This is a genomic window from Pantoea ananatis PA13, assembly GCF_000233595.1.
Classification (GTDB): Bacteria; Pseudomonadota; Gammaproteobacteria; order Enterobacterales; family Enterobacteriaceae; genus Pantoea; species Pantoea ananatis.
Genome location: NC_017554.1, coordinates 3,160,291 through 3,389,442 on the forward strand (window position 1 = coordinate 3,160,291; position 229,152 = coordinate 3,389,442).

The 229,152-nt window shown below is 53.3% G+C and carries 228 protein-coding genes, 11 tRNA genes, 1 other RNA gene, 4 pseudogenes and 1 riboswitch (2 of these 245 cut by a window edge); of the genes and pseudogenes, 90 read left to right on the forward strand and 154 right to left on the reverse strand.

Annotated elements, in window-relative coordinates:
- The 3 genes from PAGR_RS14860 to PAGR_RS14870 all read right to left on the reverse strand — a co-directional run.
- Positions 1–2,133, reverse strand: the 5' portion of a protein-coding gene (locus PAGR_RS14860) for a DUF3772 domain-containing protein (protein WP_014606259.1). The gene continues 318 nt to the left of window position 1, outside the view; 2,133 of the gene's 2,451 nt are visible here — the first part of the coding sequence; the start codon lies at positions 2,131–2,133; the stop codon falls past the left edge of the window.
- Positions 2,134–2,273: 140 nt separating this feature from the next.
- The gene (gene pbpG, locus PAGR_RS14865; RefSeq protein WP_014606260.1) at positions 2,274–3,221 is read right to left on the reverse strand and encodes a D-alanyl-D-alanine endopeptidase; all 948 of its coding nucleotides are present in this window, start codon (positions 3,219–3,221) and stop codon (positions 2,274–2,276) included.
- A 175-nt stretch (positions 3,222–3,396) separates the two neighbouring features.
- Positions 3,397–3,984 carry a Yip1 family protein gene (locus PAGR_RS14870; RefSeq protein WP_013025130.1) on the reverse strand — a complete coding sequence of 196 codons (588 nt, stop codon included), beginning with the start codon at positions 3,982–3,984 and terminating at the stop codon, positions 3,397–3,399.
- Between the two features lie 207 nt (positions 3,985–4,191).
- Between PAGR_RS14870 and PAGR_RS14875 the strand changes: the two genes are divergently transcribed.
- The gene (locus tag PAGR_RS14875) at positions 4,192–4,773 is read left to right on the forward strand and encodes a DedA family protein (RefSeq protein ID WP_014593240.1); all 582 of its coding nucleotides are present in this window, start codon (positions 4,192–4,194) and stop codon (positions 4,771–4,773) included.
- On the opposite strand, the gene PAGR_RS14880 is transcribed toward PAGR_RS14875, so the two are convergent.
- Positions 4,767–5,540, reverse strand: a complete 774-nt coding sequence (locus PAGR_RS14880) for an SDR family oxidoreductase (protein WP_014606261.1) — start codon at positions 5,538–5,540, stop codon at positions 4,767–4,769. The genes PAGR_RS14875 and PAGR_RS14880 overlap by 7 nt on opposite strands.
- A 156-nt stretch (positions 5,541–5,696) precedes the next feature.
- On the opposite strand from PAGR_RS14880, the gene PAGR_RS14885 reads away from it, so the two are divergent.
- Positions 5,697–7,511: a glycoside hydrolase family 15 protein gene (locus PAGR_RS14885; protein WP_014606262.1), complete on the forward strand. Its 1,815-nt coding sequence runs from the start codon at positions 5,697–5,699 to the stop codon at positions 7,509–7,511.
- 196 nt (positions 7,512–7,707) lie between these two features.
- Complete coding sequence (locus PAGR_RS14890; protein WP_014593237.1) at positions 7,708–8,850, forward strand: L,D-transpeptidase family protein; 1,143 nt, start codon at positions 7,708–7,710, stop codon at positions 8,848–8,850.
- Positions 8,851–8,943: 93 nt separating this feature from the next.
- On the opposite strand, the gene PAGR_RS14895 is transcribed toward PAGR_RS14890, so the two are convergent.
- Positions 8,944–9,966: a transporter gene (locus PAGR_RS14895; protein ID WP_014606263.1), complete on the reverse strand. Its 1,023-nt coding sequence runs from the start codon at positions 9,964–9,966 to the stop codon at positions 8,944–8,946.
- 163 nt (positions 9,967–10,129) lie between these two features.
- Here PAGR_RS14895 and PAGR_RS14900 point away from each other — a divergent pair, with 163 nt between their 5' ends.
- Together PAGR_RS14900 and ppk2 are read left to right on the forward strand one after the other, a co-directional pair.
- Entirely contained in the window at positions 10,130–11,734 is a 1,605-nt protein-coding gene (locus PAGR_RS14900; RefSeq protein WP_014606264.1) for an inorganic phosphate transporter, read from the forward strand.
- A 14-nt stretch (positions 11,735–11,748) separates the two neighbouring features.
- On the forward strand, positions 11,749–12,666 hold the full coding sequence (gene ppk2 / locus PAGR_RS14905) for a polyphosphate kinase 2 (RefSeq protein ID WP_013025123.1): 918 nt from the start codon (positions 11,749–11,751) through the stop codon (positions 12,664–12,666).
- Positions 12,667–12,690: 24 nt separating this feature from the next.
- Here ppk2 and dusC read toward each other — a convergent pair whose 3' ends face one another.
- The 6 genes and pseudogenes from dusC to PAGR_RS14935 form a co-directional block, all read right to left on the reverse strand.
- Entirely contained in the window at positions 12,691–13,677 is a 987-nt protein-coding gene (dusC, locus tag PAGR_RS14910) for a tRNA dihydrouridine(16) synthase DusC (protein ID WP_014606265.1), read from the reverse strand.
- Positions 13,662–14,576: a nucleotidyltransferase domain-containing protein gene (locus PAGR_RS14915; RefSeq protein ID WP_014606266.1), complete on the reverse strand. Its 915-nt coding sequence runs from the start codon at positions 14,574–14,576 to the stop codon at positions 13,662–13,664. Before PAGR_RS14915 ends, dusC begins: the two co-directional genes overlap by 16 nt.
- Before the next feature lie 2 nt (positions 14,577–14,578).
- Positions 14,579–15,442 carry a potassium channel family protein gene (locus tag PAGR_RS14920; protein WP_014606267.1) on the reverse strand — a complete coding sequence of 288 codons (864 nt, stop codon included), beginning with the start codon at positions 15,440–15,442 and terminating at the stop codon, positions 14,579–14,581.
- A 106-nt stretch (positions 15,443–15,548) separates the two neighbouring features.
- Positions 15,549–15,839, reverse strand: a pseudogene (locus tag PAGR_RS14925) (tRNA-dihydrouridine synthase); the annotation flags it as partial.
- A 2-nt stretch (positions 15,840–15,841) separates the two neighbouring features.
- The gene (rhlE, locus tag PAGR_RS14930) at positions 15,842–17,191 is read right to left on the reverse strand and encodes an ATP-dependent RNA helicase RhlE (RefSeq protein ID WP_014593234.1); all 1,350 of its coding nucleotides are present in this window, start codon (positions 17,189–17,191) and stop codon (positions 15,842–15,844) included.
- Between the two features lie 223 nt (positions 17,192–17,414).
- Positions 17,415–17,807, reverse strand: coding sequence for a YbhQ family protein (locus tag PAGR_RS14935; protein ID WP_013025119.1), 393 nt, complete (start codon positions 17,805–17,807; stop codon positions 17,415–17,417).
- A gap of 177 nt (positions 17,808–17,984) precedes the next feature.
- Between PAGR_RS14935 and PAGR_RS14940 the strand changes: the two genes are divergently transcribed.
- Genes PAGR_RS14940 through PAGR_RS14950 form a run of 3 tightly spaced genes read left to right on the forward strand, consistent with a single transcriptional unit; the run spans position 17,985 to position 20,952 of the window.
- Positions 17,985–18,746 (forward strand): endonuclease/exonuclease/phosphatase family protein, encoded by a 762-nt coding sequence (locus tag PAGR_RS14940; RefSeq protein WP_014593233.1) that lies wholly within the window; start codon positions 17,985–17,987, stop codon positions 18,744–18,746.
- Entirely contained in the window at positions 18,743–19,987 is a 1,245-nt protein-coding gene (gene clsB, locus PAGR_RS14945) for a cardiolipin synthase ClsB (RefSeq protein ID WP_014606268.1), read from the forward strand. Before PAGR_RS14940 ends, clsB begins: the two co-directional genes overlap by 4 nt.
- Entirely contained in the window at positions 19,987–20,952 is a 966-nt protein-coding gene (locus PAGR_RS14950) for a lysylphosphatidylglycerol synthase domain-containing protein (RefSeq protein ID WP_014606269.1), read from the forward strand. The genes clsB and PAGR_RS14950 overlap by 1 nt, the downstream gene beginning before the upstream one ends.
- Positions 20,953–20,993: 41 nt before the next feature.
- Here the strand turns inward: PAGR_RS14950 and PAGR_RS14955 are convergent, their stop codons facing one another.
- The 7 genes from PAGR_RS14955 to moaA form a co-directional block, all read right to left on the reverse strand.
- On the reverse strand, positions 20,994–21,701 hold the full coding sequence (locus PAGR_RS14955) for a Bax inhibitor-1/YccA family protein (RefSeq protein WP_014593230.1): 708 nt from the start codon (positions 21,699–21,701) through the stop codon (positions 20,994–20,996).
- Between the two features lie 95 nt (positions 21,702–21,796).
- Entirely contained in the window at positions 21,797–22,891 is a 1,095-nt protein-coding gene (locus PAGR_RS14960) for a DUF1615 domain-containing protein (RefSeq protein WP_014593229.1), read from the reverse strand.
- A 223-nt stretch (positions 22,892–23,114) separates the two neighbouring features.
- Positions 23,115–23,567 (reverse strand): molybdopterin synthase catalytic subunit MoaE, encoded by a 453-nt coding sequence (moaE, locus tag PAGR_RS14965; protein ID WP_014593228.1) that lies wholly within the window; start codon positions 23,565–23,567, stop codon positions 23,115–23,117.
- The gene (moaD, locus tag PAGR_RS14970) at positions 23,568–23,813 is read right to left on the reverse strand and encodes a molybdopterin synthase sulfur carrier subunit (protein ID WP_014606270.1); all 246 of its coding nucleotides are present in this window, start codon (positions 23,811–23,813) and stop codon (positions 23,568–23,570) included.
- Entirely contained in the window at positions 23,806–24,291 is a 486-nt protein-coding gene (gene moaC / locus PAGR_RS14975; RefSeq protein ID WP_014593226.1) for a cyclic pyranopterin monophosphate synthase MoaC, read from the reverse strand. Before moaC ends, moaD begins: the two co-directional genes overlap by 8 nt.
- Before the next feature lie 2 nt (positions 24,292–24,293).
- The gene (moaB, locus tag PAGR_RS14980; RefSeq protein ID WP_014606271.1) at positions 24,294–24,809 is read right to left on the reverse strand and encodes a molybdenum cofactor biosynthesis protein B; all 516 of its coding nucleotides are present in this window, start codon (positions 24,807–24,809) and stop codon (positions 24,294–24,296) included.
- A 14-nt stretch (positions 24,810–24,823) separates the two neighbouring features.
- Positions 24,824–25,813: a GTP 3',8-cyclase MoaA gene (gene moaA, locus PAGR_RS14985; protein WP_165836184.1), complete on the reverse strand. Its 990-nt coding sequence runs from the start codon at positions 25,811–25,813 to the stop codon at positions 24,824–24,826.
- Positions 25,800–25,933, reverse strand: a riboswitch (molybdenum cofactor riboswitch). (Overlaps the previous gene by 14 nt.)
- A 200-nt stretch (positions 25,934–26,133) precedes the next feature.
- Here moaA and PAGR_RS14990 point away from each other — a divergent pair.
- A complete protein-coding gene (locus tag PAGR_RS14990; protein WP_014593223.1) occupies positions 26,134–27,039 on the forward strand; it encodes a gluconeogenesis factor YvcK family protein in 906 nt (301 codons plus the stop codon).
- 1 nt (position 27,040) lies between these two features.
- Here PAGR_RS14990 and uvrB read toward each other — a convergent pair whose 3' ends face one another.
- Positions 27,041–29,062 (reverse strand): excinuclease ABC subunit UvrB, encoded by a 2,022-nt coding sequence (gene uvrB / locus PAGR_RS14995; protein ID WP_013025107.1) that lies wholly within the window; start codon positions 29,060–29,062, stop codon positions 27,041–27,043.
- An 876-nt stretch (positions 29,063–29,938) separates the two neighbouring features.
- On the opposite strand from uvrB, the gene PAGR_RS15000 reads away from it, so the two are divergent.
- Positions 29,939–30,661, forward strand: a complete 723-nt coding sequence (locus tag PAGR_RS15000) for an ABC transporter ATP-binding protein (protein ID WP_029568538.1) — start codon at positions 29,939–29,941, stop codon at positions 30,659–30,661.
- On the opposite strand, the gene bioD is transcribed toward PAGR_RS15000, so the two are convergent.
- Genes bioD through bioB form a run of 4 tightly spaced genes read right to left on the reverse strand, consistent with a single transcriptional unit; the run spans position 30,647 to position 34,251 of the window.
- Positions 30,647–31,336, reverse strand: coding sequence for a dethiobiotin synthase (gene bioD / locus PAGR_RS15005; protein ID WP_014593221.1), 690 nt, complete (start codon positions 31,334–31,336; stop codon positions 30,647–30,649). The two genes, PAGR_RS15000 and bioD, sit on opposite strands and share 15 nt — an antisense overlap.
- Positions 31,330–32,085 (reverse strand): malonyl-ACP O-methyltransferase BioC, encoded by a 756-nt coding sequence (gene bioC / locus PAGR_RS15010; RefSeq protein WP_014606273.1) that lies wholly within the window; start codon positions 32,083–32,085, stop codon positions 31,330–31,332. Before bioC ends, bioD begins: the two co-directional genes overlap by 7 nt.
- Positions 32,069–33,220, reverse strand: coding sequence for an 8-amino-7-oxononanoate synthase (gene bioF / locus PAGR_RS15015; RefSeq protein ID WP_013025103.1), 1,152 nt, complete (start codon positions 33,218–33,220; stop codon positions 32,069–32,071). Before bioF ends, bioC begins: the two co-directional genes overlap by 17 nt.
- Entirely contained in the window at positions 33,220–34,251 is a 1,032-nt protein-coding gene (gene bioB, locus PAGR_RS15020; protein ID WP_013025102.1) for a biotin synthase BioB, read from the reverse strand. The genes bioF and bioB overlap by 1 nt, the downstream gene beginning before the upstream one ends.
- An 85-nt stretch (positions 34,252–34,336) precedes the next feature.
- On the opposite strand from bioB, the gene bioA reads away from it, so the two are divergent.
- Entirely contained in the window at positions 34,337–35,629 is a 1,293-nt protein-coding gene (gene bioA, locus PAGR_RS15025) for an adenosylmethionine--8-amino-7-oxononanoate transaminase (RefSeq protein WP_014606274.1), read from the forward strand.
- A 74-nt stretch (positions 35,630–35,703) separates the two neighbouring features.
- On the forward strand, positions 35,704–36,180 hold the full coding sequence (locus PAGR_RS15030) for a kinase inhibitor (protein ID WP_013025100.1): 477 nt from the start codon (positions 35,704–35,706) through the stop codon (positions 36,178–36,180).
- A gap of 61 nt (positions 36,181–36,241) precedes the next feature.
- On the opposite strand, the gene pgl is transcribed toward PAGR_RS15030, so the two are convergent.
- Entirely contained in the window at positions 36,242–37,243 is a 1,002-nt protein-coding gene (gene pgl, locus PAGR_RS15035; RefSeq protein ID WP_014606275.1) for a 6-phosphogluconolactonase, read from the reverse strand.
- Positions 37,244–37,398: 155 nt separating this feature from the next.
- On the opposite strand from pgl, the gene PAGR_RS15040 reads away from it, so the two are divergent.
- Entirely contained in the window at positions 37,399–38,217 is an 819-nt protein-coding gene (locus PAGR_RS15040) for a pyridoxal phosphatase (RefSeq protein ID WP_014606276.1), read from the forward strand.
- A 34-nt stretch (positions 38,218–38,251) separates the two neighbouring features.
- Here PAGR_RS15040 and modC read toward each other — a convergent pair whose 3' ends face one another.
- The 4 genes from modC to PAGR_RS23240 all read right to left on the reverse strand — a co-directional run bounded on the left by modC (position 38,252) and on the right by PAGR_RS23240 (position 41,060).
- Positions 38,252–39,310: a molybdenum ABC transporter ATP-binding protein ModC gene (modC, locus tag PAGR_RS15045; RefSeq protein WP_014593216.1), complete on the reverse strand. Its 1,059-nt coding sequence runs from the start codon at positions 39,308–39,310 to the stop codon at positions 38,252–38,254.
- Positions 39,304–39,999 (reverse strand): molybdate ABC transporter permease subunit, encoded by a 696-nt coding sequence (gene modB, locus PAGR_RS15050; RefSeq protein ID WP_014606277.1) that lies wholly within the window; start codon positions 39,997–39,999, stop codon positions 39,304–39,306. The genes modC and modB overlap by 7 nt, the downstream gene beginning before the upstream one ends.
- Positions 39,996–40,769 carry a molybdate ABC transporter substrate-binding protein gene (gene modA / locus PAGR_RS15055; RefSeq protein WP_015700723.1) on the reverse strand — a complete coding sequence of 258 codons (774 nt, stop codon included), beginning with the start codon at positions 40,767–40,769 and terminating at the stop codon, positions 39,996–39,998. Before modA ends, modB begins: the two co-directional genes overlap by 4 nt.
- Positions 40,770–40,904: 135 nt before the next feature.
- The gene (locus PAGR_RS23240; protein WP_014606279.1) at positions 40,905–41,060 is read right to left on the reverse strand and encodes an AcrZ family multidrug efflux pump-associated protein; all 156 of its coding nucleotides are present in this window, start codon (positions 41,058–41,060) and stop codon (positions 40,905–40,907) included.
- 142 nt (positions 41,061–41,202) lie between these two features.
- Between PAGR_RS23240 and modE the strand changes: the two genes are divergently transcribed.
- The 6 genes from modE to gpmA all read left to right on the forward strand — a co-directional run bounded on the left by modE (position 41,203) and on the right by gpmA (position 47,875).
- Complete coding sequence (gene modE, locus PAGR_RS15065; protein ID WP_014606280.1) at positions 41,203–41,985, forward strand: molybdenum-dependent transcriptional regulator; 783 nt, start codon at positions 41,203–41,205, stop codon at positions 41,983–41,985.
- A 75-nt stretch (positions 41,986–42,060) separates the two neighbouring features.
- A complete protein-coding gene (gene modF / locus PAGR_RS15070; RefSeq protein ID WP_014606281.1) occupies positions 42,061–43,533 on the forward strand; it encodes a molybdate ABC transporter ATP-binding protein ModF in 1,473 nt (490 codons plus the stop codon).
- A 220-nt stretch (positions 43,534–43,753) separates the two neighbouring features.
- Positions 43,754–44,800 carry a galactose-1-phosphate uridylyltransferase gene (gene galT, locus PAGR_RS15075; protein ID WP_014606282.1) on the forward strand — a complete coding sequence of 349 codons (1,047 nt, stop codon included), beginning with the start codon at positions 43,754–43,756 and terminating at the stop codon, positions 44,798–44,800.
- Positions 44,797–45,945, forward strand: coding sequence for a galactokinase (gene galK / locus PAGR_RS15080; protein ID WP_014606283.1), 1,149 nt, complete (start codon positions 44,797–44,799; stop codon positions 45,943–45,945). Before galT ends, galK begins: the two co-directional genes overlap by 4 nt.
- Positions 45,939–46,973 carry a galactose-1-epimerase gene (galM, locus tag PAGR_RS15085; RefSeq protein ID WP_014606284.1) on the forward strand — a complete coding sequence of 345 codons (1,035 nt, stop codon included), beginning with the start codon at positions 45,939–45,941 and terminating at the stop codon, positions 46,971–46,973. Before galK ends, galM begins: the two co-directional genes overlap by 7 nt.
- A gap of 149 nt (positions 46,974–47,122) precedes the next feature.
- Positions 47,123–47,875, forward strand: coding sequence for a 2,3-diphosphoglycerate-dependent phosphoglycerate mutase (gene gpmA / locus PAGR_RS15090; RefSeq protein ID WP_013025088.1), 753 nt, complete (start codon positions 47,123–47,125; stop codon positions 47,873–47,875).
- Positions 47,876–47,933: 58 nt separating this feature from the next.
- On the opposite strand, the gene aroG is transcribed toward gpmA, so the two are convergent.
- Entirely contained in the window at positions 47,934–48,986 is a 1,053-nt protein-coding gene (gene aroG, locus PAGR_RS15095; protein WP_014606285.1) for a 3-deoxy-7-phosphoheptulonate synthase AroG, read from the reverse strand.
- A 293-nt stretch (positions 48,987–49,279) separates the two neighbouring features.
- On the opposite strand from aroG, the gene PAGR_RS15100 reads away from it, so the two are divergent.
- From PAGR_RS15100 to zitB, 4 genes are all read left to right on the forward strand, one after another.
- Positions 49,280–49,633: a YbgS-like family protein gene (locus tag PAGR_RS15100; protein WP_013025086.1), complete on the forward strand. Its 354-nt coding sequence runs from the start codon at positions 49,280–49,282 to the stop codon at positions 49,631–49,633.
- 101 nt (positions 49,634–49,734) lie between these two features.
- The gene (locus PAGR_RS15105) at positions 49,735–50,316 is read left to right on the forward strand and encodes a LuxR C-terminal-related transcriptional regulator (RefSeq protein ID WP_014606286.1); all 582 of its coding nucleotides are present in this window, start codon (positions 49,735–49,737) and stop codon (positions 50,314–50,316) included.
- Positions 50,298–53,372, forward strand: coding sequence for a hybrid sensor histidine kinase/response regulator (locus PAGR_RS15110; RefSeq protein WP_014606287.1), 3,075 nt, complete (start codon positions 50,298–50,300; stop codon positions 53,370–53,372). Before PAGR_RS15105 ends, PAGR_RS15110 begins: the two co-directional genes overlap by 19 nt.
- On the forward strand, positions 53,350–54,306 hold the full coding sequence (zitB, locus tag PAGR_RS15115; RefSeq protein ID WP_013025083.1) for a CDF family zinc transporter ZitB: 957 nt from the start codon (positions 53,350–53,352) through the stop codon (positions 54,304–54,306). Before PAGR_RS15110 ends, zitB begins: the two co-directional genes overlap by 23 nt.
- On the opposite strand, the gene pnuC is transcribed toward zitB, so the two are convergent.
- The 3 genes from pnuC to PAGR_RS15130 form a co-directional block, all read right to left on the reverse strand.
- Positions 54,300–55,022, reverse strand: coding sequence for a nicotinamide riboside transporter PnuC (gene pnuC, locus PAGR_RS15120; RefSeq protein WP_014593205.1), 723 nt, complete (start codon positions 55,020–55,022; stop codon positions 54,300–54,302). The two genes, zitB and pnuC, sit on opposite strands and share 7 nt — an antisense overlap.
- Before the next feature lie 25 nt (positions 55,023–55,047).
- Positions 55,048–56,109, reverse strand: a complete 1,062-nt coding sequence (nadA, locus tag PAGR_RS15125; protein WP_014606288.1) for a quinolinate synthase NadA — start codon at positions 56,107–56,109, stop codon at positions 55,048–55,050.
- A gap of 133 nt (positions 56,110–56,242) precedes the next feature.
- On the reverse strand, positions 56,243–56,749 hold the full coding sequence (locus PAGR_RS15130) for a methylated-DNA--[protein]-cysteine S-methyltransferase (protein WP_014606289.1): 507 nt from the start codon (positions 56,747–56,749) through the stop codon (positions 56,243–56,245).
- A gap of 158 nt (positions 56,750–56,907) precedes the next feature.
- On the opposite strand from PAGR_RS15130, the gene PAGR_RS15135 reads away from it, so the two are divergent.
- Together PAGR_RS15135 and PAGR_RS15140 are read left to right on the forward strand one after the other, a co-directional pair.
- Positions 56,908–58,350: an AlkA N-terminal domain-containing protein gene (locus tag PAGR_RS15135; RefSeq protein ID WP_014593202.1), complete on the forward strand. Its 1,443-nt coding sequence runs from the start codon at positions 56,908–56,910 to the stop codon at positions 58,348–58,350.
- Between the two features lie 128 nt (positions 58,351–58,478).
- Complete coding sequence (locus tag PAGR_RS15140; RefSeq protein WP_013025078.1) at positions 58,479–60,314, forward strand: methyl-accepting chemotaxis protein; 1,836 nt, start codon at positions 58,479–58,481, stop codon at positions 60,312–60,314.
- A gap of 164 nt (positions 60,315–60,478) precedes the next feature.
- Here the strand turns inward: PAGR_RS15140 and PAGR_RS23245 are convergent.
- The 23 genes from PAGR_RS23245 to sdhC form a co-directional block, all read right to left on the reverse strand.
- A non-coding RNA gene (locus tag PAGR_RS23245) (RtT sRNA) lies at positions 60,479–60,609 on the reverse strand.
- A gap of 44 nt (positions 60,610–60,653) precedes the next feature.
- Positions 60,654–60,729: transfer RNA gene (locus tag PAGR_RS15145), tRNA-Lys, on the reverse strand.
- Between the two features lie 54 nt (positions 60,730–60,783).
- A tRNA-Lys gene (locus PAGR_RS15150) sits at positions 60,784–60,859 on the reverse strand.
- Between the two features lie 59 nt (positions 60,860–60,918).
- Positions 60,919–60,994, reverse strand: a tRNA-Lys gene (locus PAGR_RS15155).
- Positions 60,995–61,160: 166 nt separating this feature from the next.
- On the reverse strand, positions 61,161–61,970 hold the full coding sequence (gene cpoB, locus PAGR_RS15160) for a cell division protein CpoB (RefSeq protein WP_014606290.1): 810 nt from the start codon (positions 61,968–61,970) through the stop codon (positions 61,161–61,163).
- A 9-nt stretch (positions 61,971–61,979) separates the two neighbouring features.
- Entirely contained in the window at positions 61,980–62,504 is a 525-nt protein-coding gene (gene pal, locus PAGR_RS15165; protein WP_014593199.1) for a peptidoglycan-associated lipoprotein Pal, read from the reverse strand.
- Between the two features lie 52 nt (positions 62,505–62,556).
- Complete coding sequence (gene tolB / locus PAGR_RS15170; RefSeq protein ID WP_014593198.1) at positions 62,557–63,852, reverse strand: Tol-Pal system beta propeller repeat protein TolB; 1,296 nt, start codon at positions 63,850–63,852, stop codon at positions 62,557–62,559.
- 115 nt (positions 63,853–63,967) lie between these two features.
- Positions 63,968–65,263, reverse strand: coding sequence for a cell envelope integrity protein TolA (gene tolA, locus PAGR_RS15175; protein ID WP_013025074.1), 1,296 nt, complete (start codon positions 65,261–65,263; stop codon positions 63,968–63,970).
- A gap of 26 nt (positions 65,264–65,289) precedes the next feature.
- Positions 65,290–65,718 (reverse strand): colicin uptake protein TolR, encoded by a 429-nt coding sequence (tolR, locus tag PAGR_RS15180; protein WP_014606291.1) that lies wholly within the window; start codon positions 65,716–65,718, stop codon positions 65,290–65,292.
- Between the two features lie 13 nt (positions 65,719–65,731).
- Complete coding sequence (tolQ, locus tag PAGR_RS15185; protein ID WP_013025072.1) at positions 65,732–66,418, reverse strand: Tol-Pal system protein TolQ; 687 nt, start codon at positions 66,416–66,418, stop codon at positions 65,732–65,734.
- On the reverse strand, positions 66,415–66,819 hold the full coding sequence (ybgC, locus tag PAGR_RS15190) for a tol-pal system-associated acyl-CoA thioesterase (protein WP_013025071.1): 405 nt from the start codon (positions 66,817–66,819) through the stop codon (positions 66,415–66,417). The genes tolQ and ybgC overlap by 4 nt, the downstream gene beginning before the upstream one ends.
- Positions 66,820–67,000: 181 nt before the next feature.
- The gene (ybgE, locus tag PAGR_RS15195; RefSeq protein WP_014606292.1) at positions 67,001–67,294 is read right to left on the reverse strand and encodes a cyd operon protein YbgE; all 294 of its coding nucleotides are present in this window, start codon (positions 67,292–67,294) and stop codon (positions 67,001–67,003) included.
- On the reverse strand, positions 67,294–67,407 hold the full coding sequence (gene cydX / locus PAGR_RS23250; protein WP_013025070.1) for a cytochrome bd-I oxidase subunit CydX: 114 nt from the start codon (positions 67,405–67,407) through the stop codon (positions 67,294–67,296). Before cydX ends, ybgE begins: the two co-directional genes overlap by 1 nt.
- Positions 67,408–67,421: 14 nt before the next feature.
- Positions 67,422–68,561, reverse strand: a complete 1,140-nt coding sequence (gene cydB, locus PAGR_RS15200; RefSeq protein WP_013025069.1) for a cytochrome d ubiquinol oxidase subunit II — start codon at positions 68,559–68,561, stop codon at positions 67,422–67,424.
- Positions 68,562–68,572: 11 nt separating this feature from the next.
- A complete protein-coding gene (cydA, locus tag PAGR_RS15205) occupies positions 68,573–70,144 on the reverse strand; it encodes a cytochrome ubiquinol oxidase subunit I (protein WP_014606293.1) in 1,572 nt (523 codons plus the stop codon).
- A gap of 632 nt (positions 70,145–70,776) precedes the next feature.
- Positions 70,777–71,652: a succinate--CoA ligase subunit alpha gene (sucD, locus tag PAGR_RS15210; protein WP_013025067.1), complete on the reverse strand. Its 876-nt coding sequence runs from the start codon at positions 71,650–71,652 to the stop codon at positions 70,777–70,779.
- Entirely contained in the window at positions 71,652–72,818 is a 1,167-nt protein-coding gene (sucC, locus tag PAGR_RS15215; protein WP_006118458.1) for an ADP-forming succinate--CoA ligase subunit beta, read from the reverse strand. Before sucC ends, sucD begins: the two co-directional genes overlap by 1 nt.
- Before the next feature lie 68 nt (positions 72,819–72,886).
- On the reverse strand, positions 72,887–74,110 hold the full coding sequence (gene odhB, locus PAGR_RS15220; RefSeq protein ID WP_013025064.1) for a 2-oxoglutarate dehydrogenase complex dihydrolipoyllysine-residue succinyltransferase: 1,224 nt from the start codon (positions 74,108–74,110) through the stop codon (positions 72,887–72,889).
- 15 nt (positions 74,111–74,125) lie between these two features.
- A complete protein-coding gene (gene sucA / locus PAGR_RS15225) occupies positions 74,126–76,933 on the reverse strand; it encodes a 2-oxoglutarate dehydrogenase E1 component (RefSeq protein ID WP_013025063.1) in 2,808 nt (935 codons plus the stop codon).
- Between the two features lie 200 nt (positions 76,934–77,133).
- Entirely contained in the window at positions 77,134–77,850 is a 717-nt protein-coding gene (locus PAGR_RS15230; RefSeq protein ID WP_013025062.1) for a succinate dehydrogenase iron-sulfur subunit, read from the reverse strand.
- A gap of 14 nt (positions 77,851–77,864) precedes the next feature.
- Positions 77,865–79,631 carry a succinate dehydrogenase flavoprotein subunit gene (gene sdhA, locus PAGR_RS15235; RefSeq protein WP_013025061.1) on the reverse strand — a complete coding sequence of 589 codons (1,767 nt, stop codon included), beginning with the start codon at positions 79,629–79,631 and terminating at the stop codon, positions 77,865–77,867.
- Positions 79,632–79,979, reverse strand: coding sequence for a succinate dehydrogenase membrane anchor subunit (gene sdhD, locus PAGR_RS15240; RefSeq protein ID WP_013025060.1), 348 nt, complete (start codon positions 79,977–79,979; stop codon positions 79,632–79,634).
- Positions 79,973–80,395, reverse strand: a complete 423-nt coding sequence (gene sdhC, locus PAGR_RS15245; RefSeq protein WP_013025059.1) for a succinate dehydrogenase cytochrome b556 subunit — start codon at positions 80,393–80,395, stop codon at positions 79,973–79,975. The genes sdhD and sdhC overlap by 7 nt, the downstream gene beginning before the upstream one ends.
- A 590-nt stretch (positions 80,396–80,985) precedes the next feature.
- Here sdhC and PAGR_RS15250 point away from each other — a divergent pair.
- The gene (locus PAGR_RS15250) at positions 80,986–82,269 is read left to right on the forward strand and encodes a citrate synthase (protein WP_014606294.1); all 1,284 of its coding nucleotides are present in this window, start codon (positions 80,986–80,988) and stop codon (positions 82,267–82,269) included.
- 158 nt (positions 82,270–82,427) lie between these two features.
- Here PAGR_RS15250 and PAGR_RS15255 read toward each other — a convergent pair whose 3' ends face one another.
- The 12 genes from PAGR_RS15255 to PAGR_RS15310 form a co-directional block, all read right to left on the reverse strand.
- Positions 82,428–83,000, reverse strand: a complete 573-nt coding sequence (locus PAGR_RS15255) for a GNAT family N-acetyltransferase (protein WP_014606295.1) — start codon at positions 82,998–83,000, stop codon at positions 82,428–82,430.
- 66 nt (positions 83,001–83,066) lie between these two features.
- A complete protein-coding gene (gene nei, locus PAGR_RS15260; protein ID WP_014593192.1) occupies positions 83,067–83,855 on the reverse strand; it encodes an endonuclease VIII in 789 nt (262 codons plus the stop codon).
- Positions 83,856–83,866: 11 nt separating this feature from the next.
- On the reverse strand, positions 83,867–84,514 hold the full coding sequence (gene pcp, locus PAGR_RS15265; protein ID WP_014593191.1) for a pyroglutamyl-peptidase I: 648 nt from the start codon (positions 84,512–84,514) through the stop codon (positions 83,867–83,869).
- Positions 84,515–84,520: 6 nt separating this feature from the next.
- Entirely contained in the window at positions 84,521–85,537 is a 1,017-nt protein-coding gene (locus PAGR_RS15270; RefSeq protein ID WP_014606296.1) for a DUF979 domain-containing protein, read from the reverse strand.
- Complete coding sequence (locus tag PAGR_RS15275; RefSeq protein ID WP_013025053.1) at positions 85,537–86,265, reverse strand: DUF969 domain-containing protein; 729 nt, start codon at positions 86,263–86,265, stop codon at positions 85,537–85,539. Before PAGR_RS15275 ends, PAGR_RS15270 begins: the two co-directional genes overlap by 1 nt.
- Positions 86,266–86,323: 58 nt before the next feature.
- On the reverse strand, positions 86,324–87,061 hold the full coding sequence (gene pxpA, locus PAGR_RS15280; RefSeq protein WP_014606297.1) for a 5-oxoprolinase subunit PxpA: 738 nt from the start codon (positions 87,059–87,061) through the stop codon (positions 86,324–86,326).
- Positions 87,051–87,983, reverse strand: a complete 933-nt coding sequence (gene pxpC, locus PAGR_RS15285) for a 5-oxoprolinase subunit PxpC (RefSeq protein WP_014606298.1) — start codon at positions 87,981–87,983, stop codon at positions 87,051–87,053. Before pxpC ends, pxpA begins: the two co-directional genes overlap by 11 nt.
- Positions 87,977–88,633, reverse strand: coding sequence for a 5-oxoprolinase subunit PxpB (pxpB, locus tag PAGR_RS15290; RefSeq protein ID WP_013025050.1), 657 nt, complete (start codon positions 88,631–88,633; stop codon positions 87,977–87,979). The genes pxpC and pxpB overlap by 7 nt, the downstream gene beginning before the upstream one ends.
- A 157-nt stretch (positions 88,634–88,790) precedes the next feature.
- Positions 88,791–89,534, reverse strand: coding sequence for a type 2 GTP cyclohydrolase I (locus PAGR_RS15295; protein WP_014606299.1), 744 nt, complete (start codon positions 89,532–89,534; stop codon positions 88,791–88,793).
- Positions 89,535–89,551: 17 nt separating this feature from the next.
- Positions 89,552–90,979: a deoxyribodipyrimidine photo-lyase gene (phrB, locus tag PAGR_RS15300; RefSeq protein ID WP_014606300.1), complete on the reverse strand. Its 1,428-nt coding sequence runs from the start codon at positions 90,977–90,979 to the stop codon at positions 89,552–89,554.
- A gap of 12 nt (positions 90,980–90,991) precedes the next feature.
- Positions 90,992–91,951 (reverse strand): YbgA family protein, encoded by a 960-nt coding sequence (locus tag PAGR_RS15305; RefSeq protein WP_013025047.1) that lies wholly within the window; start codon positions 91,949–91,951, stop codon positions 90,992–90,994.
- A 174-nt stretch (positions 91,952–92,125) separates the two neighbouring features.
- Complete coding sequence (locus PAGR_RS15310; protein WP_013025046.1) at positions 92,126–92,326, reverse strand: DUF2517 family protein; 201 nt, start codon at positions 92,324–92,326, stop codon at positions 92,126–92,128.
- Between the two features lie 254 nt (positions 92,327–92,580).
- Here PAGR_RS15310 and kdpE point away from each other — a divergent pair, with 254 nt between their 5' ends.
- Positions 92,581–93,255, forward strand: coding sequence for a two-component system response regulator KdpE (gene kdpE, locus PAGR_RS15315; RefSeq protein WP_014606301.1), 675 nt, complete (start codon positions 92,581–92,583; stop codon positions 93,253–93,255).
- Between the two features lie 41 nt (positions 93,256–93,296).
- Here kdpE and pgm read toward each other — a convergent pair whose 3' ends face one another.
- Entirely contained in the window at positions 93,297–94,937 is a 1,641-nt protein-coding gene (gene pgm, locus PAGR_RS15320; RefSeq protein ID WP_013025044.1) for a phosphoglucomutase (alpha-D-glucose-1,6-bisphosphate-dependent), read from the reverse strand.
- 25 nt (positions 94,938–94,962) lie between these two features.
- On the reverse strand, positions 94,963–95,514 hold the full coding sequence (seqA, locus tag PAGR_RS15325; RefSeq protein ID WP_014606302.1) for a replication initiation negative regulator SeqA: 552 nt from the start codon (positions 95,512–95,514) through the stop codon (positions 94,963–94,965).
- Positions 95,515–95,766: 252 nt separating this feature from the next.
- Between seqA and ybfF the strand changes: the two genes are divergently transcribed.
- From ybfF to fur, 4 genes are all read left to right on the forward strand, one after another.
- On the forward strand, positions 95,767–96,531 hold the full coding sequence (gene ybfF, locus PAGR_RS15330) for an esterase (RefSeq protein WP_014606303.1): 765 nt from the start codon (positions 95,767–95,769) through the stop codon (positions 96,529–96,531).
- A 166-nt stretch (positions 96,532–96,697) separates the two neighbouring features.
- Positions 96,698–96,982 (forward strand): LexA regulated protein, encoded by a 285-nt coding sequence (gene ybfE, locus PAGR_RS15335; protein WP_013025041.1) that lies wholly within the window; start codon positions 96,698–96,700, stop codon positions 96,980–96,982.
- Between the two features lie 122 nt (positions 96,983–97,104).
- The gene (fldA, locus tag PAGR_RS15340; protein ID WP_006118431.1) at positions 97,105–97,635 is read left to right on the forward strand and encodes a flavodoxin FldA; all 531 of its coding nucleotides are present in this window, start codon (positions 97,105–97,107) and stop codon (positions 97,633–97,635) included.
- 335 nt (positions 97,636–97,970) lie between these two features.
- Positions 97,971–98,414: a ferric iron uptake transcriptional regulator gene (fur, locus tag PAGR_RS15345; protein WP_013025040.1), complete on the forward strand. Its 444-nt coding sequence runs from the start codon at positions 97,971–97,973 to the stop codon at positions 98,412–98,414.
- A 60-nt stretch (positions 98,415–98,474) separates the two neighbouring features.
- Here fur and PAGR_RS15350 read toward each other — a convergent pair whose 3' ends face one another.
- From PAGR_RS15350 to nagE, 3 genes are all read right to left on the reverse strand, one after another.
- Entirely contained in the window at positions 98,475–98,870 is a 396-nt protein-coding gene (locus tag PAGR_RS15350; RefSeq protein WP_014606304.1) for a hypothetical protein, read from the reverse strand.
- A gap of 231 nt (positions 98,871–99,101) precedes the next feature.
- A complete protein-coding gene (gene glnS, locus PAGR_RS15355) occupies positions 99,102–100,769 on the reverse strand; it encodes a glutamine--tRNA ligase (protein WP_014606305.1) in 1,668 nt (555 codons plus the stop codon).
- A gap of 151 nt (positions 100,770–100,920) precedes the next feature.
- Positions 100,921–102,948 (reverse strand): N-acetylglucosamine-specific PTS transporter subunit IIBC, encoded by a 2,028-nt coding sequence (nagE, locus tag PAGR_RS15360; protein ID WP_014606306.1) that lies wholly within the window; start codon positions 102,946–102,948, stop codon positions 100,921–100,923.
- A 325-nt stretch (positions 102,949–103,273) separates the two neighbouring features.
- Between nagE and nagB the strand changes: the two genes are divergently transcribed.
- The 12 genes from nagB to PAGR_RS15420 all read left to right on the forward strand — a co-directional run bounded on the left by nagB (position 103,274) and on the right by PAGR_RS15420 (position 110,154).
- The gene (gene nagB / locus PAGR_RS15365; protein ID WP_014593179.1) at positions 103,274–104,074 is read left to right on the forward strand and encodes a glucosamine-6-phosphate deaminase; all 801 of its coding nucleotides are present in this window, start codon (positions 103,274–103,276) and stop codon (positions 104,072–104,074) included.
- 60 nt (positions 104,075–104,134) lie between these two features.
- On the forward strand, positions 104,135–105,283 hold the full coding sequence (nagA, locus tag PAGR_RS15370; protein ID WP_013025035.1) for an N-acetylglucosamine-6-phosphate deacetylase: 1,149 nt from the start codon (positions 104,135–104,137) through the stop codon (positions 105,281–105,283).
- A 7-nt stretch (positions 105,284–105,290) separates the two neighbouring features.
- Positions 105,291–106,511: a DNA-binding transcriptional regulator NagC gene (nagC, locus tag PAGR_RS15375; RefSeq protein WP_013025034.1), complete on the forward strand. Its 1,221-nt coding sequence runs from the start codon at positions 105,291–105,293 to the stop codon at positions 106,509–106,511.
- 40 nt (positions 106,512–106,551) lie between these two features.
- A complete protein-coding gene (locus PAGR_RS15380) occupies positions 106,552–107,304 on the forward strand; it encodes an HAD-IIA family hydrolase (protein WP_013025033.1) in 753 nt (250 codons plus the stop codon).
- Between the two features lie 304 nt (positions 107,305–107,608).
- Positions 107,609–109,276, forward strand: a complete 1,668-nt coding sequence (asnB, locus tag PAGR_RS15385) for an asparagine synthase B (RefSeq protein ID WP_013025032.1) — start codon at positions 107,609–107,611, stop codon at positions 109,274–109,276.
- A gap of 218 nt (positions 109,277–109,494) precedes the next feature.
- Positions 109,495–109,571 (forward strand) — tRNA-Met (locus PAGR_RS15390).
- A 10-nt stretch (positions 109,572–109,581) separates the two neighbouring features.
- A tRNA-Leu gene (locus tag PAGR_RS15395) sits at positions 109,582–109,666 on the forward strand.
- 22 nt (positions 109,667–109,688) lie between these two features.
- Positions 109,689–109,763: transfer RNA gene (locus PAGR_RS15400), tRNA-Gln, on the forward strand.
- A gap of 34 nt (positions 109,764–109,797) precedes the next feature.
- A tRNA-Gln gene (locus tag PAGR_RS15405) sits at positions 109,798–109,872 on the forward strand.
- 22 nt (positions 109,873–109,894) lie between these two features.
- Positions 109,895–109,971 (forward strand) — tRNA-Met (locus tag PAGR_RS15410).
- A gap of 6 nt (positions 109,972–109,977) precedes the next feature.
- Positions 109,978–110,052: transfer RNA gene (locus PAGR_RS15415), tRNA-Gln, on the forward strand.
- Between the two features lie 27 nt (positions 110,053–110,079).
- Positions 110,080–110,154, forward strand: a tRNA-Gln gene (locus tag PAGR_RS15420).
- A gap of 95 nt (positions 110,155–110,249) precedes the next feature.
- On the opposite strand, the gene ubiF is transcribed toward PAGR_RS15420, so the two are convergent.
- A complete protein-coding gene (gene ubiF, locus PAGR_RS15425; protein ID WP_014593176.1) occupies positions 110,250–111,422 on the reverse strand; it encodes a 3-demethoxyubiquinol 3-hydroxylase in 1,173 nt (390 codons plus the stop codon).
- A gap of 168 nt (positions 111,423–111,590) precedes the next feature.
- Here ubiF and miaB point away from each other — a divergent pair, with 168 nt between their 5' ends.
- The 9 genes from miaB to PAGR_RS15470 all read left to right on the forward strand — a co-directional run bounded on the left by miaB (position 111,591) and on the right by PAGR_RS15470 (position 120,866).
- Complete coding sequence (miaB, locus tag PAGR_RS15430) at positions 111,591–113,015, forward strand: tRNA (N6-isopentenyl adenosine(37)-C2)-methylthiotransferase MiaB (protein ID WP_014606307.1); 1,425 nt, start codon at positions 111,591–111,593, stop codon at positions 113,013–113,015.
- 207 nt (positions 113,016–113,222) lie between these two features.
- A complete protein-coding gene (locus PAGR_RS15435) occupies positions 113,223–114,284 on the forward strand; it encodes a PhoH family protein (protein WP_014606308.1) in 1,062 nt (353 codons plus the stop codon).
- Positions 114,281–114,754 (forward strand): rRNA maturation RNase YbeY, encoded by a 474-nt coding sequence (gene ybeY / locus PAGR_RS15440; RefSeq protein ID WP_014606309.1) that lies wholly within the window; start codon positions 114,281–114,283, stop codon positions 114,752–114,754. Before PAGR_RS15435 ends, ybeY begins: the two co-directional genes overlap by 4 nt.
- An 81-nt stretch (positions 114,755–114,835) precedes the next feature.
- Positions 114,836–115,717, forward strand: a complete 882-nt coding sequence (gene corC, locus PAGR_RS15445; RefSeq protein WP_014593173.1) for a CNNM family magnesium/cobalt transport protein CorC — start codon at positions 114,836–114,838, stop codon at positions 115,715–115,717.
- A 4-nt stretch (positions 115,718–115,721) separates the two neighbouring features.
- A complete protein-coding gene (gene lnt, locus PAGR_RS15450) occupies positions 115,722–117,245 on the forward strand; it encodes an apolipoprotein N-acyltransferase (RefSeq protein WP_014606310.1) in 1,524 nt (507 codons plus the stop codon).
- Positions 117,246–117,672: 427 nt separating this feature from the next.
- Entirely contained in the window at positions 117,673–118,569 is an 897-nt protein-coding gene (locus PAGR_RS15455; protein WP_013025024.1) for an amino acid ABC transporter substrate-binding protein, read from the forward strand.
- A gap of 153 nt (positions 118,570–118,722) precedes the next feature.
- Positions 118,723–119,463 (forward strand): amino acid ABC transporter permease, encoded by a 741-nt coding sequence (locus PAGR_RS15460; protein WP_013025023.1) that lies wholly within the window; start codon positions 118,723–118,725, stop codon positions 119,461–119,463.
- Positions 119,463–120,140, forward strand: coding sequence for a glutamate/aspartate ABC transporter permease GltK (gltK, locus tag PAGR_RS15465; protein WP_013025022.1), 678 nt, complete (start codon positions 119,463–119,465; stop codon positions 120,138–120,140). The genes PAGR_RS15460 and gltK overlap by 1 nt, the downstream gene beginning before the upstream one ends.
- The gene (locus PAGR_RS15470; RefSeq protein WP_013025021.1) at positions 120,141–120,866 is read left to right on the forward strand and encodes an amino acid ABC transporter ATP-binding protein; all 726 of its coding nucleotides are present in this window, start codon (positions 120,141–120,143) and stop codon (positions 120,864–120,866) included. It abuts the gene before it with no gap.
- 33 nt (positions 120,867–120,899) lie between these two features.
- Here the strand turns inward: PAGR_RS15470 and PAGR_RS15475 are convergent, their stop codons facing one another.
- On the reverse strand, positions 120,900–121,382 hold the full coding sequence (locus PAGR_RS15475; protein ID WP_014606311.1) for a zinc ribbon-containing protein: 483 nt from the start codon (positions 121,380–121,382) through the stop codon (positions 120,900–120,902).
- Between the two features lie 222 nt (positions 121,383–121,604).
- Between PAGR_RS15475 and leuS the strand changes: the two genes are divergently transcribed.
- The 13 genes from leuS (at position 121,605) to lipA (ending at position 135,233) form a co-directional block, all read left to right on the forward strand.
- Entirely contained in the window at positions 121,605–124,187 is a 2,583-nt protein-coding gene (gene leuS / locus PAGR_RS15480) for a leucine--tRNA ligase (protein WP_014593168.1), read from the forward strand.
- Between the two features lie 14 nt (positions 124,188–124,201).
- The gene (gene lptE, locus PAGR_RS15485) at positions 124,202–124,801 is read left to right on the forward strand and encodes an LPS assembly lipoprotein LptE (protein ID WP_014606312.1); all 600 of its coding nucleotides are present in this window, start codon (positions 124,202–124,204) and stop codon (positions 124,799–124,801) included.
- Positions 124,798–125,829: a DNA polymerase III subunit delta gene (gene holA, locus PAGR_RS15490; RefSeq protein ID WP_014606313.1), complete on the forward strand. Its 1,032-nt coding sequence runs from the start codon at positions 124,798–124,800 to the stop codon at positions 125,827–125,829. Before lptE ends, holA begins: the two co-directional genes overlap by 4 nt.
- Positions 125,822–126,463 carry a nicotinate-nucleotide adenylyltransferase gene (gene nadD / locus PAGR_RS15495; RefSeq protein WP_014593165.1) on the forward strand — a complete coding sequence of 214 codons (642 nt, stop codon included), beginning with the start codon at positions 125,822–125,824 and terminating at the stop codon, positions 126,461–126,463. The genes holA and nadD overlap by 8 nt, the downstream gene beginning before the upstream one ends.
- A gap of 89 nt (positions 126,464–126,552) precedes the next feature.
- Entirely contained in the window at positions 126,553–126,870 is a 318-nt protein-coding gene (gene rsfS / locus PAGR_RS15500; protein WP_014606314.1) for a ribosome silencing factor, read from the forward strand.
- Between the two features lie 3 nt (positions 126,871–126,873).
- On the forward strand, positions 126,874–127,344 hold the full coding sequence (rlmH, locus tag PAGR_RS15505) for a 23S rRNA (pseudouridine(1915)-N(3))-methyltransferase RlmH (RefSeq protein ID WP_013025014.1): 471 nt from the start codon (positions 126,874–126,876) through the stop codon (positions 127,342–127,344).
- Between the two features lie 34 nt (positions 127,345–127,378).
- Entirely contained in the window at positions 127,379–129,283 is a 1,905-nt protein-coding gene (gene mrdA / locus PAGR_RS15510) for a peptidoglycan DD-transpeptidase MrdA (RefSeq protein WP_013025013.1), read from the forward strand.
- Between the two features lie 8 nt (positions 129,284–129,291).
- Positions 129,292–130,404, forward strand: a complete 1,113-nt coding sequence (gene mrdB / locus PAGR_RS15515; RefSeq protein ID WP_024471157.1) for a peptidoglycan glycosyltransferase MrdB — start codon at positions 129,292–129,294, stop codon at positions 130,402–130,404.
- Between the two features lie 10 nt (positions 130,405–130,414).
- Complete coding sequence (rlpA, locus tag PAGR_RS15520) at positions 130,415–131,563, forward strand: endolytic peptidoglycan transglycosylase RlpA (RefSeq protein WP_014606315.1); 1,149 nt, start codon at positions 130,415–130,417, stop codon at positions 131,561–131,563.
- Positions 131,564–131,695: 132 nt separating this feature from the next.
- Positions 131,696–132,907: a D-alanyl-D-alanine carboxypeptidase DacA gene (gene dacA, locus PAGR_RS15525; RefSeq protein ID WP_019106261.1), complete on the forward strand. Its 1,212-nt coding sequence runs from the start codon at positions 131,696–131,698 to the stop codon at positions 132,905–132,907.
- A gap of 100 nt (positions 132,908–133,007) precedes the next feature.
- Complete coding sequence (ybeD, locus tag PAGR_RS15530) at positions 133,008–133,271, forward strand: DUF493 family protein YbeD (RefSeq protein WP_006118404.1); 264 nt, start codon at positions 133,008–133,010, stop codon at positions 133,269–133,271.
- A gap of 168 nt (positions 133,272–133,439) precedes the next feature.
- Positions 133,440–134,093 carry a lipoyl(octanoyl) transferase LipB gene (lipB, locus tag PAGR_RS15535; RefSeq protein ID WP_014606316.1) on the forward strand — a complete coding sequence of 218 codons (654 nt, stop codon included), beginning with the start codon at positions 133,440–133,442 and terminating at the stop codon, positions 134,091–134,093.
- 174 nt (positions 134,094–134,267) lie between these two features.
- Positions 134,268–135,233, forward strand: coding sequence for a lipoyl synthase (gene lipA, locus PAGR_RS15540; RefSeq protein WP_013025007.1), 966 nt, complete (start codon positions 134,268–134,270; stop codon positions 135,231–135,233).
- Between the two features lie 110 nt (positions 135,234–135,343).
- Here lipA and tatE read toward each other — a convergent pair whose 3' ends face one another.
- From tatE to PAGR_RS24445, 6 genes are all read right to left on the reverse strand, one after another.
- Positions 135,344–135,547, reverse strand: a complete 204-nt coding sequence (tatE, locus tag PAGR_RS15545) for a twin-arginine translocase subunit TatE (protein ID WP_013025006.1) — start codon at positions 135,545–135,547, stop codon at positions 135,344–135,346.
- Positions 135,548–135,697: 150 nt separating this feature from the next.
- Entirely contained in the window at positions 135,698–136,495 is a 798-nt protein-coding gene (locus PAGR_RS15550; protein ID WP_014606317.1) for a deaminated glutathione amidase, read from the reverse strand.
- A 63-nt stretch (positions 136,496–136,558) separates the two neighbouring features.
- A complete protein-coding gene (locus PAGR_RS15555; protein ID WP_013025004.1) occupies positions 136,559–136,990 on the reverse strand; it encodes a GNAT family N-acetyltransferase in 432 nt (143 codons plus the stop codon).
- 348 nt (positions 136,991–137,338) lie between these two features.
- The gene (gene cspE / locus PAGR_RS15560) at positions 137,339–137,548 is read right to left on the reverse strand and encodes a transcription antiterminator/RNA stability regulator CspE (protein ID WP_006118399.1); all 210 of its coding nucleotides are present in this window, start codon (positions 137,546–137,548) and stop codon (positions 137,339–137,341) included.
- A gap of 150 nt (positions 137,549–137,698) precedes the next feature.
- Positions 137,699–138,271, reverse strand: coding sequence for a lipid IV(A) palmitoyltransferase PagP (gene pagP, locus PAGR_RS15565; RefSeq protein ID WP_029568529.1), 573 nt, complete (start codon positions 138,269–138,271; stop codon positions 137,699–137,701).
- 540 nt (positions 138,272–138,811) lie between these two features.
- A complete protein-coding gene (locus PAGR_RS24445; RefSeq protein WP_441338923.1) occupies positions 138,812–138,928 on the reverse strand; it encodes a small membrane protein YohP in 117 nt (38 codons plus the stop codon).
- A 223-nt stretch (positions 138,929–139,151) separates the two neighbouring features.
- Here PAGR_RS24445 and PAGR_RS15570 point away from each other — a divergent pair, with 223 nt between their 5' ends.
- Positions 139,152–139,397, forward strand: coding sequence for a hypothetical protein (locus PAGR_RS15570; RefSeq protein WP_014606320.1), 246 nt, complete (start codon positions 139,152–139,154; stop codon positions 139,395–139,397).
- 50 nt (positions 139,398–139,447) lie between these two features.
- On the opposite strand, the gene gntT is transcribed toward PAGR_RS15570, so the two are convergent.
- Positions 139,448–140,764, reverse strand: coding sequence for a gluconate transporter (gene gntT / locus PAGR_RS15575; protein WP_014606321.1), 1,317 nt, complete (start codon positions 140,762–140,764; stop codon positions 139,448–139,450).
- A 289-nt stretch (positions 140,765–141,053) separates the two neighbouring features.
- Here gntT and PAGR_RS15580 point away from each other — a divergent pair, with 289 nt between their 5' ends.
- A complete protein-coding gene (locus PAGR_RS15580) occupies positions 141,054–142,202 on the forward strand; it encodes an iron-containing alcohol dehydrogenase (RefSeq protein ID WP_014606322.1) in 1,149 nt (382 codons plus the stop codon).
- 19 nt (positions 142,203–142,221) lie between these two features.
- On the opposite strand, the gene PAGR_RS15585 is transcribed toward PAGR_RS15580, so the two are convergent.
- The 4 genes from PAGR_RS15585 to PAGR_RS15600 form a co-directional block, all read right to left on the reverse strand.
- Complete coding sequence (locus PAGR_RS15585; RefSeq protein ID WP_014606323.1) at positions 142,222–143,073, reverse strand: Cof-type HAD-IIB family hydrolase; 852 nt, start codon at positions 143,071–143,073, stop codon at positions 142,222–142,224.
- 103 nt (positions 143,074–143,176) lie between these two features.
- Positions 143,177–143,611, reverse strand: coding sequence for an RcnB family protein (locus tag PAGR_RS15590; protein WP_014606324.1), 435 nt, complete (start codon positions 143,609–143,611; stop codon positions 143,177–143,179).
- A gap of 492 nt (positions 143,612–144,103) precedes the next feature.
- A complete protein-coding gene (locus tag PAGR_RS15595; RefSeq protein ID WP_013024996.1) occupies positions 144,104–145,198 on the reverse strand; it encodes an ABC transporter substrate-binding protein in 1,095 nt (364 codons plus the stop codon).
- 160 nt (positions 145,199–145,358) lie between these two features.
- Positions 145,359–146,645 carry an HAAAP family serine/threonine permease gene (locus tag PAGR_RS15600; protein WP_041456164.1) on the reverse strand — a complete coding sequence of 429 codons (1,287 nt, stop codon included), beginning with the start codon at positions 146,643–146,645 and terminating at the stop codon, positions 145,359–145,361.
- Positions 146,646–147,044: 399 nt separating this feature from the next.
- On the opposite strand from PAGR_RS15600, the gene PAGR_RS15605 reads away from it, so the two are divergent.
- Complete coding sequence (locus tag PAGR_RS15605) at positions 147,045–148,238, forward strand: zinc-dependent alcohol dehydrogenase (RefSeq protein WP_014606326.1); 1,194 nt, start codon at positions 147,045–147,047, stop codon at positions 148,236–148,238.
- A 32-nt stretch (positions 148,239–148,270) separates the two neighbouring features.
- Here the strand turns inward: PAGR_RS15605 and PAGR_RS15610 are convergent, their stop codons facing one another.
- Positions 148,271–149,536 carry an acid phosphatase gene (locus tag PAGR_RS15610; RefSeq protein WP_014606327.1) on the reverse strand — a complete coding sequence of 422 codons (1,266 nt, stop codon included), beginning with the start codon at positions 149,534–149,536 and terminating at the stop codon, positions 148,271–148,273.
- 409 nt (positions 149,537–149,945) lie between these two features.
- On the opposite strand from PAGR_RS15610, the gene PAGR_RS15615 reads away from it, so the two are divergent.
- The gene (locus PAGR_RS15615) at positions 149,946–151,139 is read left to right on the forward strand and encodes an AI-2E family transporter (RefSeq protein ID WP_013024992.1); all 1,194 of its coding nucleotides are present in this window, start codon (positions 149,946–149,948) and stop codon (positions 151,137–151,139) included.
- A gap of 47 nt (positions 151,140–151,186) precedes the next feature.
- On the opposite strand, the gene PAGR_RS15620 is transcribed toward PAGR_RS15615, so the two are convergent.
- The 3 genes from PAGR_RS15620 to PAGR_RS15630 all read right to left on the reverse strand — a co-directional run bounded on the left by PAGR_RS15620 (position 151,187) and on the right by PAGR_RS15630 (position 152,369).
- Positions 151,187–151,504, reverse strand: a complete 318-nt coding sequence (locus PAGR_RS15620; RefSeq protein ID WP_013024991.1) for a KPN_00521 family repetitive protein — start codon at positions 151,502–151,504, stop codon at positions 151,187–151,189.
- A 139-nt stretch (positions 151,505–151,643) separates the two neighbouring features.
- Positions 151,644–152,081 (reverse strand): DUF4186 domain-containing protein, encoded by a 438-nt coding sequence (locus PAGR_RS15625; RefSeq protein ID WP_014606328.1) that lies wholly within the window; start codon positions 152,079–152,081, stop codon positions 151,644–151,646.
- Positions 152,082–152,099: 18 nt separating this feature from the next.
- Positions 152,100–152,369, reverse strand: coding sequence for a cupin domain-containing protein (locus tag PAGR_RS15630; RefSeq protein WP_014606329.1), 270 nt, complete (start codon positions 152,367–152,369; stop codon positions 152,100–152,102).
- A gap of 179 nt (positions 152,370–152,548) precedes the next feature.
- Here PAGR_RS15630 and PAGR_RS15635 point away from each other — a divergent pair, with 179 nt between their 5' ends.
- Positions 152,549–153,442, forward strand: coding sequence for a lipid kinase (locus PAGR_RS15635; RefSeq protein WP_014606330.1), 894 nt, complete (start codon positions 152,549–152,551; stop codon positions 153,440–153,442).
- Here PAGR_RS15635 and PAGR_RS15640 read toward each other — a convergent pair.
- Positions 153,439–154,164: a YoaK family protein gene (locus PAGR_RS15640; protein ID WP_014606331.1), complete on the reverse strand. Its 726-nt coding sequence runs from the start codon at positions 154,162–154,164 to the stop codon at positions 153,439–153,441. The genes PAGR_RS15635 and PAGR_RS15640 overlap by 4 nt on opposite strands.
- A gap of 593 nt (positions 154,165–154,757) precedes the next feature.
- Here PAGR_RS15640 and PAGR_RS15645 point away from each other — a divergent pair.
- Positions 154,758–155,240, forward strand: coding sequence for a hypothetical protein (locus tag PAGR_RS15645; RefSeq protein WP_228225307.1), 483 nt, complete (start codon positions 154,758–154,760; stop codon positions 155,238–155,240).
- Between the two features lie 56 nt (positions 155,241–155,296).
- Here PAGR_RS15645 and PAGR_RS15650 read toward each other — a convergent pair whose 3' ends face one another.
- Complete coding sequence (locus tag PAGR_RS15650; protein ID WP_014606332.1) at positions 155,297–156,529, reverse strand: glycoside hydrolase family 28 protein; 1,233 nt, start codon at positions 156,527–156,529, stop codon at positions 155,297–155,299.
- Between the two features lie 275 nt (positions 156,530–156,804).
- Between PAGR_RS15650 and PAGR_RS15655 the strand changes: the two genes are divergently transcribed.
- Positions 156,805–157,503 carry a class I SAM-dependent methyltransferase gene (locus PAGR_RS15655; RefSeq protein ID WP_014606333.1) on the forward strand — a complete coding sequence of 233 codons (699 nt, stop codon included), beginning with the start codon at positions 156,805–156,807 and terminating at the stop codon, positions 157,501–157,503.
- A 146-nt stretch (positions 157,504–157,649) separates the two neighbouring features.
- Here PAGR_RS15655 and PAGR_RS15660 read toward each other — a convergent pair whose 3' ends face one another.
- From PAGR_RS15660 to PAGR_RS15670, 3 genes and pseudogenes are all read right to left on the reverse strand, one after another.
- Positions 157,650–157,985, reverse strand: coding sequence for a DUF6694 family lipoprotein (locus PAGR_RS15660; RefSeq protein ID WP_014606334.1), 336 nt, complete (start codon positions 157,983–157,985; stop codon positions 157,650–157,652).
- A 176-nt stretch (positions 157,986–158,161) separates the two neighbouring features.
- Positions 158,162–159,130: pseudogene (locus tag PAGR_RS15665) on the reverse strand (IS5-like element ISPan1 family transposase).
- 154 nt (positions 159,131–159,284) lie between these two features.
- Positions 159,285–160,703, reverse strand: a complete 1,419-nt coding sequence (locus PAGR_RS15670) for a sugar porter family MFS transporter (RefSeq protein ID WP_014606335.1) — start codon at positions 160,701–160,703, stop codon at positions 159,285–159,287.
- A 657-nt stretch (positions 160,704–161,360) separates the two neighbouring features.
- On the opposite strand from PAGR_RS15670, the gene PAGR_RS24270 reads away from it, so the two are divergent.
- Positions 161,361–161,486, forward strand: coding sequence for a hypothetical protein (locus PAGR_RS24270; RefSeq protein WP_015700783.1), 126 nt, complete (start codon positions 161,361–161,363; stop codon positions 161,484–161,486).
- A 68-nt stretch (positions 161,487–161,554) separates the two neighbouring features.
- Here PAGR_RS24270 and PAGR_RS15675 read toward each other — a convergent pair whose 3' ends face one another.
- Complete coding sequence (locus PAGR_RS15675) at positions 161,555–162,247, reverse strand: hypothetical protein (protein ID WP_015700784.1); 693 nt, start codon at positions 162,245–162,247, stop codon at positions 161,555–161,557.
- A 449-nt stretch (positions 162,248–162,696) separates the two neighbouring features.
- Here PAGR_RS15675 and PAGR_RS24025 point away from each other — a divergent pair, with 449 nt between their 5' ends.
- The 3 genes from PAGR_RS24025 (at position 162,697) to PAGR_RS15690 (ending at position 168,704) form a co-directional block, all read left to right on the forward strand.
- The gene (locus PAGR_RS24025) at positions 162,697–162,867 is read left to right on the forward strand and encodes a hypothetical protein (protein ID WP_014606337.1); all 171 of its coding nucleotides are present in this window, start codon (positions 162,697–162,699) and stop codon (positions 162,865–162,867) included.
- 992 nt (positions 162,868–163,859) lie between these two features.
- The gene (locus tag PAGR_RS15685; RefSeq protein ID WP_014606338.1) at positions 163,860–166,817 is read left to right on the forward strand and encodes an autotransporter outer membrane beta-barrel domain-containing protein; all 2,958 of its coding nucleotides are present in this window, start codon (positions 163,860–163,862) and stop codon (positions 166,815–166,817) included.
- 312 nt (positions 166,818–167,129) lie between these two features.
- Positions 167,130–168,704, forward strand: a complete 1,575-nt coding sequence (locus PAGR_RS15690) for an FAD-NAD(P)-binding protein (RefSeq protein ID WP_014606339.1) — start codon at positions 167,130–167,132, stop codon at positions 168,702–168,704.
- Between the two features lie 135 nt (positions 168,705–168,839).
- Here the strand turns inward: PAGR_RS15690 and PAGR_RS15695 are convergent, their stop codons facing one another.
- The 3 genes from PAGR_RS15695 to PAGR_RS15705 are packed head-to-tail and all read right to left on the reverse strand — an operon-like array spanning position 168,840 to position 172,612.
- Positions 168,840–169,859: a hypothetical protein gene (locus tag PAGR_RS15695; protein ID WP_014606340.1), complete on the reverse strand. Its 1,020-nt coding sequence runs from the start codon at positions 169,857–169,859 to the stop codon at positions 168,840–168,842.
- Positions 169,860–169,915: 56 nt separating this feature from the next.
- Complete coding sequence (locus PAGR_RS15700; protein ID WP_014606341.1) at positions 169,916–171,247, reverse strand: glycoside hydrolase family 140 protein; 1,332 nt, start codon at positions 171,245–171,247, stop codon at positions 169,916–169,918.
- Between the two features lie 15 nt (positions 171,248–171,262).
- Positions 171,263–172,612 (reverse strand): MFS transporter, encoded by a 1,350-nt coding sequence (locus tag PAGR_RS15705; protein ID WP_014606342.1) that lies wholly within the window; start codon positions 172,610–172,612, stop codon positions 171,263–171,265.
- A 478-nt stretch (positions 172,613–173,090) separates the two neighbouring features.
- Here PAGR_RS15705 and PAGR_RS15710 point away from each other — a divergent pair, with 478 nt between their 5' ends.
- On the forward strand, positions 173,091–174,512 hold the full coding sequence (locus PAGR_RS15710) for an L-fucose/L-arabinose isomerase family protein (protein ID WP_014593130.1): 1,422 nt from the start codon (positions 173,091–173,093) through the stop codon (positions 174,510–174,512).
- A gap of 275 nt (positions 174,513–174,787) precedes the next feature.
- Here the strand turns inward: PAGR_RS15710 and PAGR_RS15715 are convergent, their stop codons facing one another.
- The 4 genes and pseudogenes from PAGR_RS15715 to PAGR_RS15730 form a co-directional block, all read right to left on the reverse strand.
- Positions 174,788–175,486 (reverse strand): DUF1868 domain-containing protein, encoded by a 699-nt coding sequence (locus tag PAGR_RS15715; protein WP_014593129.1) that lies wholly within the window; start codon positions 175,484–175,486, stop codon positions 174,788–174,790.
- A gap of 348 nt (positions 175,487–175,834) precedes the next feature.
- Complete coding sequence (locus PAGR_RS15720) at positions 175,835–176,104, reverse strand: hypothetical protein (RefSeq protein ID WP_014606343.1); 270 nt, start codon at positions 176,102–176,104, stop codon at positions 175,835–175,837.
- 102 nt (positions 176,105–176,206) lie between these two features.
- Positions 176,207–177,238: an HlyD family secretion protein gene (locus PAGR_RS15725; protein WP_014606344.1), complete on the reverse strand. Its 1,032-nt coding sequence runs from the start codon at positions 177,236–177,238 to the stop codon at positions 176,207–176,209.
- 362 nt (positions 177,239–177,600) lie between these two features.
- Positions 177,601–179,233 (reverse strand): annotated as a pseudogene (locus PAGR_RS15730) (ABC transporter substrate-binding protein).
- Between the two features lie 456 nt (positions 179,234–179,689).
- Here PAGR_RS15730 and PAGR_RS24030 point away from each other — a divergent pair.
- The 8 genes and pseudogenes from PAGR_RS24030 (at position 179,690) to PAGR_RS15765 (ending at position 187,627) form a co-directional block, all read left to right on the forward strand.
- Entirely contained in the window at positions 179,690–179,839 is a 150-nt protein-coding gene (locus PAGR_RS24030; RefSeq protein ID WP_170934918.1) for a hypothetical protein, read from the forward strand.
- 154 nt (positions 179,840–179,993) lie between these two features.
- On the forward strand, positions 179,994–180,431 hold the full coding sequence (locus tag PAGR_RS15740; RefSeq protein WP_013024967.1) for a DcrB-related protein: 438 nt from the start codon (positions 179,994–179,996) through the stop codon (positions 180,429–180,431).
- A gap of 17 nt (positions 180,432–180,448) precedes the next feature.
- Positions 180,449–184,609, forward strand: a complete 4,161-nt coding sequence (locus PAGR_RS15745; RefSeq protein WP_014606346.1) for an RHS repeat-associated core domain-containing protein — start codon at positions 180,449–180,451, stop codon at positions 184,607–184,609.
- Complete coding sequence (locus tag PAGR_RS15750) at positions 184,600–185,046, forward strand: hypothetical protein (protein ID WP_014606347.1); 447 nt, start codon at positions 184,600–184,602, stop codon at positions 185,044–185,046. The genes PAGR_RS15745 and PAGR_RS15750 overlap by 10 nt, the downstream gene beginning before the upstream one ends.
- 356 nt (positions 185,047–185,402) lie before the next feature.
- Positions 185,403–185,594: an HNH endonuclease gene (locus PAGR_RS23540; RefSeq protein WP_078828531.1), complete on the forward strand. Its 192-nt coding sequence runs from the start codon at positions 185,403–185,405 to the stop codon at positions 185,592–185,594.
- Entirely contained in the window at positions 185,591–185,896 is a 306-nt protein-coding gene (locus PAGR_RS15755; RefSeq protein WP_013024961.1) for a DUF7716 domain-containing protein, read from the forward strand. Before PAGR_RS23540 ends, PAGR_RS15755 begins: the two co-directional genes overlap by 4 nt.
- 165 nt (positions 185,897–186,061) lie before the next feature.
- A pseudogene (locus PAGR_RS24380) lies at positions 186,062–186,413 on the forward strand (RHS repeat-associated core domain-containing protein); the annotation flags it as partial.
- Between the two features lie 770 nt (positions 186,414–187,183).
- The gene (locus tag PAGR_RS15765; RefSeq protein ID WP_013024960.1) at positions 187,184–187,627 is read left to right on the forward strand and encodes an ECs1072 family phage-associated protein; all 444 of its coding nucleotides are present in this window, start codon (positions 187,184–187,186) and stop codon (positions 187,625–187,627) included.
- Positions 187,628–187,715: 88 nt separating this feature from the next.
- Here the strand turns inward: PAGR_RS15765 and PAGR_RS15770 are convergent, their stop codons facing one another.
- A complete protein-coding gene (locus PAGR_RS15770) occupies positions 187,716–189,455 on the reverse strand; it encodes an ArnT family glycosyltransferase (protein ID WP_014606348.1) in 1,740 nt (579 codons plus the stop codon).
- Between the two features lie 576 nt (positions 189,456–190,031).
- Between PAGR_RS15770 and PAGR_RS15775 the strand changes: the two genes are divergently transcribed.
- On the forward strand, positions 190,032–190,580 hold the full coding sequence (locus PAGR_RS15775; protein ID WP_014606349.1) for a hypothetical protein: 549 nt from the start codon (positions 190,032–190,034) through the stop codon (positions 190,578–190,580).
- Between the two features lie 823 nt (positions 190,581–191,403).
- On the opposite strand, the gene PAGR_RS23745 is transcribed toward PAGR_RS15775, so the two are convergent.
- The 3 genes from PAGR_RS23745 to PAGR_RS15785 form a co-directional block, all read right to left on the reverse strand.
- Positions 191,404–191,483, reverse strand: a tRNA-OTHER gene (locus PAGR_RS23745).
- A gap of 131 nt (positions 191,484–191,614) precedes the next feature.
- On the reverse strand, positions 191,615–191,938 hold the full coding sequence (locus PAGR_RS15780) for a S24/S26 family peptidase (protein WP_014606350.1): 324 nt from the start codon (positions 191,936–191,938) through the stop codon (positions 191,615–191,617).
- A gap of 1 nt (position 191,939) precedes the next feature.
- On the reverse strand, positions 191,940–192,179 hold the full coding sequence (locus PAGR_RS15785) for a hypothetical protein (RefSeq protein ID WP_014606351.1): 240 nt from the start codon (positions 192,177–192,179) through the stop codon (positions 191,940–191,942).
- Positions 192,180–192,452: 273 nt separating this feature from the next.
- Between PAGR_RS15785 and PAGR_RS15790 the strand changes: the two genes are divergently transcribed.
- Positions 192,453–193,490, forward strand: coding sequence for an acyltransferase family protein (locus PAGR_RS15790; RefSeq protein ID WP_014606352.1), 1,038 nt, complete (start codon positions 192,453–192,455; stop codon positions 193,488–193,490).
- A gap of 22 nt (positions 193,491–193,512) precedes the next feature.
- On the opposite strand, the gene PAGR_RS15795 is transcribed toward PAGR_RS15790, so the two are convergent.
- The 48 genes from PAGR_RS15795 to PAGR_RS16035 all read right to left on the reverse strand — a co-directional run bounded on the left by PAGR_RS15795 (position 193,513) and on the right by PAGR_RS16035 (position 227,385).
- The gene (locus PAGR_RS15795; RefSeq protein ID WP_014606353.1) at positions 193,513–196,023 is read right to left on the reverse strand and encodes a tail fiber/spike domain-containing protein; all 2,511 of its coding nucleotides are present in this window, start codon (positions 196,021–196,023) and stop codon (positions 193,513–193,515) included.
- A gap of 55 nt (positions 196,024–196,078) precedes the next feature.
- Positions 196,079–197,422, reverse strand: coding sequence for a glycine-rich domain-containing protein (locus PAGR_RS23910; RefSeq protein ID WP_014606354.1), 1,344 nt, complete (start codon positions 197,420–197,422; stop codon positions 196,079–196,081).
- 1 nt (position 197,423) lies between these two features.
- Positions 197,424–198,011 (reverse strand): DUF2612 domain-containing protein, encoded by a 588-nt coding sequence (locus PAGR_RS15805; RefSeq protein WP_014606355.1) that lies wholly within the window; start codon positions 198,009–198,011, stop codon positions 197,424–197,426.
- The gene (locus PAGR_RS15810) at positions 198,008–199,240 is read right to left on the reverse strand and encodes a baseplate J/gp47 family protein (protein ID WP_014606356.1); all 1,233 of its coding nucleotides are present in this window, start codon (positions 199,238–199,240) and stop codon (positions 198,008–198,010) included. The genes PAGR_RS15805 and PAGR_RS15810 overlap by 4 nt, the downstream gene beginning before the upstream one ends.
- A gap of 8 nt (positions 199,241–199,248) precedes the next feature.
- Positions 199,249–199,608, reverse strand: coding sequence for a contractile injection system sheath initiator (locus PAGR_RS15815; RefSeq protein WP_014606357.1), 360 nt, complete (start codon positions 199,606–199,608; stop codon positions 199,249–199,251).
- Positions 199,609–199,644: 36 nt separating this feature from the next.
- Positions 199,645–200,346, reverse strand: a complete 702-nt coding sequence (locus PAGR_RS15820) for a Gp138 family membrane-puncturing spike protein (RefSeq protein WP_014606358.1) — start codon at positions 200,344–200,346, stop codon at positions 199,645–199,647.
- Positions 200,346–201,200, reverse strand: a complete 855-nt coding sequence (locus PAGR_RS15825) for a hypothetical protein (RefSeq protein ID WP_014606359.1) — start codon at positions 201,198–201,200, stop codon at positions 200,346–200,348. Before PAGR_RS15825 ends, PAGR_RS15820 begins: the two co-directional genes overlap by 1 nt.
- The gene (locus PAGR_RS15830) at positions 201,197–201,502 is read right to left on the reverse strand and encodes a phage baseplate plug family protein (protein ID WP_014606360.1); all 306 of its coding nucleotides are present in this window, start codon (positions 201,500–201,502) and stop codon (positions 201,197–201,199) included. Before PAGR_RS15830 ends, PAGR_RS15825 begins: the two co-directional genes overlap by 4 nt.
- Positions 201,502–202,305, reverse strand: a complete 804-nt coding sequence (locus PAGR_RS15835) for a hypothetical protein (RefSeq protein ID WP_014606361.1) — start codon at positions 202,303–202,305, stop codon at positions 201,502–201,504. Before PAGR_RS15835 ends, PAGR_RS15830 begins: the two co-directional genes overlap by 1 nt.
- Before the next feature lies 1 nt (position 202,306).
- Entirely contained in the window at positions 202,307–204,085 is a 1,779-nt protein-coding gene (locus tag PAGR_RS15840) for a hypothetical protein (protein ID WP_014606362.1), read from the reverse strand.
- Positions 204,085–204,267 (reverse strand): transglycosylase, encoded by a 183-nt coding sequence (locus tag PAGR_RS15845; RefSeq protein ID WP_308701085.1) that lies wholly within the window; start codon positions 204,265–204,267, stop codon positions 204,085–204,087. The genes PAGR_RS15840 and PAGR_RS15845 overlap by 1 nt, the downstream gene beginning before the upstream one ends.
- 29 nt (positions 204,268–204,296) lie before the next feature.
- Positions 204,297–204,701, reverse strand: coding sequence for a hypothetical protein (locus PAGR_RS15850; RefSeq protein WP_014606364.1), 405 nt, complete (start codon positions 204,699–204,701; stop codon positions 204,297–204,299).
- An 8-nt stretch (positions 204,702–204,709) separates the two neighbouring features.
- Complete coding sequence (locus PAGR_RS15855) at positions 204,710–205,150, reverse strand: phage tail fiber protein (protein ID WP_014606365.1); 441 nt, start codon at positions 205,148–205,150, stop codon at positions 204,710–204,712.
- Positions 205,150–206,628 (reverse strand): DUF3383 domain-containing protein, encoded by a 1,479-nt coding sequence (locus PAGR_RS15860; RefSeq protein WP_014606366.1) that lies wholly within the window; start codon positions 206,626–206,628, stop codon positions 205,150–205,152. The genes PAGR_RS15855 and PAGR_RS15860 overlap by 1 nt, the downstream gene beginning before the upstream one ends.
- On the reverse strand, positions 206,629–207,180 hold the full coding sequence (locus PAGR_RS15865; protein WP_014606367.1) for a phage neck terminator protein: 552 nt from the start codon (positions 207,178–207,180) through the stop codon (positions 206,629–206,631).
- Positions 207,177–207,545 carry a hypothetical protein gene (locus PAGR_RS15870; RefSeq protein WP_014606368.1) on the reverse strand — a complete coding sequence of 123 codons (369 nt, stop codon included), beginning with the start codon at positions 207,543–207,545 and terminating at the stop codon, positions 207,177–207,179. Before PAGR_RS15870 ends, PAGR_RS15865 begins: the two co-directional genes overlap by 4 nt.
- Positions 207,545–207,991, reverse strand: a complete 447-nt coding sequence (locus PAGR_RS15875; RefSeq protein ID WP_014606369.1) for a hypothetical protein — start codon at positions 207,989–207,991, stop codon at positions 207,545–207,547. The genes PAGR_RS15870 and PAGR_RS15875 overlap by 1 nt, the downstream gene beginning before the upstream one ends.
- Positions 207,984–208,388, reverse strand: a complete 405-nt coding sequence (locus tag PAGR_RS15880) for a DUF4054 domain-containing protein (RefSeq protein WP_014606370.1) — start codon at positions 208,386–208,388, stop codon at positions 207,984–207,986. The genes PAGR_RS15875 and PAGR_RS15880 overlap by 8 nt, the downstream gene beginning before the upstream one ends.
- A gap of 3 nt (positions 208,389–208,391) precedes the next feature.
- Positions 208,392–208,817 (reverse strand): hypothetical protein, encoded by a 426-nt coding sequence (locus tag PAGR_RS24180; protein WP_014606371.1) that lies wholly within the window; start codon positions 208,815–208,817, stop codon positions 208,392–208,394.
- A gap of 43 nt (positions 208,818–208,860) precedes the next feature.
- Positions 208,861–209,886, reverse strand: coding sequence for a major capsid family protein (locus PAGR_RS15890; RefSeq protein ID WP_014606372.1), 1,026 nt, complete (start codon positions 209,884–209,886; stop codon positions 208,861–208,863).
- Positions 209,886–210,374, reverse strand: coding sequence for a structural cement protein Gp24 (locus PAGR_RS15895; RefSeq protein WP_014606373.1), 489 nt, complete (start codon positions 210,372–210,374; stop codon positions 209,886–209,888). The genes PAGR_RS15890 and PAGR_RS15895 overlap by 1 nt, the downstream gene beginning before the upstream one ends.
- A 2-nt stretch (positions 210,375–210,376) precedes the next feature.
- Positions 210,377–211,591 (reverse strand): DUF2213 domain-containing protein, encoded by a 1,215-nt coding sequence (locus tag PAGR_RS15900; protein WP_080561254.1) that lies wholly within the window; start codon positions 211,589–211,591, stop codon positions 210,377–210,379.
- 63 nt (positions 211,592–211,654) lie between these two features.
- Entirely contained in the window at positions 211,655–212,365 is a 711-nt protein-coding gene (locus tag PAGR_RS15905; protein ID WP_014606375.1) for a phage head morphogenesis protein, read from the reverse strand.
- Between the two features lies 1 nt (position 212,366).
- A complete protein-coding gene (locus tag PAGR_RS15910; protein WP_014606376.1) occupies positions 212,367–213,842 on the reverse strand; it encodes a phage portal protein in 1,476 nt (491 codons plus the stop codon).
- Positions 213,839–215,359, reverse strand: coding sequence for a phage terminase large subunit (gene terL / locus PAGR_RS15915; RefSeq protein ID WP_014606377.1), 1,521 nt, complete (start codon positions 215,357–215,359; stop codon positions 213,839–213,841). Before terL ends, PAGR_RS15910 begins: the two co-directional genes overlap by 4 nt.
- Entirely contained in the window at positions 215,313–215,822 is a 510-nt protein-coding gene (locus PAGR_RS15920) for a DUF2280 domain-containing protein (protein ID WP_014606378.1), read from the reverse strand. Before PAGR_RS15920 ends, terL begins: the two co-directional genes overlap by 47 nt.
- A gap of 31 nt (positions 215,823–215,853) precedes the next feature.
- Positions 215,854–216,510: a putative metallopeptidase gene (locus PAGR_RS15925; protein ID WP_014606379.1), complete on the reverse strand. Its 657-nt coding sequence runs from the start codon at positions 216,508–216,510 to the stop codon at positions 215,854–215,856.
- Between the two features lie 459 nt (positions 216,511–216,969).
- Complete coding sequence (locus PAGR_RS15935) at positions 216,970–217,173, reverse strand: hypothetical protein (protein ID WP_044042410.1); 204 nt, start codon at positions 217,171–217,173, stop codon at positions 216,970–216,972.
- A 116-nt stretch (positions 217,174–217,289) separates the two neighbouring features.
- The gene (locus tag PAGR_RS15940) at positions 217,290–217,592 is read right to left on the reverse strand and encodes a hypothetical protein (protein ID WP_044042412.1); all 303 of its coding nucleotides are present in this window, start codon (positions 217,590–217,592) and stop codon (positions 217,290–217,292) included.
- 2 nt (positions 217,593–217,594) lie between these two features.
- Positions 217,595–217,804 carry a hypothetical protein gene (locus PAGR_RS15945; protein WP_044042414.1) on the reverse strand — a complete coding sequence of 70 codons (210 nt, stop codon included), beginning with the start codon at positions 217,802–217,804 and terminating at the stop codon, positions 217,595–217,597.
- Complete coding sequence (gene lysC, locus PAGR_RS24450) at positions 217,801–218,064, reverse strand: Rz1-like lysis system protein LysC (protein WP_444850723.1); 264 nt, start codon at positions 218,062–218,064, stop codon at positions 217,801–217,803. The genes PAGR_RS15945 and lysC overlap by 4 nt, the downstream gene beginning before the upstream one ends.
- Positions 217,949–218,305 (reverse strand): DUF2570 family protein, encoded by a 357-nt coding sequence (locus tag PAGR_RS23760; protein ID WP_151243571.1) that lies wholly within the window; start codon positions 218,303–218,305, stop codon positions 217,949–217,951. The genes lysC and PAGR_RS23760 overlap by 116 nt, the downstream gene beginning before the upstream one ends.
- Before the next feature lie 38 nt (positions 218,306–218,343).
- Entirely contained in the window at positions 218,344–218,883 is a 540-nt protein-coding gene (locus tag PAGR_RS15955; protein ID WP_014606381.1) for a lysozyme, read from the reverse strand.
- 10 nt (positions 218,884–218,893) lie between these two features.
- Positions 218,894–219,211 carry an SHOCT domain-containing protein gene (locus tag PAGR_RS15960; RefSeq protein ID WP_014606382.1) on the reverse strand — a complete coding sequence of 106 codons (318 nt, stop codon included), beginning with the start codon at positions 219,209–219,211 and terminating at the stop codon, positions 218,894–218,896.
- A 576-nt stretch (positions 219,212–219,787) separates the two neighbouring features.
- Positions 219,788–220,402, reverse strand: a complete 615-nt coding sequence (locus tag PAGR_RS15965; protein ID WP_014606383.1) for a hypothetical protein — start codon at positions 220,400–220,402, stop codon at positions 219,788–219,790.
- 110 nt (positions 220,403–220,512) lie between these two features.
- Entirely contained in the window at positions 220,513–220,920 is a 408-nt protein-coding gene (locus tag PAGR_RS15970) for a GntR family transcriptional regulator (protein ID WP_044042416.1), read from the reverse strand.
- 339 nt (positions 220,921–221,259) lie between these two features.
- Entirely contained in the window at positions 221,260–221,838 is a 579-nt protein-coding gene (locus PAGR_RS15975; protein ID WP_014606384.1) for a recombination protein NinG, read from the reverse strand.
- On the reverse strand, positions 221,831–222,136 hold the full coding sequence (locus PAGR_RS15980; RefSeq protein ID WP_014606385.1) for a hypothetical protein: 306 nt from the start codon (positions 222,134–222,136) through the stop codon (positions 221,831–221,833). Before PAGR_RS15980 ends, PAGR_RS15975 begins: the two co-directional genes overlap by 8 nt.
- A gap of 876 nt (positions 222,137–223,012) precedes the next feature.
- Positions 223,013–223,462, reverse strand: coding sequence for a DUF1367 family protein (locus PAGR_RS15990; protein ID WP_014606386.1), 450 nt, complete (start codon positions 223,460–223,462; stop codon positions 223,013–223,015).
- Positions 223,463–223,606: 144 nt separating this feature from the next.
- Complete coding sequence (locus tag PAGR_RS15995) at positions 223,607–223,807, reverse strand: hypothetical protein (RefSeq protein WP_044042418.1); 201 nt, start codon at positions 223,805–223,807, stop codon at positions 223,607–223,609.
- Positions 223,804–224,016, reverse strand: a complete 213-nt coding sequence (locus tag PAGR_RS16000) for a phiTE_015 family protein (RefSeq protein ID WP_044042420.1) — start codon at positions 224,014–224,016, stop codon at positions 223,804–223,806. Before PAGR_RS16000 ends, PAGR_RS15995 begins: the two co-directional genes overlap by 4 nt.
- A complete protein-coding gene (locus tag PAGR_RS16005) occupies positions 224,004–224,231 on the reverse strand; it encodes a hypothetical protein (RefSeq protein ID WP_044042421.1) in 228 nt (75 codons plus the stop codon). Before PAGR_RS16005 ends, PAGR_RS16000 begins: the two co-directional genes overlap by 13 nt.
- A 201-nt stretch (positions 224,232–224,432) precedes the next feature.
- Positions 224,433–224,585, reverse strand: coding sequence for a hypothetical protein (locus tag PAGR_RS23920; RefSeq protein ID WP_158307930.1), 153 nt, complete (start codon positions 224,583–224,585; stop codon positions 224,433–224,435).
- A gap of 2 nt (positions 224,586–224,587) precedes the next feature.
- Entirely contained in the window at positions 224,588–225,280 is a 693-nt protein-coding gene (locus tag PAGR_RS16015; protein WP_014606387.1) for a replication protein P, read from the reverse strand.
- The gene (locus PAGR_RS16020; protein ID WP_080561256.1) at positions 225,277–226,134 is read right to left on the reverse strand and encodes a replication protein; all 858 of its coding nucleotides are present in this window, start codon (positions 226,132–226,134) and stop codon (positions 225,277–225,279) included. The genes PAGR_RS16015 and PAGR_RS16020 overlap by 4 nt, the downstream gene beginning before the upstream one ends.
- A complete protein-coding gene (locus tag PAGR_RS16025; protein WP_014606389.1) occupies positions 226,109–226,759 on the reverse strand; it encodes a GIY-YIG nuclease family protein in 651 nt (216 codons plus the stop codon). The genes PAGR_RS16020 and PAGR_RS16025 overlap by 26 nt, the downstream gene beginning before the upstream one ends.
- Before the next feature lie 34 nt (positions 226,760–226,793).
- Positions 226,794–227,090 carry a CII family transcriptional regulator gene (locus PAGR_RS16030; protein ID WP_014606390.1) on the reverse strand — a complete coding sequence of 99 codons (297 nt, stop codon included), beginning with the start codon at positions 227,088–227,090 and terminating at the stop codon, positions 226,794–226,796.
- Positions 227,091–227,199: 109 nt separating this feature from the next.
- Positions 227,200–227,385, reverse strand: coding sequence for a Cro/CI family transcriptional regulator (locus PAGR_RS16035; RefSeq protein ID WP_014606391.1), 186 nt, complete (start codon positions 227,383–227,385; stop codon positions 227,200–227,202).
- An 83-nt stretch (positions 227,386–227,468) separates the two neighbouring features.
- Between PAGR_RS16035 and PAGR_RS16040 the strand changes: the two genes are divergently transcribed.
- The 3 genes from PAGR_RS16040 to PAGR_RS24455 form a co-directional block, all read left to right on the forward strand.
- Entirely contained in the window at positions 227,469–228,119 is a 651-nt protein-coding gene (locus PAGR_RS16040) for a LexA family protein (protein ID WP_014606392.1), read from the forward strand.
- Positions 228,116–228,508 (forward strand): hypothetical protein, encoded by a 393-nt coding sequence (locus tag PAGR_RS16045; protein WP_044042426.1) that lies wholly within the window; start codon positions 228,116–228,118, stop codon positions 228,506–228,508. The genes PAGR_RS16040 and PAGR_RS16045 overlap by 4 nt, the downstream gene beginning before the upstream one ends.
- Before the next feature lie 524 nt (positions 228,509–229,032).
- Positions 229,033–229,152, forward strand: partial view of a transcriptional antitermination N peptide gene (locus PAGR_RS24455; RefSeq protein WP_014606393.1) — the 5' portion only. The gene runs 156 nt beyond the window's last position; 120 of the gene's 276 nt are visible here — the first part of the coding sequence; it begins with the start codon at positions 229,033–229,035; the stop codon falls past the right edge of the window.

The window sequence follows — 229,152 nt, forward strand, 5'->3', positions numbered from 1 at the left end:
GCTAATGGTCACCACGCCCTGCGCATTGCCCATTGTCGCATTACGTACGTTCTGAGAGATGAACTGTGAGTTAGGCACGATCACGGTGGATTTATCACCCAGCTGGATTTCCGTTGCGCGCACGTTGATGCGGCGAATATCCCCTTCAACGCCACTGATCGTCACCAAATCCCCGACTTTGACCGGACGTTCAGTCAGCAAAATCAGACCGGAAATAAAGTTTTTAACGATTTCCTGCAGGCCGAAACCGATACCGACCGACAGGGCGCTGACGATCCAGGCCAGCTTGTTCCACTGCAGCCCCATAATCGACAGCGTCAGCAAAATAATCAGGACATAGCCGACGTTGCTGAACAGCGTCACCAATGACATGCGCATGCCACTGTCCATCGTGGTCTTTGGCAGGAAGTCGTTATCGAGCCAGCGACGTACCGAGCGCAGGATGTAAATGCCGACGATCAGGCACAGCAGCGCGTTAACCAGGTGCGCCGGGACAATATTCAGGGATTCAAGGCCCTTACCGCCCCAGAACTCAATCGCCTTTTGCAGCAGCTCAATCGGTGTTGAAGAGGCAAAGGTGCCGTTAAGCAGTGCCAGCGCGACAAACATGATCAGCAAGGTTTTACCGATCGCCGCAAGAATGGTGGCGACCTGCTGCAGATGTCGCTCATCAATGTTTAGCGAGCCCTGAATACGCTTGCCCGTCGTATTATTGACAGAGAAAAGGCTTTCACAGCCGTCGTTAATCAAATGACTGAGTATGTAAAACGAACCAAACAAAATGCCACACCACACCAGCTCGTAGCTTAAAAAACGCGCCAGGGTGACGTAACCAATCACCAGCGAAGCCAGAATCGTCAGCGACGTCAGCGTCAGGGCCATCTGAATCAGCCCGACCAGCGTTGAGCGCGCTTCCGGCGGCGTGCCTTCCTGCGCCAGACGCCGACGAACGCGCTTGGTGCGCATGCTGATTGCCAGCGCCGTGCTGCCGATCAGCAATGCCGTCAGGCCGTTAGCAAAGATACTGGTATTCAGGCTGGTCCCGGCGGTGTAGTTAAAGGACTCTACCGTCTGGAAAATAAACACCAGCAAGGCGGTGATAGGTGGGAAAGGTTTCAGGGCCAGCGCCACCTCGTTCGAGATGGTGGGTAAACGCCAGCTTGGCCGACGCGTGGACAAAAATGCCCGCCCGAGCCCGGCAATCAAACCACAATAAACGCTTAATTCGACCAGACGATAAATAAAGTCCTGCACGTCGCTGGAAACTTCATCGCGGCGGGTAAAGGCCTGGGAAATAAAGGCAAAGGTCAACACCACCGCCACCAGGCTGGTCAGGGCCACGGCCGTCGCCAGAAAGCTGCGGCGCAGGCGTCCTTCCGGCAGTTTATTAATGCTGACCCAGGCTAAAAATTCTTCGCCATAGCGGCGTCCCAACGTCATCACCAGCACGGCGGCCAGCAACCAGCCTAGCGTACCCAGACGCCAGCCTGACTCCCAGGACAGCGCAGCGGTATCTTTCAGCTCATTTAAGAAATCGCCAATCTTCTCATCATCAAGATCCTGACTGCTGAATACCGGCGACCAGAAACGTGGCCCTAAAATGCTGCCAGAGTTAAGCGCCAGTTTGTTTTTCAACTGATCGCGGCGCAGATTGACGATTTGCGATGACAGCATCAGGGCGCTGTTTTTAATGCCCTCCGCCTGCTTAATCTGATCGTCGAGCTTACTTTTCTGACTTTCCAGCGCGCTACGTTTGCGCGTGACGTCTGCCGTCTCTTTGACGCCGCTTTCCGGTTTGGGGGCTGGGCCAAGCACGGCCAGCTGGGCCTCAAGCTGCTGACGGTCAGGCTGCAACGCCTGGGCCAGCGTATCCGTATTGCCTGACAGCTCCAGCGCCATTTCATTCAGCCGACTCAGCTTATTTTCATCGCTTTCAACGGAAACCTGACTTTTAATTTTGTCGAGGATTTTCTGCATCTTGGGCAGCTCGACCGAGGCGTTCACTTTCGGCTTGTCGTCAGGCTGCTGGGTAGTGGTGGCCTGAGCCGGATCGTCTGCGGCGACGCTCAGGGTGGGAACGGCGGTGAACAATGCTAAAAAAATCAGAACAATAAAGGATCGTAACGTGAGCATATGAATGAGATTCCGGCACAGTAATCAGGCGAATCACCCTCGCCATTTGCGGGTAGTTTAGGTTTTCGCCTGGCGTGAAACTATAGGAATACCGATCAATATTGGTCGGGCCGCCCGCGGCGCGGCGGCCCGACGGGATATTACTCTACTTCAGAACCGCTGGCAGCGTTGCTGGCAACCTGACCTGCTTTCTGTTTTTTATAGGCCAGCGCGGCCGCCGGAACCGGCGCCGCTTTGCCCGTTTCCAGCCAGTCGCGCAGACGGTTAGCATCGGCAAAATGGGTATATTTACCAAATGCATCCAGCACCACCAGTGCCACCGGGCGGTTTTTAATCATGGTGCGCATGACCAGGCAATGTCCCGCTTCATCGGTATAGCCCGTTTTGGTCAACTGAATGTGCCAGCCATTCTTATACACCAGATGATTGGTATTGCGGAACGGCAGCGCGTAGCTGGGATGGGTAAATACAGCGGTTTCTTCTTTGGTCGTGCTCAGCTCGCTCAACAGGGGATATTCGCGCGTGGCTTTTAACAGCTTCACCAAATCTTCTGCGCTGGAGACGTTCTGAATGGAGAGACCGGTAGGTTCAACGTAATGGGTATGGTTCATGCCCAGCGCACGCGCCTTAGCATTCATCGCCTTAATAAAGGCGTTATATCCGCCGGGATACGCATGGGCCAGGCTGGCCGCCGCGCGGTTTTCAGAAGACATCAGCGCCAGCATCAGCATGCTCCGACGGCTTATCTGGCTGTTAAGCTTCACGCGTGAAAACACGCCGCGCATCTCTGGCGTCTGACTGATATCAACCGTGACCATCTCGTTCATCGGCTGATGCGCATCCAGTACCACCATTGCCGTCATCAACTTGGTGATCGAGGCAATCGGCCGCACCCGGTCAGGGTGACTGGAAAATAACGTTTTCCCGCTCGTCAGATCGACGATCAGGGCGCTGCCTGAGGCAATTTGCGGCTGAGCAATGGGCGCCATTTGCGACAGCGTCGTGGTCGCCTGTGCTGGAAGGGAAAGAACCTGCCCGGAAACGAGCAGCGCCAGCGTTAACAGTGAAAAGCGAATTTTTGCAGGCATCGTGAAAAAAAGACCCGGTTAAGATTGTGCGCTGTGTAAACACAGGCCGCCGACGACTGAGCAGGCAGAGCGCGGGCTGGCCGCAGCATCATACTCTGAAGCGGTAAAATTATCCTGGTGAGATTGTTTCTGAGCGTTAAAAAGATGTTGCCGCCCTGCAGGCGGCAACGGCACGTTAAAACAGGTGCGGGCCATAGCCCCACAGAATCACGGTTAAGGCCAGCAACACTTCAAATACCAGCACGCCGATGGCCAGAGTGGAACTGGAAAAACGCAGGCTTTCATCCCGGTCAATGTTCAGAAACAGCGGGATGCCCACGTACAGCAGATAGCCGGTATACAGCAGCGCCAGCGCACCCGCTAATACGCACAGCCATACCAGCGGATAAAGTGCCACGAGTCCGCTTAAAAACAGCGGCGTAGCCACATAGCCCGCAAACACCGTACAGCGTTCAACGCCAGGGCGCTGCGGGTAGTCACGCGCCATCCAGTGAATAACGCGTCCCATCACCGCCACGCCGCCCAGAATCAACAGATAAAACAGAATACCCAGGCCCAGTGCTGTCAGGAAATTCAATTGTACATACTGCCCTTCACCCAGATTCCAGCCTGAGTTCGTGGTGCCGATTATGGCGCAAATAACCGGAATGGCTGCCATCAGCAGAACGTGATGAGTGTAATGGTGCGAAACCGTTTCGTTCTCTTGCTTGATATTGCGCATTTCCTGATTAGGATGCGCTAACAAACCCCAGACATGGTTCATACGCTTACTCCTCTGATGCCGTTGGGCTACCCCGTTTTGATGCAGCATCCACGTAAGGGCAGCATTGCTTACAGTATAAACGGCAAGGCAACTTCTGTGGGGCCTGCGCAAAAAAACAGCGAAAAAGATCGCTGATTAACGCTTAAACGGATGGCTTAACGAATCAGGTATAAACTGAAAGAAATTTCTTCACACAGGAAGTGCACCTTGCATTTGGATATCAACGCATTAATTACGCAGTACGGCTATCTTGCACTGTTTATCGGCTGTATTGCCGAAGGGGAAACATTTCTGTTGCTGGGCGGCGTAGCCGCGCATGAAGGATTACTGCATTACGCGGGTGTGGTACTGGCGGCGATGGCAGGCGGCATTCTGGGCGACCAGCTGCTCTTCTGGATTGGCCGGCGCTTTGGTACAGGCATCCTGCGGCGGTTTAAAAAACATCAGGACAAAATTGTTAAAGCTAACCGCCTGATTAAGCGGCGTCCCAGCCTGTTCGTGATCGGCGCGCGCTTTATGTACGGCTTTCGCCTGATTGGTCCCATTATCATTGGGGCAAGCCGCCTCAATCCGCTGAAGTTTCTGGCGCTTAACATCATTGGGGCGGCATTATGGTCACTGCTGTTTGTGACACTCGGCTATTTTGCTGGCGGAATCATTGCCCCCTGGCTGCACAAGCTTGATCAGCACTTTAAACATCTGCTGTGGCTGGCTGCCGCCGTGCTCTTTGCCTTTGGGGTTCGCTGGGCCATTCGCCACTGGAATAACCGCCGGGCCGACGATCAGTAACCCTTGAACTGGGGATTTGCCAGCATAAAGCCGCCATCGATGATAAATGACTGGCCGGTGGTATAGGTGGCCCATTCAGAGCTCAGCCAGGCCACCATGCTGGCAATTTCGTGCGTATCTCCTGGACGACCCGCAGGGATCTCAGGCATTTTGACCTTGTGCGCATCGCCATCGGTCATTTTGTTCATCGGGGTGGCGATCGCGCCTGGCGCCACGGCGTTCACCAGAATATTGTGGGGCAGCAAACTCAAGGCCATCGATTTAGTCAGCCCGCCTGCCGCATGTTTGGCCGCGGTGTAGGCAACGGAACCCGGCAGCGGAGTGTGTTCATGCACGGAGGTGATGTTGATGATACGTCCGCCCTGCCCCTGCTTGATCATATTGCGTGCCGCAACCTGGCCGCAGATAAACACGCCATCCACATCTACGCTAAATGTCTTACGCCAGTCTTCCCAGGTCACGTCCATAAAGTCCGCTTTGAAATTCGCCCCGGCATTGTTGACCAGAACATCAATGCGGCCCAGCTTGTCTATAAGCTGCTGCAGCACCTTGCCCCCTGCGGGCGGATCGGCCAGGTCGAGCTGGATCGTCTCAGCTCGCTGCCCAATCTCCGCCACCCGTTTTGCCGTGCGCTGTGCGCCTTCCTCATCAGACCGCCAGGTGATGCCAATATCAAACCCCTGCTCTGCTAACATTTCAGCACAACGACTGCCAATGCCTGAATCCGACGCGGTAACGATTGCAACTTTTCGTTGTGGTGTAGTCATGACGGTCTCCTCTGGAAGTGTATGAAAAGTATATACCGCAATGAAAATTGTGCCGTTTGCGGACGGCCCGGCGCCCGGATTAACGATCTGTGTCAGAACACAGCGCGATGAAGGCACCTGGCTATAGTTAAGGCTGACACTGACAGGGAGAAACCGATGAGTAAGGTTAAACGTAAGATTGACGACCATGGCGTAATAGGCGATTTACGCACCTGCGCCCTGGTCGCAAACGATGGCACTATCGATTATCTCTGCTGGCCGGAACTGGACAGCCCATCGGTGTTTTCCGCCCTGCTGGACAGCGACGAGGCCGGCCTGTTTTCCCTTGCACCCGACTGGCAAAACGCCCGTCGCCAGCAAATCTATCTGCCTGATACCAACATCCTGCAGACCCGCTGGCTGGCCGAAGAAGGCGTCGCCGAGATCACCGACTACATGCCGATTTGCGACCGGCAGGATAAACTGCCGCGTATCATCCGTCGGGTAAAGATGGTTCGGGGCCGGGCACGCTTTAATATGGTGTGCTCCCCGCGCCATGATTACGCCCGGGCGGACACCCGCGCTGAGGTACAGCGGGGCTGTATTGATTTTCACGCCACCGATCAGCCCTCGCTGCGCCTGGCAGCAACGGTGGTGATGACGCTGGAAGGCAATCACGCCACCGCCAGTTTTGAGCTTAAAGCCGGTGAACATGCCGAATTCGAATTTGGCAGCGTACAGGATGCCCACATCGAAAAGCTGGCCACCGCCAACTGCTTTGAAGAAACGCTGAGCTACTGGCGGGAATGGAGCAGCCGCAGCACCTATCACGGTCGCTGGCAGGAGATGGTACAACGCTCTGCGCTGGTACTTAAGCTGCTGACCTCCTGGCAACACGGCTCCATCGCCGCGGCTGCCACCTTTGGCCTGCCCGAGGAGCTGGGCGGCGAGCGCAACTGGGATTACCGCGCCTCCTGGATACGGGATGCCTCATTCAGCATGTACGCCCTGATGCGGCTGGGTTACGTGGACGAAGCCAAGCACTTTACGGAATGGGTCGGTCGCTGTGTAGAAAACAGCCACCACGATGAAATGCGGCTGCAGGTGATGTACCGCCTGGACAGCAGTACGGATCTTCAGGAGATGTCGCTGCTTAACCTCTCTGGCTATGCCAACTCCAGTCCGGTGCGCATTGGCAACGATGCCTGGCGGCAAAAACAGTTAGATATTTATGGCGAACTGATGGATGCCATCTACCTGTCCAACAAATACGGCGAGGCCATTTCTCAGCGGGGCTGGAATCATGTGTCAGAAATGCTGGACTGGCTGTGCGATAACTGGCATCAGCCCGATGCCGGCATCTGGGAAATGCGCGGCGAGCCGGAGCACTTCCTTCACTCACGTTTAATGTGTTGGGTCGCTCTGGATCGGGGCCTGCGGCTGGCAATGAAGCGTTCACTGCCGATGCCTTACGATCGCTGGGACAAAACCCGTCGCGAGATCCGCGATGATATCTGGAAGAATTTCTGGAACAGTGAACGCGGGCATTTTGTTTCGACCCGCCACGGTGAACACCTTGATGCCTCCATGCTGCTGATGCCGCTGGTGCGTTTTGTGGGCGCCACCGATCCGGACTGGATCGCCACGCTGGATGCCATCCAAGTGAACCTGGTGAGCGACGGCATGGTACGTCGTTATAACATTCACGAAACGCCAGCTGATGGGCTAACGGGCGCAGAGGGCTCCTTTGGTGCCTGCTCGTTCTGGTATGTGGAATGTCTGGCGCGTGCCGGACGCATTCGCGAGGCACATTTTGAGTTCGAGAAATTACTGAGCTACGCTAATCCGTTGGGTTTGTATGCGGAAGAGTTTGACAGTCATGGGCAGGCACTGGGAAATACGCCCCAGGCGTTGACGCATCTTGCGTTGATCAGCGCCGCGTTTTTCCTGAACCGTAAGCTAAACGGGGACGTCACGCTTTGGCAGCCATAATGGGCTGTTTTTCGCCCAAATTGGTAAAGAACAAAGGCGGATAACGCAGGCGAGTCAGGTAAAGTATTTTAAAGCGGTTAAAATCCTGATTCACAACATCAGTTTAATGAACATATAATGCGCAGCAGGTCATAGTGACCAGCATGGGTTCGATACATTGACAAGCCTGAAACATGGCGATAAAGACTTGTAAAATATGAAAAAAAGCATTCGCGCGTTCGCTTCACTTGCATTGGCTTTGGCGGCATTCAGTCAGTCAGCCCTTGCTGTTGTTTACCCGTTACCGCCGGCAAACAGCCGTCTGACCGGGCAAAATATTGAAATTACCATTCCCGAGGACAGCAAATTACCTCTGGAAGCTTTTGCAGCTCAGTTCCAAATGGGCCTCAGCAATATGCTGGAAGCCAACCCGGGCGTTGACGTTTATCTGCCAAAACCTGGCAGCAAACTGATTATCCCACAGCAGTTACTGTTACCTGACGCGCCGCGTGAAGGCATTGTGATCAACAGTGCAGAAATGCGTCTTTACTACTATCCGAAAGGCACCAAAACGGTGGTTGTACTGCCTATCGGTATCGGTGAACTGGGTAAAGACACGCCGCTGAACTGGACCACCACTGTTCAGCGTAAAAAAGATGGTCCGACGTGGACGCCAACGAAAGCGATGCACGCGGAGTACGCTTCACGTGGTGAAAACCTGCCTGCCGTGTTCCCGGCTGGTCCGGATAACCCGATGGGGCTGTATGCGCTCTATATCGGTCGTCTGTATGCCATTCACGGCACCAACGCTAACTTCGGTATTGGCCTGCGGGTCAGCCACGGTTGCGTGCGCTTACGTGCCGACGACATCAAATGGCTGTTCGATCATGTGCCGGTTGGCACGCGCGTGCAGTTTATCAACCAGCCTGTGAAAGCCTCGGTTGAGCCAGACGGTTCACGCTGGATGGAAGTGCACAATCCGCTCTCGACCACGGAAGAGCAGTTTAACTCTCGTGAGCTGGTGCCAATTACGCTGACCCAGGCCGTTGGCAAAGTTCTGGTAGACGGCAGCATCAACCAGTCTCAGGTTGATAAAGCGATTCAGAACCGCTCCGGTATGCCCGTACAGGTTAACGCGCCAGAAAACAACGTGGTGCCCGCGCCTGTTCAGGTAACCGAAGGCGAAGACGCCGAGCCGAAGGAAGAGCCGATGACGCCGGTGATGTCACAGCCAACGAATCCGGTCGCTGTGCAGCCTGAGCCTCAGCAGTCGCAACCGGCAGAACAGCAGCCGCAGGTTCAGCCTTCACAGCCTGTGCAGCCGTCACAGCCTGCGCCAGCAAGCAATGGTAATCTGTAAGGTCTGATCCTTCACTGGGTAAAAAGCCAGCGCCGGTTAACCGGGCTGGCTTTTTTTTGTGCCCTTTACAGGCTTTGTCACCGGGCGCAGCCTCTACACGCTGGGCCTTCGCAAGGCCAGCCAGCCCGCCAGCAGGGTAAACGCGAGCACGATCAGCACCAGCAGTAAAAACCCGTGCGGATTCGCTGCCAGCGGAATACCGCCTACATTCATGCCAAAAAATCCCGCCACAATATTAATTGGCAGTGCCAGAACGGTTATCACGGTTAACAGGTAGAGCGTGCGGTTACTCTGTTCCATCAGACGCGCTGCAATCTCTTCCTGCAACAGCCGGATGCGCTCCATCAGGCTGGCGAGATCGTTGAGCACCACGCTGAACTCTTCGGTAAACGCCCGCAGCTCGCGGAGCGTGTCGTGGTTGAGCCAGGCCGGAGGTCGGTTGAGCAAGCGAAACAGCGCCGCCGGTTCAGGTGCCAGGAGGCGCTGAATCCGCAACAGCATGCGCCGATAGTGCCCCAGCTCGCTGCGATTAGCTTTAATGGCGGGGCTTAAGAGGCGCTCTTCAATGTTATCGACCACCTGACTGATGCGCCGCACGACCTGTTCCAGTTGCGACTCCTGCTCACCAAGCAGATAAAGCAACAAAGCCTCTGCACTGGGAAAGCTATGCCGGGCTAACCTCTGCTGCATCTTTTCAATCATCACTGACGGGCGATAACGTGCGCTGACCACCAGGTTACGCCGGCACCATATCCACAGCGTCGCATTTTGCGTACTGCGGTTCTCCTGGTTAAGCGTGACGTCGTTGAGTACCGCCAGCAACGCGCTACTTTGCTCCGCCAGCCGGGTTCGCGGCGAGGCCGAGTGAATTTCATCGAAGAAGTCATCATCCACCTGAAAATGACTCTGCACCCAGTGCTGCGCGCGGGCATGGTTCAGATTGATATGCAGCCAGAGAAAGCCGTCATCAGGAAGATGCTCACCGAGTTTGACTGCTTCACGGGCATTCAGGCGAACAGGAAGGGCATCGGGAGAAAAGAGATAACCATGAATGAGTCCTGCCACATCATCATCAAAATCACGTTTTTGTGGGGTAAGAACAACGTCTGTCGCCATGGCTATCCTGTCAGCATCATTAATAAAGAGGTTCAGCCTGCTGAAGTTTTGTTACAGCAAAATGACCTCTCACGGCGCAGATCATTTTTTTGTCACAAAAAGCGGGTATCACACAGCGTGAAACAGATGTAAATCCGCATCTGCATCCGCTATGAGGTTTTGCATGAGCGAAAACAGTTTACCCTCTTCAGGCCCGACTCATGGACGACCCGATTTCAATGGCAAAGGTAGCCGCTTCACAAAACCGATTTTCTTTCTTCTGCTGATCGCCGGTCTGGCCTTTGCCGGATTTAACCTGTTTCATGACGTAGAAAAAACCAACACGCCGGTCACCAGTTACTTACCCTTCTTTTTATTGGGCCTCGCGCTGCTGATTGCGCTGGGCTTTGAGTTTGTAAACGGTTTTCACGATACCGCAAATGCGGTCGCGACGGTCATCTATACCCACTCTCTGACGCCCGGTGTTGCCGTGGTCTGGTCGGGATTCTGCAATTTCCTTGGCGTGATGCTCTCCAGCGGTGTGGTGGCGTTTGGTATTATTTCATTGCTGCCCGTCGAACTGATATTGCAGGCCAGCAGCGGCAACGGTTTTGCCATGATTTATGCCCTGCTCTTCTCGGCCATTATCTGGAACCTGGGCACCTGGTATCTTGGCCTGCCCTCCTCCTCCTCGCATACCTTGATTGGCTCGATCATCGGAGTGGGCGTTGCCAATGCCATGCTGCACGGGCGCAGCGGGCTGAGCGGTGTGGACTGGGAGCAGGCCCTGAAAGTCGGTTATGCCCTTCTGCTGTCGCCGGTGGTGGGATTTGTCTGCGCCGCCCTGCTGCTGTGGACGATGAAGCTGTTTATTCGTAACCGTCAGCTTTATCAGGCCCCGCAGAGCAACGAGCCGCCGCCCGTCTGGATCCGTGGACTGCTGATTCTGACCTGTACCGGCGTCTCTTTTGCCCATGGATCGAATGACGGACAAAAAGGCATGGGGCTCATCATGCTGATCCTGGTCGGCACCATGCCGATCGCCTATGCCCTGAACCGTTCCCTGCCGCCCGATCAGATCCCGCGCGTGGCCGCCCTGACCGACGTCACGGCGCGCCAGCTCCTGCACATTCAGCCTGCCACCACGCCCGCACCGGCCCCACGGGACGTGTTAACCGCGTTTGTCAGCAGCGAAAAAATGAATGCCAACGTGCTGCCGGCCCTGGCGATGACGCTGCACGACGTGGGCGAACAGATCCGCCGCTACGGCTCGATGGAAAATATCCCGGCGCAATCCGTGAGCAACACGCGCAATCAAATGTACCTCGCGTCGGAGTCCATTAAACATTTGCAAAGCGCCCACGTTGCCCTGCCGGACGACACTGAACGCAATTTAACCGCCGTGAAAACCGAGCTGGACAGCGCTACGCGCTTTATTCCTGTCTGGGTGAAGGTGGTCGTGGCGATTGCACTGGGGCTGGGCACAATGGTGGGCTGGCGTCGCATTGTGGTCACCGTGGGGGAACGTATCGGTAAAACCCATCTGACCTATGCGCAGGGTGCCAGCGCCGAACTGGTGGCGATGGTGACCATCGGTGCGGCCGACGCATTCGGTTTGCCTGTGTCCACCACGCACGTTCTCTCCTCCGGTGTGGCAGGCACCATGGCGGCGAACCGATCAGGCCTGCAAATGTCCACGCTGCGGAATCTGGCAGTGGCCTGGATATTGACGCTGCCGGTTTCAGTCTTACTTTCTGCCCTGCTCTACGGGCTGTTTATCCACATCTGACCAGGTGATTCGTTATGGCAACACACGATAACAGCTTCAACCGGGATACATTTAATCAGCGTCTGTTACAGGAGTTCTACGACAGCTACGATGAAGAACTGGAGATGGAACTCGACGACCTGCGTTTTGGCGAGACCACGCCTGACGGGAATGATGAGAAGGCCTGGCGTCGTCGCTATTTTCGCGAACTGCTGCACCTGCAGGGCGAACTGGTTAAGCTTCAGGACTGGGTGATGCGCACCGGCCATCGGCTGGTCATTCTGTTCGAAGGCCGCGACGCCGCCGGTAAAGGCGGTGTTATCAAACGCATCACACAACGCCTTAACCCGCGCACCTGCCGGGTTGCCGCCCTGCCAGCACCTAACGACCGCGAAAAAACCCAGTGGTATTTCCAGCGTTACATTGCTCATCTGCCCGCCGCCGGGGAAATGGTGCTGTTCGACCGGAGCTGGTACAACCGGGCGGGCGTGGAACGGGTGATGGGCTTTTGCAGTGAGGCTGACGTCGAGGAGTTCTATCGTAGCGTGCCGGAATTTGAAAAAATGCTGACCCGCAGCGGTATTCAAATCGTCAAATACTGGTTTTCCATTACGGACGAGGAGCAGGAACTGCGCTTTTTGAGCCGTATTCACGATCCGCTGAAGCAGTGGAAACTCAGCCCGATGGACCTGGAAAGTCGCCGCCGCTGGGAAGATTATACCGAAGCCAAAGAAGAGATGCTGAGCCGGACCCATATCCCGGATGCGCCCTGGTGGGTCGTTCAGGGCGTGGATAAAAAGCGTGCGAGACTGAACTGCATCAGCCACCTCTTGCAACAGGTGCCTTATGAAGACGCTACGCATGATGAAATTATTTTGCCACCGCGTGAACGGTCGCAGGATTACCGCCGTAATGACGTGCCGGACACGATGATCGTGCCTGAAAAGTATTAATGGCAAGCGCGGCAGGACGCTGCGCTAACCGGTTTTCACCACACTGAAGGCTTCAGAGCTGGCCTGCTCGTGCAACCGGGCATAACGGTCGATGGCCGTGGCGATATCCTGGGATGATTTTAACGCGCGAATCTCACCGAACAGCTCACCGGCTTCAACGTAGGCTTTACGTAAATACCCGAGCCACTGTTTGATACGGGCAACATGGTACATGCCGGTATCGCCCTGTTTTTCCAGCCGGGTATATTTCTGCAACAGCGCCACCACCTCCGGCCAGGGCATGGGCGCGTCATTGTATTTGATGACCCGACTCAGGTTAGGCACGTTAAGCGCGCCTCGGCCAATCATCACGGCATCACAACCGGTGGTCCGCAGGCAGTCCTGGGCCGTTTGCCAGTCCCAGATCTCGCCATTCGCGATAACCGGAATACGCAGGCGCTGACGGATGTCGCCGATGGCCTGCCAGTTGATCGCCTCGGCACGATAACCGTCTTCTTTGGTTCGACCATGCACTACCAACTCGCTGGCGCCGGCCTGCTGTACCGCATCCGCAATTTCCATACTGCGCGCGCTGGAATCCCATCCCAGCCGCACCTTCACCGTGACGGGCAACGAAGCCGGTACCGCTGCGCGCATGGCTTTTGCCGCGCGATAGATTAAATCGGGATCTTTTAACAGCGTGGCACCGCCGCCGCTGCCGTTGACCAGCTTTGACGGACAACCACAGTTCAGATCAACGCCCCAGGAGCCCAGAGTAACCGCTCGTGCGGCGTTTTCTGCCAGCCAGTCCGGATGCTGCCCCAGCAGTTGCAGACGGACCAGCGTGCCCGAGGGCGTGCGGCTGGCATGGTGCAGTTCAGGGCAGAGTCGATAAAAGGATTTTACCGGCAAGAGTTGATCCACGACGCGCAAAAATTCTGTAATGCACAGATCGTAGTCGTTGACCTCCGTTAACAGCTGGCGCACCAGAGAATCCAGTACGCCTTCCATCGGTGCTAATAAGACTCGCATGTAACACCATCTATAAAATTGTTTTTAGTTTCAATAAAACTATAGATTTCATTTAAATACCGCCTTATAATCATCTTCTTAGAATTTTGTAATGACCTATAAAAATTAGGCGATTTAATATAATTCATAATCTTATTATGCTCTATATGATTTATACCATTTTTCTCAATCAAAATATAGAGTGCCTCCAAACACCTTAAAGCTTCATACGTAGAGTTATGCTCTCTTTTAAATAGACAATCTATTAATCTCATACTTGTATCAATTGAAATTAAATTAAACTTTACACTAAGTATATTGAACCACTCATGTATCATGAATGATACATCATCAGAACTGAACTCACAGCGCCCTCCCTCTCTGTTTATAGCTTTAACTCTCCTAAGCTTTTTAAATTTATCAAAATCATTTTTTTTAAAATCAAAATATATTGATGACAAATCTATTATCTCATCAATATTAAACGCCAACACCCCTTCCACTGCCAATTTCTTTATTAAAAAATCACGTGTCACACAATAGAAAAAATCAGCCTTCCAAGTTAACAATGCCACATCATCGGGAAGTGAGTTTATAAATATTAAAGTAGACTCACACCTTTTTATCTCATGTGAATCAGGAGACATAAACTGACAACTATTCAAAAATGATGAGAGTGCATTCCCCTCATCATGTAAAACCACACCATCTCTCTTTATATGCTGCAAAAACAATGAACCTTTATCCCTCATTAAAAATAATTGTTTATTTGAGAAAAAAGAAATATTGTATCTCGTGTGTTTATATTTTTCATGAATTGATTTTCTTTGTTTGTCTGGACAAACAATCAGAAGGTCAATATCACTATACTTGTCCATGGTTCCTTTAGTTATCGAACCAAATTTTACAGTAGCGTACATGATCACGACCTCAATACGCGGTTAATAAATGCACTGACAAATAAAGACATGAAAATAAAACCGATAAGAGATTCAATAATAACAATTACTTTAGTGGTTGCTAAGGTTGGTGTTATATCTCCATATCCTAACGTAGTTACAGTAACGCATGTGAAATATAGTGCATCAATATAAGTTTCCATTTTATTATGGCTACCACTATAGAAACCATAATTATAATGGAAATTAACGATCGACATAAGTAAAATAGCACTAATAACAGTTAATAAGATCCGGCCAATTTTGAGTCCATATCCGGTAGCAAATCTATTGGTTACATTCATACACTTTTCGTACATAAATCTTAATAAGCTAATTTTTTTCGAACTATACTTATAATTAAGGTTGTATCCGAGTGCTACGTTCATTTTATATAAACTTTCTTTAGAATATTCAGGCTGCTCTTCATTTTTCGAATTCTTATATATCTCCTGGAATAAATCCACAGCTATATTGGCATCTAACTTTAATTCAAAATTAGAATTAAACTGCTTCGGGTTTATTAAACAATTTCTAATTTTAATCTTGTGCGTATTCGTACTGTAAAACTTACAATCAACAAACTCACAATTATTTAAAAAACTGCCTGCGAACAGGCACTTATTGAAAGTGCAATTAATAAAATTAACATTCTTAATTATTGTGTCTTTAAATGAAATTTCATTAAAAAATTTCCCTTTTAAGATCAAAGGTGCCTTACGATTGGATCCAAAAAATGAAGGGTAATAATTTATTGACGACCAGCCATGATCTTTCTCTTGGTGAAAGAAATCCTTTTGTGAATGTGAGTTTTTATTGTTCTCAAAAGAGAAAAAATTAGCTGCCATAAGATTCTCGCACATAATTTACAAGGAATGTATATTATATAATATATGTGCACATTATCTAAAAGACCATAATAATTGGTGGGTGTTCTTTGATAAACTTTGTCTGACCACAGTTCAGATCAACGCCCCAGGAGCCCAGAGTAACCGCTCGTGCGGCGTTTTCCGCCAGCCAGTCCGGATGCTGCCCCAGCAGTTGCAGCCGGACCAGCGTGCCCGAGGGCGTGCGGCTGGCATGGTGCAGTTCAGGGCAGAGTCGATAAAAGGATTTTACCGGCAAGAGTTGATCCACGACGCGCAAAAATTCTGTAATGCACAGATCGTAGTCGTTGACCTCCGTTAACAGCTGGCGCACCAGAGAATCCAGTACGCCTTCCATCGGTGCCAGTAAAACCCGCATTGTCAGGCGTTTCCGCTACGCTTAGGCGCTGGGCGACGTGGACGCGCGGCTGGCTTGTCAGACGGGCCCGCTGCCGGTCCCTGACGACGGGGCTGTGAACGCTTGTCCCCTTGCGGACGCGCAGCGCCTGCACCCTGTCCGCCCTGGCTGCGACCACGGCCGCGTGGCTGCTGTGACTGACGGCCATTCACGATAGGTTCCGCTTTGATGCTTGGATCCGGCTCATAGCCCGGTACGGCCAGACGCGGAATTTCACGCTTAAGCAGACGTTCAATATCGCGCAGCAGTTTGTGTTCATCCACGCACACCAGTGACAGTGCGACGCCGGTTGCCGCCGCACGGCCGGTACGACCAATACGATGCACATAGTCTTCCGCTACGTTTGGCAGCTCATAGTTTACGACGTGTGGGAGTTCTTCAATATCCAGGCCACGGGCCGCGATATCGGTAGCCACCAGCACGCGAATTGCGCCGGATTTAAAATCAGCCAGTGCGCGCGTACGTGCACCCTGACTCTTGTTGCCGTGAATCGCCGCAGCGGTAATACCGTCTTTACCCAACTGTTCTGCAAGGTGGTTAGCCCCATGCTTGGTTCGGGTAAACACCAGCACCTGCTGCCAGTTACCTTCGCCGATCAGCTGCGACAGCAGTTCCCGTTTGCGTTTCTTATCAACAAAATGCACCTGTTGAGAAACCTGCTCCGAAGCGGTGTTGCGGCGTGCCACTTCCACCTGCTCCGGGTTATGCAGCAGTTTTTCTGCCAGGGTTTTAATCTCGTCCGAGAAGGTGGCAGAGAACAGCAGGTTCTGACGTTTGGCAGGCAGTTTTGCCAGCACACGGCGAATATCGTGGATAAAGCCCATATCGAGCATACGATCGGCCTCATCCAGAACCAGCACTTCCACCTGAGAGAGGTCAACCGCGTTCTGATGGACCAGGTCCAGTAAACGGCCCGGTGTTGCCACCAGAATATCGACCCCGCCGCGCAGCTTCATCATCTGCGGGTTAATGCTGACACCACCAAACACCACCAGCGAACGAAGCGGTAAATACTTACTGTATTCAACAACGTTTTCCCCGACCTGAGCGGCCAGTTCACGGGTAGGCGTGAGGATCAGCGCACGCACCGGACGACGTCCACGTACTGCGCCGGTATTCGCCGACAGCTTCTGTAGTAAAGGCAGCGTGAATCCGGCCGTTTTGCCGGTGCCGGTCTGCGCACTTGCCAGCAGATCGCGGCCGGACAGCACCACAGGAATCGCCTGGCGCTGGATAGGAGTCGGTTCGCTGTAGCCTTGCTCAGCAACCGCACGCAAAATATCGGCACTCAGGCCGAGAGAGTCAAAAGACATGACGAGTATTACTCCGGTCCACTCTGACCGTGTTTCACGGTGTAGTTTTCAGAGGGATAGTGACGCCAGCTGACGCTGACGCGTGAAAAGGGTGCAAACTACGATGCATAAGCGGCGGAGTGTAACAGCTTTAACGTTCCTGTGCGAGATAGCTCACAATTGATTACAAACGGCCTAAACAACAAAGCCACCTTACGGTGGCTTTGGTTATCGGACGGTTCAGTTAACTGCGTTTTTTCTCAATGCGTCGTGCAGGCTCTTTGGCCAGCAGAGAAACCAGTGCCGGGCCCAGTAGCATAACCATGCCCAGGCTGGCCAGCAGCAGATTGTTGTGGAAAATGCGAGAGACCAGGAACAGCGTCATCATTGCAGCGCCGAAGTAGTAGGTGGTCGTCGCCTCTTCGAGGTAATCACCGAGGGTACGCAAACGGGCACTACGCTGCGTGATCAGCATGGCGATAAACACCCCTGCATACGTCACCACCAGGGTACTGCACACTTCGACCAGTGCTTTGTGTTTCCAGCCCCATACCAGCGCGGCAATCACCAGCAGGTGCATAGCGATATGGGCCCAGGTTTGACCGGTAATAATTTGAAAGCGATTAGACAATTTCATTTTTTCTCCTGCAGACCTGGCGGGTTGCCTGAATGCAACCGGATCCGGCCAGGGACGGTTTCATCAATGTAAAGCAAATATCAGATAACGCCTTATTTATTCCTCTTCTTCACCCTCCATTTGTGACAAAGACTACACTTTGTGGTTGATGAAGATGAAAAGGAGCGCGTCGCGAGTATGCCACAAATCCAGCAAGGATTTTCATTTAAAGTCCTGACGATCAATACCCATAAAGGTTTTGCCCCGTTTAACCGACGCTTCATCTTGCCAGAATTGCGCGAAGCCGTACGCGCAACGTCGGCAGATATCGTCTTGTTGCAGGAGGTGATGGGAACACATGACATCCATCCTCTGCAACATGAAAACTGGCCCAATACCTCACATTACGAGTTTCTGGCTGACACCATGTGGAATGATTTTGCCTATGGGCGTAACGCAGTCTATCCGGAAGGACACCACGGCAATGCCGTGCTGTCGCGCTTTCCCATTGCCGAATATCAGAACCGCGATGTCTCGGTGGCCGGTAGTGAAAACCGGGGCATGCTGCACTGCCAGATTACGCTCCCCGCGCCCTACGGTACGCTGCACGTTATCTGCGTTCACCTGGGTCTGAAAGCGGCCCACCGTCGCGCCCAAATGGCAATGCTGAACGAGATGGTGCTGGCCCTGCCGCCGGATGCGCCCGTGGTGGTGGCTGGCGATTTTAACGACTGGCAGGGACGCGCCAATAAAATCCTGCAAAAAGGGGCCGGGCTAAAAGAGGTATTCAGCATCAAACATGGGCGACCGGCACGCACCTTCCCGGCCCGCTTTCCTCTTCTACGACTGGATCGTATTTATGTTCGCAACGCCACGGTGAGTCATCCCTGGGCGCTGCCGCGTAAACCCTGGTCACACCTTTCCGATCACGCGCCGCTGGCGGTGGAGATCCATCTATGAATTTTGACTGGCAAAACGGCAATAAACTGCGCCTGCTGGAAAATGGGGATACGTTTTTCCCCCGGGTTTTTGGCGCAATTCAGCGTGCCGAGCGCAGTGTGCTGTTGGAAACCTTTATCCTGTTTGAAGACGATGTCGGTAACGCTTTACACCGCGAGTTGCTGGCCGCAGCACAGCGCGGCGTCAAGGTTGAAATGATGGTGGATGGTTACGGATCGTCGGAGCTGTCAGACGACTTTGTGAACAGCCTTACCCAGGCGGGCGTCCGTTTTATTTACTACGATCCGCGTCCGCTGGTGATGGGCATGCGTACCAACGTCTTTCGCCGCCTGCATCGCAAAACCGTGGTGGTTGACGGGGTTATCGCCTTTGTCGGCGGGATTAATTTCTCCGCCGAGCACTACACCGACTATGGCCCTGAAGCCAAACAGGATTACACCGTTGAGGTGAAAGGGCCGGTAGTGGCGGATATTACCCGCTACCTGCAAGAGGCAATCGGCAGTCAGGCCACCACCCGCCGCTGGTGGGGACAGCGCTCACATCGTCCGGCTAAGAACGCCCTGCCCGGCGACGCGCAGGTGCTCTTCGTGTATCGCGATAATGATGATCACCGGGACGATATTGAACAGCACTATCTGGATATGCTGCGCAGTGCCAAACAGGACGTGATTATCGCGAATGCCTATTTTTTCCCCGGCTACCGACTGTTGCGGGAAATGCGCAATGCGGCACAGCGCGGGGTTCGGGTGCGTTTGATTGTGCAGGGCGAGCCAGATATGCCGATTGTGAAAGTGGGCGCAGAGCTGCTCTATAACTATCTGGTGGATGCTGGCGTGGAGGTCTACGAATACTGCCGTCGTCCGCTGCACGGTAAAGTGGCGGTGAAAGATCAGCAGTGGGCGACAGTCGGCTCCAGCAACCTCGATCCCTTAAGTTTATCGCTAAACCTCGAAGCGAACCTGATCATTCACGATCGCCACTTTAATGAGACATTACGCGACAATCTTGAGCATTTACTGGCAGAAGATTGCCAGCGCGTTCAGGAGGATAAACTGCCGCCGCGTAACTGGTGGCAGTTGTCGAAAAGCGTCGTAGTGTTCCACTTCCTGCGCCACTTTCCTGCAATCGCCGGCTGGCTTCCGGCACACACGCCAAAACTGGCCCAGGTTGACCCGCCCGTGCAGCCTGAAATGGAGACGCAAGATCGCGTCGAAGCCAACAATGAAGGAGCGAAATCCTGATGGCAAACACGCATCCGCGCTGGAAACTGGCAAAAAAAATACTCACCGGCCTGTTCTTCGTGGCCGTCATTCTGCTGCTGGTCATCTATGCACGCAAGGTGAACTGGGATGACGTCTATAAAGTTATCGTCAACTACAACCGTTTCGTGGTGCTGACCGCCGCAGGCCTGGTGATCGTCAGCTACCTCGTGTATGGCTGTTACGACCTGATTGGTCGCGCCTACTGCGGTCATAAACTGGCCAGGCGCCAGGTGATGCTGGTGTCGTTTATCTGCTATGCCTTTAACCTGACCCTCAGTACCTGGGTTGGCGGCGTGGCTATGCGCTATCGACTTTACTCACGCCTTGGCCTGGACAGCGGTACCATTACGCGCATTTTCTCACTTAGCATTGCCACCAACTGGCTGGGCTATATCCTGCTGGCGGGCGTCGTTTTCAGCGCGGGCATGGTTTCCATTCCCAGCGGCTGGTTTATTGGCGAAACCACGCTACGGCTGATCGGGGTTGTCTTGCTGGTGCTGGTCGCCTTCTACCTCTGGTCCTGTGCCTTTTCGAAACGTCGCCGCTGGACGGTCAAAGGCCAGACGTTACAGCTGCCTTCATTACGTATGGCGCTGTTTCAGTTTGCCGTTTCCTGTGCCAACTGGATGGTGATGGGCACCATTATCTGGTTGCTACTGGGCCGGGATGTGGGCTATCCGATGGTGCTGGGGGTTTTATTGATCAGCAGTATCGCTGGCGTGATTATTCATATTCCGGCGGGGATTGGCGTGCTTGAGGCGGTGTTTTTAGCGCTGTTGAGCGGCGAAGATCTCTCTCACGGTACCATTATTGCCGCCCTGCTGGCCTACCGGGTGCTCTACTTTATTTTGCCCCTGCTGCTGGCACTGGTGCTGTACCTGGGGCTGGAGAGTCGCGCTAAGCATATGCGGCATAAAAACGAACAGAAACTGCAGAAGTCGTAACCGGGGAGCGGCTGCTCTGGCAAACCAGAGCAGCCCGTTTTTTAGCGGCGATTGCCGAAAATACGCAGCAGCATCAGGAACAGGTTGATGAAGTCAAGGTAGAGCGTCAGCGCGCCCATGATCGAGTAGCGACGCAGGTTTTCCGTGTCGCGCGCATCAATCTGCTCGCCAATGTTTTTCAGTTTCTGCGTGTCATAGGCCGTCAGGCCCACAAACACCACCACGCCAATGTAGGTAATCGCCCACATCAACGCCGGGCTTTTCAGCCAGAAGTTCACCAGCGATGCCAGCAGAATACCGATCAGCGCCATAAACAGCAGGCTGCCCAGGCGGCTCAGATCGCGCTTGGTGGTGTAGCCATAGAAGCTCATGGCACCAAACATCCCCGCCGTGACAAAGAACGTACTGGCAATGGAGGAATAGGTGTACACCAGGAAGATGCTGGCCATGGTTAACCCGGTCAGGGCCGAGTAGAGCATAAATAACCCGGTCGCTACGGCACCGCTCAGGCGATGGACCATGCCAGAGAGGAAGAACACCAGCGCCAGCTGCACAATAATCAGGCCGAAGAAGGTAATGCGGTTTGCAAACACCAGCTCCATCACCGCCGGCGTGCGGGCGGCAAACCAGGAGACAAACGCGGTGAGTAATAAACCACAGGTCATCCAGCCATAAACCTGTGCCATGTAAGCCTGCAACCCGCGAGATGCAGGCTGAACTATTGAATCATTCTGTGGATATCGGTCCATGATGCACCTCTTGTTGAACAAATGGGTTATTCCCCTGACAGGGGAGCCTGGTTAAGTGTGGCACAGCTCTGTTCAACTGCGCCACAACGCCGTGCTTATTGACGTTTCATGCACTGCTGATAACGACCGTCCACGCGCTGAGCAAACCACGCGGTGGTTAAATTGCGGGTGATTTTAGGGCTTTCAAGCTTAATGCCCGGCAACATTTCACGGGGCAGGCGCCGTCCGGCCATTTTATCTGCCAGCGCAAAGACCTGCTTCCACACGTCGCTGTTGCTGAATTCGGCCTTTTCGCCCTGCTCAAGATCGTCGCGAATTTCGCTGTTGCTCATATCCAGGCGTTTCGCCAGGGTGCGCACCGCCAGCTCCGTCGATCCCGCCTTGTCTGAGCCGTACTGAATGAGATCGCCATCCAGCGCCAGTTTCATGCCTGTCGCACGAGAGACTGCCGCCTGGAAAGCGGCATTGCGGCTGGCGTACCAGCCCGCGTTATAGTCCGCAAAGCGGTAAAGTGGCTTGCTGTAATCGGTGGGATAACCGAGCAGGTGCATCGTGCCGAAATAAACGCCGCCATGGCGGGTGAAAACCTCACGGCGGATGGAGCCGTCAACCGGCCATGGGTAGCCTTTGGCATGGGCTTCGGCAAACGCGATGCTCACCTGCATCGGCCCGCCGGTATGCACGGGGTTAAGGTTGCCAAACAACGTCTGCCCCATGGGCACCATCTCGATAAAGTCGTCGAAAATATCGCTCAGATCTTTTTCACTTTTGGCTTTATCCAGCCGCGCGGCATAGCTTTCGCCGTTGCTGGATTTGATGAGCAGCGCTGTGCGCACTAAAAACGCCGGCACGTGAACCTTCGCCGCGCGGCGGTCGATCTCGTCCCAGGCGATTTTTGACATGCCGGGCACGTTACCGCTGGCGTCAAAACCCGACTCCTGTCCTGCTACGGCAATGACCGCGCACAGGTTGCTGTCGCTGGCCTCAAGCCCCTGGGTGCGGAATGAGGTATAGATATCATCTGCCCAGCCTGATTTATTACTGACGTTGGCAGGCAGCAGGCGTTGGATCTGCGCTTTTACATCCTCAGGCTGCTTTGCAGGCGCTTCCGGCGTTTTTTTACTGCTACAGCCCGCCAGGATCAGCACGGCAAGCAGCGTCAGGCGTTTGGGTAAAGAAGTGAATGACATACCTGTCCTCTGAGGGGAAAAAGAGTAGCTTAACATTGCCCCGCTTCGCAGAGCAGGGTGGATTATCTGAACTCAGGTTATCGCTTTTCGCGCAACTGGCGGAAAAGGGATCTGTGATGTCAACGCGCTGGACGGTAACGTGATGCCGTTGCAACGCGACGAGGGCGGCGGCGAGCACGCGTAGGGAAAGATCCGGTTTGCCCCCGCAGCGCAACGCTCGCCCCTAATCCCAGCGCTGAGCGGCCTCATGATCGCTGTTGCGCGCATCCACCCAGCGGTCGCCCTGTTCGGTGGTTTCACGTTTCCAGAACGGAGCGCGGGTTTTCAGGTAGTCCATAATAAACTCCGCGGCGGCAAACGCGCTGCTGCGGTGTGCGCTGGTGACGCCAACAAACACAATTTCATCGCCGGGGAAGAGTTCACCAATGCGGTGAATCACGGAAACCCGCTGCAGCGGCCAGCGCTGGCGTGCGTCATCAATGATTTCCTGCAGCGCCTTTTCCGTCATGCCGGGATAATGCTCCAGCGTCAGGGCCGCCACATCATCCCCCAGATTATGATTGCGCACTTTGCCGGTAAAGGTCACCACAGCGCCGTCTTCTGGACATCCCGCCAGCCACTGGTACTCCTGAGCCATATCAAAGGCAGCCGGGCCCACCCGAATTTGCGTGTTCATTTATCCTCCCGTCACCGGCGGAAAAAAGGCCACTTCATCCCCGTCCTTTAGGGGATGATGCAGTGCGGTGAGCGTCTGGTTAACTGCGGCGAGTAAACTTTCGCTGTCCAAGGCCAACGCCCAGCGTTCGCCCCGCTGCGCCAGAGCAGCCCGCAGCGCCGCCACATCGGGGTAATCCGAAGCCAGGGTGAGCGAATCGGTGCCCACCAGTTCCCGCACCTGAGCAAAAAACAGCACCTTAATCATGGGCAACCGCCTGAAAATCGCCGCTTTTGCCGCCGCTTTTGTGCAGCAGGCGCAGTTGGTCGATGACAATGTCTTTTTGTACCGCCTTGCACATGTCATAGATGGTCAGCGCGGCTACGGAGGCCGCCGTCAGGGCTTCCATTTCTACCCCGGTTTTCCCGGTGAGCCGACACAGTGACGTAATGCGCACCCGGTTCCACGCTGGCTCAGCCACCAGCGCGACTTCCACTTTGCTCAGCATCAGCGGATGGCAAAGGGGGATCAGCTCCCACGTGCGTTTTGCCGCCTGAATACCGGCGATGCGCGCCGTCGCGAACACGTCACCTTTGTGGTGACTGCCCTCAATAATCATCTGTAAGGTTTCCGGCTTCATCAGCACCAGCACTTCAGCCTGTGCCTCGCGCACTGTGTCGTTTTTAGCGGAAACATCCACCATATGGGCTTCGCCAGCGGCGTTAATGTGGGTAAGTTGTGACATGCTCAAAGCTTCTTTAAATGAGTAACAAAGTTGCAGGGACGCGTACGGGCATCCAGTTGATCGGCGATGATGCGCTCCCAGGCGCTGGTACAGGCCGATGTCGAGCCGGGAACCGCGAAAATTAACGTCTGGTTTGCCAGACCGGCGACCGCGCGGGACTGTAACGTCGAACCGCCGATGTCTTCATAGGAAATCATGCGAAACAGCTCGCCAAAGCCTTCGATTTCCCGATCGAACAGCGGCAGGAGCGCCTCAGGGGTGCTGTTTTTCAGGTTAAAGCCGGTGCCGCCGTTGACGATAACCACCTGCACATCCTCGCTGGCAATCCAGCGTGAGACAATGGCGCGAATGCGGTAAAGATTGTCGGGCACGATGGCGTGGTCGATGACGCTGTGTCCGGCTTCGGCCGCGGCCTCACGCAGATAATCCCCGGACGTATCATTACTGGCATCACGGCTGTCTGAGACCGTCAGCGTGGCAAGCTGTAACGGTTGAAACGCGCTGGCTGGTTTACCCATATTTGCTCCTGCAATTAACCGCCAATGTAAGAAAGATTCTGTGTGATACCGGTATTGCCCTGCAACAGGAAATGCGTCTGTTTTTTCTGGCCCAGGCTGCTGGCAATGCGCGCCTGCAATTCATCTTGCTGATCGTCGGACGCCAGTAAATCACGCAGCGGAATACCGCCATCGCCAAACAGACACAGGTGCAGGTTACCCTGAGCGGAAACCCGCAGGCGGTTACAGCTGGCGCAAAAATCTTTGGAATACGGCATGATGAGGCCGATCTCACCCACGTAATCCGGATGATAAAACACCTGGGCCGGGCCATCACTGCGGCCGCTGATACGGCGCTGCCAGCCCTGCGCGATGAGTTGATCGCGGATCACCTCGCCCGACACATGCTGCTCGCGAAACAGCGCACCGCCCTCACCGGTTTCCATCAGCTCAATAAAACGCAGTTGAATGGGGCGCGTACGGATCCAGTCAAGAAAGGTCGTGAGATTATGGCTGTTGACGTCGCGCATCAGCACGCTGTTCACTTTGACCTGGCTGAAGCCGGCCTCAAAGGCCGCATCGATCCCGGCCATCACCTGGTGGAATTTATCCTGACCGGTTATGGCATGAAACTGGCGTGCATCAAGGCTGTCCACGCTGACGTTCAGGGCGGTGAGTCCGGCATCGCGCCACTGCTTAACGTCACGCGCCAGCCGGTAACCATTGGTGGTGACGGCGATATGGCGGATAGCCGCGTTTTCTCTGACAGCCGCAATGATGTCGGTAAAATCGCGACGTAATGAAGGTTCACCGCCGGTCAGGCGCACTTTCTCCGTGCCCGCCGCCGCGAAGGCGCGCGTGACCCGACGAATTTCATCCAGCGAGAGAAAACTTTTATTGCGGATACCGTTTGGCTGATAGCCATCGGGCAGGCAATAGGTACAACGGAAGTTGCATACATCCGTGACCGACAGGCGCAAATAGTAAAATTTGCGCGCAAATGCATCAGTAAATTGTGACACCAGAACACCTTTCCAATTCGGGAGATGCAGTCATTTCTTCCTGCACCCTGGCAGCGCGTAGGCTACGGCCTGAATCCCCTATCCACCGACGTAGGCATTCAGGCTTGAGTGTACGTTAACCGGCTGGTTAACGCGGTATACAGATGGTAGCGCGATTAGTGGTGATGCGCCATCCACGGCTTTTACTCTGTGTGCTTCATAACGTTAACTTTCACCGTATTTCGCTCACAGGATAAGTTAAAATACCCGGTAAGCATTGACGTAAATTACCCCCGTCTGCATCAACCGGGCCGCTGGCCGGCGCAGACGTGAAAAGGAGAAGTATGAATCGAACACTGGCGGACCTGGATCGCGTGGTGGCCTTAGGTGGCGGACACGGATTAGGACGCGTGATGTCGGCCCTGTCCCCTCTGGGTTCACGCCTCACAGGCATTGTGACCACGACAGACAACGGTGGCTCCACAGGCCGCATTCGTCGCGCAGAAGGTGGCATCGCCTGGGGCGACCTGCGTAACTGTATTAACCAGCTGATCACGGAGCCGAGCGTGGCCTCCGCCATGTTCGAATATCGCTTTACCGGCAACGGTGAACTGGCCGGACACAATCTGGGTAACCTGATACTGAAAGCGCTGGATCACCTTAGCGTGCGGCCGCTGGAAGTGGTCAACATCATCAGAAACCTGTTGAAAGTTGACGCCTTTTTAATCCCCATGTCAGAGCATCCGGTTGATTTAGTTGCAACCGATAGCGAAGGCAACGCGGTGTATGGGGAAACCGCTATCGACGCCATGCAGCTTCCACCGCAGGAACTGATGCTGCATCCCGCCGTGCAGCCCACCCGCGAGGCGCTCGATGCCGTTGCAGAAGCCGATCTGATTCTGATTGGACCGGGCAGCTTTTACACCAGCCTGATGCCCATTCTGCTCATGAAAGAGATGGCGCAGGCATTACGCCGGACGCCCGCTAACATGGTGTTTATCGGCAACCTGGGCCGCGAGTTGAGTCCTGCGGCGGCAACGCTTACCGTGGCCGACAAACTGGCGATGATGGAGCACTACATTGGCAAGCGGGTGATCGACGCGATCGTAGTTGGCCCGTCCACGGACGTCAGCCGGGTGGAAAACCGCCTGATTATTCGTGAACCGCTGGAGGCCGCCGATATCAAGTACCGCCACGACCGCCAACTGCTGCGCGCCGCGCTGGAGCACGCCGTTCAGGGATTTAACTGAATCAGGACACCGCAATAAACAATGTGCGCAATTCCTGCAGCTGATCGCGCAGGCCCGCCGCCTGTTCGAACTCCAGGTTTTGCGCATGTTGCTGCATCTGCCCTTCCAGCTCGTGGATCTTTTTCTGCAACGCCTGGGGGGACAACGCCAGGTAATCGGCGTCTGCCTCAGCGGCATTGCGCTTAGCGGGCTTGGCTTTACCACGCGTTTTCACCACGTTATTGCCCAGTTCCAGGATATCGGTGATTTTCTTGTTCAGGCCCTGAGGCACGATGCCGTTTTCTTCGTTATGCCGCTGCTGCTTCTCACGGCGGCGTTCCGTTTCTTCAATCGCTCTGGCCATTGAAGGCGTGATCTTGTCGCCATACAGAATCGCTTTACCGTTAATATTACGTGCCGCACGACCAATGGTTTGAATCAGCGAACGCTCCGAACGCAGGAAGCCCTCTTTGTCCGCATCCAGAATGGCCACCAGCGATACCTCAGGCATGTCCAGCCCTTCTCGCAACAGGTTGATCCCAACCAGTACGTCAAATTTGCCCAGGCGCAGGTCACGAATGATTTCCATCCTTTCCACCGTGTCGATATCCGAGTGCAGATAGCGCACCTTTTCACCGTGCTCTTCAAGGTACTCTGTCAGATCTTCCGCCATGCGTTTAGTCAGGACGGTCACCAGGACACGCTCGTTGATCGTAACGCGCTGGCGGATCTCAGACAGTAAATCATCAACCTGCGTCGCCACGGGGCGGACCTCAAGAATCGGATCCAGCAGGCCGGTTGGACGCACCACCTGATCGATGACCTCGTCGCCGGATTTCTCCAGCTCATATTTGCCCGGCGTTGCCGACACATAGATCGTCTGAGGGGCCAGCGCTTCAAACTCTTCGAACTTCATCGGACGGTTATCAAGCGCCGAAGGCAGTCGGAAACCGTACTCTACCAACGTCTCTTTACGTGCACGGTCGCCACGGTACATGCCGCCAATTTGGGGAATCGTGACGTGGGACTCATCCACCACCAGCAGGCCATCTGCGGGGAGATAGTCAAACAGCGTAGGCGGCGCCTCTCCCGGCCCACGGCCCGACAGGTAACGCGAGTAGTTTTCGATGCCGGAGCAGTAGCCCAGCTCGCCCATCATCTCCAGATCAAACTGGGTGCGCTGAGTGATGCGCTGCTCTTCCAGCAGTTTGTTGTTTTCCAGCAGGGTTTTACGCCGGTCGGCCAGTTCAACCTTGATGTCTTCCATGGCCTGCAGAATGCGCTCACGCGGCGTAACGTAGTGCGTTTTCGGATAGATGGTAAAACGCGGTACAACCGATTCAACCTGCCCGGTGAGCGGATCAAACAGGGACAGGCGCTCGACCTCTTCGTCAAATAACTCCACCCGCAGTGCCATATCATCGGACTCTGCCGGAAAAATATCGATGACCTCGCCACGCACCCGGAAGGTGCCGCGCTGAAACGCCTGGTCGTTGCGCGTGTACTGCAGCTCTGACAAGCGACGCAGAATGCTGCGCTGGTCGATGATCATACCGCGCGTCAGGTGCAGCATCATTTTCAGATAAAGATCGGGATCGCCCAGACCGTAAATGGCCGACACTGAGGCAACGACGATAACATCACGCCGCTCCAGTAATGCTTTAGTGGCGGAAAGACGCATCTGCTCGATGTGTTCGTTAACCGAGGCGTCTTTTTCGATAAAGGTGTCAGAGCTTGGGACATAGGCTTCAGGCTGGTAGTAATCGTAATAGGAGACAAAAAACTCCACCGCGTTGTCCGGGAAAAACTCCTTCATCTCACCATACAGCTGGGCCGCCAGCGTTTTGTTCGGTGCCAGCACCATGGTGGGCCGGTTAAGATCGGCGATCACGTTAGCCACGGTAAAGGTTTTACCCGATCCGGTAACGCCTAATAGCGTCTGGTGCGCCAGGCCATCTTCCAGTCCGGCTTCAAGACGACGGATCGCCTCTGGCTGATCGCCGGAAGGCTTGAAAGCGGAGTTCAGTTTAAAATCTTTACTCATGAATGCGGTTCCTGCAGATGAAAGACGGCGGGCAGCCCATTATTTTACTCTGCTATGGCGATTTTGCCAGAAAATAATACTGGATATAATAACAGTGTTGATGCACAGTAACGGCAACCACTTTACGCTTGACTCTTTGACATTATCGCGCGCGCTAACCGGATTCTGTTGCGCAAGGTTATCCCCAAGCCCGATATTGATTTAACATTTGTCAAGCATGTGTCATAAAATTGCAGTTTGATGAATCGGCCCCAATCCGGCAGGCTTGTTTTTTGCTAAGTCACTGAATTAATGTCGTTACTTTAAAAAGCCCAGATTCTCATCATCGGATTACCAGGCCCCGTATTTCCTCGCTTCCAACCTGTTTTCATTACCTAATACACAAGGTTATCCACAGGAATAGTGGATAACTAATGACAGCCCTTTGCACATCGGCTGTGTATAATTTTTTTCACTCTCCTTTGGGCGATAAAAAAATATTTTTTTTCGCTTATTTTCTGACGCTAACGGGTAGTGATTTAGCTATCAGCGCAATCCGTGCCTTGATCGGCGACAAGTGCGTCTCACTTTTCTTTTTTTCATTGCCCCATTAACGAGCAGGTGCACTTCCCGGCTTCATGAACCTGCACCAACGCTGTACCGCGTAAGCGTCCTGACATGGAATTGTTAACTTTTATTTATCTTTAAACAGGGTGATTTTCGCTGGTTAGCCCCGACTCCACTCGCCGTTGAGACTCTGGCCTGGTAATTGCATGCTCTCTCATCTGAGTGTTACAGGCAGTAGCCGCGTGAAATGCGCCGCTATCTCATTAGAGCGATTTACCAGAAATGAACGGCGAAAGCATTCAGGTTAATTATCTGGAAGGAGCGCGTCAGATGCTAAGTTTACGGTCGGTGAATCAGTTTTACGGTAAAAATCATATTCTCTGGAATGTGGATCTTGATCTGCCTCCCGGCACCTGCACCGGCATACTGGGACGCCCCGGTATGGGAAAAACCACGCTGGTGAACTGCATTATGGGCAAGCTACCGATTAACAGCGGGACGATCAGCTGGCAGCAGGATGGCTCGCCGCCGGAAGACCTGCTCTCGCAGCCTGCTGAGCTGCGGGCCCGACAGGGGATCGGGTTTGTTCCGCAGGGGCGCCACATTTTTACTCAGATGAGCGTTGAGGATAATTTACTGATTGCCTTACTGGCAGGTGCACAGGCGAATGACGCTTATCGGGCGATCCCGGAAATGATCTTTGATCTGTTACCCGCGCTCTATTCGCTGCGTCAGCAGCGCAGCGGCGACCTGCCGGTCTATCAGCAGCAGCAGTTGGCACTGGCCCGTGCGCTGGTGCTGCAGCCCCGCCTGTTGATTCTGGATGAGCCCGCCGACGGCATGGCGCCCTGGCTGGAAGAAGAGATGGGGAATCTGATTCGTCGCCTTAATCGTGACTACGGCCTGACGATTCTGCTGCTTGAACAGCGCGTCTCGCTGATTCGCCGCGTGGCTGACAACTTTCTCCTGCTGCATCGCGGGCGCAATGTAGCACAGGGTAACGTCGCCCAGCTGGATGACGCGACCCTGGAGAAGTGGTTAACGGTGGCCTGATCGATCCGGCAGCGTCAGATAATGTCCACAGTTTGCCTGCTGGTCTTCCTGGGTTAGCCAGGGGATCACGCCCAGGCAAGGTGCAGGAAGCCGCTGCGTTAAGGCCGCCAGGTAGGCCTGATAACGCTGGCCGGGTGGCTGTACCGTATTGGCGATCCAGCCCGCCAGGTGCAGGCCGCGTGCGCGAATCGCATCGGCAGTCAGCATGGCATGATTGATACATCCCAGCTTGACGCCCACCACCAAAATGACCGGTAGCTGCTCCTCCTCGACCCAGTCTGCATAGGTTTGCGTCTCAGAAAGCGGCGTGTACCAGCCGCCCGCACCTTCCACCAAAATCCATTCTGCCAGCGGCTCAAGTTCCCGCAGCCCCGCCGACAGCGTGGCAAACTCAATCGGTCTGCCCTCATCCGCGCTGGCGATATGAGGTGAAGTCGGCTCCATAAACGCCAGTGGATTGACCTGTTCGTAGCGCAGCGGGACGTTGCTGTAACGCTGTAAGGTCAGCGCATCACTGTTGCGCACGCCTGCTGCGGTGAGCTCGCAGCCTGAGGCCACAGGTTTATAGCCCGCGCTGCGGTAGCCTGCGGCGGTGGCAGCCTGCAGCAGCGCCGCACTGGCAACCGTTTTACCGACTTCGGTGTCGGTACCGGTAACAAACCAGCGATTCAACATTGTGTCACTCCAAACATAAGATGGTAACTGAGGCGGAAACCCTGCTCATCCCGCGGCCAGTGGGCTTCGAGCTGAGCAAGACGCTGGCGCGTTAATACGCAGCCAGACCGTCCGGTATGCAGATGCGTTGCCCCGATGCCCTTCAGGGAGCGCATTGCACTCAGCGCATCGGGAAAATGCAGGGTAAGGGTTTGCGCATGGCAGCGCAGACGCTGTGTTTCACAGGCGGCAGCAATCTCCTGTGCAGGCAAAAAGCGGTTCGCATGGAGACGGCCATCCACCTGTGACCAGGCCTGATGCACTTCGTGCAGAGAGCCCGCGCTCAGGGTGGAAAACAGCAGGCAGCCGCCAGGCCTGAGTACCCGGTTAAACTGCATCAGCGCCGCCTGAAGATTCTCGCTCCACTGCACCACCAGATTGCTCCATACGAGGTCAACAGACTGGTCTGCCAGTGGCAGAGCATCAATATCGCCAGCCAGATAGTGATGCGCGGCCCCGTTTTGCCGGGCCTGTTGCAGCATCTGCGGGGAAAGATCCAGCGCCGTGACCTCTTTACCCCGATCGCGCCATATCCGGCTGTACCAGCCGGTTCCGCATCCGGCATCCAGCAGTTGCAAACCGCTGTGCGCTGGCACCTGCGCCAGTAGCGCGTCCCCGCTCAGCCGCTGGAGTTCAGCATAGTGATCATACTGAGATGCGGCGCGGCCAAATGCCCGTGCAACCGCGCCTTTATCAACCTGCAGCGTCATACAGCGCCTCCAGCAGGGCATCAATATCCTCTGGCTCATGGACGGCGGTAAGCGTGATGCGCAGACGGGCCGTGCCCGGCGGCACGGTCGGCGGACGGATCGCACTGACCCAGCAGCCCGCCCTGGCCAGGCGCGCAGACAGCGCCAGCGCCTCGCCGTTATCCCCGACGATTAATGGCTGAATGGCGCTGGACGACGCCATAAGTTGCCAGGGCAACGAGGCCGCGCCGTGCCGGAAATGGGCGATATTACGCGCGAGACGTTGACGGCGGTCATCACCCGCCTGCACCTGTTTCAGCGACGCTAACAGCGCACTGGCCTGGGCTGGCGGCATCGCCGTGGAGTAAATCAGATGACGGGAAAATTGCACAAAGTAATCGGCGGTCGCCTCATCACACAACAGCGCGGCCCCGCTTACGCCAAAGGCTTTGCCAAAGGTCACCACCAGCAGGTCGGGTTTCATGCCCTGTGCCCAACAGCTGCCACGTCCCTGCTCGCCCGTCACCCCTATGCCGTGCGCATCATCGACCAGCAAACAGGCACCGGCATGTTTCGCCCGGTCGGCGATCGCCTGAAGGGGCGCGCTGTCGCCGTCCATACTGAAAACCCCTTCGGTTACCACCAGCGTTTGCCCTTCGCAGGGCGCATCGAGGCGCTTAGCCAGACTGAGAGGATCGTTATGGGTAAAGCGGCGCAGCTGAGCAGGGCTTTGGCTGGCGGCCTCCAGCAGCGAAGCATGCGTCAGTTTGTCGGCCAGAATGCGGTCATTTTTCTCTGCCAGCAGGTGAATCACCGCCTGATTCGCTGCAAAGCCGGAAATAAACAGCAGCGCGCGCGAATAGCCCAGCCAGTCTGCCAGCTGTGCTTCCAGCTCGGCATGTAAACGATGAAAACCGGTTACATGGCCCGATGCACCCGCACCGGCACCGGCCTCGTCCACGCCTTGTTGCCAGCCCGCCATGACGGCGGGATGCTGGCTCAGCCCAAGATAATCGTTACTGGAGAAATGGCGAAAGGTCTGACCGGCATGGCGGATCAGGCGCGTCTGATTCTCTTCTATCACGCGCCGTTCGCGCCAGCCATCTTCAGCACGGCGCTGTATCAGCGCCTGCTGGATGCGTTGCTGCCAGCTCATTACAGCGCCGCGTTATAGAATGTTTCTGTATCGGCATGAAGCAGTTGCTCACTTAACTGCTGCTGCTGAGCATTGTCGCCGTTTGCGGTCTGCGTATGCTCAGGATTCAGCCCCAGCTTACGGAACAGCAGCATATCTTTGTCTTCTTCCGGGTTCGGCGTCGTCAGCAGCTTGCAACCGTAAAAAATGGAGTTTGCCCCGGCCATAAAGCACATCGCCTGGGTTTGCTCGTTCATCTGCTCACGGCCTGCGGACAGGCGAACATGCGAGGTGGGCATCATGATGCGCGCCACGGCGATGGTGCGGATAAAGTCGAACGGTTCAACGTCATCATTGTCTGCCAGCGGCGTGCCTTTCACCTTCACCAGCATGTTGATGGGCACACTTTCAGGCGGCGTCGGCAGGTTAGCCAGCTGTACCAGCAGTCCGGCACGGTCGTTTACGGTTTCACCCAGGCCCACAATCCCGCCCGAACAGACCTTGATGCCGGCGTCACGCACTTTCCCCAGCGTATCCAGTCGTTCCTGATAGCTGCGCGTGGTGATGATATTGCCGTAAAACTCCGGTGAGGTGTCCAGATTGTGGTTGTAGAAATCCAGTCCGGCACTGCCTAAACGCTGCGCCTGACTGTCGCTCAACGTGCCAAGCGTCATGCAGGTTTCCATGCCCATCGCTTTGACGCCTTCGACCATCTTTTCCAGGTAGGGCATATCGCGATCGCTGGGGTTTTTCCATGCCGCCCCCATGCAGAAGCGGCTGGAGCCTGCGGCTTTGGCTTTTTGCGCGGAACGCAGTACCTCATCCACTTCCATCAGTCGCTCAGATTCCAGGCCCGTCTTGTAGCGGGCGCTTTGCGGGCAATATTTGCAGTCTTCCGGGCAGGCACCGGTTTTAATCGACAGCAGTGTGCTGACCTGCACCTGACGTGGATCGAAGTGCTGGCGGTGCACCTGTTGCGCTTCAAACATCAGTTCAAGAAATGGCCGATCAAACAGCGCCTGGGCCTGAGCCAGAGTCCAACGTTGTGACATTACTTACTCCAAAAAAGGTGTCATCCCGACAGTTAACGTGGTTATACTTGTAAACTAAATCTTTTTATTTTGGTTTACAACTCCGATGTTTACTTCTCAGGACGCTGAATTTGATCGCCAGCATATCTGGCATCCCTACACCTCAATGCAGCAGCCGCTGCCCTGCTATCCGGTTGTTGCGGCACAGGATTATCATCTGCAGCTGGCAGATGGTCGTACCCTGGTGGACGGAATGTCGTCCTGGTGGGCGGCGATACATGGCTATAACCATCCGCGCCTGAATCGCGCCCTGCAACAGCAGATGGGGCAGATGTCCCACGTGATGTTTGGCGGCATTACCCATCCTGCCGCGGTGGCGTTGTGTCGTCAGCTGGTCTCGATGACGCCAGACGCGCTGGAATGTGTATTTCTGGCCGATTCCGGCTCGGTCGCCGTTGAAGTCGCGATGAAAATGGCGCTGCAATACTGGCTTGGGCGAGGCGAGACGCGTCAGCAATTTTTGACGCTCAAACGCGGTTATCACGGCGATACCTTTGCCGCGATGTCGGTATGCGATCCGGATAATTCCATGCACAGCCTGTGGCGCGGCTACCTGCCGGAACACCATTTCGCCGCGGCGCCGCAGTGCGGTTTTGATGACGAGTGGGATGCGCGTGATGCAGAGGATTTTATCCGGCTGATCCAGCAGCATCGGGGGCAGCTGGCCGCGGTGATTCTGGAACCCATCGTTCAGGGTGCCGGGGGAATGCGTTTTTACCATCCGCGCTATTTGCAGTGTGTACGAGAAGCCTGTGATCGCGACGGCATTCTGCTGATCGCCGATGAGATCGCAACCGGCTTTGGCCGCACCGGTACGCTGTTCGCCTGCGAACATGCGGCGATTTCACCGGACATCATGTGCGTAGGCAAAGCCCTGACCGGCGGCACGATGAGCCTCGCCGCTACCCTCACCACCCGTGACGTGGCCGATACCATCAGCCTCAGTCCGGCGGGCTGCTTTATGCACGGCCCCACCTTTATGGGCAATCCGCTGGCGTGCGCGGTGGCGTCAGAAAGCCTGGCAATGGTGCAGGAAGGTGACTGGCGTCAGCAGGTTGCGGCGATTGAGCGTCAGCTGCGTGGCGCGCTGCTGCCCCTGCGTCACGCGCCCGCGGTGGCTGACGTGCGCGTGCTGGGAGCCATTGGCGTGGTGGAAACGCATCAACCGGTCAATATGGCGGCGCTGCAACAGTTCTTTGTCAGTCAGGGCGTCTGGATTCGCCCTTTTGGCCGCCTGATTTATCTGATGCCGCCTTATATCATCTCCCCTGAGGCGCTGGATAAGCTGGTCAATGCGATTGGGGCGGCACTGGAGCAGCCCGCTCACTTTCTTTCTTAATGTTGCAACGGCTGGACGTAAACCGGCTTTTGGTTAAGATGAAAAGGCAGTGACCATTAACGCAAGGAGATGTAATGCGAGTTTACAGCCAGGATTTACACGACGGCGACAAGATGCCGGAGAAACACGTTTTTAACGGAATGGGTTATCAGGGCGATAATCTTTCCCCTCACCTTGCCTGGGAAGATGCGCCAGAAGGCACCAAAAGTTTTGTCATCACCTGCTTCGATCCGGATGCGCCTACCGGCTCAGGCTGGTGGCACTGGGTGGTGGCGAATATTCCGGCCGAGACCACATCGCTGCCTCAGGGTGCCGGTTCGGGTAAAGCCGCACTGCCCGCCGGGGCGCTACAAACACGCACGGATTTCGGTCAGGCCGGATACGGCGGCGCAGCACCGCCTGCCGGTGAAACCCATCGTTATATTTTCAGCGTTCATGCGCTGGATGTGGACAAAATCGACGTCGATGAGGGTGCCAGCGGCGCCATGGTCGGGTTTAACGTGCATTTTCACGTGCTAGCCAGCGCATCGCTGACCGTTCATTACGTCTGATCGCCGCATAAAAATGCCGCTTCCGGCCTGTCGAACGATTCCGGAAGCGGCAATTTGCAGGTTATCCTGCCAGCTGATGTACCACTACCCACATCGGACCCTGTCCAACGGCGTAACGGCCCACCGGCTTCAGTAAGCCCTGTGGCTGAGTGATATTGTAGACTTCAATGTGGTGTGACTTCTGCCCCGCCGCCACCAGGAACTGGCCCGCGTGATCGATATTGAATCCGCGCGGCTGCGTTTCGGTCGGCTGAAACCCTTCGACTGTCAGCACGGCACCGTCTTCGCTGACGCTAAATACCGTTAAGGTGCTGCTGGTGCGATCGCAGGCGTACAGGAAACGTCCGTCTGGCGTCAGATGAATATCGGCAGCCCAGCGGGTACCGGTAAAATCAGGCGGCATCATATCCAGCGTCTGTACCGACTCAACCTTGCCCTGCGCATTGTTCAGCGCCCAGACCTCGACCGTGCTGTTCAGCTCATTGACGCTGTAGGCGTACTGTCCGTTGGCATGAAACGCCATGTGGCGAGGCCCGGCGCCTTCCGACGTGGTAACCTGCTCCTGCGAATGCGGGGTTAACTGACCGTCTGCGCCAAGGGTAAACAGGCAAATGCGATCCTGCTTCAGGGCAGGCACGTACAGCGTCCGATCGGCATTGTCGATATTGGCGGAGTGGCATCCCGCCAGGCCGTTAATGACCTGGCTCGGTGCCTGTGGCACGCCGTCATCCCCTATTGGGCTGATACTGACGCACGCATCGTTGTAAGAGCCGCAAAACAGGAAACGGCCGGCATGATCGGTGGAAATATGGGTCGGGCTGCCTGGCAGAGGCGCCTGTCCGGCTTCGGTCAAGGTGCCGTCTGAGGCGATGCGAAACGCCAGTACACGGAAGTCGGGGCGCACGCCTACATACAAGAAATCTTTTTTTGGACTCACCACCATAGGCTGAACCTGACCGGCGACGTCCGTAACCTGCAGGAGCGTCAAGGTGCCATCTTCATTCAACTGCCAGACATGGATTTGTTGACTCTCGGGACTGGCGGTGTAGACAACCTGCTTCATGTATTCTCCTTTTTCGCTGACTCATGTTGTTCTGAGGGTCACTGTAGCGCGTTTTTTTCTGTCTCGCTGGAATGATTTGTGCCCTGATTTTTGTTTCTGTACCACGGTCAGGTGTAGACTTACTGTTCTGCTAACCCATCCCGATGAGAGGATTAATGAGCTATCGTGTAATCGCCCTCGACCTTGACGGCACGCTGTTAACCCCGACGAAAACCATTCTGCCCCAATCCGTGGAAGCGATTACTCAAGCGCGTCAGGCTGGCGTCAAGGTGATTATCGTGACCGGCCGTCATCACTGCGCTATCCATCCTTTCTACCAGACGTTAGCCCTGGATACGCCTGCAATCTGCTGTAATGGTACCTATTTGTATGACTATCCTGCCAAAAAAGTGCTGGCCGCTGACCCGCTGGACGTCGGCAGCGCGGTGCGCGTCATTGAGATGCTGGACGAACATCAGATTCACGGCCTGCTGTATGTAGACGATGCAATGCTGTATCAAACGCCAACCGGCCATGTGATTCGCACACTGAAGTGGAGTGAGTCGCTTCCGCCGCACCAGCGTCCTGTGTTTAAGCAGGTGGACAGCCTGGCGCAGGCGGCCAGAGAGGCCGGGTCGATCTGGAAGTTTGCCCTGTCTCATGAGAACACCACCGAACTGCAGCAGTTTGCGCAGCGCGCGGAAACCGAACTCGGGCTGGCCTGTGAATGGTCATGGCACGATCAGGTCGATGTAGCCCGCGGCGGCAACAGCAAAGGCAAGCGCCTGGCGCAGTGGGTAGAATCCGTGGGGCTGAGCCTGCAGGACGTCATTGCCTTTGGTGACAACTATAACGACCTGAGCATGCTGGAAACGGTGGGGCTGGGCGTGGCAATGGGGAATGCGGATGACGTGATTAAATCCCGGGCAAAAATGGTCACTGGCACCAACCTGGAAACCAGTATCGCCGACACGCTTTACCAGTACGTCCTGTAATCCTGCCCAACCCGGCAAGGCACGCCTGCCGGGTTCAGGCCGTCACCGACACGCTTTTAATCTGGGCATACAGCCACTGTGACGGCCGGATATTGAGCTCGTCGCGCGCCCAGGGCGAGATGCGCGCCCACAGTTCGCTTACGCCAATGCGCAACCTGACCTCAACCTGATCGCCCACCTCAATGAGTTCGACGACCTGCGCAGGCAGGATATTGCGGATAGAGCTGTGCTGAGCCGGTTGCAGCGTCAGGGAGACGTCCGCCGAGGCAATACGGATCCGCAATGCCGATTTAACGGGCAAATTCACCCGACTGACCCAAATATGTTGATCGCCCAGAGACAGCGCCGACATAGGATAATCAGGATGGTGCTCCAGCACCTGCACACGCAGCACGCTGGTCAGATCGCTGGCGGGCAGCCATGGCCGCATTGCGCTGCTGCTCCAGACGCGCTCCAGCGGGCCAAAGGCTTTAACCTTACCCTGATCCAGCACCAGCACGTTATCGGCCAGCTGCAGAATCTCCTCCAGGCTATGGGAGACGTACAACACGGGAATATCAACCTGCTTCGCCAGCTTCTGCAGATAAGGCATCAGCTCACGCTTGCGCGGTAAATCCAGCGACGCCAGCGGCTCATCCATTAACAGAATATCGGGCGCACTGAGCAGGGCGCGGCCAATAGCAACACGCTGCTTTTCTCCGCCCGACAGCGACAGCGGAAAACGATCCAGCAGCGGCTCAAGGCCCAGTAACGCCACCAGCGAATCAAACTGGCCCTTCATGCTGGCCGAGAGGCCGTAACGTAAATTCCCCCGAACCCGGTAGTGCGGAAACAGCCGTGCGTCCTGGAAAACGTAGCCGATGCGGCGCTTTTCCGGCGGCAAGGCGATCTGCTGATCGGCATCAAACAGTATTCGCTCATTCAGCTGAATGCGTCCGCGCTGAGGTTGGGTTAAGCCGCCAATGGCGTTAATCAGTGAGGTTTTGCCCGCGCCCGACACGCCGAATATCGCGGTGATACCGCTGGCGGGGATCGTCACATCAACCTCAAGCTGATGCTCGCCCAGGCGTTGAGCCATGTTCAGCGTCAGCATGAAGCCCCCATCCGTTTACGCCCCCACTGCGCCAGCCATTCAGATGCCAGTAAGGAAGCCAGTGCCAGAACGATCGCGATAACGCACAGACGTGCGGCGGCCCCTTCCGCCCCGGGCGTTTCAATCAACGTATACATCGCCAGAGGAATGGTGCGGGTTTCGCCGGGAATGTTGGAAACGAAGGTAATAGTGGCACCGAACTCGCCAAGGGAACGGGCAAAGGCCAGTACGGTGCCGACAATAATACCGGGCAGCGTTAACGGCAGCGTAATGGTAAAAAAGACCCGCCAGCGTCCGGCACCTAAGGTGCGCGCAGCCTGCTCCAGCCGGCTATCCACCGCCTCCAGCGCCAGACGAATGGCCCGCACCATCAGGGGAAAGGCAATCACCGCAGAGGCCAGCGCCGCGCCGCGCCAGCTAAAGGCGAAGCTGAAGCCAAACCATTCATACAGTTTTTCACCGATGATGCCGCGCCGACCCAGGCCAATCAGCAACAGGTAACCCACCACCACCGGCGGCAGCACCAGGGGTAAGTGGATCACACTGTCGAGGATGGCTTTGCCGGGGAAGCGGCAACGTAACAGCACCCATGCCATCAGGATACCGAATGGCAGACTGCACAGTACGGCAATGCCTGACACCTGCAGGCTGAGCAGGACCGCCTGCCATTCAACATCACTGAGTATCATTTTTTAGGCGAGAATCCGTATTGTTTGAACACTGCGGCCGCTTCAGGCCCTTTCAGGTAGTTATAGAAAGCCTTAACGGCAGCGTTGTCGCGATCGTTAACGATTGCGACAGGATATTCGACCGGCTTGTGGCTGTCTTCCGGAAAGGTGCCCACCACCTGAACTTTTTTACTGGCTACAGCATCTGAGCCGTACACAATGCCATAAGGCGTTTCATTACGTTCCACCAGCGCCAGGGCGGCGCGCACATTACTGGCACGCGCCAGCGCTGGGGACACAGAAGACCAGGCACCCAGCTTTTGCAGCGCTTCTTTAGCATAGATGCCCGCCGGCACGTGATCGGGATCGCCCACGGCCAGACGTTCGCCCTTCAACAGGCTTTTCCAGTTGGTTTGATCGTTGATCGTCACCGGTTTGGCGCTGTCGCTGCGCGGTGCAATCAGCACCAGGTCATTGCCCAACAACGTATAGCGGGTGCTGTCGATCATGCTTTTTTTAGCAACGGCATCGTCCATCCACTGTTGGTCGGCTGAGATAAACAGATCGGCAGGTGCGCCCTGCTCAATCTGACGCGCCAGTACCGAGGACGACGCAAAGGATGAGACAACGTCAGTGCCGTGCGTTTTTTTGTACTGTGCTGCAATCTCTTCCAGCGCGTTAGTGAGTGACGCCGCCGCAAACACGGTGACCTTATCGGCCGCCAGCGCCTGGCCTGCCAGTGAAACGCTCATTACCAGCGCAATGCTCAGACGACAAAAAGGTAAACGCATGATTTTTCTCCAGTGATCGTTATATATTGAATAATACAACGCATTATCTGACAGCGGCGTCAAATTAGCAAAAAAGTAAAAAGAGGCGTTCAGGGCGAGGACAACGTCCGCACTGAGGCGGACGTTGTGTGGGGATTAGTTCTGTGAGCGGGCGTTGTTGTTGTCGCGGCGACCCGTTTTAGAGATGAGGTTAAACACTTCACCCAGGCCGTAGATCAGGCCTAACATAATCGCCATTACCACAGGTACCATGATCACTGCCACGGCGAGGCTTTTGATGAGTTCCAGCATGAAGAGTCCCACTTTGCGTGTAAAAAAAGAGATTGTAACGGCTTAGTAAAACTTTGCGCAGACCTTTTCGTGCTTTTACTTTGAGGCTGAAAGCTCGTTATCATCTGCCTGATTACGCGATTCATTCTTTGCAGGAGCCACCATGCAAGCCGAACTCACCCTTCACATCCGCCTGCAGCAAAAGCTGTTTGCCGATCCACGCCGCATTGAACTGTTAAAGCGCGTGCAGCAAACCGGTTCGATTAGCCAGGGCGCGAAGCTGGCGGGCATCAGTTACAAAAGCGCCTGGGATGCCATCAACGAGATGAACCAGCTGGCTGAACAGGAAATGGTGACGCGGGCCACCGGTGGCAAAGGCGGCGGTGGCGCGCAGTTAACCCGCTATGGCGAACGTCTGGTACAGCTGTTCGGCCTGATGGAAAAGATTCAACAGCACGCCTTTGATGCTCTGCAACAGGACTCGCTGCCGCTGGACAGCCTGCTGGCCGCTATCGCCCGCTCTTCATTGCAAACCAGCGCACGTAATCAACTGTTCGGCACCGTGGTGGATAACGACGCGCAGCATATCCAGCAGCACCTGACCATTCTGCTCTCGGATGGCGTAACCCGGCTCAACGTCGCCCTGACCGCGCGCAGCACAGAACGCCTGCATCTCAAGGCAGGCAAAGAGGTGCTGGTTCTGATTAAAGCCCCGTGGATCAGCCTTCATACTGATGCAACCGGGGCGGATAATCAGCTGGCCGCCACCATAAGCGCTATCGAAACCGGTGAGCAGGTCAGTGAAGTCCTGATGCGCCTGCCGGGCGGTGAAACGCTGTGTGCCACGCTGGAAAACGCGGAAATTGCGCGTCGGCAGTGGCAACCGGGTCACGCCGTGATCGCCAGCTTTAGCGCCAGCCACGCCATCGTCGCCGCTTTGCGTTGATTTATCATTCGGGTTTGACTTCGTTCGAAGCAGTGGCTACAACAACGGTTAACGCTGCAAAAAATGGAACGAATCATGGCTTCATTGCATATTTCGCAAGGCATATTTCATCTTAATGATGCGCGAGTGTTGTCGCTGACCGATGTACACCTTCAGCCCGGCGAGCGCTGGGCATTTGTCGGTGCCAACGGCAGTGGTAAATCCTCACTGGCGCGCGCCCTCTCGGGGGAACTGGCACCGCTGTCAGGTCAGGTAACCTGTGATTTTCAACGTCCCAGCCGCCTGTCGCTGGAGCAGTTGCAGAAGCTGGTCGCCGATGAGTGGCAACGGAATAACACCGACCTGCTGAGCGAAGGTGAGGATGATACCGGCCGCACAACGGCTGAAATCATTCAGGATGAGGTTAAAGACAGGGTGCGCTGCGAGCAGCTGGCCACGCAGTTTGGTATCACCGGCCTGCTTAACCGCCGTTTTAAATACCTCTCTACCGGTGAAACGCGCAAAACATTACTGTGCCAGGCGCTGATGAAGCAGCCCGACCTGCTGATTCTGGATGAGCCTTTCGATGGCCTGGATGTCGAATCGCGCGCGAATCTGACCGCCACGCTGCACCAGTTGCCGCAGGCGGATTTTACCCTGGTGCTGGTGCTGAACCGCTTCGATGATATTCCGGACTACGTTGACCAGGTTGGCGTGCTGGCAGAATGCAGCCTGACGCATGTCGGACCCCGTGAGGAAATTCTGGCGCAGGCGCTGGTGGCCCAGCTGGCGCGCAGTGAGCAACTGGCTGGCATGGCGCTGCCGGAAGCCGACGTCCCGGATGCGCTACCGCCACTGGCAGATGACGCGCCGCGAGTGCTTCTGCGTAACGGCATCGTATCCTATAACGACCAGCGTATTATCGACGGCCTCGACTGGCAGGTTAATACCGGGGAGCACTGGCATATTCTCGGGCCAAACGGCGCGGGCAAATCCACATTACTCAGCCTGGTCACGGGCGACCATCCCCAGGGCTACAGCAACGATTTAACCCTGTTTGGCCGGCGCCGTGGCAGCGGCGAAACCATCTGGGATATCAAACAGCATATTGGCTATGTCAGCAGCAGCCTGCATCTTGATTACCGCGTAAGCGTCAACGTCCGGACCGTGATCCTGTCCGGCTTTTTTGACTCGATTGGTCTTTATCAGGCCGTCTCCGATCGCCAAATGGCGCTGGCGCGTCAGTGGCTGGCGCTGCTGGGCATGGATAGCAGAATGGGAGATATGCCCTTTCACGGTTTATCCTGGGGCCAGCAACGGCTGGTGTTGATCGCCCGGGCGCTGGTTAAGCATCCTACGCTGTTGATACTGGATGAACCCTTGCAGGGGCTTGATCCACTCAACCGCCAGCTGGTAAGACGTTTCATCGATATTTTGATTGGTGAAGACCGTACTCAACTGCTGTTCGTTTCACATCATGCTGAGGACGCGCCCCAGTGTATTACCCATCGTCTGCATTTTGTGGCCCAGCCTGACGGCGGCTATCGCTACCAACAGGACAGGATTTGAGTGCCCTGACGCCGTGCCAGCGGCGTTGTTTACCACCAGATGTAAACGCTACCATTTAAACCTGTTTTTTAGCGATGCGATGTGCGAATCCGCCTTTAAATAAGAATATTCAGCTTGTGTAAACGATACCACTTATCCAGACTGGATCACGTTTTTGACTCACCCGATGTGCTATTTTTTCTTGATGACTTTTTAATTTTGACGCTTACCAGGATGCAACATGGAAAAATTTAACCCGGCCGATCATCCTCATCGCCGTTACAATCCCCTGACCGATCAGTGGATTTTGGTTTCTCCTCATCGTGCCAAACGTCCCTGGCAGGGGGCTCAGGAAACGCCCGCAGTGAATACGCTGCCGTCACACGATCCTGACTGTTTCCTGTGCGCAGGCAACACGCGCATCACGGGCGATGTGAATCCTGATTATCAAGGCACCTACGTTTTTACGAATGATTTTGCCGCGTTAATGACGGATACGCCCGACGCGCCTGAAAGCGATGACATGTTGATGCGTTGCGAAAGCGCGCGCGGTACCAGCCGCGTCATCTGCTTTTCGCCCGACCACAGTAAAACCCTGCCCGAAATGTCACTGAGCGCGTTACAGGAAGTCGTCCGCACCTGGCAAGAACAGACGGCTGAACTGGGTCTGTACTATCCCTGGGTGCAGGTCTTTGAGAACAAGGGCGCCGCGATGGGCTGCTCTAATCCTCATCCCCATGGACAAGTGTGGGCCAACAGCTTTCTGCCTAATGAAGCCCAGCGCGAAGACGATCTGCAGCGCCGCTACTTTGCCCAAAAGGGCTCGCCGATGCTGGTGGATTACCTTGCGCGTGAACAGCAGGATGGCAGCCGCACCGTTGTTGAAACCGAACACTGGCTGGCCGTGGTGCCCTGGTGGGCGGCGTGGCCGTTTGAAACCCTGCTGTTGCCAAAAACCCATGTTAAGCGCCTGACCGATTTGACCGATGCGCCGCGTGACGATCTGGCTTGTGCCATCAAGCGCCTGACCAGCCGTTACGACAACCTGTTTCAGTGCTCTTTCCCCTACTCCATGGGCTGGCACGGCGCGCCGTTCAACGGTGACGACAATGAACACTGGCAATTGCACGCCCACTTTTATCCGCCGCTGCTGCGTTCAGCAACGGTGCGCAAATTTATGGTCGGCTACGAGATGCTGGCTGAAACCCAACGCGATTTAACCGCAGAACAGGCAGCCGAACGCCTGCGTTCCGTGAGCGATATTCATTTTCGTGAGGCACAACAATGAGCTTAAAAACCATCACGCAGCAGGTGTTTACTGAAACCTTTGGCTATGCACCTACCCACGCGATTCAGGCCCCAGGCCGCGTTAATTTGATTGGCGAGCACACCGATTACAACGACGGTTTCGTGCTGCCTTGCGCTATTGATTATCAAACGGTTATCGCCTGTGCAAAACGCGACGACCGCCAGGTACGCGTGGTTGCCGTGGATTACGATCAGGCGCAGGACACCTTTTCACTGGATGCCCCGATTACCAGCGTAAAAGAACCCATGTGGGCGAACTATGTACGCGGCGTCGTCAAGCACCTTCAGCAACGCGCACCGGATTTTGGCGGCGCCGATATGGTGATTAGCGGCAACGTGCCTCAGGGCGCGGGCCTTAGCTCTTCCGCCTCGCTGGAAGTGGCGGTCGGAACGGTTTTCCAGCAGCTGTTTAACCTGGCACTGGACGGCGCCGCCATCGCGGTCAACGGTCAGGAAGCAGAAAACCAGTTCGTGGGCTGTAACTGCGGCATTATGGATCAGCTGATTTCCGCGCTGGGCCAGAAAGATCATGCCATGCTGCTGGACTGCCGGACGCTGGGCACGACACCGGTTTCGATGCCGGACGATATTGCCGTGGTCATCATCAATTCCAACTTCCGTCGCAGCCTGGTGGGAAGCGAATACAACGTTCGCCGTGAGCAGTGTGAAACCGGCGCACGCTTCTTTAACAAAAAGGCGCTGCGGGATGTCGACCTGGCCGAGTTCAACGCGGCTGAGTCTCAGTTAGATCCGCAGGTTGCCAAACGCGTACGTCACGTCATCACTGAAAACGCCCGTACGCTGGAGGCCGCCGAGGCGCTGTCTCGCGGCGATTTAGCCCGCATGGGCGAACTGATGGCGGAATCTCACGCCTCCATGCGTGATGACTTCGAAATTACCGTGCCGCCGGTGGATACCCTGGTCGAGATTGTTAAAGCCGAGATCGGCGATCGTGGCGGTGTTCGCATGACCGGCGGTGGCTTCGGTGGCTGTATTGTCGCTCTGATGCCGCTTGATCTGGTGGATCGGGTTCAGGCCGCCGTCGCCAGCCAGTATGAAGCCAAAACGGGCATCAAGGAGACCTTCTACGTGTGCAAAGCATCAGAAGGAGCGGGCCAATGCTAAACGATGTGAACTCCCATGCGCCGGACGGTCAGCCGTGGCGCATCACCGTATTACGTAATGCCAATGGCATGATTGCCACCTTTATGGACTGGGGCGCAACCTGGCTGTCGGCGCGAGTCCCACTGCAGGACGGTCACGTGCGTGAAGCCCTGCTGGGCTGTGCAACCCCTTCCGACTATCTGCATCAGGATGCCTATCTGGGTGCCACGGTAGGCCGTTATGCAAACCGTATTGCCGGCGCAAAACTGAATAAAATCAGCCGCCCGTTGAGCGCCAATCAGGGCGAACATCAGTTACACGGCGGCCCAGGAGGGTTTGATAAACGCCGCTGGCAAATTGTCAGTCAGTCAGAAACGGAAGTGCATTATCGTCTTGATTCGCCCGATGGCGATCAGGGCTACCCGGGCAACCTTATTGCTGATTTACGCTATGCGCTGGATGACGATAACTGCCTGTCCATTCACTATCAGGCGCAGTGCGACCAGCCCTGCCCGGTCGGTCTCACCAACCATGCTTACTTTAATCTTGATGCGCATCATGGTGATGCGCGCCAGCATCGGTTACAACTGCACGCCGATCGTTACCTGCCCGTGGATAGCGAGGGGATTCCCAACGGCCCACTGAAGGCCGTGGACGGCACCAGCTTCGATTTCCGTCAGGCCAAACGCATTGAGCAGGATTTTCTTGCCGATGACGATCAGAAGGCAGTTAAGGGCTATGACCATGCTTTCCTGCTGAACAGTGCAGGCGATAGCAGCCAGCCTGCCGCTGAACTCTGGTCAGAGGACGGCAAGCTCCAGTTGAGCGTGACCACGTCAGCGCCCGCGTTACAGTTCTACAGCGGTAACTATCTGGCCGGCACGCGCGCCCGGGAGCAGGAAAGCTATACTGCTTTTCAGGGGATCGCGCTGGAGAGTGAATTTTTACCGGATTCGCCTAATCATCCCGAGTGGCCACAGGATGATTGCTGGCTGCAGCCGGGAGATCGTTGGGAATCCGTCACGCGCTATCGCTTTACACCACGCTGAGCCACCGTGTGAAAAACGCGCAGTGCGTCACAGACAGACTTACGCAGTGCGCCGTTTTCCGCTATGGTAGAACGCAATTGGTCAGCCAACGGGCTGGCGACAGCAGGTTTCCATTATCTCAGAAACATCAAGTATTAAGGAGTTAAGCTATGGCTGTAACTAAGCTGGTTCTGGTGCGACACGGCGAAAGCCAGTGGAACAACGAAAACCGCTTCACCGGATGGTATGATGTAGACCTTTCTGACAAGGGCCGTACCGAAGCTAAAGCAGCCGGACAGCTGCTGAAGAAAGAAGGTTTCGTGTTTGATTTCGCCTACACCTCTGTGCTGAAACGCGCCATTCACACCCTGTGGAATGTGCTGGATGAGCTGGATCAGGCCTGGCTGCCCGTTGAGAAATCCTGGCGTCTGAACGAACGTCACTATGGCGCGCTGCAGGGCCTGGACAAAGCTGAAACCGCCGCAAAATACGGCGACGAGCAGGTTAAACAGTGGCGTCGTGGCTTCGCGGTGACTCCGCCAGAGCTGGACCGCAGCGATGAGCGTTTTCCTGGACACGACCCGCGTTATGCTTCGCTGAAGCCTGAGCAGCTGCCCACCACCGAAAGCCTGGCGCTGACCATCGAACGCGTGATCCCTTACTGGAACGAATCCATTCTGCCACGTATCAAAAGTGGTGAGAAAGTGATCGTGGCGGCCCACGGTAACTCACTGCGTGCGCTGGTGAAATACCTGGACAACATGAGCGAAGAAGAGATTCTTGAACTGAATATCCCGACCGGCGTTCCGCTGGTGTACGAGTTCGATGAAAACTTCAAACCGATCAAACATTACTACCTGGGTGATGCTGACGAGATCGCAGCGAAAGCCGCGGCCGTTGCCAATCAGGGTAAAGCGAAATAATTTTGCTTCCGTGCAAAAAGGGCCAGACAATGTCTGGCCCTTTTTTATTGCGCCCTGCTTACCGGCGACGCTTTATAACCGCATCGGCCAGCTGACGCAGCACCTTTTCGGTATCGGCCCAGCCAATACAGGCATCCGTGACGCTCTTGCCGTAAACCAGCGGCTCGCCGCTTTCCAGGCTCTGATTCCCTTCAACCAGATGGCTTTCAATCATCACGCCGATAATACCGCGCTCACCGTTGATCATCTGCTGTGCCACATCGTCCGCCACCTGCATCTGCTTCTGAAACTGCTTGCTGCTGTTAGCATGGCTGAAGTCGATCATTACCTGCTGAGGCAACCCGGCTTTTTCCAGACCGGCTTTCACCGCGCTGACATGACTGGCGCTGTAGTTCGGCTCTTTACCGCCGCGCAGGATGATATGGCAGTCGCCGTTACCGCGGGTTTCCACAATCGCGGAGTGACCGTATTTGGTCACTGACAGGAAACAGTGCGGTGAACCGGCTGCGTTGATGGCATCAATCGCCACTTTAATGGTGCCGTCCGTACCGTTTTTAAACCCTACCGGGCAGGAAAGGCCGGAAGCCAGCTCGCGGTGAACCTGTGACTCGGTGGTACGGGCACCGATGGCACCCCAGCTCATCAAATCCGCCACGTACTGCGGCGTAATCATATCCAGGAATTCGCCAGCGGCAGGCAGACCGGAATCGTTGATCTCCAGCAGCAGCTTACGCGCCAGGCGCAGGCCGTCGTTTAGCTGAAAGGAGCCATCCATGTAAGGGTCGTTGATCAGCCCTTTCCAGCCAACGGTGGTACGCGGTTTTTCAAAATAAACGCGCATGACCACTTCCAGCTCGCCTTTAAGCTGCTCACGCAGGGTTAACAGGCGCGCCGCATACTCTTGTGCGGCTTCCGTATCGTGAATTGAGCAAGGCCCAATGACCACCAGCAGGCGATCGTCCTGGCCGGTCAGAATCTGGTGAATGGCCTGGCGAGCCTGAGACACGGTCTGCGCTGCACGTTCGGTGGCAGGAAATTTTTCCAGTAAGGCTACGGGGGGCAGGAGCTCTTTGATCTCTTTGATGCGTAAGTCATCGTTCTGGTAATTCATACTCATTCCATATAATTTCTGGCCCGGCGCCCGCCGGACACAACCCAGCCAATGTAGCCCGAAGCGCACAGGGTGTAAATTCCTGATGAGCGCATAATGTATGCGTGAAATTTGCATAAATGGGTAATGCGTCTAGACTTTTAAAGGTAATCACTGAGGAACGGTGGCTTACTTTTATTAACACCTGTCTTTAAGCTAACCAGCGAAATTTTATTTCGCTCAGGGCGCTTTTTCTCTGAACCTTATCTGGCAGCGGTTAGAGACAGCAAATATCATTTATTAACGGGAGCATAATGATGAATAAGTTTGCAATAATTTTTCTGACGGCAGCAATGACTCTGGGCAGTGGCGCAGCAATGGCTGCCAACGGAAACTCTAACCAGGCCGCAGCAGCAGGCGCAGTCGCCGGCGGCGCGAATGAGAATCTGCCACCGAACAAAGTGGATAACAGCAAAATTAATAACACCGGCACTGAGATGTCTTCTCCAACCCGAGACAGCACCTCCAGCAGCAAACACATGACTGCCGATGAAATTGACAAGAACACGCAGTGTAAAGATGGCAAATGCCCTGACATGAATAAAAAAGTGCACACCAAAAAAGGTGGCGGTCACGTCAATACCAAAACTGACGGCACCACGCAGTAATCACTGACTGTTGAGCTGATAAGGAGAGCCTGGCTCTCCTTTATTTTATCCCGCCGCAACTTCCGCTATGCTGAGCCTGTTAACTTGACAGGGAAATGTTCATGGCCTCACTGCTTCTGATAGACGATCATCCACTGGTTGAAGTAGCACTCGAAGCTGCGTTAGCTAAATCCCCCATTCCTCTTCAACTTTATTCCGCCTGCAGCGAACAGTCCGCACGCGCTTTTCTCTCGCTTCCGCCCGATATCGTCGTGCTGGACATCGGCTTGCCCGATGGTGATGGGCTGGAGATCCTGCGTCGCCTGAAAATCCATTTACCCAACTGCCCGGTGCTGATTTATTCTGCCCAGCAAACTAGCCACTACGTCAGGCGCGCTCAGGCCCTGGGCGCGGCGGGCTATGTGGTGAAGAGCCAACGCATGGAGCAGTTACTCAGTGCGATTCTGGCGGTACTCGGTGGGCACGCCGCCTTCCCCGACTGTCCTGACGAGCCGGAACTGCCGTTGACCAGTAAAGAGCGCCAGATACTGGCTTTGCTGGCCAGTGGCTTATCCAACCTGCAAATTGCCGAGCGGCTGCATATCAGTAACAAAACCGTCAGCACCCACAAAAAGAATATTCTGGAAAAAACCGGCACCCGCTCCGTCGTTGAGCTGGCTGATTTATGGAAATCACAGCAGTGAGACGCTGGCTGCTCCTGTTCTTGCTGGTGTTTACCACGCTAGCGCAGGCCGATGTGCGCCCGGTCAGCAGCATCAGTCTGCCCATGATGATGCCGGTCAAAGGCGCCGAGCTGATGCAGGGCAAAGTCTTGCGGGTCGGCCTGCTGGAGGAGAATAATGCGCCCTGGACAATGCGGGTGGGTAACGATCTCTACGGCATCGATGCCGATTACCTGGCCGCGCTGCACCAGTTAACCGGGGCGCAGTTCACGCTCAGTCTGTATGCCACTCAGGCTGACTTATTAGGCGCACTAACGGACGGCCGGATAGATTTTGCTTTGGGAATGATTGCCCCGCCCCTGCCAGCCAATACGGTCGCCAGCGACAGCTGGTTTAGCAGTCCGTTGCGTATTTATCGCAATCAGCAGAACCAGCGTGCCGTGATGTTCAATAGTCATAATGCTCAGTTGGCTATCAGTCATCTCACGCTGGCCCAGCTGCCCCCGGCCCTGGCGGCCCGTCATCAGTGGCGAACCTACGGCAGCGATCTTCAGGCGCTCTATACGTTGTTGAATCAGCAGAACGATTACGTTGTGGCGGATGAAACCAGCGCGGGTTTTCTGTTGAGTCAGTTGCAACAGGGACAAATCTACCAAATCGCTTCCGGCATCGATGCCGGTCAGCTCAACCTGCGCGCCGTGGCACGCGATCCGGCGCTTATCGCGTGGCTGAACGAGAGTCTGCGCCAGCTTCCCGCCGAGCTGATGAGTACCCTGCAGGCGCGCTGGAGCAGCAGTCTTCCCCGCTATCAGGACACGCAGACGCTGATGCTTAGCGCCAGCGAGCGCGAGTGGATAACGGCCCACCCGGTTGTGGCCTACGCCGCTGAAGCGGATAACTATCCCTGGAGTTACCGTGACAGCAACGGCACCGCGCGAGGCTACGGTATTGATCTGCTCAACGCGGTGGCGCAAAGCACAGGATTACGTTTTACCCCGCACTGGGTTAGTAACCCTCAGGAGGCCGCCAGTCTGATCGCTCAGCACCAGGTGATGTTACAGCTGATGCAGCCGCTTAACGGCGAAACGCAAAGTACCAGCCTGCCGGTCTGGCGCGCGCTGTGGGGCATTTATATCCGCCAGCCAGCTAACTGGTCGCACTGGAGCGATCTGGCAGGCAAGCGCATCGGAATTCTGCAGAATGACCTGGCGCAACGCCTTATTCCTGAGAACGCGCAGGTTCAACGCTACAGCGACCGAAACAGCCTGTACGATGCGCTGGCAACCGGGCAGATTGACGCCTTAGTGGATAACGTGTTGTCCGCGCGCTGGCGGATTGCCAGCCGTAACGATCCGCAGATTCATCTGGCTTTTGCCGCCAGCGATATTGCGTGGCCCATCGCGGTGGGCATCGCGCCCGATCGGCCCGAGCTGCGTTCCCTTCTGGATCGCGCATTGCAGCAGATCCCCGCCGATACGCAAAACCAGATGCGCGATCGCTGGTCGATGCCACCGCAACCTGGCAGCGTTGCGGCGATGCGTGTTCTGCCGGTGGCCGTATTGTTGACGGGCGGCGTCGCCATCGTGATTTTGCTGGTGCTGCTTGCCCGGCGTTACTGGCAACAGCGACGTGACCGTCAACAGCGTGAGCAGGCCGAACGCGCCAACGCGATGAAAAGCCAGTTTTTAGCGACGGTCAGTCACGAACTGCGCACGCCCATGCAGGCGATACTGGGCTTGCTGGAGCTGGAAAAACAGCAGCGTTCCAGTGACAACCTGCAACTGCTGCACCGCAGCGCGCAGTCACTGATGACGCTGCTTAACGATCTGCAGGATCATGCGCGTATTGAAAATAACAGTTTTGCCCTGTCGCCCCGTCCGCTGGCGCTAGCCCCCTGGCTGGCGCAGCAGCGCCATTTCTACCACCCGTTGATGCGCCCGGAGGGGCCGCGGCTGCAGGTTGAAGCCCTGACCCCGCTGCCTGACGCGATTATGATGGATGCCGATCGCCTGCAGCAGGTCGTGAATAATCTCATCACCAACGCGTTTAAATTTACCCGGCAGGGCCTGATTCGCCTGACGCTGTCGGCCACGGACAGGTTGCAGTTAACCGTGAGCGACAACGGCAGCGGCATCCCGGCAGAGGAGCAGCGTAAACTGTTCGATCCCTGGTACCAGGCACCGTCGGGAAAAGCCGTATCGGTCCAGGGCAGCGGACTGGGGTTGTTTATCTGTCGGGAGATGGTGCAGCGGATGGGCGGCGATATTGCACTCCATTCCGTACCCGGCAAAGGCACGGATGTCACGATCGTGCTGCCACTGATCCCCTGTGATCCCGTTCCTGACAGCGACCCGACGGCCCTGCCGGGCTTTCCGGGGCTGCGCGTGGCGGTGGTTGACGATCATCCCACCAACCTGATCGTCATGGAGCAGCAGCTTGCCCGCTTTGCTGTTCAGGCTGACTGTTTTGAGCATGGCCGCGATATGCTGCTGGCCGATGCGCGCTGCCCTTACGACCTGCTGTTTATCGATCAGATGATGCCGCGTCCTGATGGCACGCTGCTGCTGCGCCTGTTACGCCGTCGGCAACGACAGCGTGGCGGCAGGCAGCGACGGGTGCTGTGTTCCGCCGACGCGCAGTTACTTAACGTGCAGCTGGCTGCGAACGAGCGCGTGCTGATTAAACCGGTTCAGCTACAGGATATCGGCGAGATACTGGCAGACTTCCGCGACGATCCGCTGGCGTCAGTGGAGGACAATCTGTGGCAGCTGGCACAGCAAAACGAGAAATTTCTTAACCGACTGGGTAAAACATTACGTGATACCCTGGAGAAAGATCGGGCACAGCTGTATGCCGCGCACCAGGCCGGTGACGCGACGCAGCTGGCCGAGTCGGCACACCGTATGAAAGGAAGCTGGCTGTTGATTGGCATTGAAGAAGGGGCAAGGCTCTGTCAGCAGCTGTCTGACAAGGCGAAGCACCAGCAGGACAGCTCAGCAGAATGGCAATTGCTGATATCATTGACCGACAGGTTATTACTCAAACTGGATACTTATGGCACACACCCACTCTCATAGCGGTCAGGACACCAACCGTAAGCGCCTGATGGCGGCCTTTGCCGTGACGGCGCTCTTTATGGTCGCGGAAGTGATTGGCGGCTGGATTTCAGGCTCACTGGCCCTGCTGGCGGATGCAGGTCATATGCTGACCGACGCCGCCGCGCTGCTGATGGCATTACTGGCCGTACAGTTTGCCAAACGTAAACCCAACGATCGTCATACCTTTGGTTTGCTGCGGCTTACCACGCTGGCCGCCTTCGTTAACGCTATTGCCCTGATCCTGATTACCTTCCTGATTGTCTGGGAAGCCATTGAACGCTTCTCCCATCCGCAGCCCATCACCGGCGGCCTGATGCTGGGCATTGCTATTGGCGGGCTGCTGGCGAATATTCTCTCATTCTGGCTGCTGCACCACGGCAGTGAAGAGAAGAACCTCAACGTGCGGGCGGCCGCCTTGCATGTGATGGGCGACCTGCTGGGTTCTGTAGGTGCCATCGTCGCGGCGGTCATCATTCTGTTGACGAACTGGACGCCTGCTGACCCTATTTTGTCGATTCTGGTGTCACTGCTGATACTGCGTAACGCCTGGGCGCTGCTGCGGGAGAGTTTTCATGAGCTACTGGAAGGCGCGCCTGATTCGCTGGATGTGACTAAGCTCAGACGCGATCTGAAGCGTAATATTGCAGAGGTGCGCGATGTTCATCATGTGCATGTCTGGCAGGTGGGCGAGAAGCCGATTTTAACGCTGCACGTTCAGGTGATCCCGCCACGCGATCACGATGGTTTACTGCGCCGCATTCACACCTATCTGCACGACCATTATCAAATTGAACACGCGACGGTGCAGATGGAGTTTCAGCCCTGTGTGGGACCGGACTGCGCGCTTAACACGCCGGTGATTGAGGGTGCTCACCACCATCACGAGCACGGTGAGCACGCACATCATCACTGAGCAGACAGCGCACGAGAACCCTGTTTTCGTGCGCTGATTATCCACATCCTTGAGCCATTGAGCGCAATCAACGTCAAAATAGCGTACTCCAGCGCCATCGCATAAACCCCCTGACGGGCAAATATCATCACGCTGATGACGTTGATAATCACCCAAAGCAGCCAGTTCTCAACGTACTTACGCGTCATCAGCACCATGGCCACAATCGACAGCACCATCAGGCAGGCGTCCCAGAAGGGAAACGCATCCGGCTGCAGCGTCGGCATCGCCACGGCAAAGCCCGCCGCATTCATGAGGCTCACCGCCATTTGAGTGAGAAAGGCAAAGACCGGATCGATATACACCGTCATAAACGCAATCGCGATCACGCAGCCAACCGCCCAGCCAATGGCTTTTGCGCGCGGTAACCAGCGTATGGTTAACTCGGCCTGATGATCAGACGTTTGCCGACTCCAGGCGTACCAGCCATAAACGTTAGCCGCAAAAAAGAACAGCTGTAACAGCAGGCTGGCATAAAGCTGAATTTGAAAAAAGATCACCGCAAACAACGTGACGTTTAGCAGACCAAACGCATAGTTGACGATCTTTTCCAGACTGGCGAGCCAGATACACAGCAGGCCCGCCAGTGTCCCAATGGCTTCAATCCATGACAGATCGTAGCCCGTGGCCCCCAGGGGGATGTGCACTAAAATATTTTGTGTGCTAAAAAAATCCATATCAGCCACCTGTCAAAAACGCGCGTTACGCGTTTCCTTTCACGTTATGTTTGAGATTTGCAGCAAAGGATAGCATACGGTTCAGCGGCACCAGTGCGGCTTCACGCAGCGCCGCGTCCACGTGAATTTCATGTGCCTGCCCACCTGACTCCAGCGCCTCGGCAATGGCTTGCAGTCCGTTCATGGCCATCCAGGGGCAGTGCGCACAGCTTCGGCAGGTCGCACCTTCGCCTGCCGTCGGCGCTTCCAGCAATATTTTGTCGGGCACCGCCTGCTGCATCTTGTAAAAGATGCCGCGATCGGTCGCCACAATCATCTGCGGATGCGGCAGGCTTGTGGCAGCCTGAATCAGCTGGCTGGTCGAGCCTACCGCATCGGCCAGATCCACAATCGCCTGGGGCGATTCGGGATGAACCAGCACCGCCGCATCCGGATAAAGCGCCTTCATCCGCTGCAGTGCCTGGGTTTTGAACTCATCATGGACGATGCAGGCGCCCTGCCAGCACAACACATCGGCCCCGCTTTTTTGACTGACGTAGCGCCCCAGATGCCGATCGGGTGCCCAGATAATCTTCTCACCCAGGCTATCCAGATGCTCGATTAATTCCACCGCGATACTGGAGGTGACCACCCAGTCGGCGCGCGCTTTCACCGCCGCCGAGGTATTCGCGTAAACCACGACTGTACGATCGGGATGGGCATCGCAAAAGGCGTTAAATTCCTCAATCGGACAGCCCAGATCCAGCGAGCATTCGGCTTCAAGCGTGGGCATCAGGACGGTTTTTTCCGGGCTGAGGATTTTGGCCGTTTCCCCCATAAACCGGACGCCGGCCACCAGCAGCGTACCGGCCGCATGCTGGCTGCCGAAGCGCGCCATTTCGAGCGAGTCAGAGACGCAGCCACCGGTTTCTTCTGCCAGGGCCTGAATCTCAGGATCGGTGTAGTAATGCGCCACCATCACGGCATTGCGAGCCTTAAGCAGCGCTTTAATTTTTTCCCGATAAAAGGTTTTTTGCTCGTCGTTCAGCCGGGCAGGCTTCGGCGGAAAAGGATAAACAGCATTTTCTGGATCAAAGATTGCGCTCATGACACCGCTCTCGTTCTGTAAAATTAACGAAAATCGCCAGTTATGGCTTAACAGGACGTAAATATTGCCATCGTGTTTTATATGCTAAACACGATAGCGGAAAAGCGGCAGAGTGTCGTGTTTTATTTGTTCGCTACGATGAAGAGAGGCCGACAAGCCCCTGCTGGGGCGCTTCCAGCTGGAGTAAGAAGGCTTTGACCGCCAGCCCGCCCGCAAAGCCGGTCAGTTTGCCATTCGTCCCAATCACTCGATGACAGGGCGCCACAATCGACAGCGGGTTTCGGCCATTCGCCGCGCCCACCGCGCGCACCGCAGCAGGATGACCAATCGCCTCGGCAATTTGTCGATAACTGCGCGTTTCGCCAAAGGGAATGGTGAGCAGTGCCTGCCACACTTTTATCTGAAAGTCGGTTCCGGCGAAATCCAGCGGTAAGGTAAAACGCTGGCGCGTCCCCGCGAAATACTCGCCCAGCTGGGTTTCGGTTTCGCGCAGCACCGGATGGTTATCGTCGCGTTCTACCGGCGATAAGCGGGGATGTCTGCGCACTTCGTCCTGCCATAAAATGGCCGCCAGACCGCGATCGCTGGCGATAAGCGTGAGTTCGCCGACCGGGGTTGTCACAGGTTTGCAGTAATACATGCTGTTCCTCCCATCATCATTCTGTCGGGCATTATCGCACTTTTTTAGCGTCAAACTGGCTGTTTTCGGTCATTACAATAAACTGATGTGCTGTCCGAAAACAGCCAGTCAATCTCATCCGCCAGCGCTACGCTGTCGCTATTTGCCGGAGAGCAACCATGTTTGATCCAGATACGGCTTACCAGGCGTTAACGTCGCGGGATACGCGTTTTGACGGCGTGTTTTTTGTTGGCGTGACCTCAACCGGCATTTATTGTCGTCCGATATGTCCGGTTAAGCCGCCGATGCAAAAAAACTGCGTGTTCTTTAGCAGTGCTGAGGCCGCGGAGAAAGCACGTTTTCGCCCCTGCCTGCGCTGTCGTCCTGAACTGGCACCTGGTAATGCGCCCGTCGACAATGCCCACAGAGTCGCTGACCGTCTGGTGCAGCGCATTGAAGAGGGGTTGCTGGAAGAGCACGCAGGGCTGGACGACATCGCCACCGAGTTTGGCATGAGTGCCCGTCAGCTGCGGCGGATTGTGCAGCAGGAGTTAGGCGTCACCCCGCTGGAGCTGAAACAGACACGGCGCATGTTGCTGGCCAAGCAGCTACTGACCGAAACCACGCTCCCGGTTACCGATGTTGCCTACGCCAGCGGCTTCGGCAGTTTACGGCGCTTTAATGACGTGTTCCAGGCCCGCTATCGCATGACACCCGGCGCCTTGCGAAAAACCGCGCCGCAACCCACACAGCAGCCAGGCGATACCATGCAACTGCAGCTCAGCTATCGCCCGCCCTATGACTGGCAGGCAATGCTGGATTTTCTGCAGTTGCGGTTGATGAAAGAGATTGAAGCCGTTGAGGGCCAAACCTACCGCAGAACCGTGGCGCTGGGTCAGTATCGCGGCTGGGTCAGCGTTTCACCGCTCCCGGCCAGGCATGCGCTCCGCGTTGAGTTCACGCTGTCCCTGACGCCGGTATTACCTGCACTCCTGCGCCGCCTGCGCGATCTGTTCGACCTGAACGCGCAGCCGCAGCGAATTGCGGCTCACCTGCAGCAGGATCCTCTGCTGGCACAAAGCCTTCATGACGCTCCCGGCCTGCGCGTGCCTGGCGCGTTTGACAGCGTTGAAATGGGCGTCCGTGCCATTCTGGGTCAGCAGGTCACCGTGAAAGCAGCGACCACCCTCAGCAGCCGTTTTGCCCAGGCGTTTGGTGAGCCCTGCTCGACGCCATTCCCGGACCTTTCCCGCTATACTGTCCAGCCACAGCGCATCGCACAGGCGACGGTCGATGAGATTGCCAGCCTTGGGATTGTCAGCGCGCGAGCCAGAGCGATTCTGGCGTTTGCAGGTGCCTGTGTTGAGGGCAGCCTGCGTTTTAACGCTACGCTCACGCCTGATGAGATCATGACGCGGCTGGTCGCGCTGCCGGGCATTGGCCCCTGGACCGCGCATTACATCGCCATGCGCGCACTGCGCTGGCCTGATGCTTTTCCCAAAGAGGATATTGCCATACGCAATAAGCTGGGAGGCCTGACACCTAAGGCCGCAGAAGTTCGTTCGCAGCAGTGGCGCCCGTGGCGCAGCTATGCCGTGATGCATATCTGGAAAAGCCTGTAAGCCTTACGCGGCGCGCTCATAATTTCTGCATTATCAAAAAAATAACCGCGTTCTTACTAAACTCCTGCCCTGTGCAACCGATAACCAATTTGGCTTAACATCGTTGACATGGGCAGGAGGCAGAAGTCATGGGGTTGCGGTTAGAAAATACAAAAATTGCGCACAAACTCAGTTTAGGATTTGGACTCGTTTTATTGTTAGTGGTGGGCTCGGGCAGTATCAGCGTATTACGCTTTAAAAATATTCGTGATGTTTATGAACAAAGCACCCTGATTTACGATATCAACATTGATGTCTTTCAGGCCAAAGTCAACCGGCTCAAACTGCTGTATGGGGATGAAAAAGCCGGCAAAGTGATGGCAGATTACATTGCCCACGCCTCTCAGCTCACTCAGGATGCTCAGCAGTTCACATGGCAGCCTGAACAGCAGGCTGAACTTCAAGCTATCGCCAGTCAACTCAGTCACTTTCAAAGCAGCATCACCACCATGACCCAGGCAGTCCAGACGTTGGCCGCCACGGGTAAACAGCTCGATCAGCGCAACATGCAAAGCCAGTCAACCCTGTACGAAGCGTTAATTAAAACGCAGATGACCGATGCCAGCGTACTGTTCCAGCAGCTTCTCGCCATCAGCCAGCTACGCGATCAGCTTCAGTTACTGCGCTACGACCCGGTTAATGCCGCTACGCTTCAGGTGCAGCTTGAACAACAAGCCAGGACGATTCAGTCCAGCCTCTCCGCCTTATTACCGCAGTTGCCCCCGGAGGCACAGACGCAGTTGAACGCACTGTGGAGCGCAACGCTTGACGTGAAACAACTCAGTGAGCGTTACGCGGCAGGCTTTCGCGAACTCAGCGTTGCGGAAAGCGCCGTTAAAACGGACGGTGATAAAAGCAGTGCCATCATTAAAATGCTTCTGCAGCAGATGAAAGCGGAAAACAGCAACCTGACCCACGGTTCAATTAATCTGACGCTGCTGACGGTCAGCATTGCGGTTCTGCTGGGTATTCTCATCGCCTGGCTGATCAGCCGTCAGATCACCGCCCCTGTCCGAAACAACCTGCTGCTGGCCGAGCGCATCGCCAGCGGGGATTTAAGTGCCGATATCAAACCGGGCGGCCGTGATGAGCTTAGCAAGCTGGCCGGTGCAATGGGCGCAATGAATCACCGCCTGCGGACGATGATTCAGGAAGTCCGCGACAGCGTCTTCACCGTCTCCCAGGCGGCGAGCAGTATTAACAGCGACAACCACAACCTTTCCTCACGGACTGAGCAACAGGCAGCGGCTGTCGTGCAGACTGCTGCCAGCATGGAGCAGCTCACCGTGACGGTGAAGCACAACGCGGATAACGCTCGCCATGCCAGCCAGATAGCGGCGGAAGCCTCTTTGCAGGCTGAGCAAGGCGGTGCTGCGGTGAGTGAAGTGGTGCAAACCATGGGGGACATCTCTGCCAGTTCCAAAAAAATTGCCGAGATCACTGCCGTCATTAACAGCATCGCGTTTCAGACCAATATCCTGGCACTGAATGCGGCGGTTGAAGCGGCGCGGGCGGGCGAACAGGGGCGCGGATTTGCGGTGGTCGCCAGCGAAGTGCGTAATCTGTCTCAGCGCAGCGCTCAGGCGGCGAAAGACATTGAGCAGCTCATCAGTGCGTCCGTTGGTCAGATTGCCGAAGGCAATAACCGCGTTGCGCGTGCGGGCGAGAGAATGGGACAGGTGGTGAATGCCATTTCCCGCGTCAATCATATTGTGGGTGAGATCTCTTCGGCTTCTGACGAGCAAAGCCGCGGTATTGAGCAGATCGCCCGGGCGGTATCGGAGCTGGACAGCACCACGCAGCAAAACGCCTCGCTGGTCTCCGCCTCTGCCCTGTCCGCCAATGCCCTGGAAGATCAGGCGCTGCGGCTCGAAACGCTGCTGAAACAGTTCAATCTCGAACCGGGCCAGACCGCCGCACGCTAATCCTGCTGATGCCTCACGCCACACAAGCGCCCACAGGGCGCTTTTTTTATGGCAGATGGCTAGCAAGGAGGCGGATGATTCAGTCGGCCTGTGGCGGGCGCTTATCGCACGTTTAACCGCACTGCACGCCTGACGAAATGCCCGGTGGGCGTGCTTTTCTGAATGGGTGGGTCGTGCAGGATTGCCTCAGCGGGCGGGCCTCGCCCTCCGGGTAATGCTGACGCATCAGCCTGAATCGCTCCGCGATTCAGTCGAACCTGCTGCAGGTTCTCATCCCGCACGTTTAACTATGCGGCGCGACAAACGAAAAGAGCGCCCGGAGGGCGCTCTTTTCTGAATTGGTGGGTCGTGCAGGATTCGAACCTGCGACCAATTGATTAAAAGTCAACTGCTCTACCAACTGAGCTAACGACCCGCTCGGAGCTGACAACCGCTCAAACACATTCACCAATAATGCCTGAGGTTAAGATGGTGGGTCGTGCAGGATTCGAACCTGCGACCAATTGATTAAAAGTCAACTGCTCTACCAACTGAGCTAACGACCCATCTTAAGGTTGTGAAGCAATACTGAAGGTTCTCTTGGGGAACAACGTCCTGCGGGAGATGGTGGGTCGTGCAGGATTCGAACCTGCGACCAATTGATTAAAAGTCAACTGCTCTACCAACTGAGCTAACGACCCATCTTCAGGCTTGCCAGACACATCTGCAATGTGTCCCGGCAACGGCGGCATATATTACTGATTTACCGAGGTAGCGCAACCCTTATTTTCTGTTAAAGGGTTCAATTGCCTACCTTTCATGCGGCAAGACCAGAAATCACTCGATATCCGGTCAAACCTGCACAAATTACATACCAGACAACCGTTTTTGCGCCTGCTTAGCAGATTCGGTATCAGGATAAAGTTTGATCACCTGTTGATAAACGGCTTTGGCTTTCGCCGTGTCGTTTTTCTCCTGCATGATCACGCCAACCTTTAACAAAGCTTCAGCAGCCTTGGGGGATTTTGGATACTGCTTCACCACCGTGGCGTAATAATACGCGGCGTCGTCTTTCTTGCCTTTGTTATAAAACAGCTGCCCCAGCCAGTAATTGGCATTCGGCTGATACGTCGAATCCGGATAGCGTTTCACCCACGCCTGTAGCGCAGCGATCGCCTGGTCATACTGTTTTTTCTCCAGAATGAGCGCGACAGCAGCATTGTAATCGCTGTTGGCATCGCCACTCTGTACCGGCGCATTGCCGCCGGCTGCAGCGGCACCGGAATCCGTGCCAGAGGCTGCTGCCGCGCCCGCAGCACCGGCGTTATCACCGGCACCTGCGGCTGGCTGGCTGGCGTTGCTGTTATTGCTGCTCAGACTGTCGATCTGCTGATAGATCTGCTTCTGGCGCTCAACAACCTGGTTCAGCTGATAGGTATTTTGCTGGATTTCCCCACGCAACGAGTCGATATCCCGCTGGTTATCACTCATCTGCTGCTGCAGTTGCTGCATCAGCTGTGCCTGGGCGTTTGAGATTCTTTCTAGACTGGTGACGCGGTCTTCGACCGAGCCGGAGCCAACGCTACTGATTGACGCTTGGGCATTAGCGGCCCAGGGGGCCGCTACGCCAATCAGTAACGACAGACTCAACAGGTGATGTCTGAAGTTACTAACCATATGATTCTCTTAGTATACCAGTACGGCACGACGGTTTTTAGCGTAAGCCGCTTCGTCGTGGCCCAGAACGGCCGGCTTCTCTTTACCGTAAGAAACGATAGACATCTGATCGGCTGACACGCCTTTACCTTGCAGATACATCTTAACGGCGTTAGCACGACGCTCGCCCAGCGCGATGTTGTATTCTGGCGTACCGCGCTCATCCGCATGACCTTCGATGGTCACTTTGTATGATGGATTGCTACGCAGGAAGTTAGCGTGCTGATCCAGCATCTGAGCGTAGTCAGACTGAACGTCATATTTGTCCAGACCGAAGTAAACGATGTTGTTCTGTTGCAGCTGCTGCATCTGCAGACGCGCCTGCTCATCAGAAGACATGTTACCGTTGCCGTTCATGCCAGAGTTAGCACCGTAAGCGCCATCAGCACCTGCGCCAGACTGGTCATTGTTGTTATTTTTGTGTGAGCTACACGCCGCAACTGCCATGATTGGCAGAGCCAGCATTAAACCCTTCAGTACTTTGTTCAGTTGCATTTGAAAATTCCCATTATTGTTTATTTTTTTGTAATGTCAGAAAGCTCAAACATTACAGGTACGGCGACCAGGCAGGAAATTTGACCTGTCCATCAGTTGCCGGAAGACGCGCTTTGAAACGACCGTCAGTCGAGACCAACTGCAACACGGAACCCATGCCCTGAGTAGAGCTGTAGATCACCATAGTGCCGTTTGGTGCCAGGCTCGGCGTTTCATCCAGGAACGTGTCCGTTAACGTTTGAACGGCTCCCGTTACCAGATCCTGTTTGGCGACGTGTTGAGCACCGCCACTGGTGCTAATCATCACCATTGATTTACCATCGCTGGCCACATCAGCATCCTGGTTCTGAGCCCCTTCCCAGGTAATACGCTGTGGTGAACCACCATTGATACCAATCTTATAAATTTGTGGTGCGCCAGCCTGGTCAGAGGTGTAAGCCAGCGTCTGGCTGTCCGGGAACCAGGTCGGTTCAGTACTGTTATAACGGCCGTCGGTGATCTGACGAATCTGACCAGAAGCCAGGTCCATTACGTACAGATTCAGGCTGCCGGTTTTCGATAAGGCGAACGCCAGTTTGGTGCCGTCAGGCGAGAACGCCGGAGCACCGTTATGACGTGGGAATGAAGCCACCTGACGCACCGCGCCGTTCGAGAGCGTCTGAATAACCAGCGCCGACTTGCCGCTTTCAAAGGTCACGTAGGCCACTTTGCTGCCGTCTGGCGACCAGGCCGGCGACATCAGTGGCTGTGGTGAACGATGCACGACGAACTGGTTATAGCCGTCGTAGTCCGCCACGCGCAGTTCGTAAGGGAACTGACCGCCGTTGGTCTGCACCACATAGGCGATACGAGTACGGAATGCCCCTTTGATGCCCGTCAGTTTCTGGAACGCTTCATCACTCACGGTATGCGCCGCGTAACGCAGCCACTGTTTCGTGATTTTGTAAGAGTTCTGCGCCAGCACGGTACCCGGAGCACCTGCCGTATCGACCAGCTGGTAAGATACCTGATAGCTGCCGTCGGCGTTAGGCTGAATCTGTCCTACGACGACAGCATCAATGCCCAGTGCGCTCCATGCAGCAGGCTGGACTTCCTGCGCGCTGGTCGGCTGCTGTGGCAGGCGAGAACGATCGAGCGGATTAAACTTACCGCTGTTACGCAGGTCTGCCGCGACGATGCCACCGATATCTTCCGGTGCCGCGCCAGGGCCTGCCCACTTGAACGGAACCACACCAATGGGACGCGCGCTGTTGACGCCCTGGGTGATTTCAATGCGAACCTCTGCGTGCAGCACTGCTGCCCACAACAGGATAAAAAAGCCTAACGTTACGCGAAGAGCTTGCTTCATTTTATCTCCCTTATCTGAACCTGAGTCCGCGATAATTGGCACTGTTCCTGAAAACCACGAGTACAACTAGAGTACGGCAAGCTAACCATAGATCAACCTGCCGCCGGTTACTGCATTATTGCGGTCTGAAACGCATCGGCGCGTTTTTAAACACTTCGTACACCGCTTGTGAAGGCGGTTTCGGAATACGTGCCTGCTTCGCTGCCGCGATGGCAGCCTGACAGAGCGCCGGATCGCCCCCTTCTGATTTCACATCAATCAGCATACCGTCAGGAGCAAGTTTAATACGTAAGTCACAGCTTTTGCCGCTATACAGGTCCGCATCGTAAAAACGGCTCTGGATAGCACTGGTAATCTGGCCAAGGTACGCGTTCACATCTGCGCCAGAGGCACCCGCTTTCTTCTGGTTGCCCTGCCCTGCAGCACCGCCAGAGGCGCCGCTTTTCGGTGCATTCTTACCGGACGCTAAGCCGCCCAGCAGATCGTCGACGTCGCTGTCGTTCGCTGCCTCAGCCGCCGCTTTCGCTTTTGCTTCCGCTTTTGCCTTCGCGTCTGCTTTGGCTTTTGCGGCAGCATCGGCCTTGGCTTTTGCTGCGGCTTCGGCTTTTTCTTTCGCGGCTTTCTCTTTGGCTTCAGCCGCCGCTTTCTCTTTAGCTTCCTGCGCGGCCGCGGCTTTAGCTTCGGCGGCGGCTTTCGCTTCTGCCGCTTTGGCTTCTTTAGCGGCTTCCGCTTTAGCCTGCTTCGCGGCTTCAGCCTTGGCCTGTTTCGCAGCCTCGGCAGCCTCGGCTTTCGCCTGTTGTTCAGCCTGTTTCTTTGCTTCGGCCGCGGCGGCTTTCGCCTGTTGCTCAGCCTGCTTCTTCGCCTCGGCCGCAGCCTGCTTAGCGTCTTCCTGAGCCTTTATTTTCGCGTCAGCGGCGGCTTTGGCCTGGGCATCGGCTTCCGCTTTAGCATCCGCTTTGGCTTTCGCGGCAGCCGCCTCGGCCGCTTTCTGCTGAGATTCAGCCTGTTTCGCCGCCGCTTCGGCTGCTTTCTGCTGTTCAGCCTGGGCTTTCGCCTGCTGCTTCGCGTCTTCCTGGGCCTGCAGGCGTTCTTTTTCCAGCTCTTTCAGCCGCTGTTGTTCAGCCGCCTGCTTCTGCTGGAGCTCTTCGGCCTGCTGTTGTGACTGTTTCTGGCGCTGCTGCTCGGCACGCTGACTGTCGCTTTGCTGATTCTGCTGACGATTATATTGCTCAACCACCGCACCGGGATCGACCATAACTGCCTCGATATCGCTCCCGCCGCCGCCGCCGCTGGCTTCAATGTGCTCATTAAATGAGCTCCATATCAGCAGCGCAATCAGCACGATATGCAGAATCACCGAAATGATTATCGCGCGCTTTAATTTTTCGTTTTGCTCGGTTGCCTTCGACACACTCGGTTCCCAAAAACGGTTCGACTTTAAATCGGCTGCGTCATCAAACCGACAGATTTAACTCCAGCCTGATGCAGCAGGTTCAGCGCCTTAATGATTTCATCATAAGGGACCTCTTTGGCACCGCCGATCAGAAAGACAGTTTTCGGATTGGCTTCCAGACGACGTTGCGCTTCGCTAATCACCTGTTCAGGGGGTAGCTGCGATAAACGATCGTGATCCACCACCATGCTGTATTGGCCCACACCGGACACTTCTACAATTACTGGCGGATTATCATCACTGGAAACCGTCTTCGAATCCGTCGCATCCGGCAAATCCACTTCCACGCTTTGGGTAATGATCGGGGCCGTCGCCATAAAAATCAGCAACAGCACCAGCAAGACGTCCAGCAGTGGAACAATGTTGATTTCCGACTTTAGCTCGCGGCGACCGCGACCACGCACTCGGGCCATCATTTACCTCTGTTTACTTAGCGCTGTCGCTGGAAAAAGCCTGACGATGCAGGATAGCCGTGAACTCTTCCATGAAGTTGTCATAGCCCTGTTCCAGTTTATTGACGCGCTGGTTCAGTCGGTTATAAGCCATTACCGCAGGAATTGCCGCGAATAAACCGATAGCGGTCGCGATCAACGCTTCTGCGATACCCGGCGCAACCATCTGTAGCGTGGCCTGCTTTACGGCGCCCAGGGCAATAAAGGCATGCATAATCCCCCACACCGTACCAAACAGACCAATATACGGGCTGATGGACCCTACGGTGCCAAGGAAGGGAATGTGATTTTCCAACGCTTCCAGCTCACGATTCATGGAAATGCGCATCGCCCTGCTCGCCCCTTCCACTGCCGCCTCAGGCGCATGGTTGTTGACCCGATGCAGACGTGCGAACTCTTTGAAGCCGGCGTAAAAGATTTGCTCCGAGCCTGCCAGCTCTTCGCGACGCGCCTGACTTTCCTGATACAGGCGAGAAAGCTCAACGCCGGACCAGAATTTGTCTTCAAAGGCATCAGCTTCCCTTCCCGCCGCATTCAGAATACGCGTGCGCTGGATAATGATTGCCCATGAAGCAATCGAAAAGCCGATCAAAATCAACATGATAAGTTTGACCAGAAGGCTCGCCTTCAGGAACAAATCAAGAACGTTCATGTCAGTCACTGCTTGAACTCCGCGACAATAGACTTGGGAAGCGCAATCGGCTTCATTAGGTGTGGGTTGATGCAGGCAATCAAGACTTCTGCCTCATTGAGCACTTTGCCTTCTGCATTCACGATACGCTGGGTAAATGTCATCGTCGCCCGGGTCATTGATGTCACTTCACTCTGAATTTCCAGAAGATCGTCAAGACGCGCCGCCGAAAGATAGTCCACCGTCATGCGCCGCACCACAAAAGCAATCTGCTGTTCTAACAGCGTCTGCTGATTGAAATGATGCTGACGCAACATTTCGGTACGTGCTCGTTCATAAAAAGCGATATAGCTGGCGTGATAAACCACACCACCGGCATCGGTATCTTCATAGTAGACCCGAACCGGCCAGCGAAACAGCGTTGTACTCACTCTACATCCCGGCCTCGTTTTAAACGTTGCTACTATACGCAAGACAATTGGGGTTGGGAATGGGCTGCCAGGGCCAGGAGAAAATAATTATCAGTTGGTTACAACCGGAAGGCTTTAGTGGAGGTTTCTTGACCAGACGCTGAAGTAAACTCACGCTTCAGCGTAAAATGCTGACGGGCTGTCAGAGATAAAACCGGCTTACGCCCCACAAGAGTATCACTAATGCGGGTAAAGGGGTAAACAGAGCACGCCAGCGTAATCGTCGCGGACGAAACCCAACACCGTAAATCACGCCGGTGCATACCGCCCAGATGAGCAACACGCCCTGCCACAGCAGAATGCCGCCAGCACCGCTGGCATAACGTGCGGGATTCCACAGCAGACATCCCGCCAGCCAGAGTGCCAGCACCAGTGAAAGGGCCCGGAACGGGCCCTTATCCATCAGACGACAGGTCGTCTGTAGCCATCCGCTCATCAGGATTGTCGATCCGATGCGGCGCTGTCTTCGATATGCTCTATGGCCAGCGCCGTGATGATACCAAAGGCGCAGGCCAGCAAGGTGCCAAGAATCCAGGCAAAATACCACATGTGTTGACTCCTTATCAGTACAGTGAGTTGCTGTTGCTCTCAACATGCTCTTTGGTGATACGGCCAAACATCTTCCAGTAACACCAACTGGTGTAAAGCAGGATGATGGGCACAAAAATAATCGCGGCAAAGGTCATGGTTTTCAGCGTCAGCAGACTGGAGGTTGCATCCCACATGGTCAGACTGGTGCCCGGTACCGTGCTGGAAGGCATAATAAACGGAAACATGGCAATACCGGCCGTCATAATGACGCAGGCAAGCGTCAGTGAAGAGAACACAAACGCCCATGCGCTTTTGTGCATACGTGAGCACAGCACCGTCAGCAGAGGCAGCACAACGCCCAGCAGTGGGAACAACCACAGCACGGGATGCTGCTGGAAATTCACCATCCAGGCACCGGCTTCGCGCACCACGGTTTTACCCAGCGGATTCGATGCCGCATAGTGATCAAGCGTACTGGTCACCACATAACCGTCAATGCCGTACTTCACCCACACGCCCGCCAGTGCGAAGCACACCATCATCACCAGCGTGGAAATCTGGGTCGTGGCGCGTGCGCGCAGGTACAGTTCGCCGTTCGTACGCATCTGCAGGTAGGTTGCGCCCTGCGCCAGTATCATGGCGACGCTCACCACCCCTGCCAGCAGGCCAAAGGGATTAAGTAACTGGAAGAAGTTACCGGTGTAATACAGGCGCATATACTCATCAGCATGAAACGGAACGCCCTGGAGCAGGTTGCCAAAGGCCACGCCAATCACCAAAGGAGGGACGAAGCTGCCGATGAAAATGCCCCAGTCCCAGGCACCGCGCCAGCGCTTGTCTTCAATCTTAGAGCGGTAATCAAAGCCCACCGGACGAAAGAACAGCGACGCCAGCACCAGAATCATTGCCACATAAAATCCTGAAAACGCCGCCGCATAAACCATCGGCCAGGCGGCAAACAGCGCACCACCCGCAGTAATTAACCAGACCTGGTTACCGTCCCAGTGCGGCGCAATGGTGTTAATCATTACCCGACGCTCGGTATCGGTGCGTCCCAGCAGGCGCGTCAGCATGCCCACGCCCATATCAAAGCCATCAGTGACGGCAAAGCCCACCAGCAAAATGCCGATCAGCAGCCACCAGACAAAGCGCAGAACTTCGTAATCAAACATGGCGGTTCTCCTTATCCACGTGCCGGCTGAACGGTTTTCGCCATCTGCTCATGGTGATAACGACCCGTTTTCAGGCTACTTGGACCCAACCGGGCAAATTTAAACATCAGGTACATCTCGGCGACCAGGAACAGGGTATACAGACCGCAGATCAGCCCCATGGAGAACAGGATATCCCCAACGGTGAGCGAGGAATTCGCCACAGCCGTAGGCAGCACTTCGCCTATCGCCCAGGGTTGACGGCCGTACTCCGCCACAAACCAGCCTGCTTCAACCGCAATCCACGGCAGCGGAATGCCATACAGCGCGGCCTTGAGTAACCAGCGATGTTTGCCGATACGATTACGAATGACGCTCCAGAATGACAGCGTGATAACGCCGAGTAACAGCACGCCGCAGAGCACCATGATGCGGAAGGCAAAATACAGCGGCGCCACGCGTGGAATGGAATCCTGTGTTGCCTGCTTGATTTGCGCCTCGCTGGCATCTGAGACGTTTGGCGTATAGCGCTTCAACAACAGACCATAACCCAGATCTTTTTTGCTGTGATTAAAGGCATCACGCACGGCCGGATCGGTATTCCCGCTGCGCAGTTCATTTAACAGTGCGTAGGCTTTCATCCCGTTACGAATGCGAACTTCATGTTGGGTCATAAGCTCTTTCAGGCCCGTTACAGGCGTATCCGTAGAACGGGTGGCAATGAGTCCCAGCAGATAAGGAATTTGAATGGCGTAGTGGTTCTCTTGTGATGCCTGATCGGGCAAACCGAACAGCGTAAACGCAGCCGGTGCGGGCTGGGTTTCCCATTCGGCTTCAATGGCCGCCAGCTTGGTTTTCTGCACATCGCCCATTTCGTAACCGGACTCGTCGCCCAACACGATGACTGACAATACGGCTGCCATACCGAAACTTGCCGCGATAGCAAAAGAGCGTTTGGCAAACGCCGTGTCGCGGCCTTTTAGCAAATACCAGGCGCTGATGCCTAAAATAAACATGGCACCGGTGGTGTACCCTGCCGCGACGGTGTGAACAAATTTCACCTGGGCGACCGGATTTAAGACCAGCTCAGAGAAGCTCAGCATCTCCATGCGCATGGTTTCAAAGTTAAACTCAGAGGCAATTGGGTTTTGCATCCAGCCGTTTGCCACCAGAATCCACAGCGCCGACATATTGGATCCCAGCGCCACCAGCCAGGTCACGGCCAGGTGCTGAACTTTGCCCAGCCGATCCCAACCGAAAAAGAACAGGCCAACAAAGGTGGACTCAAGAAAGAAAGCCATTAATCCTTCAATAGCTAACGGCGCGCCAAAAATATCGCCGACATAATGAGAATAGTAAGACCAGTTGGTGCCGAACTGAAACTCCATGGTCAGTCCGGTCGCCACGCCCAGCGCAAAGTTAATACCAAATAACTTGCCCCAGAATTTTGTCATATCCTTATAAACTTGTTTGCCACTCAGCACATAGACCGTTTCCATTATCGCCAGCAAAAACGCCATACCGAGCGTTAAAGGTACGAAAAGGAAATGGTACAAGGCTGTTAAGGCAAACTGTAAACGCGACAGCTCGACAATATCTAGCATAATGACTCCTTGCTCCTCACCTTAACTCTGTATCCGTACAGACTGAATAAGAGTCAGGAACGACTGATTATTGATTCCAGTTTTGTCATCGACAGGACAGTTCTGTGTGCGGCCTGGGATGAGGGCGTAACCGTTAGCGGTAACCTGTGAAACACCAAGGCAGCCGCGTGGTTCAGACGTTTAACGGGGCATAATTTAAAAATTGATGCTTTCCCGTATTTGAACAAACGTTTGATTATTTTTTTAAAAGGCTGGATTGATGCAGCGCAATTTAAGCGCTTAACCGCGCCCTTTGCTAGCAGTAAAGTTTGTTATATATGGCGGGAAATTGATTTGGAATAAGGAAATAATGTGGGGAATATGTTTAAACGGAAGCTTTGTTAAAAATGTGTCACCGGGCAATTTAATTTTATATAAATATTTAACTTTATAGCGTGTTTAATAACGCCCATTCTTTTTGCGCCCCAAAAGCCAGGTCAGATAAAGCATAGCAAACACCACGGAAATACTTAAGATTATTTTATGTTATTTAAGGCACGACGCCAATCAGTTATGCGGCAAAAGGGCGTGCTCAGGTTTAAGCGATAAAAAAAGCCACCCGAAGGTGGCTTAATGCATTCCGCTCAGACCGCTTATTTGGCTGGCAGAACCGCTTTCACGGCATCGCCGATGTCAGCCAGGCTGCGTACGGTTTTCACACCTGCGGCTTCCAGCGCAGCAAACTTCTCGTCTGCCGTTCCTTTACCACCGGCAATGATGGCGCCAGCGTGGCCCATACGTTTGCCCTTCGGTGCCGTTACGCCCGCAATGTAGCCGACAACCGGCTTGGTCACGTGCTCTTTGATGAACGCAGCAGCTTCTTCTTCCGCACTACCACCGATTTCACCGATCATGACGATCGCTTCAGTCTGTGGATCGTCCTGGAACATTTTCAGGATGTCGATGAAGTTAGAGCCCGGGATCGGGTCACCGCCGATGCCGACACAGGTAGACTGACCGTAACCGATATCGGTGGTTTGCTTAACGGCTTCATAGGTCAGGGTACCGGAACGCGAAACGATACCGACACGGCCAGGCTGGTGAATGTGGCCCGGCATGATGCCGATCTTACATTCGCCAGGGGTGATCACACCCGGGCAGTTTGGCCCGATCATGCGCACGCCTGCTTCATCCAGCTTCATCTTCACGGTCAGCATATCCAGCGTTGGAATGCCTTCGGTGATGGTGATGATCAGCTTGATACCGGCATCGATAGCTTCCAGGATACCGTCTTTGCAGAACGGAGCTGGCACATAGATAACGGTTGCGGTCGCGCCTGTGGCTTCAACGGCTTCACGCACGGTGTTGAACACCGGCAGGCCCAGATGGGTCGTGCCGCCTTTGCCCGGTGTTACGCCACCAACCAGCTGCGTGCCGTATGCCAGCGCCTGCTCAGAGTGGAAAGTTCCCTGTCCGCCGGTGAATCCCTGGCAAATGACTTTGGTGTTTTTGTCGATCAAAATGGACATTATTTACCCTCCGCAGCAGCAACAACACGCTGTGCCGCGTCTGTCAGACTGGTTGCTGCAATGATGTTCAGACCACTGTCCGCCAGTTTCTTAGCGCCCAGTTCAGCGTTGTTACCTTCCAGACGTACCACGACCGGTACGTTAACACCGACTTCTGCTACTGCACCGATGATGCCGTCTGCGATCAGGTCGCAACGCACGATGCCGCCGAAGATGTTAACGAATACCGCTTTCACCGCGTCGTCAGACAGGATGATTTTAAAGGCTTCGGTTACGCGCTCTTTGGTCGCGCCGCCGCCGACATCCAGGAAGTTCGCTGGCTGGCCACCGTGGTGCTTAACGATGTCCATCGTACCCATCGCGAGGCCTGCGCCGTTAACCATACAACCGATGTTGCCTTCCAGCGCAACATAGTTCAGTTCCCACTGTGTCGCGTGCGCTTCACGAGGATCTTCCTGGCTTGGATCGCGCATTTCACGCAGCTCTGGCTGACGGAACAGGGCATTGCCATCAGCACCCAGTTTGCCATCCAGACAGATCAGGTCGCCCTGCTTGGTGATCACCAGCGGGTTGATCTCAACCATCGCCAGATCGCGCTCCAGGAACATGGTGGCCAGACCCATGAAAATTTTGGTGAACTGGCTGACTTGCTTACCGGTCAGGCCCAGTTTAAAGGCTAACTCACGGCCCTGATAAGGCTGTGGACCGGTCAGTGGATCAAGCGCCATTTTGTGGATCAGGTGTGGCGTTTCTTCTGCCACTTTCTCGATTTCCACGCCGCCTTCGGTCGATGCCATAAAGATGACGCGACGGGTTGCACGGTCAACCACGGCACCCAGGTACAGCTCCTGATCGATATCGGTTGCCGCTTCAACCAGAATCTGGTTTACCGGCTGACCATTGGCGTCAGTTTGGTAGGTCACCAGACGTTTGCCCAGCCAGTTTTCAGCGAAAGCACGGATGTCTTCTTTGCTGTTAACCACTTTCACACCGCCCGCTTTACCGCGGCCACCGGCATGAACCTGACATTTAACTACCCACGGGCCTGCACCGATTTTCGATGCCGCTTCTTCTGCTTCACGTGGTGTAGTACAGGCGTAGCCGGTCGGTGCTGGCATGCCATACCGTGCAAACAGCTGTTTAGCCTGGTATTCGTGTAAGTTCATGATGTTCTATCCATTCAGATCTGAAAAGAGTATTGAGATTGGGCACGCAACGCGTGCCCAGTGATGAATCAGACATCCAGCAGCAGACGCGCGGGATCTTCCAGCATCTCTTTCACCGCGACCAGATAGCCGACAGATTCACGACCATCGATTAAACGGTGATCGTAGGAGAGAGCCAGGTACATCATTGGCAGGATCACAACCTGACCATTGACCGCCATAGGACGATCTTTAATGGCGTGCATGCCCAGAATCGCGCTCTGTGGCGGGTTGATGATTGGCGTAGACATCAGCGAACCGAACACACCACCGTTGGTGATGGTAAAGTTACCGCCCGTCAGATCGTCAACCGTCAGCTTGCCGTCACGGCCTTTCACTGCCAGTTCTTTAATTTTCTTCTCGATGTCAGCCATGCTCAGCGCATCAACGTCACGCAGGACAGGCGTCACCAGTCCGCGTGGCGTAGAGACGGCAATACTCACATCGAAATAGTTGTGGTACACCACGTCTTCGCCATCGATAGAGGCGTTGACTTCTGGATAACGCTTCAGCGCTTCGACCACGGCCTTGATGTAGAAAGACATAAAGCCCAGACGCACACCATGACGTTTCTCGAACGCATCGCCGTACTGCTTACGCAGATCCATAATCGGCTTCATGTTGATTTCGTTGAAGGTCGTCAACATGGCGGTGCTGTTCTTGGCTTCCAGCAGACGCTCCGCGACGCGCTTACGTAAACGCGTCATCGGAACACGTTTTTCGCTGCGGTTGGCAACAGGCTGCTGAGCCGTTGCTGCACCCGCCGCTGGCGCGGCGGCTTTCTCAGCCTGCGGTTTGTTCGCCAGATGTTTTTCAACGTCTTCACGTGTTAAACGTCCGCCCACGCCGGTGCCTTTGATCTGCGCAGCGTCAAGATTATGCTCCGCAATCAGGCGACGGATCGCCGGGCTGAGCGCATCGCTGCTCTCTTCTTCAAGCGACGCTGTCTGACGCTGGGCTGGCGTGGTGTCATTGCTTTCCGCTTTGGCACTGCTTTCTTTACCCGCACTGTTGCCTTCTTTCAGGCGACCCAGGATCTGGCGGGACGTAACGGTTGCCCCTTCGTCTTCCAGCACGGCTTCCAGCACGCCATCGGCAGATGCCGGCACTTCCAGCACGACTTTGTCAGTTTCAATTTCGACGATGACTTCATCGCGGCTGACTGCATCGCCTGGTTTCTTGTGCCAGGTTGCTACTGTGGCATCTGCAACCGATTCAGGCAGGTCGGGAACGAGAATATCTACGCTACTCATTATCTTTCCTTTTAATTAATTGACGTTCAGTGCGTCATTAACCAGGTCTTGCTGCTGTTGTTGGTGTACGGACATATAACCCACGGCCGGAGAAGCCGATGCCGGGCGACCTGCATAACGCAGGGTGGCGCCAAACGGCACGACATCACGGAAATGATGCTGGCTACAGTACCAGGCGCCCTGGTTCAGTGGCTCTTCCTGGCACCAGACAAAGTCCTGTACGTGAGAATAGGCTTTCAATGCTTCCTGTACCGCCTGATGCGGGAACGGGTAAAGCTGTTCGATGCGCACGATGGCAACATCGGTTTTCTCGTCTTTACGACGCTGTTCCAGCAGATCGTAGTAAACCTTACCGGAGCACAGCACGACGCGTTTCACGCCCTGCGGATCCAGATCGTCGATCTCACCAATGGCCGGCTGGAAACTGCCGTTTGCCAGTTCATCCAGCGACGAGATCGCCAGCGGATGGCGCAACAGCGACTTCGGCGACATCACCACCAGCGGACGGCGCATCCCGCGCAGCGCCTGACGGCGCAGCATGTGATACACCTGAGCCGGCGTCGACGGGACGCAAACCTGCATGTTCTGTTCGGCGCAAAGTTGCAGATAGCGTTCCAGACGGGCAGAGGAGTGTTCCGGGCCCTGACCTTCGTAGCCATGCGGCAGCAACATCACCAGGCCACACATACGGCCCCACTTCTGTTCGCCAGAGCTGATGAACTGGTCAATCACCACCTGAGCACCGTTGGCAAAGTCACCAAACTGCGCTTCCCAGATGGTCAGCACGCGCGGCTCAGCCGTGGCGTAACCGTATTCAAACGCCAGCACGGCTTCTTCAGACAGCACAGAATCCCAGACTTTGAACTCGCCCTGGCTGTTATGAATATGGTGCAGCGGCGTATAGGTTGAACCATTAGCCTGGTTGTGCACGACCGCGTGGCGATGGAAGAAGGTTCCACGACCGGAGTCTTCACCCGAGAGGCGAACCGGAATACCTTCATCCACCAGCGTGGCGTACGCCAGATTCTCGGCACCGCCCCAGTCGAACGCTTTCTCGCCTTCGGCCATCAGCTTGCGATCGTTATAGATCTTGGCCACGCGCGACTGCACTTCAATCTGCTCAGGGACCTGACTGATACGCAATGCCAGTTCCTTCAGGCGTTTCATGTCAACCTGTGCCGGATAAGGCTCATCCCATTCGTGGTTCAGATAAGGCGACCACGTGAAGGAGTGCAGGCTCATCGGACGCCATTCCGGCACCACGCATTCGCCCGCATCGAGCGCATCGCGGTACAGGTTCACCATCTCGGTGGCATCTTCCTGCGACGCGACACCTTCGCCTTCCAGACGATCGGCGTAAATTTTACGCGGCGTCGGATGCTTTTTGATTTTCTGGTACATCAACGGCTGGGTAGCACTTGGCTCATCCGCCTCGTTGTGACCATGACGGCGATAGCACACCAGATCGATAAACACATCGCGTTTGAAGGTGTTGCGATAGTCCAGCGCCAGGCGGGTAACAAAGGCCACCGCTTCCGGATCGTCAGCATTGACGTGGAAAATCGGTGCCAGCACCATCTTGCCGATGTCAGTACAGTACGGGGTTGAACGCGCATCTTTCGGGTTGGAGGTGGTAAAACCAACCTGGTTGTTAATGACGATACGTACCGTGCCGCCCACTTCGTAGCCGCGCGCCTGAGACATGTTCAGGGTTTCCTGAACCACGCCCTGACCAATCACCGCCGCATCACCGTGAATGGTGATAGGCAACACTTTATTGCTGACCGGTTCGGCCAGACGATCGAGACGTGCACGTACCGATCCCATGACCACCGGGCTGACAATTTCCAGGTGAGACGGGTTAAACGCCAGCGCCAGATGCACCAGACCACCTTCGGTTTCGATATCCGAAGAGAAGCCCATGTGATACTTCACATCACCGGTGCCCAGATGCTCTTTGTGTTTACCGGAGAATTCGTCGAACAGATCCTGTGGCTTTTTACCCAGTACGTTAATCAGTACGTTAAGACGGCCACGGTGCGCCATCCCCAGTACCACTTCACGTGTGCCGCTTTTGCCCGCATGACGAATCATCTCGCGCAGCATCGGCACCAGCGCATCACCGCCTTCCAGCGAGAAGCGTTTTGCACCCGGGAATTTCGCGCCCAGATATTTTTCCAGCCCTTCTGCCGCGGTCAGCTCTTTCAGGAAACCTTTTTTCTCTTCGCCACTGAATGACGTCTGGCTCGCACCGGATTCGATACGCTGCTGGATCCAGCGTTTCTCTTCAGTGTTATTGATGTGCATATACTCTGCACCAATCGAGCCACAGTAGGTCTGCTTCAGCGCGTCGAACAGATCGGCCAGCTTCATGGTTTCTTTGCCAATGGCAAAAGAACCTACGTTAAAGCTTTCCTGAAAATCGGCGTCGGTCAGATCGTGAAAGGCAGGATCGAGATCGGCAACGCGGTCCTGTTTCCACAGGCCAAGCGGATCGAGATTTGCTTCCTGATGTCCGCGGAAACGAAACGCGTTAATCAGCTGCAGCACTTTCACTTGTTTGGAGTTGGTTGCCGGATCGGTAACTGAGGAGGTGTAACGAGATGCGTCTTTCGCCAGGCGACGGAAATATTCGCGAGTTGCGGAGTGGAACTGCTCAGGTTTCACTCCCGTGCCTGGTAACTGTTGGAACATCGAGCGCCACACTGCATCCACAGAGTCAGGATCGGTCAGGAAATCCTCATAGAGTTGCTCTATGTAAGACTGATTCGCGCCGGCCAGCCAGGAGGAGTCCAGCCAGGGCTTCATCGCGCTGTTCTGCATTGTGATCCCTTAAGCAATGTTATGCTTTTTTGAGGTTTCATTTGTTGCCGCTTTCGCGGTTTGCCGTAGTGAGTTCAGCGATACGAGCACTGTGCGCAGCGCGCGCCCGGCCCGTAAGGGAACCTTTGTAAACGTGGTCGGGACCGCGTTTACAGAGGCTTCCGTAAAATACCGGGAACCTGAGGTTCCCGGTGGTACAACTACGCGCTGCGTTGCAGCAGCATCGACTTAATGTGGCCGATAGCACGCGTCGGGTTTAGCCCTTTAGGACAAACACTTACACAGTTCATGATGCTGTGACAGCGGAAAACGCTGAATGCATCGCTCAGATTATCCAGACGCGCATCCGTTTCCGTATCACGGCTGTCAATCAGGAAGCGGTAAGCGGCCAGCAGGCCTGCAGGACCAATAAACTTGTCCGGGTTCCACCAGAACGACGGGCAAGAGGTTGAGCAACAGGCGCAGAGAATACACTCATACAATCCGTCCAGATGCTCACGCTCGCCCGGCGACTGCAGATGCTCACGCGCTGGCGGGTTTTCACCGTTATTCAATAAGAAAGGCTTAATTTTCTCATACTGGGCATAAAACTGGCCCATGTCCACCACCAGGTCGCGCACGACCGGCAGGCCCGGTAGAGGACGGATAACGATTTTCTGCTTGCCGTTGCCTAACGCCGAGACCGGCGTGATGCAGGCCAGGCCGTTTTTCCCGTTCATGTTCAGGCCGTCTGAACCGCACACGCCTTCACGGCATGAGCGACGAAACGCCAGGGTAGGATCCTTCTCTTTCAGACGGATCAGCGCATCCAGCAGCATCATGTCACGGCCGTCTTCCGCTTCCAGGGTATAGTCCTGCATGCGCGGTTTGTCATCGACGTCCGGGTTGTAACGATAGATCGAAAATTCAAGTCTCATGATGATCTCCGCAATTAGTAGGTACGCGCTTTCGGCGGGAAGGCCGCACGCAGTTTCGGTTGCATGTTCACCTCACGGCGCGTCATGCTTTCCGTTTGCGGAACATAGAGGCTATGGCACAGCCAGTTGGCATCATCACGTTCCGGATAGTCGAAGCGGCTGTGTGCGCCACGGCTCTCAGTGCGGTAGTTGGCCGCCACTGCGGTGGCATAAGCGGTTTCCATCAGGTTATCCAGCTCAAGGCACTCAATACGCTGTGTATTGAAGTCAGGTGAGCGGTCATCCAGGCGCGCGGACTTCAGACGCTCACGGATCTCTTTCAGTTCAGCAAGCCCTTCACGCATCGCATCGCCTTCACGGAATACCGAGAAGTTGTTCTGCATGCAGCGTTGCAACGCCTTGCGGATTTCAACCGGATCTTCACCCGTGGTGTTATTTTCCCAGCGGTTGAAACGCGCCATCGCGGCATCAATGTTTTCCTGGCTGGCTTCACGCAGTTCACCCTGCTCTTCCAGACATTCAAGCAGATGCACGCCAGCCGCGCGACCGAAGACCACCAGGTCCAGCAGCGAGTTGCCACCCAGACGGTTCGCCCCGTGTACCGATACGCAGGCGATTTCACCCACCGCGAACAGGCCAGGAATCACTTCGTCTTCGCCCTGCTCATTCACACGCAGCGCCTGACCGGTGACTTTGGTTGGCACGCCGCCCATCATGTAGTGACAGGTTGGGATAACCGGAATCGGCTCTTTAATCGGGTCAACGTGAGCAAAGGTACGGGACAGCTCAAGGATGCCCGGCAGGCGCGATTCCAGCACTTCCGCACCCAGGTGATCGAGTTTAAGCTTGATGTGCGGGCCCCATGGACCGTCGCAACCGCGACCTTCACGGATTTCCACCATCATCGAACGGGCCACAACGTCACGACCGGCAAGGTCTTTGGCGTTAGGCGCATAGCGCTCCATGAAACGCTCACCGTGTTTGTTCAGCAGATAACCGCCTTCACCACGACAGCCTTCGGTGACCAGTACACCAGCACCGGCGATACCGGTTGGGTGGAACTGCCACATTTCCATATCCTGCACAGGCACGCCCGCGCGCAGCGCCATGCCAACACCGTCGCCGGTATTGATGTGGGCGTTCGTCGTGGACTGATAAATACGTCCTGCACCGCCCGTCGCCAGAATGGTGGCCTTGGCTTTGAAGTAAACCGTTTCGCCGGTTTCCATGCAGATTGCCGTACAGCCTACGATGGCACCGTCGTCATTTTTGACCAGATCCAGTGCATACCATTCGGAGAAGATAGTGGTTTTATTTTTCAGGTTCTGCTGGTACAGCGTATGCAGCAGTGCGTGGCCGGTACGGTCGGCCGCTGCGGCAGTACGCGCCGCCTGCTCACCGCCGAAGTTTTTCGACTGACCACCAAACGGACGCTGATAAACGCGGCCGTCATCAAGACGGGAGAAGGGCAAGCCCATGTGCTCCAGTTCCAGAATCGCTTCCGGACCGACGTGACACATGTATTCAATCGCGTCCTGGTCACCGATGTAGTCGGAACCTTTGACGGTGTCATACATATGCCATTCCCAGTTATCGTCATGGGTGTTACCCAGCGCAACGGTGATTCCGCCCTGCGCGGAGACCGTATGGGAACGGGTCGGGAAGACTTTGGACAACAGGGCACAGGTCTGGCCCGACTGGGAGATTTGCAACGCCGCGCGCATACCCGCGCCGCCTGCGCCGATCACCACGGCATCAAATTCTCTTACTGGTAAACTCATTTACACACCCCACACCACAACAAATCCATAAATTGCATATGACAACAGCGCCACTACGATGACCAACTGCAACAGCAGACGCGTTGCCAGCGGTTTAACGTAGTCCGTTAAGACCTGCCACATACCGATCCAGCCGTGGATCAGAATGGAAAACAGCGTCAGGAGCGTGAACACTTTTGTAAATGCAGAAGCGAAGAAGCCACGCCAGATGTCATACGTCAGCGTGTCTGTCATCACCACGAAACCGAGGAGATAGATGATGTAAAGCGTGATGAGGATTGCCGTCGCGCGCAGCAGCAGCCAGTCCTGAATGCCATTGCGACCCAACGCGGATGCATTGCTTACCATACGAGGACTCCTGCTAAAATTGAAAGCACGACAGTAATACCAAACGTCACCTGCGCAGAACGCTTACCTGCTTCGAGCGTTTCGGCCAGATAACCAAAATCCATTAACATATGACGTATCCCGCCCACTGCATGATAGGCCAGCGCAGTCAAAATGCCCCACATGATGAACTTCGCAAAGAAGCCATTCATGACAGATGCAGCGTGCTGGAAACCTTCAGGAGAAGAGAGGGAAAGACCGAGAAGCCATAACAGGATGCCGAGAGCAACCAGGGTGATGACGCCGGAGACGCGGTGAAGAATGGACGATATTGCAGTAACGGGAAACCGGATCGTCGAGAGATCCAAGTTGACAGGTCTTTGTTTTTTCACGGTTTTGCCCACACAGCTCTTTTTTATTTTGCTTCCTCCGGACATAAGACCTGAACCCTAAACGTGTTCAGACTTTATCCGTCACCAAAATAGCAACATCCAGTGTTAAATGACGTGTTACAAACGCTGGGTGGCTCCTGGTGTCAGGGTATTCCGGAGACCTGGCCGGAAGTATAGGACGATCACATTCTGATTACAATTCCCCTACAAACTCTTTGGAGAATTTTGGGTGGAACAGTGATCATTCTCACGTTTTTCACAATTCATACAAATTTAATTATCTGATTTGACAATAGTTCAACAATTCAGTTACAAACTATCCCGATAAAATCCTATGATGCACAAAAGTTATGGGGATACACTTTCTCCTAAGCTCAAGTTATGTAACATTGCCACTAACAGCTTTTAAAACCATCAGGTTATTGGTTACAAAGAAGTTATGTCCTGACCGGATCTTTAACAACCGCGATATGCACATGTCACGGCTTTACATTTCCTGTGGAACGCGCCTCTCACTCTGTACCCTTCACTGCTTATAATGCAGAGTGACATCGTGAAGTACTGCCTAAATGCAACATGCGCGCGTTTCAGGTGTCGAAAGATCCTTACCTGCCCAAGGCGCTATGGAGACGAAAATGACAGATAAAAAAGTGACGCTAACCCTACCCGACGAAAAGCCTATTGAACTGAAAGTGCTGCAAGGCACGCTGGGCCAGGATGTCGTCGATGTCCGCGAACTGGGTTCTAACGGCCTGTTTACCTTCGATCCTGGTTTCACGTCTACCGCGTCCTGCGAGTCAAAAATCACCTTTATCGATGGCGATGAAGGTATCCTGCTTCACCGTGGTTTTCCCATCGATCAGTTGGCCACCCACTCTAACTACCTGGAAGTGTGCTATATCCTGCTGAATGGTGAAGCCCCGACGCAGAAACAGTTTGAAGAGTTCAAAGTCACCGTTACCCGCCACACCATGATTCATGAGCAGATCACGCGTCTGTTCCACGGCTTCCGTCGCGACTCACATCCAATGGCTGTGATGTGTGGCGTGACTGGCGCCCTGGCCGCGTTTTATCACGACTCGCTGGATGTGAACATTGAGCGCCATCGTGAAATCGCCGCTTTCCGCCTGCTGTCTAAAATGCCTACCATGGCAGCGATGTGTTACAAGTATTCAATCGGCCAGCCGTTCGTTTATCCACGTAACGACCTTTCCTACGCCGGTAACTTCCTGCACATGATGTTTGCAACGCCTTGTGAAGAATACAAGGTCAACCCTGTGCTTGAACGCGCCATGGATCGCATTCTGATTCTGCATGCCGATCACGAGCAGAACGCCTCAACCTCAACCGTCCGTACGGCAGGTTCATCAGGCGCTAACCCGTTTGCCTGTATCGCGGCCGGTATCGCCTCCCTGTGGGGACCGGCGCACGGTGGCGCAAACGAAGCCTGTCTGCGCATGCTGGAAGAGATCAGCACCGTTGAACACATTCCAGAATTCGTACGTCGTGCAAAAGACAAAAACGACTCCTTCCGCCTGATGGGCTTTGGTCATCGCGTTTACAAAAACTATGACCCACGCGCAACCGTCATGCGTGAAACCTGTCATGAAGTGCTGAACGAGCTGGGCATGAAAGATGACCTGCTGGAAGTGGCGCTGGAGCTGGAACACATTGCGCTGAACGACCCGTACTTCATCGAGCGTAAACTCTATCCAAACGTGGACTTCTACTCCGGTATTATCCTGAAAGCCATGGGCATTCCGTCTTCCATGTTTACCGTGATTTTTGCCATGGCACGTACCGTTGGCTGGATCGCCCACTGGAAAGAGATGCACGACGAAGGCATGAAAATTGCCCGTCCGCGTCAGCTGTATACCGGTTATACCGAGCGCGACTTTACGTCACAGCTGGATAAATAAGCCTGTCGCCTGGGCGAATATCGCACCGGGCCATCGACGACAAAACGGCTATGCTGACAAGGCATAGCCGTTTTTTTATGCCCGAAGGATGCAGGTTCCGTTGAGGCCGGACAGGTTTAACCTTATCGCTAAAGATGCTGTCGGATCACGGCAAAATGTTACTTTTTCGCTGCCGTTTCGCCAGCCTGAGCCGCTCTGAATTTGCGCCACTCATCCCGCGTCACCTCCCAGAGCTCGGCGTCATGTTCGCCTGAAACATAGCGTTGCTTTCCCGTTTTGATACAACGCATACCGCTTTTAACCGAGATAGCGACCGACCGCACGTTTGCTGCGGCTTTGGGCGTTCTTAATACCGGTTTATTCAGTACATTGAACCAGTAATCGGTAACGGCATTGCTGGCCTCCGACATGTAACCCTGCCCCTGCCAGTGGGGTACTAACCAGAAGCCGCGATGGTTGTCCGGCGTGTCCATCAGGCTGATGACCCCGATCAGCATCGTCTCCGCTTCCCTGCGCCGTATCGTCCAGTACCAGCCTTTTCCCGCCTCAACAGCGGGTAATGCCACGTTCGCAACAAAGTCTCTGGCGGCGCCGTCCGGATAGGGCCAGGGCACCGAATCGATCAGGTAACGGACAATTTCCCATTGGGGAAACGCCACCTGAATCGCATCCGCGTCCTGCAGGGTGAGCGGTTTTAAAACCAGCCGTTCGGTCAGGATTTCAGGCGTCATGATGATCTCCCTGCAGCAGAAAACGGAATGATTAACGGAGCCTGCCCGTCAGGCCCGCCTGTCTTTTTATACCTGACAGCCCGGACACCAGTAAAATGGCCGTGAGGATAAAACGCCCTTCTCAATCACCGTGCCGCAGCGCCGACACGTCTTGCCCTGACGATGAAAGACTTCAAAACGAAAGGCAGCTTCGCTGTGATACTTTTTCATCGTGCCACGCATGCGGTAGGCATGACGCGGTACGGACAGCAGCGCGTCGCTGAAGGCGTCAAGCTGTGACTCGCTCAGTGACTGCGCGTTATGGTGTGGAAGCAGCTGTGCCAGCCAGAGGATCTCCACGCGCAGATAGTTGCCTAATCCGGCCAGAAACGCCTGGTCGAGTAATAAACCGCTGAACTGGCGACGGCGGAAGCGCGCTGAGAGCAGGCGCTGCTTTACCTCCTCCGGCGTCAGCGCGTGGCTTAACACATCAGGCCCAATGCGATTCAGGAACGGATGACTGGCCAGGGTTTCCGCATTCAGCAATTCAATATCCGAAGCGCTGTAAAGCAGGATGGCCTGGTCTGCCGTTGCCAGGCGCACACGTAACTGCCGTTTAGTCTCGGGCTGCACGTCTGGCGACACGATGCGCCAGACGCCGTAAAGTTGATTATGCGAATAGAGCGTCAGACCATTGCTGAAATGTGTCAGCAACGCTTTGCCGCGCGTTTCAATCGACTCTACCTTTTCCCCCACTAATGTGGGCTCGTAAGTTTTTAATGCAGGGAAAGCAAACCAGACGTCGGCCAAAGGCTGCCCGACAATGGCCATTTCAAGCTGATCCGCCACACGGCGAATCTCCGGTCCTTCTGGCATCACTCGTCCTCTTAATGGGTTGCGCCACCCGCTTCCTTGAGATCGTTGGCGGTTTCCAGCGTGGTCTGCACCGCAATTTTCAGCGCCTCGATCACGGTTGCGGCGGGCATGCTGGGTGCGCCAGGATGGTGGACCGCCTGCTCTGGCAGGTAAGGGATATGAATAAATCCGCCACGCGCCGCGCTGTCATGTTGATGCAGCCAGTGCAGCAGACCATACATCACCCGGTTACAGGTAAAGGTGCCGGCGGTTTGCGACACCGAAGCCGGAATACCGGCTTTGCGCACGGCCGCCACAATGGCTTTGATCGGCAGGCGTGAAAAGTAGGCGGCCGGGCCATCCTGCGCAATCGGCTCATCCACGGGTTGATGGCCCGCGTTATCGGGAATGCGGGCGTCATCGACGTTAATGCCGATGCGCTCGACGGTGATATCGCTGCGCCCGCCCGCCTGCCCCACAGCAATAATGGCATCCGGCTTAATCTCTTCCAGCGCCTGATACAACACGTCCAGCACCTCGCTAAAGACCACCGGCAGTTGGCGCGTCACGATACGTGCCCCGCCAATCTGCTGGCCTTCAAGCGCGCTAACCGCCTGCCACGAGGGATTAATGGATTCGCCACCAAAGGGCTCAAACGCCGTCATCAATACCGTTTTCATGCTGCCTCACAGAAACATCAGGAAATAGAGTAAAAACACGTTAACAATTAACAGTAGCACACCGGTTGGGACCTGAGCTTTGATGACCGCGTTACGATCCGGCAACTCCAGCAGCGCGGCGGGCACGATATTAAAGTTCGCGGCCATTGGTGTCATTAAGGTTCCGCAGTAGCCGGAAAACATGCCGATTGCCGCCATGACAGCCGGATTACCACCATGTTGTAGCACCAGAATGGGAATGCCCACACCGGCGGTAATAATCGGGAAAGCGGCAAAGGCGTTGCCCATGACCATAGTTAACAGCGCCATGCCAACAGCGTAAACGGTCACGGCAATAAAGCGGTTATCGACCGCCAGATAATGTTCGGTCAGATGCGAGATGGCGCCGCCCACGCCCGCAGCGGTGAACAACAGCCCCAGCGTGGCCAGAATTTGCGGTAGCAGGAAAGCCCAGCCCACACAATCCAGCAGACGCCGGGTTTCCTGCATCGACTGAACCGGCTTCTCATGCGTCAGTTTCATGGCGATTAGCCAGCCCAGCAGGCAGCCCACCGTCATGGAAAACAGCGTGACCAGGGTGGAATGATTGCCGGGTCCAAATACCCCGCTCTGCAAACCGGGAATATTATTAAAGGCCAGAACGCCAATCACCGTTACGACAGGAATCGCTAACGCAGGCAGAAAGAGTTTATTTTTAAGGCGTTGTGCGCTGGCCTCTTTTTCCTCTTCGCTACGTTGATGGTAGCGACCAAGCTTTACGCCACCACAGCCGGCAATTAAGCCCATCAGCACAACTGCCACGCCCACGGTAATATGCAGGGTGCGCGTGCCGCTCTGTGTTGATCCCATCAGCTGTGACATCAGCTGCGTTGTCCAGTCCCCCACCAAAAAAATCAGACCGTATAAGCCCCAAAACAGGCCGGTGGTAAAGCGACGTGGGTTCCCGCTGTCACGCCAGGATAAAAAAGCCACGACCAGCAGAATCACGCCAGCCAGCCACATCAAATATTGTTGCTGGAACATTAGCGATCTCCTCTGGCGTTGATGGCCTGGCTGTTGATGGCACTCAGTTCACGCGCGAGCTGACGGTCCAGCCTTATCAGGCGCGCGGAGTGAATCAGAAAAGCCGCAATGGCCGTCGGAATGCCCCACAGCGCGATATGTAGCGGCTCGGTCTGAATACCGGCGGACTCCTGCATAAAGTTGTGCATAAAGATGATGGCGCCAAAGGCGACAAAGATATCTTCGCCAAAGAACAGGCCGACGTTATCCGTCGCAGCGGACATGGCTCGCAGGCGATGGCGAATCTCAGGCGACAGTTCACCGTAACGGCTTTCGCTGGCCCCTTCGGCCATCGGTGCCAGCAGCGGTCGCACCATTTGCGGGTGACCACCCAGGCTGGTCAGCCCCAGCGCCGCAGTGATCTCGCGTACAAACAGGTAGATGATGAGCAGTCGCCCTGCCGTCGCCGTTTTAATCTGTGCGATCCACGTCTGGGCGCGCTGTTTCAGACCATGGCGCTCCAGCAGGCCAATGACCGCCAGCGGCAACAGCAAAATAAGCGGCAGATTGCGGGTATTCAGGAAGCCCTCGCCCAGTTTTTGCAGAATATCGCCCAGCGGCATCATGGCGGCAATCCCGGTGACGAAGCCCGCGACAATCACCACCAGCACCGGATTAAAGCGTAAAACGAAGCCTGCGACGATGGCAGCAATGCCCAGTAGTGGCCAGAGATTCACTACGCTGTCCATATTTTCCCCTTGTGATAGACCAAAAAAAGCCTGAGCTTATCAGCCCGGCGGTGCTGTTTTATTGACTGGTTACAGCAATATTGTTATTCGCGAAGCTGGCACGTAATCGTTGAGCGAACTGCAGCGCGTGTGCGCCGTCACCATGCACGCAGACGGTCTGCGCGTTAACCGCTACCCACTCACCACTTACGCTTTTTACCCGCCCCTGCTGCACCATCATCAACGTCTGATCGATTGCCTGAGCTTCCTCTTCAATTAATGCGCCGGGTTGACCGCGGGGCACCAGAGCACCGCTGCTGAGATAACCGCGATCGGCAAAAACTTCCTCGCGGGTTTTCAGGCCATGGTGCGCCGCCGCACGAATCGATTCGCTGTTCGCCAGCCCCACGACGATCAGTCCGGCATCGACGGCCTTAACGGCACGCGCAATGGTGTCCGCCAGGCCCGCGTCGGCGGCAGCCTGGTTATACAACATCCCATGCGGCTTTACATGGACCAACGATTGCCCTTCGCTCTCCGCCAGGCTTTTCAATGCGCCGACCTGATAGATGATTTGTGCGTAAAGGGTTTCTGGCGGCAGTTGCATGGCGCTGCGGCCAAAGTTTTCACGGTCAGGGAAGCTGGGATGCGCACCAATCGCCACACCAAACGCTTTGGCCCAGCGAACGGACTGCAGCATCATTTCTGCATCGCCCGCGTGAAACCCGCAGGCGATATTGGCGGAGCTTACCAGTTGCAATAGCGCACGATCGCTACTGCCGCCCTCGCCCAAATCGGCGTTTAAATCAATTTTCATTAGCCAGTCCCCATGCCATTTGATCCAGGGCGAGCTGTTGCTGCCGCTTTGCCGCCTGCGCTTCCTGAGTCGTGCAGAGAATAAAATGGATCGGTTCCCCCAGACGGATCTGCGCCAGATGGTAGAGATCGCTCTCTATCACACAGGCGATGCGCGGATAGCCCCCGGTGGTTTGTGCATCCGCCAGCAATACAATGGGTTGTCCGTTTCCCGGCACCTGAATAACGCCGGGTACCAGTCCGTGAGATAACAGCTCGCGTGAGGCCTCACGCTGCAAGGTTGGCCCCTGCAAACGGTAGCCCATGCGGTTGCTTTGCGGATTGAGTGTCCATGCCGCTCGCCACAGCTTTTGCTGTGCCTCTTCACTAAACTCATGATATTCCGGCCCCGGCAGTGCCCGAATGCGATTGCCCCACAGCAACTGCTTTACCCCTTTCTTATGCGTAAAGGGCTGCCCCGGTTTGCCCAGAGGAATACGATCGCCATCCTGCAACGTGCGCCCCTGGAAGCCGCCAAACCCGGCTTTGATATCTGTGCTGCATGAGCCCAGTACCTCTGGGACATCGAATCCTCCCTGTATCGCCAGATAACTGCGCATACCGTGAACCGGTTTCTTTAACACCAGCACCTGGCCTTTTTTAACCGGCAACCGCCAGCCGGTCCAGACGGGTTTCCCGTCCAGTTCGGCCTGACAGCCGGCGCCCGTCAGGGCGAACCAGCCATCGCGTCTGAACTCGGCTTTAAACTGGCCCAGGACAATTTCCAGAACGGCGCTGCCCGGCGGATTACCGACCAGTAAATTTGCCGTGATCATGGCAGGCTGATCCAGAACGCCACTGACGCCGATACCGTACTGACGCCAGCGGTTGCGGCCCAGATCCTGAATGCTGGTGGCCAGCCCCGCCCGAAGAATTGTTAACATATACCTTCCTTTTGCGGCACAAACCGGACTTTGTCGCCGGGTTGCAGCAACGTCGGTGGCTGCTGTTGCGGAGTGAAAAGCGCCACCGGGGTTTGACCAATCAACTGCCAGCCGCCCGGAGAAGCCAGCGGATACACGCCCGTCTGGCTCCCGCCTATTCCCACCGAACCTGCCGGTACGGCTACGCGCGGTTCCGCGCGGCGCGGCATGTGCAGGCGGGGATCAAGCCCGGCCAGATAGGGGAATCCCGGCTGAAAACCAATAAAAAAGACGTCGTACTCGCTACTGCTGTGTAACTCGACCACCTGCTTTGCTGACAGTCCAGCATGATCCGCCACCTGAAGCAGATCGGGGCCTGCTTCACCGCCGTAGATAACCGGCACTTTTACCAGACGAGACCCGGTGGCCTGCGCTTCGCTTTCCAGCCACCACTGCTGAAGCTGCGCTGTGGCCTGCTGCGCGTCAGAGGGCGCCTCCTCCAGCAACAACGTGAGGTTGTTCATGCCGGGAATCACGTCCCGTATCGCGCCATGTGACTGTAAGCGCTCGCTCAACTGCCATATTCGCTGCTGACTGGTGAGGGAAACCGGCGGAGCCAGCTCCAGCACCACCGCGCGTTCGCCCAGCATGTAACATCGTGTTTCTTGCAACGCGCACCTCCCGGTTAAAAAAATGGTTGCGCTCAGGCAGTATGCTGGCGTCCAAAAGCAGGCACTGGTATTGCGGCCTTAAGAAGGTAGTTATGCGAAAGTGACAGAGATGTGTCAATAGATTTGGGTTCTGCCGCGTGATACAGAACCCGGAGGATCAGGCAGGATTGGGAATATCAATAAAGGTCACATCAAGGCCATGCTCTGCTGCCAGCCACTCGCCCAGCGCCTGAATGCCGCAGCGTTCGGTGGCATGATGACCCGCAGCAAAAAAGTGCAGACCCTGCTCACGTGCGCTGTGAATCGTCTGCTCTGACACTTCGCCAGTAATAAAAGCGTCTACCCCAAAGCCAGCCGCAGCGTCGATAAATCCTTGCCCACCGCCGCTGCACCAGGCTACACGACGAATTGCAGCAGGTGCATTATCACCGCAGTGCAGCGGTTGGCGCCCTAATACCTCGGTGATACGCTGTGCCAGCTGCTCACCGGTAATGGGCTGAGCGAACTCGCCCCACGGCACCAGCGGCATGATCTCGCCTACCACATCGATCCCCAACAGCCTGGCCAGTTGCGCATTATTCCCTAACTGCGGGTGCGCATCGAGCGGCAGGTGCCAGCCATAGAGGTTAATATCGTTAGCCAACAGGGTGCGCAGCCGCTGGCGCTTCATCCCTTTAATGACCGCAGGCTCGCTTTTCCAGAAATAACCGTGATGGACCAGCACGGCATCGGCCTGGCGGGCCACCGCTTCATCCAGTAATGCCTGGCAGGCGGTCACGCCCGTAATCACCGTTTTTACCCTGGCGCGGCCTTCAACCTGAAGGCCGTTTGGCGCATAGTCGCTGAAGGCAGCGGTATTGAGCTGCTGGTTGACGATTTTTTCTAACTCGTAGTGATTCATTTCTGCTCCTTGCCGCCTCAGGCCGCGTTCTTCGCGCGCTCAAAGGCGTCGAGTGTCTTTTTACGTGCGTCCTTATGTTCCACGATTGGCGCCGGATAATCGAGTTTCTTGTTATTTTTCTGAGCCCATTGGTGAGGCTGATGGATATCGCTGTCAGGCACCTCTTTCAACTCTGGCAGATAGCGGCGAATAAACTCCCCCTCTTTATCGAAGCGCTCGCCCTGCGTGGTCGGGTTGAAGATGCGGAAATAAGGCGCGGCATCGGTGCCGGTTGACGCCGCCCATTGCCAGCCGCCATTGTTGGCAGCCAGGTCGCCATCGATCAACTGCTGCATGAAGTACCGCTCGCCTTCTCGCCAGTCGATAAGCAGGTCTTTCACCAGAAAGCTGGCGGTAATCATGCGAAGTCGGTTGTGCATCCAGCCGATGGTCTGCATCTGACGCATGGCGGCATCCACAATGGGATAACCAGTTTTCCCCGCCTTCCAGGCGTCGAAGTGCGCACTGTTACGTTGCCACGCCACGTTGCGTGTCCAGTGAACAAAAGGCTGATGTTTGCACAAGCGCGGATGCGCCACGATGAGGTGACGGTAAAATTCACGCCATATCAGTTCGTTGATCCATACGGCAGCCGGACTGCTCTCCAGCGCTTTGGGTTGTTCATGTAGGATTCGATGCAGGCATTGCCGTGGCGAGAGCACGCCGGTAGAGAGATAGACCGATAAACGACTGGTGCTGTCCAGCGCGGGCAAATCGCGCTGCTTTGCGTAATCGAGCACCGCCTGTTTGGCAAACTCACGTAACCGCTTAACGGCCGCCTGTTCACCGGGCGGAAACAGCGACGTGTCGATATCCGCTTTTGGATAATCGAAAGGAGGAAGGCTTTTTGGCTCTTTAAGCGGCGCACCTTCACGGGCTTTGGGAGCCGGCACACACTCGGGTAACCCCTGTTGTAGCCGCCGTAAAAAGGCCTTGCTGAACGGCGTAAACACTTTATACATCTCGCCATCGCCGGTTTGAATACTGCCCGGTGGCAGCAGCAGGCTGTCATCAAAGCCCTGGCAGACTACGTTCGCCTCATGCAGGCGTTTTTCTGCGCTGGCATCCCGTTCACGCTCATTGACTTCGTACTGGTAATTGTAGAAAAGCTTATCGACCTGCTGCTTCTGGCAAAAGCCGACCAGAAAATCGATGCTGGCCGCGAAATCATCACACTGATGAAAATGAAGCGGAATGCCCCGCTCCGCGAGGGAGGACTGCAGCATATCCAGACTCTGATGAATAAATGCGACCTGGCGGGCCGCCATCTCATGTTGCTGCCACTGCCCGGGCGTTGCGATAAACAGCGCAATCACCCTGGCATCGGGTTGGGTGCAGGCCGCGTGCAGCGCCAGATTATCGTTAATACGCAGGTCGTTTCGCAGCCAGACTAAATGCGTGGTCATAGTACTCCTGAATCATTGTCCGTATCGCAGGCGCAGGGCTTCGGGGTAAGGATCGAAGTAACGCTGCTGCGTCAGCCAGGGGTGCGGATATTCCGCCATATAGTGCTTAAGAATTGTAATGGGTGCTAACAGCGGTTGCGTTCCCTGCCGGTAGCAGTCAATCAGCGACGTCAGCTCTTTGCGCTGAGGAGAGCTTAACTGACTACGGAAATAACCCTGAACGTGCATCAAAACGTTAGTGTGATTCGTGCGGGACGCGGGCTGTGACATCAAATCCATCAGGCGGCTGCGGTATTCAAAGGCAAAAGCCTCCAACGATTCCCACTGGTTCATTGAGGCAACAAACGGCCCCAGCTCACGGTATTTCTTCTGGGAATGCGCCAACAGCAGCAGCTTGTAGCGGCTGTGAAAAGCCATCAGGTTGTGACGAGTCAGGCCCTGTTTCCACATCTGATTAAACTCATGCAGGGCACAAATCCGGCCAATAAAATTTTCGCGCAGGGTGGGATCGTTAAGGCGACCATCTTCTTCAAGCGGTAGCCAGGGCATTTCACGCTGCAAAAAGGCGGTAAAAATGCCGGTGCCTGCTTTGCGGTTATTGTTGGTGGCGGGTTCATAAATCCTGACCCGTTCCATGCCGCAGCTGGGTGATTTTGCGCACAGGATGTAGCCACAGAGATGATGAAGGGATTTAACGCGGTTTTCGGACCAGTCGCGCATTTTATCGGTGATGTCCTCTCCGCCCTCTTTGCTGAAGCACAGGTGCAGAGCGTCATCATCGCCCATTTTAACGAGGCGTAAGGCCGGGCGAGGCGTAGGAAGGCCAATCGCCATTTCGGGGCAGACAGGTTCAAAACGTACAAAAGGGGTGAGTTGATCAGTAGCGAAAGCCAGGCGCTTATGGCCGCCATCAAATCTGACGCTCTCACCAAGCAGACAAGCGCTGATTCCAACCGGAATTTTCTCACTCATACTTGTACAACCTCCGAAAACTTGTAGAGGTTTAAGTGTAGCGCAAAATAGTGGGGAAATCAGCCTGCGGGGCTTTGCAGATGACGATAATGCTCAAAAAAAGCCCGTTCCCCGTAATAAGATTCAGGGAACGGGCCAGAAATTCAGGGGCTGAGGCGTTTTAATGCAGTCTGATTACCAAAAGACACCGGCAGCGGCTTCAGACTGTGCCAGCCAGACCGGCTTGGTGCTGGTTTTGCACCACATACGATGCAGATAGCTGTAAAAGCGGGCACGATCCTTGCGAAACAGCATGACCGGCAGAGCCAGCAGGCCCAACAGGATAACCAGCGTACGGCGCAAAATGATTTTATGACGAGAATAAGTCCGGTACATGGATTCCTCCTGACGAAAAGTCGGTTAAATGTGATCTGCGTCCAATATTACGCCTGATTGTGTAATTTTACTACTCATCTGACCACTAAATTTGACGCTTTTTTGCACTGTTAATGACAATCTGAAAATTAGTTACATTTTGGTTAAATAATGGTTTTGACGATGATCTTTAGCGCGATTCGATGGCAACACGGACGAAAGGCTGAAAAGTTGATACAGTGTGTTTTCCCTTTTCAGGCAATGGCAGGATTGGCGTGACCACGGTTTTAATCATTGAAGATGAGAAAGAAATTCGCCGCTTCGTGCGCATCGCGTTGGAAAGCGAAGGCCTGAAGGTTTTCGATGCCGAAACGCTACAACGTGGGTTGATTGAGGCGGCGACGCGAAAACCCGATCTGGTCATTCTCGATCTCGGCCTGCCCGATGGCGATGGCAAAACCTTTATTGGCGAGCTGCGTCAGTGGAGCACGCTGCCCGTGATTGTGCTGTCGGCCCGAATCGACGAACAGGATAAAATTGACGCGCTGGATGCAGGGGCCGACGACTACCTGACGAAACCCTTCGGTATTGGTGAACTGCTGGCACGCGTTCGCGTCGCCTTGCGCCGTCATGCCGGACAACATACCGATCCCAAGGTCAGCTTCGCCGACGTTACCGTGGATATTGCGGCCCGCAGAGTGCTGCGCGCTGGCGAGGAAGTGCACCTTACGCCGATAGAGTTTCGTTTGCTGACGACGCTGCTGAACAACGCGGGCAAAGTGCTGACCCAGCGGCAGCTGTTGAGCCAGGTGTGGGGACCAAACGCCGTTGAACACAGCCACTATCTGCGGATCTATATGGGGCACCTGCGGCAAAAGCTGGAGGCGAATCCTACCCAGCCGGTACATCTGCTCACGGAAACCGGCATCGGCTACCGGTTTATGCCATAAAAAAAGCGCCACTTAGGCGCTTTTTTCATTTAACAGGCAAATCAGGCGTTTTTCAGCACTTCGCTGACAATCTCTACCGCTTCTTTTTCTATCTGCGCGCGGTGTTCTGCGCCCAGGAAACTTTCACAATAGATTTTGTATGCATCTTCGGTGCCTGAAGGACGGGCAGCAAACCAGCCGTTTTCCGTCATCACTTTCAGGCCGCCGATAGACGCGCCATTGCCCGGCGCAGCGGTCAGACGCGCGGTGATCGGATCGCCCGCCAGCGTGTCAGCACTCACCATTTCAGGTGACAGCTTAGACAGCGCCGCTTTCTGTGCGGAACTGGCTGACGCCTGCAGGCGATTGTAGCTGGGTGCACCAAAACGCGCGGCCAGCTCATCATAGTGCTCCTGCGGGTTCTTGCCGGTGACCGCGGTAATCTCCGCTGCCAGCAGACACATGATGATCCCGTCTTTATCGGTGGACCAGGGCGTACCGTCAAAGCGCAGGAATGAAGCGCCCGCACTCTCTTCCCCACCGAAGCCAAAGCTGCCGTCGAACAGGCCATCCACGAACCACTTAAAGCCCACCGGCACTTCCACTAGCTTGCGGCCGATGTCGTTAACGACGCGGTCAATCATGGCACTGGACACCAGGGTTTTCCCCACGGCAACGTCTTTGCCCCATTGTGGACGATGCTGGAACAGATAGTTGATAGCAACGGCCAGATAGTGGTTCGGGTTCATCAGGCCGGCAGGCGTGACGATACCGTGGCGGTCATAATCGGGATCGTTGCCAAACGCCAGGTCAAATTTGTCCTTATAGGCCAGCAGGCCCGCCATGGCAGATTCGGACGAGCAGTCCATGCGCACCACGCCGTCTTTATCCAGATGCATAAAGCGGAACGTCTGATCAACGGCGTCATTCACCAGGGTCAGATCGAGTTTGTAGTGCTCAGCAATGCGCTGCCAGTAAGCGATGCCGGAACCGCCAAGCGGATCGACGCCGATTTTCAGGCCCGCTTTTTGAATCGCCGGGAAATCGATGATCTGTGAAAGGCCTTCAACATAAGGCTGGATCAAATCTTTCTCAACCACGTGACCGCTGGCCCAGGCCTGGTCCAGTGGCAGACGCTTCACGCCTTTCAGGCCCTCTTTCAACAGCTGATTCGCGCGATCTTCAACCACTTTGGTGACGTTGGTATCGGCAGGGCCACCGTTCGGCGGATTGTATTTAATCCCGCCGTCTTCAGGTGGGTTGTGCGAAGGCGTAATAACGATGCCATCCGCCAGCTGATCGCCCGATTTATTGTGCTCAAGGATGGCGTTTGAAATCGCCGGCGTTGGCGTATAGCCATTGTCCTGTTGAACAATCACGTCAACGCCGTTTGCGGCCAGCACTTCCAGCACGGACAACAGCGCAGGTTCAGAAAGCGCATGCGTATCTTTACCTACGTAGCACGGACCGGTAATCCCGTTCTTTTTACGCTCTTCGGCAATCGCCTGAGCTATGGCCAGGATGTGCTTTTCGTTAAAGCTGTGGCGTCCTGCGCTACCGCGATGGCCTGATGTGCCAAATTTCACCGCATGTTCTGGGTTAGCCACATCGGGCTGCAGGACATAATATTGTGAAGTTAATTGTGCAACGTTAATCAAATCGCTCTGCTGGGCAGGCTGCCCGGCACGGGGGTGATTGGCCATTGGCGCTTCTCCCTGACGCTTCAGTTTAAATGGTGCCGCAAACTTTCTCTGCCAGTTCCGACGGGAACTGCATCGACAGCATAATGTGTTCAACCATGCTGCGTTTGCGACCGGTATTGGTATTGGTAATAACCCAGTACGGCGTGCCGGGAACGTGCTTCGGCTTGGTATGGGTACCGCTTTGCAGCAACGTATGTTCATCGCCCGCGAAATAGATGCGCGTGCGGCCCTGCAGCGACGTTGTCGCCTCGGCAAACGCTGCGGTATCCAGACGATAGAGCGTTGACAAGATTAGCATAAAGCGGTTAACCGCCCGCTTCTGCTCCGCATATTCATCCGACAGCATAAGCTCACGCACCGCGCGAACACGATCCTGAGGACGCGATTCATTACCTGCCGACGGTGCCGCTTTAGACGGGGCCGGTGCGGAGAGGGGCTGCGTGTCATTGACCGCCGCGGGCTGACCGGCAGTAAACTTCAGCATACGGCGCAGAATATCGGATGCACTTTCGCCAATGTGTTGCGTGTGGCTGGCAATATAACGGTAGAGCTCTTCGTCAACTTCGATCGTTTTCATCTTATTCCGTACGGTTTTTTTACTCACGACAGAACCCGCGATTTTCTGAATACCCCGAGCTGCTGATCGGCATTTCAAAAAGGAGGCAGGTTCTAACATGAAGATTATAAAGTTAAATTCAGACAGGCTGATAGCATTCAAACGGTTTATGGGCAAAAGTCAGAATATGTCCTAATGCCGCCGGAAGCAGCGCGCCTGAAAAGGTGAAACCATGATAACCTAAGCTCAGGTCTCACACTTAAGAACTTCGCTATGATTTTGAATGCGCGCCTGCAAACTGAACAATCTTCTTCTGATTCCACACCTGTCCTGCTGATTCATGGTCTGTTTGGCAGTCTTGATAACCTTGGCATTCTGGCCCGAGGGCTTAAAGACGATCGACCGCTTATTCAGGTTGATGTGCGCAACCACGGGCTATCGCCGCGCGCAGACGAGATGAACTACAGGGTGATGGCTCAGGACATGCTGGATACGCTGGATGCTCAGGGGATTGAGCGGATCGCGGTCATTGGTCATTCCATGGGCGGTAAGATCGCCATGACAATGAGCGCGCTGGCACCAGAACGTATCGAACAGATGGTGATGATCGACATCGCGCCCGTTGACTATCAGACACGTCGGCATGACGAGATTTTTGCCGCTATCCGGGCCGTCACGGCCGCTGGCGTCACCTTACGCACTGAAGCCGCAGAGATCATGCGCAACCACATTGATGAGGACGGCGTCATTCAGTTCATCCTGAAATCATTCAGTCAGGGCGAATGGCGCTTTAATGTCCCGGTGTTATGGGACAACTATGCGCTGATCTCCGGCTGGCAGGAGGTGCCTGCCTGGCCACATCCCGCGCTGTTTATTCGCGGTGGCGACTCACCTTATCTGGATAATCAGTATCGTGACGCGTTACTCAGGCAGTTCCCGGCCGCGCATGCACATGTGATCGGTGGTGCTGGTCACTGGGTCCATGCTGAAAAACCTGATGCCGTTTTACGCAGTATTCGACGCTTTTTTGCGCTTTAAAACATCTTAACTGGCTGTAAAAGTTTAAGATTGGCGTCCGCGGTTAGCCTGGAGTATGATGGCGCGCTAAATTTTTGCCGTAGGCGCGGTTGCCCGCGGGAAGAGTCAATACTTTAATCTGCGCAGCGGAAACGTCTCGTTCGCGCCCACTCAGTTGTACTAAGTCATGGCAAAAGAACACACTGACCGTACGACGCTCGATCTGTTCGCTAACGAGCGTCGCCCGGGTCGCCCAAAAACCAGTCCGCTTACGCGTGATGAACAACTGCGTATCAACAAACGCAATCAACTGAAACGTGACAAAGGGCGCGGACTTCGTCGTGTCGAACTCAAAATGAACAGTGAAGCCGTTGAAGCGCTGAATATGCTGGCTGAGCAGCGCAATCTCAGCCGCAGCGAATTAATTGAACAAATGCTGCTGGCACAACTCAAACTGGACTCACGCGGGTAAACCGCACACAGAAACAAATGTCGCGGCTTTACACATTCCGCCCTTTTGCGCGGTCTGCTATCATTTGCTGAACAGGCTCCGGCATTCATTCTATCATCAGGATTTAAGAGGTTATTTTACCCATGGCAATCGTAGGCATCTTCTTTGGCAGCGATACCGGTAACACCGAAAACATTGCAAAAATGATCCAGAAACAACTGGGTAAAGACGTTGCAGAAGTTCACGACATCGCGAAAAGCACTAAAGAAGACTTAGAAGCCTTTGACATTCTGCTGCTGGGCATCCCCACCTGGTATTACGGTGAAGCCCAGTGCGACTGGGATGACTTCTTCCCGACGCTGGAAGAGATCGACTTTAACGGCAAGCTGGTTGCGCTGTTTGGCTGTGGCGATCAGGAAGATTACGCAGAGTACTTCTGTGATGCCATGGGAACCATTCGTGACATCATCGAACCTAACGGCGCCATCATCGTGGGCCACTGGCCGACCGAGGGTTACCACTTCGAAGCGTCAAAAGGCCTGGCTGATGACAACCACTTCCTGGGTCTGGCTATTGATGAAGATCGCCAGCCAGAGCTGACCAACGAACGCGTTGATAAATGGGTTAAGCAAATTTTTGATGAGCTGCAGCTCAAAGAAATCATTGAAGCCTGATCGCGCTGAGCTCAGTGTGGACGCAGGTTCACACTGGGCAAACGGCTTTTCCTATAAAAATAATAGCTACATTTTTGTAACTTTCCCCATTTAATCTGTAGAATACCCGCATCGATCATCTGCTTATTTCCCTGGAACTGAGATGACAAAACGCGAAATGCGACTCGTCCGCTTTCCATGCCATGCGCAGCGAACATCGCCGCTGGCGCATCGCAAGGACATCGGTTTTCATTTCAGCGCATCAGTTCTATAATGAGACGCAAATGAGAATGGCGGTCGATCGACATACAGGCTACGTGCCACAAGAGTGACTAAAGTAACAGGACAATATCCGCATGACTGACAACAATACCGCATTAAAGAAGGCTGGCCTGAAAGTCACATTGCCCAGACTCAAAATTCTGGAAGTGCTTCAGGAACCTGCATGCCATCACGTCAGCGCGGAAGATCTGTATAAACGCCTGATCGACATGGGCGAAGAGATTGGACTGGCCACGGTCTACCGTGTGCTTAACCAGTTCGACGATGCAGGCATCGTGACCCGCCACAACTTTGAAGGCGGTAAATCGGTGTTTGAGCTGACGCAGCAGCACCATCACGACCACCTGATCTGTCTGGATTGCGGTAAAGTGATTGAATTTAGTGACGAATCCATTGAGACGCGTCAACGTGAAATCGCGACCCGTCATGGTATTAAGCTCACCAACCACAGCCTGTACCTGTACGGCCACTGTGCACTGGGCGACTGCCGTGAAGACGAAACGCTGCACGACAAATAAGCGCTTTCGGGTACAAAGTAAAAAAGCCGATGTTCACATCGGCTTTTTTATTGCTGTCGCTCAGGTCACGAGCGTTTCCTGCAGGTAGCGCCAGCGTGGAACAGAGGTGGTGCAGTCCAGAATCGCCAGCGAAATACGGCTTTTATTTTCACCATTCATCATCTGCAGTTCGCGATACTGAATCGTCACTTCGTTCGCATGCTCAGAAAGAATTACATGCTCACTGGTCGCAATGCGCATCCCTTCCCTTGCCCCCTGCAGTCGTCGAAAAAGATCTTCAACCTGATCCAGATTCAGCTGTTTTCCCTGCGGCGTGACCATCTTAAAATCGGGATGAAAGTGCGAGAGCAGCAGATGAAAACTGTCGCTACCATCCCGAACATGATTAAAAATATGTTCAATAAGCTGATGTAACACGACAACGCTATGTTTGGCTTCCTGTGCAAAAAGTGTCATTTTTTCCTTTTAAACCCACAAACTGATACTTCAGAGGGTTAGCGTACCTGAAAAAAAAGAATTAACACTGGGAAATTTATTAAAAAAATTAAACTGAGAGCGGTTCCACAAAAATAAAATTAATACTCTGACTCTGCTCAGGAGAAACGTCGGTACTAAAAAAAATCGCCGCAATAAAAAAGGGCGATAAGTCGCCCTTTCGATTACCCTGCGGTCAACATCACACAGAAATTATTCGCCGATTTTCGCCCAGGTATCGCGTAAACCTACCGTGCGGTTAAACACTAACTGTGAAGGGGTTGAATAAACGCTGTCGGCACAGAAGTAGCCTTCGCGCTCAAACTGGTAAGGCGCGCTGGCCACCGCATCACGCAGGCCGGGTTCAACGAAGCCCTGTTTGACTTCCAGCGAGTCGGGATTAATCGTGGTCAGGAAATCGTCTGCCGCGCCAGGATTGGGTACGCTAAACAGGCGATCGTAAAGACGGAACTCAGCGGGCAGCGCATGTTCAGCGGACACCCAGTGAATCACGCCTTTAACTTTACGGCCGTCAGCAGGATCTTTGCTCAGCGTATCCACATCACAGGTGCAGTAGATGCAGGTGATATTGCCTTCTTCATCTTTCGCGATGCGCTCGGCTCGGATCACGTACGCATTACGCAGGCGCACCTCTTTACCCAGCACCAGGCGTTTATACTGCTTGTTAGCTTCTTCACGGAAATCGGCCCGATCGATCCAGATTTCGCGGCTGAACGGCACGTCGCGCGTCCCCATCTCCGGTTTGTTAGGATGGTTCGGCATGCTAAGCACTTCGTTATGGCCTGCCGGCAGGTTTTCCAGCACCAGCTTAACCGGATCCAACACCGCCATCGCGCGTGGCGCATTTTCGTTGAGATCGTCGCGGATACAAGACTCCAGCGAGGCCATTTCAACAATGTTGTCCTGCTTGGTGATACCAATACGCCGGCAAAACTCACGGATTGAGGCCGCGGTATAACCACGGCGACGCAGGCCGGACACGGTTAACATACGGGGATCGTCCCAGCCTTCCACATGCTTCTCACTGACCAGCTGCGTGAGTTTGCGTTTTGACATCACCGCATATTCAAGATTCAGGCGCGAAAATTCGTACTGACGTGGATGAACCGGAATCGTGATGTTGTCCAGCACCCAGTCATACAGACGGCGGTTATCCTGGAACTCCAGTGTACAGAGTGAATGCGTAATGCCTTCCAGCGCATCGGAAATGCAGTGGGTAAAATCGTACATCGGGTAGATGCACCATTTGTTGCCGGTTTGATGATGTTCAGCAAACTTAATGCGGTACAGCACCGGGTCGCGCATAACGATAAAGCTGGAAGCCATATCAATTTTTGCACGCAGACAGGCTTTACCTTCTGCAAATTCACCGTTGCGCATTTTTTCAAACAGGGCAAGGTTCTCTTCCACGCTGCGATCGCGGTATGGGCTGTTTTTACCCGGCGCGGTTAACGTTCCCCGGTATTCACGAATTTCTTCAGGGGTCAGTTCATCAACATAGGCAAGTCCCTTTCCGATCAGTTCAACCGCATACTGGTAAAGCTGATCAAAATAGTCAGATGAATAACGAACGTCGCCACTCCACGAAAAACCCAACCACTGCACATCACGCTTGATGGACTCAACAAATTCCATATCCTCTTTAACCGGATTGGTATCGTCAAAACGCAGATTGCACTCGCCCTGATAGTCTTGTGCAATACCAAAATTCAGGCAGATTGACTTAGCATGACCGATGTGCAGATAACCATTTGGCTCTGGCGGGAAACGGGTATGCACACTGCTGTGCTTCCCGCTCGCCAAATCCTCGTCAATAATCTGACGAATAAAGTTAGTTGGGCGGGCTTCAGCCTCACTCATCTCAAAATCCTCAACGCGTAGAAAGGGTGGTTTATACCACGTAATATCCGGGTATGATCCACAAAGCGTTGCAGAGAAACAACCGTTTGTTGGGCGTTTAAAATAAAAAAGGCAGGAATCGCTTCCTGCCTTTTGTTGTCGATACAGCGAATTAGCCTTTAATTTCATACAGCGGGGTTTCACCCGCGATCACCTGGCCCTGCGTCAACAGCGTTAATCCTGCGAAGTCTTCAATATTGCTGACCACCACCGGACTTATCATCGAGCGGGCATGAGCGTTGAGATAGTCAAGATCCATCTCCAGCACCGGCTGACCTGCCGTAACCTGAGCGCCCTCTTCCACTAAACGGGTAAAGCCCTGACCGCCCAGCGCCACGGTATCCAGCCCCATGTGCACCACGATCTCCACCCCATTTTCACTTTCCAGGCAGAACGCATGGTTAGTGTTAAAGATTTTCACCACGGTGCCCGCAATGGGGGCCACAACGCGCTTGTCGCTGGGTTTGATTGCCACACCGTCGCCGACCGCTTTACTGGCAAAAGCCTCATCCGGTACGGCATCCAGCGGCACAATTTCACCGCTTACGGGCGCCACTAAGGTCGCGATAACGCGTTTTTCACTGTTTAACACAGCCTGAGGTTTCACGTCGCTGGCCGCAGCGGGTGCGCTGGCGGTAGCGGCTGCAACCGGGCCTTTCACCAACACTTTTTTCATGGCCATGGCGATACTTTCAGCCTGTGTGCCGACGATTATCTGAACGCTCTGCTTGTTCAGGCGGATCACACCTGAGGCACCCAGGCGTTTCGCCACGCCTTCATTAACCTGCCCGGCATCCTTCACATTCAGACGCAAACGCGTAATGCAGGCATCGATCGCGGTTAAGTTGTCTGAACCGCCCACCGCGCCAATGTAACGACGCGCCAGAGATTCGGTCGCGCTCTCACCGTTGTCGGTAGTATCCACATTCACGTCATAACCATCGGTTTCATCGCCAGCAACCGCCAGTTCACGGCCCGGCGTCATCAGGTTGAATTTTTTGATGGTGAAACGGAACACAACATAGTAGATAACGAAGAACACCAGCCCTTGCGGAATCAGCATGTACCAGTGCGTCGCCAGGGGATTGCGGGATGAGAGCACCATGTCCACCAGCCCCGCGCTGAAACCAAAGCCGGCAATCCAATGCATGCTGGCAGCAATAAACACAGACAGACCGGTCAACACAGCATGGATGACATAGAGTACCGGTGCCACGAACATAAAGGAAAATTCCAGTGGTTCGGTAATGCCGGTAAAGAAGGCGGCAAAAGCCGCCGCCAACATGATCCCGCCGACCTTCGCCCGATTTTCAGGACGAGCACAATGGTAAATCGCCAGCGCTGCGCCGGGTAAACCGAACATCATGATAGGGAAGAAGCCCGCCTGATAACGGCCCGTGATGCCCGGAATAGCGGTGCCATTCGCCAGCGACTGTGCACCGCCGAGGAATTTAGGAATATCGTTGATGCCCGCGACGTCGAACCAGAACACGGAGTTCAGCGCATGATGTAAGCCCACCGGAATAAGCAATCGGTTGAAGAAGGCATAGACGCCGGCCCCTACCGATCCCAGCTTCTGGATATGCTCACCAAAGCTCACCAGACCATTAAAGATGACTGGCCAGATATACATCAGGATGAACGCGACCAGAATCATCAGGAACGAGACCAGAATCGGGACCAGACGACGGCCGCTGAAGAACGAGAACGCTTTGGGCAGTTCAACATGGCTAAAGCGGTTGTAGACTTCGGCTGACAGAACCCCAACCAGAATACCGACAAACTGATTGCTGATTTTCCCAAAGGCCGCAGGGACGTCAGCCACCGGTATTTTCTGAATCATCGCCACGGCGGCAGGCGAACACAACGTCGTCACGACCAGGAAACCAACGAAGCCGGTGAGTGCGGCCGCGCCGTCTTTATCTTTTGACATACCGTACGCCACGCCAATCGCGAACAGCACCGACATGTTTTCAATGATCGCGCCACCGGATTTAATCAACAGGGCGGCAAAGGCATTGCCCGCGCCCCAGCTGTCCGGATCGATCCAGTAGCCGATCCCCATAAGTATTGCTGCAGCAGGCAAAGTGGCGACCGGCACCATCAGCGCCCGTCCCACTCGTTGTAAATAACTTAACATTGACCCTTCCCCCTATGAACTGACTCTGTAGCTATGCTGCCGCTTAATGTTGTTATGTCAGCAGCAAGCCTCTTACGGCATTACACTCAATGCTGAGGAGTGTAATAACAATTTAATTCGCTTCACAAATTAATAGCTACTATCTGTGACAATTATCACCATAAATCGATTTTTAAGGTCACTCTCACTGGCTATAAAGGCAAACTTATTTTATGATGCGAAATATCAAGATGTGCGCTTTCTTACACCCTTTGCGCCTGCCACTTCAGGCCTGACCCGCGTATTAGCTGCACGTCTGACCGTTAACTCACATTCGAGGTGCAATATGAGACTGATTCCTTTATCCACCCCAACTCAGGTCGGCAAATGGGCGGCACGCCATATCGTCAATCGCATCAATGCGTTTAATCCCCGTGCTGACAAGCCTTTTATCCTGGGACTGCCCACGGGCGGAACGCCGCTGGAAGCCTATAAACACCTGATTGACATGCACAAAGCGGGCCAGGTCAGCTTTAAACATGTCGTGACCTTTAACATGGACGAATACGTTGGCTTGCCGAAAGAGCATCCGGAAAGCTATCACAGCTTTATGTACCGCAATTTCTTCGACCACGTTGATATCCAACCAGAAAATATCAATTTACTGAATGGTAATGCGCCAGATATTGACGCAGAATGTCGCCGTTATGAAGATAAAATTCGGACACTGGGTAAAATTCACCTGTTTATGGGCGGCGTTGGTAACGATGGGCATATCGCGTTTAATGAACCCGCCTCCTCTCTGTCTTCACGCACCCGGATTAAAACCCTGACGCACGACACGCGCGTAGCGAACTCGCGTTTTTTCAACGGTGATGTGGATCAGGTACCCAAATACGCGCTGACAGTCGGCGTTGGTACGCTGCTTGATGCCGAAGAAGTCATGATCCTGGTCACCGGGCACGTAAAAGCCCAGGCGTTGCAGGCTGCTGTTGAAGGGAACGTGAACCATATGTGGACGATTAGCTGCCTGCAGCTTCATCCTAAATCCGTGGTGGTCTGTGATGAGCCTGCCACCATGGAGCTAAAAGTCAAAACGGTGAAATACTTCCGTGAAATGGAAGCGGAAAATATGCAGGGCGTTTAACACAATCATTTCGTCACCTGCGGTTAGACGCGTTAACGGCAGGCAAGCCGGGAGAACAAGATGTACGCATTAGTGAACGGCCGTATCTACAGCGGCGATGACATTTTCGATCATCATGCTGTCGTCATCGCTGACGGCAAAATTGAGCGGGTTTGCTCTCTGGCAGCCTTGCCGCCAGAAATAGAACAGCAGGATGTTGGGGGCGCGATTATCGCACCCGGCTTTATTGACCTGCAGCTTAACGGCTGTGGAGGCGTGCAGTTTAATGACGATATCCATGCCATCAGCGTGGAAACGCTGGAAACCATGCACCGCGCCAATGTTAAATCCGGCTGCACCAGCTTTCTGCCAACGCTGATTACCAGCAGTGACGAACTCATGGTGCGCGCCGTCGAAACAATGCGCGCCTTTTTGCAGAAGTATCCCCACTTTCTGCTGGGATTACATCTGGAAGGTCCGTGGCTGAACGTCGCCAAAAAAGGCACCCATAACCCTGCCCTTATTCGCCAGCCCGATCCGAAGATGGTCGATTTCCTGTGTGCGAATGCGGATGTGATTAGCAAGGTCACACTGGCGCCAGAAAGCGTCGGAAGCGCCGTGATTCGCCAACTCAGCGACGCCGGTATTGTGGTGTCTGCGGGTCATTCCAATGCCACTTTCGAAGAAGCCAAAGCGGGTTTTGCCGCCGGCATCACCTTTGCGACGCACCTTTATAATGCCATGCCGGCCTTTGCAGGGCGTGAGCCGGGCCTAATCGGTGCGCTGTTTGATGCGCCTGATGTATACTGCGGCATCATTGCGGATGGTTTACATGTTCATTACGCTAACGTTCGTAATGCCAAACGCATTAAGGGTGACAAGCTGGTCCTGGTAACCGATGCCACTGCGCCCGCAGGTGCCACAATCGATAAGTTTATTTTTGCTGGTAAAACAATATATTATCGTGATGGACTCTGTGTTGATGAACATGGCACGCTGAGCGGTTCCGCACTGACGATGATCGAAGCCGTGCAAAACAGCGTTGAACATGCAGGCATTCCACTGGATGAAGCGCTGCGCATGGCATCACTTTATCCGGCACGGGCAATGGGCGTAGAAAAACAGTCAGGCACTATCCAGGCAGGAAAACTCGCCAATCTGACCGTATTTACACGCGACTTTAAAATTATTAAGACGTTAGTCAATGGAGATAACGTCCTGAGCGAGTAAGCACTGAATGACTACTGGCGGCCAGACACAAATTGGAAATGTCGATCTTGTCAAACAACTGAACAGCGCAGCCGTCTACCGGTTAATCGACCAACAGGGACCGATTTCGCGCATTCAGATTGCGGATCTGAGCCAACTCGCGCCCGCCAGTGTGACCAAAATTACCCGCCAGCTTATTGAGCGCGGCCTGATCAAAGAGGTGGACCAGCAGGCGTCCACCGGCGGACGCCGCGCGATCTCCATCGTCACTGAAACCCGTCACTTTCACACTATCGGCGTGCGCCTCGGCCGCAACGATGCGACCTTAACGCTGTTCGATTTAAGCGGCAAATCACTGGCTCAGCAGGATTATCCCCTGCCGCAAACCACGCAGGACACGCTGGAGCAGGCGCTGTTCGATGCCGTTGCGCATTTTATTCAGCAGAGCGAAGCGAAAATTCGTGAGCTGATAGCCATATCGGTGATTCTGCCTGGCCTGGTCGATCCGCATAATGGCGTTATCCGTTATATGCCGCACATTACGGTGGACCAGTGGCCTCTGGTGGCCAACCTGAAAAAACGCTTTAAGGTGACCAGCTTTGTGGGTCATGACATTCGCAGTCTGGCGCTGGCAGAGCACTATTTTGGCGCAACCCGTGATTGTGCTGATTCCATATTAGTGCGACTGCATCGGGGAACGGGCGCAGGGATTATTGCCAACGGACAAATATTCCTGGGCAGTAATGGCAACGTGGGTGAAATCGGCCATATTCAGGTCGATCCGCTCGGGGAACGCTGCCATTGCGGTAACTTTGGCTGCCTTGAAACCATCGCGGCGAATGGCGCCATTGAACAGCGCGTCAGAGAGCTGTTGAATAAAGGCTACCCCAGCATATTGACTCAGGATGCCTGCCAGATGCCGCACATCTGTCAGGCGGCGAACCAGGGCGATGCGCTGGCAAGTGAAGTTGTCGAATACGTGGGTCGCTATCTGGGTAAAGCCATTGCTATCGCCATTAACCTGTTTAATCCGCAAAAAATTGTGTTGGCCGGCGAAATTACGGAAGCTGAACGCGTGTTGCTCCCGGCCATAGAAAGTTGCATTAATACCCAGGCGCTGGCGGCCTTCCGTAAACATCTGCCGGTGGTGCGTTCACAACTCGATCACCGCTCCGCGATTGGGGCCTTTGCCCTGGCAAAACGGGCGATGTTAAACGGCATTCTGCTGCAACATCTTTTGGAAGACTAAGCGCGGCCTTACTCAGCGCGGCGCGTATCGGAACCCCTTTATGACGATTAAAAATGTAATTTGTGATATCGATGGCGTGCTGATGCACGACAATACCGCAGTGCCCGGCGCGAAAGAATTTTTGCAGCGCATCCTGGCGAAAGACATGCCATTGGTGGTGCTGACCAATTATCCTTCACAAACGGCGCGTGATTTGGCAAACCGTTTTTCCTCGGCGGGAATCGACATACCGGATTCGGTGTTTTACACCTCAGCCATGGCCACCGCGGACTTTTTACGCCGCCAGGAAGGCAAAAAAGCCTATGTCATTGGCGAAGGTGCGCTGGTACACGAATTGTATAAAGCCGGCTTTACCATCACTGACGTCAACCCGGATTTCGTTATCGTAGGGGAAACCCGCTCATTCAACTGGGACATGATGCACAAGGCCGCTTTCTTTGTGGCAAACGGCGCGCGGTTCATTGCAACCAATCCCGATACGCATGCCCGGGGCTTTGTGCCCGCCTGTGGCGCACTGTGTGCCGGTATTGAAAAGATTTCAGGTCGCAGGCCATTTTACGTTGGCAAGCCCAGCCCCTACATCATGCGCGCCGCGCTGAACAAGATGCAGGCCCATTCAGAGGAAACGGTTATCGTGGGCGATAATCTTCGTACCGATATCCTCGCTGGTTTTCAGGCCGGTCTGGAAACGATTCTGGTGCTTTCTGGCGTATCCACGCTTACCGACATTGATGCGATGCCTTTCCGTCCTGACTGGATTTTCCCGTCTGTTGCCGATATCGACCTCTTTTGATTCATTTCTCTTATGACGCACTGCCAGATTCTGTGGTGCGTCTCACCTTTATGGCTCTCTGCGCCCGTTATCCTCACTCAAAAAGCGTGCTGAAATTTCATTTCATTGCCGATTCAACAATAAAAACCCAATTCTGTTAGATAAAATTCAATATACCTCGCCACACAACAACATTTTCATCAGCAAAATACGATTCCTCTTGCATTGGGGACCGTAAATAACGCATTTTCTTATACATCACGCAGCCACAGGCTGCCGGACAAACGTAAAATTACATCGCCGCAGGTGAGTTCAGGAGTCAGATATGTGTTCTATTTTTGGTGTGCTGGATCTGAAAAGCGATCCCGTTGAGTTACGTAAAAAAGCATTGGAAAGCTCACGTTTGATGCGTCACCGTGGGCCGGACTGGTCAGGCGTTTACGCCGATGACCACGCCATTCTTGCTCATGAGCGCCTCTCAATTGTTGACGTGAACAACGGTGCACAGCCGCTGTATAACGCTGACCACACCCACGTACTGGCAGTCAATGGTGAGATCTACAACCATCAGGCCCTGCGCGCAAAATTGAGCGATCGCTACGCGTTTCAGACCGGTTCTGACTGCGAAGTGATTCTGGCGCTGTACCAGGAGAAAGGTGTCGATTTTCTTGACGAACTGGAAGGCATGTTTGCCTTCATCCTGTATGACAGCGTCAAAGGCACCTATCTGATTGGCCGTGACCATATCGGTATCATCCCGCTGTATATGGGCAACGATGAGCACGGTAACCTGTTTGTCGCCTCAGAAATGAAAGCGCTGGTGCCGGTGTGCCGTTCAATCAAAGAATTCCCGCCGGGAAGCTACCTTTCCAGCACCGACGGTGAAATTCGTCGTTACTGGCAGCGTGACTGGATGGAATACCAGAACGTTGAGAACAACGTGACCGACGCAGCAGAACTGAAACATGCGCTGGAAGAGTCAGTAAAAAGCCACCTGATGTCCGATGTTCCGTATGGCGTGCTGCTGTCTGGTGGTCTGGACTCGTCAATTATTTCAGCGGTAACCAAACGTTTCGCGGCCAAACGCGTGGAAGATCAGGATAAAAGTGACGCCTGGTGGCCACAGCTGCACTCGTTCGCGGTCGGTCTGGAAGGATCACCGGATCTGAAAGCGGCCAAACTGGTGGCAGAGCATCTGGGTACGGTGCACCACGAAATTCACTTCACGGTGCAGGAAGGCCTGGATGCGATTCGTGACGTGATCTACCACATTGAAACCTATGATGTGACCACGATTCGCGCCTCCACACCGATGTACCTGATGTCGCGTAAGATTAAAGCCATGGGCATCAAAATGGTGCTGTCGGGCGAAGGGGCTGACGAAGTCTTTGGTGGTTATCTGTATTTCCATAAGGCGCCAAACGCGAAAGAGTTCCATGAGGAGAACGTTCGCAAACTGCTGGCCCTGCATATGTTTGACTGCGCACGCGCCAACAAAGCGATGTCTGCCTGGGGCGTTGAAGCACGCGTGCCGTTCCTGGATAAGAAATTCCTGGATGTCGCCATGCGTATCAACCCACAAGACAAGATGTGCGGCAGCAACGGTAAAATGGAAAAACACATTCTGCGTGAATGCTTCTCCTCTTACCTGCCCGAAAGCGTGGCCTGGCGCCAGAAAGAGCAGTTCTCTGACGGCGTGGGTTACAGCTGGATTGACACACTGAAAGAAGTCGCGGCCAAACAAATCAGCGATCAGCAACTGGCGACGGCGCACTTCCGTTTCCCGTATAACACGCCGGGGTCGAAAGAAGCGTACCTGTACCGTGAAATCTTTGAAGAACTCTTCCCACTGCCGAGCGCTGCAGAGTGCGTACCAGGCGGGCCGTCTGTTGCCTGTTCATCGGCAAAAGCCATCGAGTGGGACGAAGCCTTCAAAAACATGGATGACCCGTCAGGACGTGCCGTGGGCGTTCACCAGTCTGCCTACAAATAAGTGCTATACTGAGTGACAATATGGGCCGTATACGGCCCATCTTTTTTGTTATTGCCGTTGTATTCACTGAAAAATTGCCGAATAAAGCATCACCCTGGTTATAAGCCAGACAAACAGGCGTTTGAAGGCAAAAAACGGCAAAAAACTTGTTGACGCTGTGTAGTCAACTCCGCATAATGCGCCCCGCAACGCCGATGAAGGTTGCGCGAAAAAAAGATGGCTACGTAGCTCAGCTGGTTAGAGCACAGCACTCATAATGCTGGGGTCACAGGTTCGATTCCCGTCGTAGCCACCATCTTTTTTCTGCGGGAGTGGCGAAATTGGTAGACGCACCAGATTTAGGTTCTGGCGCCGCAAGGTGTGCGAGTTCAAGTCTCGCCTCCCGCACCATTTCATGATTCGGCAGCATGGATGGGGTATCGCCAAGCGGTAAGGCACCGGTTTTTGATACCGGCATTCCCTGGTTCGAATCCAGGTACCCCAGCCAATTTCGATGTATCTCGCGGCTGCGAGTGGACGAATGGGATATCGCCAAGCGGTAAGGCACCGGTTTTTGATACCGGCATTCCCTGGTTCGAATCCAGGTATCCCAGCCATCATCGAAAGGCAGTACAATTTGGCTACGTAGCTCAGCTGGTTAGAGCACAGCACTCATAATGCTGGGGTCACAGGTTCGATTCCCGTCGTAGCCACCATTTTCTTGGGGTGTCGCCAAGCGGTAAGGCACTGGTTTCTGATACCAGCATTCCGGGGTTCGAATCCCTGCACCCCAGCCATTTTTAGACAATTTGATTTGACACCATTGGGGTGTCGCCAAGCGGTAAGGCACTGGTTTCTGATACCAGCATTCCGGGGTTCGAATCCCTGCACCCCAGCCAAATTAAGCAACAAAGCCCGCTTCTGCGGGCTTTGTTGTTTTTGTCTTTCGGTCAAACAGGCCACGCATCACCTCAAGGCAACGCGCAGCCGATGCTTACAATCCCAGTGCGTATCGCAAAACCTGACGCTTCAGCACGCCTGAATGCTCAGCGGCAATGAGCCCCAGATTGCGCACCAGCTTTAGCGGCCCAACCTGGTTACTGAAGGTAAAATAGAACAGGTCCATGCCACTCTGCATCAGTAGGTTATCGTTGCGCCGCTGGCGTTGATAACGCAGCAGTATGCGTTCGGATGACCAGTCCTCTGCTTTATCGCGCGCCTCAATCAATACGTCCATTAATGCATCGATATCCCGATAGCCCAGATTGACGCCCTGCCCCGCCAGAGGATTAATGGTGTGCGCGGCATCCCCCACCAGCGCCAGCCCTGGCATAACATAGCGCGAGGCGTGACGACGCACCAGCGGGAAGCCCCCGGCTGCATGGGCATGAAAGCGTCCCAGCCGTGCCGGGAAATGCCGGGCAATTTCTTTTTCCAGCTGCGCCATCGGCATAGTCTGTAGCTGACGAATGCGTGCAGCGGAGTCGTACCACACCAGAGAAGCATGGTTGCCAAACAGCGGCAGAAACGCACGTGGCCCCTGCGGCGTAAAATGCTGCCAGGTGGCATCGCCAGCGGGATGTTCACAGGTGACGCTGACCAGCAGACAGGACTGCGCGTAGCGCCAGCCACGAATGCCGATACCGGCCATTTGCCGCACCTGTGAGTTGGCACCATCGGCCCCCACGACTAATGCCGTGCTGACCGCAGCCCCATTGCTCAATGACAGCGTCCAGCCGCCATTGCAGGGCTGGAGATCGTCCATCGTCGCCGGGCACAGCAGGGTGATGCCGCGCTGTTCCATCTCTTCCCAAAGGGCGCGTTGCAACACATTATTTTCAACCATGTAACCGAGTTCAGGCAGCCCCAGCGATTCGGCGTCGAAATTAACCTGCGCCGTTTGCCACTCCCAGGTTTCAAGTTTGCGATAAGGCGCACAGCGCATCGCCTCAACACGTTGCCAGACGTTGAGCTGTTTCAGGAGTGCCACGGAAGAGGATCCGACCGCGGAAATACGCACATCGGGCAGGCTGTGTGGATCAAAAGGAGGTGGCGTTGCCCGCTCTACAACCGCCACACGAAACTGGTGCTGCGTCAGACCACATGCCAGCGCGGCGCCGACCATGCCACCGCCCACTATCACCACATCAAACCGGTTATCCTGCATAACTTTTTTCCCTCTTATCTGCCGTCACTTTTCAGCGCGGTTGTCTTACGGCAAAGTGTACCGGAAAAATCAGACACGATCAGAAAAGCCCTCAGGCTGGTCACATCCGCAGCAAAGCATTACAATACGCCCCCAGCACTTCACTGCACTGATTTAATGGCTAGCTCGATGACAAAAAAACTGCATATCAAAACCTGGGGATGTCAGATGAATGAGTACGATTCATCTAAGATGTCTGACCTACTGAACAGCACGCACGGCTATACCCTGACAGAGGAAGCCGAAGAGGCGGATATTCTGCTGCTCAACACCTGCTCTATCCGCGAGAAAGCGCAGGAGAAGGTCTTCCACCAGTTGGGGCGCTGGAAAAAACTGAAAGAGCGCAACCCGGATTTGATTATCGGTGTCGGCGGCTGCGTTGCGTCACAGGAAGGCGATCATATTCGCCAGCGTGCGCCGTGCGTGGACATCGTCTTTGGTCCGCAAACCCTGCACCGTCTGCCCGAAATGATTAACACCGTGCGCGGCAGCAAAAGTCCGGTTGTGGATATCAGCTTCCCGGAAATCGAAAAGTTTGACCGCCTGCCTGAACCGCGTGCCGAAGGGCCAACCGCGTTTGTCTCCATCATGGAAGGCTGCAACAAATACTGTACGTTCTGCGTGGTGCCTTATACCCGCGGAGAAGAAGTCAGCCGTCCCTCAGATGATATTCTGCTGGAGATCGCCCAACTGGCTGCACAGGGGGTTCGCGAGGTCAACCTGCTCGGTCAGAACGTCAACGCCTATCGCGGCGCGACCTTCGATGGTGACGTTTGCACCTTTGCTGAGCTGTTGCGTCTGGTCGCGGCCATTGACGGCATTGACCGCATTCGTTTCACCACCAGCCACCCGATTGAATTCACTGATGACATCATTGAGGTCTATCGCGATACGCCAGAGTTGGTGAGCTTCCTGCATCTGCCCGTACAGAGCGGTGCCGACCGTATTCTGACGCTGATGAAGCGTGCGCATACCGCGCTGGAATACAAGGCCATCATTCGCAAACTGCGGGCGGCGCGTCCGGATATTGAAATCAGCTCTGACTTTATCATTGGCTTCCCGGGGGAAACCCAGCAGGACTTTGAACAGACCATGAAGCTGATTGGCGATATCAACTTTGATATGAGCTACAGCTTTATCTACTCCGCGCGTCCCGGTACACCGGCGGCAGACCTGCCTGACGACGTCAGCGAAGACGAGAAGAAACAGCGTCTCTATATTCTGCAGGAACGTATCAATCAGCAGGCGATGGCCATCAGCCGTCGTATGATGGGCAGCGTGCAGCGCATTCTGGTCGAGGGCATCTCACGTAAAAACGTGATGGAGCTGACTGGCCGCACCGAAAACAACCGTGTGGTCAACTTTGAAGGGCCCGTGGAGATGATTGGTAAATTTGCCGACGTGGAAATCGTGGACGTTTATACCAACTCACTGCGCGGCAAGCTGGTTCGTACAGAAGAGGAACTGGGCCTGCGTGTGGCGGAAAGCCCGGCGTCCGTTATCGCCCGTACCCGCAAGGAAAACGACATCGGCGTTGGCGTATTCCAGCCCTGATGCTTCGTTTTGTGCGGCGGCCCAGCATTCGCCGCCGCACATTCTGCTGTTTTGCACTTGGTTTATGCCAGTGCCGCCCAAATATCACTTCACAAGCTTGCGCCCCGGCGCTACCGCATAAATAATTTCGTTACGATGCATCCGCTTAACGCGTTTGATGCAGCAGCAAACCCTTTCAACTGGCCCTGAGTGACCCAAAGGATTCGTTTGAATATTGAAACCCGTGAAATCGCCCTTGAACCGGCTGATAACCGCCGTCTGATGAGCCTGTGTGGTCCGTTCGACGATAATGTGAAACAGCTGGAACGTCGTCTTGGCATTGAGATTAATCGCCGTGACAACCAGTTTAAACTGGTTGGTCGGGTGCTGTGTGTGAATGCCGCGGTTGATATCCTGAAAACGCTCTATGTCGATACTGCGCCAGTGCGCGGGGAGATCCCGGATATTGAGCCTGAACAGATTCACCTGGCGATTAAAGAGAGCCGGGTGCTGGAACAAACGGCGGAAAGCGTGCCGGACTATGGTAAGGCGGTCAACATTAAGACCAAACGTGGCGTCATTAAGCCACGTACGCCGAATCAGGCACAGTACATTGCGAATGTTCTCGACCATGACATCACCTTTGGCGTGGGTCCAGCCGGTACGGGTAAAACCTATCTGGCCGTGGCCGCCGCGGTCGATGCGCTTGAGCGTCAGGAGATTCGACGTATCCTGCTGACGCGTCCCGCGGTCGAAGCGGGGGAAAAACTGGGCTTTCTGCCGGGCGACCTGAGTCAGAAAGTGGACCCGTATCTGCGCCCTCTTTATGACGCCCTGTTTGAGATGTTGGGATTCGAAAAGGTCGAGAAACTCATGGAGCGCAACGTCATTGAAGTGGCCCCGCTGGCCTACATGCGCGGCCGTACGCTCAATGACGCCTTCATTATTCTTGATGAAAGTCAGAACACCACTATCGAGCAGATGAAGATGTTTCTGACCCGTATTGGCTTTAACTCTAAAGCGGTCATCACCGGTGACGTGACGCAGATTGACCTGCCGCGCCACACGAAATCCGGTTTACGTCACGCCATTGAGGTGCTGTCTGAAGTGGAAGAGATCAGCTTTAACTTCTTCCACAGCGAAGACGTTGTGCGTCATCCCGTAGTGGCACGCATTGTGACCGCTTATGAAGCCTGGGAAGAAGCCGATCAAAAACGCCGCGATCAGCAAGCGGAAGAGCGTAAACGTGATGCCCTTGCGGCCCAGCACAGCGCCCAGGAGAATTCATGAGCGACGTGATCCTCGATCTGCAGCTGGCCTGCGAGCAGACCGATAATTTACCGACTGAAAGCCAGTTTCAACGCTGGCTGGAAGCGGCGGTAACGCCCTTCCAGCCAGAAAGTGAAGTGACCATTCGTCTGGTGGATGAATCCGAAAGTCATGAACTTAATCTGACCTATCGGGGCAAAGATAAACCGACCAATGTGCTGTCATTTCCCTTTGAAGCCCCGCCCGGCATTGAATTACCGCTGTTAGGCGATCTGATCATTTGTCGTCAGGTCGTTGAGCAGGAAGCGCAGGAGCAGGGAAAAACCCCAGAAGCCCACTGGGCGCACATGGTGATCCATGGCACGCTGCATCTGTTGGGTTATGATCACATTGAAGACAGCGAAGCCGAAGAGATGGAAGGTATTGAGACAGAGATAATGCTTGCTCTTGGTTATCCTGATCCGTACATTTCGGAGAAAGAAAACACCTGAGTATCTGATTCAGGCCACCCTGCTGCTGGTGAACAGGCCGGCAGCGTAATTTCCTTACCAGAGAGATCTTTAAAAACCGCCATGAGCGACGACCATTCTCAAAACAGCGATGCACCCAGTAGTAAAAAGGGATTTTTTTCCCTTCTCATCAACCAACTGTTCCACGGTGAACCTAAAAACCGTGACGAGCTACTGGGCCTGATCCGTGACTCCAATCAAAAAGATCTGATTGATCAGGATACCCGGGACATGCTCGAGGGCGTGCTGGATATTGCAGAACAGCGCGTGCGTGACATCATGATCCCCCGCTCCCAGATGATTACGCTGAAACGTAATCAGAACCTGGAAGAGTGCCTCAGCGTGATTATCGATTCCGCGCACTCCCGCTTTCCGGTCATCAGCGAAGACAAAGACCACGTTGAAGGGATCCTGATGGCGAAAGATCTGCTGCCGTTTATGAGCAGCGAATCTGAGCCTTTCAGCGTGGAAAAAGTCCTGCGTCCGGCGGTGGTGGTCCCTGAGAGCAAGCGCGTTGACCGCATGCTGAAAGAGTTTCGTTCCCAGCGCTATCATATGGCGATTGTGATCGATGAGTTTGGTGGTGTGTCCGGGCTGGTCACGATTGAAGATATTCTGGAACTGATCGTGGGCGAAATCGAAGACGAATATGACGATGAAGAAGATCGTGATATCCGCCAGCTCAATCGTCAGACTTATACCGTTCGCGCACTTACCCCGATTGAAGATTTCAACGAGGTATTTGGCACCCAGTTCAGCGACGATGAAGTGGATACCATCGGTGGACTGGTGATGCAGGGCTTTGGTCACCTGCCGGCGCGCGGCGAAAGCATCGACATCGATGGTTACCAGTTCAAAGTTGCCATGGCTGACAGCCGTCGTATCATCCAGGTTCACGTAAAAATTCCGGAAAATTCGGCGCAACCTCAACTGGATGACGAATAAATTTATGGCATTAGCCTCACTTTGCCAGCAGCAGCGGGTCCGTCTGCTGCTGGCTTTACTCAGCGGTGCCTGCGGCACGCTGGCGTTTTCCCCTTATGATTTTTGGCCTGCCGCCCTCGTCTCGCTGTGTGGGTTGCAAATCCTTACGTTAAACCGCACCAGCCCGCAGGCCAGCGCCATAGGTTTCATCTGGGGGTTTGGCCTTTTTGGCAGCGGTATCAACTGGGTCTATGTCAGTATCGCTACCTTTGGCGGAATGCCAGGCCCGGTTAACGTATTCCTGGTCGTTTTGCTCGCGGCTTATCTGGCCGTTTATCCGGCGCTGTTTGCCGGACTGCTCAACCGCATTTGGCCGCGAACTACCCTGTGGCGACTGGCCCTGGCCGCGCCGGCGCTGTGGCAGATCACCGAATTTTTACGCGGCTGGATATTAACCGGCTTTCCGTGGCTGCAGTTCGGCTACAGCCAGATTAACGGCCCGTTAAAAGGGATTGCGCCCCTGGCCGGTGTGGAAACCATCACCTTCCTGCTGATGATCGTTGCGGGCTTACTGGTTTATGCTCTGCAGCAACGCCATCTTAAAAGCCTGCTGGGCGCGTTAGCATTACTGGCGGTATGCTGGCCGTTACGCTATCTGCACTGGTATCAGGCGCTGCCGAAGCAGGCGGTAAACGTGGCACTGGTACAGGGTGATATTCCCCAGTCAGTGAAGTGGGATCCGCAGCAACTGCTAAATACCCTGCGCATCTACAGCGATTTGAGTCAGCCGCTGATGGGCAAAGCCCCCATTATTATCTGGCCTGAGTCGGCCATTACCGATCTGGAAAGCAACCAGCAGCCTTTCCTGCGTTCGCTGGATAATGAACTGCGCGCGCGCGGCAGCTCGCTGGTAACCGGCATCGTCGATTCACGGCTGGAACAGAATCGTTACCACGACTACAACACGGTCATCGTGCTGGGCGGCCCGAAACCCTATAACTACTACAGCACTAACCGCTACCAAAAAAACCACCTGGTACCGTTTGGGGAATTCGTGCCCATGGCCGATCTGCTGCGTCCGCTGGCCCCTTTCTTTGATTTGCCGATGTCCGCCTTTAGCCGCGGCGCTTATCTGCAACCTCAGCTTAATGTGGCGAATTATCATCTGACCACGGCCATTTGCTATGAGATTGTGTTGGGTGAACAGGTGCGCGCTAACTTCCGTCCGGATACCAATTTCCTGTTAACCGTTTCTAACGACGCCTGGTTTGGTCACTCGATTGGCCCCTGGCAGCATTTCCAGATGGCGCGTATGCGAGCGCTGGAACTGGGCAGGCCACTTCTGCGCGGCACTAACAACGGCGTAACGGCCGTGGTGAATGCCGATGGCGATGTGGAGAAAGTGCTGCCCCAGTTCACCCGGGATGTTTTAGTGGATAACGTGACGCCCACCCGCGGTGAAACGCCCTATTCTAAAGCCGGCATCTGGCCGGTGTGGTTAGCCGCGCTACTGAGCGGCGTCATTGCCTTTATCAGGCGTAACCGCTAATCCTCTGCGGCGAAGCGCTGTTTCGCCGCCTCTTCTTCTGTCTGCCTCTGCCTCTGCCTCTGCCTCTGCCTCTGCCTCTGCAGTAAAACGGCCATTTCACCCAATTGTCATTTTATTTTGGCACGATGATTGCAAAATGTTTCTGTATTCATCGACATTCGGGCCAGTTAACGGACGAGACGCACTAAAAAGAGTCCAGATGCGCACCTTTTACGTGCAATGGCGATTATTTGCCTTTTTTTGGTGCGAATGACATCGCAAAAAAGAAACTTTTTTGTTTCATTGAGTTAACAATCCGCTATGTTAGTGAATATTCTTAGCGCAGTCGCGCGAAGGGATAACAAAAAAAGCAGCGCAAAATACACACAACATCACACAATCAGTACAGGGTAGATCCTGTGCACTTTCCACATGAAGGAGTTGGAACATGCAATTACGCAAAGTGGCATTATCTCTTCTGCTGTTAAGCGCAGCGGCGGGAGCGGCCCAGGCGGAAGATCTGAGCGGTACCCTGAAGAAAATCAATGACAATGGCGTCATTGTCATCGGGCATCGTGAATCATCAGTTCCCTTTTCTTATTACGACAACCAGCAAAAGGTCGTTGGCTATTCTCAGGCGTATTCAAACGCTATCGCAGAAGCCATTAAAGCCAAGTTAAATAAGCCCGATCTGCAAATCAAAATGATCCCGATCACCTCACAAAACCGTATTCCCCTGCTGCAAAACGGCACATACGATTACGAATGTGGCTCTACCACTAACAACCTTGAGCGCCAGAAACAGGCGGCGTTCTCCGATACCATTTTTGTTATCGGCACCCGTTTGCTGGTTAAGAAAGGCAGCCCGATCAAAGATTTTGACGATTTGAAAGGCAAAACCGTTGTAGTGACCTCGGGTACCACGTCAGAAGTGCTGCTGCACAAACTGAACGACGAGAAAAAGATGGATATGCGCATCATCAGCGCCAAAGACCATGGTGATTCATTCCGCACGCTGGAAACCGGTCGCGCCGTGGCCTTTATGATGGATGATGCCCTGCTGGCAGGCGAACGCGCCAAAGCGAAAAAGCCGGATGACTGGGTCATCATCGGTACGCCACAGTCTAAAGAAGCCTATGGCTGTATGCTGCGTAAAGACGATCCGCAGTTCAAAGCCCTGGTCGATGACACCATTGCCAAAGCCCAGACCTCCGGTCAGGCAGAGAAATGGTTCGACACCTGGTTTAAACAGCCTATTCCGCCAAAAAACCTGAACATGAACTTTGAACTGTCTGACGACATGAAAACGCTGTTCAAAACGCCGAATGACAAGGCACTGAATTAACAACGATAACAAGGGCGGCCTCGTCGCCCTCTCGATTGCTGAAACCGCGGCGTGGACAGACAGCCTGAACGGGTCGTTCCCCCGAATCAGGCGAAATTAGCCGCTCATCAATCTTCAGGGTAGCTCTGCTACCCTTTTTTACCGGAGCTCGTTATGGGTATCGATTGGAACTGGGGCATATTTCTCGAACAGGCCCCGTTCGGTAATACCACCTATCTCGGCTGGCTGTGGTCCGGTTTTCAGGTGACGATTGCCGTCTCCTGTTGTGCCTGGATTATTGCTTTCTGTGTGGGTTCATTTTTCGGCATTCTGCGTACTGTGCCTAATCGTCTGTTATCAACGATAGGAACCTGCTATGTAGAACTGTTTCGTAATATCCCCCTGATTGTTCAGTTCTTCTTCTGGTATCTGGTTGCGCCAGAGTTGGTAGGACAGGATCTGGGGATGTGGTTTAAGTCGGAGCTGGATCCCAATCTGCAATTCTTTATCTCCTCTGTTGTCTGTCTGGGACTGTTCACCGCTGCCCGTGTGTGCGAGCAGGTGCGTGCAGCCATTCAGTCTTTACCGCGTGGACAAAAGAATGCCGGGCTGGCCATGGGGCTGACGCTGCCCCAAACCTATCGCTATGTGCTGTTGCCCAATGCTTACCGGGTAATCGTGCCGCCAATGACGTCAGAAATGCTTAATCTGGTGAAAAACTCGGCAATTGCCTCGACGATCGGCCTGGTGGATATGGCGGCTCAGGCCGGCAAACTGCTGGACTATTCCTCGCACGCCTACGAATCCTTTACGGCGATTACCCTGGCTTACGTGGGAATTAACCTGGTGATTATGGTACTGATGGGCCTGGTCGAACGCAAAGTGCGCCTGCCTGGCAACGTGGGAGGCAAATAATGTACGCATTTGACTGGAGTTCGATTCCTCCCAGCCTGCCTTATCTGTTCAGTGGCCTGATGATCACCTTTAAGATCACCCTGACGGCCGTTGTGTTTGGCATCCTGTGGGGCACCCTGCTGGCGGTGATGCGCCTGTCCACTTTTAAACCTGTCAGTTGGTTTGCCAAACTGTATGTCAACCTGTTCCGCTCAGTGCCGCTGGTGATGGTGCTGCTGTGGTTTTATCTGGTCGTTCCCAGCTTTTTACAGCAGGTGCTGGGGATTTCGCCCAAGACCGACATCCGCCTGATCTCAGCAATGGTGGCCTTTTCCCTGTTTGAAGCCGCCTACTATTCTGAAATCATTCGTGCCGGGATTATCAGTATCGCGCGTGGGCAGTCCAGCGCTGCGCTGGCGCTGGGAATGACGCAGTGGCAGTCGATGAGGCTGGTTATTCTTCCTCAGGCGTTTCGCGCCATGGTGCCGCTGTTACTGACGCAGGGCATCGTCCTGTTTCAGGATACCTCGCTGGTTTATGTATTGAGTCTGGCTGACTTCTTCCGTACCGCTTCCACCATTGGCGAGCGTGACGGTACCCAGGTAGAAATGATTTTGTTTGCTGGTCTGGTCTACTTTGTGATCAGCCTGAGCGCGTCGCTGTTGGTCAGCTATCTAAAAAGAAAAAGGACGGTTTAAATGATTAACCTGAAAAACGTTTCCAAGTGGTATGGTCAATTTCAGGTGCTAACCGACTGCTCTACCGAGGTTCAGACCGGTGAAGTGGTGGTGGTATGTGGACCGTCAGGTTCCGGCAAATCAACCCTGATTAAAACCGTCAATGGCCTGGAGCCGATCCAGCAGGGCAGCATTACGGTAAACGGCACAGAGGTAAACAATAAAAAAACCAATCTGGCCACGCTGCGCAGCAAAGTCGGCATGGTGTTTCAGCATTTCGAACTGTTTCCTCACCTGAGCATTATCGACAATCTGGTACTGGCGCAGGTCAAAGTGCTGAAGCGTGATAAAGCCGCCGCCCGTGATAAAGGCCTCAAGCTTCTGACTCGCGTCGGTCTGTCTGCCCATGCGGAAAAGTTTCCCGGACAGCTTTCCGGCGGTCAGCAGCAGCGTGTCGCCATCGCGCGTGCGCTGTGCATGGATCCCATTGCCATGTTGTTCGATGAACCCACATCGGCGCTGGATCCTGAAATGATCAACGAAGTGCTGGACGTGATGGTGGAACTGGCGCAGGAAGGCATGACCATGATGGTTGTTACGCACGAAATGGGCTTTGCCCGTAAGGTAGCCAACCGGGTCATCTTTATGGATGAAGGCAAAATTATCGAAGACACGAATAAAGACGACTTCTTTAATAATCCGCAGTCAGAACGGGCGAAGGATTTCCTGGCAAAAATTCTGCACTAAAAAACAGGCGGGCACCCTGCCCGCCTGCTTCTTTTACGGCTCAAAAGGCTGACGATAAAACTGATCGTGGTGACATTCCGGGCAGCGCGACAGGGTTTCTGGCGTATAAATCGCCCGGGTAAAATGGCATTTTTCGCAGACCAGGTTGCCCAGGCCCACCACCTCACCACTTTGGTAAACGCCGTGGTGTTGCAAATCCTGAAAGACTTCCCGCCATTCCAGCTGACTTTTATCGGTGATGTCCGCCAGCTCTTTCCAGATACTTTCCCGGATCACGCGCATAAAGACCGAGTCCGCCACCGGTTCTTCTGCTTCGGCATAGTTACGACCAAACTCCGCCAAATCGCGGCGCACCGACGCCAGCGCCCGATCGATTTCGTCCGGTGTCAGATCGGAGTGCGCACGTAAATGACTGCGTCTATCTTCTACCAGCGTATCCAGATCGCGATCGCCGTGGCGAAGACGTTCGGTTAATACCGCCAACGACTCATGATACTCCTGTGCCACTTTATTCATTTTATTCTCCTTTTTGCGCTCGGTACCTGTACTAAGTTTAGCTACTTTGTCACATTTGCCCGGTTCCCTGGGTAAGGAATGGTAAAAGAGTGAAAGCACTGACGCTTTGACGATAAATCGCCTCTGCAAAAGTGGGAAGTGTTGTTGATGCGCGGCCTTATGGGTATGCTATGCGGATCGTAAAGTCAGCAAAGTGTCATTTATTAAGGACCACAGGCAGCCATGCAAGAGCAATACCGCCCGGAAGAGATTGAATCCCGCGTTCAGCAGCAGTGGGATGAAAACGAAACGTTTAAAGTGACTGAGCAGGAAGGCAAAGAGAAATATTATTGCCTGTCCATGTTGCCCTATCCTTCTGGCCGCCTTCATATGGGTCACGTTCGTAACTACACCATCGGCGACGTCATCGCGCGTTATCAGCGCATGCTCGGCAAAAATGTGCTGCAGCCTATCGGTTGGGATGCGTTCGGTCTGCCTGCGGAAGGCGCGGCGGTAAAAAACAACACCGCGCCCGCCCCCTGGACTTATGACAACATCGCGTATATGAAAAACCAGCTTAAACTGCTGGGCTTTGGCTATGACTGGAGCCGCGAACTGGCGACCTGTCAGCCAGAGTATTACCGCTGGGAACAGTGGTTCTTTACCAAACTCTATGAGAAAGGCCTGGTTTACAAAAAAACCTCGGCGGTGAACTGGTGCCCGAACGACCAGACGGTACTGGCCAACGAGCAGGTTATTGACGGCTGCTGCTGGCGCTGTGACACCAAAGTTGAGCGTAAAGAGATCCCACAGTGGTTTATCAAAATCACCGATTACGCCGAAGAGTTGTTAAACGATCTGGATACGCTGGAAGAGTGGCCTGAGCAGGTCAAAACCATGCAGCGTAACTGGATCGGCCGCTCTGAAGGCGTGGAAATCACCTTTGACGTGGCGGACAGCCTTGAGAAAGTCACGGTTTATACCACGCGTCCAGATACCTTCTACGGCGCGACCTATGTCGCCGTGGCCGCCGGTCATCCGCTGGCGCTGCAGGCGGCTGCCAGCAATCCTGCCCTCGCTGACTTTATTGCCGAATGCCGCAATACCAAAGTGGCCGAAGCCGATATGGCCACCATGGAAAAGAAAGGCATGGCCACTGGCCTGTCTGCGGTGCACCCGTTAACAGGTGAGGCTGTTCCTGTCTGGGTCGCGAACTTTGTGCTGATGGAATACGGCACGGGTGCCGTGATGGCGGTTCCGGCACATGACCAGCGTGACTGGGAGTTTGCCACGAAATACGATCTGCCGATCAAGCCGGTGATCCTGAACCTGGACGGCAGCGAGCCGGACGTAAGCACTGGCGCAATGACCGATAAAGGCACGCTGTTTAACTCCGCCGAGTGCAGCGGTCTGGATCACAGTGCCGGTTTCAACGCCATTGCGGATGCGCTGGCAGCGAAAGGTGTTGGCGTACGTAAAGTCAATTACCGCCTGCGCGACTGGGGCGTTTCCCGTCAGCGCTACTGGGGCGCGCCCATTCCGATGGTGACGCTGGAAGACGGCACCGTGATGCCCACGCCAGAAGATCAGCTTCCGGTTATCCTGCCTGAAGATGTGGTCATGGACGGCATCACCAGCCCGATTAAGGCCGATCCCGAGTGGGCAAAAACCACCGTGAACGGTCAGCCTGCGCTGCGCGAAACCGATACCTTTGACACCTTCATGGAGTCTTCATGGTATTACGCGCGCTACACCTGTGCGGACTATAAAGATGGCATGCTGGACCCGGCTGCAGCGAACTACTGGCTGCCAGTGGATCAGTATGTGGGCGGTATCGAACACGCCATCATGCACCTGATGTATTTCCGTTTCTTCCATAAGCTGCTGCGCGATGCAGGCCTGGTAAACTCGAATGAGCCTGCTAAACGTCTGCTGTGCCAGGGCATGGTATTGGCGGATGCGTTCTACTATCTGGGCGTCAACGGCGAACGTAACTGGGTGTCTCCAGTTGACGTCACCGTCGAGCGTGATGAGAAAGGCCGCATTACCAAAGCCGTGGACACACAGGGCCGTGAGGTGATCTACGCAGGCATGAGCAAAATGTCGAAGTCGAAAAACAACGGCATTGACCCACAGTTGATGGTTGAGCGCTACGGCGCCGATACCGTACGTCTGTTTATGATGTTTGCCTCACCGGCCGACATGACGCTGGAGTGGCAGGAATCCGGTGTTGAAGGCGCGAACCGTTTCCTGAAGCGCGTCTGGAAACTGGCCTATGACCATTCACAGAAAGGTGCGACTGTCGCTCTGGACGTTGCCAGTCTGAACGATGATCAGAAAGGCTTACGTCGCGATCTGCATAAAACTATTGCCAAAGTGTCCGACGATATCGGCCGCCGTCAGACCTTTAACACCGCGATTGCCGCCGTGATGGAACTGATGAACAAGCTGACGCGTGCACCCCAGGACAGCGAACAGGATCGTGCACTGATGCAGGAAGCGTTACTCGCCGTGACGCGTTTACTGTATCCGTTCACGCCTCATGCCTGCTTCGTACTGTGGCAAACGCTGGGCGGCCAAGGCACCATCGACAATGCAGAATGGCCGGTTGCCGATGACGCCGCGATGGTTGAGGATGCCTTATTGGTTGTCGTGCAGGTTAACGGTAAAGTCCGTGGTAAAATTACCGTGGCAGCCGATGCTACCCAGGAACAGGTTCAGGCTCGTGCGGCTGAGGAACCATTAGTGGCGAAATACCTTGATGGTGTTAGCATTCGTAAAGTCATTTATGTACCGGGCAAACTGCTTAACCTGGTTGTGGGTTAAGTTCAGGAGGAACTGTGCGACATCCGATTATCAGGTTGTTTGTCATGCTGGCGGTGGTGATCACCGCCGGCTGTGGTTTTCATCCGCGCGGCACCACTCAGGTGCCAACTGAACTGAGAACGCTGATTTTAGACAGTGGTGACCCTTATGGCCCGCTGACGCGTACCGTGCGCCAGCAGCTGCGGATTAACAACGTCAATATTGTTGAGGCGACGCAGAAAAACAGCCTGACCGTCCCGACGATGCGTCTTGGTGGAGAAGCACAAAGCCGTAGTACCGCATCCGTGTTTATCAGCGGTACCACAGCGGAGTATCAGCTGACGATGTCGGTTTCTGCTCAGGTGCTGATCCCCAATAAAGGGATCTATCCGATCAGCGCAACCGTCTACCGCTCGTTCTTTGATAACCCGAACGCGGCGCTGGCGAAAGATGCTGAGCAGGACATGATTATGCAGGAGATGCGTCAGCGCGCTGCCGAACAGCTGGTTCGTAAGCTGCTTACCGTGCATGCCGCGCAGATGGAAAATCAGCAGATGCCCTCTACATCGACGGTTTCAAAAGCGGTTCAGCCTGCTGCCGGGGTCTCTTCCTCTGCGGCAACCAAGTCGAAATGATCAGGATTTATCCGGAACAACTCAGCGCGCAGCTCCGTGAGGGGCTGCGCGCCTGTTATTTATTAACCGGTAATGAACCCTTGCTGTTGCAGGAAAGTGCAGATGCGATTCGGGCCAGTGCCCTGGCACAGGGCTTTGAAGAACATCTGAGTTTTACACTGGATGCGCAGACCGACTGGGACAGCCTGTTTATGAGCTGCCAGTCGCTGAGCCTGTTTGCCCAGCGTCAAACGTTAACGTTGCAGTTCCCGGAAAATGGCCCTAACGCGGCGATTGCCGAGCAGTTGATCAAGCTGGCCCCGCTGCTTCACGCCGATATTTTGCTGATTTGCCGAATGGCGAAGCTCAGTAAAGCCCAGGAAAACAGTGCCTGGTTTAAAGCGCTTTCCGCTCATGCCGTGCTGGTCCCCTGCCAGACACCCGAACAGGCTCAGCTCCCCCGCTGGGTTGTCAGCCGAGCAAAAACCCTCAAGCTCGATATCGATGATGCGGCCGTCCAGCTGTTGTGTTACTGCTATGAAGGTAATCTGCTGGCTCTGGCCCAGGCGCTTGAACGGCTGTCACTGCAATGGCCCGATGGCAAACTGACCCTGCCGCGCGTTGAAGCCGCCGTCAGCGATGCCGCTCACTTCACGCCCTACCACTGGGTGGATGCGCTACTCGGCGGCAAAAGCCGCCGCGCCTTGCACATCCTGCAGCAGTTAGAAAGAGAAGAGAGCGAAGTGGCGATATTGCTCCGCACCCTGCAGCGCGATTTGATGACCCTGCTGCATCTGCAACGGCATCAGTCGCAACAGCCGCTGCGCACGCTAATGGATCAGCAGCGTATCTGGCAAAACCGTCGCAACCTGTTTACGGAAGCACTTCAGCGCCTTGATGCCTCCAGGCTACAGCAGGCCATTCATCTGTTGATGCAAATCGAACTTACTCTAAAGCAGGATTATGGTCAGTCGGTCTGGCCGCAGTTGCAGACGCTGTCGATGTTGATTGCCAATCGCGCTTTCCCTGCGAGCCTCGCCCATGTCTGATTTACACGCGCTGTTTGGCGGTACCTTCGATCCTGTGCATTTTGGTCATCTGCGCCCGGTGGAAACGCTGGCCGGGCAGATTGGCCTGTCGAGGATCACACTGCTGCCCAATAATGTGCCGCCGCACCGGCCCCAACCAGAGGCCAGTCCGCAGCAGCGGGTTGAAATGCTCGAGTGCGCTATTCGCGATTTGCCGCTTTTTGACATCGACACGCGGGAATTACAACGTGATACGCCCTCGTGGACGGTCGATACCTTAGAAGCGCTGCGTGCCGAACGGGGTGAACAACCTCTGGGTTTTATTATTGGTCAGGACTCTCTGCTGTCGCTGGAAAAATGGCATCGCTGGCAGGAGCTGCTTAGCCTGTGCCATCTTTTGGTCTGCAAGCGACCGGGCTATCCGACGGAAATGGCGTCTCCAGCAATGCAACGCTGGCTGGACAGCCATGTAACACAAGACAGCCAGCAGCTTCACCAACGTCCTGCAGGGGCGATCTGGCTGGCGGAAACCCCGCTTTATGCGATATCGGCCACCGAGATCAGACAGCGCCGCCATCAGCACCTCGCCTGCGACGATTTATTGCCCGCCTCTGTGATAACCTACATCGACCGCGCCGGCTTATATCGCGACTGATATGGGCGTGATATACTGCGCCGCTAAATTTTTTGGCTGTCTTCCGGGTTTCAGCCAGCCCGCTATCACCAGTTTTGAAGGGGAACCTTTTGCAAGGTAAAGCACTCCAAGAGTTCGTTGTTGATAAGATTGATGATTTGAAAGGCCAGAACATCGTGACTCTCGACGTTCAGGGCAAATCGAGCATCACTGATTTCATGATCATTTGTACCGGTACCTCAACGCGCCACGTGACCTCTATCGCGGAACACGTCGAGCAGGAATCCCGTGCCGCCGGCCTGATGCCGCTGGGCGTGGAAGGTAAAGCCGCCGCTGACTGGGTCGTTGTGGATTTGGGCGAAGTGATCGTGCACGTCATGCAGGAAGAGAGTCGTCAGTTGTATGAACTGGAAAAGCTCTGGGGTTAAGCGGTGAAATTGCAGCTTGTTGCCGTCGGCACCAAAATGCCTGACTGGGTTCAGACCGGTTTTATGGAATACCTGCGTCGGTTTCCCAAAGACATGCCGTTTGAGTTAACGGAAGTCCCTGCGGGGAAACGCGGGAAAAATGCCGACATCAAACGCATTCTGGAAAAGGAAGGCGAAGCGATGCTGGCAGCGACAGGTAAAGGCAACCGCATTGTGACGCTGGATATCCCCGGACAACCCTGGGAAACCCCACAGCTGGCGCAGCAGCTGGAACGCTGGAAGCAGGATGGCCGTGACGTCAGCCTGTTGATTGGCGGGCCTGAAGGATTAGCGCCGGCCTGTAAAGCGGCGGCGGAACAAAGCTGGTCTCTCTCAACGTTAACGTTGCCTCATCCGCTGGTGCGCGTGCTGGTTGCAGAGAGCCTCTATCGTGCATGGAGCATTACGACAAATCATCCTTATCATCGTGAATAACCGATAAGCTCACTCCAGACATTACAAGTAGCGGATGAAATTACAAAGCAACGCCTTTCGCGATTACAGCGCCGAACAAAAAGTCTTTGTCCGCAGGGCTTTTATCGCTTTTGTCGGCATCTTACTGCTCTCCTCCGTGCTGGTGGTTAATCTCTATCACCTGCAGATTTTACGTTTCGACGACTACAGTACCCGGTCAAATGAAAACCGCATTAAGCTGGTGCCGGTTGCACCCAGCCGCGGCATTATTTATGACCGTACCGGCACGCCGCTGGCCCTGAACCGCACGATTTATCAGGCAGAACTGGTGCCGGAAAAGGTCGACGATTTAAAACAAACGCTGCAAAACTTACGCCCTGTGCTCGAACTCACCGATGACGATATTGAGGCGTTTGAAAAAGAGCGTAAGCGCTCACGTCGCTTTACCTCTATCCCGGTAAAAACCGGCCTTAATGAGGTGCAGGTTGCACGCTTTGCCGTGAACCAGTACCGCTTTCCCGGCGTGGAAGTCAAAGGCTACCAGCGCCGCTACTATCCCTTTGGGCAAACCCTGACCCACGTTGTGGGCTACGTATCGAAAATCAACGATCGGGATGTGGCGCGTCTGGACAAAGAAGGTAAATGGCCAAACTATGCGGCTACGCACGATATCGGTAAACTCGGTATCGAAGCCTATTACGAAGACCTGCTGCACGGTAAAACCGGTTATGAAGAGGTTGAGGTAAACAACCGTGGCCGGGTTATTCGTCAGTTGCACGAGCAATCCCCGCAGGCCGGGCGTGATATCTATCTGACCATTGATCTGAAACTGCAGCAGTACATCGAAACGCTGTTAGCCGGCAGTCGTGCCGCAGTGGTGGTCAGCGATCCCCGCACCGGAGAAATTCTGGCCATGGTGTCCACGCCCAGTTACGATCCGAACCTGTTTGTTGACGGAATTTCCAGCAAAGACTATCGCGGATTACTGAGCGATGAAAACCGTCCACTGTATAACCGCGCTATTCAGGCCGCCTATCCGCCAGCCTCAACGGTCAAACCCTATGTCGCCGTTTCCGCGCTCAGCGCAGGCGTTATCAACCGAAATACCAGCCTGTTCGATCCCGGCTGGTGGCAACTGCCCGGCTCTGAAAAACGCTATCGCGACTGGAAAAAGTGGGGCCACGGTCGTCTGAACGTCACCAGATCGCTGGAAGAGTCTGCGGACACTTTCTTTTATCAGGTCGCCTATGACATGGGCATCGATCGCCTGTCGGAGTGGATGACCAAATTCGGCTACGGTGAACGTACGGGCATTGATTTACCCCAGGAGAGCGCGGGTAACATGCCGACGCGCGACTGGAAAATGCGCCGCTTTAAAAAGCCCTGGTATCAGGGTGATACCATTCCTGTTGGTATCGGTCAGGGCTACTGGACGGCAACACCATTGCAGATGAACAAAGCGATGATGATCCTCATCAACGACGGGGTTATCAAAGTGCCGCATATGCTGCGCGCCACGCGCGAAGGCCGCACCCTGGTGCCTTATCGTCAACCGCCTTCCCAGCCGATAGGCGATATCCACTCGGGCTACTGGGAAATTGCCAAAGACGGGATGTATGGCGTGGCCAATCGCCCCAATGGTACGGCTCACAAGAGCTTTGCCGATGCGCCATACAAAATTGCCGCGAAATCGGGTACGGCTCAGGTCTTCGGTCTGAAAGAGAACGAAACCTATAACGCACACAAAATCGCAGAACGCCTGCGTGACCACAAGCTGATGACCGCGTTTGCCCCTTACGATAAACCGCGTGTCGCCGTGACCATGATTCTGGAAAACGGCGGAGCCGGACCCGCCGTAGGCACGGTAATGCGTCAGATACTGGATCACATCATGTTAGGTGACAATAATACTGTCCTGCCGGATGCGGCCCCCACACCGCCAGGCTACGAAGGTGAATAATCATGTCGATGAATGACAGCCCGCAGAAGCGGTCAATATGGATGCGCATGCATATTGATCCGCTATTTATGCTGATTATCCTCGCGCTGCTGACCTTTAGCGCCATTGTTATCTGGAGCGCCAGCGGGCAGGATCCCGGCATGATGGAGCGTAAGCTCGGCCAGATCGCCATGGGGCTGATCATTATGCTGGTGCTGGCCCAGGTCCCGCCCCGGGTATACGAAGGCTGGGCGCCTTACCTGTATATTGTCAGTGTCATCCTGCTCGTCGCCGTGGATGCCTTTGGCCAAATCAGTAAAGGGGCGCAGCGTTGGCTGGACCTGGGTTTTATCCGCTTCCAGCCCTCTGAGATCGCTAAAATCGCCGTTCCTTTAATGGTCGCGCGCTTTATCAACCGCGACGTGTGCCCACCGACCCTGAAAAACACCGCCATCGCTCTGGTGCTGATTTTCCTTCCTACGCTGTTAGTGGCCGCGCAGCCTGACCTCGGAACCTCGATTCTGGTCGCGGCCTCGGGATTATTTGTGCTGTTCCTCTCTGGCATGAGCTGGAAGCTGATTGGTATCGCCGTCCTGTTAGTTGCGGCCTTTATCCCCATATTGTGGTTCTTCCTGATGCATGACTATCAGCGAGACCGCGTGATGATGCTGCTCGATCCCGAAAGCGATCCGCTTGGCGCGGGTTACCACATTATTCAGTCTAAAATCGCTATTGGCTCTGGCGGACTGCGCGGTAAAGGCTGGCTGCATGGGACGCAATCACAGCTGGAGTTCTTGCCGGAGCGTCACACCGACTTCATTTTCGCCGTGCTGGCAGAAGAGCTGGGACTGGTGGGCGTACTGTTGCTGCTGGTGCTGTACCTGCTGTTGATTATGCGTGGACTCATCGTGGCTGCCCGTGCGCAAACCACCTTTGGCCGGGTGATGGCCGGGGGGTTAATGTTGATTTTATTCGTCTATGTTTTCGTTAACATTGGCATGGTTAGTGGTATCTTACCGGTGGTTGGCGTTCCGTTGCCGCTGGTCAGTTACGGCGGCTCGGCGCTTATTGTGCTTATGGCGGGATTTGGCATCGTAATGTCGATCCACACACACCGAAAAATGTTATCTAAAAGTGTTTAAGAGGTCGCAGATGCGTAAGGACTGGCTTGGCGTTGTATTGGCTTCAATGGTTTTAGCTGCATGTTCTACCCAGGAACCGCAACAACAAAGTGCGCCACCGCAGCCTGCCTATAACGGCCCGGTGGTAGAGATTCCTGGCGTTGAGCCTCGTTATGAGCCGGTCAATCCGTCGACCAATCAGGACTACAGCGTCAACGGTAAAAACTACCGTATCATCAAAAATCCGGCCAACTACAGTGAAGTGGGGCTGGCCGCCTGGTACGGTGAGGAAGCCCAGGGTAATCGTACTGCGACGGGCGAGACCTTTGATCCCGATGCCCTGACGGCTGCCCATCCAACGCTGCCCCTGCCCAGCTACGTTCGCGTGACAAACCTGGCAAACGGCCGCCAGATTGTGGTGCGGGTTAACGATCGCGGCCCGTATACGCCGGGACGCATTATCGATCTGTCCCGTGCGGCAGGTGACCGCCTGAATATCTCCAACAATTCCCGCGTGCGGGTTGATTACATCAGTGTCGCACCGGATGGCACGCTTTCCGGCCCCGGCACCATCGGCACCGTCGTGGCAAAACAGAGCTATGCCCTGCCTGCGCGTCCCGACCTGAACGGTCCGGTCATGAGCAGCCCACAAGGCATGAGCGGTGGCAGTCAACCCATCATGAACGGTAGCAGCCAGCCGCAGACCGCCCCGGCGGCTGAACCCGAGGCTCAGGATATTTCACCCATCAGCAATGCGACGCTGCAAAGCAATAATGCTATGGGCGCGCCAGTGCAAAGTAGCGGCTTCCTGGGCGCGCCGCAGCCGTTACCCAGCGGCGTGCTGGAAAGCAGTGAGCCCGCTGCCAGCCCCCCTGTCGCAGCCGCGCCGGTTGCGGCCAGTGCCGCCGCATCACCCCGCCAGCCCGCCGCCAGCCAGAGTGCCTCATCCCTTTCAGGCTATGTCGTTCAGGTGAGTGCCATTAATGATGCAGCACGGGCCCGGCAGTTAGTTAACAGTTTACGCCAGCGCTTTGGCGTTCCTGGCGCTGTGGAAAACGCAGGCAATGTGTACCGCGTGCAGCTTGGTGGTTATAAAACCCGTGCAGAAGCCGTGGCCTTACAGCAACGGCTGAGCAGCGAAGGCCAGAGTGCGGCCTTCGTTACCACCGCAGGTCGTTAATCGACAGAGGTTACCGTGACAGGTAACCTCTGCTAACAACTCATTCACTAAGCCGGATGTCTGAAAATCAGGCATTTGTTATGATGAGTGACTTTTTTAAACCTTAAACCCATGGATGTTGTCGTCCCACACATGAACACGCTGAAACCTTCTCGTTTGTTAAAACGCCTGACAGTGGGATCACTGATCGCCTTCTCCCTCAGCCATGCTGCCATCGCTGATGATGTTAATCTCAAGACCATGATTCCCGGCGTACCGGACATTGATGCCGAAGCTTATGTCCTCATCGACTACAATTCAGGCAAAGTGCTGGCAGAGAAAAACGCGGACGCACGCCGCGACCCGGCGAGCCTGACGAAGATGATGACCAGCTACGTCATCGGTCAGGCAGTTAAAGCAGGAAAAATCCACCAGGACGATATCGTTACCGTGGGGCAGGATGCGTGGGCGACCGGTAATCCGGTATTCAAAGGTTCATCCTTAATGTTCCTGAAGCCTGGCGACCGCGTTCCGGTTTCCCAGTTAACGCGCGGTATCGTTCTGCAGTCCGGTAATGATGCCTGTGTGGCGATGGCCGATTATGTCGCCGGCAGCCAGGATGCCTTTGTTGGCCTGATGAACAACTACGTGAAAGCGCTGGGTCTGCAAAACACGCATTTCCAGACCGTTCATGGCCTGGATGCGGAAGGTCAATACAGCTCAGCACGCGACATGGCGCTGATTGGCCAGGCGCTTATCCGTGATGTTCCTGAAGAGTACGCGGTTTATAAAGAGAAAGAGTTCACCTTTAACAATATTCGTCAGATGAACCGCAATGGTCTGTTATGGGATACCAGCCTGACCGTTGACGGCATCAAAACCGGTCACACCGCGTCAGCAGGCTATAACCTGGTGGCCTCTGCGACAGAAGGACAGATGCGTTTGATCTCTGCCGTGATGGGCGGTCATACCTTCAAAGGCCGCGAAACGGAAAGTAAAAAGCTGCTGACCTGGGGTTTCCGCTTCTTTGAAACCGTCGCACCGCTGAAAGCCGGGAAAGAGTTTGCCTCTGAGCCCGTGTGGTTTGGTAACAGCGATCGCGTCCAACTGGGCGTTGAAAAAGATGCTTATCTGACCATTCCACGCGGCCGGATGAAAGATCTGAAAGCCAGCTATGTCCTCACCAATACCGAGCTGCATGCGCCACTGAAGAAAAACCAGGTGGTTGGCAGTATCAATTTCCAGCTCGATGGCAAAACTATCGATCAGCGTCCTCTGGTGGTGTTAAATGAAGTCTCTGAAGGCGGCTTCTTCAGTCGTATCGTTGACTATATCAAACTGATGTTCCACCACTGGTTCGGTTAATGGTGCCTGGCGGTTGAAAAACCGCCACTCTGCCCCCATTACAGGTTAATATGATGCTCCCGCTTCGGCGGGAGCCTGTTTTTTATGTACCGGAGTGATTATGAAAACCAAACTGAATGAACTGCTCGAATTCCCTACCCCATTTACCTACAAAGTAATGGGGCTGGCACAGCCGGAGCTGGTTGATTTGGTGCTTGAGGTCGTGCAACGCCATGCACCCGGCGATTACAGCCCAGAAGTGAAACCCAGCAGCAAAGGTAACTATCACTCGGTAAACGTCACGATCAATGCCACCCACATTGAGCAGGTCGAAACCCTGTACGAAGAGCTGGGCAAAATTGAAATCGTGCGGATGGTGCTGTAACGCTGTCAACACCGGTCAGCGGGTCAGGCTGCGCAGATAACGCGCTGACCCGTATTTTCTGCCCTACCGGCCCAGCCGCTCTGTACTCATCCTCTCATCCCGAAGGCGTTTAACTTCATCGCCGCCAGCGTTATACTCAGCGTCTCCCCTCTTTAACGGATACTCGTTTTGTCTGCAGACACGCTTCTTATTCGCCAGTTTGGGTTATGTGACTGGCAATCGACCTCAGACGCCATGCACCACTATACCGATCAGCGCCATAGCGAAAGCCGGGATGAAGTCTGGCTGGTGGAACATTATCCGGTCTTTACACAGGGCCAGGCGGGAAAAACCGAGCACCTGCTGATGCCTGGCGATATTCCTGTGGTACAAAGCGATCGTGGTGGGCAGGTGACCTATCACGGGCCTGGACAACAGATCATGTATGTTCTGATTGATGTGAAACGCCGTAAAACCGGCGTGCGTCAGCTGGTGACCGCCTTAGAAGAAACGGTCATTGCCGTACTGGACCACTTTGTCGTGGCGGCGCGGGCCCGACCCGATGCGCCAGGCGTCTATGTTGGGGATGAAAAAATTTGCTCGCTGGGGCTGCGCATTCGTAAGGGCTGCTCGTTTCACGGGCTGGCATTAAATGTGGCGATGGACCTGTCGCCATTTTTACGGATTAACCCGTGCGGCTATGCCGGAATGCACATGACGCAGCTGCAACACTTCCGGCCTGAAGTCACGTTAGCCGATGTTCAGCCGTTGCTGGCCGAAACCTTTGCCCGCCAGTTGGGTTATCAGCAGGTTGAATGGCATCAGGTTGAAAACCCACGCTGAGTTAACGGTGAATGCGTATTTACAAATATGTAACTTATCGGTGGTGTCTTTGGCTGCTTCCTGGCCGTTGAGATGATATAATTTTTGCACTTTTTTCAAATAAAGTTGAAAGCCGCCTTCTCTGATTGAGTGAGACAGCTTTCAAATCGCAATCCGACCGGAACCTGCTGATTTATGAGTAAACCAATTCAGATGGAACGCGGCGTCAAATATCGTGACGCAGACAAAATGGCGCTGATCCCGGTGAAAACCGTGGCCGTCGACCGGCAAGAGATTCTACGCAAGCCGGAGTGGATGAAAATCAAACTGCCGGCGGACTCCAGTCGTATTCAGGGCATCAAAGCCGCAATGCGTAAAAACGGGCTCCACTCCGTTTGTGAGGAAGCCTCCTGCCCTAACCTTGCTGAATGTTTTAATCACGGCACGGCGACCTTTATGATCCTGGGCGCGATCTGTACCCGCCGTTGCCCGTTCTGCGACGTGGCCCACGGTCGTCCTAACGCACCCGATGCAAACGAACCGGGTAAACTCGCCCAGACCATCGCCGACATGGCACTGCGTTATGTGGTTATTACCTCGGTGGATCGCGACGATTTACGTGACGGCGGCGCTCAGCATTTTGCCGACTGTATTACGGCTATCCGGGAAAAAAGCCCCAGCATCAAAATTGAAACGCTGGTGCCTGACTTCCGTGGCCGCATGGATCGTGCGCTTGAAATTCTGACTGCCACACCGCCGGATGTGTTTAACCACAACCTCGAGAACGTGCCACGCGTGTATCGCCAGGTGCGGCCGGGTGCAAACTATGAATGGTCGCTGAAGCTGCTGGAACGCTTTAAAGAAGCCCATCCCGAGGTACCGACAAAATCCGGTTTAATGGTAGGCCTGGGAGAAACTAACGCTGAAATCGTCGAGGTCATGCGTGACCTGCGTCGTCATGGCGTGACAATGTTAACTCTGGGTCAGTATCTGCAGCCCAGCCGCCACCATTTGCCTGTTCAGCGCTATGTCAGCCCGGCGGAATTTGATGAAATGAAAGAAGAGGCACTGGCGATGGGCTTTACCCATGCTGCCTGCGGTCCTTTTGTCCGTTCGTCTTACCATGCCGACATGCAGGCAAAAGGCCTGGAAGTGAAATAACCGTTCGCCTGCTGGCTGCCTTAAAAAGCAAAAAACCAGATTGCCCGCAATCTGGTTTTTTTATGGCTGTCAGAAATAAAAATTAACACTTTTCTAAAACTGACGCCGCGTTAATCTTTATGAGAAACGCGTTCCGCAGGGGTTTCTTCTGCCGTGGTGCGCGCTGCACTGGTGTCTTCGTCTTTCATGGCCTTTTTAAAGCCTTTGATTGCGGAGCCCAGATCGCCACCCAGAGAACGTAACTTGTTGGTGCCGAAAAGCAGTACGATAAGCGCACCGATAATCAGCAGCTTGGCAATACTGATACCTTCCATATATAACCTTTATAATCTGGCGAATAACGGTAACGCTTATTTAGGCGCAGTTTAGCGCTAACCTCAAGCGTAATCTGTAACAGATTAAGATCGCGCAGCGGCGCCGTCAGGTTTCAGGCCCAATCGGGTAGCGATGATCCCTGCCCCCGGTTAGCGCGTTCCATCCAGTTCGGGCCGGCTAAAACGGCGGTTATCCAGCACCGGCAGCATTGCGCGCGCTGTTGCGATTCTTTGTGGATCGAGCTCGGCAAAAATAAGTGCCTGGGACTCGGCCGCCCGGCTTATCGGTACGCCAAGGGGATCGACCACCATGCTATTGCCAATATTACGCATACCGCACTCGCCTACAGCCACCACATAACAGGTATTTTCCAGCGCGCGCGTGCGGGTAAGTAAATCCCAATGCATCTCTTTTAGCGCCCCTTTGACCCATGCGGAGGGTAAGACCAACACCTCGGCCCCCTCCAGCGCCAGACGCCGCGACAGCTCGGGAAAACGCACATCGTAGCAGGTCATCAGCCCGACTTTCATGCCCGCAACGTCCACCAGCGGCGGAATCTCTTGTCCGGCTTCAACCCGCTTTGATTCCTGCATCGCGAACGCATCGTACAGATGCAGCTTGCGGTATTCTGCCACGATCTTGCCATCACGAATGACCACCAGCACGTTAAATACTTTGCGCTCACTGCCCGGCATATGCATTCCCAGCACGGTAGTCAGCCCATGGCCTTTGCTGGCGCTAAGCAGTTGCGACAGAAACGGCCCGTCAGGCGACTGAGCGGCTTCCAGTATGAAATCGGGATTAGTGATATCAGTGGCCAGCACCGCTTCTGGCAGAACCAGCAGATCGGCCCCGGCACGGCTGGCCTTGTCCATCATGTCCTGGCAGGTTATGGCGTTTTCCTGCCAGTCACGCTGAACCGCAAATTGCCCTAATGCGACTTTCATCGTGGGTTCTCCCTGAAAGCAGTACTGCCGTGATACAGGCCCTTTGGTAACCTTTCAATGCTCTTACAAAGGCTGAAGGGCTTTCACATGGTAGCGTGGTGATTCAACATAGCCTTCACGGCCATAAAACTGGTTAGCTTTAAGACGTGAAGCATGACAGTGAACTTCCATGCGGTCGCAGCCGTGCTGCGCTGCCAGGGCTTCTGCATGCTGGAGCAGTTTCTGGCCCACACCTTTGCTGCGCTCACCGTCCGCGATGCAAAAATAGCTGATACGGGCAAAATCCCCTGCCAGCGCCAACTGAGGGATAAAATGCAGGGAAAGGAATCCCAGTACATGATTACCCTGTTCTGCGATCAGCAGCTTTTCATTGGGATCCGTCATCAGCTGGGCCAGACGTTGTTCAATAAAATGCTCTGTACCGCCATAACCGAGTTCACTTAACAACGCGCTCAGTACGAAGCTGTCCTTCGCCTGAGCCGGACGAATATCCATCCTGGCACCTCTTTATCTGTTATGCGGAGAGTCAGTTATAACCTGAGACGCGCTAAAATGCTCCCCCTGCGAGTTGTTATGATTATGTTACAAGGATTATCTGTGACTCGCGCCGCAGTTTACTGGCGGTTATCGTGCTGCAGTAGTCTGTCTGGCGCAGTGTGCCAGCGTGATATCGAAAAGCGCGGGAGGGCGTGATGTGCAGGAAATGATCCGGGGACGAGGCAGTGGCAGTTGCAGCACTGCAATTGCGCCTTAAAGCCGCTTCTTCCTTCAGCCAGAAATGTGACACGTACCGGCATAAAAAAACCCGCCAGAAGGCGGGTTTTTAGAATTCTGACTGTTAACTTACAGACTGATAACGTTAGCAGCAGATGGGCCTTTTGCGCCGTCAGTGATTTCAAACTCTACACGCTGACCTTCAGCCAGAGTTTTGAAGCCATTGCTCTGGATCGCAGAGAAGTGTACGAATACATCTTTGCTGCCATCTTCAGGAGTAATGAAACCGAATCCTTTAGATTCATTAAACCACTTAACGTTACCTTTAATCTTAGACATCTATATTACCTTTACATGAAAAATGGACACTAAACTGTGTCGCCATCTAGTACAGCAATTGCTGAGGGTTTTGTCCAGCCTGATTTGATGAAAAAGTGATAAATATCGCTATTATTTACCCTTTGGTTACTTTTTCACTGGCTCCAGAGCTTAAAACTGCCAGCGCAGCCAGGCAAAATACACGTTCCCGTTGTTGTAAGTACCTGGAATATAAGTCATTTGAAAGTTCAGCGAACCATAACCTATTGACGCCAACGGTAATATGGCCGGAACAGGATAGTATCCCCAGTTATGCCGTGCCGTTACCCCTGCGGTATAGCCCAGACCATAGTGAAAATTTTGATCCTGCAAAGGTCGCCAGGTGGCCTCCCAGCCGTAACCGCCAAACGGTTCCCACTTGTTGAAAGAATCTTTGAACGCCATCAGGTAAAGGCCGTGCCAGTTCCCTTTCTCATCGTAACGCGAAACGCCACCACCGGCGCCCCAGGGACGTTCGTTATATCTGTGAATATGCTCTTCATCATACGTCCAGCGGTTGTGCCAGGTGATGGCGGGCACATAAACATCAATTGCATCAGGCTGTTGCCAGGTTTGCTGGACGTTGCCGGTAAAGGTATCCCAGCCTGATTTAATCTCTTGGGAGAGCATAGCGGCCTGGAGGGAAAAAGAAAAAAACAGCGCCAGTAATGGAGCTGATAACATTGTTAAAAGGTACCTGTTCACTTCGGTATTACCTGTCTCTTATTGATTGAACGCAGTGTTCCATGCTGAAAATCAGCAACGGGAAGACCCGCCTGACCCGAAATTTAAAAAAAAATGCTCAGGGTATTCAGCATGTAATTATCATTGACGTAATAAAGCACGAGCAATTTTAGCGCAAAAAAGATGAACCAAGCCCAAACAGCAAGAACTTTCAACATTTCCACTAAGTTCTGTAGTTTTCACAACCAAACTCAACACTTACGCAACATCACGTCGCGCCTTCATACAGGCGCCGAACGGGGCGAGCAGTGATAAACAGCGACTTTTACCATCACACCACCTCAGGTAAACCACATAAAGAATGATTAAGGATTGGGGCAATGCCAGTAAAAATGCGCTCGCTTAACCAGGTAGCAGGTAGCAGGTAGCAGGTAGCAGGTAGCAGGTAGCAGGTAGCAGGTAGCAGGTAGCAGGTAGCAGGATGAAAATCTTACCGGCTCGCGGTGTCAAGAGAAATGCTCAATGGTCGGGCTGCGGGCACCCGTCAAGATGCCCGTCGAATCAGAAAATCAGTTTGAATACCCCTGTCAGGGTCAACAGTCCCACGATAAAAATAATGGCGATAATCCACAGAATTATTTTCATTTCCTCTCCCTTACCATTAAAAAACATTCCCATAACAGTATAGGCAAAATTCAGCGATGTGCTTTTTGCTTATTGCGTTCTCAACTATGAAAGCAACATTCAGCTTTAATTGTGATTTTCTGTGAGAAGCATCGCATAGCGGCCTTTTTGTCGCCCCTGTCGCTTCGTTTTAAGAATCATCTCTGGCTAAAATTTAGGCGGACAGGACAGCTCGACGGTTTTGACACTAAAAATGCAAAGCAGGGAGAGAGACCTTATGAGTAGCATTAATACCAGCATGGGCCGCTACAGCCTGAAGGCAAAAGACAGCGGTGAACAAATCAAAGGTTTTTTCGCCATTAATGATGAAGGCGGCACGCAACTTACCCGACAGGAATTTGCGGAGCATTACCTTGATGATGTGGTGAATAACGTGATTTATCCGGTTACCGGAGGTAACCGGGAGATCGCCCGCGCACTGCGAGAACAGATGGTAAAAGCGGGCTTTGAAGCGTCAGATTAACGGCAGGGGCCGCCATGTTTGCGCGGCCCTTTTGTCACGTGCAGGCGCCCTTACACCACGTAAGAAAGTAGCAAGCATCCCACTAAACCACACACTGATATAATCGTTTCCAGTGCTGACCAGGAGCGGATGGTTTCGCCTATCGTCAGGTTGAAATACTCTTTAAACAGCCAGAATCCTGGATCGTTAACGTGTGAAAAAATCACACTGCCCGACCCCACAGCTATCACCATTAATTCAGGACTGGCACCGCTGGTTACAATTAACGGCGCGACAATGCCTCCGGCGGTAATCGCCGCCACGGTTGCCGAGCCAAGCGCGATACGCAGCACAGCAGCAATAGACCAGGCCATAAACAACGGCGACAAATTGGTGGCATGCATCATATTGGCAATGTATTTATCCACGCCGCTGTCCACCAGAACCTGCTTGAAGGCCCCACCGCCGCCGATAATCAGCAGCATCATGGCAATAATTTTGATGGAATCGCTTAACGTGTCCATCACCTGTTCCATGCTGCGCCCGCGGTTCAGACCAAAGGTGAAGATCGCAATCAGCACGGCAATTAGCGTCGCCATAACAGGATCGCCAAAGAACTCGGCATAAGGCAACAGCGCGTGTCCCTTGGGCAGCACCATCTCCGCTACCGCACGCAGTGCCATCAGGATGACCGGAACAAGCGATGTCCAGACGCTGACGCCAAAGCCTGGCATTTCGGTTTCACTAAAGGTTTTGGGGTTGTAGAGCCCTTCAGGGATAGGCTTATCAATGCCTTTGAGGAAACGCGCGTAGACCGGCCCCGCCAGGATAACGGTCGGAATGCCCAGTAAGGTACCAAAAAGCAGGGTTTTTCCCATATCGGCGTTAAACAGCGTCGCTATTGCCGTTGGGCCAGGATGAGGCGGTAAAAAACCATGGGTGACAGACAACGCCGCCGCCATAGGAACGCCAACAAACAGCAGCGGTACCCGTGCAGAAGCCGCAACGCTAAACACCAGCGGCAGCATCAGCACAAAGCCCACTTCGTAGAACAAGGCAAAACCAACGATAAAACCGGTCAGCACCAGCGCCCACTGGATTTGCCTTGTGCCAAATTTATCGATCAATGTGGTGGCGATACGTTGTGCACCACCACAGTCGGCCAGTAATTTACCGAGCATGGCACCAAATCCCATGATCAGCGCCAGTCCGCCCAGCGTCCCGCCGACGCCGTTTTTAATCGAAAGAATGACTTTGTTGACCGGCATGCCCTGCATGATCCCTACCGCCAGGGCGACCAAAATCAGTGCGATAAAGCCGTTGAGTTTAAAGCGAATCATCAGCAGTAACAGTAATGCCACGCCAATCGCCACATAGAGTAATGGCATAATTTTTCTCCACCTGATGCTCTGAATCTTCTCAGTGCCGCTTTGTTATCGTCGTCCCGGAGGACGCGCAAAATTGGGGCGCTGCCATGGTCGTAACATTTTGACAACGCCTGTTACCGATAACATGTTAAGGGTAACATCCGTGTTAAAGCATCACTCCACGTCGTTGAATTTGCGTTTTGCGAAGACGATCAACTTTTGCTCCCCTCGCTATAAGAAAGTTTCCCGGGGCCGATCGCCCGCTTTTCGTTACACTCAGATTTTAGCGAAGATATAAAAGGATGCGCTGGTGAGTGACAATCTGAGTGAGCTGTACAGCAATCAACAAACCCTTTTCGGCCAGGGAAGCCTTAACAAACTGATTCCCCTGTTGGCCGCCCAACCCCAGGCTACCCTGCTCTTTTGCGGCCGTTCGTTCTTACAGGGCGACGCCTATGCCCGAATTAAAACCACGCTGAACGATCACATTGTGGGTTATGAAATTGTGAGCAACGAGGCCTCGCCTGCCGATATTGATGGCTGGGTGGCGCGCTGGCGCGGCCATGTCGATCGGGTTATCGCCGTAGGAGGCGGCAGTGTTCTGGATGCCGCCAAGGCCTTCAGCGCCATGATTCAGCACCCGCTTCCCACCGCCCGCTACCTGGAAAAAGTCGGAGACACGGCAGTCAGCGCCGTTACCTTGCCGCTCATCGCGATTCCCACTACGGCGGGCACCGGCAGTGAGGTCACGCAGAACGCCGTCGTAACTGACCAGCGGGATATCCAGATAAAAGCATCGTTGCGCCATCCGGTGTTCGTGCCACAGGTCGCGATTCTCGATCCTGACTTGCTTAAGGGCGCCCCCGATAAGGTGCTGGCCACCTGTGGAATCGACGCGTTTACCCATTTATTTGAAGCCTATCTTTCCAGCAAGGGCAACCTCTTTACGCGCCAGTTAGCCCTTACCGGACTGCGTCAGTTTATTCAGGGATGGCCTCGGCAAAACCAACAAGACGAAACCGGCGATCGCGCGCGTGAGGCGATGATGATGGCGTCCTGGTTGGGCGGTGTCAGCCTGAGCAGCGCGGGGCTGGGCGTCATTCACGGCATCGCCGGAGAGCTGGGCGCGATTAAACCCTTGCATCATGGTGAAGTGTGCGGCAGGCTGCTGTTCACGTTTCTGGATCATCTTGCAGACAGCCAGCATGCGCGCCAGCGTCAGCTCATGGATGAAATGCATGCGCAGCTTTTTGACGAGGAGACCGATTCACCCGCGCGCTATCTCAAAGCCTGGCTACAACGCTCAGCCATTATGACGTTCTGGCAGGAGGGGCCAACGTTAAGCCCGTCGGATATCGACTGGATCCTGGCCCGGGCCAACAGTAAAAACAGCCTCGTCAGCTACAGCAAAGATGAGATGCGCGACATGATTACACGCGCCTGGCCGGTCAGCGCGTAAGCGTAGTGCGGGCGGTGTTTTAGCCCGCACATTCCCCCTGTTCCGCCCCGCCAAAGGGCGTTTCACCTGCAAGCATTTGCTCGATCACCTGTAGCACACCTTCATCATTATTCGCGGGTGCCAGGAAGCGCGCGGCGTCTTTAACCCGCTGCGGCGCATTGCTCATCGCGAAACTGAAACCCGACTGCTGCAGCATCTCGAGATCGTTACCGCCGTCGCCAAAGGCCAGTACCCGATCGTGAGAAATGCCCCAGCGCTGCGCCAGCAGGTTCAGGCCGTTAGCTTTATGCTGACCAGGAACGATTAAGTCAACCGAACCGTGCCCGCTCGATGTTGCCGCCGCCGAACCTTCGTGCAGGCGCTGGATATCCGCCATTAAAGGCTCGACATACTCATCAGACAGATTAAGGGCAAACTTAAGTATTTTGTCGTCGGCAACCTCATCAAGAGAACGAATGGGCCTGAGCCGGTGGCAATAATGCCGCATCTTGACCAGCCACTTCTCATCCATCCCTTCGAAGTAGTAGGCGCTCTCACGTCCGCAGAGCAGATAGCGCAGATCAGGATAGTGGCCATTTTCAAGCGTATCGAGTACCGCATCAATGTCATTACGGCTAAAAGAACCGCAGAACAGTTCTTGATCACGATCGATAATTAACGCGCCGTTTTCTGCGACAAACGCAATCTCATTGGCGATCTCAGGGAAAAATGAGCGGAGTTGATGGTATTGATTGCCGCTGGCCACGACAAATTTGATATGTCGCTGAGTGAGCTGGTGGTAACAGGCGAGGAAACGCGCGCGGTTATACTGCTTTTTGTCATCCAGAAAGGTGCCATCCATATCAACAGCAACCATCTTAACCGTGGTCATCAGAACTCCTTAGCAGGTAAACGTTCAGGATTAACTGTCAGAATAGCCTGGTAACGGGCGTTCGGTGCATAAAAAAGGGATGGCATCGGCCATCCCTGTGTCGCTATTGAAACGCGTTATTCAGGATCAGCGAGGTAATAATGCCGGTGGCGGCGGCAATCAAAACATAGTTACCGTCGATGTCGGCCCAGTGCTGACCCGGCGGCGGTTCTCTCAGACCACGCTCACGCCAGTCATCAACCCGATAATCTTCACCGCAGTACTCTCGCGGTACAGGACCACCACGGCGAAACTCATGACCGCGCCAGGCAAAGCGATCGTGATGATAATCGCGCCGCACATCTGGCGGTGGCGGGCCAGGCCGGTGGCCGGGAGGTCCATCGCGATCCAGGCCTGGCGGGCCATCGCCGCCGGGACCGCGGCCAGGATGATGCCACGGACCGTCTGGGCCGCCTGGCCCCTGTGCCAGCCCAGGGCTGCTGTACATCGTGCTGTATGCTAAAAGGGCGATAATCAAACCTGATTTTATTTTTTTCATGGTACTGCCTCCAGTGGTAACGGCGACTCAGCGCCGTTGCCATTACTATTGTCGTAACTGGAAGAAATAAGAATGACCAAAACTCTTAAAAGTCAGCGCGCTAAACAGGCGCGGACGGCGTCTCTCTCTCGTCAGGCACGCTGCATCAGGCGTGAAACACAGATACCTTGCGGAAAATCGTTTGGGGACTCAAACCTGGCGAGGCATCAAAATAAAACCCCGATCCTGAGATCGGGAAGTTATCGTCATAGCCAGTAAACTGAAAAATGCCCCTTAAGAGAAAAAGGGAGAAGCAAAGCAGACAACACCACATCACAAGTGTCGGGATGAAATAATAACCTCTGGTTAATGACAGTTGGATGAAAAACGGCTCGGATATATTTTACATGCCGGTTTGATCCAATAAGAAATACACCGCTGCACATCGCAAACCTGAAAACGGGTGTTCAGTTTTATCCGTTCAGGCGCGCTTTACGCCTGAACGGATGACCATCAGGGATAACTCAGCAGCACAGGCGCATCCGGTAATTTTGTAAACCTGCGGATGATTTGATGGTAATCCGCCACCGGATCGAGCTGACTAAACTGCTTTGGATACAAATCTTTTGCCAGAATCTCCATCCCGATAATGTTGTAAGGATGGTTGTAGAAGTGGTGATAGATCCCGTAGGTGCGCCCCTGTTTTACCGGCTCAATCTGCGCTAATCCTGTACGCTTCAACAACGTCGTAAAGGTTGCCGCAACCGCTTTCCTGTCCGATCCGTAACCGAACGGCAGTACATTACTGTTGGAACGTTTTGACCCCGTCATGATGTAAACGTCCGGCTTCATGGCAATGATTTTCTCAAGGGAAACAAAACCTGCGTTACCCGGCAGCAAAGTCGATCCGATATTTTTGCCGCCGACCGCTTCCACCAGTCCACCCCAGCCGCTGTGGCTATGCGTAAAGCAGCAGCTGTCGCTGTTGCCGGCTATCGGTTCAATAAAGACGGTGGGTTTGGTTTTAACCTGGTCAATGCCCTTCTGCAGATTCTGCCAGTGCTGCTGGTAAAAATCGGTGTAGGCCTTCGCCTCGGCTTCACGGTTCAGCACTTTACCCAGCAGCGTAATACCCGGCACGGTGTTTTCTTTAGGATGCAGTTCATAGTCAACAAACACGACCGGGATGTTCAGGCTTTTGAGCGTGGTCAGCACTCCCGACTGCATCAGCGCAGGTTTGGCACGCAACTGCGCAATCATGATATCCGGTTTCTTTGCCAATACGCTTTCGAGGTTCACCTGCCCCTGATCGTTGAAGCCCATATCCACAATCTTTTCAGCCTGCGGCCAGGTTTTCTTCAGCAGCGCCCAGGTTTGCGTATCCTGTTTCTTTGGCAGGTTATTCCATGCCACAACCCGTTTAAAAGGGTTATCCCGGTCCAGCAGCGCCAGCGTCATGATGTCTCGCCCGTCCTGGAGAATGACGTGCTGAGGTTCTTTCTGCAGCGTAATCGTCTGTCCATCCACATCCGTTACGGTCAGAGGATAGGTGGTGGCCGAACAGACCGTTGAGGCCAGCAACGTGGCTGCAAAAATACCGAATTTCATGTTTATTAACCCTGTTGAGAAATAAGAATTATTCTCGTTAACTTTACCATGCTAATTCGTAACAAATATAAACCTTTGTTTAATGAATACGTCTGAACGCTGTCTCAGGTTGGCGCCGTCCCGGCATAAGGATCGGACGGCGCCTTGATATCAATGAGAATTACGCCTTAAGCAGCGAATAAAAAATGGCCGAAATGGCGATCAGCCCGGCGAGCATCACAAACAGATTACTGAGTTTGCCACTGTATTGACGCATAGCGGGCACCCGCTGGATAGCGTACATCGGCATCAAAAACAGAATTACGGCAATGATCGGGCCGCCCAGCGTTTCAATCATTTTGAGGATATTGGGATCGAGCGTTGCCACCAGCCAGGTTGTCAGCAGCATAAACACGGCCGTCAGACGATTCAGCCTGTCAGGGGCCATCGCTTTGCCCCGGCTACGGAGCGCTTTATTCACCATGCCGTTGAACCCTTCACGTGCGCCCAGATAGTGGCCAAGGAATGACTTGGTGATCGCCACCACGGCTATCAACGGCCCAATCCAGGCGATAAGCGGCGCATTAAAATGGTTGGCAAGGTAGGACAAGATCGAAATGTTTTGCGCTTTAGCGGACTGTAAGTCTTGCGGCGAGAGGCTGAGTACGCAGCTGAAGACAAAGAACATCACGGTAAGCACCATCAAAAGGTGCGCGCAGGCCAGAATCCGGGAGCATTTTCGCTCGGCCTGCTCGCCGTACTCCTGCCGCTTCGCCAGGGCGAACGAGGAGATGATTGGCGAGTGATTAAACGAGAATACCATGACCGGCAGGGCAAGCCACAGCGTCATCCACAGATTGCGCCCGCTGCCCGTATTGAGGGTTTCCAGTGCGGCCCCGTGCCAGTAAGGAATCAGACAACACGCCATCAGCATCAACACGGCGACAAACGGATAAACCAGGACGCTCATCGCTTTCACAATCATGCTTTTGCCAAAGCGCACCACCGTCATCATGCCGATAATCAATATCAACGACAGGAGCGCACGCGGCGGCGGCACCAGGCCCAGTTGGTTCACCATCAGGCTTTCAACCGTATTAGTCATGGCTACGCTGTACATCAGCAAAATAGGGTAAATGGCAAAAAAATAGAGCAGCGTAATCAGTTTGCCCGCCCCTGCGCCAAAATGCTCTTCAACCACGTCGGTGATATCCCCTGCCGGATTGCTGCCAGAGAGGACAAAACGCGTTAAGGCCCGATGGGCAAAGAAGGTCAAGGGAAACGCCAGCACCGCCATAACGATCAAGGGTAACAGTCCCCCCATGCCCGCATTGATCGGCAGAAACAACACGCCCGCACCGATAGCGGTGCCATATAAACCTAGCATCCAGACGGTATCCGTTTTTCGCCAGCCAGTTTCATCATTAACGTGAGGGGTTTCCAGCGTGCGGGTTTGCGAGGTTTTCATCAGATCTTCCAGAATATGCATCAGCCTGAATCAAGGCTTGCAGCGGGTAAAGGGTTGGCGTTTTTCGCCATCAACGCATGTGTGCAACCTGCCAGATTCAGCCCGCCCCGTCAGGACGTAATCGATTGCGCCCCATTTTTTACACTATCTGACGGTAAAAATTCAAGTTAAGCGCCATATCGTGCACCTGTCCGGCAAAAACAGGGGAAAACGTGTGATGACGGCGTTACGGCCTGCCCCGTCCGCCATAGTTTGCGGATACCGCTCTGCTTACCCATTTTTTCCTCACTACACTTCAATCACCTTTAACGTTTTGGACAGGACAGTGCGCTCAACCGCGCTGTTAATGCAGCCGCCCGATCGGCGGTTGCCGTCCAGTGATTTACAGGAGTCGACTCTATGAAAGCGTTAACCTATCACGGCCCTCATAAAGTCAGCGTTGATAACGTTGCCGATCCCGGACTGGAAGCCGCCGATGATATTATTCTGCGCGTAACGGCCACGGCGATCTGTGGCTCTGACCTGCACCTTTATCGAGGAAAAATTCCCGGCACCGATCATGGCGATATTTTCGGCCACGAGTTCATGGGTGAAGTGGTGGAAGCCGGCAGTGCGGTAACGGCCGTGGCAAAAGGCGACCGCGTGGTGATCCCGTTTGTTATCGCCTGCGGTGACTGCTTTTTTTGTCATCTGCATCAGTATGCCGCGTGTGAAAACACCAACAGCGGCAAAGGCGCGGCGCTAAACCGCAAAAGCATTACTCCGCCGGCGGCCCTGTTTGGCTACAGTAAACTCTATGGCGGAGTGCCCGGTGGTCAGGCAGAATACGTGCGCGTGCCTAAGGCCAACGCCGGCCCTTTTAAAGTGCCGAACACCCTTTCAGACGAAAAGGTTCTGTTCCTGTCCGACATTTTGCCTACGGCCTGGCAGGCGGTGAAAAATGCCGAGATTAAACAGGGATCGAGCGTCGCTATTTTTGGCGCAGGTCCTGTGGGCCTGCTCAGTGCCGCCTGTGCCCGACTGGAAGGTGCAGAGCAGATCTACATGATCGATCACAATGACTACCGGCTGAATTTTGCCAGAGAGCGCTACGGCGTGATCCCCATCAACTTTGATAACAACGACGATCCCGCCGCCTGGATTATTGAGCACAGCGCGGGACACCGCGGTGTGGACGCCGTGATTGACGCGGTGGGTTTTGAAGCCAAAGGCAGCATGACCGAAACAGTGCTAACCAACCTGAAACTAGAAGGCAGCAGCGGGAAAGCGTTACGTCAATGTATCGCTGCGGTTCGCCGTGGCGGCATTGTCAGCGTGCCCGGCGTATATGCGGGATTTATTCATGGTTTCCTGTTTGGCGATGCGTTTGACAAGGGCCTGACCTTTAAAATGGGCCAGACGCATGTGCATGCTTACCTGCCCGATCTGTTGAATCTGATTGAAAAAGGGCATTTAAAACCGGAAGAAATCGTGACGCATCATATGCCGCTGGAAGATGCCGCTCGCGGTTATGAGATTTTTGAAAAGCGTGAAGAAGCATGCCGCAAGGTTATTCTGGTGCCTGGCATGATGCCAACCCAGGCCACGCTGTAAAAACATGGGCGGGAGATTCCCGCCCATGTTTTTTATCTGTGGGATTTGGCCTGTGCGTATGCGGCGTCCAGATCCAGCCGCTGCCAGAATGCCTGATCGGCGCCCGGTCCACCCAGCGGATAACCGGCAGATAAGGCACTTTTCACCATCAGTTCACGGCGCTGTTTTGCGGACAGCTTTGGTAAGGCCGTTTCCAGCAGCACCTCGGCCCCGTCCGGTACCCGCAGTTTGGCCGTGTTCCCGGCGACCTTGGGCAGGTTATAGCTCATCGTAAAGCGATAAAACGGCTTCATGCTGCCATTGCCGTAAGGATCGTCGCTACCGGCAGGTTTGGCGCACACCGCCAGGGTTGTTCCACACTCTTTTTCCAGCGCGCTACGCAGTTGTTGACGGGCATCATTGAATAACGTCCGATAAGCGGCATCGTTCAGATAATGGGCAACGTTGTATTGCGCCACCATGCGCGAGCCCATCACGTCGAGCGGATAGTGCACGCCCAGAACCAGCCGTGAATAGCCGTAGCGTGCGCCGCGTTGCAGTAAGGCTTCAAACCGCTCCGGCACCATCTCGGCCAGCAGCAGCGCATCGGTATAGCCCGTGTTGGTGTGCCCGCTGGGGAACGAGCCGCCATCGGCCGTGTAGGGATGATTGTCTTTGATCACCGTATCATCCGGCACCAGATGAATCGTATTTCCTTTGTGCAGGAAAGGACGCGGATAGTTAAAATGTTTTTTTGCTTCACCGGTACTGACTTCACTGGCTTTGATCAGGGCTGCAGCCTTATTGATTTCGCCTTTGTCATAGGCGGCCAGGAAGGCTTTACCTAAACGCGGCCCAAGGGCATCGGCGAGAAAATAGAGATAGCTGATCCCCTCTGCGTCCGCCAGCGCCTGATGGCGCTCGCCCTGAGTGGCATTGAGATTAATTGATGTCACCGTGGCACGATTGGCGTCCAGTACCGCTTTCGGCAGCGTGCTGAACCCTGATAACAGGGCAATACCTGCCTTTTGCAACGCATTCCCCTGGAAATCATAACCACTGGCTTTCAGCCACTGGTAGTCAGCGAGTTTATCACTCTGCTTCGCCTGCTTGAGTTGGTCACGGCTGAGCGCAGGCGCGCCATGTTGTATGGCCGCCCGCTCTGCCGCCAGCGCCTGTAATTCAAGTGCGTTTAAAGCCGGGCTGGACGATCCCTGCGAGGTGTTGTTTGCCAGCGTGCTGGCCTCGGACAACGAAATTGCCTGTGCCTGCTGCGCCACCAGCAGTGCCGCCGCAATCAGCGTGAATTTCATTTTCATTATTATTCCTTTGATGTCTGATTATCTCTGACCTTGCCGGTTGTCACGCTAGCATTGCCCTATGACATTTTTATTTCAGCTGTTATGCCAGAGGTTTACCCCCAAAGCGCGTTGCGCGCTGAAAAAACCACCGCGAACGGGCAGCAAAAACGGCCTAACCCGCTACGCTAGTGTAGGATTGACCGGTGTTATTCACAGATAACGAGGTCTTGCCCAATGGCGATGTCAAGACTACGCCCCGCCACCTCTTTACGACGTTGTGAGGGCGTTACCGCACGAATGCCGTCTGACATTGATTAAAAAACAGAATTGATCGTTGATTACCGTTGCGACATTCATACACTCTCGGGTTGCGAATGGCCGCATCGGCGTGCGTGCTTATTAAGGGATGTTTACATGAGGTTATCCAATGCGCTTTAAAGGACTTACTGTCGGGTTTTTCCTTCTGATTTTAGCAATGGCCACCATTGCCTTTTTTGAAGTATTAGCGCCCTACTTTTCGGCCATTTTGTGGGCAGCGGTGCTGGCCGTCATCTTCCACCCGCTCAAAAGGTATCTGCGCGGCAAACTGGGCGATCGTAACGGTCTTGCCTCACTGCTGACGCTGGTTTGCATCTGCCTGATCGTTTTCACCCCGTTAGCGATCATCGCCTCATCCATGGTGGTGGAGGTGAACACGGTTTATCACAAGCTGCAAACCAACTCCGCCCAGTTTCCGGTGGTCTTCGCCGATTTGTTACAGCACCTACCGGGCTGGGCTAAACACTATCTGGCTGAAAATAATCTGGACAATGCCACGCAGATTCAGCAGAAGCTGTCGGCATTTGCCCTTAAGGGCGGTCAGTATCTGGCGGGCAGCGCCTTTATCATCGGTAAAGGTACGTTCAGTTTTACCGTTGGCTTCGGCATCATGCTTTACCTGCTGTTCTTCCTGCTGAAAGATGGTTCCTATCTGGTGCATCTCATTCTGGAAGCACTTCCGCTGTCTACCTACGTTAAACATCATCTGTTTATGAAATTTGCTGCGGTGTCACGCGCAACGGTGAAAGGCACGGTCGTCGTTGGCGTCGTGCAGGGGATTCTGGGCGGGCTGGCTTTCTGGTTTACCGGCATCGATGGCAGCCTGCTATGGGGCGCATTGATGGGCTTCCTGTCACTGGTTCCTGCGGTCGGTTCCGCCATTATCTGGGTTCCGGCGACCATTTTCTTCTTCGCCACCGGTGCGCTGTGGAAAGGGTTGTTCCTCGTTGGCTTCTTTGTCGTGGTTGTCGGCCTGGTAGATAACATTCTGCGCCCGCTGCTGGTGGGCAAAGACACCAAAATGCCTGACTACCTGATTCTGATTACGACGTTGGGTGGGATGGAAATCTACGGCATTAACGGCTTCGTGATTGGCCCGGTGATCGCCGCGCTGTTCATTGCCTGCTGGAATCTGCTGTCCGGACGCGATAACCGTGAAAACATCGAAGAGATCGATGAAGAGTTTATTGAAGAAGGAAAAAAACAGTCTGATACCGCACAACAGGATGCGGCAGAAGCAGAGGCCGCAAAGGCCGAGGCCTTAGAGGCGAAAACGGTTCCGGCCGAGCCGGCTCGAAAATAAGCCATAAAAAAACCCACCATCGGTGGGTTTTTTCACACTAAAGCGGCTTAGTTAGTCGCTTTATTTTTCAGGTCTTCAGCACCCTGCTTGGTTTTATCCCAGCCTTTCTCGGTGCCTTCTTTGGTTTTGTGCCAGCCTTTCTGCGTGCTTTCAGAAATTTTGCTGGAGGTCGAGTTGCTCTTGCCTTCTGCGGCATGCTCAGACTTCAGCTTCAGCTCTTCGCCTTTATGCTCGGTCTGATGCAGTTTTTCTTTAGCGGTATCTGCGCCTTTGTGCGCTTCAGCGACAGTTTCATCCGTTGTGGTAGCAGCGAAAACTGGCGAGGCCAGTAAAACAGCAGACAGTGCAATAATTGCTTTCTTCATCGTAATTCCCTCTTGTGTGAAATTTGTCGTCTTGCGTGATTATCCTGGCACAGGAGACCAAAGAACGATTTAAGAATAGACCTGAAATGAAATATGGCGAACCTGACTGGTTAAAAGTCCATCAGCCACATAATCTTTTCTACCACAAATCCAGCTGCTGGCTGCCCGGCGAAGGTGATTTGGCGGCGGCTCTGGCCTTACTTACGCGCGGCGCAGGCGCGGGTTGCGCCATCGCCTGATGGATCCAGTGCATAATCACCGCAACCACATAAGCCTGATGTTTATCATCCAGCGCCTGATGCTGAGCAATCCCGTGCCATTTCGCCAGACAGCCACGACAACAGGTCGCGGTGGCGTGCTGCGCGATGAAAACCGGATGGCCGCGCATTGGCGTCTGTTTACCGTCATTAGGCGGTGCGCTGGCAGCCAGCCGCTGCTGGACAAACGTGGCCGCATGGGCTGCCACATCGGCCTCTCCCTTCGTCAGGCAGTAGTCATATTCCGCCCGCCCCAGACGGAAACGCTGACGAAAAGGCGATTGGGCTAAGCGCTGAAACAGCGCGTCAAAGGTGTTCATCACTGGCGCATCACCGGATTAACTTTTTCTGCCTGACAGATAGCGAACGCCTCGGTCGCCAAACGTCTCGCGGTGCGGCTGCCCTGCATGCAGGTGAAAAATATCGCCTTCGCGATAGGTGGTCGCCTGATTTTCGGTGTACAAGGTAATATCGCCACTCAGGATCAGAGCCATTGCCTCAAAGGGATGTTCATGATGATCCAGCTCGCTGTTTGCGCCCCGTTCCACAATAACCGGCTCTGCAAACCCTTTTTCTGCCAGCAGGGTTCGAAATTGCTGTTCTGTCATTTGTGCTCCCGTGAGTCGTGCCATTTTCTGGCAGTGTAGACAATCCTGGCGCAGTTTGTCAGGGCCATCTCCTGTCCTGGGCTTACGTAAAGTAGCGCAAGCAAGGTTGTAAGAGATAATCCCGCATGTGTACTTTCTGGTTACTTCATCACTAACATTTCATTAAAAATGGACGAAGCATGCAGCAAAGGGTAAAGACGGCATTACTTTTAATCAACCAGCGCTCACGTAAAGGTCGCATTGATGCCGCGCGCGCCACGCAGCTGCTGCAGCAATCCGGTTTGATTCTGCTAGAACCCGCTTACGACGACAGCCGTCCTTACGCTGAGCTCATCACCGCGTATGCCAGCCAGGTGGATCTGGTGATTGTCGGCGGGGGCGACGGCACCCTCAATGCGGCGGCAGCGGGCCTTATGCAGACCGGCTTACCCTTAGGCATTTTGCCCCTTGGCACCGCCAACGATTTTGCACGTACGCTCGGGATTCCGCCTCAGCTGGAGCTGGCTGTCAGCATCATTTGCCAGGGACACGTACGCTTTGTGGATTTGGGTGAGGTAAATGGTCATTTGTTCCTGAACGTATCCAGCATCGGTTTTTCGGCAGAGCTGGCGCGGAACCTTACGGCTCAGGCCAAAAAACGCTGGGGCGTGCTGGGTTATGCTTTTGCAGCACTGCGCATCTTGCGGCAAAGCCGCCCCTTTAGTGCGACGTTACATCATGAGGGACAGGCTATTGCGATCAAAACCGTTCAGGTTTCGGTCGGTAACGGACGTTTTTACGGCGGTGGCATGACCGTAGAGCAAAGCGCGGCCCCGGACGATGGGCTGCTGGACGTCTACAGCCTGGAGTTGAAAAGAAGCTGGCAGTTGCTGGCGCTCTTCCCCTCTTTGCGGCGCGGCACCCAGGGCCGCTGGCGTAACGTACGCACCTTCAGCACCACGGCACTCACACTGCATACGCGCCGTCCGCACTACATTAACGCCGACGGCGAAATTATTGGGCAAACGCCCGCGCAGTTTTGCCTGATTAATGATGCGCTCAAGGTGCTGGCCCCTGAAAAGCGCCACCCTTAACGGGCAACATCAGCAGGCTGAGGTTTTAGCATAGCGACCAGCGCCATGCCCATCAGTCCCAGACCGATAAGCACCAGAAAATAGTAGTTCAGCAAATGCCACAGCCAGATACCGGCCACGCCGCCCACCAGAAAAGCAAGAATCGTGTAGGTATGCAGTCGCAGGCGTTCCAGATAGAGTGGCGCATCTTTGGGTGATTCTTTTCGCCGGAGGACATCAAACAGCATGGCCAGTTCGATGCCAATGTCTGTGGAGGTACCGGACACGTGCGTCGTTCTGACGCGCGCATTCGAGATACGCGTGACCACCGCATTTTGCAGCCCCATTAAAAAGCTCAGGCTCAGGATCAGCACCACACCGGATGCAGCAATGGGATAGCGAGCCTCAATCACGCCCAGCGCCACCAGCGCAATGCCTTCTATAAAGATATTCACCGCGTAAATAGTACGAATTTTGCGTCTGCGTCCGGCATTAATAATTAATGTGGAAAAGAGCGCGCCCACAATAAACATGCAGACGATAAACAGGAAAAACAGACCGTTGTGAAACTTTGCCTTGGCCAGAAAATCGGATAGCGAAGAGACGTTACCGGTCATATTGGCGGAAAAGAATCCTACAATCTCAAACGCGGCGGTATTTAAGGCGCCCGCCACGGCGGCAAGGGTGCAGGCAAGACGGCTATCAGCGATATACGTCCGTTCTGTTTCTGTGCTGATAAGCATAAGATCCACTCTGCAAGACAACCCACTCAGGTTGGCCGATTTTACGCCAGCCGCCTGTTATCGTGAAGAAACGCCGGAATAATTTTTTAGGCGGTCTTCACGAATGGGCCTGGTAATACGCGATTAAGGCCAGCAGGTTAACGATGACCGCTGGCCTGTCTGGATGTCACAGCCGAATTTTCTTTAGTCCTTCAAGCGCTTGTTGCAGATACGCTCGCGGACAGGCCAGATTTAGCCGGATAAATCCTTTACCTTCGGGTCCAATTGGATACCCCATGAAGGGGCATGAGAAGTTGAAAAGCAGAGCGAAGATACCTGGTTGTTCGCCAGGGTTTACATCGCTCTGGAACAGTAAATTAAGCGCATGATGTCACTCTTTTATCATCTGGTTTTCCCGGCGGCGTGTTACAGAGGTTGTCTGTCCGGCATATTATATCGCGCCTACTCACCCTGGTGCGATAAAACACATCGCGTAACCGGTCAATGCCGCAGATGACAATCTGTTGCGCTTTTCATGTAACAGATCAAGATGGCGAAGCGTTAAAACATGCAGGCTCTGCAATCTGATGATTTTTTATTTGATACAGGGCCTTATGAAACGCGCGACGACTGTTTTTTTTCTTTTTATATCGACAGTTTTAATCTCAAACAGCGCCCTTGCGGAGCGCGCACCGCTGCTGGGTAATCTGCCTGCCAGCGGACAGCAGCTGTGCGGCAAAACCATAAAGCTTCAACTGGTGAAAACGTCCGATAACATCATGCTTTTAGGTTTGAAAAACCGGGAAAGTAGTGAGATGGATCTGTTTATGTCCAGCGTGGCGTTTACTGCAGACAATACCTATTCCCGCTTCGTGCCCGTGAAGTTTGATCAGTTATCGAAGCACTTCATTGAAACGCACAATCCAGCGCTGGAAGTGGTCTGGGGCGCGGCCATAGACGATAAGAACGTGCTGAGCTATAAACTGGCGTTAGGCAGTTATACCTATTCCTGCGGTGACATTGAATCCTGGCCAAACGACACGGCAAACCAGCTATATGGTGAATCAGAAAATGGCGCTGAAGCCGAGATAAAATAGCGCGATGAAGATCAAAACAGACTGCCAGAGTAAGTCGCGGGCAGCCCACCATGCGGTTAACGGCACGCTGTTTGAGGTGCCCGCGTAAAGCGCCCATGAACGATAGCAAAGCGTTCCTCTATCGTTGCCTGCTCACCGACAGTGACATTCTTTAAGGTCATCTCAAGCGGATAAACCTCGCTGTAACCATCCAGCGTAAGTTTCCCCTTGCCTGTTTTGACGTTATCGAAGGTGATATCGCGGTAATCCGGGATCATCGTGCCGCTCGCGTGCGTATCATAGTGCGTATCCATGACCACGGGATTGTCCACGTTCTGCATACAGACATTTTGATAGCGAATCGCCCGGACCTGCCCGCCCCGCGAGCGATCGCTTTTGATACGCAGGCCATTCGTCGTGCCGGTTAACGTCAGCCCGTCAACCAGTACATCACTAACGCCACGGTTGATTTCACTGCCAATTGACATACCGTGCCCAAAGCCAAACTGGTTATTCAGGATGGAGATATGGGAGGCAGGCGCATTGCCCGCTTTAATCGCCACATTGTCATCGCCGGTGCTGATTCGACTGTTAATTAGCGTGACATCGGAAGAACCCATCGGGTCCACGCCATCGGTGTTTCGCGCGGTGGCAGGCGTGTCGATGGTGATGCCCCACAGCGTAATGCCCTGACTGTCATTGATGACTACATGAAAGTTTGGCGCGTTCTTCAGGGTGATCTGGTACAGCGTAATATCACTGGCATGATCAATCTGAATCAGTCGCGGGGCGTTTTGCTTCGCCTCATCATTTTTGGCGCTGGCTGCCAGTTGCCACCAGGTTTGCCCCTCACCTGCCATGCTGGCAGCGCCCTGCCCGTCGATCACGCCTTGCCCGTAAATCCCGCTGCCGTGGACGTGATTAAGCGTAATAAACGCCCGGCAACCATTGCCCTGGTTATCCAGCTTCCCGCAGCTCCCCCGGCCGTTATCGTATAAGCGTGGATCCGGGATGGCGCTCAGCACCGCACCCTTATCAACTCCCAGGCTGACGCCGGAGGGCAAAGACAGGGGGCCGCTAGTCAACGTCTTTACAGTGGGCGATGGCACTAACAGTACCATCCTGCCAGGTGGGCAGTTGTTCAGCGCCTGTTGAATGTGCAGGCCGATATTGGATTGATTGCTTGCATAAATCCGCTGGCAAACGGGCGGCGAGACAGGCTGTGTCACCCTTCTTCGATCGCCAGCCTGAGCCGTAAAACTCATCAATACGCTCAAAACTGCGAACAGAATAGAGGCGCTGCGGCACATCGTCACATTCAGATTCGTCATAGTGAAAAGGCGATAAGGAAACAGAGCCTCACAATACGCAAGTCCTTCTTTGCAGGTAAAGCAGAATCACGGTAGCAGCGCCAGGAGTGGTCAAAATGTTAAATTCTGACTGCTTGCCGTTCTTCAGGTCATCATCTTTTTATTGCGCTGATGCCTGATACGCCCGGTTTGTTACCTGCTGATGCCCTGTGGTAAAAGCCGCTAAAAATCACATAATCTGTCATGACGCTCTTTGAATAAAAGGTGAGCCTGACGTGGAAAGCTATGACGCTATTTATCGTCGCCTTCAGAGGGAAGGCCATGAAGCCTGGACCGGCAGCGGTTATCAACGGGCGCATCAGCAACTTAACGCCACCATTGGCTGGCTGGGTGCTGCGCAGTTCATTCCAACTGGCGGAACGTTCCTTGAGTTGGGCTGCGGCAACGGTGCCATGGCCTCACATTGTTTTGCCGAAAAAGGCTTTCGGGTTTTTGGCGTGGATATTTCAGCGGTCGCCGTGGACTGGGCCAGATCGCGATTCGCGGCGTCAGGCTTAAGCGGCTGTTTTGATCAGGGCGATGTCTGTGACCTGGCACATTATCCGGATGCAACGTTTGATGTCGTCTTTGACGGCAGTTGCTTTCACTGCCTGATCGGTCCCCAGCGCGCGGCGTGCCTCAAGGCTCTGCATCGGGTTTTGGCTGCCAATGGCACATTGATCATCAGCAGTATGTGTGGTGCGCCTAAACAGCGAACCGACCTTGACCGCTATGATGCCCGCCGCGGGGTTTTAATGGTTAACGGTCATCCCTGGCGCACCCTGAAGCCGCTGGATGCACTTATCGCCGAGATCGCGGACGCGGGATTTATGCTGGTTGGGCAGGCGGTAAATGTTAATCCTTGGTGGGATCACGCGACGCTGGTTTATCACAAAGCGCCTTCTCCGTCCGTAAAAGCCCAGGCGTGCTTTTAAGCGTAATGGCGCTGAAAACAGGCGTTTGTCGCTCTGTTACAGCCTTAACGCGGTGCATAAAAAAAGCCCATAAAATGGGCTTCATCAAACAGGCAACCATTACATGCAACATCCTGACCTGGCTGGGTCAGGATTCAGAAGTCATGTTACTGGTTAGCCGCGCGCTCTTGCTTGATCTTGTGCGCGTAATCAATGACTTCTTCACCGGTCTTGCCAGCCAGCGCGCCTTTGATCTTTTTATCGATCAGTGCGCGTCCGCCTTCGTCACCGCTGCCCGCCTGCATCAACTCTTTCATACTGACCTGGCTGAACGCAATGACTTGAATAGCATCGTTAAAGGCCGCGCGTTTATCTTCGGCAAGAGAATCACGGACTTTTTGCATAGAGGTTTGAAAGGCCTGTTCGGATGAACCATCGATCTTTGGCTCGCCACAACCTGTTAACGCGAAAGCTAATAAAATGACTGCCACTGCTTTTTTCATATCGTCTTTATCCTAAAAAAGTTCTTCGCAATGGTAAGTTTTTGTGATGTTTTTTTAAAGAACTATTTATTGTAAGGCATCAGCCTGTATGCCTTATCAACAGCACCGTTGAAAGCTCAGGGGCTTTGTTGAATAAATCAAATTTCGGGTAAGTATCCCCGTGCCGGGCTGCGTTTTCAGGCGATACGCTCGCTTTCAGGCATACCTGCTTTCGTCATTTTGTTCAACGCGCGCACCATGGCTATAACCTCCGTAACCTGACCATCATAATCCCGCAGCGTCAGTGAACCGCCGAACAGCTGCTTCACCTGCTACATCGCCGTTTCCGCTATTGAGCGGCGATTGTAATCTGTTGTCCATTTCCATCGGGCATTGCTTCCGCTCAAGCGCTGATTCGCAACAGCACGGTTGCGATACGCGTATTCACCGGGCCAGTAACCCATGCTCTTCCTGGACGGGATAAGCGCGCTGATTTTCTTGCGCCGCAGTTCATCGTGACAGAGCCGGGTGTCGTAAGCTCCGTCTACCGCTGCTGCCCTGATTTTTCTGTGCGTCTGCCGGATAAGTCCCGGGAAGGCCTCTGAGTCCGTTACGTTGTTCAGCGACAGGTCTGAACAGATGATTTCATGTGTTTTACCATCGACAGCAAGGTGCAGCTTTCGCCAGATACGACGGCGCTCTTTGCCGTGTTTTTTGACCTTCCATTCGCCTTCACCGAAAACTTTCAGCCCGGAGGAATCAATCACCAGATGCGCGATTTCACCCCGGGTGGACGTTTTGAAACTGACATTGACCGACTTCGCCCGCTTACTGACACTGGTGTAATCCGGGGATCGCAGAGGAACGTCCATCAGGGCAAAAACGGAATCAATAAAGCCCTGAGCAGCTCGCAGGGCCAGCCGGAACAGGCGTTTAATCATCAGGACAGTCGTGATAGCAAGGTCAGAATAACGCTGAGGTCTTCCCCGGGATGAAGGCGCTGCTGACTCATACCAGGCCTGAATCGCCTCATCGTCAAGCCAGAAAGTGATGGAGACACGGTTGATGAGGGCTTTGTTGTAGGTAGGCCAGTTGGTGATTTTGAACTTCTGGTTTGCCACGGGACTGCCTGTATTGTCAGGAGAATGCGTGTTCTGATCCTGCAACTCAGCAAAAGTTCGATTTATTCAACAAAGCCGGAGAGTATATAAATGCTCATGCCGTGCAACGCTTTGACAGGTAACAGACGAAAACTCAGCGGCCATTACCTGTCCTGAATTAATTAAGGAAATGCATAGTTGGATACTGTCATGAAAGTAATTATCGCCCCAAATCCCGCAACTTCTCACCCGCCATCAAATTCCTCTCAATCCGTTCCAGCGTCACATTCTTGGTTTCCGGCACCAGGTACACAGTAATGACAATAAACACCAGGTTAAAACCGGTATAGAGCCAGAAGGTTCCGGCCGCGCCGATGCTGCCCAATAGCGACAAAAATGTCGCACCGATAATCATGTTCGCCACCCAGTTCGTCGTGGTGGAACAGGTAATACCAAAGTCACGGCATTTTAGCGGCTGGATTTCAGAACACAGGATCCAGACGACGGGTGCTGCACTCATTGCGTATCCACCAATACATAACATGGTCATGCCGACAGAAACCCAGGACAGGCTGCTGCTGATATTTCCCTGCCCTGCTTTCATCAGGCAGTAACCTAATACCAGAGTGGCAAAGGCCATCACCGAGAAGCCAATTTTCAGGATGGGTTTTCTGCCCGCTTTGTCTACAGTAAAAACGGCAATAAAGGTGGCAAACATAAAAGTCAGGCCAACGATAACGGTGGCGATCATCTGCTCCTGAGTGCTTTTAAAGCCCGCCATTTTAAAAATCTGCGGCGCGTAATACATGATGATATTCATCCCGGTAAACTGCTGCATGCCCTGCAATAACATGCCCATAAAGACCGCACGCCTGACATTTTTATTGCTTTTGAAAAGCGAAAAACCGCCCTGCTTCATGCGCAGACTTTCCCGAATCTCATTGAGTTCCTGGCGGGCTTTTTCCGACGTATCGCGCAGCATGCGCAGCACTTCCTCCGCCTCAATATGCATCCCCTTAGCCGCCAGCCAGCGTGGACTGTTCGGTAGGAAAATGACCATAATAAAAAGTACAACGGCGGGAATGGCCAGAACCCCCAGCATGGCCCGCCAGTTACCGCTGTAGCTAAAAGCAGTATCCGATATAAAGGCCATTACGATGCCCAGGGTAATCATCAGCTGATACAGGCTTATCATTTTGCCACGCACGTTTTCAGTGGCCATTTCAGATAAATAAAGCGGCGCGGTATAGGATGCCACGCCAACGGCCAGGCCCAGCAGCAGACGAAAGATCAACAGCATTTCAACGCTGGTTGCACCCGCGGAACCGAGTGATCCGATAGCAAACAACACGGCGCCCGCCATCAGGCTGTATTTTCGGCCAAGCCGATGCGATACCCAGCCATTACATAGCGCCCCTAGCGCGGCACCCAGCATCATGATGCTGACCACCCACTCCTGCTCATGGCTGCTCAGGCTAAAATGATGAGTCAGAAAAGGTAGCGCACCGGAAATCACGCCAATATCCAGTCCAAACAGCAGCCCGGCTAGCGCGGCTGAAACTGAGATGAACAGGTTCATACGACGAACTTTTTGCTTATGTTCGCTTTGAATAGTGAAAGTATTTACATGAGACATCATTAAGCTCCGCTCATACAACATGTCGTGTCCATGCAGCATATAAAGTAGCGATAGCGGGCGATGAGGGCAAATGAGGTCAGGATATGGACGATTTTACTGATCCCACTCTAAGTGTGATGCAGATCTCACTGAATGAGGGAGGGCGCATTTATCGTTTTATGACCTGATATTTCAACACGCTTTTTTTGGCGATAATGTGTAAAAAGCCCGATGGTGACCGCTGACCTGTGGAACCATCCAAACCCGGCGGGTAATTAACCTAAGCCATCATCGCGGCAGTTTTGCATGAAGCGTCGCCAGAAGACCTGACCGTCACGGTGCCGCGCTGGCGATATGATGCATCGTATAAGAATAAATAGCCGCTATGTACCCGTCTTCTTGTTAACCACGCTCACCGCACACGCGATGAAATATCGTAATTTACTTTTCTGGTTATCGATGCTTCTTGCTGCTCATTTAGGCAATACAATACTGCACAGCAAAGCGCATCAATTTATTACCTGAGGGTGACAACGACGAAATACCGTTTTTTTAACACGTTCTTGTTCGACCCAATGCGCGCCCTTTCCTTTTACATCATTTTTTAACAGTCACTTTCCCTGTCTGCCGTGTTTGGAGCGTTCATCCTCAAGGAAAAGTGACGACAGGAAACAGGCAATGACCAGCATCATTTTATTATTACTGTTCTTTATTAATTTGATTCTTATCCTGGGTTTGATGGCTATCCAGGAAATACTTGATGATCGTTATTCGCCCCATTACGAGAACGGTGACTACGATTAATAACGGCCACATTTCCGCACCGCCTGGCGATGCTCAAGAATCCCTGTTCATCATGGGATCCTTCCGGATTAAACTGTTATCGTTTCTGGATAAGCCCAGTTATAAACCGCAAATACCAGCCTGATGTCGCCCGAAATGGCCCCATATCTTCGGTGCATATTGTCGGTAAAATACGATTTGAGCGTGTCGGGCAGGCTTGTTGAACGATAACGTAGCAACGTGGTGTGCCAGTATTCCGGTGGCGTTGTTTTTCCACCATGTCTTTGCAGAAGCAAATCCCGCCACTCTTCCAGTGACAGCAGTGCATTCCAGCATGCTGCTCTTTGCGCTACGGCGTGGCCTTCAGGAATACCTGCCAGTAGCAGTTGATCGGGAAGCGCCACCAGCCGTAATGCGTCAACCCTGAGTGACGAGTCGGTCACGTTCTGGCGAAAGGCATCCCTCAGGCCCGCTAAAGCCGGGAGCTGCTGCGGGCTTTGATAGCGCGCTGGCGTGACGGGCAGGAAGGTAACGTGAAAATGTTCGGCCCGCATGACGTCTGCCAGCGGATCCCCCTGAGTTAAGCCACGAAGATCGGCAAGGAGTGACTGAATTTGCGGATTCAGGACGGGCTGAATGCCACTGGTCAGGGCGTGAAGCCCGGCAGGATAGAAAAACTTGTCTGCTTGCTGATGTACACTCGCTGTTTCTTGCCGCCAGCATTGCTGGGTTTCCCTGTTACGCTGCGCGTAGAGAGCGTCAAAATAAGCGGCCGCCGTCATCTTCTCTCCTGAGATATCGTTAAACATCATGTCGGTAGCATAGCCAGATGAACACATGAATGCAGCACTTTCACGAAACAAGAAATGAAAGTCCATTTCATACTTCGCGTAATGCGGCTGTTTATCAGCCCATTCAGGTACGTGGGTTTCATCAATTGTTGCGTCGTTGGTATCGCCCTGGTTCTTTTCTCGGGTTGCACATCGGGATGATCGCTCTTTACAGATCTGTCTGTCATCGTGGCTTCGGATTACAAGGCTGGATATGTTCTCTGCCGTCTTAGCCAAAGGTCAGCACAACAGTTTCCCGGCATTACATTGCACAGTCTGGATTCACTACCGTCAACCTGATGATATGGCTTACTTTTTCCCTCCAACATTGACTTAGCAGAAATACCGACCAGGCTTATCAGGCGAGCTGTTTTATAGTGTATTCATCACGAGGGAAAGACATGAAAAGCATTTTGAGCGGTTTATTGATTGTTTCCAGCCTTATAATGATGTCGGGTTGCCAGCAGGACAGCGGTGCTGTGGGCAATGATGGTCGTCCACATGCGCCAAGCGGGCAATCTGTTCCAGGCGGCCCGTTAGGTAAAGGCCCTGTAGGCCAGCCACAGGCTTAAATAAAAATCCGGCTCTGAGCCGGTTTTTTCACTTTGTGTTTGCGTAAATCTGATTTAACTTTCCACCAGACTCGCAAAATGACTGTACAGCGCCGGCAAATGACAGCCGCTAAGCACGGTTATTATCCTCTGGATGCCGCCGTTATTTATCCCCCTGGCAGCAAAAGTCCCGCACGGTGGTGTTTCATTACCGTTCTTAATTTGATTATTATATTAACATTTCACCCTCAACCATAAGGGAGCAGATTTAAGATTTTTCCTGTCCAGACTGAAAAATATTTTATCGACCACCACAAATGACGCGTCTGTCATCCCAGGTATTCGTGATCCATCTCTCATTAATGAAGTCTTCCCTCACGTTCTTATCAAACATTACCCCGACGAAAATATTATTATTGCATTTACTGAGAATCTAAATAATTAAGCAGCCGATTAAAACCTGCCAAACGCCACGCACCTAATTTCTTCATTTTCATCGACATCAACAGAAGATACCTGTTGTCTCTTCTCTATCGCCTTGTATTCAAACGTGAGCTTCTCTTACGAATAAACAGGACGTATCGATCAATTAATTATGTACAATAGCCTCGACCTATCAGGAACGCCGTACCGATCGATATTAACTATTTTTAAATGGTCAGCATCTCTGCAAAATAACTTTCACGCTCCGCTTAGGATTAAGGAGTATTTCTATACATTTAATTAACCTAATTTCGAGCAGATTAAAACATTCAGTCAACCACACCACCAAGGTATAAAAATGACGTCACATTAATTTAATAATAATTATCATTAAGAATAAAGCGTTAATCCTTAATGTTAATTCATAAGTTAACGGATGCGTTATTTAAAATATTCACATTAAAAATAATTATTTTAACAGAATGCTTAAAAAGAATGTTCCTGCCTGATGAAAAGCGATCTTCTGAACATTTAACAACCCCATTACGCTAAGAAAAACATCGATGAAATAAATGGATGAATAAATAACAATGAGCAGAACAACGCGTAAGTTTGTTATCGCTACGGTGATGAGTACGTTTGGATTAATGAATGCCCCTGCAGAGGCGGTCTGTAGCCAAGAAGGGAACAAATACACCTGTAGTGGCGCCGATCATGACACACAAAACCTGACAGGCGATGTCCTCGACGTCGTGCTGGACGGGACGTCTTACATTAATACCGATAGCGGATATGGCTTATCCGTCACGGGTTCATCCCTGACCATTACGCAGCAGGAAGGCGGCATTATCGTAGCCGATGGTTCAGGGATAAATATTGAAAATACCGGTACGGGCGACACCACGCTTAACATTTCCGGCACTGTGGTGGCGAAAAGAGCCGATGGTATTGAAATCATTACGTCCTACGAAGCAGGCGCAATCACCCTTATTCAGGAAGCAGGCACAATATCAGGGGAACAGAATGGCATCCAAACGCAGTCTATGGGAACGGCCGATACGTTTATCGCGGTATCCGGCGAGGTGAAGGGAGAATCGAATAACGGTATTAATGCCCTGAATGGCAGCACGGCAAAAAACCTCTCCATCATGCAGTCTGGCGGAAAAATAACCGGCAGATTTAACGGTATTCAGGCATCTAACCAAGGTACCGGAAACACGTCCATCATCACAACCAGTGATGTCTCAGGTGAATACGCGGGCGTTTTTGTCGATAATCATGCTTCGGCACAAGACATCCTGGTTATGCAGGCAGATGGCCGTATCACCGGGGGCCATTACGGTATCTATGCCTCCAACCACGGAATCGGTGATACCACCATCCTGACCGCGGGTAACGTCACAGGCACAAACGGTTCAGGCATTTACGTCGACAATGCTGAGAGCGCAAACAATCTGTCCATTGTGCAATCTGGCGGGAAAATAACCGGCGGTGAGCATGGTATCTACGCGAACAATCACAGTCGCGGCGATACTTCCGTTACCACCCGCGGTGAAATCGTGGGTGAAAATGGCTCCGGTGTCAGCGTCTCGACCATGGACGGCGGCGATATCGCCTTCACTCAGATTCAGGGAAAAATTTCAGGTACTCAGTCAGGCATAGATATCTTAAACCGCGAAACGGGCGCCACGACTGTGAATATATCGGGTGAGGTTATTGGCGGTAGCGTCGCAGGTATCAATACAGATTTTAGAGGTAATGACGGAAAAACTACCATCAACCTGAACCAGGGTGCGGATATTTCAGCCGCCTCAGGTATTGCAATCAGGTCTACTCATTCTGATGCAACGGTAAACCTGAATAACGGCGCCAAAGTTTCCGGACAGATTCTGTTGGGAAACGGGAATAACATCCTGAATCTTAATCAGGGTTCAGATGTAAGCGGCCTGACAGTGATAAATGGAAACGATGACGATGATCCTGAGGACAGTATCACTACCCTCAATATCAACCAGTCACTGACGGGTTCTTCTTTTTCTGAGGGGGCAGCAGGCGATGTCGCCATTCTGAACTGGAATATCATTAATGTTGGCAACGCAGCGCAGACCCGTAATGCGACGTTAACCCTTTCCGGCGATCTCAATGCAGATCAGATCACTATCGCATCAGGGGGAAGGGTTAACGTTTCTTCTGCGGTCCGGGATGTCACTCTTGCGGGTAAGGTAAATAATGCAGGCTCCCTCGATCTGGGCATTGAGCGAAACAGTAACAACAGGTTAACCATTGAGGGTGATTATTCAGGGGATAACGGCAACCTGGTCCTGAATAGCGTTCTCGAAGGTGACAATGGCACTGCTGACCGACTGATCGTCAATGGCGATACGGCCGGCCATACCTGGGTCAGTATCAATAATCTGGGCGGACAGGGAGCACTGACCGATAAGGGCATTGAAATTGTCACGGTTAAAGGTGATTCCGCCGGTACCTTTGCAAAATCAGGCCGAATCGTCGCCGGGGCCTATGATTACGATGTAGTTAAAAAAGACAGCAACTGGTTTCTTGCCAGCGAAAAAGCGTACCGTCCCGAATTTGGCAGCTATCTGGCAAATGCCCGTGCGGCCAACACGCTGTTCCATACCCGCCTCCACGACCGCCTGGGTGAAACACAATACACCGACAGGTTAACGGGCGAACAAAAAGTCACGAGCCTGTGGATGCGCCATATCGGTGGGCATAACCGCTTCAGAGATGCTTCCGGCAAACTCCATACCCAAAGTAATCGTTACGTGATGCAGCTCGGCGGCGATATCGCACAGTGGAGCCGCAATGGACTGGATCGCTGGCACCTTGGCCTGATGACCGGCTACGCCAATAACCAGAGCCGCACGCATTCTAAAGCGAATGGCTATACCTCACGTGGAGACATTAACGGTTACAGCGTAGGCCTGTACGGCACCTGGTACGCTAACCAGAAAGAGAAAACCGGGGCCTATGTCGATGCATGGATGCTGTACAACTGGTTCGATAATCAGGTTACCGGGCAAAATCTGGCGACGGAAAAATATCATGCTGATGGGATCACCGCTGCCCTTGAAACGGGCTACACCTTTCAGACAGGAGAGAGCCGCGATGGCCGCACGCGTTACTGGCTACAGCCAAAGATACAGCTTACCTGGATGGACGTGCAGGCTGACGATCACATCGAAAATAACGGCACACATGTTGTCAACAACACCAACGGAAATCTGCAGACCCGTTTGGGCATGAAGTTTTATCAGCAGGGAAATCACATCAGTGATGAGGGCAAAGATCGCACTTTCCAGCCGTTTATTGAGGCCAACTGGATCCATAACACCCATAACGACAGTGTCATGATGAATGGTATCAGCAATGCGATCACAGGCGCGCGCGATGTGGGTGAACTGAAACTTGGCGTCGAAGGTCAGATCAACGCTCGCCTGCAACTGTGGGGCAACGTTGCTCAACAACTCGGCGATAATGGCTTTAGCGATACACAGGGCACGCTGGGGATAAAATACCAGTTCTGAATGTTCGCATAATATTCCACGTGAGCCCATTACCTCAGATGTCCGGTTTTTACGTTTGGGTACCATGACAGAAACCGGCCTGAATGAACCTGTTCAGGCCGACCAGTCGCCCGACCGCACTACCAGGACAATCTGCATTTGTTGTGATGGCGTTCCACTCAGCTCCCCTTCCGCGCAGTTCTGCAATACTCGAGTAAACTTGATCATACTGGCTGAAAGGAAAAACCTGTATTGAGGCTTTGCCTGTCCTGCGGCGAGATCAAAACACGCCTTACAACCGTCCCCCATAACAATAATAAGGTGCGAACAGTGATGAAAAAGATCGCGATCGTCGGCGCTGGGCCAACCGGTATCTACACGTTTTATGCGCTTCTGGGTCATCATGTACCGATGTCCGTTTCCGTTTACGAACAGGGTGATGAGGCCGGTGTTGGCATGCCCTATAACGATGAAGAGAATTCCCGGATGATGCTGGCAAACATTGCCAGTATTGAAATCCCGCCTGTATTTATGACCTATATTGACTGGCTACGCGCCCAGAGCGACAGTCATCTCAGGCGATATCACGTCGATCCTGCCTCTCTGCATATCCGTCAGTTTCTGCCGCGTATCCTGCTTGGCGAGTATTTCCGCGATCGGTTTTTAGCGCTGGTGTCCCGCGCAACGGCACAGGGTTTCGAGGTAAAAATACATGAGCGCTGTCAGGTCACCGATCTTGAGGCCACCGATGCTGGCGTAAAACTCTGGACGCAGGGCGATACTGCCCCAGCAATATTTGATCAGGTCGTTATCGCCACAGGCCATGTCTGGCCAGACGACAGCGCCGCCACCCGCACCTACTTCCCCAGCCCCTGGTCCGGTCTGATGGAAGCGAAAATAGCGGCATGTCACGTGGGTATTATGGGCACCTCCCTGAGTGGCATTGATGCCGCAATGGCCGTGGCGATCCAGCATGGTGACTTTCAGGAAAGCGACGACGACGCGATCGCCTTCACACTGGACAAAGGCCACGAAGCCCTGAAGATCGTATTAATGTCACGATCGGGCATTCTGCCAGAAGCCGATTTCTACTGCCCGATTCCCTATGAGCCACTGAGCGTCGTTACCCAAAATGCCATCGATAACGCGATTGAGGCAGGCGCTGACGGATTACTCGATCGCGTATTTGCACTGATGGTTGAGGAGTTGGAGGAGGCTGCGCCCGCGTGGAGCAAAACGATTGATCTGAAAGCACTCAATGCCGACAGCCTTGCAGAAGCCTGGTTTGCCAACCGACATAAACAGGATCCTTTCCACTGGGCCAGCGCTAACTTGAATGAAGTCGAACGCAACAAACGCGACAGGCGCACCGTGCCCTGGCGCTATACCCTTTTGCGACTGCATGAGGTGGTTGAGGAAATCGTTCCCTTCCTTAACGAAAGCGACAGTAAACGCTTTTCAGGTGGCCTCGCTAAAGTGTTTATTGATAACTACGCGGCGATTCCTTCTCAATCCATCCGTCGACTGCTGGCCTTACGAGAGGCCGGAATCATCAGCATCCTTGCCCTTGGCGAAGAGTATGAACTGCGAAGGCAACAGCAGAAAACGCTGATCACGACTGAGGGGCAACAGCGAACGTTTGACGTGTTTATTGATGCGCGAGGGCAAAAGGCTCTTAAGACCCGCGATCTGCCCTTTGCAACACTGAAACAGCAGATCCAGCGCTGCGGCGATGAGATTCCGGATGTGGGTGACGATTATACTTTGCTGTATCCTGAATCTGCCCGTGGACGCATTGCCCTGGCCGCCCTGCCCTATTTAATGCATGACCAGCCGTTTGTGCAGGGACTTACGGTGTGTGCCGAGATCGGTGCCGCCATCGCCAGTACGCTTGTGGAATCACCTTAACGTCCCCGAAAGCGCCTGGCGTATTTTGAACCCTAGGGCAACGCGATGCCGCTATCTTGTTAACGCTGAAACGGCTGGGCGACAGCGCATCTCGTCGTCCTGCTCTGGCATCAGCCACCTGATTCGGGCACGTGATTAAGGCAGAATATGCTCTGTGATGGCGTCAGAACTCAGTTGCACCAACCCTTTGACGCCATAGTGATAACCTGTTTTATCATGTTTAATGCGGATACCGCTGATATGCGTGTCTGCATTCGCTGCGAGTATCGCCTGCGCCAGTGGCAGCACCTCGTTGCCATAGTCTTCAAACAGCTCACCGGTGACAATCACGTGTCTGATATTGTGAATCGGTGCGGTGCAGCAGATAGCAAAACAGAGCGCTCTGGCGGTGGCCAGTACCGTTGCGGGCTGGTTATCCGGATCGACAGCAAAGGCCTGCTCAATACCGCCCTCATAAGGTAAATGCACTATCTCCGGATAAAATCCGTTCTCACCCAGTACCGGCTCGCCGTGAATACATTGCCCATAGCCCAGGCTGCCAAACCCAGGCATAAACGCCACCCACGATGAGTAAGGTAAACGCTGAGCCAACTGAAAGGTGGTGCAGAACGCAATATTAAAAATCTGTGTGCTGATACACATCGCGTCTTCAATCCGTTTTTTAAGCGCCACGTTCGTCTCACTGAACAACGGGCAATAACGTACGACGCCGGTGAAATGCTCGATGCCGCCCTGCAACGCCACGCTTATTACGTTGACCTGCTGCTGACGGACATTGCCTGACAGGCATAACGCCGCAACGCTGGTGGCGATAAAGGCAACCAGGCGTTGTGGCGTTAGCAGGGCAGGCAAGGAGATCCTGTGGTGCGCCAGCGCGGGCACTTGCGTATTGAAGTCGTTTAGCATCGCCTGGAGCTGGCCTTTGCGAAGCGTAATATTGACGCTGAAAAACTGGCCCGGCGTTGCCGCCAGCAACTGTTGAGGTCGGCCAAACGCACTGTCCTTTACGTCCCGCTCCTCAATAACCCGCTCTTCCAGCAGCTGCGACGTCAATTTTGTCACGTAGGCCTTCGTCACACCCAGGCGGCGCGTCATCTCTGCCCGTGACTCGCATTCGCTGTGCAGAATATTCAATATCTGCTTCTTGTAATCCATTCACGACCCTCTGCCCGCTCTGCGCTTCTGAGCGGACAGTAACACAGTTCGCCTTATCAGGAATTTGCTCTCAACACGAGTATCCAGTCATTTCCGCTGGCGGGTGGGTCGATGTTAAGGAAGAAGGTCTCCGACATATCATTGCTCAGCCAGTTCATGATGCCATAGCGGGGATCAAACCATCCTGTTTCGAATCCCGTTGCGGCAAAGGCGCTGATATCCAGGGTGATATTTTGCTGTTGCGGAATATATACCGCTATCCAGCGCTGCTGATGATCGCGCATCACACCACAGTGGCGTTGATCGCTGGGATTAGGGTTGATAAGCAAAGATCGATCGGGAACCCGTAGATGCCAGTCAGGCAGGGATTCAATAAACCGTCGCAGGATGCCAATGGCAAAGGCGCCGGGATAGTCAAGCGCATCAAACCAGTACGGAATGGTATCGCCCTGATAAGTACTCGCTGCGCTTTCAGGTATCGCCACGGCGTCATCTTCCGGTCGGCGCATCTGCCAGAGACTGTAGCAACCATAGGTAATGCCCGCGCCCCCCGCAAAGACTGACCAGTAGCTGCTGCGGCGCACCTCACGATCGGTAAAGCGGCTGGCCTCCTGTGCACGACGGAACTGATGCTGACACATGATCGGATGGGCTTCATAGCAGGGTTCAGCATCGAGAACCGGCTTGCTCTGACGCTGGTAATCCATTTCAATGGCGCGCCACGACGGATAAGCCTCACCCATGTGTCCCGATTGCCAGACGATAAAATCATGCCAGGGCCGATCGCCCAGCATGTCCAGCGTGCTTCGCCCGCCCTGCGAGTGCACGGTCAACAGCGCATCGCCACTGCCGCCCTGTCGCAACCCTTGGGCCATATTTTCCATCAGCTGGCCTTGTTCCGGGGTTTGCACTGCACGATCACCGCCGATCATCCATATGATGCCCGTGCCTTGCAGCTTGTCACTGAGATACCGACAGAATGCCTGAACGTTTTCTGCGTTAAATAAGGGTGTTTTGGCCGCTCCCCAACTGTTGTTCGCACTCCAGTGTGACCCCCACATCGGCACCAGGGCGATATAGAGATCTCGCGAGTTGGCGATGTCGGTGACTCGCCTCAGATGATCAAAATAGGCTTCATTGGGGATCAGAGACGTTAAATCCCTAAAGGGCAGATGTCCGCCTTCGTAAGTCGGCGTCTGTAAACCGTCAAGCTCACACAGGGCAACGGCCTGAATCACATTAAAGCCTTTTTTTGCCCGATTTGTTAAATACGCTTCTGCCTCTGTCAGCGTCAGTTTGTGAAACAGCTCCCAGGCAGTACAGGCCGTATAGAAAAAGGGGCGATCCTCCTGATAAAAACTTCTGTCACGAACCGTTAGTTTTTTCATCTACCACTCCTGATATCAGAACGCTTTTTCATTGATAAATGACTGGCAGGTTTTTTCATCCAGTTTGTAACGTGAAAATATTCCGGCGGTGATAAACATGCAGGATGCGGGGAGCCAGACATAAAGGAGGTTAAACGCAGAAAGTTGATTTTCTGAAGCCGTGGTCATGAAATCGGGGTTATATCCGTACCATGCTAAGACATAACCAATAATTGCCCCACCGATCGCCATTCCGGCTTTTGTGGCAAACAACATGCCGCCGCCAATCATGCCGTTTATTCGGACGCCATATTTATAAAAGCCGTAGTCAGCCACATCCGCGACGGTTGCCCAAATAATTACGGCGATAAGTTCAACAACCAGTGTCGCCGTGACAAACAGCCCCGCATGTACCCAGACGGCTTCGGCAGAGGTAAAACCAATGATTAACGTAATAAGTCCGCCCGCGATCTGACTCCAGATCAGTAATGGAATCCGTTTTACCCGTCCGGTTTTAAGGACATATCCGGTAATCAAGGGGGCAATAATTCCGGCAATTGAACCCGCGGTAAGCAAAATACTCAGAAATGAAACAGGCAAGTTAAGCACATATTTTACAAAATACGCCGCCGCACCAAACTTAAGCGTATTCATAATCATCACCACCAGCTGTGCAGCAAAAATGATTAAAGCCTGATCGTTTTTCAACATCAGCCGTATCTGGTTGCCGACGCTGAGCGTCTGTACATCCCCCGCTGAAACGCGTTCCTGAGTATTGTAATAGCAAATTAAAACCAATAGCGTTGAGAGCAGGCCAATACCGCACATCACAACCCGATAACCCATCACCTCATTATCAAAAAGCGCAATCAACATGGGGACCAGTAAAGAACAAATTAAGTAAGAGACCTTGGCTAACGGAAAGCGAATCGTGTTTATCTGTATCCTCTCGTCACTGTCTGCTGAAATGGCTCCCAGCAGAGAGACATAGGGCACCGCCACCAGGCTGAACGCCATAACCAGCATGATATAGGTGGTGTAGGCATAAATGATCCGGCCGGTTTCACCCAACTCGGGTGAAAGGAAAACGGCTGCGCAGCTAAGCCCATAAGGCACAGCGAACCATAATAGCCAGGGGCGGTAACGGCCATGTCGAGAACGCGTGCGATCGGCCACCACGCCAATTAATGGATCGCTTATCGCATCAATTAAGCGCGTAATCAGAAATAAGGTTCCCATTACTGCAGGGCTGAGCTTGAATACATCGGTGTAATATATCGACAAAAACATCATGGTCATGCCCATGAAGATATTTGCTGAGGTATCCCCAAGCCCGTAACAAAATTTTTCGCGAAAACTCACTTTTAATGGTTTATGTAATTCCATTCCAGCATCCTCCCGCATTAATAAAGGACGCCAACCATATAAAAACAGGGAACAGAAACAAACTGCATTAAGTTTCTTTTGTGAACTTAGTTCAATAAAAAACAAATCACACCTTCAAAAATACATCAATATTTAAGTTAATTAATTAACGCATCTCGATAAAACATCTCTTCATACCTCTAACCACCAACAACCAAAAACACTATTAAAGATAATAGTAACTGCCAAAAACCACGCCTTATTTGCGGCATACACTCCATTTAAAAAAACAAAAATAGACAAAAACAGGCATCACGAACAATGTGAGAATGAATTAATAAAATCAAACTCACCCGATAAGAAAAGCGTCCACTTGAATGGTTTGCACAGATCACACCATCTGTAAAAGCCAGAACAAAATAAACAACATCATTAACAATGATGAAATTTTAAAACATCAAAACACCCATAATAAACCTATGCATACCGGAGAAAAATCATGTCAAGAATACCACATCAATTAACCATGGCCGTTATTATCGCTAACCGGGGGTTCTTCCCCGGATACGTCGTCAATGAGGCGCGCGAGCAGATTATTGAGGTGTTTATTCAGCACGATATCAATCCGGTAATGCTCGATGAAACCCAGACCCGCTACGGTGGCGTTGAAACACGTGCAGAAGCCAAAATATGTGCAGCATGGTTACGCGCTCGTCGTGACGATATTCATGGCGTGGTGGTATTGCTTCCCAATTTTGGCGATGAAAAAGCCGTTTCAGAAGCATTACGTCTTTCCGGACTTAATGTTCCTGTGTTAATTCAGGCCCAGCCAGACCGCCTGGACAAGATGCATCTCGCCAGTCGGCGAGACAGTTTTTGCGGCAAAATCTCCCTGTGTAATAACCTGCGTCAATATGACATTCCCTTCACCTTAACCACCCAGCACGTGAGTGACTTAGCGGGTGAATCTTTTGCCCGGGATATAAGCCGGTTTAAGCAGGTTTGCCGGGTGGTCAGCAGCATGCGCGGCGCGCGAGTGGGCGCAATTGGTGCGCGTCCTGCTGGTTTTAATACCGTTCGCTACAGTGAAAAATTACTTGAAAGGCTGGGCATCGCCGTGGAAACCCTGGATTTATCGGAGGTGTTCAGCAGAATGAAACGGTTAGGCGACAGCGATATTCGTGTCGATGAGAAGCGCCGCCTGCTGCTGGATAATGCGCATGTCAGCACGATGGCTTCAGATAAAATCACCCTCATGGCAAAGTTGTTCGTGGTCATCGCTGAATGGGTTATAGCTGAAGACATTGATGCCACCGCCATCCAGTGCTGGACCTCATTGCAGGAAACGCTCGGTATTAACGCGTGCTCTGTGATGAGCGTGATGTCCGGTCAGTTACTGCCCAGCGCCTGTGAAGTCGATGTGATGGGCGCATTATCCATGTATGCCCTTGCCAGTTGCAGCCTGAGTCCGGCCTCCATTGCCGACTGGAATAATAACTACGGCGACGATCCAGACAAATGTGTGCTGTTTCACTGTGGCAACTTTGCCACAGCCTCTTTGGAGGACGCCACAATGGGCACCGCCAATATTATTGGTCATCGCGTCGGCAACGAAAATACCTGCGGTGCCGTTCATGGCAGAAGTAAAACTGGCAACATCACCTTCTTCCGACTGAGCTCAGACGATCTGAGGGGAGAAATTAAAGCCTATGTGGGTGAAGGCGTCGCCGTGAACGATCCGCTAGATACCGTTGGCTGTCGTGCGGTCATTGAAGTGCCGCAGCTGGAACGCTTGCTGGCGTGGATTTGCCGTAACGGCTTCGAGCATCACGTAGCCTTTAACCACGCATCCTGCGCAGAAGCTTTGCATGAAGCCTTTACCCGCTATTTGCAGGTTGGGACGCATTTTCATTGCCAATAAGGTTGATGTTAAATCAAGGCGGTTTGGTACATTCACCGATGAGCCCCTTCATTTCTGGTAAGAATCTGATGGGGCCGGTTTAAAATATATTCACGATGAAAAGACCAAAATTATGGCTATCGCTTTCTCCTCTCCTACCTGTCTGCCCGGGCCAGGTAAGTCACTATTATGAAGACAATATTTTAACCAAGAGGCTCTACGCTATTGAAGTTAACAGCTCAAAAGCGACAAAAGTAAAAGCAGAACAGTAGAAATAATGAATCCAGTTTGTCGGGCTATTCCAGCCTTAACAACGGCGTATACCGAGACATATCCCTGAAGGTACAAAACTCAGGCGCACCCAGCGTCATCACCGGCGCAACCCGCAGCAGCTTTTCCAGATATCCGGCTCTTAAAATTTGCAGCAGGCGCAACTCCTCATCGTTCGGTTTATTGATGAGATAAGAGACACTGACATGAAATTCGTAGACATCATGATTATTTCGTTTGCAGTTAAGCGTGCGGCTGAGCGCATCTCTGAGCGACCGTATTTTGCGCTCTTCCGCCCTGTCCAACGGCGCCAGCGACAGCGAGACGCCACGTTTTAAGGCAATGGCCCCAATGCGCATCTGCAAAGGTAACGAGGGCATGAGCCTGAAATTTGCCAGCTTCGCCGCGAACAGCCGATCGCACTCTTCCATCGACGCATCAAGATTCAGGTCTTGTGGCCAGGCCGGATAGTGCCGTGCCCGGTCATTGGCACCGTTAAACACCGTCATATGGTAGCTCGACTGCGGCAGAAATGCGTAACAACGCCCCAGCCCTGCGGCTTTCATTGCATCAACCATTTCGCCAGTCACACGGACGATTTCACTGTCCTGTTCGAGATGACAAATCAGCGTGTTGCCTCTGAATGGCAGTACCTCACCTTTGGCGTTAAATTTTTCACCGATGGCATTTTCTATCCATCCTTCCTGCTCCAGCACTTCTGACATGATTCAGGCTCCCGCGCGCTCGAGATGGCTTTCCTGAGACGATTACTCTCTAAGCTGGCATAACCAGGCGATATGATGACGTGCTTCAGGAACGCTCTTTGTGACTGCCGAACCACAGCATAAAGCATGATTGTGACCGTTATCAGGCAGCAGGAGCGATGGAAAATCAGGACAGCGGGCTGGCTTTAATACAGAACAGGCAAAAAAGACATCCGAATGCGTTTTATGAAGCCATCATGGGCACAAAGCAGATAATTAACAGGTTGGTTTCTCACCGCTGTCGGGTTTGAGCCTGGCCTTTTTTAACCAGGCGTTGTGCCCCGCCGCCTGCGGATATCCTCAAGCGGGCTATTTTTTCCGTAACAGAAAAACAGCAATGGCGGTAAGCACGCCCATCAGTGGCATAGCGATCGCGCCCGAGAAGAAGTCGTGATGATCTTTTTGATTGCTTCGACGAATATCAGCAAAGCGGTTAAGTGCCCGATGCTTGTCAGTTGCACTCGCCTCTTCGAATTGCTTTTTATAGCCCTTATCTTCTAACTGAGAACCACCGTCCGCATCATGTCTTTCCAGCACGACGGTGTGCTGACCTTTTTGATAGAAACAGTAATCTGGCATTTTGCGCTTCGCCTGAAAGAAGAGGAGAAATGACTCTATCCTGCTGCGGTTGATGTTGTAAATACCTCTCCCCCCTCACGCTTCAGCCACCAGCCTGATGGGTTACACATTATGCGCTGATACCGAATGATGCCCACTGTTGAAGGAATTACCAGACTGGGCATTTATGGTCTGAAAATGCGCTCCGCCAGGGTTGTCTCTGTGCATGCCGGCTACTGGCTTATCGGATATCAATCTGGTGGTCGCGGTTTGCTGACTGTTGGCTTCACCAGCCTGACTCGATTGCTCCCCTGTCATCCTGTTGTCAGCCTTCGCGATAACAGATTTCACTGAACCGTCAGAAGGCATATAGAGCGCCTGCTGCAGGATAGTTTCATTTTGTGACAGGTTCTCATCCACCTGCGCCAGCTGACGACGCAGGACGTTAAGCTTTACGGATGTGGCTAGCGGTATTTGAAGCTGTTGGTCGTTCAAAACGTTTAACTGCTGGCGGGCACCATACTGTTGCTGTAACAGCGCACGGTACTGGCTTTCATAGCCCCATACCGTCGATTGCTCCTGCTCAAACTGAAGCGTGGAGATGTATCCCTTTGCTAACAGCGGTCGCCAGGTGTTGACCAGCTTCTGAGCCATACCTATTTGCGCCGATTCAATTTTAATCTGGTCCGCCAGTTGCTCAAGTTGCCCATTCAGCATGGCCTGCTGGAAGCGGCTGTCGCTGACCTGTTGCAGAGCAAGCTGCTGGGTGTGATCGATGTCCTGCAGCAGACTGCTCTGCTCAAGCTTCAACTGCGCACTGACGAGCCGAATTTTTTCCGCAGCTAACCGGGTCTGGGCTGAGGCAAGTTCAAGCGAAGCGGCGGTCAGCGCGGGCTGGCCCTGGCTGTTCTTCCCCTGCTTAACCGTGCCGCCTGCAGGCGCATTGAAGGCCACAGGTTGTGGCTGCGCGGCCTGTCTGGCGGCTGACGGGCGCACGTGAAGCGGATGGCTTTGAACGAAATAAATGACGGTTATTGTCCCAACAACGAGTGAAACCAGGTTCCGGCGAAGCAACAGTGCCAACGGGGACAGGGTTTCACCGCACTCAGCGCCGGATGATTCAACGATCTGTTTCTTAAAAAATGGGTTTTCCATTTTTATACCTTCAATAATGACGTATGGATATTACCGGGCAAGGCGCCATGTAACAGATGTTTTGTGAGTGCGGTTAATTCAAGGCTAATCGGGTAACGGATTCCCCTCTGCGCTTAACATCCCATTTCCTTGTGCCGTTTTAAAACAGAAGAACATTTCCAGTCGTTACCTTTTGCAAGCGAGTTTCAATCTTTCGGGTTTGCTGTGTCAGAGAACGGCTTTGACTGCATATGAAGGGACGTTTTACGGCGCTGACAGAAAAAGCGGGGGATGTCACCAGGCTCGCTGGGGCCAAAAGCTGGCCCCAGCGAGCAAACAGCACTCAGCAGTTCGGTTACGTCAGAAACGTACCGGCGCGCGTTTTATTTAACAAGATAAAGGTCCTTGGTGTAATAGAAACCCAGATGCGATGGGGCATAGCCGCCGACCTTTGGACTGACCATCTTGTTGAGCGCACCATAGAAAACCGGAATAACCGGCGCATCTTTTGCAATAATGTCGCTGGCTTTCTGGTAATCCTGGGTTACGGCGTTTGGATCGGTATCCATTCCCGCGGCTTTTACTGCCGCATCAAACGCTGTGCTGTCATAACCTGAGCTATTCTGACTGTCGCCACTGCGGAAGGTATTTAAAAAAGTAGAGGGCTCACTGTAGTCACCAATCCAGGTGTAGCGCACCAGATCATATTGCCTCTGATGCATGGTATCCAGCATGGTTTTCCATTCCTGATTTTGCAGCGTGACCTTCGCACCTAACGTTTTACCCCACATGGAAGCAGCGGCAATCGCGATACGTTGGTTATCCTGATTGGTGTTGTAGAGCAGGGTAAAACTCAGAGGATGGCTGGCTGAAAAACCGGCTTCGCTGAGTAACGCCTGAGCTTTTTTGATGCGCTGCGCCTGCGTCCAGCCAGCCCAGTCTGGCGGAGACAGTTTGACGTCCCCCATTGATAATGGCACAACGGTATAAGCCGGTTTCTGTCCCATGCCGATAACCTTATCGGCGATGATGCCTTTATCCAGCGCCAGGTCCAGCGCCTGACGCACGCGGACATCGGTAAAGGGTGCCTTGTGCGTATTTATCTGGAAATAGAACACGCTATAAATAAATAGAGGTGCTGTGTACTTCTTTGGGCCGCTCTTTTTTCATTCGAGGGAAATCAATGGCGGGAATGCTGTCCGTAATGGTAATGCCGCCGGCCAGGTAGCGGTTAAGCTCGGCAGAAACATCATTAATCGGTAAAAACGTTACGCGATTAATTAGGGTATGCGCGTTATCCCAATAGCGATCGTTACGGTTCAGCGTGATTTTTTCATTAACTACCCACTGATCCAGCTTATAGGCACCGCTGCTGACCATGTTGCCCGGCCGGGTCCAGGCCTCACCAAACTTTTTAACGTTATTTTCGCTGACCGGAAACAGGGAAGGATGGGCAACAAACTGCAAAAAATAGGACACCGGCTGATCCAGAGTAACCTGCACGGTGTGCGCGTCTAAGGCTTTAACGCCCAGGCTGTCAGGCGGGCTTTTACCGCCCGTCACCGCATCAGCGTTAAGGATATGCGCATAGTTAGCAAAGGATGCATAAGGCGATGCCGTTTTGGGATCGGTCAGACGACGCCAGCTGAAGACAACATCTTCAGCTGTCAGCGGCGATCCGTCTGACCATGTCAGGTCAGGACGAAGATGAAAGGTCCAGACTTTGTTGTCGGCCGTGTCCCACGAAGCAGCCAGTCCCGGTATGACTTTGCCCTCTGGATCAGTCCGCACCAGCCCTTCAAACAGGTCGTTAATAACTGAAAAGGCATCGTTGGTTTCAGCTTTATCAACATCCAGGGTAGCAGGCTCGGCTCCATTGCCCCGCACGATCTCCTGCACGGGAGCCAATGTCACACCATTGGGTACGTTTGCCCCAAAGGCCGCCGTCGAGCACGATAACCCCGTGATTATTACAGACAACCCCATACGGGCAACATATAAACGGCTTACCGACATTCGTCCAACTCCTTTCGCATTGTTTTAAGGTGACTTCACCCCATCAGCACTGCAATTTACAGGCCAGAGATAAGGGTAAGCGCCACGCCAGCCTGCACCCGATCTGAGACTAAAACCGCGTTGTATTGCACAGTTCTGATGCAAGGAGCCGGCGTATCCGCTCAAAAACAGCGCCGCTGTAATCTGCATATGTTCATTTTCAGCTATCAGACATAACGATGTTGCCTGCGTGAATAACTGTCGTGGTTCGTTTATCAGGGAAGCGGGAATATTCGGAAAGGTGTTCTCAGGATTAAACGCGTGCGACAAGGCCAGAACATGGGGCTGCGACCGGTTTTCGCTGCTGAACGCCCCGATTAACGGAACTTTTACGCTATCCTGCCGGGTCTTTTTCATCTGCCACACACTTGTACAAGCAGGGCTTGATATAGTCATTCATATCAATCAGGAGCCTGTATGAAAAAAGTGATTCTGTTCGTTATCGCGTTAGCAAGTGTTTCTGCCCTTTCGGGTTGTGTCTGGCCATTCTGGAGCCCTGGAGGCGATGGCCCGGGACATATGGGCCCTGGCGGCGGCGGTGGGCCTGGCGGCGGTCCACACAGGTAACACATGATGGCCTCACCAGGAGGCCATTGTTTGCATCGCGATCAGGATTATTCTGACATTACATTTACGCCCTCTCTCTGCGCATGCCTTTGCTGGAGATTCGCCGCTTTTCATGACAAACTTGAGCACATCTTAAGGATAGGGAATCTGCACGATGTCAGGCTCAAACATCGCTTGTCTGTTTACTGAAGGCCAAATCACACTGCCTGATGATTATCAGGACCGCACGGTTAACGCTTTCACCGCCTCTGATGCCACTGCTCCCGCTTTTAATATTTCACGCGATACGCTTAACGAGGGTGAAACGCTGCCTGCGTACATCGACCGTCAGCTCACGCTAATGCAAAAACACATAAAGGGATGGAAACAAACCGAACGTAGCGCTGCGGTATTGGGTGACGCGCTGCTACAGGGTGAATGCGTACACGCCAGTTTTCTGCGTGACGGCAAACGTATCTGGCAACAGCAGTCGGTCTTCACGCCCGATGGTCACAAAGTACTGGTCTTTACCATGACCTCTACGTCCGCCATTGGTGACGCGGACAGCGAACAGTTTCAGGCACTGCTTAAAAGTTTTCGTTTTAACGCTTAACGACAAGGGCAATTATCATGTTTGAAGCTGCACGCCTCGGCGATGATATCGGTCACTCTCATGCCCTGGCGGGCATGATTGCAGGCACTATCGTCGGTGGACTGATCGCTGCGGCGGGCGGTATTGCTGCGGGTGCATTGATGATTGCCGGGATAGGCGCCTCCTGCCTTGGCGTGGGCGTATTGCTGGTTGGACTCAGTATCGGCGTGGGTTACCTTACTGGCGAACTGGCCACCGCCGCGCGAGACGGAATAGCGGATGCTGGGGCGGCCAGCATGACCCCAAAGGGCAAGATTACCACCGGTTCGCCCAACGTCTTTATTAACAGTAAACCCGCCGCCATGGCCACCAACAGCATAGTGGCCTGCAAGGACGATGGTCCGCAGCAGATGGCGGAAGGCTCCTCCCGGGTGTATATCAACGGCCTGCCTGCATCACGCATCGACGATCGCACCACCTGCGATGCCAAAGTGATGACGGGCTCTGACAACGTCTATATCGGCGGCGAGCCTGAACAAACGCTGCCTGTCCAACCTGAAGTGCCCGAATGGGTTTATAAAGCCTCCGATCTTACCCTGCTGTTTGCCGGGCTGGCCGGTGGCGTGGGCGGTGCGGCTGGCAAGGTCGGCGCGCTGGGTAAATTACTGAGCAAGATTCCCGGTATCAATAAAATCGCCCGGGTGGCCTGCCGTGCTGGTGCCTTAATGACCGGTGTGGCGGCCGCAGGTATTCTTGCCCGTCCCGTTGATATCGTAAGCGGCCAGAAGTTTCTTAGCGGCGATGATGAACTGGATTTTGTGCTGCCCTCCCGGCTGCCGCTACGCTGGCAGCGCTACTGGCGCAGCGGTAATCCCGGCGACAGCGTATTAGGCCGTGGCTGGAACCTGTTCTGGGAAACACGGCTGGAACGCTACCAGGATGGGCTAGTCTGGCGTGCGCCCTCCGGCGACTACGTCTCTTTTCCTCTGGTGCCCAAAGGCCAGCGTACCTACTGCGAAGCGGAGAAACGCTGGCTGGAACATCATCGGGACGACAGTTGGTCATTGTATGACATCAGCGGTGAGCGCTGGCATTTTATGCCCCTGCGCGATGATGCCCCTTCTCTTCCCCTCTGCCTGACCGAGCCCTGTGGCAATGAGATTCAGTTCGACTGGAACCCCGATCACACATTGGCTGCGCTGACAGACAGTGCCGGTCAGCGCGTAACCTGCCGCTATGCGAATAACCGGCTCGCAGGTGCCTGGCTGGATGACGATATTTGTCTGGTCAGTTACGCTTATGATGATATCGGCCAACTCGTTACGGTAACGGGCCGGGGCGGTAGCGTGCGCCGACGCTTCCAGTGGCGCGATGGCCTGATGGTGGCCCATGAAGATATGAATGGCCTGATAAGTGAGTATCGCTGGCAGGAGATCGATGGCCTCCCAAGAGTGGTGGCCTTCCGTCACAGCGGCGGCGAGCAGCTGGATTTTGAGTACGATTTTGATAATGGCATCCGACGCGCGCGACGTGATGACGGCGTTGAAGCTCACTGGCTCATTGACGATGACGATCATGTCGCCCGCTTCACCGACTTCGATGGCCGCCAGACCATGCTGGTTTACCGCGCAGGCGAGTTGTGCGATGTGATTATGCCCGGCGGTGCCATGCGCTGCAGCAACTGGGACCGCTATGGCCGCATGACGCAGGAGATCGATCCGGTCGGACGTCGAACCACTTATCACTGGTTCCGCATGACCGACCGCGTGATCCGTACGGACTATCCCGATCTGAGCGCGGCTCAGGCGGCTTACGATCTTAATGTTCGCCTGCTGACTGAAACCGATGCGCTCAATAACGTCACCACCTATCACTACCCTGATGACACAGAACTGCTGCCAGACAGCATTACCGATGCAACGGGCGGCGTGGTGAAGCTGGAATGGAACCGACAAGGGCTGCTGACGCAGCGCACCGACTGCTCTGGCAGCGTAACGACGTTTAGCTACGACCGATTTGGCCAGCTTGTTCGCAGCGTGGATGCTGAAGGTCATGTCACCCAGCGCGAGTGGAATGACAAGGGACAACTCTGCGCCATCATCCATTCAGACGGTAGCCGGGAAACCCTGCACTGGAACACCCAGGGGCAGCTCAGTGCGTGGCGCGATCCGCTGGAAACCGAAGTCCGCTGGACCTATAACGCACTCGGATTACCGGTAAGCCTGACGGACCGCATTGGTCGCACGCGTCGCTGGCATTACGATGCCCGCGGTAATCTGCTGCGGCTGGAAAACGGCAACGGCGGTGACTATCGCTTTACCTGCGATCCGCTCGGCCGTCCATTGAGTGAGATCCGGCCCGATAAGACCTCACGCAATATGGAATGGAATGCTCGTGGCTTTCTCATTGGTTTACAGGAAAATGGCCAGCCCGCTAATGACGGTGGCATAGCTCGACGCTGGCAGCGCTTTAGCTACGACGACAGCGGCTTGATTACCCAGCGCACAACGCAGCATGCTGAATACCACTACCGGCGTCATCGTAGCGGTCAACTTGCCAGCCTGGTTCGCACGCCGACCAGCGACGGAATGGCGCTTGGTATCGAAGACGATGAAATCGCCTTTACCTATGACGTCGCAGGTCAGCTGTTAACAGAAGCTGGTATAAACGGGAAACTGGATTACGAATGGGATGCGCTGGGCAACCTCACCCATCTGACCCTGCCGGGTGAACAGCAACTTGCCTGGCTGCACTACGGTTCGGGTCACGTCAGCGCGATTCGCTTTAATCAGCAACTGGTCAGTGAATTTACCCGCGACCGCCTGCACCGGGAAATTCGCCGCAGTCAGGGCGCGCGTGAGCAGGCGCGTCAGTACGACAGCCTTGGCAGGCGCACGATGCAGCGCAGTGAATTGCATAGCGAGGTGGTGCTACCGGAAAAAGCCATTCTGGAACGCGCTTTCCGCTATTCGGCGCGCAGTGAACTGGAGTCTGTCAGTGATACGCTGCGCGGCGACATTATCTATGGTTACGATGATGAAGGCCGCCTGCTGAAGCACTACGAAGCCAGACAGGGCCACAGCACCTCGCATTTTGCTTACGATAACGCGGACAACCTGGCGGCAAACGACGATGCACTGCACGCGTTGCCAGTTACCGACAACCGTCTGCATCACTGGCAGAACCTGTTTATGAAGTACGATGACTGGGGCAACCTGGTCAGTCGACGCAGCGGCCTGCATGAGCAGCATTTTACCTATGACGCCGAAAACCGGCTCATCAGCGCCAAAGGCAATGGCCCGGACGGCGGGTTTACCGCACACTATCATTATGATGCGCTGGGCAGGCGCACCCGCAAAGTGGTCAGCACCCAGCACGATCGTAAAGAAGTCCGTTTTCTGTGGCAGGGCTATCGCCTGTTACAGGAGCAGCATGAAAACGGCCAGTGCCAGACCTACGTGTACGATCCCAACGAGGCCTGGAGCCCGCTGGCGCGCATCGACCATATGGCAGCAGGCGAACGGGGCGATGTGTTGTGGTTCAATACCGATCTCAACGGGGCACCGCTAGAGGTAACCGATGAACGCGGCGACATCCGCTGGAGCGGTCAGTACGGCAGCTTTGGTGAAGTGCGTCGGCAGACAGAGGGCTTTACCCGGCTGGCAAAACAGTCTGCCCTGCCCCATCAGCCGCTGCGCTATGCGGGCCAGTATGCGGACAGCGAAACCGGTCTGCATTACAATCTGTTCCGCTATTACGATCCGCAGGTGGGAAGGTTCACGGTTCAGGACCCGATAGGGCTGGAAGGCGGCTGGAACCTTTATCAGTATGCGCCGAACCCGCTGAGTTGGGTGGATCCGCTGGGGTTGAGTAATCTGTCCACAACTTTCAAAGCTATGTTTAGGGAAGCTAAAAGGAAATTAGGTATACCTAAAAATACAAATACACCACAAGCTATAAAAGTTTTCGATTCTAAATATGAAAACAGAACAGTCTGGGAATTTAATCATAACGGTGATAAAAAATATATCATCATGCATGAGGATGATAAATTTGGCAGGGGCCCTCATTTACACACTGCCGATGATTTGCATGGAAACCCATTAGATAAAAATGTCCGTTACAATCAACATCCAGGACATATCCCCGAAAATAAGATTGGAATTACAGATATGCGAGGAAAAAAAAGATGTCCTTGACATTAAAAGAGAAATTAAAAGAAGCCCAAAAAAAAGGTCAGTTAAAAAAACTGATAGAATTGATAATCGCTGAAACAGGTGTTCGAGAAGATAGCATTGAGGTTTGTAGCATCTCTTATCAATCAATAATTGATCATGTTTATGATCTATTAGTACTAGAAAATGAAGTATACGACATTAATACGCAGAAAAGTAATTTTGAAAATTTTATAGATTCAATCTCAGGCTTTGAATATCTTATAACATATTTCATGACAGAAAATAACATCTTTTTTCTGAAATTACCCTCTCAGACCATTAAAGAAAGTCAAGAGTTATTCTGGGATGGTAAAGAAATCATGGGTAATAGTAGAGACAGGATATTTATCAAAGAAGATTTCAGTAGAGGTTTTGTTGTTCTTAGTAGCGAGTATGGTATTGAAAAAGCGGAGTGGTAGTTTATAAAAAACAATCACAGTAGAAAACATTAAATATAAAGCTAAACCAATCGGGAAAACATCCAAATAATTGTGGGTAAAAAATGCAAAGCATCATATATTACGCCAGATCTATTTGTATGAGGCATAGCTCCTGTCGACTAACCCCGCAGAGTATGCGCGAGCATGTGTGGCTGTATTGAGGACCTTAGCGTCACAAGCTTTAACTGTAAAAGGTCAGCGCCTGGCTGAAAGACCTTCCGGGGGCGCTGACAGATGCCGGAGATCAAATAGTATTAGGCGGGCTGATAAAAAGTTCCCGAATTTAAGCGTGAACTACAAAAAAATATCCTGGTTTTGTTGAACATGTTCAACGTATGAAGAATAATAAATTTAGAGGTTCTTCGCCAAAAAACATGGCTTGGCATCACGGCGATTCACCCGGCTCTTTACAACTTGCTGATTTTAATGATCATAAAAGCTACCATAAAATTTATCACCCCGATGGAACAGGTGGGCGAAATAAATGGGGTGGTGGAACTAGTTGCCGAAAAAAAGGTGTTAAATGATTGTAATTAATGGTTTCGATGAGTTATTGACAAAGCGTGATGAAATTCCTGACGTAGGCTGGCTTTATGTTGAGGAGTCATTTGATCTTGAATCTAAAAAAGATATTAATGAGGGAAAATACTTTATCGCTCAAGATGAAGATGAGGAGATTGATCTTGAAGAACATTACGGAACATTCTTAGAGGCACCTATTTTCAAAGCTATAGTTGAAAATAAGCTTGAGCATCATCCCGATTCTGATAGAGACGACTTTTTAAATGCGGTCGTCCATTATCTTGAAAATGATGATTTTCTGGATTAATTATTCAAAGCTAAAAAAATAAATACTATTTTTCCAGTTTTTTTTATCAAAACACGACATTCAAAATTCTTTCTCCTGCTCTAAGCGCATCAAATTTGTTATATAAAAATAATAGATATTTCGTAAAATCATACATGAAAAAAATTTATTAAATAACGCCCACTTAAGAACTATGTGTACGATCCCAACGAGGCCTGAGGCCCGCTGGCGCGCGTTGATCATATGTCAGAGGGCAGCCGGGCCGATATGCTGTGGTTAAACACCAATATTTACGGTGCGCCGACAGACGGAGGGCTTTACCCGGCTGGCAAAACAGTCTGCCCTGCCCCATCAGCCCCTGCGCTATGCGGGCCAGTATGCGGACAGCGAAACCAGTCTGCATTACAATCTGTTCCGCTATTACGATCCCCAGGTGGGACGGTTTACGGTTCAGGATCCGATAGGGCTGGAAGGCAGCTGGAACCTGTATCAGTATGCACCTAACCCTCTGAGCTGGGTGGATCCGCTGGGGTTGAGTGTTGATAAAATCAATATATACAAAGATGCTGCTTATCATGGCGCCTCAGATAACATCGTAAAAAGTAGAGCACCCATCAACGGCCAGTCAGCTTTGGACAATTCTATTCAGGTAACCAACGTCTCTAAGAAGCGTCAGGACTGATGTAAAAGACAATAAGATTTTTTTAATAGATTAAAAGCAGTTTTTATCTGATTTAGGCGATAAATATCTGGCCACATAGATGAGTGGGATGCTTTAGATAACAAAAAACAACCCACGTTTAAAATCCGGTAAAATGACGAGAATAGCCATTTAATGAATGTCACAGCAGTATTTTCTATGTCTTTATTAACAGTATGTACTTTTTTACCCGCCAGCCCTATGATTTGGCTGTGTCACCTGGACACGGTGGAGGTCGATATGAGAAATTTCGGTTTCGTCGTTCTTGGTCTGGTGGGTTTCTCTGCATTCAGCGTTGCGTTTTGCACACTTTGTTTAACCACTGCCGGTGTGTTGCATTAATCGCGTCTGAATTCCTCGACATGGCCCTTTGTGGCCATTTTTTTTCACTGCATCAAACGTAACTTCTGCTATTTTCTTTCTCCGCTTCATAAAAACGTCATACTGCACAGCCCGACTTTGCAGGGCACTACGCAGCGGCAGTGAAGCAGTAAAGCCAATACTGTTTTTTTCCGGCCGAAAGCGCCTGATTATACTCGCAACCTTTGCCGCACGAGTTCCTTCTGCTAACGTTGTTATGATAACGACACTTTCGGACAAGGTAAGCTATGAATCAGTATGACAATCTCTGGAATGCTATTGAGACGCGCGTCAAGCAGAACAACGATGCCACGACGCTGGATATGGGCAATTCCGAAAATGTTTTTGTGAATCAAATCAGGCAACGGACAGCACAGATTTTCATTCTTGAAATCATTCTGGACAAGCATCGCAAACAATTTGGTACGCGCTATTTTCCCTTGTCGGGAGATGAAGCGCTTTATCATCTGATCTTCACGCGTACAAACTGGTTACCTGCGCAAATCAGAACGCTTTCGCTTTCCGATGCCCTGTTTGTTATTGCTGAGCTGTTTCGTGACGGTAATCTTCAGGAGGGCGTAAAAAACTTTCTTGGCACCCAGGGGCTGCGCAATGTCTCCTATTCTGTAGATGAGTTCTCTGACAGAGACTGGGCGCCAAAAGAAAATGAAGTTCATCTGTCGCTTCCCTGAGTGCAGATTTTACTGAAATAGCCGATGTAACGAATCGTCACTCGCCTGCAAAATGATCTCAGGCGAGTTAAGCATGAAAAATACTGGCTTATCTGTTCAGTCGATAAAGTTGGTAATTCTCTTCGTTATCCGCAGGCCGCTCCCCTTGCCAGACCAACGTCCCGTCGACAAACTCCTCAGGATGCCTTTTATCATGTTGCAGGAATAGCCAGTTACAGCGGTAGGCACCTCTGTGCTTCCCTTCTCGCAGCGTTACCAGCCCATCGTAATATTCCAGTAAAGCCCGTTGTGGTTCACCAAGATGCCGGCTCGCGACACATTCATCCCTTGGCAACCATGCCCGCAGCGGGAGAAAAACATCAGAATAACGCTTGGTGTAATCCAGATACGGCATGCCCAGCGTCATGGCCAACACCCAGCACAGCGTGATGCAACTGGTAAAAATTGATAAGGGACTTTCCCGGCAGGTGCGATTCAAAAACACCAGCCCACTCAGCAATAAAGTAGCCAGTAATGCTGCTGCAAACATCACTGATGAAATCTGAGGCGTAAATCCGGGCGCACCCTGTGCCACCCATTTATTCCACAGTGGCGCAGGCCAGCCGGTCATCAGGATGATGCCCGCTCCCCACATCACCGTTGGAAGCAGGCAGAATAAGCCGAGTGCCCATGGCCGCAACTTTATCGTCCAGAGGGTTTTCTGCTGACAGGTACCTGCTGCCAGTATGGCCAACGGCAGAAGCAGCGGCATGGCGTAAAGCTCCCGCGCGTCAGATGCACTCGACAGAGTGACAAAACCGGCTAAAAAAAACGTTACCAGTACCATTGCGGATGCGCTGATGCCGGTTTTCCAACTGCGCCAGAGCCACCACGCAGCCATCGGCAATGCAGGAAAGGCATACCAGGGAAGCAGTTTAAAGTAAAAGAAGTGTTTCGCTTTAGGCCCGAGCTTAGCGGTACCGTCAAAACGGCCAAAATTATTGACCAGTAGCCAGGTTGAAAACAGCTTTTCAGAACGCATCCAGAGCGCATACAGCCACGGCACTACCAGCGGGCAAAAGACCAGAAACGCGATAGCACAAAACACGATATAGCGTCTGCTACGAAACGCTGTATTCATCAAGGGTAACGTCAGCGCTGTCAGTCCCAATATGCCCGGGCCGAGAAGCCCTTTAGAGAGAAACATCACCGCTGCGCCAATACCCAGTATCGCGCCACCCAGCACATGGCGGCGAATCCCCAAAATGAAACCATAAATGCCAGTGGCACCGCCTGCCAGCAAGGCGATATCGGTAATCATTTGGTGTGCCCGGACAGGAAAGCCCAAACAGGCAAACAGGATAAGTACGGCCCAGCGGCCTGCGCCCTTGCCGAACAACTCTCTGGCCGAAAGCGCAATGGCATAGCATGCAAGCACGATAAAAAACCCGGTTGCCATACGCGCGGCATCGGGCTCGCCTAACAACGGACTGAAGAGGCGGAGAAAAAAAGAGGCCACAATAAAATACAGTGGCGGCTTCTCCATAAAGGGTTCGCCTGCCAGGGTAGGTACGACCCAGTCGCCAGTCTGGGCAATATGACGGATTAGCCCGAACGTATAGGCTTCATCCGGTTTCCACGGTTCATGTCCAAACAGCCCCGGTAGTAACCAGCAGATAAAGACAAGCACGCACAATACGAGTGAGATTTGCTGGGGAGCAGGTAAAAAGGGCATGGTCGCGTAAGCGTGAGTGTTGCTTTTACTGGCGAACTTTCGAAGTAAAAAGCGTTCCGGACCTGTTGCCCGCGTAACTGGAAAGACGCTTTGGCAATTTTTTGTATTCACCATTTACTGGCCTGCCCTGCCTGTTTTTTACGTTAATGGGTTGGTTTAAACTTAACCTTGTCGATGCTAACTCAGTCGTCATGTCCATGCGAAAGCTATCTTTTAAATACCCGCTAACCCGATTCATTTCAGATATAACGTATACAGTTAATGCAATGACCTTTTCAATTTTGCTTATACATGGGTGAACTCACCACGAAAAGGGAAGCATTAGCGCTTACTGATATTGCATAAGATAAAGAATTCGAAGTAAACGAGGAATAAACATTCTGTGCTTTAGGCAGAGGTTTAAGATAAGAATGATGTGGGGCTGTTTGTTGAGAAAAAAATTTATGTTGAGCAAAAAACCTGCATCTGTAACACCTCCGCCAAATGAATTTGTTCAAAAAACATCAAAAAGAGGGGGCTTACTCCTCTGTTTCAGTCTCAATACCCTGGCATCCACAAACACCAGTCACATTTTACGAACGTTCTAACGCATTAATAAAGCAAAATAAAGTGTGCTTTTTTGAGGTTAGCGCTTGTCATCTTGATGTAAAATAATCAGATAAGTAATATTAATAAAAAGGACTTAGTCTCATGGTTCCAAAACAGTATGGCGTTGCATTACTCGTATCGTCTTTTATTCTGGGTGGTGCTGTATTTTGTGCCGCGATGGTTAATAAAGGACTCATTTTTGAAGAAAAACATATCATTACGACCGCAGCCGGCAGCGTAAATCTCGGCGAAGTTTATAGCGAAAGACGTGGGATGGATATTACCTTAGCACCTGCATCTGATAATGCCCCGAAAGAAATCAACCTCACTAACCTGGATCCAAAAAATTTCTCAGACGATATTCATAATGCTTTAACTAACATCGCAAATAGAGTTAACGAGCAGCAAGGTCTTTCCGGAGATAAGGCAATGAAAGCGGGTACGCTGTCCTCTAACTTACCCTTTAAGTTGCATGTAACGACATACATTCAGTACAGATCTGAGCATATACCCAATTACACACTGGTCATCGATGAAAAAGATTTTCTTATCGACAAAGAAATATTTGAAAGACGAATCAACACTGAAGCAGAAAAAATGGTAAAAGAAAGCGCTTCCGCTTTTTCTGCTAACAGTTTTATTAAAAAATAAAACTTATATTTCCCGTAAAATCCTCAAACCAAAGAGTAAAAACTGGAGTATTAACAAACCAGTTTCTACTCTTTTTTTACATCTTATTAGTATCATCATTGGCTTTTTTTTCAGTTTGATCTTTATATGTTTTTTAATTTACACAAAAAGTAGCACAATTTTTGTCATAATCTCTTAGGCGCAGCGCCTTAAGACAGCTCCAATAAGAAAAACTCTGGCATAATTCTCCCCGTCACAGGATTCAGTTTAAAACTGACCACAAACGTTGCTTAGTGAAACCCTTCAGCCTTAATCCAATAAGCTTATCAGCAGGTCATTCCGAAGATGTGGATAACGAATGCGTTTTTAATACCGTTTAGCCTATTCCTTGTAAGATTTCTCGTCATGCAAGCTCCTTTTGAAATGAGTAGCGTGAGGTGTAGCCCATTGATTTAGCTATAGCGAAATTTACAGTAAAGGTTAGCGCGTGCACCAACAACAGCAGAGGTTAATACCAAACTTAAAACAAAGTCCCCGCCATATTATGTACCAGGCGATTAATAAGACCTCTTTTTTGACAAACGATGTGGAGCGTTCTGCCTGCACTGAGCTTCACACGCATGTTTGATGGCGTCGTTCATAGGCTTGTTTGGATTCTGGCTAAATTTCAGTTCATTTTCTGTGTCGTAAGGGTGCTAAACATTTTTTAAGACGAGGTCATGTCAATCTGGCACAAGATCGAACAAGCCCCAAAATTGACGCGATTTATGGCAGTCGTGTCCCAAATCCGTCCCACATTGAAAAGCTGGCTTGAAGCAAATGGAGGTAAGTTATTGAAATATATTGGCGCGCCCTACAGGATTCGAACCTGTGACCTACGGCTTAGAAGATAGTAGAGCGTAATTTAACATACTGATTAAACGCACAAAATCCATGCTCGCAACAGGCTTTGTGTCGTTGAATGTCATCGAGTGCACTTAACGGTAATTCGTGTTTTTCTTGTGACGCCACAATTACGACACAGCAGCGCCACAGGAAAGATTCGAACCTGTGATTCAAACTGGCATCCAGTCAGCCTCGTAAACCGACAGGATTTCGTGCGTCACCACTCCGAGCATCACAACGCCTTCCAGTGATTCCCCGTCGATCGTCTCACCTTCTTCCGTTACAATTCCCGTTCTGAAATACTTCCCAATCATCGGGTAGCCGTCAACCTGCCAGGCTACCTTATTGCCCGGCACGGGAGTGATGGAACTATCTACCAGCGCAAAACCTCTCTGCGTCTCGATCCTTATGGTTGACGATGGACGCTGAATCATCAGCTTGTTCAAATCTATGCGGCTCTCAACGAAGTCTGCCGCCGGTGATGGAAATCCCATATCAATACTCCCCGTAGTGGTAGAAACGCTGCCAGAGCTTGTTATGCCCCTCATCAGGTGACACGTCGCGGAACGTCATCACGTGCTGCGCTATCCACTCGTTAGCGCTCTGGTGGCTCATCTCCCAGTTGCGCTTTGCAAGCTCAGCAACGAAGTCAGAAGTGGACACAGTGACGCCGTACTTTGCGCTGCGCCGCATCGCCTCATGAAATGAAACCCGTATGTCGCCGTAACGTGGCATTACTATAGCTCCGATAGATACTGTATATAATTACAGTAATATCGATCGGTAAAACCGATCAAGTGCGGCGGCGGGAATTTTTGTAAAGCCATTGGTGCGCAAGGGATTTAATTTTTCCTTCCCATGTTGGTTAGCTTTTTGTGCGATTCCTCTCTCATCCCATGATCTGAATCACAAATATTCCAACTTAACTTAACTGTTCAGATTTCCTGATCTGTAGGGTATGATTTTGCCCATTTTCAGCAGGGATGTGAGCGCATCATCAGGAGCACCATGACAGCATATAAATCAAATAATCGAATCGAGTGGGTTGATACACTTAAATTTCTGGGTATTTTTGCCATATATATAGGGCATCTCGGGGATTTATCCGGCAAGTCATATCCATTCGTTTTTCTTTATCATGTGCAGATATTCTTTTTTGCTGCCGGTTTCTTCGCAAGCTACAGGCCTGAACTGACATTCTTCAGCTTTATCAAATCCAGATTCATGCGCCTGATGGTTCCCTACTTTGCATTTGGTTTTACCACTGTGACATTCAGAGCGGTTATGGATGGGTATGGTGTGGTGCAGTACCTGTCTGCCTTTAGCAGCATACTGTATGGGGTGAGAAACGATGAGTTTGTTGGCGGGACGTGGTTCGTAAACTGCCTGTTCTTTATCTCGGTTATTGATTACGTTGCCTTCCGGCTACTGCGCAACAGCTATCTGGTACTGCTGGCATCGCTGCTGGTATTCCTGGCTACACAGTACATCCTTCCATGCAATCCACTTGGCGAGCCATGCTGGTTCATGAACACTGATTCAGCGCTGGCATACTGGTGGCTTATGGCTGCCGGTCGGATTATTTTTCCGTTCATCAACAAGGCACTGAACTCCGATCGTAACTGGATGCTGTGGTTGCCTTTTGCTGGGTTGTCACTGATAGCGGCCTATACATATTTCAATACAGGGCATTTTTATTTCTGGCTGATGCAGCACGCTATGCCATCAGTGGCTCTTGAAAAGCCTTTCTGGGTCATCAATTACCTTATCGAGCCACTGAGCCTTGTGCTTTTCAATGTCGGTGCAGCGGTATTGCTGAGCAGGTCAGACATCATGAATACACTCGGTCGTAACAGCCTAAACCTTTGCGGTCTTGAAACTGTCATGAAGCTTTTTATTCCTGTGGCTATTGCATGCATTGGCCTGAGGATAGAAATCAGCTCAGAGATTCAGGCGTTGTTTTACTGCCTTATTTGCTTGGCAGCCTCTCATTTCGTCAGTGGCTACTTGGCGAAAGCTTTTCCTGGGATATTCGGCATAAAATAAAAGGCGGCCGAAGCCGCCGTTGTCATTTATATATGCCCCACAGTTCAATTGCGTAGCCTGATGCAATCAGATCGCCGACCGTATCGGTGAGCTGGGCAGTGGCTGCGCCTGATATCCCTATCGGTGTAGCAAGTGTCACGGATGCTCTTAGGGGGTTTCCGGAGAATGAGGTTATCGAGTTATTTCCGTTAAGCTTGAAAACAATCGTGCCAGTCGTTGTCTGCCCGGAATTTATGGCGCATTTTATGCCAGAAACAAACCCATCATTAACCGGGAACGCGTTCGTTATTTCAGTCTGATCGTGCGTCGTGCCGCCTTTGAAAGAAAACGTCCTCATGGTTTTAAACGTCGGCGCGAACTTTGTCACGTCATTGAAAGATCCAACGTTGTCACAGTTGTGAACATCAATGACGACACTACCGGTCGCCGACCCTGAACTGCCCTGCGTGAAGTAACGGGCCACACCTTTGGCAAAGTTGCTACCCTGCCACTGGAATCGGCTGGGGCTGCCATAATGCACGATGAGGTCGGTAACGTCCTTGAATGTAGAGTTTTTGACAATGTTTCCGGTACCGTCATACATCACTACCGCTCTCATAACTGAGACGACCTCAACGTACCGACTGAAAGAGCGCCTCAGGCAGTCGCTGGTGAGGGCGGTCGTACAGGTGAATCCATACAATTGTCCAAACTGAGGGTCGGTGATGTTTGCTTCGATAGTGGCAATCGTGTACTGAACACCATTATCAAACTCTATTACCGATCCCACTGGTGGAGCCGTATTTCCTTCTTTCGTGGGGCTGTATGCAATTCCGCCAGAAAAACGATAGACGCGGTCATAAGTTGACGTTCTGCTGAAAAATTCAGTGTCATCGCGTACTGCTTCAACTGAATCAAGGGTAACGTCATTGACATATGACAGCGTGTAGCAGTTTTTACACGATGTCGCCTTGAACCCCCTCACGGTTATATTCGTTGGGATTGTCGTTGCAGTAGATGGGGCCCTCTCAATGGACACACCATTAAAACAGTTGAGCGCCTGGCCACCCGACACAAGGGTATCGGTCACCTGATTGATTATAGCTACCGCCTTTGTACAGCCGGTAATTATTCCGCCTATCATCTCGCTAATTTCATTGGAGTTGACCGTTTCATTCTCCCACCCAGCCAGACCGCACTTATCAATGAGCGGATTAATGACTGTCCCTTTTTTGACGCCAGTCCCGCCTATACCAGACTGAACCTGGCAGTTTTTCAGGTTTGGATCGGTTATCAGGTAGTTTTCCACGTTGATGTGGATCACGCCCCACGTCTTAACATCCTTGCCGCAGGGGTTAATGGTGTAGCAAAGGCCAGTACAGTTCATGTACTCAATCCCTGCGTCACCATCCTCTATGGGGTCAACACCGCCGTTGAATTTGTCCAGCTTCGCTCCGGTGAACCTTACGGAGTCAGACTTCGGATCAGCGCAGCCATCAAAGACAATAATCCCTCGGTATGAATCGGCAAACGTGAATGACGTATTGATGGTGACTGTCGCCTGGTTTGCAAACGTGATGACCGGATTGGTTTTATTAAGAAACAGGATATGCGTGCTGACAAAGATATTCCCCGGAACAAGAATTTTACCGCCTGTGTCAGAAATGGCCTGCGTTATTGCCGCTATGTCATCGGTTACGCCATCACAGACGGCACCCCATCCACGGATATCCCCCACCGATTTCCACTGCTGAATCTGCATGGATGGTAGCAGGGTGTATCCGGTCGCTGATGCCAGCTCTGCTCTCAGCTGCGCGTCGCCCGCAGCTTTCCATCCACTGTCTGACAAAGGGTCAGAGCCTGCGACTACCGTCTTATTAAAAGTTCCTGTCCAGTAATACCAGGTGTTATTCGCAGGATAAAAGATGAAATCACGGATCGATGTCAGCGTGCCGCCACCAGTGAATGTCAGGCCGCCGCTTATCTGGACGCCAACTTTATCCCCTACGTCTGCCAGTGTTCCAGCCCCATACCCAACTAGGGATGCGCCGGTGCTTTTGGCAAGCTCCTCATAAACCTCTGTCGCTGAGCCTGAAGCCGGCACAGAGGCGATCACATCACCTGAATCGTTGAATGAAATCAGTTTTCCGGCACGGGTTGCTGCATCAGGGAGAGCTGACAGTGAAATGTCAGTTGCGCGCACTGTTTTTGAAAGCTCGGCCGTCACCTCTGATGCAGCAGACTGAGCCTGTGATGCTGATGTTGCAGCCGATGAAGCGCTGACAGAAGCAGAGTTGCTTGCCGTTACTGCGGTTGCTGCTGCCTGAGTGGCTGTGGCGGCATTCTGAGATGCCCCTGAAGCCGCCTGCAATGCCTGCTGAGCGTTCGTTGCAGACTGCGCCTGCGCAGCCTCGGCCGCTTCTGCGGATTGCTTTGCGTCACTGGCATACTGTGGTGAGTTTCGTGCTTCTTCAGTGTAGAGCGCGCACTGCGCGGCAGATGCCTCGGCAATTGAGGCGTAGCGTTTGGCGTTAGCGGTATCAGAAATAGACATCTTATGCCCTTAAAATAAAAAACCCGCCGGAGCGGGTGTCGTCGTTAACGTGATGTCATGAATATTCCCAGACAATTACCAGGCCTGATCCGCCGTCGCCTCCGGGCGCTGATGAGCCATTATTGAAACCCACCGCACCCGAACCTCCCGCGCCACTGTTGGCCGGTCCGTTATTGCCTGCGGTCAGACCCGGGCCGAGGATTGAGCCGTATGGTGTCTGGGGGCTGTAAAAAGTGTCGCCACCCGCGCCAGACAACGAGAATGCCGGGCCGATAAGTCCTACGCCGCCCGCGCCACCCGATCGGGTAACATCTGACGTGGTCGATTTTCCACCCTGCCCGGCAGCGCCGGACGTGACTACCTGGCTGGATGTCGGCCCGCCGGTGCCCCCACCCGCACCTCCGTTGCAGACAACGATATTCCCGAACCGACTTAGTCCGCCGTTACCGCCCGCGCCACCAGATGAGCCAGATCCGCCAGCACCAACGACTATGTCCACCCCTGCAAACGCAGAAGTGATTCGGCGACGTCCATAGGCACCACCCCCACCACCGGCCCCCGCGACAACTCCCGAAGGCGATGCAGACACACCTCCGCCAGCGCCGCCAGCGCCAAGCACCTCAACAACTACTGACCGCGTTCCAAGACTTGGCGTGTATGTTCCTGATGCAGGGAAAAACTGAGTGTTGATGAGCATACCAGGATAGCCAAGCACTGCCGTATCCTGGAATATATTGGTGCCGTCACACACGATCGTGGCCGACTGGCCCGCAGGGATGGTAACTCCAGTGCCGGATGCTGTTTTGCAGGTAACTGAGAACGCGCCTGAGCAGTTATTTGCGACGACCCATGATCGCGTCCATGCCGGGAAGACAAGGTTGATATTTGCCGTCAGGGTGCCAGTCAGGACGATTCTGTCTTTCGCTGCCTGTATTGAGCTCATTACCACGCTTGTACTGGCGAGGCCGGAAATGGTCGTAAACCCATAATTCGCCAGCGGAGCCCAACCGGTAACCGCCCCTGTTGATGATTCGGGGCTGATGCTGTTTGCCTCATTGAGGTTCACCCAGAATCCGCTAAGCGTAGCGTTTGGCAGAAAAGCACCTTTGGGGTAACCGCTGATAACGCTGGCGAAGTCACTGTTAAACTGATATCCCATGCCCGAGTTTTGCCACTGCTGCTGCAGCGTCACTGAGTAGAGCACACCGTTAACATCTTTTCCGTCAGGCGGAAGTCCACCCGCGCTCAGTGGCTGCATCGTTACGGGCGGGAAACCTTTATTGAAGGTTGCCACGCCGTTGCTGTCAGTGGTGGTGGTGGAGTCGACAGGAATGGTGTTTTTGTCGCCGTTGATCGCAAACGGCTTTGATATTCTTGATGGCAAATCCGAAGAGTTCATGTCATACCTGCTGGACTATATTAACTGTTACCCCGACCGGGGCCGGAAGCGCGCCAGAACTCTGCACAATGGCAAGCTCAGCAACGGATAGCGGGAACTCAAACACATAACTCATCACCATTTCCCCGTCATTTCTGACGTAACAGCGCCCTTTATCGCCAAACATAAACATGAGCAGCCTGTTGAGGTTCGGGATGGTGCAGTCAGAAATATTGGCCGCAGCCTTCATCATGATGAGTTTTCGGTATATGTCGTTGGTTAGGGTGACAGTTGAGGTCAGAAGTTCGCCGGAATAAAACGGGGCCTGATTAAATGGCTGCGGGTCATCTACCACGGGGGGGGTGGACTGCGCCTCTTTGAAGCCAAAATAAATCTTGTTCTCTGTCACCGTAAGCTGTCTACTGACAACCACGATTTTCCCCCACACATTCAGACCGTATGTGCCTGCCGTCTGTATGTTCCACACCATGTCGTAAAACGTATCCAGAAACCCCTCGATGCCAACGGCTTCGTTGAATGAATAAATCATCGACTGAAGTTTTGGACTGCCTGCATACTGCGTCAGGATGGTATCAGCGGCGTTTATCATGTCAGCGTCACCGAAATGTTTGTTGCATCCAGGGTGGGAACTTCGTCAATCCCAAAAGCCAGTGAGGTACCGAACGTTGTGCCATTCCGGCTTAGTGTAATGCTGAAGATATCCACGTTTTCCGGGTCTATTTCCTGCACGCCGGAGTAGTAGCGCCCCGCATAGATGGTCGAGCCTATCCTTGCCCGTGTTCCGCCGTCCTCGCCATTAAAAGAACTAAGGACGGCGGATCTAACTCTGGTTACGATGTCACCCGGCAACGCGTTGTTATTGGCAAGTTCGACCTTTACATAAACATTAACGGCCGTTGGTGTTTGCCAGGTAATGTCGTATTCAGGGAATGGCTGAACGTAATTGACGTTATCAACTACCGTAAAGGTTGTATTCCCTGCCATTGGCGGCCCGGGTGGCAGTTTCTGCCAGATGGCTTTAGCAATATCTGCCGACGCGCCGCCATAAACACACACGTAAAGGGAGTGAGCAGGAAGCGGGAATGACGTGGCACCTTTGTTAACCGTGGCATTGGTGTTGTTCTGAGTTACGTAGGCATCTGTTACGCCACTGACCGCCAGCACGTTCGCATAAATGGCACCGAGCTGGTTGTTTGAGTTACCAGCAACTGACTGCTTGCGGCGATACTCAAAATTTGCCCGGCTCTCTACATCATTACCCAGAACGCCTGCTGTCAGGTTCGTAATTCCGGACCAACCCACTACAGCCCGATAAATCGTATTAAGCGCGCCTATCGGGCAGGCTATCGGTCCGGTGGCCTGATTCTGGAATACTACGTCAACGGTACCTGATGAAGGTATGGTAGCTGCTGACAGCGATGCGTACAGATAACCATTGCTGTCCTGTGCCAGGCTTCCCGCCGGGATTACAGTGCCATTAAGTCCGGTGCAGGCTGCCGTTACGGTGGTTCCAATCGCGGCAATGCGATCGATGAAGTAAATCTGACCGATGGCATCCTGCATGCGTCCGGAGGCAAAGTCTGGATTTATCTGGTTAATCAGCCATGCCAGGTTGTCGTTTTTATCACCAATGATTGCCGTATCGCTCATGGCAATCTGACCCTGAGGTGTTGTCAGGCTGGTGCTCATTCCGCCTCCCATGGCGGTATCAAGATCGGTCAATCGGCCATTCAGAATGTCGATTTCATCCGGTACAGCCACGCCGGTATCGGAAAGCGTTACAGCCGGTACGGCCGTGCTCACTGTGACTTCAGCCATTGGCTACCTCAGAATTGAACGTTGATCTGTGTGTTATTAGTGTCCGTAACCGTCATGACGCCGGATGCTGTGCGATCGCCGTTGCTGACCGTTGTTGTGCAGAAGGCTGACTGGACGTAAGGGAGTTTTTTGGCCTCGGTAGCCATTTTTGTGTTTATCAGTTGTGTCCCGGGCCACTTTCCGAGTATTCGCTCGTAATACGGAATGCCGAGACTTGTGTCGTACCACGCCTCACCAAGGAAGGTAGAGCAGGCACAAGCTACGTCCTGAGCAACGGCATAGGGATTTGATGTGATCGCAATGTTGCCTGTGTCATCCAGTGAGATATCCCACGTTTCAGTCACAAGCTGGAATGATTTGGTGAGCATGGAAACTCCGGGCAATAAAAAACCCGCCGGAGCGGGTTAGTTAGATGGTGGGTCTGTTTGGTCAGTACCGTGGTCCACGCCGCCGTGTTTGTGCGTAGAGAGATGTATACCATTGCCGGTGACTTCACCCACTGCCGTGACAGATCCGCCAAATGTCGCATTGCCCGCAAAGCTGCCAGAGCCCTGAGTAAGCTGACCATTCGCTTCTATGATCGGCGCGTTGATGGAAACCCGGTCATCTGCATTCAGGCTGACAATGTTGGCCTGCACGTTAACTACCAGCGGCGACACAATATCTATCCCATCACTGGAGAATTTCACATATTGCGTGGGCTCGGCATTAAGCAGACCGCCAAGATAAACCGCGTCAGAATAACTGTGAATTCGGTTGGAACCGGGTAGCGCGTCGGATTTTGTCTTTTTGACTGAGGTGATGTCACGATCGCAAATCGCTATCAGGCCAATATCGCCAGCGACAGGTGGCATAATCACAGCGCTTGCGCCACGCTGAAGCCGCCATACCGGAGCGCCGTGGATAACCGAGTTTGGTATGACATCACCGCCACCGGTAAACCCATGAACCAACGGCCTGACAGAAACTGTGTCGCCAGACTCGCTGACGTCCGTTACGACAGCCAGGGTAATAAAGGCCTTTCCCATCAGGTACTGCTGCATCATGAACTGCTGCGTATTGGCGTCCGTTGCAGTGTCCTGTGGGCGGTTTGTGAATAAATTCATTACTGCCTCACTGTTAACTGCCCGATAGATGCCCAGACGATTGTCAGCCATGGGCCGCCCTCTACCCATGAGGAAAGATGGTGGATTGCCGACTGAATGGTATATACGCCGCTGCCGTTCGGAAGTGACGTCTCCAGTTGCACTTTTCGCCCGCGCAGGATGAGGTCGCTGTACTGGCACTGGAAATTGATACCGTAGTTACTGAAAACCGGGTAACCAATCAGACCATGCTCCGGCGATATCAAGGGGATAGTTTCATCAACGCTTCCGCCCTGGGGCCAGATGTATACCGCGCCCAGACGAAAATCTATCTCGATGCCCGCAGCGTGCGCACACTGCTGAATCTGGCTAATCGGGTTTCCCTCAAAGTACGGGTTTTCCAGTTGCGCCGTTACGCCGCTGTTTACCACGGTGTAATTTATGCTTCCGGCGATCGCCGTTATGATGTCGGCAACATTCACCACACCGCTCTGTGAGAAGGGCGCAGCAACGACAGACTGGTCGAACCCTGTTGAGAACGCGCTGATGATTAATGGCGCGTCGGGCATCTGGTTAAAGTCGGCAAAGCAGTTTGTGATGGAACCAAAAAAAACGGGCCTGTCGTCAGCCCAGACTTTCATCATGTTCTGCTTTGCGCCGTTTAACTGTATGCCCTTGTAACTGAGCAGTGCCATGTTCTCGATGCTAAGTCCATATACGCGCGCCTCCAGCGTGGTACCTGTGATGCCTCCATAGGCCCCGATTTCAACCTCAGCCTTAATATCGCCTATCGTCAGAATGTTGTTGCCAGACTCATCAAATGCACCCTCTTTCAGGGTGAATTCAAACTTCAGCGTTCGCTTTTTGTAGGTCATGCTGCCATCTCTTCTGCAGTGGCATAAAACAGCTTGTAACGGGAGCCAAGTTCGTCATAAACCGGATCTTCACTTCCTTTGGTGTCAGCGAAGAAAAGCTCACCCTGAAACTTCAGATAGGGATACCGGACAATCTTGTTGCAGTTCAAGCAAAGAACGCCCTGTGCTATCCAGGTATTGCCCACGCCAATATCCATAAACAGGCCGGTTGACCGCTGAACGATGCGAAGCGTTACCGACTGCCCGCCCAGCGTTACACTGACCTCTTGCGCCTTAAGCGGCTTTAGCGAAATGTTTTGCATTACGACAGCCCCGCGACCAGTTCAGTGATTGTGGATGACAGGTTGTTTATCGCCGATGTCGCCGCCCCGTTAATGGCGCTTGTCGCTCCGGAGGTGGCGCTGCTGACCGCATTGCTTACGGATGTAGCAACCTTAACCGATGCGCTTGACACAGACGATTTGAGGCCTGTCAGCGCGCCTTTCACATCATTCAGTGTGGAGTTTGTCGCCGTGGAGTTTGCTTTCTCTGTGATGGCGCTGGCTGCTTTGCTTGTTGCATTGGCGGTCGTGGAACTGTTGGCTGTCGTGCTGGTCAGCGTGACCTCTGCCGACTGCAAGACAGCCTGAAATATCGCCTCTACGGTCAGCAGGGTGACATCGCGATCTGATGTTCGGTAGTTGTACCTGACTAGGTCGTAATCCTCGTAGGTCGTATCCGGCGTCTCAATGTCGTAAACATCAGCTGTCGCCACCATATCATCCAGCGCTGCCAGCATGTCAGCCCGGCTTGTGAGGCTGAAGTTGGTCAGGTTTGGAATGCTGCCACTAAACCCCGTCCATCCCTCAAGCGTGAACAGTACCCGAATGACCGGGGGCCGCTTTACTTTATTGAAGGATGAATACGAGCCCTGTTCGATCGGAGCCGACACAACAGAAGCATCAGCGCCATATTCGATGCCAAGGAACGATGTGGGGTTAAGGGCGGCCGCGCCCGACTTCAGGTATATTCCGTAGCCGGGCGACAGCGTACTGTTAATGATGGAGAAGATATTGCCGCTGTTTATAGCACTGAGCAGCGTTGTTTCATTCAGTGAAAATGCCATATCAGCCCTGCCCTGACAGTGATGGTGTTACCAGCCGGTTCCTCTGTACGCTGCGCATGATGTCCTGCCCTAACGCGTTGGCGTTGGATGCGGACGTAGTCATGTTGACTTCACCGATATGAATCTGCGGTCCTGCTCCGGCAGGTGAGGGAGAGCCGTTCATTGACGTAACGCCAGCACCCAGCCGTATGCCGCCCATGATGTCAGATGAGCTGATGTAGCCCTTCCCGTTTTCATGGTCGACAATCCCCTTCATCAGGCGCGCGATGGTGCTGGTGTCGTTCGGATCAAGCGCCTCGTTAGCACCCTTGCCTGTAGCCGATGACAGCGCACTGATATAAGCGCCGACATTGTTGTTGTCACCGGCAGGCGCGTATTTGTTGACGATGGCAGAAAGCGTATTAACGCCGCGTTTAAAATAAACCTGCAGCTGCTTATACAGCGCCGCCACCCCTTCCTGCATTGACCCAAATACTGCAAAGCGACCGTTTTCGCCGCCTTCTTTAGTGGCTCCAGCCTGACCTGCAAAATTCAGGTTACCGGGGTTATTGTTGCGAATGCCCCGAGGTGCAGATTTGTATCCATCGCCGCGGGGAAGCTCTATGCCGGTTTTATCAAATACCCAGTCATGAAACTTCTTGCCCCACTCAGTTGTTGTTCCCGTACCCATACCGCCATTAAGCGTGTTTGCCACAGGGTTATTGACGAGCCAGGAGTATTTTTTCTCAAGCTGTTCGGCGTACTTCTGAAGCTCAACCAGACCGGCGATAAGGCTGAGACGAGAAAGTCCAAGCAGCGCGCCTTTCACACCACCAAACGCTCCGAGCATGCCCGTAAGCCACTTTCCGGCCACAAAGACAAGCAGCAGTGATAAGGCGTTTTCCCAACCACCAACCGCATCGACAGCGCTGCTTATCTCTTTTGATGTGTCAGAGAAAAATTTCTGAATTTCCGGGCCATGAGTGGCAATCCAGTTACCGAATTTTTCGATAAGCGGGATCAGCTTTTCAACGTAGGGGATCAGCGCTTCATAAAGCACCTGTGAGGCAGCGGAGAAGTTTTGCTTCATCTCTGCCAGGCGACGGTTGAATTCCTGCGCCTTGCGCGTCGCCTCGTCGGTAGCGCGCGACATCCTGGAGAAGCGATCGGCATCCTGAACCAGATTGCCACTACTCATTGCCTGCTGGGTGGCATTGTCAAAGCCGAACATGCTGCCGAAGCGTCGCTGTGCATCTTTGTTCAGCTTGCCCCAGTTCTGCGCAATCTTGCGCATGATGGCTTCTGAGTTATCGTTTTGATAATCGAAGTTAGCACCAGTTGCCGCGCCAAAGCTCGCCAGCGCGCCAAAAAGCGGATCGTCCTGCGCGCCACCGGTCCTGATTTTGGTCAGCGTGTCCTGAAATGCGCCCAGCGTGCCGGTAATCTTCTGCGCACTCGAACCGGCCGCCTCTGCTGCACGCTGCCAGCCATCAAGTGATTTCGACGACATATCCAGCGATTTGGAGCTAACCGCAAGCTGCTGCAGGTTGCTCGTCATGCCGGTTATGAAGGTCTTGATGCCCTGAGCAGATAGCGTGACGCCAACAAGAGCCAGCAATTCAGTACGGATTGACCCAAAGAAAGAGGCCGCTCTTTTACCTGCGGCCTCCATTTCCTTCGCTGTCTGATCGGCGTTGTCTTTGGTGTCTTTCAGGCCTTTCTTTACATCCGCCTGACCCTTTTTAAAATTACTTGAGTCAAGCCCCAGCGTAACAATCAGGGAATCAATGATGTTAGGCATTACGGATTCTCCTGAGAGCGGTTAATAACCATCTGGTTGTAGTTTTCCACGGTGTTGATTTCCAGCAGCCGCCATAAGTCCTCTGTGCCGTATACGGTATCCAGCTCGATGAGGGTCGCAAGCTTTGAGGAGACGACAGTTGCGATGGTGCTGGGAACATTTTCATATTTCACCAGCCCCACCACGCCACTCCCCATAGTAGGCGGAATGTCTAACCTGCGACGGCGGTGAAAAAATCAACGTGCAGCTTCAGCACTTCAGAGCGCAACTTCAGGCGAGTTGTCACTTCCTCGATCGCGTCTTCCATAATGGGCCGTTTAACCGATCGGTCTTCAGGGTTTGGTACGTATTCAACGCAGGCCATCAGCTCGTCGAGTAGCGGTTTTGCTTCTTCCGGGTCAATTTTGGCAACCATTTCGAGCCCGACTTTAGCCATGCCTGCCATACCCAAATCTGAAAAGTTATCCGGAAGATTAACGCCGTTCTTAGCCATCGCCAGTCCGGCACGGATCGCCCACCATTCAGCTTTTGAGGCAGCCATTTCGCGAATAAAGAAGACCTTCCCCTGATCACGACCTTTTCCCTCTACAGTGTAATAAAGCTCTTTACGTGCCATGTGATTCCTTACGCCTGATAGGCCTCAGCGGTGACATTCTCCCAGTTGATCTGGAAGGTCATGGCCTGCAGTACGCGCTGCGCATCAGGGATGGCTTTAACGCGCTGCAAGACGCCGTTGGTCAGTGTGAATTTGCGGCCAATAGCCGGAAGGATGATTGTCGCGTTGCAACGGAAAACCGCCTTGGACGTTACCGATGTCAGTTGCCACGTTTCGAAAAGCCCACGAGATGGGCTGTCTGGCATGATGGTGATCGTCTGAAGATACTCACCGAAGACGAAACCGGCCGACAGCTTACCGTCAGCACCACGGACAGAAACCGCCATTTCGGTATCGCCCAAGGCGAACATCGCATCAGCGGCGTAGCCCTCCAGCGTTTGCGCGCTTGGGAACAGGTTGGTAACAGTGAGGGCGAAAATAGAATCAGCGCTGGTGATAGTGTTGGACATTATTGCACCTCAATGCTTGCCAGAGTAATTTTCTGCACACAACCGCCGTCGCAGTACCATAGGGTCATGCTCGGGCTTGTGCGCGCCTGACGCTGTTCTGGCGTCGCGTCTGCGATAAACAGGTAGTAGCCTTTGGCGATCAGCGAGGCTGAAACATCGGTGCCAACAGCGTTCTGGATCTCTGAAATCTGCGAAGATGACAGGTTTACGCCTGTCCGGATGCCGCCAAACGTAATGCCCTGATTCAGGGTATCCGCAAATGACGCCTCAATAATGGCCTTGCCGCGCGCGTTGTAAGGAATGCTGCGGTTAGACTGGAACAGTTCAATCGCGTCCTGAGCCAGGTTAGCATTGAGCCAGATCTGGAAACAGAAAGAGTCAAACCATTTGAAATCGCCAGAAATAGTGCCATCGGCCCAGTATCGCGTGTTGTAATTGTTCGCCGTGTATGCGCCGTAGAAGTTGTATCCGTTGGCGATCAGCGCATCGTAATCCGCTGAAGAATCCACAGTAGGCAGAAGACCTGACAGAGAGCGGAACTTGAACGGTACCCGGCCTTCCTGACGACTGAAGTCCAGAGAAGCTGAATAACCCAACACTGATGCTGCATGCGCCTGACTTCCGTAAACCGGCACCACGTTTGCATAGGCATTGGTGGTCAGAATCAGGTAGGCGAGCGTTGCTGTTGAGCCAGAAACGAGCGCGGCGGTTTCCTGTGTATATGGCACGTAGCCAAAACGGAAGTTCTGACCATTTACCCAGGCAGAGAACGCCAGCGCCTGATCGTTGCTTGGAGCAAACGACGTGGTGAAGATGGCCCAGTTCTGAGATGAGTCAAGAATCGCCTGCATTGCAGTAGTCACAACAGCCGCATCGGCACCCTGGGAAAGAAGCGCTCCATCGGTTGCAGTGAGCTTTAGGCCATCGGAAAGCGTACCGGTCGCATAGGTGATAGTGCTTTCCGCGCCGGTCGTCGCAGAGGTGATGACGAAACGCTTCTGGGTCGTGTCGTAATCAACTGTGACGCTGGAACCAATTCCGGTTTCAATCAGGTCTGCAGCCTGCGCAAAGCTTGTAGCCCCGCTCAGGTTGATAGAGGCTGAGGTATGAGAGGTTCCGTCTACCGTAAGCGTCAGGACACCTGACAGCAGCTTTAGCTGGTCCAGGGTGACGTTTGCCATGGAGCCTGAGCGCAACCACGCTGCAGCAGCCGCCGGGTTGAACCGGGCGAAAAGCAGCGCGCCAGGCGTTTTAGTTGAACCGTCATAGCCCTGAAAGTAAATCTCAGCCATGCTGAACTCGTTTGACGAGCTGCCGAAATATGCCGACACGTCATCCTTGCTGGTGAACGTGACAACACTCCCCACCGGAGCATAGGCGCTGTCGGTCAGGATAAGGCCATTCAGATCGAGCGCTGAACCGCCAGCAGGCAAAACGCCAGGGTTGATCTGGACATCTTTACGTAATGGGATTGCCATTTATGCATTCTCCGGAGGGTATTTTAAATCTGCGGCAATGGTGCCGACGGTGATGCTGTCCATGAAGTCCTGGCGCGTGGTAACGGTCGGGTTGAACTGACCAATAAACTCCATCGTCCAGCGGCCTTCATACTGTTGTTCGCCGTTTATCATGGTGGTCTGGTGTGGGTCTGAGCAGTAAAGCGGGATTAGCACGGGGCCATTGGCGCGAAACCAGTCGCATGCATAATCAGATCGCACTAAGGTGCCGATGATGGCTGCGTTATCAGCTGCGCTCTCACCGTAACAGTCAATCTGGCAAGGCCATTGAGTGCTGCGCTGGTTGAGCTGCTTACCCTGCCCGTAGATGCCGTTATCGTTGAAGCTGACGCGGTTTGTGGACAGGCCTATTTGCTTCAGCGGCGTCATGATGATGAAGTCACTGAGCGGCATAGGGTCGAGGTTTTGCTGACCGACCAGCACAAAGTCCATCGCCAGACCAGTCACTTCCATCAAAAAAGCCTGTAGCGCTATGCGCAGGTCTAATTCAGTGACATCTACGGTGGCTGTCATGTCGACCTCTGCAGGTTAATGATGAGCCGGCACCAGTCAGGCCAGAGTTCAGCGACTTTGACGACAAGCCACTTCTGATCGCCCACCATCAGAAAGTCACCGCCTTTTTGCTCTGGCCGGTTAATGCCATTGAAATTACCGCTGACATAAGCTGATCGGAGAATCCCCTGGATATTGACGGCATCCACCTGCTTCAGGTCTGTCGATGACAGCTCCTGCAACTGAACCGTCACATCCACATTGGTGTAAGACTGTGTCTTTTTACCGCCGGGTAACGTAGCCGAGCCTGTGTTAACCATGAACGTGCCAGGAACATCGGGATTGACTCGGGTAATAGCCCCGCGCACGATTCCGTGTAGGTTCATCAGATCACCTCGTAGTTGACGTCGCCGATCATTACGCGGGTATCGACAAGAGGTTTATCCGACTGGTTTGGCATGACCTTGCGATTTCTGCGTCGCTCAAGCGTGACGGGCGATAACGCTGGCTCGGTCAGGGTCGCAATTGACTCCTGAACATCGCCTTTTATCTGCGCGCCAACCACTTCAAGAACGGTTCGGGCATCATGACCGGCCGCAAGGCCACGCTCGATCGCTTTTGTCCACTCACCTTTTTTCTCTGCAATAGCATTGCGGAAGAAAGGCCGGGGTGGCTGATTGTGTGCAGGGTCGCCGTATTCGTTCCGTGTAGCGACCAGCGCAACACTGGTTCCGTCAGGATATGTTGACCCACCGAGAAATCCGGCGCGCACTTCAGTGGCATTCAGCCTTTCAAGCATCCCCTCAAGGTACTTCTCCAGTCCGTCAGCCATAAATGCTCCCCGGATAGTAAGTCGCCATGCGGTAGACTTTGGTCGCCTGCCAGAAGCTCATGCCATAAGGGCTCTGCGTATACCATGCATACCGGAACTCAATCGGGCCGAGCTCGGACGATACCGACACGCTGCCCTCTGAAGCCGATGAAATCCGCCCAACCATCCCGGAGCCACCATTACCCTTATTGTCGCCGTATCTCACGTACGCGATGTGCGCCATCAGCATATAGAGCAGGCGCTCGCGCTTGATGGGGTCATCAACGAGTGAGAAATCGGTGTTATTCAGATAGTCGGTTGCTTGGTCGAACAGGATGGGTAGGATTGCATCGGTGACGTTTGAGAACTCAGGATACATGTCGCGGAAGCTGGTAATGTTCAGCGTCACGACAGCCATGATTTAGTCCTCTTTGAGGTCTTCCACTCCGGCAGCGGCGGCATTGGCCTGTTCCAGGCCGGTCTTCACGCCTGCGCGTTCAAGGGCGGCGTCACGCGCTGAAGTCTCATCGGATACCGCGAAAACGATGCCGTTGCGAATCAGCGGATGATTTTTGTGCGCCTTCTCAAATGCATCCCATACATCTGCCGGTACGCCAGAGGTCAGGCCAAACCCGTTAATCAGCGAAGAGTGGTTTGCACCTTTTAGCTCAACGCGATTAGCTCCTTCCCCAATGCGAAGTCCGGCTGGCAGTTTGCAGCCAACAACATATGACTCGGTTTTGCCGGCGCGATTACTTTTTGCTTTTTTGGTGGTGGTTTCCTGCTCCTGAGTTTCAGGTGGTGTGATCTGCTCTTCAGGCTGCGGGTTTAAGATTTCGTCTGCCATGTGTTACTCCACGAATTAGAGGGGCCAAAACAGCCCCGGTTGATCAGACGCCCAGCATCTGTGCGAACAGGAAAGGCTGCGTGATAACCGCGCCGTAAGTGGTGCCGGAGTGCTTCTGCTTCCAGCTTGAGGTCATGGTGATGACCGGATGAGCACGCAGCTTTTCACTGTATGCGCAGTAGCCGACATCCTGACCCTGTGCGGTGCGAACAAACATCTGCACCAGCTCACCTGCATCAGTGCTGTACTGCGGAGCAACTTCGATGGTGATGTTGGTGAAAGTGTCTTTGACCATCTTCTCAACGGAGTTTCCGAACACTTCGTTCGACTTCTTGAACCACACCGATGCTTTAGGCGACATCGCCAGAACCAGAGGAGAGGCCATGTCAACGCCGTCACCAACTGCACCATTGGTGCGGGTGATCAGGTCTTCGTACAGCGCCAGGATATCGTTGTAGATATCGATGACCTGTTTGGCAGACCACAGCGTTGCGCCTCCCACAGTTGCCGGAATCAGCGGAGAAGGCAGTGACGGGTCATTCAAAATGCCGTAGTTCAGCAGGCCATTGACGCCGTAGAAGTAAAACTTGTTCTGTGCCTGATTCATGGTCCAGGCAGCGGCGCGCTGTTTCTCAGCAACGTATGGCAGCATTGCCAGGCCATAACGCTCCTGCTCAAGTTCACCATAGGTGACCATGGTCTGGTAGCGGTACACCTGACGGTTTTCCCAGCGAGAGGTAACCTGGTTGGCACCCTGTTCGCTGTAATCGTCATACGCCACCACATCACCAGACTGCTCAACGCGCTGGATCATCATGGTGTCTTGCGCCCACGAACCTTTTTTCTTCTCGCCCAGAATGTCCACCGCCTTCTGTTTGGCGAAGATGGTGCGCACGATTTCAGGGTCAATGAAGGTTGAAACGATTGCCGGGATGCCGCCGTTAGCTGTCAGGCTCGGCTGCGGGTCAGCATCCATTGCGAATTTGGTTACCGAAGCGGGCAGATAAACGCCACGGGATTCGGCTTCCGCTTTAAAGGCCGCGAAATCAGCCTGAGTCAGTTGAGGCATTATGCTTTGCTCCAGGTAGAAATGATGATCAGGTTGCCGGTGGTCGCCGCGTAAGAGACGTACCAGTCAGTCTCTACAGCGCCCGAAATGGTCGCACCTGCCGCGCCAGTCTTCAGCGTGCCGTCTGCCAGCACAGCAAATACTTTCTGGCCTACAGTGGCATCAGTAGCCGCCAGCGCCCAGAAGTCACCACCAACCACAGGAGAAGCCTCACGGCCTGCCGGGATGGTCATGCTGGTATTTTGCAGATAGCCGATAGTGGCATTGGCGTTGTTGTAGATAAAACCAACAGGCTTGCCGGTACCGGTGTTGTTCAGCAGCAGAGGGTTGGTTCCGTCACGCCATGCGAAACGGGCCATGACCAGACCGCTTGCGCCAGCCTGGAATGCACCAGGACCACCGGCTGCGGCGATGATTGGGCTGTTTGATGCAGGCTGACCAGCCTGACCAACGCCAGAGTAAATGTTAACGCTCGTCTGGAAAGCCATTGTTATTTGCCCTCAAAGAAGTTTTTAACGTTTTCGCGTGAAGAGTGGTTGATCGGCGCTGAGTCCCGAGCCATAGCCGGCGTGCGGGCATAGGCCTTAAACACCGAGCTCAACGCAGCTGATGGTATAGATGTGTGTTCTTCGCAGCCCAGTTGCTTCAGGGCAGTGCGGTAAACCTCATCAGCGCTGTCACAGGCCAGTTCGCCTACTACCGGGCGCACATCGCGCTCAGCTTTGCGCAGGTCAATAAATCGCTGCTCGACAGCTTTAACCGCGGCGTCCATGGCTAATTTGCTGTCGTTAGCCATTTTTTCTTTCTCTTTTTTCTCTTCCTCGGCCTCATCTTCAGCCTTTTTCTTTTCAGACTCTTCATCCTCGGCGAGCTTTTTCTTCTCTTCCTCGGTCATTTCGTCTTCAGCGGTTTTTTTCTTGCCGTCGTCTTCATCTTTAATGATGGCTTCGACTTTCTTTTCCATCTCTTCAGGGTTGGCGTCATTCGCCAGATGGGGCTTAAAGAGCGCCATCAGTTTCTGGATTTTTGACATCAGTTTGAGTCCTGTCGGTTGTGAGTCGTATACAAATACATCCGGGCCTGCCCGGCCTGATGGCACGATTGCCACGTGGTTACAAACGATGTCACGCATGACGCCATCGTATGCCTCTCCCTCAAACTCGCCTGGGGTCATGTCTGGCCTGTAGCGATATGAGGATGAAATTTCGCGCTGCTGCTTGTTCTCAACGCCGATGATGGAATTCACATCCCATATGACCATTGAGTTTTTCAGGTAGGTGCCGTCGAATTCAGCGCTTTCACCCGTTGAGCCGATAATGGCGTCTTTAGGCGGGTCGGTAATGGTGACGGCGATATGCGTATTCAGCAGCGGCTGATTGTTAAACGTGTCTGCGGCCTTGCGGAGCTCTTCAGGGTCGCGCAGGAGGCGGTAAGCTTTTTCAGGTTCAAGCCCAAGCTCCTGCCAGCCGGGGATTTCTTTGCCGTAGTAGACGCAGACATTAGCCTTGCTGATTGGGGTTAGTTCTACGTGAAGCTTTCCATCCGCGTCATAAGTGCGCACGCTTGCCCTGTCGAATGCGAATGCAGAATCACGGGCGTAGCCATTGGCATAAGCGGCGCGCTCAACCTCTTCAGCCTTTTCCTGTGTATCGAATGGCCCTTTCGAACCCCAATACCACTTGCCGTCTTTTTGATGTACTGGCATTGGATTACCTTTCTTCAGGCAATAAAAAAGGGCCACCGAAGTGACCCTGATGATGTTTGATGTTTAAAACGGTAATTGTGGCTTCCATGTGCAGCCGCAACCAATTTCCTCGCCAGGCAGGACATACTGACCTTTGTCGCCAATCGGTAACCCCTTGTCGAGGTCAAACTCTTTACCGTTCGCCAACACATGCTTGTGACGAGGATGATTGCCGCCGCCGCTGTGCAGCCAGATACCTTTCTTGATTCCTGCCGTCTGCTGCCGCGCATTGGATAATGCACTGGTAGCCTTGCGAACCTGATCGCGTGCAATGAACTCTGCGCGCCGCCTGGTGATGCCATTGCGCTTGCCAAACTCGCGCTGAATCTCATCAGCCAGTTGCTTGCGGTCGCCACCTTTTGCAATCGAGCGAAACACCATAGACTCAACCTCGGTGAAATATTTCTCCGGGATAGAGCGAATCAGCGCCACGTTCTCAGCAATAATAGCGTCGCGCTTTTGCAGCATGGCTTCAGTCCATTGCAGGTTGATAACCAGCGAGTCTTTGCGGGCGGATGCAAGAATTCCGCGATCAACCGCTTCCTGCGTGCGGTCAGCGATATCGGATGCCGTGGGAATGGCCTTTTCAATGAACCGGTCAATCCACTTTTTCGCCAGCGCTTTGATAGCGCGACCAACAAGCTCCACAGGGTTGGCATCCATCGCAAGCGAGTCCTGAGCCATTGGATTGTCGAGCATGATGGTGACGACCTGCTCGCGCACATCGTCATTCATCTCACGTATCGTTCTGAGCAGCTCTCGCTGATACCACCGGATGTTTCCCGCGTTGTAGTTCACTGGTTTCAGACTCTTCGTCTTCTTCCGGTTCATAATCACCATCCAGATTTTCGAAGCCAGCGCCTTCAATGGACTTCAGCGCGTCACGGGCCTCTTCGGAATCGACCAGTTGAGAATCAGCAGCGGTTGCCACCGTTTCGACGCGCATTTTCGCAATCTCAGCCTTCTCTTTCTCGCTCAGCTCATCCAGTGGGCGGAACTCGAAATAAATGTCATCTTTGATATCACCAAACTCGGAGAGCTGGATAATCTTGAAGATGTTCTCCAGGGCACGGCGTATATCACGCTCCTGCATCCCTGAGATTGTTTCATGCCACGTCTCAAGCTCTGAGTCACCAGAAGCGTTCAGGCCCGCAGGAGCGTTACCCAGGAGCTTCAGGTTGGTGATGCGCGCCGGGATACACATCTGGTCCTGATAGTTCGATAACAGGTTGGACAGCTCACTGAGAGAGGTCTGCATGTGAAGCAGGTCTTCACTCATGTCCAGCGCCCAGATGCCGAAATTGTCCTGGTACTTGGTGAACATCTGTATGCGTTTATCGAACTGGCCGGGCTCCTGCAGGCGCGCATCCATATCCGTTTTCAGCGCCCGCATACGCAGAGAGCGGAGAATCTTGATCACGTTCTTCTTGGCATCACGCCAGTCGGTAACGTAGTCCTCCATCAGCTGCGTCAGTGACAGCCCACCGAACACGTAGGAAGGTTTGAGGATGTCAGGCACCGGGCGACTGATGATGTCGATGAAACGTGACTCATGCAGCGTCTGACCCATCACGTACCACGCCTGCGGTTTGTAATAATCAGCAGCAAGGGGAAAGCGCGTGTTGTACATCGCCGGATAAATCCAGGTCGGGTCAACGCAACGTAGCCCCTTAAGAGAGCCCTTTGGTATTTTACGCGGGTCAAGGAATAGCGGCTTCTGCAGCTCTTTCTCATCCGCGCCGGTATCAATGTAGATGTGCGCCACGCCAAACATGGAGTCCTGCTTGACCGCTTCGTGAATCAGGCGTTTTACGTCGAACTTAACAAGCGCCTGCTCCATCAGATCGATATCAGGGTCGCCATCCGTACGGCTTTTAACCTCAATCCAGTTACGCGTCATCTCATCGGCCATGACGGTATGCATGTTGGCATACTCGACCTGCTGAGACATGGCGGCCAGAATGGGGTAGCCACGGAAACCGGAATACTCAGTGCCTATTGACATGCTGTTCAGCATATCGTAAGGCGTGGCGTCCATCGCCAGCACAGTTTCTCGTTGAGTATCAGGAACCACACCAGGAAGCGGCTCAGCGCGTTTAAACTCGGCATACTGCTGCGCGTCGTTTGCTGATGATGCGCCGTCTAAATGTGCCTGCGTAATTTTAACCAGTTCCCGCCGAGGGGCCTGCGCAGTCTTCGTGCGTCTTGTCATTGCAGTATCTCGTCAGGAATATGGAACAGAATGCCCGCTTTAGCTTTCATCTCAGTGATGGCGTCCATCATTGGATCCAGCTGGTCATCATGGGTGTTAAACTCAGGGTTAATCGCCTCCATCTCGACGAGGAAGTCGTTGATGAAGGGCTTATCAGATGGAAGCTTGATGTAACCTGACTCGATATATCCCTGCGTATCCATGAGGCGGGTATATTTGTCTTTGTCGCGCTGAATAGCTTTAACAGGGCATACGGCATCTTTGCGGATGCTCTGTATCAGGCCTGTGCCGGATGCTTTATCCTCTATTGCCATGTGGCGGAGCGGGCCGTTTTTCACCTGCTTACAGGCATTCCAGAAGGCCACCGCCCGACGCTTTAACTCGTCGGATTCCCACTTGCCGCGAATCATGTCTATCAGGTACATGTAGCCATCCACGCCAAGCCCCCAGTGCTCAAATACCGAGAAGTCATTGACCTCTTTGGTTTTCTGCGCGGTGTCTCCATATACGGCGCGCCACTTCATGGGGGGCAGCTCTTTGTACTCACCAAACCACTCTGATTTGATGAGTCCGCCACCTTTGGCGGTTGGGCGCTGCTGATACAGGGCATTCCATACAAGCGATCCGCGCTGCTTAGCCTTATCGACGAAGTCCTGAGGCATTCGCTCGGGGAACAATATTTCGCCCGGCTTGCGCAACAGGTATTTTTTGCCATTCAGCTCATGAACTTCTTCTTTCTCAGCCTCCATTGGGAAACTGACAACGCGCCACTGCTCACCGCCTTCTTCGGCCTTTTTCAGCAACTGGCCGGCAAGGTCATTCTGATGCCAGCGGGTGAGGATGATGATGATCCCGTTTATCTTCGGGTCAGCACGCGTAAAGAACGTGGTGTCGTACCAGTCAATCACCGCCTCCTGATAGGTGGGCGATGCTGCTGTTTTGTAATCTTTGGCCGGGTCATCAATGATGCCGATGTTCATACCCTGGCCGGTAATGCCCCCGTTAACGCCTGCAGCACGGTAAGAGCCTCCGTGAAGCTCACCATTACCGTTAACCACTTCCCATAGCTCAGCCGTGCGAATAGCACCGCCGGCACCAGATCGGCCTGATGGAAGGGCTGTGTCGGGGAACACGTCAGAATATTTCTTCGAGCCAACGATACGCTGCGTGTCGCGTGACATGCGGTTAGCGAGATCAGAGGAATATGAACAGGCTATGACGTTCCAGTCTGGATGCTTCCCCAGCACATAAGCCGGGAAACGGCGCGATGCTTTCTCGCTTTTACCAGAGCGTGGAGGCGCGAATATCATCAGGCGAGGCATATTCCCCGCCTCAACCTCAGCCAGAAAGTGGTCAAGCTCAGCAGACAGTAACTCGTTAAACCAGCCAGTTTCATACAGTGGGTTGGTGTAGAGCGTGAAGCCCATGAGGGACTGTCGTGCTTCGGCTATGGCCCGGCGCTTGAATGCTTCAAGAGTCTGCCTGTTTCTCAGCGAGCTGTGATCTGTGTCGACCATGACCAAGCTCCTTAAGGCGTTCGTCTAACTCTTCTTCGGTGATGTCTGAATAACGTATCGGACCACCATCGGCACCTGTGCTTTCAACCTTGAGCCTGTTGGTATATGCATCGCCGACCTCCTTAGCAGCCTGCTCCATCAGTGATGCAGCCAGCGCCATGTTTCGCATTCCCTCAGCTTTAACCGTCATGCGGTCGAGTACGCGAAGCCGGTATGCTTTATTTGCAATGGGGATTTCAGATATTTCGCTTTGAAATCGCGCGCGGGTGGAGTTAAAAAGGTCTCGCCACTTTTGAGCCAGCGCAACACCAGCAGCTTTTGTCGGATCATGTGACGCCACTTGCTGGCGAGTAATCTGTAACGCAAATTCATTTTGTACGGCCTCAACTATCTGTGAGGGCGTATCAAAGCATGCAAGCTGCTGGACAATGAAGGCTTTCACTTCAGGTTTGAGTGATGCCATGTTTCACCATCCGTATAATTCAGTATGATTGCTAAGCCAATTTCATGAGGCATGTTCCGCATGCTCTGGCTATGTTTATTTTCGCTACCTCTGCCGGGCTGTTGGCTGCATAAACCAACTCCTGCACATCTGCGCTTGCTCCATACCTGCGGACAACTCCGACGAACTCTTCGACGTCATGCCCCCTGATGCAGAGCTTCGGAATTCCACTGTCGCGATAGAACTTCGGAGCGCCAAACTCATCCCTTTCCTGTGCGATGTGGTAAAGCTCATGCTCAACCAGCGCACAAAACTCCAGGTCACTGCACTGAGAGCAAAAGTCAGCAGCAAGAGTTATTACGTAATCCGGCTTGTGCCCGAACCATTCATTCATCTGCTGTTCCATGCGCGCCTTTTGCCAGCCGCCTGCACGAAACATCACCTCTTCAGCCTGGCCTACTACAGTGCGCCCCTTCTTTGTGAAACCATGCTGAGCCCACAAAAAAGCAATATCTGCACCCTCAAGATGCGCATGGTCAGGATTATGGAGGGCCCCTGTATCAGCAATGATGTTGCGATGCACCCAGTCATGAACTCCCTCTGCAGGAGTTAAGCGGTTGTATGGATGGAATGCCGAGATAAAGCTTTCAGCCGCAATCGGTCTTGACTCACGGGCAAACAGCTCTTGTTTGTCGGTGAGCTTTGCCATGTTATTTCTCGCTAATGTATTGAGGTTCAATTACGAACTTTATGACTTCCGCAAGGTTTATTCCTTCCATTGCTCGGTTAAGATTTTCGTAAATCAAGAAACCGCTCTGAATTAAAGGATTTGGGTCTTTTTGATTTCCGCAATGGATAGGGCCTCGTCCGTCAGCAATCATCTCATATGTAATGATCAAAACTTTGTAGTGACTTACTAATTTGCAATCCATTAGCCCTCCCTCTCAAAGAGAAATGTTTTCTTTATGCCGTACCGGTTGATGAAGCAGCACAACACATGCTGATCAACTGGCAGCCGAGTAATGGATAGCCACATGCCTGTTGCAATGATCAGCGGGCGCACCCACCAACGGAATTTGATTTTGCAGTACAACCGACATGTAGCCATGATACTTACTCTTACAGCACTTCGATTGAATGCACCCCTTTAATTGGGGATTATGCGTTATCAGCTTGCCGCCATCAGACCTGCAGCAATCAACTTGGTCAGCAGGCTGTTGAAGTCTGCCTGTGTTGGTGCAGCTGAAAGCTGAGCTGTGAATGTCATTTGCTTAACCAGGCCAGCAGTGCTTGCAGTAGCCGCCACGGGGAGGTCAGATGAAGTTGCTACGGTGGTAGTCGAACCGTTTTGAGCGATTACGCGTTGAGTCATTTTAGAGTTTCCTGCTGGATTGTTTTATATCTGTGCCGTGATTTCCGAGACCACAGGCATCCAATACAGTGTGTTTATTCTGTCAAAGGCTCTCAGTGAAAGCCTTTTGCAGAATTTTATAAATACTTCACTGCCAGCGCTTTCAGCTCATCTTTCGCCGCTGCACCTAACTGAACCACGCCACTCTCGACAAATCTCAGTGCCGCTTCGAAGTCTTTAACGCCGGCCTTTGCTTCCTGGACAGGCACCGCGATAGCACCATCAGAGGCAGTAACGGTAATCTGCTGCGGCGCTCTGATTGAGGATGGCTGAGCATTGCTAACCTGTACTGCATTGTCGTTTAGTGGCTCTGACATGGTTTTAGTCTCTTGCTTGGGATGGATGAACAGGCTTATCAGCCATTGAATGAATTTTGACATGGTCAGTCTGCCGGAGTGATGTCTAGGGTGTATTCCTCACCGGTTACCAGCTTGCCAAAGAGTGTCGGATTGGAAATGTGAACGATGAATTTATCGCTCTTTTTCCACAGTGAGGCTTCCCCTTCAGCCTCAGACGGGCTCATGTGGACTGTCTGACTTTTCCCTTCAGTCTCCTGAATGAAGTCACATTTAACTTTCAATCGAACGGTCATTGTGATTTATCCTGTCGAGATAATTCGATTTTCCTGATGGCTGCCTTGTCGCGGTTGCAGCTCTCTAACGATTTCAGCAGCTGCTCATTCAGCGTGAGACTGTCACCCCAGGTAAACGGATCGGGTATTGCAGGGATGTAGCAGTCAGCGGTCAGATTTACCGGAATTGGAACCGGTGGCACCGTTACGTAATTTGTCGACGTGCGCGCGCAACTCGCCAGAAGCAGCGGCAGGAACAGGTAACTTAGCGCAGGCATCATCTTTGACCGACTGGCGAATGATGACCACGCGCTGATCGCTTTCGGCATCGCTTTGCTGATTCGCTTCATGGGTGGCCTGCGCAATATCGTTAAAGAGAGATGTGGCTTTAATCACGTTGCTCGTGACGGCCTGAGCGGAATCACGTTCCTGGGCGAGCTGCTTGTTCTGCTCGGCAATGACAGCTTTCGATGACGACTGAATCTTTACCGTGACGCCCAGGATGATTATCAGCAGGAGCATCACAGCGATGCATACTGCACCCCACTTAATCCGGGATATCATTGGTCTAATCCCCAGCAGGCCAGCGCTGATTCCTGGTCACGGCGTGCCACCTGCCCGAAGCAGTTATTGGACCGGATGCGACAGTCTTTACCGCCGTCATAAATCCAGCGGCGCATCTCGGCGCAGGCGCCTTTACGGTCTCCGCTGTTGAGCTTCTTATAGAACGTCGATGACAGGCACTTCCCCGGCCCTATATTCCACGGACAGAAAGACGCGATGCCAACCTTCTGCACTTCGGTCAGCGGCACTTTGACATTGCGATCAACCCAGTCGAGTGCTTTTCGCTGCTCTATAGCATCAATCCGATCACACTGTTGCTGTGACAGCTTCATACCCTTAACAACTGGCTTGCCGTCGACATAAGTCACGCCGCCGCAGATAGTCCAGAGCCCGCCAGCATCCTGATAGGCCAATAAGCGACTGCCTTCTTTCTCGCTCTGGAACTGCTTCATCAGGGTTGGTGCTGAAGCCCCCGCAGCAATCAGGGCCAGCATGGCGGCACTGAGCCGGTTACGTAATTGCGGGGACATTGCCATGGTTTTCTCTTCAGATTGACTCAGGCGGATCTACGTCAGGGGATTTCATCTCTGTATCGATACTTCTGACGATCTTGTTTGCTTCGGCAATGTTGGTTACATCGCCACGGGCATAAGCAGCCTTGAGGATGTCGGTACGCTTGCGATCTTCTTCAATCGCAGCCTGATTTTTTCTGTTGTTCGATCGGTAGGTTAGCCAGGTGAAGGTCGCCGTAATGGCAAAACCCAGGGCAAAAAGTACGTCCTGAAGTGTTAGCATGGCGAAAAATCCTGTCATTCCAGACCATAGATAAGGCCAGAAACCGTTTTGTGTATTCATGCGGAACATGCTCTACCCCATAGATTTGGGGATTTGTTCAAAATAAGAATTAAGGACATTGAGTGCTGAACAAATCCGATATATCGTCTTGGTGTCTGATCAGACGAGATGGGCCTCGGTCTTTGTTCGTGACTAAATCCCATGAGCAAGATGGCCGCCGGTAGCTCCAACTACTTGCGGTCGCCCATTTTCACGAAGCCTCGCTAATGCGGGGTTTTGTCTTTTTAAAATCGCTCTAACCCGTGGTCACAGCTGTACATGAGAGGGTATTTGTCTGTCTGACTCTTGGCGAGAGAGCGATTTCAGAAATTCCGTGCATAACAAAAAGGCCGCACATGGCTACCCTTTGTAATTAGTGCTCTGACGCTATTGCGATTAACTGACCGGCACGTCTGCCCAGAGCAAATTCACCAAAACAAAAAAGCCCTGCCAGGTGGTGAGCTCTGGAGGGCTTTTATTTTCAGCCTTCGTTGCGGGAGAAGTTGCTGAATCAATTCTGTTGCTCAACGTACTATGTCACGAGCATAGCACAAATCTAGCAGTCTCATTTCGCGTTTTCAACATATTTTTTGCATGATGCAACATTTAGGCAGCACTTTGTTGCACAATGCCGTCCAGTTCACGCTTTATGGCATGATAAACGCTTTCCTCAAGCAATTCCCGGCACCATTTCACCCTACGCCATGCCGACTGAACATCAATGCCGGTCAGCCTGGCGAGGTCAGTGGCAATATCTTGCGAGCACTTGCGTTCGCAATGGTATTTAATAGCCACCAGTCGGATCGGATTGTTTGCTGCAAAGATACGACAGATTACGGATTCAACAAGGTCGGCATCTTCCTGTTCGTTGGCGCGGTCGAGAAGATTGCTGACAGTGTTTTGAGGAGAGATGATTTGCTTCGCTTTGAGGAATAACTCTGTGCCGGTGTAACCCTGTTCATGAAGTGCGTTTACGACTTCCTTGATTCGCTCCGCCTCCCTTTCGCTCCACTCACCACGAATCATCAACCGGCCTATCACGTTTATCTTGCCGCCATCCGGCCCGACGCTACCGCCGTACTTTTCACCCCATGTATTCAGCAGGCAACGAACCCATGTGCGCTGCAAAGGTGTAATGCTCTCCACCTTCCCGAGATAACGCTTTTTCATTTCTGACTTGCGTGCGCAGTCTGTCAGTTGAGTGAACTGATCGCTCTTCATGGCTACCTCTGTTTAGTCTGGATTTTTTCTGGAGAAGGGAGTAATCGGTGCTGAATGGGATGTTTAATGCTTTGCTGCTGAGTCGGAGTAATTGCCAGTATTGCCGGAGGTCATCCATGGCTAATCCTTACGCCTCGAAGAAGGTCATCCATGCGCTGTATGGGGCTATGTGTTTTGCACTCCTGGAAGATGCGATTGCCTTCAGTGGTTTTTCCTTTGCACAGAAACACCATGGTTCGGGTATTGCGCCGCGCTTCTCGCCGCGCTAATTCACGCTCGCGGATTCGCTCCATCTCCTGCAATTGCCTCTCACTGGGCGACTCTTTGACATAGCGCTTGCCCTGATAGCCGTTGATTTCGTAAATGACGCCAAGGTCTATCATTGCCTTGATCGCCTTGCGGACAGTTGGAAGTGAGCACATGAAGATGTGTTGAATCTCACGGATGGAAAGTGTTGGCTGATTTTTAAGCGTGGCTTTGACTTGCTCTATACCACTATCAAAGTTAATAACTTTCATGGCTTTCTCCTGCGTTTTCTGCGTGGCATCGCATCCCAACTTTGGATGTGTGCTGGCTGAATTACTGGGTAAATTGGCCGGAAATGGAAAATTAACTTTCTCCATTTGGCTTTGAGGTATTCGGTCATAATGATGACCTACGATCGATATAGTATTCGGCATATAAAGCGCCAAACCTGGTGTAAATCCAGAGTCGCTTTCCGGACGACGGTGAGTGAATGGTTAGGCTTACGAGTGAAAAGGATATTTGCCGCCACCATGGCCAAGACTGGGGCCCATGCGATGGCCGATGCTCGGCATTCATGAAGTGCGCATTTGAAAATCGAACTCTTAACTTGCTCATGCTGCTTCTCTCTGCTTAACCAATGCACGTGTCAAAGCCCTGTATCGCGCTCTAATCGCGTCCAGTTCATCACGGGTGTATCGGTGAGGGTTGTTGTCTGATTCGAGCGCCTCAACGCGCTGAATGCCGATTTTTTCAATGAGGTTGATGCGGTAGGGTCCGATGTTGCCAGAGTGGTGGGTATTACAGGATGCACACTGGCTATGAGTGTTGTCCTCGTTGAAACGTAACTGCGAAGCCGCTGCAGTGGTCCTGTAGTGACCGGCGTGGTAGCTGACCGCCGTTGTGCTCCCGCAGCTTATACAGACATCTCCATCTCTCGCACGGATGTAATCGTTAAACGCACGCTGGGTCATTGAAATCCAGTGGCTTAACGGTTTCATATCGGCTTTGCGTTTATTCCATGCGGCGCGCTCAGCTTTCTCCCGCTGTAACTTACGGCGTTCTGATTGCTGCTTGGCTAACTGTATGGCGCATTGTTGTGAGCAAGTGGTATGAAGGCTGTTGCGGGGGACAAACTTTTCAGGACAGATTTTGCATTTTCTCGGCTTCGGCTGTTTTAAGCCTTTAGCCATGTGTCAGTTCCTTATGTCTCTCATCTTCATGTTGGAAGTCGTCGCCGTCGATAGGCATCAACCAGCTTCCAGGGCAGAGGCAGTAGTCATCAAGAACTTTTCCATTGCCCAGCGTCACAAATATCCTTTCGTTATGTATTAACCAGCGCCCCTTCCATGCATTCCGCATCCGGAATCCTGTAGGCAGTGTTATCGACTCGCCAGGGCTTACATATCGCATGGTATCGACCTGAAGCCCTAGAAGTTCTGTTGGCCCGGCAATAAAAATTGCCATTCCACCTGCTTTTAACTCAGCCATTGTCTTCTCCTGATAAACGGTAATTTGGATCAAGCATCAGCGTTACCTCGCAGGCGGTGCAGCAATAAACCTGTGAGTCTGCCAGGGTAGTACCGCAGAACGCGCAGGCAGTAGCAGATTGCGCGCCATCGCCAGTAGGCTGACTTGATTGGGTTGTGTCGCTCATGGTTCTCCCATTCGATATCGCACTCGCAAGATTCACAGTTAGCTCCGTAGTGATACTTATCCTCTGAGGTGAGGATGGTGTGACATCGGCAGCAGCGGTCATTCATAACCTGCTCCACATTGGGTTTTGATACTGCCTGGATGGTATTGGCTCCTCCCTGTACTCCGGCAACATCGCAGTGACAATCCAGAGTCGCGGGTCGAATGCGAGCGTCTTGGTTGCCTGGATGTTTCGGAGTTTGTATCGGGAGAGGAGTTCGTCGGCTGTTGCGGTGTCTACGGGGTCGTGGGTAAAAGGCGTGAGTCGCATTGCTTTCTCCCTTTTCGCTTTGACAGCGCCTTGGTTCGAACCTTAGCAAGATGCTCTGGTGACTTGCTCAGCCCTAACTGTTGCGCTTTGCTGCTTACTGATTCCTGTGCAACACGCAGCCTTGCGCCTATCTGCTTGTTGGTCATGCACGGGAATAGCTCGATGAGCCTTTGTGTTTTCTCTTTGGTCCAATGGGTTCTCATGCTGCACTCCCGTATTCAGTGGTTACTATGCCCGGCGCTCCAGTGGTATACATTGGATTGCGGTCGGGATGCTCTGGCCTGACCTCCATAAGCCCATCGAAACGCTGATAAACGCAATGCGCCTTTCGGTAGATATGGGAAAGCCATACAGCTTCTTCGATTGCTGCTGATATGTCGGTGAAGGGTGTCATCTTTCCCTCAGAAATAGGATTGAAGCTGGTTGATGATGTTCTGGTCTTTGGTGCCGGCGAATACATGCTTTATGGCCGCGTTGATTAGCGACGAATAACAGCGCTCGAATTCCTCCTGTTCCATACTCCCGTAAGCCAGACTCTTTGCCTCGGCCCTCACCTCGCCACGGATGTTCGTCACCATGTCGTAATGACCTGCCAGGATTGTGAGGTCTTTGCGAAATCGGTTGAACTGTGTCGTTTCATCGGCATGCTCTAGCCCTGCCCTGTCAGCAGCCCAGTGCTGAAAGCAGAAATTGAAGAATGCGAAAGCTTTTCGATGAAATGCGGGGTTGCGGGTCAGCTTGATTTCGGCTGTGTACTGCTCGCCGTTCTTGAATCGGGTAAGGCGGGGTATGTCAGACTCAAGCGCTGGGGTGAAAACCCCCCCTGCCGATTTGATCAGCTCGATTTGCATGGCTGGCCTCAATTATCTTCTGCACCAACGCTAAGGCCTCATCAGTGATTGACTGCTGAGATATCGTCAGTTCGGTGTCGTTTAGTTTATCGATGAGTTCGTAGAGATTGCGAAGTGGGTCAGGTCGGAGTGGGATGACGTTGTTCATGTTCTACCCCTATTCTCTTTGTAAAGTGCGTCACAAATGCGCTCATACTCTATTTTGAAGAAGTCGTGCTTAGAGTTGTAATCATTTCTGATTGAAATGCCAGCAATCTTTGCTGAAGCAAGACTCGAAGCGGCGTTGATTAACGCGACCTGAACCTCAACAGGTAGCTCGGGGAATTTAGGCGCAACATCACTCATACTTCCCCCTGCTTGCTTTTCAATGCTGCCTGCCATGCTTCCCATTGAAGCCTTGATTTACTGTTCTTGTAATTCCCACCGATTTGCATTCCAAATCTTTCAGTAAATATCATTTTGTGAAGCTCGCTCATTCCTTCGGTAGCCCAATCCTCAAACCTCTGCCGCTCCATCTCATCGTTGCTTGCTTCACTGGCGGTTAGTTGGCGCATGAGTCCTCCTCACTAATAAGCTCGAATTCATCGCTATGAAACGACCATCTTGGAAGCATTTTACAAGTTAAACCCGCCCCTATTTCAATTAGGTCTTGCGTATTTACATGCACTGCGCCATCCAGAAAAGAATGCTGTTCAGCTTTAATTTCAACAGGAAGCGCAATGCCTTTCATAAACCGGAAACCGCCATCGTTTAATAATTTCACTCTCATCCTATGACCCTCCCCCTCTCTTTGGTTTAACCGGCTGCTGGCGTGAGTCCATCATGGCAATAGCTTCTGCTGCCAGTGTGTGGATGTGCTTAAGTGTTTCAGTGTTTGCTGGTCGCTTTGTCGCAATATCTAAGATGCCGCGGATTAGGTTGCTGATTTGCCGATCGCTTGACGGGGCGATGATTAGCTGTGTTACCTGTGTCATGCGGCACTCTCCAACCCTTCCAGCCAGAAGAAAAAAGCCCGATCTACGATGGCGTCCTGATAGCCAAGATGTGACCGAGTCAGATTATGCTTGTCACCGTGAACACTGCGATACAGACGCTCAAAGCAAATTCGTGTCGATTCATTCATGATTAATTCCTCAGCCCATGCTTACGACGCAGTTCTGCGATGCGGTCCAGGCCTTTCTCGTTGGTAAGCGGAATGTGAAGCAGCGGGATTTGCTTGCGCGGCGGTGGGATATCTTCACCGGCCTCAATGCGGCGAGTCATCTTGCGGGCCTCTTCGTTCAGTCGCTTACGACACTCGGCGTCAGAGAGGTTGAAAGAACGCATCTGGTTATACACTGCCGTCACGATGTGAAAGCAGGCATTGCTTTGCCAGGGGAAATTCTCGCTGCAATCGTAAATGCCGCGGTCACGACAGAACACCCGGAACATTTCATAAAGCTCTTCGTCGCCCGGAACGCCAGCGGCGCGGATATCGCCCTGCTTGCACCACTCAATAAACTGGCCTGGTGATGGCAGGAACGGTGATCCGTTGGCGCGGGCGAAACGCATTCCAGCCGAAAGTTGCGTTTTGTTGCTGATGCCGTTCTCGGCGAATGCGGCGATCCACTGGCGCTTAGCATTTGCCTCATCACGCGGGTCTTTCCAGGCGGTGCTCACAGATGCCGGAAATACCTGCTTGAGGTTGGCAAACAGCGCGTCAACCAGGCGTTCAACATGCTCGTTAACACCACGATCTACCGGCTGAGGCCCGTCACCGGCGATTCTTGCCAGTGCGCCTGCGTCACGGTTTTGAATTGCTGATACAAGATTTCTCATAGGAATTCGTTCTCCCAGGATTCTCGGCTGTTCCAGTGCTGCGATGGTTGCTGAACTGGTAATTGCTTGCGAATTGGAAACTTAGGTTTAAACAGGCCTTGATAGCCGTTTGCAATACTCGCGTTTATCACATCTACCGGGTCATGCCCGTTATCTAGGCAGTCTTTCAGAACGCCAAACGCCTTGGTGACCGTCATTTCAGTCTTGATTGGCTTCTTGGCTTCCTGTCGATATTGAACCCATTCATGCCATGCCTTCTGATTCAGCCATTCAGGAACAGGTATCGAGAGAGGGTCAAACATTGGTGATTCCCCCTTGGGGGATTTAGGGGGTTTTAATTGTTTATCTGTCTTTGGAAGAATGTCTTTGGTGTTCCCTTTTTTCGGGGATACCTCTCCCTGATTTCGGGGATGGATATCCCCTTTTTCAGGGATGGTTGGGGAGCCCATTTTTTCGGGAGTATTTACCGTTGCCACCGGCTTCTTGTAAGCCCATTTCCCTAAATCTGTATTGATTCCAATATAGCGTGTCTGCCCTATGCGTCTCAGGATCAGAATCTTCCGCTCAGCAAGGTTGTTCACCGCTTCCGATGAGTGCTTAACACTCAGGTCAGTGGTTTCAGCAATGAGGCTGTTAGTTATCCTGTCCTCTTTTTTTGACCATCCATATGTCAGGCGGATAATTGAGTTCAGAACGCGGAACTCACGCCCTGATAGCTCAACCTTGCAGAGTGCATCCTGAATCTGATTAGCCAGTCGCAGATAGCCGTTTTCAAGGTCGGCCACATGACCCCCTGGCTTATCTAGTAAGGTTTTGCGGTTGGAGAAATCAACCTTCTGAACATTGCTGATCATGGCGCGATTCCTCCCATTGTGTTTCAAGATTTTTTATCAGTGATACTTGGCCATAGCAGTCGATAACCACGGTAGCGAGCTTGTGGGAGATGATGCTCTTCATCTGGCTAATTCCGAGCCGGATTAAAAAATTGGTTGCAGATCGTTCCTCTCCACAATAGCCACCTAAGCCAGCCTCCATAAGCTCAGCATCAAGGTCTATAGGGTCCTCCTTGTGGAAGGAAATTATTGAGTCGTACAATGCAAGCTCAGCTGCGTCCGCATTTCTTTCTGGGCCGACTAACGCTCTAAGCTCATTGAGGAGGCTATAAAGTGCATGCTCATCGAGCTTGAAGAACTCACGTTTCTCACTAACGCGAAACCCAGCAAAGGCTTCGTGAATCATCCTTTCATCTGCCTTGGGGCTTTTTGAGTGGTATGCGGCTAAAACAGTGAAGGGAGTTGGAACTCCTGTGGTTGATGAAATCTCCTTAGCCCTTAAGTCAGGACAGTTGGTAGTCATGCCTATCTTGTAGATGTCAGGCATATATTCATTTTTCAGGACATAGACAAAGCCTTTCCTTTTATAAGAATCAGGCACTTTCATTTCTGTAAGTACCTGGTATTCGTCACCGGGTTCGTGCATAATTACTCCTGTGAATTGATTCGGTCATTTCGCATCAGGCCTCAAGCGTTCCAGCGTTTGGGGCCTTTTCTTTTGTCAGCAACTGCTCAATTCTCAACAGCCTCTGCGCAATCTCTGAATCCGGCGCTACGACGTCGAGATAAGCCATTACCAGGCTCATCACCTGGAAGAAGCTGTATTTCTGCTTCCCTGATGGGCGTTTCATTCGGCTTACAGCTGCCTCGTTCATTTCCAGCACCTTCGCGAGAGACACCTGACCGTTTTCAGCTAACTTGCTGAGTAACTGGCTTTCGATCTGACGCGCTTTCTTGCGATAGCTTGCGATTTCCATATGTGATACTTCCTTTTAGTTAACACAATATTGATTAGCCTTATGGCTAACTTAGGGTTGCTCCTGCATTTCGGCGGGAGCGGCGACAAATTTTTAAAGAGCGGTGAAACTAAGCTGCCTGGCGATAGGCCTTTTCTTGGTACTTCAGGGCGCCAGCTGTAACGACTTCCAGTCGGTAGGCGTCTTTCTCTGGGATAATTTCTTTCCACTGAGAAACTGCAGCGTCACTAATTCCTAAAGCTTTAGCGACGGCTCGCTGGGTTCCGAAGTGGTCTATAACGTGTTTTTTATACATTGACTCGCTCCGAATTTAATAAAGAACACTTAAATTATCCACTAAAGGAAACTTTAGTCAAGTAGAATTAAGATGTCTTAACTATGAGAACAGAGACCATTGGCGATCGCATCCGCGCGAGACGCAAAGAACTTCACCTGACGCAGAAGGAGCTGGCCGCTAAGGTTGGCGTATCAAACGTAGCTATCTCCCAGTGGGAGAAAGATGAAACCGCACCGAAAGGAGACAATCTTCTAAAACTTACAGACGCACTTGGTTGTAACCCCATTTACATACTTCATGGGGAGGATTCAGAATCCAACGTCGCGCTTTCGACAATCGATACCCGACTTGTTCCTATCATCAGTTATGTGCAGGCCGGCACGTGGACTGCCGAATGCAGCATTCGAAACATTGAAGGTGAAATAGACTTTTTACATACCAACATGGACCTATCAGATTCGGCTTTTACCTTGATTATCAAAGGGAAATCGATGGAGCCTGAATTCATGGACGGTGATGCCATTGTTGTTGATCCTGAAGTTCAGCCCCTTCCTGGCGACTTTGTAGTGGCCAAGAACGGGGATGAAGAGGCTCTTTTTAAAAAATACAGACCTCGTGGGTATATAAATGGGATGGACGTTTTTGAACTCGTACCTCTCAACGATGATTTTCCGACAATTAGGTCAGATCACGAACCCGTGCGTATAATTGGTACAATGATTGAGCACCGCAGATACAGGAGGAAAAGATGAAGTGTTGGTTGCTCGCTTTAGTTGTACTTGGATTTAATAGCGCCGCCACCACCAGGGACGCATCAAGCCAGCCAGATGTTAAATACAACTTCTGCATGGCAACAGCAGTGCTCTACTCATCCGCCGCAGCCGAGGCTGCCGGAATGACAGGCCTCGTGCAAAACGCTTATGATGCCGCCGAGAAGCTCAATATGAAGCGTAGCAAGGTAGATGATTTGGTTAATATTTATCGTTCCGATCCTGTGAAAGCAAACAGCGATGCGCAGATAGCCTATTCGCCCAGCGGAACGCAGAACGTAATGCAGTTTGCATCTATGTGCAGCCAGAGGCCAGAAAACTACATCCCCAACTACGCCAGCCTAAAATCCTCAGGAAAAATTACTGACTAAAAATTTACACTTCAATTAAGCGCCATTTCGGCGCTTTTTTTTCGTCTTAAATTCATAGTCTTACTTAATTCTCTTAAATTTATTTAAGTTATCTTGATTTTGGTCTTGACGCGCGACTAAAGAAATCTTAAATTAAATCCATCAGCACGAAGCACAGCAACAAACGACAGGATGTCGGCGCTCTTTAACATTGATGGGAATGTCCCGCCGAAATGCGGGAACCAAAGTGCAGTTGGCTTTGGGAAAGAGAATGGTGGAGCTAAGGACCAGATAAAGCTGCCGGACTGAGAAGCCATTTAAATCGCTGGATTGAAACAGGCCAGCGCTCTTTCACCTGAGACAATTCTATGCCAAGCCGCTGGCTAACATGCGCGGCATACAAATCAGGAGGTGTTATGTAACAGGTAACAGTGAAGACTGAAAACTTTCAAGATCGAGGAGTGTGCCCCGCCACCACAGTGGCTGGCGGGGCGAGTTGATTTAGCAATGCAGAGTATCGCTAAGCCAATTACCGGAGGTACACCATGACAATAGTCGTCACTTATCTGGCCTCTGATACGGCCAAGAATCGTCGCAGAGAGCGCCGTGCTGCTCTGCGTGATCAAGCTAATGCAGACGGCCGACTGGCACGCAAAATCGCAGTA

Coding starts and splice junctions, on each gene's coding strand:
- pbpG (WP_014606260.1), bottom strand. CDS start 3,221: ATGCCTGCAAAAATTCGCTTTTCACTGTTAACGCTGGCGCTGCTCGTT.
- PAGR_RS14870 (WP_013025130.1), bottom strand. CDS start 3,984: ATGAACCATGTCTGGGGTTTGTTAGCGCATCCTAATCAGGAAATGCGC.
- PAGR_RS14880 (WP_014606261.1), bottom strand. CDS start 5,540: ATGACTACACCACAACGAAAAGTTGCAATCGTTACCGCGTCGGATTCA.
- PAGR_RS14885 (WP_014606262.1), top strand. CDS start 5,697: ATGAGTAAGGTTAAACGTAAGATTGACGACCATGGCGTAATAGGCGAT.
- PAGR_RS14890 (WP_014593237.1), top strand. CDS start 7,708: ATGAAAAAAAGCATTCGCGCGTTCGCTTCACTTGCATTGGCTTTGGCG.
- PAGR_RS14895 (WP_014606263.1), bottom strand. CDS start 9,966: ATGGCGACAGACGTTGTTCTTACCCCACAAAAACGTGATTTTGATGAT.
- PAGR_RS14900 (WP_014606264.1), top strand. CDS start 10,130: ATGAGCGAAAACAGTTTACCCTCTTCAGGCCCGACTCATGGACGACCC.
- ppk2 (WP_013025123.1), top strand. CDS start 11,749: ATGGCAACACACGATAACAGCTTCAACCGGGATACATTTAATCAGCGT.
- dusC (WP_014606265.1), bottom strand. CDS start 13,677: ATGCGAGTCTTATTAGCACCGATGGAAGGCGTACTGGATTCTCTGGTG.
- PAGR_RS14915 (WP_014606266.1), bottom strand. CDS start 14,576: ATGTACGCTACTGTAAAATTTGGTTCGATAACTAAAGGAACCATGGAC.
- PAGR_RS14920 (WP_014606267.1), bottom strand. CDS start 15,442: ATGGCAGCTAATTTTTTCTCTTTTGAGAACAATAAAAACTCACATTCA.
- rhlE (WP_014593234.1), bottom strand. CDS start 17,191: ATGTCTTTTGACTCTCTCGGCCTGAGTGCCGATATTTTGCGTGCGGTT.
- PAGR_RS14935 (WP_013025119.1), bottom strand. CDS start 17,807: ATGAAATTGTCTAATCGCTTTCAAATTATTACCGGTCAAACCTGGGCC.
- PAGR_RS14940 (WP_014593233.1), top strand. CDS start 17,985: ATGCCACAAATCCAGCAAGGATTTTCATTTAAAGTCCTGACGATCAAT.
- clsB (WP_014606268.1), top strand. CDS start 18,743: ATGAATTTTGACTGGCAAAACGGCAATAAACTGCGCCTGCTGGAAAAT.
- PAGR_RS14950 (WP_014606269.1), top strand. CDS start 19,987: ATGGCAAACACGCATCCGCGCTGGAAACTGGCAAAAAAAATACTCACC.
- PAGR_RS14955 (WP_014593230.1), bottom strand. CDS start 21,701: ATGGACCGATATCCACAGAATGATTCAATAGTTCAGCCTGCATCTCGC.
- PAGR_RS14960 (WP_014593229.1), bottom strand. CDS start 22,891: ATGTCATTCACTTCTTTACCCAAACGCCTGACGCTGCTTGCCGTGCTG.
- moaE (WP_014593228.1), bottom strand. CDS start 23,567: ATGAACACGCAAATTCGGGTGGGCCCGGCTGCCTTTGATATGGCTCAG.
- moaD (WP_014606270.1), bottom strand. CDS start 23,813: ATGATTAAGGTGCTGTTTTTTGCTCAGGTGCGGGAACTGGTGGGCACC.
- moaC (WP_014593226.1), bottom strand. CDS start 24,291: ATGTCACAACTTACCCACATTAACGCCGCTGGCGAAGCCCATATGGTG.
- moaB (WP_014606271.1), bottom strand. CDS start 24,809: ATGGGTAAACCAGCCAGCGCGTTTCAACCGTTACAGCTTGCCACGCTG.
- PAGR_RS14990 (WP_014593223.1), top strand. CDS start 26,134: ATGAATCGAACACTGGCGGACCTGGATCGCGTGGTGGCCTTAGGTGGC.
- uvrB (WP_013025107.1), bottom strand. CDS start 29,062: ATGAGTAAAGATTTTAAACTGAACTCCGCTTTCAAGCCTTCCGGCGAT.
- PAGR_RS15000 (WP_029568538.1), top strand. CDS start 29,939: ATGCTAAGTTTACGGTCGGTGAATCAGTTTTACGGTAAAAATCATATT.
- bioD (WP_014593221.1), bottom strand. CDS start 31,336: ATGTTGAATCGCTGGTTTGTTACCGGTACCGACACCGAAGTCGGTAAA.
- bioC (WP_014606273.1), bottom strand. CDS start 32,085: ATGACGCTGCAGGTTGATAAAGGCGCGGTTGCACGGGCATTTGGCCGC.
- bioF (WP_013025103.1), bottom strand. CDS start 33,220: ATGAGCTGGCAGCAACGCATCCAGCAGGCGCTGATACAGCGCCGTGCT.
- bioB (WP_013025102.1), bottom strand. CDS start 34,251: ATGTCACAACGTTGGACTCTGGCTCAGGCCCAGGCGCTGTTTGATCGG.
- bioA (WP_014606274.1), top strand. CDS start 34,337: ATGTTTACTTCTCAGGACGCTGAATTTGATCGCCAGCATATCTGGCAT.
- PAGR_RS15030 (WP_013025100.1), top strand. CDS start 35,704: ATGCGAGTTTACAGCCAGGATTTACACGACGGCGACAAGATGCCGGAG.
- pgl (WP_014606275.1), bottom strand. CDS start 37,243: ATGAAGCAGGTTGTCTACACCGCCAGTCCCGAGAGTCAACAAATCCAT.
- PAGR_RS15040 (WP_014606276.1), top strand. CDS start 37,399: ATGAGCTATCGTGTAATCGCCCTCGACCTTGACGGCACGCTGTTAACC.
- modC (WP_014593216.1), bottom strand. CDS start 39,310: ATGCTGACGCTGAACATGGCTCAACGCCTGGGCGAGCATCAGCTTGAG.
- modB (WP_014606277.1), bottom strand. CDS start 39,999: ATGATACTCAGTGATGTTGAATGGCAGGCGGTCCTGCTCAGCCTGCAG.
- modA (WP_015700723.1), bottom strand. CDS start 40,769: ATGCGTTTACCTTTTTGTCGTCTGAGCATTGCGCTGGTAATGAGCGTT.
- PAGR_RS23240 (WP_014606279.1), bottom strand. CDS start 41,060: ATGCTGGAACTCATCAAAAGCCTCGCCGTGGCAGTGATCATGGTACCT.
- modE (WP_014606280.1), top strand. CDS start 41,203: ATGCAAGCCGAACTCACCCTTCACATCCGCCTGCAGCAAAAGCTGTTT.
- modF (WP_014606281.1), top strand. CDS start 42,061: ATGGCTTCATTGCATATTTCGCAAGGCATATTTCATCTTAATGATGCG.
- galT (WP_014606282.1), top strand. CDS start 43,754: ATGGAAAAATTTAACCCGGCCGATCATCCTCATCGCCGTTACAATCCC.
- galK (WP_014606283.1), top strand. CDS start 44,797: ATGAGCTTAAAAACCATCACGCAGCAGGTGTTTACTGAAACCTTTGGC.
- galM (WP_014606284.1), top strand. CDS start 45,939: ATGCTAAACGATGTGAACTCCCATGCGCCGGACGGTCAGCCGTGGCGC.
- gpmA (WP_013025088.1), top strand. CDS start 47,123: ATGGCTGTAACTAAGCTGGTTCTGGTGCGACACGGCGAAAGCCAGTGG.
- aroG (WP_014606285.1), bottom strand. CDS start 48,986: ATGAATTACCAGAACGATGACTTACGCATCAAAGAGATCAAAGAGCTC.
- PAGR_RS15100 (WP_013025086.1), top strand. CDS start 49,280: ATGATGAATAAGTTTGCAATAATTTTTCTGACGGCAGCAATGACTCTG.
- PAGR_RS15105 (WP_014606286.1), top strand. CDS start 49,735: ATGGCCTCACTGCTTCTGATAGACGATCATCCACTGGTTGAAGTAGCA.
- PAGR_RS15110 (WP_014606287.1), top strand. CDS start 50,298: ATGGAAATCACAGCAGTGAGACGCTGGCTGCTCCTGTTCTTGCTGGTG.
- zitB (WP_013025083.1), top strand. CDS start 53,350: ATGGCACACACCCACTCTCATAGCGGTCAGGACACCAACCGTAAGCGC.
- pnuC (WP_014593205.1), bottom strand. CDS start 55,022: ATGGATTTTTTTAGCACACAAAATATTTTAGTGCACATCCCCCTGGGG.
- nadA (WP_014606288.1), bottom strand. CDS start 56,109: ATGAGCGCAATCTTTGATCCAGAAAATGCTGTTTATCCTTTTCCGCCG.
- PAGR_RS15130 (WP_014606289.1), bottom strand. CDS start 56,749: ATGTATTACTGCAAACCTGTGACAACCCCGGTCGGCGAACTCACGCTT.
- PAGR_RS15135 (WP_014593202.1), top strand. CDS start 56,908: ATGTTTGATCCAGATACGGCTTACCAGGCGTTAACGTCGCGGGATACG.
- PAGR_RS15140 (WP_013025078.1), top strand. CDS start 58,479: ATGGGGTTGCGGTTAGAAAATACAAAAATTGCGCACAAACTCAGTTTA.
- cpoB (WP_014606290.1), bottom strand. CDS start 61,970: ATGGTTAGTAACTTCAGACATCACCTGTTGAGTCTGTCGTTACTGATT.
- pal (WP_014593199.1), bottom strand. CDS start 62,504: ATGCAACTGAACAAAGTACTGAAGGGTTTAATGCTGGCTCTGCCAATC.
- tolB (WP_014593198.1), bottom strand. CDS start 63,852: ATGAAGCAAGCTCTTCGCGTAACGTTAGGCTTTTTTATCCTGTTGTGG.
- tolR (WP_014606291.1), bottom strand. CDS start 65,718: ATGGCCCGAGTGCGTGGTCGCGGTCGCCGCGAGCTAAAGTCGGAAATC.
- ybgE (WP_014606292.1), bottom strand. CDS start 67,294: ATGAGCGGATGGCTACAGACGACCTGTCGTCTGATGGATAAGGGCCCG.
- cydX (WP_013025070.1), bottom strand. CDS start 67,407: ATGTGGTATTTTGCCTGGATTCTTGGCACCTTGCTGGCCTGCGCCTTT.
- cydB (WP_013025069.1), bottom strand. CDS start 68,561: ATGTTTGATTACGAAGTTCTGCGCTTTGTCTGGTGGCTGCTGATCGGC.
- cydA (WP_014606293.1), bottom strand. CDS start 70,144: ATGCTAGATATTGTCGAGCTGTCGCGTTTACAGTTTGCCTTAACAGCC.
- sucD (WP_013025067.1), bottom strand. CDS start 71,652: ATGTCCATTTTGATCGACAAAAACACCAAAGTCATTTGCCAGGGATTC.
- sucC (WP_006118458.1), bottom strand. CDS start 72,818: ATGAACTTACACGAATACCAGGCTAAACAGCTGTTTGCACGGTATGGC.
- odhB (WP_013025064.1), bottom strand. CDS start 74,110: ATGAGTAGCGTAGATATTCTCGTTCCCGACCTGCCTGAATCGGTTGCA.
- sucA (WP_013025063.1), bottom strand. CDS start 76,933: ATGCAGAACAGCGCGATGAAGCCCTGGCTGGACTCCTCCTGGCTGGCC.
- PAGR_RS15230 (WP_013025062.1), bottom strand. CDS start 77,850: ATGAGACTTGAATTTTCGATCTATCGTTACAACCCGGACGTCGATGAC.
- sdhA (WP_013025061.1), bottom strand. CDS start 79,631: ATGAGTTTACCAGTAAGAGAATTTGATGCCGTGGTGATCGGCGCAGGC.
- sdhD (WP_013025060.1), bottom strand. CDS start 79,979: ATGGTAAGCAATGCATCCGCGTTGGGTCGCAATGGCATTCAGGACTGG.
- sdhC (WP_013025059.1), bottom strand. CDS start 80,395: ATGTCCGGAGGAAGCAAAATAAAAAAGAGCTGTGTGGGCAAAACCGTG.
- PAGR_RS15250 (WP_014606294.1), top strand. CDS start 80,986: ATGACAGATAAAAAAGTGACGCTAACCCTACCCGACGAAAAGCCTATT.
- PAGR_RS15255 (WP_014606295.1), bottom strand. CDS start 83,000: ATGACGCCTGAAATCCTGACCGAACGGCTGGTTTTAAAACCGCTCACC.
- nei (WP_014593192.1), bottom strand. CDS start 83,855: ATGCCAGAAGGACCGGAGATTCGCCGTGTGGCGGATCAGCTTGAAATG.
- pcp (WP_014593191.1), bottom strand. CDS start 84,514: ATGAAAACGGTATTGATGACGGCGTTTGAGCCCTTTGGTGGCGAATCC.
- PAGR_RS15270 (WP_014606296.1), bottom strand. CDS start 85,537: ATGTTCCAGCAACAATATTTGATGTGGCTGGCTGGCGTGATTCTGCTG.
- PAGR_RS15275 (WP_013025053.1), bottom strand. CDS start 86,265: ATGGACAGCGTAGTGAATCTCTGGCCACTACTGGGCATTGCTGCCATC.
- pxpA (WP_014606297.1), bottom strand. CDS start 87,061: ATGAAAATTGATTTAAACGCCGATTTGGGCGAGGGCGGCAGTAGCGAT.
- pxpC (WP_014606298.1), bottom strand. CDS start 87,983: ATGTTAACAATTCTTCGGGCGGGGCTGGCCACCAGCATTCAGGATCTG.
- PAGR_RS15295 (WP_014606299.1), bottom strand. CDS start 89,534: ATGAATCACTACGAGTTAGAAAAAATCGTCAACCAGCAGCTCAATACC.
- phrB (WP_014606300.1), bottom strand. CDS start 90,979: ATGACCACGCATTTAGTCTGGCTGCGAAACGACCTGCGTATTAACGAT.
- PAGR_RS15305 (WP_013025047.1), bottom strand. CDS start 91,951: ATGAGTGAGAAAATTCCGGTTGGAATCAGCGCTTGTCTGCTTGGTGAG.
- PAGR_RS15310 (WP_013025046.1), bottom strand. CDS start 92,326: ATGTACCGGACTTATTCTCGTCATAAAATCATTTTGCGCCGTACGCTG.
- pgm (WP_013025044.1), bottom strand. CDS start 94,937: ATGGCCAATCACCCCCGTGCCGGGCAGCCTGCCCAGCAGAGCGATTTG.
- seqA (WP_014606302.1), bottom strand. CDS start 95,514: ATGAAAACGATCGAAGTTGACGAAGAGCTCTACCGTTATATTGCCAGC.
- ybfF (WP_014606303.1), top strand. CDS start 95,767: ATGATTTTGAATGCGCGCCTGCAAACTGAACAATCTTCTTCTGATTCC.
- ybfE (WP_013025041.1), top strand. CDS start 96,698: ATGGCAAAAGAACACACTGACCGTACGACGCTCGATCTGTTCGCTAAC.
- fldA (WP_006118431.1), top strand. CDS start 97,105: ATGGCAATCGTAGGCATCTTCTTTGGCAGCGATACCGGTAACACCGAA.
- fur (WP_013025040.1), top strand. CDS start 97,971: ATGACTGACAACAATACCGCATTAAAGAAGGCTGGCCTGAAAGTCACA.
- PAGR_RS15350 (WP_014606304.1), bottom strand. CDS start 98,870: ATGACACTTTTTGCACAGGAAGCCAAACATAGCGTTGTCGTGTTACAT.
- glnS (WP_014606305.1), bottom strand. CDS start 100,769: ATGAGTGAGGCTGAAGCCCGCCCAACTAACTTTATTCGTCAGATTATT.
- nagE (WP_014606306.1), bottom strand. CDS start 102,948: ATGTTAAGTTATTTACAACGAGTGGGACGGGCGCTGATGGTGCCGGTC.
- nagB (WP_014593179.1), top strand. CDS start 103,274: ATGAGACTGATTCCTTTATCCACCCCAACTCAGGTCGGCAAATGGGCG.
- nagA (WP_013025035.1), top strand. CDS start 104,135: ATGTACGCATTAGTGAACGGCCGTATCTACAGCGGCGATGACATTTTC.
- nagC (WP_013025034.1), top strand. CDS start 105,291: ATGACTACTGGCGGCCAGACACAAATTGGAAATGTCGATCTTGTCAAA.
- PAGR_RS15380 (WP_013025033.1), top strand. CDS start 106,552: ATGACGATTAAAAATGTAATTTGTGATATCGATGGCGTGCTGATGCAC.
- asnB (WP_013025032.1), top strand. CDS start 107,609: ATGTGTTCTATTTTTGGTGTGCTGGATCTGAAAAGCGATCCCGTTGAG.
- ubiF (WP_014593176.1), bottom strand. CDS start 111,422: ATGCAGGATAACCGGTTTGATGTGGTGATAGTGGGCGGTGGCATGGTC.
- miaB (WP_014606307.1), top strand. CDS start 111,591: ATGACAAAAAAACTGCATATCAAAACCTGGGGATGTCAGATGAATGAG.
- ybeY (WP_014606309.1), top strand. CDS start 114,281: ATGAGCGACGTGATCCTCGATCTGCAGCTGGCCTGCGAGCAGACCGAT.
- corC (WP_014593173.1), top strand. CDS start 114,836: ATGAGCGACGACCATTCTCAAAACAGCGATGCACCCAGTAGTAAAAAG.
- lnt (WP_014606310.1), top strand. CDS start 115,722: ATGGCATTAGCCTCACTTTGCCAGCAGCAGCGGGTCCGTCTGCTGCTG.
- PAGR_RS15455 (WP_013025024.1), top strand. CDS start 117,673: ATGCAATTACGCAAAGTGGCATTATCTCTTCTGCTGTTAAGCGCAGCG.
- PAGR_RS15460 (WP_013025023.1), top strand. CDS start 118,723: ATGGGTATCGATTGGAACTGGGGCATATTTCTCGAACAGGCCCCGTTC.
- gltK (WP_013025022.1), top strand. CDS start 119,463: ATGTACGCATTTGACTGGAGTTCGATTCCTCCCAGCCTGCCTTATCTG.
- PAGR_RS15470 (WP_013025021.1), top strand. CDS start 120,141: ATGATTAACCTGAAAAACGTTTCCAAGTGGTATGGTCAATTTCAGGTG.
- PAGR_RS15475 (WP_014606311.1), bottom strand. CDS start 121,382: ATGAATAAAGTGGCACAGGAGTATCATGAGTCGTTGGCGGTATTAACC.
- leuS (WP_014593168.1), top strand. CDS start 121,605: ATGCAAGAGCAATACCGCCCGGAAGAGATTGAATCCCGCGTTCAGCAG.
- holA (WP_014606313.1), top strand. CDS start 124,798: ATGATCAGGATTTATCCGGAACAACTCAGCGCGCAGCTCCGTGAGGGG.
- nadD (WP_014593165.1), top strand. CDS start 125,822: ATGTCTGATTTACACGCGCTGTTTGGCGGTACCTTCGATCCTGTGCAT.
- mrdA (WP_013025013.1), top strand. CDS start 127,379: ATGAAATTACAAAGCAACGCCTTTCGCGATTACAGCGCCGAACAAAAA.
- mrdB (WP_024471157.1), top strand. CDS start 129,292: ATGAATGACAGCCCGCAGAAGCGGTCAATATGGATGCGCATGCATATT.
- rlpA (WP_014606315.1), top strand. CDS start 130,415: ATGCGTAAGGACTGGCTTGGCGTTGTATTGGCTTCAATGGTTTTAGCT.
- dacA (WP_019106261.1), top strand. CDS start 131,696: ATGAACACGCTGAAACCTTCTCGTTTGTTAAAACGCCTGACAGTGGGA.
- ybeD (WP_006118404.1), top strand. CDS start 133,008: ATGAAAACCAAACTGAATGAACTGCTCGAATTCCCTACCCCATTTACC.
- lipA (WP_013025007.1), top strand. CDS start 134,268: ATGAGTAAACCAATTCAGATGGAACGCGGCGTCAAATATCGTGACGCA.
- tatE (WP_013025006.1), bottom strand. CDS start 135,547: ATGGAAGGTATCAGTATTGCCAAGCTGCTGATTATCGGTGCGCTTATC.
- PAGR_RS15550 (WP_014606317.1), bottom strand. CDS start 136,495: ATGAAAGTCGCATTAGGGCAATTTGCGGTTCAGCGTGACTGGCAGGAA.
- PAGR_RS15555 (WP_013025004.1), bottom strand. CDS start 136,990: ATGGATATTCGTCCGGCTCAGGCGAAGGACAGCTTCGTACTGAGCGCG.
- cspE (WP_006118399.1), bottom strand. CDS start 137,548: ATGTCTAAGATTAAAGGTAACGTTAAGTGGTTTAATGAATCTAAAGGA.
- PAGR_RS24445 (WP_441338923.1), bottom strand. CDS start 138,928: ATGGGAATGTTTTTTAATGGTAAGGGAGAGGAAATGAAAATAATTCTG.
- PAGR_RS15570 (WP_014606320.1), top strand. CDS start 139,152: ATGAGTAGCATTAATACCAGCATGGGCCGCTACAGCCTGAAGGCAAAA.
- gntT (WP_014606321.1), bottom strand. CDS start 140,764: ATGCCATTACTCTATGTGGCGATTGGCGTGGCATTACTGTTACTGCTG.
- PAGR_RS15585 (WP_014606323.1), bottom strand. CDS start 143,073: ATGACCACGGTTAAGATGGTTGCTGTTGATATGGATGGCACCTTTCTG.
- PAGR_RS15590 (WP_014606324.1), bottom strand. CDS start 143,611: ATGAAAAAAATAAAATCAGGTTTGATTATCGCCCTTTTAGCATACAGC.
- PAGR_RS15595 (WP_013024996.1), bottom strand. CDS start 145,198: ATGAAATTCGGTATTTTTGCAGCCACGTTGCTGGCCTCAACGGTCTGT.
- PAGR_RS15600 (WP_041456164.1), bottom strand. CDS start 146,645: ATGAAAACCTCGCAAACCCGCACGCTGGAAACCCCTCACGTTAATGAT.
- PAGR_RS15605 (WP_014606326.1), top strand. CDS start 147,045: ATGAAAGCGTTAACCTATCACGGCCCTCATAAAGTCAGCGTTGATAAC.
- PAGR_RS15610 (WP_014606327.1), bottom strand. CDS start 149,536: ATGAAAATGAAATTCACGCTGATTGCGGCGGCACTGCTGGTGGCGCAG.
- PAGR_RS15615 (WP_013024992.1), top strand. CDS start 149,946: ATGCGCTTTAAAGGACTTACTGTCGGGTTTTTCCTTCTGATTTTAGCA.
- PAGR_RS15620 (WP_013024991.1), bottom strand. CDS start 151,504: ATGAAGAAAGCAATTATTGCACTGTCTGCTGTTTTACTGGCCTCGCCA.
- PAGR_RS15625 (WP_014606328.1), bottom strand. CDS start 152,081: ATGAACACCTTTGACGCGCTGTTTCAGCGCTTAGCCCAATCGCCTTTT.
- PAGR_RS15630 (WP_014606329.1), bottom strand. CDS start 152,369: ATGACAGAACAGCAATTTCGAACCCTGCTGGCAGAAAAAGGGTTTGCA.
- PAGR_RS15635 (WP_014606330.1), top strand. CDS start 152,549: ATGCAGCAAAGGGTAAAGACGGCATTACTTTTAATCAACCAGCGCTCA.
- PAGR_RS15640 (WP_014606331.1), bottom strand. CDS start 154,164: ATGCTTATCAGCACAGAAACAGAACGGACGTATATCGCTGATAGCCGT.
- PAGR_RS15645 (WP_228225307.1), top strand. CDS start 154,758: ATGAAACGCGCGACGACTGTTTTTTTTCTTTTTATATCGACAGTTTTA.
- PAGR_RS15650 (WP_014606332.1), bottom strand. CDS start 156,529: ATGTGCCGCAGCGCCTCTATTCTGTTCGCAGTTTTGAGCGTATTGATG.
- PAGR_RS15660 (WP_014606334.1), bottom strand. CDS start 157,985: ATGAAAAAAGCAGTGGCAGTCATTTTATTAGCTTTCGCGTTAACAGGT.
- PAGR_RS15670 (WP_014606335.1), bottom strand. CDS start 160,703: ATGATGTCTCATGTAAATACTTTCACTATTCAAAGCGAACATAAGCAA.
- PAGR_RS24270 (WP_015700783.1), top strand. CDS start 161,361: ATGACCAGCATCATTTTATTATTACTGTTCTTTATTAATTTGATTCTT.
- PAGR_RS15675 (WP_015700784.1), bottom strand. CDS start 162,247: ATGACGGCGGCCGCTTATTTTGACGCTCTCTACGCGCAGCGTAACAGG.
- PAGR_RS24025 (WP_014606337.1), top strand. CDS start 162,697: ATGAAAAGCATTTTGAGCGGTTTATTGATTGTTTCCAGCCTTATAATG.
- PAGR_RS15685 (WP_014606338.1), top strand. CDS start 163,860: ATGAGCAGAACAACGCGTAAGTTTGTTATCGCTACGGTGATGAGTACG.
- PAGR_RS15690 (WP_014606339.1), top strand. CDS start 167,130: ATGAAAAAGATCGCGATCGTCGGCGCTGGGCCAACCGGTATCTACACG.
- PAGR_RS15695 (WP_014606340.1), bottom strand. CDS start 169,859: ATGGATTACAAGAAGCAGATATTGAATATTCTGCACAGCGAATGCGAG.
- PAGR_RS15700 (WP_014606341.1), bottom strand. CDS start 171,247: ATGAAAAAACTAACGGTTCGTGACAGAAGTTTTTATCAGGAGGATCGC.
- PAGR_RS15705 (WP_014606342.1), bottom strand. CDS start 172,612: ATGGAATTACATAAACCATTAAAAGTGAGTTTTCGCGAAAAATTTTGT.
- PAGR_RS15710 (WP_014593130.1), top strand. CDS start 173,091: ATGTCAAGAATACCACATCAATTAACCATGGCCGTTATTATCGCTAAC.
- PAGR_RS15715 (WP_014593129.1), bottom strand. CDS start 175,486: ATGTCAGAAGTGCTGGAGCAGGAAGGATGGATAGAAAATGCCATCGGT.
- PAGR_RS15720 (WP_014606343.1), bottom strand. CDS start 176,104: ATGCCAGATTACTGTTTCTATCAAAAAGGTCAGCACACCGTCGTGCTG.
- PAGR_RS15725 (WP_014606344.1), bottom strand. CDS start 177,238: ATGGAAAACCCATTTTTTAAGAAACAGATCGTTGAATCATCCGGCGCT.
- PAGR_RS24030 (WP_170934918.1), top strand. CDS start 179,690: ATGAAAAAAGTGATTCTGTTCGTTATCGCGTTAGCAAGTGTTTCTGCC.
- PAGR_RS15740 (WP_013024967.1), top strand. CDS start 179,994: ATGTCAGGCTCAAACATCGCTTGTCTGTTTACTGAAGGCCAAATCACA.
- PAGR_RS15745 (WP_014606346.1), top strand. CDS start 180,449: ATGTTTGAAGCTGCACGCCTCGGCGATGATATCGGTCACTCTCATGCC.
- PAGR_RS15750 (WP_014606347.1), top strand. CDS start 184,600: ATGTCCTTGACATTAAAAGAGAAATTAAAAGAAGCCCAAAAAAAAGGT.
- PAGR_RS23540 (WP_078828531.1), top strand. CDS start 185,403: ATGAAGAATAATAAATTTAGAGGTTCTTCGCCAAAAAACATGGCTTGG.
- PAGR_RS15755 (WP_013024961.1), top strand. CDS start 185,591: ATGATTGTAATTAATGGTTTCGATGAGTTATTGACAAAGCGTGATGAA.
- PAGR_RS15765 (WP_013024960.1), top strand. CDS start 187,184: ATGAATCAGTATGACAATCTCTGGAATGCTATTGAGACGCGCGTCAAG.
- PAGR_RS15770 (WP_014606348.1), bottom strand. CDS start 189,455: ATGGTGAATACAAAAAATTGCCAAAGCGTCTTTCCAGTTACGCGGGCA.
- PAGR_RS15775 (WP_014606349.1), top strand. CDS start 190,032: ATGGTTCCAAAACAGTATGGCGTTGCATTACTCGTATCGTCTTTTATT.
- PAGR_RS15780 (WP_014606350.1), bottom strand. CDS start 191,938: ATGGGATTTCCATCACCGGCGGCAGACTTCGTTGAGAGCCGCATAGAT.
- PAGR_RS15785 (WP_014606351.1), bottom strand. CDS start 192,179: ATGCCACGTTACGGCGACATACGGGTTTCATTTCATGAGGCGATGCGG.
- PAGR_RS15790 (WP_014606352.1), top strand. CDS start 192,453: ATGACAGCATATAAATCAAATAATCGAATCGAGTGGGTTGATACACTT.
- PAGR_RS15795 (WP_014606353.1), bottom strand. CDS start 196,023: ATGTCTATTTCTGATACCGCTAACGCCAAACGCTACGCCTCAATTGCC.
- PAGR_RS23910 (WP_014606354.1), bottom strand. CDS start 197,422: ATGAACTCTTCGGATTTGCCATCAAGAATATCAAAGCCGTTTGCGATC.
- PAGR_RS15805 (WP_014606355.1), bottom strand. CDS start 198,011: ATGATAAACGCCGCTGATACCATCCTGACGCAGTATGCAGGCAGTCCA.
- PAGR_RS15810 (WP_014606356.1), bottom strand. CDS start 199,240: ATGGCTGAAGTCACAGTGAGCACGGCCGTACCGGCTGTAACGCTTTCC.
- PAGR_RS15815 (WP_014606357.1), bottom strand. CDS start 199,608: ATGCTCACCAAATCATTCCAGCTTGTGACTGAAACGTGGGATATCTCA.
- PAGR_RS15820 (WP_014606358.1), bottom strand. CDS start 200,346: ATGAATTTATTCACAAACCGCCCACAGGACACTGCAACGGACGCCAAT.
- PAGR_RS15825 (WP_014606359.1), bottom strand. CDS start 201,200: ATGACCTACAAAAAGCGAACGCTGAAGTTTGAATTCACCCTGAAAGAG.
- PAGR_RS15830 (WP_014606360.1), bottom strand. CDS start 201,502: ATGCAAAACATTTCGCTAAAGCCGCTTAAGGCGCAAGAGGTCAGTGTA.
- PAGR_RS15835 (WP_014606361.1), bottom strand. CDS start 202,305: ATGGCATTTTCACTGAATGAAACAACGCTGCTCAGTGCTATAAACAGC.
- PAGR_RS15840 (WP_014606362.1), bottom strand. CDS start 204,085: ATGCCTAACATCATTGATTCCCTGATTGTTACGCTGGGGCTTGACTCA.
- PAGR_RS15850 (WP_014606364.1), bottom strand. CDS start 204,701: ATGGCACGTAAAGAGCTTTATTACACTGTAGAGGGAAAAGGTCGTGAT.
- PAGR_RS15855 (WP_014606365.1), bottom strand. CDS start 205,150: ATGTCCAACACTATCACCAGCGCTGATTCTATTTTCGCCCTCACTGTT.
- PAGR_RS15860 (WP_014606366.1), bottom strand. CDS start 206,628: ATGGCAATCCCATTACGTAAAGATGTCCAGATCAACCCTGGCGTTTTG.
- PAGR_RS15865 (WP_014606367.1), bottom strand. CDS start 207,180: ATGACAGCCACCGTAGATGTCACTGAATTAGACCTGCGCATAGCGCTA.
- PAGR_RS15870 (WP_014606368.1), bottom strand. CDS start 207,545: ATGAACCTACACGGAATCGTGCGCGGGGCTATTACCCGAGTCAATCCC.
- PAGR_RS15875 (WP_014606369.1), bottom strand. CDS start 207,991: ATGGCTGACGGACTGGAGAAGTACCTTGAGGGGATGCTTGAAAGGCTG.
- PAGR_RS15880 (WP_014606370.1), bottom strand. CDS start 208,388: ATGGCTGTCGTGACGCTGAACATTACCAGCTTCCGCGACATGTATCCT.
- PAGR_RS24180 (WP_014606371.1), bottom strand. CDS start 208,817: ATGGCAGACGAAATCTTAAACCCGCAGCCTGAAGAGCAGATCACACCA.
- PAGR_RS15890 (WP_014606372.1), bottom strand. CDS start 209,886: ATGCCTCAACTGACTCAGGCTGATTTCGCGGCCTTTAAAGCGGAAGCC.
- PAGR_RS15895 (WP_014606373.1), bottom strand. CDS start 210,374: ATGGCTTTCCAGACGAGCGTTAACATTTACTCTGGCGTTGGTCAGGCT.
- PAGR_RS15900 (WP_080561254.1), bottom strand. CDS start 211,591: ATGCCAGTACATCAAAAAGACGGCAAGTGGTATTGGGGTTCGAAAGGG.
- PAGR_RS15905 (WP_014606375.1), bottom strand. CDS start 212,365: ATGAATGACGATGTGCGCGAGCAGGTCGTCACCATCATGCTCGACAAT.
- PAGR_RS15910 (WP_014606376.1), bottom strand. CDS start 213,842: ATGACAAGACGCACGAAGACTGCGCAGGCCCCTCGGCGGGAACTGGTT.
- terL (WP_014606377.1), bottom strand. CDS start 215,359: ATGGTCGACACAGATCACAGCTCGCTGAGAAACAGGCAGACTCTTGAA.
- PAGR_RS15920 (WP_014606378.1), bottom strand. CDS start 215,822: ATGGCATCACTCAAACCTGAAGTGAAAGCCTTCATTGTCCAGCAGCTT.
- PAGR_RS15925 (WP_014606379.1), bottom strand. CDS start 216,510: ATGGCAAAGCTCACCGACAAACAAGAGCTGTTTGCCCGTGAGTCAAGA.
- PAGR_RS15935 (WP_044042410.1), bottom strand. CDS start 217,173: ATGACTCAACGCGTAATCGCTCAAAACGGTTCGACTACCACCGTAGCA.
- PAGR_RS15940 (WP_044042412.1), bottom strand. CDS start 217,592: ATGTCAAAATTCATTCAATGGCTGATAAGCCTGTTCATCCATCCCAAG.
- PAGR_RS15945 (WP_044042414.1), bottom strand. CDS start 217,804: ATGACCGTTCGATTGAAAGTTAAATGTGACTTCATTCAGGAGACTGAA.
- lysC (WP_444850723.1), bottom strand. CDS start 218,064: ATGATGCCTGCGCTAAGTTACCTGTTCCTGCCGCTGCTTCTGGCGAGT.
- PAGR_RS23760 (WP_151243571.1), bottom strand. CDS start 218,305: ATGCTCCTGCTGATAATCATCCTGGGCGTCACGGTAAAGATTCAGTCG.
- PAGR_RS15955 (WP_014606381.1), bottom strand. CDS start 218,883: ATGGCAATGTCCCCGCAATTACGTAACCGGCTCAGTGCCGCCATGCTG.
- PAGR_RS15960 (WP_014606382.1), bottom strand. CDS start 219,211: ATGTTCCGCATGAATACACAAAACGGTTTCTGGCCTTATCTATGGTCT.
- PAGR_RS15965 (WP_014606383.1), bottom strand. CDS start 220,402: ATGAAGAGCGATCAGTTCACTCAACTGACAGACTGCGCACGCAAGTCA.
- PAGR_RS15970 (WP_044042416.1), bottom strand. CDS start 220,920: ATGAAAGTTATTAACTTTGATAGTGGTATAGAGCAAGTCAAAGCCACG.
- PAGR_RS15975 (WP_014606384.1), bottom strand. CDS start 221,838: ATGGCTAAAGGCTTAAAACAGCCGAAGCCGAGAAAATGCAAAATCTGT.
- PAGR_RS15980 (WP_014606385.1), bottom strand. CDS start 222,136: ATGGCTGAGTTAAAAGCAGGTGGAATGGCAATTTTTATTGCCGGGCCA.
- PAGR_RS15990 (WP_014606386.1), bottom strand. CDS start 223,462: ATGCAAATCGAGCTGATCAAATCGGCAGGGGGGGTTTTCACCCCAGCG.
- PAGR_RS15995 (WP_044042418.1), bottom strand. CDS start 223,807: ATGAGTGATGTTGCGCCTAAATTCCCCGAGCTACCTGTTGAGGTTCAG.
- PAGR_RS16000 (WP_044042420.1), bottom strand. CDS start 224,016: ATGCGCCAACTAACCGCCAGTGAAGCAAGCAACGATGAGATGGAGCGG.
- PAGR_RS16005 (WP_044042421.1), bottom strand. CDS start 224,231: ATGAGAGTGAAATTATTAAACGATGGCGGTTTCCGGTTTATGAAAGGC.
- PAGR_RS23920 (WP_158307930.1), bottom strand. CDS start 224,585: ATGAATGAATCGACACGAATTTGCTTTGAGCGTCTGTATCGCAGTGTT.
- PAGR_RS16015 (WP_014606387.1), bottom strand. CDS start 225,280: ATGAGAAATCTTGTATCAGCAATTCAAAACCGTGACGCAGGCGCACTG.
- PAGR_RS16020 (WP_080561256.1), bottom strand. CDS start 226,134: ATGATCAGCAATGTTCAGAAGGTTGATTTCTCCAACCGCAAAACCTTA.
- PAGR_RS16025 (WP_014606389.1), bottom strand. CDS start 226,759: ATGCACGAACCCGGTGACGAATACCAGGTACTTACAGAAATGAAAGTG.
- PAGR_RS16030 (WP_014606390.1), bottom strand. CDS start 227,090: ATGGAAATCGCAAGCTATCGCAAGAAAGCGCGTCAGATCGAAAGCCAG.
- PAGR_RS16035 (WP_014606391.1), bottom strand. CDS start 227,385: ATGTATAAAAAACACGTTATAGACCACTTCGGAACCCAGCGAGCCGTC.
- PAGR_RS16040 (WP_014606392.1), top strand. CDS start 227,469: ATGAGAACAGAGACCATTGGCGATCGCATCCGCGCGAGACGCAAAGAA.
- PAGR_RS16045 (WP_044042426.1), top strand. CDS start 228,116: ATGAAGTGTTGGTTGCTCGCTTTAGTTGTACTTGGATTTAATAGCGCC.